Origin of the sequence: Pseudomonas sp. LJDD11, assembly GCF_024584215.1 — a bacterium.
Classification (GTDB): Bacteria; Pseudomonadota; Gammaproteobacteria; order Pseudomonadales; family Pseudomonadaceae; genus Aquipseudomonas.
This window is the reverse complement of the sequence record NZ_JANJFL010000001.1, coordinates 370,081-572,334: the sequence shown is the minus strand read 5'-3', so window position 1 is coordinate 572,334 and position 202,254 is coordinate 370,081. Positions and strand designations below refer to the sequence as shown.

The window sequence follows — 202,254 nt, the reverse complement described above, 5'->3', positions numbered from 1 at the left end:
CTTGCCGGCGCGCTGGGCCGTGCCCAGGGCGCTCTCCAGATCCCGGTAGAACCTGCCGCTTTCAAGGCGATGACCGTCGCTGCAGGTGGCCGTGGTTTTCAGTCCGAGGTCGATACCCACTGCGTCCTGGCCTGGCGATAACTGGCGGTCGACCTCGACCACGACGTTGAAATACCAGCGTCCACGGCTGTCCTCGTTGAAGCTGCCGGATCTGAATTTAAAGCCCGCCAGGCCGTAGCTGTCCCAGACCTTGAAGTGCTGTCTGTTGAAGACGACCTGGCCGTTTTTCCAGACAGCAGCGCCGACCTTGAAGGGCAGCCAACCCAGACTGCGCCGGGCGCCGCCCGAGCAGCGCCAGCGGAGCTGGCGCTTTTTGAACTGCTTGCGCCGTGTGACATATTCGTCGGCAACAGCCTGCACGGATTGGCTGTGCAGTCCCAGGTCTTTGCTGGCCCCGTTGGTGTACTTGTGAATGTCGAACGCCGACAGAAAACGACCACGCTCACGAATCGAGCGACTGCTCAAGTCGCTTTCATTTCAGTCATGAAACACAGAATAGGGGCGGTTTTATGGATCTTAACCCTTATGACCGCTTCGCGGTGGCGCTTTCATGCCCCACCTGAAGGAAGGGGCTTTTCGCACCAGTTTGGTAAGGACACCCCGTAGGAGCAGCTTTAGCTGCGAAGCCTTTCGCAGCTAAAGCTGCTCCTACGGAGGTTGCGTGTTTGCTGCGCGACAGCGCGGTGCCATGGCAGCGGGTGATCTCCCACCGAAGCCGAGCCAAACCTGCTAATCGCTTAACTGATCGGCATTGTTTCTACTGCCCCTTTCGCAGGCCAGCGGGTTGCTAAGCCACCACCGACTCGCCAATGGCGTAATACTGCCCACCCGCAATGTAATGCAGGCTGCGCCATTCGGGGCCAGCCTCGGCGAATTGCCAATGCCCGTTGCGGAACACCCGATCGTCCGCCCACGCCCCCACCACCTCGCCAATGAACAGGTCGTAGGCTTGCTGGTTATGTGGCTCGTCGACCACCTTGCAGATCAGCCACGCCGAACAGCCCACCACCAGAGGCGTTTTGAAGCCGTCCACGTGCATCAATTGCACGCCACATTTTTCCAGTTTGTCCGGGTCGTCGCTCAAGCTGTGGGTGCCCACCGCCTGGGTCAATTGCAACTGGGCAACATTGGGCACTTGCAGGGCAAAGTAGCCACTGCCCTCGACCAGAGCACGGGTGCGGGCGATCTTGTCGATGACCACAGTGACTTTGGAGGGCGAAAAATCCAGGCCACAGGCCCAGGCGGCGGCCATGACGTTGTCGGTGCCGCCGTGGCTGGCCGAGACCAGGATGGTCGGGCCGTGGTTGACCAGGCGGTAGGCTTTGTCCAGTTCAACGGGAAGCATATGCGGATTCATGGGCGCTCTCTTGCTGATAAACGTGGTGCCGGCGAAGATGGTCGCCTTACACAAGGCTGCAAAGATGCCACACTTGCGGCTGGTAATGCTCAAACAAGGACTCAGCGCTTGATGTCTCCATCCCCTTCCCCTCTGGTGGCCGCGCTGATTCTGGCGGCGGGCAGCAGCCGACGTTTTGGCAGTGACAAGCGCCAGGCATTGATTGCCGACGGCCGCCGTGTGCTGCAAAGCAGTTGCACCAATGCCTGCCAGGCGTTTGCCGATGTGCGCGTGGTGCTGCGCGAGCAAGACGATGCCGTCGCGCTGGGCCTGGACCCTCAAGTGCGTGTGGTGCGCAGCCCGCAGGCAGATCTGGGTATGGGCCATAGCCTGGCCAGTGGCGTATCAGCGCTGACCGACGCGCCTGCCGAGGCGGTGGCCATCCTGCTGGCAGACATGCCCTGGCTGAACCCGGCAACCTTAGTGGCGTTGGCGGCGCTGGCAGGTCCGCAGCGCATCATCGTGCCGATGCACGAAGGTCAGCAGGGCCATCCGGTGATCATTGGCCGACACTTCTGGCCGCAGTTGCAGCAGTTGCGTGGCGACCGAGGCGCCAAGGCACTGCTCGCCGCGCACAGCGAGTACTGCGTGAGGGTCGAGACGGCCGACCGGGGCATCCTGCTCGACGCCGATACCCCGGCCGCGCTGGCTCAGGTGCTGCGCGACCAGACCTGTTGAGCGTGCATGCCATTGGCGCTGGCAAGGATATCCGCCATCACCGCCAGGGCAATTTCCGCCGGGGTCTTGCTGCCCAGATTCAAGCCGATCGGCGCATGAATGCGTGCCAACGCCCGGGCGTCCAGCCCGCCGATGCGCTGGAGGCGCTCCATGCGCTTGTGACTGGTCTGCCGCGAACCCATGGCACCGATGTAGAACGCCTCGCTGCGCACCGCCTCCATGAGTGTCAGGTCATCCAGGCGTGGATCGTGGGTCAAGGCGACTACGGCGGTCGCCGCATGACAACCGCCCTGCTCGATGTACAGCGCTGGCAGCACCGGACACACCTCGACGCCCGGCACGCAAAACCCGGCCAGCAGTTCGGTGCGCGGTTCACAGAGAATCACCTCGTAGCCCAGCGCCAGAGCGAAGCTGGCACAGAACTCGGCCACCGGTGACAAGCCGGCCAGCAGCAGCCGGTGTACCGCGCCGATGCGGATTGAAACCTGCTCCGCACTGACCGCCACCCGTGGATGACTCAGGCTGCCGGGCGATACCGCTGGCAGTTGCCCGTTCAGGCTGACCTCGCGAATCAACCACGGGCCGGCGCTCAGGGCCCGCTCCACGCTGGCCAGATGCCGATCGACCTCGGCACGCGGTGACAGGTACTCCACCAGCACGTCCAGTACACCGCCACACGGCAGCACCAGATTGGGCGCAAACCCGCCTTCGCCATAACGCACCCGCTGATTGCGATGCGGTAATGTGCCGTCGGCCAGACGCTGCAAAAAGTCCTCTTCGATGCAGCCGCCGGATAATGAACCGCGATGCTCACCGCCAGCCAGCGCAACCAGCATCGCCCCCGGCCCGCGCGGTGCCGAGCCATAAGTGGACAGCACCGTACACAACCACACCGGCCGGCCTTGGGCCAGCCAGTCGCGGGCCTGCTGTATGACCTGCAAATCAAGCTGTTGCATGACACTCCCCTGGGCTCAGACCCCGGCCATCAGCTTTTCCTTGGTGATCGGCAGGCTGCGGATACGCTGCCCGGTGGCGTGGTACACGGCATTGGCGACTGCTGCGGCCAGACCGGTGATGCCAATCTCGCCGATGCCCCTGGCGCCGAATTCGTTGAGGTTCAGATCCGGATAATCGAGCAGAATCACCTCGATTTCGGGCTGATCGGCGTGCACCGGCACCAAGTATTCAGCGTAGTTGTCATTGACCGGCAAGCCTGTGCGCGGGTCGTGCTCGGTGGCCTCGAACAGGGCCATGCCGACCGCCATCACGATGGCGCCTTCGACCTGGTTGCGCGCTGCCAGCGGGTTGACTACCTTGCCGACATCGATGGCACTGACCACCCTGGCCACTCGCAGCCGCGAGATGCCCGGGTCCCAGCGCACCTCGACAAAATGCGCACCGAACGAGCGAAACGAGTATTTCTGTTCTTTGCCCTGCTCGCTGTGATACGTGCCTTCGGCGCGGGCCAGACGTTGCTGAGCCAGTACGTCGGCAAAGCTGACCTGCCGCTCGCCCTTGACCAACCGACCGTCACGGACCTGCAGGGTGTCGGGCTTTTCACCGGCAAAAAAACCGCTCTCGGCAGTGGCGTAGCTGCGCAGTTTATCAAGCGCCTCGCGGGTTGCACCGGCCAGCGCCGGCATGATGCTGGCGGTGACCCAACTGCCGCCAGACACCGGGCCTGGACTGAACGACGAATTGCCCAATTGCACCTCGATGCGCTCGACCGGCAGCCCGGTGAGTTCGCTGACCGTCTGGGCGACGATGGTGTAGGTGCCAGTGCCGATGTCCTGCACCCCGCATTGCACCAGCGCAGTACCGTTGGCGCGCAGGCTGACCCGGGCTTCGGTCGGGACCTGAAACGCCTCCCAGTTGCAGGCGCCCATGCCGTAGCCAATGATCTCGTCGCCATCACGCATCGAGCCGACCTGAGCATTGCGCTGCTTCCAGCCGAAACGCTCGGCGGCCTTGTCGATGGCTTCGGGCAGGTGATTACTTGACCACGGCAAATCAGTGCTCTCATCCTTGCTGGCCAGGTTGAGCTGGCGAAATGCCAATGGGTCAAGGCCGGCAGCCAGGGCCATTTCATCGATAGCCGACTCCAGGGCGAACAATCCTGGCGCGGCGCCGGGCGCGCGCATGGACGTCGGGGTGCCGCGATTGACCGCACTGGTGTGGTGAGTGACCAGCACGTTGGCGCAGCTGTACAGGCTCTTGGTCACGCTGCCGCAGGTTTCGATGTAGGTGTCCAGGGTCGAGGTGCTATTGAACGACTCGTGACGCAGCGATACCAGCCGGCCCTTGTCGTCAGTCGCCAGGCGCAGGCGCTGGCGGGTCTCGGGACGATGGCCCACGGTGCTGAACATCTGCGCACGGGGCAGCATCAGTTGCACCGGGCGGCCGGTCAGCCTGGCCGCTGCACAGGCAGCAATGGAGTGCGGCCAGGGCCAGAGCTTGCCGCCAAACCCGGAGCCAATGAACGGCGCCCGGACTTCGACCTGTTCCGGTGCCAGATCAAACACATTGGCCAGCAGGTTGCGATGGTTCACGACCCCCTGAGTGCTCTCTTCCACGTACAGCCGACCGTCCTGCCAGTGGGCGGTGGTGGCGTGCATTTCCATTGGGTTGTGGGTTTCCACCGGCGTGGTATAGGTCGCGTCGATGCGCTGCGCGGCCGACTGATAGGCCGGCTCTGGCGTACCCCGCTCGTGACTGCCGCTGGCGGGTTTGAAGCCGTTGATGCGCAGCCCCTCTTCCAGGCTCCGCACCGGGTCCTGGGCCGCGTAGCGAACCGTGACGCGCTGGGCCGCTGCCCGCGCCTGCGCGAACGTCTGCGCGACCACCAGCGCGACGAATTGGCCGGGGTAGTAAACCTGGTCATCTTCGAACGGCAGCCGGTGTTCGTCGGTCTTGCTGGCCTGCAGCAACTTGTCAAAGCTCATGGCCTCATCAGGTGTACGGTGCATGTCCGGGCGATGGCCGTGATGCAGGATATCCACCACACCCGGCATGGCGCGGGCGCTGGCATCATCGATGGCCAGAATCTTGCCACTGGCGATGGTGCTGAATACCCCATAGGCGTAGAGCAGGCCTTGCTGCGGATAATCGGCCGCATAGCGCGCCTCACCGCTGACCTTGAGGCGGCCATCAACACGCTTGTGGGCCTTGCCAATCACGTTCTGGTTCATGCCAGCTCCTGGGCCGTGAGATCACGGAGGTTACGGGTGATGACCTGTTGGCCGAGAGGAATCTTGAACGCGTTGTGGGAATAGCCACGGGCGTCCTTCATCGCCAACTGCGCGACCTGGCCATACAGCGCCAGCGATACCGGCTGGCCAATCAGTGCCCGCTCGGCTTCGCTGGCGCGCCATGGCTTGCTGGCCACGCCGCCCAGGGCAATGCGCGCGTCGGTGATGCGCTCGCCATCGAGCACCAGCACCACAGCGCTGGAGGCCAGAGCGAACTGGTAAGAGGTTCGATCACGCAGCTTCAGGTAGGCCGAACGACTACCCGGCAACGGCGCATCAAGGGTCAGGTGAGTGATCAACTCGTGAGCTTGCAGAGCATGCTCCTTCCATGGCGTGCTGCCTGGCAGCAGATGAAAGTCGGCAAACGCAATGTCGCGGCTGCCTTGCGCGCTTTGCACCGTCACCTGAGCACCCAGTGCGGCGATGGCTACGCACATGTCCGAGGGGTGCGCGGCAATACACTGGTCACTGGTGCCCAGTACCGCGTGAACACTGCGGTTCAGGCCGTCAACGGCTGCGCAACCGGAGCCCGGCTCACGCTTGTTGCACGGTGACAGGCCGTCACGAAAGTAATTGCAGCGCACCCGCTGCATCAGGTTGCCGGCGGTGGTCGCCTTGTTGCGCAGCGCAGTACTGGCGCCCTGCAGAATCGCCTGGGCCAGTACCGGATAGCGCTCACGGACCAAGGGGTGATTGGCCAGCTCGGTATTGCTGACCAGCGCGCCGACCCGCAGACGGCCGTCGGACAGCGGCTCGACCTTGCGCAGGTCAAGCCGATTGATGTCCACCAGATGCTCGGCCTGCATCACATCAAGCTTGACCAGATCCAGCAAGGTGGTGCCGCCAGCCAGGTAGAACCGCTGACCGTCGCCGCTGGCCTGGCCGACCGCCTGGGCCGGCGATGAAGCACGCAGATAATCGAAGGTACGCATCAGGCCGGCCTCCCCATCTTGCCCCGCGCCGACTGCACGGCCGCAAGGATGTTCTTGTAGGCCCCGCAGCGGCAGATATTGCCGCTCATGGCCTCACGCACGCTGGCGTCATCGCTGCCGATATTCGGGTCATTGAGGATAGCGACGGCGCTCATGATCTGCCCCGAGGTGCAGTAACCGCATTGATAGGCGTCGTGCTCCCAGAACGCTTGCTGCACCGGGTGCAGTTTGCCGTCCTGAGCCAGGCCTTCGATGGTGGTGATTTCATCACCGTCATGCTGCACGGCAATGGACAGGCACGAGTTGATCGCCACACCATTGACCAGCAAGGTGCAGGCTCCGCACTGACCGTGATCACAGCCTTTCTTGGTGCCGGTCAGTTGCAGGCGGTCACGCAGCACATCGAGCAGGATCGCGTTGGCCGGCACGTTGAGCCGGTGGCTCTGGCCGTTGACCTTGAGTTCGATGCTTTGCTCCCCGGCGGCCGGCCCGGCGGCAGGTGGCTGGCTGACAGCCGGTGCTGATTGAGCCATACCGTCAGGAACCCAGGTTGCAACGGTGGCGGCGGCGATGCCGGAAGCGCCAGCCTTGAGAAAATTGCGCCGTGAGGCATGTAATGCGGGGCTGTCCTGCCCGGCCGCGGCCGGGCCTGGCGTGTTGGATTTTTTCATCAGGTTCACCATTGAGTGGTGCGCTCACGAAGGCGCTAACAGTCAGGTCGGGCGGTGGTTCATTGCCACACGCCTCGGTCCCGACCGGTCCAATCAGGTGACCCTGCCCGGATGAATAGATTCAGCTTGATTATGCGTTGAGCGGATCAGTTGCACGCCGCGCCCCCGCCTCGCCCCTGATTACCGGGCAGCACAGGCGGTGGGATAAACCTTACACCCCCAACGCTAGGGGTGGTATTAAGCGATTGATCTGTCGTCTTGCTGTGGCTGTGGCTGGCGCCTGAGCTCAGTCGCCGCTGCGCTTGCAGGTCACGATCACGATGCCGCCGAGAATCGCCATTACCCCCCCAATCAGCGGCAGGGTCAGTTGCTCGCCCATGAACAGCACCGACATCAATAGCCCCACCACCGGCACGCCGAGCATCGCGGTCGACATGCTGGTGCTCGACAGCCACATGCTCGCCGCATTGACCGCGCAGAAGCAGAACGCGGTCGCCAATGGCCCCATGAACAACAGGATCTGCCACAGCGCCATGGAGCCATCACCGGTGAACGGCCCTTCCACCACGTGCGCCAGCACAAGCAACGGTACGGTGGCGGTGAGCATCTGCCAGGGCGCCAGCTGATAGGCGCTGGTGCCTGTGGACGCATGACGCAGATGCAATATGCAAAGCGCCCAACAGATCGATGCCGCGATCAGCATCAGGTTGGCTTTGAGCAGGGTGGTATTACCCCAGTCGAGGGTCAGCGGGTTGAACAGCACAGCCACGCCAATGCCGCCGAACAGCGTGCCGATCAATTGCCGACGCGACAGCCGCTCGCCGAGGAAGGTCACCGCAATCGGCGTCACCCACAGCGGGGTGGTGTAGGCCAGCACCGCCGAGCGGCCGGCCGGCACTTCGGTCATGGCCATGGCACCAAGCACGGTAAAGGTCAGCATCTGCAGCAGGCCGACACTGAGAATCAGTGGCAGGTCGCGACGGCCCGGCACGCGCAGGCTACCCGTGGCCAGTTGCAGGGCAAACAGGCAGGCGGCACCGGCGGCGAAGCGCACGGCGGAGAACCACACCGGGGTGATGTGCTGCAAACCGGCCTTCATCACTGGCCAGTTGGCGCCCCAGATCAGGATCGCCAGTACCAGTAACAACACGCCCTTGGCCTGGGGCGAAGCCAACAGACCATGGCTTGCGGGCAAGTGGGTGGCGGGTTTGCTGGTATTGATCATGATGGCTCCGTCGGCAGTGGCTGTGCAGGAGAAATGTTAATAAAGGTGCAAGAGAGATTCTTTGCGCTTTTATCTACCCAGCAAGCCGTTTGCAGAACTAAACTCTGCCAATCAATCCTTTTAAAGATGTTTATTCTCTTGAAGAAGCTCGACCGTACCGATATCAGCATTCTCGACAGCCTGCAGCGCGACGCCAGCATCACCAATGCGGACCTGGGCCGCGCAGTCAATCTGTCGCCGACGCCCTGCTTCAATCGGGTCAGAGCCATGCAGGAGGCCGGGCTGATCAAGGGTCAGGTCACCCTGCTCGACCCCAAGGTGCTGGGCCTGGACCTGAACGTATTCATTCATGTGAGCCTGGAGAAGCAGGACGAAGGCGCGTTGCAGCGCTTCGAGGCGGCGGTGGCCGGGCGACCTGAAGTGATGGAGTGCTACCTGATGACCGGTGACGCCGATTATCTGCTGCGCATTCTGGTGCCCAATATCCATGAGCTGGAGCGCTTCATTCTTGAGCACCTGACCAAAGTGCCGGGGGTGGCCAATATTCGCTCCAGTTTTGCCCTCAAGCAGGTGTTGTACAAGACCGCCCTGCCCTTGCCGCCAGACGGGCTGGCGTTGGCGGCCAATCGCGTCAGATAAAGCCCAGGGTCAGCCACACCACCACCAGATAGCGCAAGCCCTTGGCCAGGCTGACGATCAAGCTAAAACGCCACAGCGGCTCGCCCATGACCCCGGCGACCACGGTCAGGGCGTCGCCGATCACCGGCACCCAACTGAGCAGCAGCGACCAGTAACCGTAGCGCTGGTAATGACCACGAGCCTGTTGCAGGCGTTTTTCGCTGACCGGGAACCAGCGTTTGTGGCGCAACCGTTCGACCGAGCGGCCGATCAGCCAATTGCTGATCGAACCCAGCACATTGCCGGTGGTGGCGGCCAGCAATAGCAACCAGGTCAGGTAGTGGCCAGAGATCAGCATCGCGACCAGCACGGCTTCGGACTGCATGGGCAACAGCGTGGCGGCGCCGAAGGCGGCGAAGAACAGCCCGAGGTAGCTGGAGAGTTCGAACATGAAGGAAGGGTCGAGGCGATAAAGGCACGCATAGTAGCGTGAGATTTATCGCCGGTTGCATAAAGGTGTTGCTGAATAATGCCATTAGTCATTTTGACCAAAAGAGTCATCCTGACTACAAAAATACAAGAGTCGAAATGACACAAGAGCGCGTAAACCCTTGAATTAAAAGGCCTTAAGGCCTGGCACGGAAGTTGACTCTGCTATGGCAACCGTTAACCGCCAGGGAGTCATTCCATGTTCACCGACCCGCAACGCGCAATCATCAAGGCCACTGTTCCTCTTCTGGAGTCCGGTGGCGAAGCGCTGACCACTCACTTCTACAACATGATGCTCAGTGAATATCCCGAGGTGCGTCCGCTGTTCAACCAGGCCAACCAGGCCAGCGGTGCTCAGCCACGGGCACTGGCTAACGCGGTGCTGATGTACGCCCGGCATATCGACCGTCTCGAAGCCCTTGGCCCGTTAGTGGGCCAGATCGTCAACAAGCACGTGGCCTTGCAGATTCTGCCGGAGCACTACCCGATTGTCGGCACTTGCCTGTTGCGCGCCATTCGTGAAGTGCTGGGTGAAGACATTGCGACCGACGAGGTGATCGATGCCTGGGGCGCCGCTTACGGTCAACTGGCCGATATCCTGATCGGCGCCGAAGAAGCCGCTTACCAGCACAACGAACAGGCCCGGGGCGGCTGGCGTGGGGCGCGTCCTTTCAAGCTGGTGGGCAAGGAAAAAGAAAGCGCGCAGATCACCTCGTTCTATTTCGAACCGCTTGACGGTGGTGCGGTGCTGGACTTCACCCCTGGCCAGTACCTTGGCCTGAAGCTGAACATTGATGGCCAGGAACTGCGCCGTAATTACTCGCTGTCGGCACTGGCCAACGGCCGTGGCTACCGGATCAGCGTCAAGCGCGATGAGCAGGGTATCGCTTCGAGGTATTTACACGATCACTTGCAGGTCAGTGACCGGGTCGAGCTTTTCCCGCCAGCCGGGCATTTCACCCTGCAAGACTCGTCGCGTCCGCTGGTATTGATCAGCGCCGGTGTCGGCATCACCCCGACCCTGCCGATGCTGGAAAGCGCGCTGGCCAGCGGCCGGCCGATCACCTTCATTCACAGTGCCCGCAATGCCAGCCTGCAGGCGTTCCGCCCATGGCTGCAAGAGCAGCAGCGCAAGCACCCACAGCTGAGCCTGTACGTCTGCTACAGCCAGCCTGAGGCCGGTGACCGTTTTGATGCCCAAGGGCGTCTTTGCCAGGAAGTGCTGGCCAGCTGGCTGCCTGCCGATCGCAATGTGGATGCCTACTTCCTGGGGCCGGTCGGTTTTATGAGCAGCGTGCGCCGCGATCTCAAAGCACTGGGCGTGCCTGAGGCGCAGAGCCATCACGAGTTCTTCGGCCCTACCGGGCAACTGCCTGACTGACCGATTGAGCTGAGCGGCGACAGCCCGCAAAAACAGCTGAGCCGGCCTGAGTGCCGGGTCAGCCTTTTGTGTTCAGCCACCCAATAGTCTTCTCAACCTGCCTGGCCTGGCGCTCAGTGCCTGGCGCAACTCTTGGGCACTGATGGTTCTGCACGCCGGCACCAGCGCCAGCGCCTGGCGCAGCGCAGGCCAGCAATGGCTGGGCAGGCGGGCCGGTTTGCTTAGCGAGCGATCCAGCCGCGCCGCCTGGGCCTGGTCGCCGGGCAGGCGCTGGTAAGGGTGCCTGCCGCAGGCCAGTTCGAAGATCAGACAAGCGCAGGCATAGAGATCGGTGGCTTCAGACAACCCACCACCGGCGCAGAGTTCAGGAGCGGCGTAGGCCGGGGTCCAGGCGTTGTAGCGCTCGCGACTCAACTGCGGTACGCCGGGCAGAATGCCGGGCTGGCTCTGACCGAGACCGAAATCGAACAGCTTCAGCCCCTGCTCGCTGAACATCACGTTGCCCGGTTTCAGGTCGCCATGCACGACCCCCCTTGCATGACTGTGCTCCAGAGCCTCAAGCAGCGCACTCGCCACCTCCAGCAACTCGCTAAACGGCAAGCCGGTCAGTTCGTCACAGAGCCAATGATCCAGAGTCAGGCCACGCAACAGCTCCAGGGTCATGAATGCACAGCCTTGCGGGATATCAACTTCAAAACTGTGGCAGCGCACTACGTTGGGGTGATGCAGATGCCGGGTCAGCGCAAATTCGGCAAACAACAATGACCCGGCATCCGGCACGTGCTGGAACGACTCACCCAGCAGTTTAACAGCGATATCGGCAGCCGGATCACCGTACTGCTCGTGCAACAGGTCGCGGGCCTGCCACACCACCCCCATGCCGCCAACGCCCAGCAAGCGGTCGAGACGATAGCGCCCGGCCAACACCCGTGGCGGCTTCATCGGTCAACCACCACAGCGGTCAGATTGTCCGGCGCCGGCCCCTGCAGAACCTGCGCGAACAACCCGTGCAACGCAGCCTGCGGGGTCGCCAGACCGAGCGCCTGGCCCAGCAGCGCTTGATCCAGCATGCGGTACAGACCGTCACTGCATAACAGATAGCGGTCACCGGGCTGAGCGTGCCAGCGCAGCACCTCCAGTTGCAGATGCTCGCGCCCGCCGAGTGCGCGGGTCAATGCGGCCCGGCCTCGCTCTGCAGCATGATCGCGGGTCAGTTGGTAAAGCTGCTGACCACGCCACAGGTAGCAGCGGCTGTCGCCAACCCAGACACAAGCGCCCTGCTGCCCCTGCAACAACAGCGTCACCAGGGTGCTGCCCATGACCCGCGGCGCTTGCCCCTGGCTTTGGGTGAGCTGCAACGCCAGATGGCGGTTGAGCCCATGCAGGCGGCAGCGCAGCAGCTCCAGGCGCTGCTCCAGCTCGCCGGGCCAGCACAGGCCTGCCAGCGTATCGACGATCAAACGGCTGGCAAGCTCGCCAGCCTGATGCCCGCCCATCCCGTCGGCCACCGCCCAGACTGCCTGCTCCGGACAGTCGAAAAAGGCATCCTGATTACACACGCGCACCTTGCCCGAGTGGCTGCCCGCCGCGCTGCGATACATCACAGTTGCGCCGGCAGACGGAAACCACGCAGCACACTCAGGTCCAATGGGTTGGGCATGCGTTGGCTGGTCAGCAGATAATTGGCGCGCAGGCCGCCGACATCGGCCTTGAACAGCAAGACATCCCGGCCACTGAGCGGCTCACTGGGCATCAGGTCGAGCAGCCGAAACAGCGACCAGGGGCCGAGGTTTTTCTCGATACCTACAGTGCGCCCGGCCATCCGCTCGACCAGCAGGCTCGCACTGCCCTGCCCGGCCTCGTCGGGCCAGCTAAAGGTCATGGGCACGATGGGCCCGTGACGGTACTCATGACGCCGCTCGCCAAAGCGGAATTCAGCGCGGCTGGCGCCGCTGTCAAGACTGTAGGGTTCCAGCCGAAAACGCACTTGCGGCTGGCTCGGGTCTTCAGCGAAAAAACCCTGTCGGATGCGCTGGCCACGGGCAATCTGTTCCAGCACGGCGCGAGACATCGGCAGGCTATGGCCGTCGATGCTGCGCAGCCGGTAATTATCGGCAGAACCGCTGACAAACGCCTTCAGATGCTGCTCGAAAAAGCGTTCCAGGACCCCCTGAGCCTTGAAGAACTCACGAAAGTCATTGAGCGCCACATCGCTGCTGCTGTGGGCGTGAAACGGATAACGCTGGTCAATGGCACGGCTGTAAAAAGCGTACAGCTCACTCTGATAGCGCTGATCGAGATGCCGGTAGGCATCGGCCAGGATCAGGCGCCAGGCATCATCAGCCAGCAGGTTGAACCAGCCGCCCACCGGCCTTGGCAGGCGCGCTGCGGTGTTGCGCAACTGGCTCAGGGCATCGCGCTGCCCGGCCATCCGCGCCCGAGCCATTTCGTAGGCGAATGGCTCGGGTTGACTGGCACGGGCCAGGCTCGCCAGTTGCTGCTGAACCGCATCCAGTCCTTGCAGGACCGCCACCAGTTCAGCGGTGGGTGCGTCATTGTCATCCAGGAGCCGATGCAGCGGTTCGAAGCGCAACTGCATGGCTTTGCGAGCATTCTCCGGCAGCACCAGGGCCTTGCTCGCGGCCCCCGCAGCGGCCTGCAACGCAGCCCCCGCGACTGGCGCCGGCAGCGCTTGTTCAGGATCCGGCAGAGCCAACGGGAAACGCGTGTTGTCGCGGATCTGGGCCAACAACTGCACCACCGGCGAGTTGGCCGACAACAGACCGCTGACCAGATCGGCGCCCTCCCCGGCCTCGCTGAACGGCAGCAGGCCCAGGCGGCCCACGGCATCACTCCAGTGGCTGGCGTAGTCACGAAAATACAGTTGCTCCAGTTCGACCAGCAGGCGACGCATGTCCGTCCCGCTCAGCTCACTGCCCTCGCCCAGCACCCAGTTATCGCGCAACAGCTCGCTGATCTGCGCGGCACTTTGTACCGAAAAGAACTGCCGATAGCCTTGCCGGGTGAAGAATCCGGGAATCGCCTGCTCGGCACCGACGAACAATTCACGCTGCGGCCCCAGATGCTGGCCGAGGCGGTAATCCGGCAGGCTGCCCGCGCGTTCCCGCAAGACCTTATAGGCCAGGCTGGCTTGCGACTCGTTGCGCAATGCCTGACGGGCCTGGGCCACCAGCGGCTCATCCAGCGGCTGGCTGAAGGACAATTTCAACAGCTTGGCAACGTGCTGCCCCAGCCCTTGCTGCACCGCTGCATGACCTGGATACAACCGCGCCCACTCGCTGCCCAACTGTTCTTCCAGCCAGGCTGGATCACGGCGCGTCGGCAAGTGCAGCATCAGGTAGGCACGCAGATTATCCAGCAACGCCTCACGGTCGTGCAGGCTGGAGCGTACGCGGGCTTCAAGCAGGCGGGTCAGCCGCGGCAGCAAATGGCTGCGCAATTCGTCCTCGTAGCGCGCCTGCAACAACGGATTGCTGGCCCAGCCCTGATACAAACCGTTGCGCTCGTGCCAACTCATGGCCAGACCATCAGGAAACACCTGGGTCGCCTGCCAACTGATATCAAGGGTTTTCAGCGCGGTCATGGCGTCGGCGGCCGGGTCCAGCGCCTGCCGCTGCTGTTGCCAGTCGCCGGCCAGTCGCCGCAGAGTTTCCAGACGCTGATGATTGGCAGAAAACCCGCTGGTCCATAGCGCGCCGCCGACCATCAAGGTGGCCAGCCCGCCCCCCAACAACAGCCGCTGCCCCCAATGGATACGCTGCCGTTCACTTGGTGCAAGGCTTTGCTGATGCGCCTCACGCAGGATCACCCGGGCGAACAGTTCATGGACGAAACGACCTTGCGCACCACCTGCCCCGCCGAGAGGCTGCGCCTGCGACTCAGGCTCCGCCGCGCTGGCGCAAGTCAGGTAAACGCCGCTCAGCCGATGACCACTGACATAGCGGCCGGAGAAAAACAGCTGATCGATGAGCATCTCCAGTTGCTCGCCAAGAGCAGCCATGCCTGGCGGGAAGTCGAGCATACGACTGCGCAGTTGCTTGTCGCGCTGCTGGTGCAGCCGGCCAATGAGCTGGCTGTCGAGATGGCGCAGCAACGCGTCGATCTGCTGATGTACCGCCTGCCGGTCGGTCGCGGGTTGTTCAGCGCTGAAGCTGACCCCCAGCGCCTGACTGTTTTGCTCGCGGCTCAGTGAATCGAAGAACGCGTTGAAACCCGGCAGTTGATCCGCTTTGCTCAGCACCAGATACACCGGCACCTGCACATGCAGGTGCCGACGTACCTCCTGCAAGCGCTGACGAATCTGGCTGATCAGCTCCAGTAGCGCTGGCGTCTTGCCAGGCTCGGGATAGCGCGCCTCCAGTAACATCGGCACCGCAACGGTGATTAGCACGCCGTCGAGCGGTCGCGCCCGGCGACGTTTGCGCAGCAGTTCCAGCAGCGTGCGCCAACCACCGCCATCCACGCTGGCATCGGCCTGGGCCAAGTAGCGCCCAGGCGTGTCGATCAGCACCGCCTGGTCAGTGAAATACCACTGGCACTGCTCACCATCGTGGTCCTGGCTGAGCGTCAGAGGTTCGTCTCGGTCGAGGGCGAACTCCAATCCTGAGCACGCCAGCAGACGGCTCTTGCCACTGCCTTGCGGGCCGATCAGCAGATACCAGGGCAATGGCTGCCGATCCTCGCTGAACAGGCTGGCGTGCCTGAGGCTGCGCAGCGCTTCGGCAAAGCGTTTGTGCAGGCTGCGGCGCTCATTGTCGAAGCGCTGCTGGTCGGCCTGCTGTGCTGCCCGCTGCGGGTCAATGACCGATGGCCGGCCGCGCCACCAACGACTCAACAGCATGACCGCTCCCCAGAGCAGCAAAAGTGCGCAGACGGCCAGCAATCGGGCAAGCGCGCTGGCCAATACCCGCACATCATTGATCGCCAGTGTCGGGCCGCCCCACCACACCAGTGCGCCGCACGCCACTACCAGCGCCAGGCTCCACACCCAGGTCTGGCACATAGCCCCCGGAACTTTCTTCAGGAAATCTCTCATCATGCTCTCACGGCAGGTTCTGGATCAGGCTCGGGACGGCGACTTGCCAAGGCTGCAGCACGCTCTGACGCTGCTCATCGAGCACCCAGGCAAATCCGCCATACAGCATCGCCAGGCCAGCGAGGGTAAACAGCAAAACCATCCACCACGGCACAATCCGCAAGGTGGCCTGGTGACTGTCCGGCACCCCAGGCCAGGCCGGGGTCAACCCGCCGGACGCCTCGCCGCGTAACTGGCGGATCTGCCGGTACAACGCATCGCGAACCTCCTCCAGTTCCACATGGCCGGCGTTACGCACCCGATAGCGGCCCTCGAAGCCCAGCGCCAGGCACAGGTACATCAGTTCCAGCAACGGCAGATGCCGAACCGGGTTGCGGCTCAGTTGCTCAAGCAGGCGAAAGAACTTGTCGCCACCGAAGGTTTCGTTATGAAAGTGGCTGAGCAGGCTGTTCTGTGCCCAGTCGCTCTGGCGCCCCCACTCGGTGGTCACCACCTGTTCATCGAGCACCGTGCACAACACGTAGCGAGCAGTGTTCAACTGCTCGCTGTCGATACCGTCGCGCAACGCCTGCCACTCAAACTGACGCACCTGTTCACGCAAACGGTTGTTGAGCTGGCTGATATCGGGAGGTGGCAGATCAAGCCTGATGCGCACGATGCTCGACAGCAGTGCCGAAGCCGCCGCCACCAGAGCGTTCAGGCCCAGACTGAAGCCGGCCGCTGGCCGCGCCTCAGCGCTGTAGACCATGCGTTCCTGAAGCTGGGCAAAGCGCGGGGCGTCACTGGCGGTGGTCAGCGGTGCCTGGGTCGGCCCCTGGCCCTGATGGTCGAGCAACACCGTCATTTCATCGTCTGGCTGCGGATTATGTTGATTCATGAGGTTCAGTTCCTGATGGCCCAGAAGGTCAGTTCCAATCCGGCAAACTCGCCGGCGACATGAAAGGCAAAGCCTCCGGAGCGCCCCAGCAGTTCCAGTGCCTCGCGGTCAGGCTCCAGGACGAAGTAGGTCTTGTTGGCATGGAAAGGAATCTGCCGGGGTGCTACCGGCAGCGGTTTGAGACGGATGCCCGGCAGATGCAGGTTGACCAGTTGGCGGATGTGCTCCACTGCACCGGCCTTCAGGTGTGCCGGCAAGCGCTGACGCAGCTCTTCGCTGTCGCACAGTGCACTGGCAGCGAGCACGAAGCTCGACGACGCCAGCAGGCTGTGGTCATGAAGGATCGCCACCTGCACGCCGTACTGGCGCTGTTGCAACGGTAGCTCGATGGCGTGCTGCTCAAGCACCATCGACAGCACCTGACGGATCGCCTCCAGTAGCGGCCGCAGGCTGGCCCCTTGATCGTTGTGCCGATAATGGCTGTCAAGCACGGGGCGTTTGCTGTCGCTGGCAAAAGTTGCCAGTTCGCCCAGCAACCCCAATAGCAGGCGGTACAAGGCTTCGGGCGCGACCCGCGGTTGTGCCAGGCAGTGCCGCAGCAGCAGTTCGTTACGATTGATCAGTTGCAGCATCAGCAAGTCACCAACCTGGGCGCTGCCCTGCGTGCCGCTGCCGCGAATCCGCTCGGCAATGGTATCGCCTCGATGGGCCAACAGGCTGATGACTTCCTTGAGGCATGACAGCATCCATGGCGAAGCCTGCAGATGCACAAAACTGGGGATGAAGTCAGCCGCCAGAGTGATCGCGCCAGTGGCCGCTGCTTCGCGGATCTGGCAGATTTTCAAGCGCACCCAGGCCTGTTCGCCGGACGGCTCGCCCAGCAACAGCCGCAGGTCGGGCCGCGCACAGTGAATGGCGGTGCTGCCCTGCTCCCCGGCGTTGGAGTCACTGACCTGGGTCTGGTAGACCGTGTAGCGCGCCAGCACGTCGGACTGCTCGGGGTGCCGGGCTTCGATGTGGTTGCCGGTCACCAGTGGCAAGCCCAGATAAACTGCGGTATCGACAGTATTGGCCGGCACGTCGAGCGCCAGCGGCTCGGGCGTGTTGCCCAGTTCGAACAGGCTGCCGTCGGGCAGCACACCGCTGGCCTCGCTGACCACCAGCTTGCCCATATTGAGAAATTGCAGGTCGATCACCAGACTGAAAAAACCCCAGTTGTAGGCCCCCAGCAGGCAGGTGCGGGTCTTGAGCTGATGGTCGTGGTAACGATCGTTGTGTTGCAGGTGCTGGGGGCGCAGCAGCATCCCTTCCTGCCAGATGACTTTATGCGCGTTCATCACCACTCTCCGTCTGGCGCAGGCGGCCCGCGACGCTGTTCGATACCATTGTGATCAAGCAGCAGTACCGCCTGGTTGCGCTGACCGGGGCCGAGGGTCAGCACCTGGCGCCAGCGAGTCTCGTTAAGCTCACGGTAGGCCGCCAGCACGCCGAGGTGCCGGCCGCTTTCCACCAGCAACTTGAGCCGCCGGGTTTCCCCAGGACGCAGTTCAAGCTCTTCGCTGACCAGCAGATCAGCCGCCAGGGTGTCGCGAGGTCGTTCATACAGACTGAAAAAATCCGCCGTCTCGAAGGCCACCGGGTGGCGCAGTTCGAACAGGCGCAGCACGACCGGTGAGGGACGGTCATGCTGGTCCGGGTTAAGCCGGTCACTGGCCGCCAGGGTCAGGTCCAGACGGGTAGGTTCAGGGTCGGACGACAAAAGGCTGCAACCGCTCAACGACAGCAGTGCAATCAAGGTCAGCCAGCGCTGTGGCGGGCATTTGAAAAATGGCATCGGCATCACTTGCGAAGATCGCTATGAAGGGGCCTGATCAGGCGCAGTTGTTCGCCATAGGCACGGGTCAGGTCCTGGACCAGCAGGCTCTGGCGCAATAAAGCAGCGCCATCGAGTGCCAGTTGTTCGCACGCGGCCTGGTCAATACCGTCCAGGCAAACCCCAAGCGCTGTTGCGTAGGCCTGCCAGAAGGCTGCGGTCGGTGGTTGGCGCGCGATCGAGTCAGCCAGCAGTCGGGGCACTTGCAGTTGCTCCCTGTCGATGCCGGCAGGCGGCAACTGTTGTTGCTCGGTGTGCTGGTCATCCAGGTCGCTCAGTAGCCGGCCCAGTGGCAGCCGATGAGCCAGGGACTCACTGAGCAGAAAGGCGTCGTCCGGAATCAGGCTGCCTGCCGGTATCGGTCGCCCGCCCCGTGTTTCGCTGTCATCTGCTGCTGGCAGAAGGCGCGCATGCAGTGTCAGCGAACCAAGGCGATAGCAGGCGTCCGACGCGACTGGTTGCGCCACGCCTCTGGGCAGTCGGCTGCCAGTTCGTAAATCGAAGGAGCCGTTGCGGCTGATATCGGTCAGCCAGAACCGGCCGTCCTGCCAGCTGATGCGCGCATGCCGGCTGGATACGTGACGCAGCGTGTCCACCAGCACCCAGTCAGCCTCCGGACTTCGGCCAATCAGGCCACCAGCCTGGCCGAAACACATGTGCGCAGTGCTCACCTGCTGGCGCTGTGCGGGGTCGAGTATCTCCAGGATCAATTGCATTTCTACACTCACACTCCAGGCCCACGTTCGGCCGCCCGAGGGTCACCCAACGGGCGGTAATCACTGTCATCATTGGCCTGAAACAGGCCACAAGCGCTAAGACCAAGCATCACCAGAACCAGCAACAAGGCATGCCGAAGGCGCAGGAACATAGGTTTCTCCATTTATGAATCGAGGTTCAGCTCAGCAATCAGCGGGAAGTTCGCAGCGGATGTTGAGTCGTTGCAGGCGGTACAGCAGCGTGCGCCGGGCCATGCCAAGCTCGCGGGCCGTCTGGGTGCGATTGCCACCGTTGTTGTGCAGGCTTTCGATCACCAGGGCACGCTCGACCCGCTCCAGACGCTGGCGAAGATCGCCGCTGCCTGACGCCGGCAAGACGCCGGGCGGGCCGATGAAATGCTCAAGGCGCAACTGGCGGCCCTCACTGAGCAGTACAGCGCGCTCGACCAGGCCTTTGAGCTCCCGGACATTGCCGGGAAAGCCGTAACCATTGAGGTAATCCAGGGCCGCTTCTGACCAGCGCACCGTGCCTTGGCGCTTGGCAACCGCCAGCGCGGCAAAATGGCGAGCCAGGGTCGCCACATCACCCTGGCGATGACGCAGGGCTGGCAACTCGATAGGAAATTGTGCAAGCCGGTAATACAGGTCCTCACGAAAGGCTCCGGCCTTGACCAGCGCCCGCAGGTCGCGATGGGTCGCAGCGATCACCCGCACGTCGATCCGGTGCGGCTGGTTACAACCCAGCGGGCGAATCTCGCCTTCCTGCAAGACCCTGAGCAGCTTGGCCTGCAAGCTCAATGGCATGTCACCAATCTCATCGAGCAACAGCGTACCGCCGCACGCGGTATCGAACAGGCCGGGGCGGTCGCGCAACGCACCGGTAAACGCGCCTTTGCGATAGCCGAACAACTCGCTTTCCAGCAGACCTTCCGGGCAGGCCGCACAGTTCTGCACCACGAACGCACCGGCCCGACGCTCTCCGTAATGATGGATCGCCCGCGCCACGACTTCCTTGCCGGTGCCAGTCTCGCCATTGAGTAATACGGTGCAATCGCTACGCAGAACCTTGCCGATCATCTGCCGGGTCTGGCTGATCGCCAGGCTGTCGCCGATCAGGCCATAGCCGTCAGCCGGCGCCACCGGCGAGTGAGTCGGCCCCGCCACGCCGGACGGCTCAAGCGCTGCGTGGTCGGCCTTGCGGGCAAGCATCAGCGTGCCCAACTGCGCCAGCACCCCGGCCGCGCCATGCAGTGGTCGCTGGCGGCTACTGGCGCATAGCATCAGCCCTTTGACCTGCCCGGCTACATCGGCCAGCGGCACACATAACAAGGTCCGCCAGCTGCACTCCGGCAGGAAGCTGATGTCATGCAATACCGCAATGATCGGGTTCAGGTACAGCGGCTCACCCTGACGCAAAGTGAAATGCAACAGCGGGCAGTCGCGGTAGTCCAGCGCCGGCTGCGCGGTGCCGTGCACCACAGCGTCGTCAGCCACAGACGCGGCAACGTGATGTTCTGCATCCAGATGCAGCCTCACGCCTGTGCTGTCGAGCAGGTAGACCTGAGCCAGTTCGCAGCCGGTGATGTCACTGAGAATGCGCACAAAATCGTGCAGTAGAGTCTCATGCCCGGCGCTGGCCAGGGTCACGCACTGGCGCAACAGCTCAGTGGTTTGCTCATCGAAGCTCAGAAGCGGCATTTCAGGAGAACTCCCAAGCCACGTGACCATCGCTGGCGAGACCGGCATGGACCCGCTCAAGGGTTTCGCCACTGGCCATGGCGGCCAGCAGGCGATCGACCAGAACCGGCATCAGTTGCTGGTCGAACAGAGGGTCGATCAGCCGCGCCCCACTGGGATCCTGCTGGCAGCGCTGCGCCAGTTGCACCACCAATTCAGGGCTGTAGCTGAACTCCAGCTGACGCTGGCGCAGGCGTTGCCCCAGCTGTTGCAGTTTCAGGCCGACCAGTTCGCCCAGCACGGCAGCACCCACCGGGTAGTAAGGCACCACACGCATCCGCGCCAGCAACGCCGGCTTGAAATGGCGACTAAGCGCGGGGCGAATCTGCTCGACCAATAACCCTGGCCCGGGACGCGCACCCTCGGCACACAGCGCTTCGATTTGCTCGCTGGCAAGGTTGGAGGTCAGCAGGATCAAGGTGTTGCGAAAGTCGATCTCGCGGCCCTCGCCATCGTTGGCAATGCCTTTATCGAAGATCTGGTAAAACAGGTTGAGCACATCCGGATCGGCCTTTTCGACTTCGTCGAGCAGCACCACCGAATAGGGCCGCCGGCGTACCGCCTCGGTGAGCATGCCGCCCTCGCCATAGCCGATGTAGCCCGGCGGTGCACCGATCAGCCGGGCCACGCTGTGCTTTTCCTGAAACTCCGACATGTTCAGCGTGGTCAGAAAACCCTCACCGCCATACAGCAATTGGGCCAGCACTCGCGCCGTCTCGGTCTTGCCCACGCCGCTGGGGCCGACCAACAGAAATACCCCTACCGGCGCATCGGGGCGATTGAGCCCGGCAGCAACCGTACGCACTGCTTGATCAAGAATCTGTACCGCCTGGTCCTGGCCTCTGATCCGCGCCTGCAAGTCTTGGGCAAAGCCTGCGACCCGAGCATTGTGTTCGCGAGCCAGTTGTTCTACCGGCACACCGGTCCAGGCACTGATCACTTGCGCGACCAACCGTGGGCAAACTTCACAACTGGCCAGGCGCTGCTGCGCATGGGCGTCGGCCAGGGCTGCGCGGGTTTGCAGCAGCTCACTCAGTGCCACGCCGTCATCCTGGCCGGCCGCTCGGACCTCACTGAGTTGCTGACGCAGCTCAGGCAAGCGCTCGGCCAACTCGCGCTGCCGATGCCAGTCGGCTTCCAGCGCCGGGAGCTGTTGTTCGGTATGCACCAACCGGTCTTGCAGCCGGGCCATGGCCTGCGCCGCCACGGTGAGTCCGGCGTCCTGATCGCGGCGCAGCGCCTGAAGTTGGCGCAGTTGTTGGGCATGCTCATCACGTAGCCGCTCCAGCTCCGCTGGCGCCGCGACCAGACTGATGCGAACTCTGGCACAGGCGGTGTCCAGCACATCCACGGCTTTGTCCGGCAGTTGTCGGCCTGCCAGGTAACGTGCTGAAAGTTCGGCAGCGGCCACCAGCGCATCGTCGCGGATGTAAACACCGTGGCTGTGTTCATAGGCAGGCGCCAGCCCACGCAGGATCGTCAACGCCTCAGCCACGCTGGGTTCGTGCACCTGCACAGGCTGAAAACGTCTGGCCAGGGCCGGGTCTTTCTCGAAGTATTTTTTGTATTCCGACCAGGTGGTGGCCGCAATGGTACGCAGCTCACCGCGGGCCAGGGCCGGTTTGAGCAGGTTGGCGGCATCGCTGCTTCCGGCCTGGTTACCGGCACCGATCAGGGTGTGGGCTTCGTCAATGAATATGATCACCGCTGGAGTGGCTGCGCGGGCCTCCTCGATCACGCCCTGCAAGCGCCGCTCGAACTCGCCCTTGATGCTCGCCCCGGCCTGCAACAGCCCCAGATCCAGCGCCAGCACGCGAACGCCTTGCAGCGCCGGCGGCACTTCACCGGCGCTGATGCGTAGCGCCAGGCCTTCGATCAAGGCGCTTTTACCGACGCCAGCCTCACCGACCACAATCGGATTGTTCTTGCGCCGCCGCAGCAGAATGTCGATCAACTGACTGATTTCGGCATCCCGGCACAGCACCGGGTCAAGTCGGCCCTCCAATGCCTGACCGGTTAGATCATGGGTAAAGCGCGGTAACAGTGCTTCGCTACTGGCCGCCAGCACAGCGTGCTGGCTGTCGGCTTGCGCGGCCGCCTTGAGTCGTTCGAGATTGAGTGACGCCAGCAATGGCTGATAGCCCTGACCGGCGTGCGCCAGCGGGTTGCCCAGCAGCGCCAGTAACAGTGCCGCCTGGTCGATGCAGGCCCGGCCCAGATCCAGATTGGCCACCAACAGCGCTTGCTGCAGCCATTGCACCAGCTCCGGGGCAAACGTCGGATGGCGCGAGGTGCTCTGGCCTGGGCGCGGTTGCAGCACAGCCTGCAACCGGCCAGCGTCGACACCGGCATCGCGCAAACCGCGCTCAAGCAGGCCCTGTGGGCGCTCAAGCAGACACAACAGCAGGTCGTCGACCAACAACTGACTGGCGCCACGGCTGACACAGCGCTCGGCGCAGGTTTGCAGGTCGGCGCGGGTTGGGGCATCGACTGCCTGAATGAGTTTTTGCAGGTCCAGGTTGATCATGCTTCAAGAGGTCCTTTAGTGAGTCCGGTTGCCCAGCGTGACCAGACCATCCGCCTGGTCAGCGCCCAGCCAGCTGGTCCAGCCCAGCCGGCAGGGGTTCTGCTCGCCAATGCGCAATTCACGAATCTGCTCGTGGCGCAGTTGCAGGCGGATGTCGTAGTCGAGCGGGTCACGCAGCGTGAAACGCACCAGCGCGCACAGCGGCGCAAAGCCACTGCCGATCGGTAGAAAGTCGTGGAAGCCTTGCCAGTCGAGCTGGCAGACATGAATGCGGAATTTGCCGCCACCATCGCGCACCCGATGGCCGACAATCAGGTCGTTGCCCAGGCGGCAATTGTCTGCCCCCAAACGGTTGCGTTGCTGCTGGTGCACCGTGACCCGGCGCTCGACACACTGCTCGATGTGCAAAAGCGGATGCTTGAAGTAGTAGCGCAATACCGCCTCGATCAACGCCGCCGAATGGGCGCGCAGGCTGAGCAGCCCCAGATAGGGCAGCAGGCGCTTCCAGTTCAGGTGCCGAGACTGGCGAATCGTCTCGCCGCCCAGGCCGATCAGCGCAAACAGCCGCTGCGAAAAGCGGTCATCGGCCCCACTCCTGAAGCTGGCGTGGTATCGGTATTTGGTCCATACCGGCAGCAGCAGCCGCTGCAAACGATGGTGGAAAAGATCGAGAAACAGCCGGGTTCGCTCACCCTCGCAGCCGTCGCGCAGTGCCTGCTCGGCATAGAAGGCCGGTAACGGTGAGGCAGAACCACACAGGCCGAGCAGGTTCAGGCGCAGGCGGGCACGTAACCGGCCATGCTCGGTAAAAAACTCGACCCGCTCCACGTCACTGACCGGAAACCCCAGGCTCGGGTTGGCCTGGAACTCCAGCAGCTCGTAAAGCTCATCGTCGTCCAGTTCAGGGTGTTGCTCAGCCAGCCGGGTAATGATCTGGCGTACCGCCTGAAACAGCGAGTACTCGCGGATTACGCTGCACAGCCCGCTCAGAGCAGGGGCTGCTGACCCATGCGTGGCGTCCATTGATACACGTCTCCCTGTGTGGTGCTGACTTGCAGCTCGTGAAAGGAATTGAGGCTGGCGTAGAGCGCGAAAAACTCATTGAGTACCGAGCCGAACAGATACAGGTCGCCATCTGCGATGTAGTGACGCGCGTCGATGCTCAGTTCGGTGCGCAGGCCACGCAGCGGCAGAGCGCCGTGCATCCGGTCGACCGCTTCATGGCGCACCGCCTGCAAGCCATCGAGCCGACGACGGCTGACTTTCTCGGCATGCGGGTCGTGGTAACGCGGCCAGTCATAGGTTTGCAGGATGACTTTGAGCGCCTCGACGTTGGCCAGCGACAGGTAGTTGAGCGACATGTTGCTGATCAGCTTCCAGAGAAATCCACGGCTCAACGGCGGCGCATGACTGGCGGTGGCCGGGACGATGTTGCGAAAGCGGATGAAACCCGGGCTGTTCTCGCAAGGCTGGTCAATCTCACCGACCTTGAGCTGGCGTGGCAGGTTCTGGTTGGTGCAGGTCAGTTGCACGGATACGGTTTCATCGCCGCCCCGACCAGCCACTGCAAAACTCAACCAGGTCTCCAGCCCCTCGTGCAGCGCCGATGGCCGCTGGCGCAGGCTGTAATGTGGCCGGCCTTGGGCAACGTCAAAACTCGGATCATGTTCGAAGGACTCGAACGGCACGTAGGTCCGGTAATCCAGCCCGCCACTGTTCCAGCCCGTCACCGAGTCGACCGAATACACACCGCACGTTGCCGAGCCTCGGCTGCCGGGCAACAACAGGTATTCGTCCTGACGCTGGTCGAAACGGATCGGCAACGCGTCCTGGCAAAACAGGTTGACGATGGGGGTGCAATAGAGCTTGATGTTGTCCAGGGTCGGACGCAGGTGCTCGATCGCCTTGCTGCGGATATCCATGCGCAGTTCCAGGCCGCGCAGGTTTTTCAGGGTCTGTTCCGGCAGGCTGCCCAGCACGTCGAGGCCATTGATATCGACAAACAGAAACTTGTCCTCAAAGGCAAAGTACTCCTGCAAGAAGCGGTAGCCGCGAAAGGTGTTCAGAGGATAGGGAATCAACGCCTGGTCCTCTGCAAAGCCTACCGGCTGGACGCAGTCGGCAGACAGCTTGAAACTCAGCGGGCTGCCATTGACGTCACAAGCCGGTTTGCCGTGCAGATCCAGCGGCACCAGGCACAGCTCATCCAGATGACGCAGCAGGCTCAGGTACAGCATCTGGCTGATGTAGCGCTCGCCCGCCAGGTGCAGACGCAGGTTAGCCAGTTGCAATTGGCCAAGGTGACCGTCAGCGGTCATGCTCAGGTGCAAGCTGAGCAACGCGCCCTCCCCCTTTACCGAAAACTCCAGGCCGCTGGTTTGCAGAGCGTGTAACCGGGTGGCGTAGCAGGTGCGAAAACGGCAACGCACGCCCTCCACCTCACGGCTTTCCAGCTCTGTATCGCGGGCCACCAATTGACCGGGGCCGGCCTGCGCCAGCGCTTCGAACTGCACGATGCTGAACGCCGGCAACGGCCGCATGTAGTTGGGCCACAACAGGTGGATCAGCGAATGGGTAAGCTCGGGCAGTTCGTCGTCAAGCTTGTGCCGCAGCCGCCCGGTGAGAAAGGCAAAGCCTTCAAGCAGCCGCTCAACGTCCGGGTCACTGCCCGGTTGCCCCAGCCAGGGCGCCAGCGCCGGACTGCGCTCGGCAAAGCGCCGGCCCAGCTGGCGCAAGGCACTGAGCTCACTCTGGTAGAAATGATCGAAAGACAAGGTCAGTCACCTGGGCAGTTCATGATTCGACGCACACCTGACCACCAGCCTGGAGCCGCACCTGCCACCGCAGCGGGCGCCTTACGCCGGCCGCGACCAGTAGCGCCTCGAGCGCAAAGGCCAGGCGCAGCGGGTCACCCTGAGCTGGCAGCGGGATGACCCTGACCTCTGCCAGCCGTGGCTCATGGGCCGTGATAAACGCTTCGATGGCTGCGCGCGCCTGGCTCAGCGCGTCGTACAGGCTCAAGTGCAGGTTATTGAGGTCCGGCAGCCCGTAGTCAGCGCGAATCTGCACGCTGCCGGCACGGGTGCCGAGCATGCGTTGCAGATGGCTGGCCACCGAGTCTGTTACCGCCGCCTCATGACTCATGCCGCAGCGCCGGGCGGCCTCGCCCCCCAGGCGTTCGAACAGGCTGCCGTAACCGGTCACTGGCTGACGTCCTTGTCCAGTTTGCCGACCAGCGACAAGGTGAAATCAGCGCCCATGTATTTGAAATGCGGGCGCACGTTGAGGCTCACCCGATACCAGCCCGGCTCGCCCTCGACGTCACTGACGCTGATCTGCGCGGCACGCAGCGGGCGCCGGCCACGGACTTCGGCACCGGGGTTTTCCTGGTCGGCGATGTACTGGCGAATCCACTTGTTGAGTTCCAGCTCAAGATCGGAACGCTCTTTCCATGATCCAAGCTGCTCGCGCTGCAGCACCTTGAGGTAATGCGCCAGCCGGTTGACGATCATCATGTACGGCAGTTGCGTGCCCAGCTTGTAGTTCAGCTCAGCGTTCTTGCCCTCGGCGCTGTTGCCGAAGAACTTGGGCTTCTGCACCGAACTGGCAGAAAAGAACGCCGCGTTATCGCTGCCCTTGCGCATGGTCAGAGCGATGAAGCCCTCCTCGGCCAGCTCGAATTCACGACGGTCGGAGACCAGCACTTCCGTGGGGATCTTGGTCTCGATTTCGCCCATGCTCTGGAAATGGTGCAGCGGCAAGTCTTCTACTGCGCCGCCGCTCTGCGGGCCGATGATGTTCGGGCACCAGCGAAACCGCGCAAAGCTGTCGGTCAGCCGGGTGGCGAAGGCATACGCCGTGTTGCCCCACAGATAGTGCTCGTGGCTCGCGGCGACGGTTTCGCGGTAGACGAACGACTTGACCGGGTTTTCTTCCGGATCGTAAGGGTTGCGCAGCAGAAAGCGCGGCAGGGTAAGGCCAAGGTAACGGGCATCTTCGGACTGGCGCAGGCTCTGCCATTTGGCGAACTGCGGCCCTTCAAAGTGATCACGCAGGTCCTTGAGGTCGGGCAGGCCGGTAAAACTTTCCAGGCCGAAAAACCCGGGACCGGTGGCAGCAATGAACGGCGCATGGGCCATGCAGGCCACACTGGCCACGTACTGCATCAGTTTGATATCCGGGGCGCTGGGCGACAGATAGTAGTTGGCAATCATTGCCGCCACCGGCTGGCCACCGAACTGCCCGTATTCGGCGGTGTACACGTGCTTGTACAAGCCCGACTGCATCACCTCGGCAGAGTCTTCGAAGTCTTCCAGCAGGTCCTGGCGCGAGACATTGAGGATTTCGATCTTGATGTTCTCGCGAAAGTCCGTGCGCTCGACCAGCAGCTTGAGGCCGCGCCAGGCTGACTCCAGTGCCTGAAAATCGGGGTGGTGGAGAATCTGGTCGACTTGCTGGCTGAGCCGCGCATCGATCTCGGCGATCATCCGGTCGGCCAGGGCTTTCTTCACCGGCTCGGCGCTGTTGTGCGGTTTAAGCAGTTCGGCGATGAACGCCGACACGCCGCGCCGGGCAATACCCCAGGCTTCGTCTTCGGGATTCAGGCGGGTCTGGGCGATGATGCTGTCCAGCAGGCTGTCGTGCTGGTCACCGGACGGGTTACGGGTTGCAGTCTGGGTATTCATCTAGCGGCTTTCCTTGGCAATTGGCTTACTGGGCGGGCGAGGTTTCAGGGCTGATACCCAGTTCTTGCAGCACGCGGTTGCGCGAAGGTTCGTCGCTCAGCACATCTTCAATGGCCTTGCGGAACGCCGGCGCATTGCCCAGCGGCCCCTTGAGCGCGACCAGCGCATCGCGCAAGTCCATCAGCTTGCGCAACTGCGGCACCTGGTCGACCAGGCTGGCGGGGTTGAAGTCGTTCATCGAGCGCACGCTCAGGCTCAGTGCCAGTTCATCGGTGGCCTGGTCATCCTGCAGGCGGTTAGCCACGCTGAGGTTAAGACACAGCTCCTGCTTGGCCAGCACCTCGTCAAAGTTGTGCTTGTCGATGGAGATGGGTTTGCGCTCTTCAAGCTTGCGTGGGTCAGGGCGACAGGTGTAATCGCCCAGGGCCAGCAGTTTGAGCGGCAGTTCGAGCTCTTCCTGAGCACCTCCGGTGGCAGGTTTGAAGGTGATGTTGATGCGTTCCTTGGGGGCTACCGAGGCGTCTTTGGCCATGCTGTTTCTCCTGGGGTTTGCGGCCCTTGGGCCTGTTCGAGCACCACCTCGGGATCGAGGTGGCACAGCCTGCGAAAAATCTCTTCCTTGCGCTCGCGCACGGCGTTGTTCTGCGGCAAGCGCTCGCAGCAGTTGTGCAGCAAGTGCAGGACCTGAAGTTGCAGTTGTGGCTCCCAACCGGCCTGCTGAGCCTGTAGCAAAAGCTGGTCGAGACCCTCGAGCTGAATGCGCGCCAACTCATACTGCTGCGCGGCGAAACACAGCCGGGCCAGGCTCAACTGCCAGAAAAATCGCTCGCGGCCACAGGTCGCGCCGGTCAGCCCGGCCTTGAGCGGCTGCCCGGCGACCTTCAGGCCGTCCTTGGCCAGTCGTGCCACGGCCGTTTCCAGGGCCGGCTCCCAGGCCGGTCGCAGGTCTGCTTCGGCGGGTTCGACGACTGTCGCAAGGGGCGCCTGTTGCAGATGGACAGCGACGTATTGGGTGATCCAGAGGCTGGTGGCCGGGTCGACAAATGGCCTGCCGTCTTGAAAGCGCAACTGCGCCAACGCGGGTAAGCGCTGCAACAGCAAAGCCAGATGCAATTCGACGGCGCGCATCGCAAGATCGGCGTTCAGTTGCTCAAGGCACTGCCAGACCATGCGCTGCCCGTCGATCCAGAACGGCGCCTGGCTCAGGCTGTGCTCCAGGTCAATCAACAGATCGGCGTAGCCTCCGTCGGCGAAGCGCTTGTGATAATCGGCGAGCTGCTCAGCGGCCAGGCCGCGTACTGCGGTGACCTCGCCGTTACGCTCTGGCAGTGTCTGCACCGGCAGCCACAACAGGCTGCGGCTCAGATGTACGGCGCGAAAATCGCAAGCCTTGCTCTGCAACCACCAGCGGCACAGTGGCCCGGCCTGCTCTTGCAGGTTGCGCAGGGACTGCTGCGCCTGCTTGTGGCTGCTGACCTCGGCGCTTGGTGCCAGCCACTGGCTGGCGGCCTGACGGACCTGGGTGGTCACCGCCTCGACCACACCGACGGCCGGACGGTTGTCTTGCGCACGCTGAATCATTGCCGCCAGACGCCGACACAGCGGTAACAGCAGCGGCGCGGCAGTACCGAGTTGCTCGCTGAACAGCCGATCAAGTGCTTCGAGCAAGGTCAGTAAACGGCGGAACAGCTCAAGCTGTTCGCCCACTGCGATCTTGTCTCCCAGCAACGGGTCGAGGCGGTTCAACAGCCAGTTGATGGCTGCACAGCGGGTCCGCGGTTTGAGGGGATGCACGCTCGCCCAGTGGCGGCTACAGAGCTGCTCAAACATGCCTATCCCGGCCAGCAGGCCGACAAAGGATTCGCGCTGGTACAAGGCCCAGGTCAACCAGACCGCCACCCGCAAGTCTTTGGACTGGTTGCGCAATAATGCTTCGCTGCGCTCCAGGACCAGCAGCCAGTCGACTCGTTGCCCGGCGTGCAGCGACTGCGCCTTGGCAATTTCCTGCTCCAGCGCTTCGAACTCGGCGCAGAAACGCACGTCTTCGCCCACGAAACTACGTTCGCTGATGGCGAGCTCGGCAATTTCCAGATAAACAAGGCACAACTTTGCGCGATAAGGCATTGGCATTCCGGCAGCAAAAGTGCGGTTAAGCACAATGCAGCCGAGAATATACCCGTGAATAAAAAACCAGCCAAAACAAGGGTTAGCGAGTATTTTAGGATGTTGTTAAATATTTAAACCATGGCTCAACCTGCAAACAACTCGCATCAATAAACACTGGAAACACTTATCTAGCCCACTCTAAGACACCGCATATACGGCATTAAAAGACCGAAAACAGCACGGCAAAACAAGTTGAAACAATAAATAAATTGCTTTTCAAATCATCACTAAAGTCGTGATCAGAGCGAGATGGCAAAAGCCCATCTCTTTCTTCGCTGATCGTATAACCGACCAACGGTACAGGGCCGCAGGCTCTGTAGAAGCCCTTGAAGCACAAGCCTCTGCGTGTTCATCACCCACTAAAAAGCACCGCTTCAAGGCACCATGGGAACTTGCCAAGTTGTACGACATCCTATGTTGTGCTTGACTGCATCTCGTCCCACTACAATAACAATCGGAGACTTTCACCATGGCGAACAGTCGATCTGTCACAGCCAAATCCGCCGACGCTGCACAACCGCTACTCAAACGCATGACCAAACTACTGGGGCCAGGCATCATCGCCGTGTTGTCCTGGCTGGGTGCTGGCGATCTGATCACTTCATCGGTCGCGGGCGCCAACTACGGCTACGCCATGATGTGGGTACTCGCGGTGTCGCTGCTGTTGCGTTTTCTGATCGTCAACATCATTGCGCGCTTCCAGCTCTGCAATAACCAGGGCATGACCATCCTTGAGGGCTACGCCCAACTGCATCCCCTGTTTGCCTGGTTCATGCTGGGTTATGCCTTGCTCATGGGCCATCTGATCAATGCCTACATGATCAAAGGGGCCGGTGAGGCATTGGCGATGTTGCTCAATATCAACCAGCCATTGCTGTGCTCGGTGGCCGTAATTATCGCGGTCTGGTTGCTGGTCGGGCGCAACGTCTACAGCCTGATTGAAGGCGTGATGAAAGTCCTGCTGGCAATCATGACCCTGGCCTTCCTGGCGCTGGCCGTGATGTCCGGCCCCGATCTGGGCGGCATTCTCAAGGGCACCATCGGCTTCAGCATTCCACCAGACCAGGGCGTGCATGGCGCCGTGCTGGTGGCGGTTTCGGTAATTGGTGCGGTGGCCGGCTCCATCGCCAACTTCGTGCATCCGTACGTAATGCGCGAAAAAGGCTGGACGGGGCCGGAGCACAAGCGCATGCAGCGCAACGACCTGTTGTTCGCGGTCATCGTCGGTATTGTGATTAACCTGGCGATCTGGGTCGTTGGCGTGGAGATCCTGCGTCCTAATGGCCTGCAGGTCAGCACGCTGGGCGATCTGGGCAAAGCACTGGAAATGTTCTTCGGCCCGGCAGGCTGGTATGTGTTCTTCGTCGGGGTGTTCGCCACCTTGTTTGCCAGCATTGCGGGCAAGACCACGGCCTTTCCGATGCTGATCACCGACGCATTCCAGCACATCCGTCCTGAGCGCCGTGAAAAGTACGGCAAGGAATTTCATCAGGACCCGATGCACAAGTGGTTCATGCTGTTCATCCTGGTGACCCCGATCGTCTGGTCGCTGCCCGGCATGCCGGACTTCGTGACCCTGACCCTGGGCGTCAACGCGCTGAACATCGTCGGCCTGCCGATCATCTCGCTGGGCCTGTTGATCATGTCCAACCAGAAGTCGCTGCTCGACAAGCAATACCGTAACAACTGGTTCGAGAACATCGCGCTGGGCTTTGCCACCGGACTGGCAATCTGGGTTGCCTTCCAGCTGGGTGGCGAGGTGTTTGGCTGACACTGGCTAAAGGCGGCCGGTTACCACCGCGCCGCCACTTGCCACGCGGCGGCTAAAGATTGGCGTCCGCCAGCCGATAGCGCCTTATCAGTCATGACTGACTCCCGGCTACCCAGGCCGGGTTTGTTCACGCGGACAAGGACCTCTGCAGTGCAGTTGCACACTCTCCCGTTTCATCCCGAACACACCCCACCCGTTGATCTGCGCACCGCTGAGGTGGGCGTATGAGCGGGGATTTTCTGCATTTTTTGCTACCGTCTGCTGACAGCGGGTTGGAACTGACCTTCTTTACCCTGATCATCGGCAGCATGCTGGTTTCACTGGTGGCCGCGGAGTTTTTCGGCCGCGAGCAGACCTGGCAACACAACTGGACCGGCGGAGCACAGCAAGGCGCACTGGATCTTGAGCACGGCTCGATCAGCGAACTTAGCCACGCCCTGGCGTCATTGCCCGAACGCATCGTCGCCAACATGCCAGGCCTGCTGCTGATTTTTGGCTTGCTGGGCACCTTTCTCGGCCTGGGCATGGCGCTGGACAAGGCTTCCGGCGTGTTGCAAGGCAGCGGTGATTCGCTCAATGCCATGAGTGATTCGCTGGCGCAACTGACCGGCATGATGAAAGACCTCGGTTCGAAGTTCAAAACCTCCACCTGGGGCATCATTGCGTTCATCGTTTTGAAACTCTGGGAAGCATCGCGCTGGTCGGCCGATAGCCGCCGGGTTGATTGGTGCGTGCGGCAGATGAAGCTGGAAATGGAGCTGAGCCGCCGCGACCAGCGCGCCGACAACGAACGCCGCGACCTGCAAAGCCGCGACACACAAGAGCGGGTTGGCGAGCGCCTGGTGCAGACCATGAACCAGCAATCGGCGTTGCTGACCGACGCCTTCGCCAAGCTGATGAATTTGCAAGCGACCCTGGCCAGCGAAACCCGCGAGCAGTCCGAGTCGCTGAATAAACGACTGATTACCCTCGCCAGTGTCAGCAATCGTCTGCTGACCAGCCTCGATCAACGCATCGAGACCGGTTTCGGACAACTTGACGGGCTCAAGCTCGAACAACTGCGCCACACTGAACAAACCCGGCAGCACTATGCCGAGCAAGCCAGGCAACTGGCGAACCTCGCTGCGCTGAACGAGAAAGGCAACCTGTGGCTGGACAGCCTCGATCAACGTGCCGAGTCCAGTGCCGGGCAACTGAGCGAGCTGAAGATCTTCAATGCCCGATTGATTGACCTGGCTCAGGAGCGCGACGATCACCTGCTCACGCAGGTGACCGAATTCATCAACCAAGTACGCGAGAGTAACCTGTCGTTGGCCAGCCTCGATCAGCGCGGTGAGTCGGTCGCCCGGCAACTCGATGCGCTGCTGCACGGCACCCGGGAAATCACTCAGCGGCTCGATGCCCTCAACACCTCCAGCGTCGCCCAGGAAACCCATCTGGAATCCACACTGGAAGGCATCGCCAGCGTGCACACGACCCTGCATGCGGCGACCGAGTCAGCCGGGCAGATGCTTGCCGAACTGAACAAGCCTGTGGCCCGGCGCACCCCCAAACATCCTGAATCCACTGAGTTTGCATAACAGCATGAAAGACAAACCCAACGAGTGGGTGTCCATCTCCGACCTGATGGCCGGGGTGATGGCGGTGATCATGCTGATGCTGGTGGTCTCGGTGCTGCAGAACAAGGCCGCCGAGGCCGCCAGCCGGGCTGAACGGCAGTTGCAGGAAGCTGCGCGCAGCAAGGGGCTGGATAATCTGCTGACTCAATTGCAAGCCGATCTGGCCCAGCACGGTCAGTCTGCGTTGGTGGATATTGATCTGGCCAGCCGACGTCTGACGCTGCCCGATGATGCGTTTGCCCGTGGCAGTGCCTGTGTGACACCGGCCACTGAGGCGGTGCTGGTCCGGCTGGGCACGCGGATCGCACGCTTTATGCAGGACAATGCCCAGGCGCAGGTGCAGGTTGAGGGACATACCGATAACGTGCCGGTGAGTCGGGCGGTGACGGATATCCGGCGGTTTTGTACGGTGTATGACGATAACTTCACGCTTTCGGCGGCGCGTGCCAGGGAGGCGCGCAAGCGTCTGGTGGCCGCACTTGATGCCGGCCAGGCGTTGCGGGTAGTGGTGGCCGGTTATGGTGATTCGCGGCCCAGGCCGGGGATCGATCCGGCCAGCCCGCTCAATCGGCGGGTGGAGATTCAGTTGCTGATGGTGCCGCAATTGGCTGCGGCGTCGCAGGAGCGGTTTTAACCGCAACACTGGTCACTTAGGTACTGTATACCCCCGATGGGAGTGACCTTGGTCTGGACGGCACTCCGACGAGAAGGCCAGTAACAACACTACATCTGCCGTGAACGCGCCGCCGTCTTCGTTGGCAACCGGAACACCGGCAGGCTTTAGCCCCTGCGCAATAACACCACGAAAAATATGCCGCCCAACGCTGCGGTGGCGATGCCGATCGGCAGGTCTTGGGGGGCGATCAATGTGCGTGCGGCGACGTCGACCCAGACCAAAAACAAGGCGCCCAGCAAGGCACTGACGGGAATCAGCCGGCGGTGTTCGGCACCGACCAGGTAGCGCGCCAGGTGCGGCAGCATCAGACCGACGAAGCCGATCGCGCCGGCTTGCGAGACCAGCACACCGGTCAGTAACGAGCAGCAGACAAATACCTGCCAGCGCACTTTGCGTGTGTCGTAGCCGAGACTGACTGCGGTTTGTTCACCGCTCATCAGGGCATTGAGCGGCCGGGCGAGGGTCAACAGAAGCACAAACCCCGCCAGGACGCATATCGCCGGTACCGCCAGCAGCTCCCAACGTGCCAGGCCCAGGCCGCCGAGCATCCAGAACATCACCGAACCGGCCGCGTGCGGGTCGCCGATGTACAGCAACAGATTGACCAGCGCCATCAAGACAAACGACACCGCCACCCCGGCCAGCAGCAACCGGTCGCTGGCCAGCCGGCCTTGGCGGTTGGCCAGGTTCAGCACCAGCAGCATGCTGCCCAGCGCGCCGATAAAAGCGGCCAGTGGCAGGCTCAGGTCACCGGCAAAGCGTCCCAGATACATCACCACCACCACCGCCCCTAACGCCGCGCCGGAGCTGACGCCCAACAGATGCGGGTCGGCCAGCGGGTTGCGGGTGACCGCTTGCAGGGCACTGCCGACCATCGCCAGCCCGGCGCCGACCAGCGCGCCGAGCAATACCCGTGGAGCGCGAATCAGCCAGACGATCTGCTGTTGTCCCTGGCTCCAGTTGCCGTTTACCGAAAAGCCCAGTTGATCCAGGACGATGCCGCCGACCTGGGTCGGCGACAGGCTGGCCGAACCGAAACCAAGCGCCAGTACGCAAGACAGCGTGAGCAGCGCCAGCAGCCCGAGAATCAGGGCACGATAGGCAATCCGTCCGATTACCGGCTTCACTGCGTGCTCTGGCTGAACTGCTGCGGATACAGCGCGGCGGCGAGTTTCTCTACCGCTTCGGCGTTGTGCAGTGAAGGCGTGGCTTGCAGGTAGCTGAGCACGACAAAACGCTGTTTGCGAATCGCCTCGACACTTTGCAGCGCCGGGTGACGCAGCAGGAAGTCGCGTTTGGCCTGCCAACCGATGGGGCCGTAATCAACGATGACGATCAGTTGTGGATCGCGCTCCACCACGCTTTCCCAGTTGACGCTGGTCCAGCTGGCGGCCAGCTCATCCATGACATTGTGGCCACCGGCGCTGTCGATCAGCGCTTGCGGCATGCCCAGTCGTCCGGAGGTCAGTGGCCGGTCTTCACCGCTGTCGTAGAGAAACACCCGTGGCCGCTGTGCTTGCGCGGCCACACGCTGATGGACCTGTTGCAGGCGCTGTTGCATCTGCCCGATCAATTGTTGCGCGCGGTCTTGGACGGAAAAGATTTTCCCCAGGTTGCTCAGGTCGCGGTACAGGTCTTCGAAGCGAGCCTCGCGCTGCTGCATGACAAACGAGCAGGATTCGCTGAGTTCATAAACCGGGATACCAAACGGCGCCAGGCTTTGCGGGGTGACCGGGCCGTTGATGCGCATGCCGTAATTCCAGCCAGCAAAGAACAGGTCGGCACCCGCTTCGAGCAGGTTCTCCGGCGACGGGTAACGGGCGGCCAGTTCGGGCAGCCCAGCGAGCTGCTCGCGCAGCGACGGGTCGAGGGTTTTCCAGCCGCTGATGCCGGTGTAGCCGACCATCCGCTCTCGCAGGCCCAGTGCCAGCAGCATGTCGGTCATGTTCACGTCATGACTGACGGCACGCTGCGGCGCGCGCTCGAAGGTGACCTCGCGCTCGCAACTGCGCACGGTCAACGGGTATTCACTGGCCTGAGCCGCATGGCTGACGGCCAGGGTAAGTAACAACAGGATACGGATCATGCTTGGGTTATCCAGGTAATACGCGGGTGGTCAGCCAGCGGGTGACTGTCGACCAGGGCTTGGACACCGAACACTTCGCGCAGCAATTGCGGGGTCAGCACTTGCGCAGGCGTGCCGCTGGCCGCCAGTTGGCCGTCATGCAGCACGTAGAGGCGATCACAGAAGGCTGCGGCCAGGTTCAGGTCATGAAAGCTGGCCAGGGTGCTGAGCCGCAGGCGGCGCAGCAACTGCAGCAGCTCCAGTTGATAGCGTGGGTCGAGGTGGTTGGTCGGCTCGTCGAGAATCAGCAGTTGTGGCTGTTGCACCAGCGCGCGGGCCAGCAGCACCCGCTGCTTTTCACCACCGGACAGGCTGGCAAAGGTGCGCGTTGCATGCAGCTGCATGCCGCTGCGTTGCAGGGCCTGGTCGATCAGCGCCAGGTCCTCGACGTTGTCACCCTGTAACAAGCCTTTGTGCGGCGCTCGCCCCATGGCCACCACATCCTGCACGCTGAGGCCGAAATCCTCCGGGAACTCCTGCTGCATCACCGCGATGCGCCGGGCGCTCCAGCGCTGGGTCTGCTGCCAGAGATTCTGGCCGTCAAGCAGCACCTGGCCGGCATCCGGCTGGCTGAAGCGCCAGGCGCAGCGCAACAGGCTGGTCTTGCCGCTGCCGTTGGGACCGATCAGGCCGACGAACTCGTGCTCACCGACCTGCAGGTCAATGTCGTGCAAGGCGAAGCCTGCGGCGCGCGCCCATTCAAGTTGCTGGATGTTCAGATGCGCCATAAAGGATTCCAGTCGGGGCGCCGGCGGTGGGCCACCAGCGCCAATGGCGGTCAGAAACGGTAGTCAGCACTGACAAACAACGAGCGAGGCTGGCCCATCAGCCATTGCTGACCGCTGTTCTGCCCGGTCACCACGTAGCGGCGATCCAGCAGGTTATACAGTTGCAGCCCCAGACGCACGTCCGACAATATCTGCCAGCCAAGGTTGGCATCCACCACCGTGTAGCCCGGCACCTGAGTGGTATTGGCGGTATTGCCATAACGGGCGTCGACGTAGCGCAGACCGATCCCGGCGTCCACATCGTCACTGACAGCCTTGTTCAGCCACAGGTTGGCGCTGCGCCGTGGCACGTCGGTGGGACGGTTGCCAGCCCGCGATACGCTCTGGCCGTTGGAGACTTCGTCAAAATCATCGTATCTGGCGCGTACCACCGAGGCGTTGGCCGAGACCTGCCAGCCCTGCGCCAGGCTCAGGTCGAGGCTGGCTTCCAGGCCATTGGAGGTCTGCTGGCCGACCTGCTGGCTGAGGCGGGTCAGCGGATCGACCGACAACAGCTTCTTCTTGACGATGTGGTAGGCCGCCAGGGTCCATTCACCCTGCCCGTCCCAGAACTGCTGCTTGAGGCCGAACTCAGTCTGTTTCGCCTCGGTCAGGTCCATCTGCTGCTGGGTCGGGTTGAGGCTGATCAGGTTGCTGATGCCGTCCTCACTGGTCGAGTACTGGCCGTACAACGACAGTTGGTCGGTGACTGCGAACACCAGCCCGGCACGCCAGTTGCCGCCATCCAGGCTACGGTCGCTGCGGGTGCCGGCGCGCATGTCGTCGCGATTGATGTGGTTCTGGTCGCGGCGGATGCCGGTGACCAGCGACCAGCGCTCGGACAGTTGCAGGCGGTTTTCGGCAAACAGGGCGAAGGTGTGGGTGACGGTGTTGGCCAGCGGCCGGAACGGCGAGTTGCTCTGGAAATAGCCGTCAGCCGCTTGCCATGGGTCGATGTAGTCGCCGCCAACATCGTTGTACGGCGAGTTGTTATCGAGCTCAAAGCGGATCTTGTTGTACTCGGCGCCCACCACGGTCTGGCTGTCCAGGCCGAACAGCGAGTGCTTGAAAGTAAAGCTCTGGCGGTCGCCGATCTGTTCCTGGTCGTGCTTGATTTCCAGGTAGTCGCCGCGCAGCAGTTGGCCGCGTGTACTGTCCCAGCTGTAGATTTCAGCATTGCGCCAGTGACGGCGGCTCTTGATGTAGTACAGCTGATTGCTGGCGCTGATTGAGTCGCTGAGCGTCCAGTCGGTGGTCAGGCGTGTCCATTGATCGTCGTAACGCTGCACGGCGTTACGCAGGTTGTAGTTCTCGTCGCGCAGGCTGTCGCGGTAGTGGCCGTCGATCAATGGCGTGCCGAAGTACGACGAAGGCTCGCTGTTGCCGCGATCATGGGCCAGGGTAAAGCTCAGGTCATCGCTGGCCTGCCAGCGCACGGCCAGGCTTAGCGCATTGCTGCGCGAATCGCCGTGATCGACCCAGCCATTGCTCTGTTGCTGGTTGAGGGTCAGGCGATAGCTCAGGCTGTCGCTCAACGAGCCGCCACTGTCCAGCGCCGCCTGCTGACGATCGTACGAGCCATAACCCAGGCGCAGGCGGTTGCGAATTTCGCCTTCGAACGGTTTCTTCGGCACGATGTTCACCGTTGCACCGGTGGCGCCTTCGCCATACAGCACCGACGCCGGGCCGCGCAGTACATCGATGTGCTCGACCATCCAGGTGTCCACCGGAAAGGTCTGGGTGCCCATGCCGGTGTACAGCCGCGAACCGTCGAACAGGGTCATCACCGATTCGTGCCCGCTAAAACCGCGCGCCGACAGCGCGGTGTTGCCATTGCCCGGTGCGGCAATGCTGGTGATACCCGGTGCGCGGGTCACTGCGTCCTGGACACTCTGATTGTTACGCTGCTCGATCGCGGCGCTGTCGATCCGGGTAACGCTGGCCGGCGTTTGCAGTGGCGTCAGGTTGAGCCGCGAAGCGGTCGGCAGCGGCGTGCTCAGGGTGCTGGCTGGCTGGTCGGCCAGGTCGTTGACCGTGGTCGCAGGCAACGCCAGGCTGCCGGGTTGCTCGGCCAGGGCCACAGGAGAAACGACGATAGGCGAAAGTGCCAGCAGCGGCAGCAGACTGAGCTGCAAAGGAGAAAAACGGGACATGCTATTCCAACTCGATGAGGAAAGATGAACCCGGAGGGGAATAACGCATAGGCAATCAGGCACGCAGACGCACCCGAATACCGGCCTGCGCCCGCCCACCGCGGGGTTGCCAAACTGAAGTTGCAGGCCGGTCTCCGGGCTTGCGAGGATCATGAAACCTTCACCTTCCCATGCAGCCTGTGAGGCTGTAGCACAGTGGTATATAGAGGTTTCGCTCGCCTACCGTTGCGGGGGCAGCGCCGGACTGGTCATCTGAGTGACGCACCGGCTTCCCGTTTCACCCCATGCACGGCGGCATGGGACACCTGAAACTGGGCGGCATATGACCACCGATGAACGGTCACGTCAATAGAAGATGGCTCACCGCCGTAGGAGCGGCTTTAGCCGCGAATTGGTCTTGCGTTTTGTGCATGGGTCATTGTCGCGGTTGTCTGGGCTGCCGGTTTCGCCCCCGACGGGCGACCTACTTTGGTTATGCCCAAAGTAGGCAAAGGCATTGCTCCTGGCTTGGGTCCGCCCTGCGGGCGAACTACCCTCCGTCCGGCATCGATTCGGGGGCCGGCGCGATGGGCGTCCTGCCCAGCGCACCTGAAACTGGCTTCCCTGCCAGTTTCTCCCCCGAATCGACGCCTACCCTCGGCCAGCGCCCAAGTCGCGATTTGCGTCGTCTGTGCCATCTCTACTCAAAGATCAAAGGCAAAGGCAACGGCAACAGCAACAGCAACAGCAACAGCAACAGCAACAGCAACTGAAGAAACTTCAGTTGCTTGAGTGTTCAGTCGTAACGAAACGCTGTTGCACGCTGACCCGGATAAACGCGCCGATAAACAGCACGGTATAAAACATCACGATGGTCGGCGCCGGGGCGCTGTCGAGGAAGAACGCCAGGTACACTCCGAAGAACGCTGCCAGCACTGAAATCAGCATGGCCACCAGCAGCATGGCCCTGAAGGTGCGGGTCAGTAGCAGGGCAATCGCTCCCGGTGCGATCAACAAGGCAATCGCCAGGATGATCCCCGCCGCCTTGAGCGCACCGACGATGGTCAGGGAAATCAGACTCAGCAGTCCATAATGCAGCCAGCGCACCCGCAGGCCCACCGCCTGGGCATGCGCCGGATCGAAGGCATGCAGCAGCAGGTCTTTCCACTTAAGGCCGATGACCAGCAGGGTCAACGCCGCGATAAACGCTGAGCCGAGGATGTCGTCCAGCCCCACCCCGAGGATGTCGCCGAACAGAATGTGGTCCAGATGCACGGCAGACTCGATCTTCACATAGAGCACCAGCCCCAGACCAAACATCCCGGAGTACACCACGCCCATCACCGTGTCCTGTTTGATGCGGCTGTTGTCCTTGAGAAAGCCCGAACTGATGGCGCAGAACATCCCCGCCACGAAGGCGCCCACGGCGTAGGGAATATTGATGATGTAGGCGATCACAACCCCCGGAAACACTGCGTGGGACACCGCATCGCCCATCAACGCCCAACCGCGCAGGACCATGAAGCACGACAGCAGCGCCATCGGCAGCGAGACCAGCACCGCGACGATCAGTGCGTTGACCATGAAGTCGAACTCAAAGGGGCTGAGCAAGGTTTCCAGCAGGCTCATGGCTGCACGTCCAGAGCCGCCTTGCCGCGTCGCCGCGCCGCCAGCATGCCGTGTTTGGGCGCGAGGAAAAAGGCGTTGAGGAAGATCAGGGTCTGCAGCACCACGATGATCCCGCCGGTGGCGCCGTCGACAAAGTAGCTCAGATAGGCACCGGCAAAGCTGGTCAGCGCACCGATGCTCACCGCAATGATCAGCAGCCGCTCGAAGCGGTCGGTCAGCAGGTAGGCCGTGGCGCCGGGGGTGATGACCATGCAGATCACCAGAAACGCCCCCACGGTCTGCAATGCCGCCACCGTGCAGGCTGACAACAGGGTGAAGAAGATACCCTTGAGCAGGGTCGGGTTCAGGCCAATCGAGCGGGCGTGGTTTTCATCGAAAAAGGTGACCATCAGGTCTTTCCACTTGGCGGTGAGAATCACCAGCGAGATCACGCCAATCAACACCAGTTGCACCGTATCGCCCGGCGTAATCGCCAGAATATTGCCCTGCACGATGGTCTGGATGTTCACGGAGGTGGGCGATAGCGAGACCATGAACAGGCCCAGGCCGAAGAACGAGGTGAAGATCAGGCCGATGATCACATCTTCCTTGAGCTTGCTGCGCTGGTTGAGAAACAGCATCACTGCTGCGGCCAGGCCGCCAGCGAAGAACGCGCCGATCGAGAACGGCAGACCGATCATGTAGGCACCGGCCACACCGGGCACGATCGAGTGCGACAGCGCATCGCCGATCAGCGACCAGCCGCGCAGCATCAGGTAACAGGACAGAAACGCACACACACCGCCGACCAGGGCCGCGACCCACATGGCGTTGCGCATGTACTCATAGGCGAAGGGTTCCAGCAGCCCGGCGATCACGACTGCGGCTCTCGCGGTTCACGGCGGGTAGCGATGCCATCGCGAATCACCAGCGGCCGTTCGTCGTCGGTGAAGATTCCGACCCGATGCCCCGGATCGCCCACCGCCGGATTGATCATGAAGTGGCGTAATACACCACCGAACGCCTGTTCCAGATTGTCCTGAACAAACACCTCTTCGGTCAGGCCGTAGGCCAGTACCGTGTTCTTGACCAGCACGGTGCGGTCGCAGAACTCAGGCACCGAGCCCAGGTTGTGGGTAGAGACCAGCATCACCCGGCCTTCGTCACGCAGCTCACGCAACAGCGTGATGATCTGGTCTTCGGTCTTGACGTCCACCCCGGTGAACGGTTCGTCGAGCAGGATCACCTTGCTGTCCTGAGCCAGCGCACGGGCAAGGAACACGCGTTTTTTCTGGCCACCGGACAACTCGCCGATCTGACGCTTGGCCAGGCGGGTCATGTCGACCCGCGCCAGTGCTGCTTCGACGGCCAGCCGATCGGCCTTGCGCGGGATGCGCAGCATGCCCATGTGACCGTAGCGGCCCATCATCACCACATCTTCGACCAGCACCGGAAAGGTCCAGTCGACCTCCTCGGCCTGCGGCACATAAGCCACCATATTGCGCTTGAGCACCTGGGCCACCGGCAGCCCCATGACCCGGATCTCGCCCTTGGCCAGCCTGACAAAGCCCATCAAGGCCTTGAACAAAGTGGACTTGCCAGCACCATTGACGCCGACCAGTGCGGTGATGGTGCCAGCTGGAATGCGAAAGCTGGCATCGTGTAATGCCGTGTGTCCATTGCGATAGGTGACCGTGACATCGGTCACCTCAATACCCCAGTGCTGCGGGGCCGGGTCCGCTACGGCGGTCGATTCAGTCATGGCTCAGCCCGGCCTGCAGGCCTTTGGTCAGGGTGTCGGTGGTCACGCGCAGCAGATCGAGATACGTCGGCACCGGGCCATCAGGCTCACTGAGCGAATCAACATAAAGCACTCCACCGTAATGCGCCCCGGTCTCGCGGGCAACCTGGCGAGCCGGTTTGTCCGACACAGTGCTCTCACTGAACACCGCCGGAATCTGCTGCGCCTTGACCTGATCGATGACGTTGCGCACTTGTTGCGGCGTGCCCTGTTGATCGGCGTTGATCGGCCACAGGTACAGCTCTTTGAGGCCCAGATCGCGAGCCAGATAGGAGAACGCGCCTTCGCTGGTGACCAGCCAGCGCTGCTGCGGGGCAATCTGCTCAAGCTGGGCGTGCAGCGGCGCGACCGTGGCCTGAATGCTGGCCTTGTAAGTCTCGGCATTGCGACGATAGGTGTCGGCATTGGCCGGGTCGTATTTGACCAGCGCATCGCGGATGTTATCGACGTAGATCTGCGCATTGGCCGAGGACATCCAGGCATGGGGGTTGGGCTTGCCGGTGTAAGGCCCTTCACCGATGCTCATCGGCTGCACGCCGTCGGAAACCGTCACACTGGGCACATCCTTGAGGTTCTGGAAAAACTTCTGGAACCACAACTCAAGATTCAGGCCGTTCCACAGAATCAACTGCGCGCCCTGAGCCCGACGCAGGTCGCCAGGGGTTGGCGAATAGTTGTGGATCTCGGCACCGGGCTTGGTGATCGACTCGACCGTAGCGGCATCACCGGCGACATTGCGCGCCATGTCGGCGATCACCGTGAAGGTGGTGACCACCTTGAATTTTTCTTGCGCCGGATCTTGAGCAAAGGCCGTAACGCTGCAGCTTAAGGCCAGCAACGTGCCCGCTAAATGGGCTGACAGGCGGCTCCATCGAGTGTCGCGTTTTCGCATGTACAGCACCTCCGGACAACAGGGCCAAGACGGCTTGCACGGTGATCGCCTGACAAATCAACGACCTGCAACGACCGGCAAGGTAGATAAGATTGATTTGCATTATGATTTCATCCGTCGCATCCAGCAAGACGAGTTTACTCCCGGCCTCGCAGCCAGACAGCTTGCAGACAGTAAAGGCCAGGTTCGGGAGTCGCGCTGAAGAGGCCGGGTTACATACCGAACGCTCCGACCAACCGGTGCAGCTCACGCGATGACTCGGCCACTTCGTTGCTGGCGGTGACCATATGACCGGCAGATTCGGCGGTCGATGCACTCAAGGTACGAATCTGCCGGGTGTTGCGCTCGACGCTCTCGACCACGCTGGTCTGCTGTGCGGCTGCAGTAGCGATCTGCACGTTGTGCTGGACGGTCTCGCCCATGCCTTGGGTGATTGCTTCGAATGCCCCGACAGCCAGGCGTACCTCGCACATGACGTCTTCGGCGCTGACATGGATGGCTTGCATGCGCTGCGCCGCGTTGTCGACTTCCAGGCGCAACCGCTCGATGGTGTTGTGCATCTTGCCGGTCAGCCCCTGCGAGTGAGTGGCCAGGCCGCGCACCTCGTCGGCAACCACGGCAAAGCCCCTGCCCTGCTCGCCGGCCCGTAACGCCGGTGCACAATGGCGGGTCATCGATCGGTCTCTTTGAGCGCGTTGTTTTTACAGGCAGATGAGCTCGGCGGAACAGCATTGTCGACGAAATTGTATTCAGCCTGTATACAGATCAGGCGCAACGAATTATTCATTTCAACAAGACATAGCCGGCTGCCTTGGGTCGTCTGCCTTAATATCTGTATCGCCAATTGGGCCTGCAATCGGGAGGGGATCTGGGTCATGATGCGCGTCTGTCCAGACCGCCATACGGTTTGATCCTGACCCTGAACATTTTGGTTTTGCGCCCGGCAAAGGGCGCTGCATCGCTCCAGGAGGTTATCCGCATGACCCAGGCTGCATACGTTCCGCCCAAGGTATGGACCCACGAAGCCCCGTCCGGCGGCGAGTTCGCCAATATCAACCGTCCGGTGGCCGGCCCGACCCACGACAAGGCCCTGCCGGTCGGCCAGCATCCGCTCCAGCTTTACTCGCTGGCCACGCCCAATGGTGTCAAGGTCACCATCCTGCTAGAAGAACTGCTGGCGCTGGGCATCCACGAGGTTGAGTACGACGCCTGGCTTATCCGTATCAATCAGGGCGAGCAGTTCTCCAGCGGCTTCGTCGAGGTCAATCCCAACTCCAAGATCCCGGCCTTGCTCGACCGCAGTGTCGAACCGCCAATCCGGGTGTTCGAGTCGGGCTCGATCCTGCTGTACCTGGCAGAAAAATTCGGCCACTTCATTCCGGCCGATCCTGCCGGCCGCGCCGAGACACTGAACTGGCTGTTCTGGCAAATGGGCTCGGCGCCTTATCTGGGCGGTGGCTTCGGGCATTTCTACGCTTATGCACCGGAAAAACTCGAATACCCGATCAATCGCTTCACCATGGAAGCCAAGCGCCAGCTGGATGTGCTGAATCGGCGCCTGGCCGAGAGCCCTTTCCTGGCGGGCGAGCAGTACAGCATTGCCGATATCGCGGTCTGGCCATGGTACGGTCAGCTGGTGCGCGGCAATCTGTACTCGGCAGCAGAGTTCCTCGCGGTACACGAGTACCCGCATGTCCAGCGCTGGGCTGAAGTTATCGCCCAGCGCCCGGCGGTCCAACGCGGCCAGCGGGTCAACCGGACCTGGGGGGAAGAAGCCAGCCAGTTGCCAGAGCGTCATCAGGCCAGCGATCTGGATTGAATCCAGGCTTCAGCAGGGGGCTCACCGCCCCCTGTAGGGTGACTCTAAAAACGCAGGCGATGGCAACGCAGCTCGTTTTTTTCCTGATAACGCATCAATCAAGCGCTGATCCGCGCGTCACGATAACGCCCGTGAATCATAAAGGCTTGTCTACCGATCGACGGCTATAGTTAAGTCACCCGGTATCGATACAAGATACCTACCCCGTCTGTAAGCCTTATGTTTACGTCAGCGTTCAAGAGGTGCTGAACATGGCGACCCACGTGATCAACTTCACCGCCCCGGTCAACTCCACCACCTGCGGCCAGCTCATCGAAAAGGCCTCACTCGCAGCCCAACAGCAAGCTTCCAGCCTGATTCTCAATATCGCCACCATGGGCGGCGAATGCAGCTATGGCTTCACCCTGTACAACTTTTTACTGACCCTGCCGATGCCGGTGCATACCCATAATCTGGGTACGGTCGAGTCAATGGGCAACGTAATTTTTCTTGCCGGCGAACGGCGCACCGCCTGCCCGCACAGCAAATTTCTGTTCCATCCCTTTCACTGGCACCTCAACGGCGCAGTGGACCACTCGCGAATGTCCGAATACGCCATGAGCCTGGACCACGACATGCACCTGTATTGCCGCATTGTCGCCGAACGCACTCAAGGGGCAGCACAGGCCCTGGAAACAGAAAAGTACCTGACCGCCGCGCCGCGCATTCTCGAACCCGACCAGGCGCTGGAGTGCGGAGTGATTCATGCGGTGGAATCGCCAGGGTTGAGTGGTGAGTTCGTGACCCATTGCGTGCACTCCTAGCGCCTGCTGCTCAGCCGACAGCACACACCTGAGACCACGCTGCCCGGAACGTCTAAAGGCCCAACTGAATCGGCACAAAGCGGCTGCAATTGCGGCCGTCATGTTTAGCCTGATACAACGCGCGGTCGGCTTCGGCCAGCAGTGCCTGGGCTAGCACCGGGGCGCCTTTTGCGCCAGTAGCGCCTGACTGCGCGTGTGGCAGCGCACCAGCCTCCAGGCTCGCCACGCCCACCGAAACCGTCACCCGGCCGTAATCGCTGGTTTCATGCGGACGGTTTTGCGCCCGCACATGCTGGACTATCTCTTCGCCGAGTTGGCAGGCGCCTTGTGCTCCGGTGCCTGGAACAAGCACGGCAAACTCTTCGCCACCATAACGGGCAACCAGATCGGTAGAGCGCTGCACGCACGCCTTTACGGCATGGGCCACAGCGATCAGGCATTCATCGCCTTGCAGATGCCCATAACAGTCGTTGTAGCGCTTGAAGAAATCGATATCGAGCATTAACAACGAGAAAGCCTCTTGGTTGCGCCGCGCGCGCGACCACTCACGCTCGATGTTCTGGTCCAGGAAACGGCGATTGGCCAGGCCGGTCAGGCCATCGGTCTGAGCCAGCAGGCTGAGCTGGTCGATGGCCATTTTCAGGCGCAGGTGGGTCTTGACCCGGGCAGTGACAATCGCCGGCTGCACCGGCTTGCCAATGAAGTCTACCGCGCCCAGCGCCAATCCGGCCTCCTCCACGCGGGCCTCGGTGTGGCTGGTGATGAAAATGACCGGCACATCCTTGAGCAGCGGGTCGGCCTTGATCGCCTCACACACTTCAAAGCCGCCCAGATCAGGCATTTCAGCGTCGAGCAAGATCAGGTCCGGGCGCATCTGCTGAATCATCTTCAACGCTTGGGTACCGCCGGTGGCAAAGCGGATTTGCCCCAGGCCATGCAGGATCTTGCTCAGCACGCGGATAGCGGAAATATCATCATCGACAATCAACAAGCTGGGTATCGATTGCATCGCGCATGGTTCTCCGTTCATAAATCGGCGCGTTCGAGCAGTTGTAAGGCGCGCTCGAACTCCAGCCCTTCAATGGCCTGCCAAAGCTGCTCGACCAGTACCTGGCCGGCAGCCGCCTGAAGCGCTGGCGCGGCCAGTGCAAAATGGTTAAGCGCATCAATGTCATGGTTTTCCAGCAGCCGGTGCAGGCTCGCAAGAGCCTGACGAGCCGTCGTCGGATCAGTATCGGCACAAGGCACTGGAGCAGTTGAGGCCTGTACGCTGGCAGCCTGTTGCTGCAGGGCGACGAATGCTTCGCTCAATTTACCCAGCGTCTGCCTTGCATCACCGCCATTGCACAACATGGTCTCGGCCTGCCCGGCCAGTTGCGCCAGCGCCTGGGCGCCCAACAGGCTGGCGACACCGCGCAGCTTGTGCAGCTCGGCGATCAATGGGTCACATGGCAAGTCTGTACGTCGTACCACCGCATCCGCCTCGGCAAAGGTGCCAAATTCTGAAAAAAACCGCCGCAGTGACGACAGGTACAACGCTTTGTCGTGACCAAACCGGCCGGCGGACTCACGTACATCAATACCTTCGATCAGCGGCCAGTCCTCAGCATCCAGTGCCTGGGTCGACGCGATGTTGCTGACCGCCAGGGGCGATCCACGTACCCGCTCGACCGCCCTGCGGATCGCCCGGATCAGTGCCGTGGGTTCAAGCGGCTTGGTAAGGAAATCATCCATGCCGGCCAGTTCTGCCTGGCGGCGTTCCTCGGCCAGTGCCCCGGCGGTCAGGGCCAGCACCGGCAAAAGGGTCAGGCCCAGTTCGGTGCGTAACCGGCGCGTGGCTTCATAGCCGTCCATTTCCGGCATTTGCACATCCATCAGTACCGCATCAAACAGCGCAGGCGCCTGCCGCAGCCGCTCCAGAGCCTGCAAACCCGTGGCACAGGTCTGCACGCTCGCCCCTTGCTGTTGCAGCAACAGGCTGGCTACCTCCAGATTGATTTCGCTGTCATCCACCAACAGCAGGTGCAGACCGCTCAGCCAGCGGGTCATGGCAGTATCCAGGCGCGTAGTGTGCAGGACCCGCTCGGTACTGCCGTGATAGCGGGCAATACAGGCATTGACTGCATTGAACAATGCCGAACTGTCGAGCGGCTTGAACAGCACATTGTCGACCGGCCATGATGGCTGGACTCCTTCTACCGGACCGGTCACCAGAATGACCGGCAACCGGGTGACCTCGCGCAAGCGGTGCAGGTCTTGCAGCGCCGGACGCTGCCAGTCCACCAGCAAGAGGTCGGGCAGCGGACTACCGGTTTGCTGGCGCTCCTGCACGATCAGACACAGTGCCTGCAGATCAGCACAGTTGGCCACCCGCCAGCCCAGACCACGGCACAGACGCTGCAGGTTCGGCACGCCTGACTCATCGCTGAGCACCAGTACTTCAAGGCTGCTACCCAGCGCAGAAGGCTCCAGTTCGCCAGGACACAACTGAAAAGGCAACGCTACCCAAAAATCGCTGCCCATGCCCGGTTCGCTGCGAACCCCCAACTGCCCATCCATCTGATCTACCAGCCCACGCACTACCGACAGCCCCAGCCCGGTGCCGCCAAACCGCCGGGTGGTGGAGGCATCAGCCTGGGTGAACGGCGAAAACAGCCGGTCGAGCACCTCGGCAGCAATACCGCAACCGGAGTCCTGCACAGAGAAGCGCAACCAGCAGCGCTCGGCGCTTTGTTCCTGGTGACTGACACTCACCTCAACACCGCCCTCGGTGGTGAACTTCAATGCGTTGCCCACCAGGTTCATAAGGATCTGATTGACCCGCAGGGCATCACCGATCAGCAGATCGGGCATCTGCATCGCACCATTGACGGCAAAACGCAGGCCTTTTTGCTGGGCCTGTGCGGCAAACAATTCGCCTAGCTCAGCAAGCAGTTGCCGAGGACTGAACGGCTTGTTTTCCAGACGCATCTCGCCGGCTTCGATTTTGGCGATATCGAGGATGTCGTTGATGATCCCCAGCAAGGTCCGACCGGCGATCTGCAACTTGGTCAGCAGTTGTCGCTGCTGCTCGTTCAAGGAGGAGTTCTGCAAGAGATGAGCGATGCCGATCACGGCATTCATGGGCGTACGGATTTCGTGGCTCATGTTCGCCAGGAACAGGCTCTTGGCGGCGTTGGCAGCCTCGGCACTGGCTTTGGCCGCCTGCATGTCAGCGCTGTGACGTAGCCGTTCGGTAATGTCCTGAGCAATCCCAAGGTGGCCGATAAGCTCACCATCGGTGGTGCGGATCGGTGTGATAACCATCGATATCGGCACCCGTGAGGCATCCTTGCGCACGTAGGTCCACTCCCGGGTTTCGGCGCCCTCCAGTGCCGCCTTGTAGCAAAATACGTCGATACCTTCGATGGGGATGCCATACTCGCGGCTCAGTTCGGCAGAGCGCAGATCGACTTCTTCGGGCAGGTGAAAATCCATCGGCGTCTTGCGCCTGACCATTTCGGCGTGACTGTAACCCAGCAGTATTTCGGCACCGCGGTTGAAGACCACGATCTGTCCGTCAGTGTCCGTGGCGATGATCGACACCTCCGATGATGCATCAAGCACCGCCTGCAGCAGCCCGGCAACTCTGGACAGCTCGGCAGTGCGCTCACTGACCTGTTGTTCGAGTTGCGCATTGAACTCCACCAGATAGCGCTCGACCCGCTTGCGGTCGGTGATGTCGTGCATCATCTTTGCCGCCCCCAGAATGGAACCATCAGCCTCGCGGATCAGGCTGCAGGTAATAGTCACATCAATCAGTCGACTGTCTTTATGCAGACGCTGGGTTTCCAGGGTTGAACCACGCTCGCCACGTGCCACTCGCTCCAGCAGTTGCTCATCCTCATGAATCCGCTGCAACGGCACCAGCAAAGGAGCCAGCGGACGGCCCAGTACCTCATGTTCGGCATAGCCGAACATCTGCTCAGCGGCGCGGTTCCAGGTAATGATTCGGCCGTTCAGGGCTTCACCGATGATAGCGTCGCTGGAGTTTTCAACGATGGTTGCCAGCCGGGCCTGACCGGCAATCACCTCCTGCTGACGCTGGCGCGACAACAGCAAGGTGCCGACCATAGCGGTCAGCAACAGGCTGGCCAGCACGCCAATGACAAACACCCGGCTGGGCGACACTGGATCCAAAGCTTCGACGAACTGCGGATGGGCGCCGACTTCCATGCGCCAAATCCGGCCATAAATCTCGCGCTCGAAGGTGTGCACATGAAGAACTTCCGGATCAGGGCCGTTTTCCGGGGTCTGGTAGATCAGTTGCCGGGTATCACTGACGTCATAAAGCCGCAGATGCAAGCGGTGGTTGCCCGGGTCCAGACTGGACATCACCTCAAGCATGGTCAACGGCGCATAAGTCCAGCCGATCAGGTTGGTCTCTCGTTGTGTGGTGTCGGTCGGGGTTTCCGGGGTGTTGTAGACTGGCAGCAAAAACAGGAACGCCCGCAAACGCTCTTCGCTGCTCTGCTGCAGGGTGATCGGCGCAGACAGGGTTGCCGCACCGCTGCGCATGGCCTGGACGGCCGCTTCGCGGCGGCGCGGCTCTGAGGCGATATCCAGACCCACGGCCTGAGCATTACGCGCCGGCGGGTCGATGAACTGGATAATGTAGCGATCGCCCTGATTGACACTGAGCCGACTCAACGTGAACTCAGGCTTGCCGTCAGACCTGACCCGCCGCAGGAAATCAGCCTCATCAGCAATCGCTACCCGGCGGATGAAACCAAAGCCACGCGCACCGGGATACTCTTTCTCGATATTGCGCCCCTGACTGTAACGGCTCATCTGACTAATACTGATATAGCTCAGGTCAAGCATGTGAATGGCGCCGCGCAGACCGCGCAGCCGATACTCATAGACCCTCAACCGTGCTTGCAGACTGTCGCCGATGCCCTCCCCGGCATCCCTAAGCGCATCCTGGACGTGCCGGTCGATTGCCTTGCCCTGCTGGTAACTGGCCAGGTAGCTGACCATTAAACCGGCCAGCAGCACCAGCGCCATCCAGCCACCAAGCCCTGTCAGAGAATTCGTCTTCATCGCCCGCCCCGCTATCCCTGCCGCTCAAACGACCGCCACTGACTCTGTCGAAATCCGTTACACCCCGGCAGACCGCAGGACACACGAACCACACAGTGTCAGGGTGATAGCACCGATCAGGGTTCCGTTTTCCAGCGTAGATCGTCCTGCCTTATATGCCAGCCAATATGAGGCTCAGGACTGGCTCAACACCCACTTCCTGAACTCGCTCACCACCGGTTCCTCGGCAATCTCTTCGCGAATGGCCAGGTAGTGAAAGGTCTGCGGCTGGACCACGTCGAAGCCCACCAGGCGCACCAATTGGCCTTGCCTGATCAGATCGCTGACCAGATGGTGCCAGCCCAGCGCCAGCCCTTGGTCGCGCAGGGCCATCTGGATCAGCATGCTGTAGTCGTTGGCCTTGACAATGCCGGGTGCACTGAGCGAACGCCCGTCCAAGGTCACGCCCTGCAGGGCGAACCAGATTTTCCAGTCAACATATTCGGCCAGCGAGGGTCGGCCGTAGGGGCTGAGATTGAGCAGTGCCAGGTCGCGCAGCCCTTCAAGGCTCATGTTCTGGGGCAACTGGCTGAAATAGCCTGGGCTGCACACCGGGTAGATCAATTCGCCGAACAACCGGGTGCTGACATACCCTTCGCGAATCCGCGCCGACTGGGTGATAAACGCATCCGGTCGCACATCGGCTTCCAGACGATGAAAATCATGGGTCGCGACCACGCTCAATTCGATGTCCGGGTACAAGCTGGAGAAATGCGCCAGGCGCGGCGCCAGCCACAGGTTAGCGGTGCCGGGCGAGCAGCAGATGGTCAGGCTTGGGCGCTGGTAATCCTGCTCGCGCAACCGCTCGGCGGCCTGGGCGATGTTCATGAACGACAACTGCGCCACGTTGAAAAACAGCGTGCCGGCGGTGGTCAGTTCCACCGCGCGGCCAGAACGGTTGAACAGCTCGGTGCCCAGCGCATCTTCGAGTTCCTTGATCTGTCGGCTGATGGCCGCAGGCGTTACGCACAATGAATCGGCAGCACGGGTGAAACTCAGGCACTTGGCCGCTGCTACAAAAGACCGCACCGCACGCAGTGATGGCATCTTGATCAGCAGTTGATCGGGTTCGGTCTTCTTCAATCTTGTGCCTTAGAGGTTGCAAGACCGCCCGGCCCAACCCGGGCGGCGACTGTATATTTATATCAGCAAGCCATGCGCCAGCGGGTCGTTGTCATCAACAAAAATGGTGTTATGAACAATGCCCCTGGCCCAACCGGTGACAGCGGGTTCGATGGCCTGGTCACCATAGAACACCGCGCAACGACCATCGATGTCAGGAGTCGGCAGTTGGTCGCACCAGATCCCATGATGAACACCGCGAATGCGCGAATCCTCCGGGTGCACCGGTTCAGGCAACTGTGCCAGAGCGCTGCGCAGGCTCTGGCTCAGTTCAACGATGCGTTTGGTCGGCATGCCGTCCAGACCGGCCCACGTCGCCTGAGGCTCGACCACTGCGTAATAGTTGCCGCCATAGGCGATGTCGGCACTCAAGCGACCGAGCCCCTCGACGTCCACGACCACGTCTTGGGCATGGAGGTAGCTGGCGACACTCAGCATCTTTACGCTGGTGACCTTCGCGGGTGTAGCGGATATCGACCCGGTCGGCGTCTCAATGCTCAACTGGCCTGGCACCTGCGGCGTGACCAGCCCCGCCTCCAGTGCCGAAGTCACCAGGCCAATGGTGCCGACGCCACACATCGGCAGGCAGTCGCTGACTTCGATAAACAGCACAGCGAAGTCGCAGTCTTGCCGGCAAGCCGGGTAAATGATGGCCCCGGACATCACGTCACAAGAGACTGGCATGCAGCAAGAGGCCCGTCAACGAATTGTATTCTTTATGTAGACACATTAAACCCATAAGAAATACATTTTTCCAGCGGCGTTATCCTTGTAAAACATGAGGTTAGCGGATTGAACGAAGCGGCCAATACGGTCGCAGGTAGATATGCAACTGTCGTATACAAGCAAATACTCACCCAATGTATGCGAACCTCAAAACCTGAGCGGCGCATCAAACCTTGCCTGAGTCGATGATTGACAAAAATACGGCGCAATCGACCCAGATTGCGATTACAAAGACGCGCAAGCAGTAACTTTCTGATACCGTTCGCTGATTCATCCTGTGCCCAAAAATCCGGCCTCGATAGAACGGACCCTACAGGAGAGCCACTTTTGCCTATTGCCGACAATGCCCTGGATCAAGCCATCGAGCGTTGCAGCCAGGAACCGATCCAGATCCCTGGCAGCATTCAGCCCCACGGGTTTTTGCTGGTGCTCGACGAACCCAGCCTGCAGATCCTGCAGGCCAGTGAAAATACCGAGCAGTGGCTGGGCGTGGCTGCTGGCGACCTGATCGGCAAGGATTTCCCCGGCTGGGTGGATGATAGCTTTGATCTGGCCGGCCATCTGCAGGAACTGCCGGCTGACGAAATCTTTCCGTTTCATATCGGCGACGTGCACCTGCGCCGGGGTCCTTGCAGCGACCAGCGCATGACCCTGCTGGTGCACCGTCATGATCAGGTACTGATCGCCGAATTCGAGCCTGTACCAGAGCAATCGGCCCGCCGCAGAAACGACTTCTATCCGTTGATCCGTGGTTTCGTCAGTGGCTTGCAGCAGATTACCGATATCGAAGAGCTGCTGCGCCGCTCCGTGCAGCAGATCAAACAGATCACCGGGTTTGGCCGGGTCAAGGCGTACCGCTTCGATGCCGATGGCAACGGCCTGGTACTGGCCGAGGCCGTCGACGCGGGTTATCCGCAATACCTGGGCCTGTGTTTTCCAGCCTCGGACATCCCGCGCCAGGCACGAGAGCTGTATCGCACCAATCGAATCCGGCTGATCCAGAGCGCCAGTTACCAGCCCTCGGCGCTGATACCTGCCAACAACCCGCGCACCGGTCAGCCGCTGGACCTGAGCTATGCCTCGTTGCGCAGCGTCTCGCCCGTGCACCTGCAGTACATGCGCAATATGGGCACACTGGCCTCGATGTCACTGTCGATCGTGGTCGACGGCAAACTCTGGGGGCTGATTTCCTGCCATCACCAACAGCCTCGCCCGGTGGACTTCCAGACCCGTACGGCCTGCGAACTGCTCAGCAGCCTGCTGTCGTTGCAGATCGAGTCTCTGGAGTCTCATGCCAGCACCCGGCAATTACTGGATTTGCGCAAACGCATCGTGCAGATGCTGTCGTCGATGGCCGATCATGACAGCGTCAGTGACGGCCTGCTGGAACTGCCTGAAGTGCTGCTGGCCTTCGCCGGCGCCCAGGGCGCGGCGATCATTTCTGCCGGGCGCTGCGAACTGATCGGCGCCACGCCGCCCGAGTCGATGGTCAATGCACTGGTGCACTGGCTGGGCCAGCAGGATGCCGAGCAAGTCTTCCACACCGACAACGTGCAGCGCGACATCGACGAACTCCCGGAGCTGGGCCAGTACGCCGCGGGGGTCATGGCGGTGGCCATCTCGCAAATTCACTCACACTATCTGGTGTGGTTCCGTCCTGAACAGGCGCGTACCGTGAACTGGGCCGGGCGCCCGGAAAAAGACATCAGCCCACAGGGCACTCTCAATCCCCGCCACAGCTTTGACCGCTGGCAACAGGACGTACGTGGTTTTTCCGCGCCCTGGAACCCGCTGATCATTGAAGGTGTGGTTGAGCTGCGCAGCGCGGTATTGGGTATCGTGATGCGCAAGGCCGAAGAGCTGGCGCAACTGTCTGGCGAGTTGCAGCGTTCCAACAAAGAGCTTGAAGCGTTCTCTTACAGTGTCTCCCACGACCTGCGCGCGCCGCTGCGACACATTGCCGGCTATACCGAATTGCTCAGTGAAATCGAAGGCTCGGTGCTCAGCGAGCGCGGCAAACGCTTTTTGCAGCACATCGAAGACGCCGCGCGCTTTGCCGGGACACTGGTCGATAATCTGCTGAATTTTTCCCAGATGGGCCGCTCTGCGCTGCGCTTGTCGGATGTCGACCTCAATGCCCTGATCGACAATATCCGCAGCGACCTGCAGCCTGATTATGCTGGCCGCGAGGTTGTCTGGGAAATTGCCCGGTTGCCTAAAGTGATTGGCGATCCGGCCTTCATTAACCTGGCCCTCAACAACCTGATTGCCAACGCGCTCAAATATACTCGTGGGCGCACCCCGGCGCGCATTGAAATCGGCGCCCGGCAGACCGAGAATGAAACCGAAGTGTGGATCCGCGATAACGGCGTGGGTTTCGACATGGCCTATGCCAACAAGCTGTTCGGGGTTTTCCAGCGTCTGCATCGCATGGAAGACTTCGAAGGCACCGGCATTGGCCTGGCCAGCGTGCGGCGCATTATCGAGCGCCACGACGGCGAAGTCCGCGCCGAGGGCGAAATCGACCGTGGCGCGACCTTCTACTTCACCCTTCCTCGTCACCTTTCGCATAGCTGAGAACCACCGATCATGCTCAAACCCATTCTGTTGGTCGAAGACAACCCCAGGGATCTGGAGTTGACCCTTGTCGCGCTGGAGCGCAGCCAGTTGGCCAACGAAGTCATTGTGCTGCGTGACGGTGCCGACGCTCTGGATTACCTGCTGCGCCGTAACGCCTTTGCCGAGCGTGACGACGGCAACCCGGCGGTGCTGCTGCTGGACCTGAAACTGCCCAAGGTCGATGGCCTGGAAGTCCTCAAAGTGGTGCGCGACACCCCGGAACTGCGCAGTATCCCCACGGTGATGCTGACCTCCTCGCGAGAAGAGCCAGACCTGCTGCGCGCCTACGAGCTGGGGGTCAACGCCTACGTAGTCAAACCCGTCGAGTTCAAGGAGTTTGTCGCGGCCATTTCCGACCTCGGGGTTTTCTGGGCCGTACTGAATGAACCTCCACCGGGTTCTCTGCGTCTGAACCGTCGACGCAATTAATGACGGAGCCCGGATGTTGGCCAAGCCAATGAATTTGCTGATGGTCGAAGACAGCTCGATGGACGCCGAGCTGACCCTGTTGAGACTTGAGCGCAGCGGCATGCTGATCCAGGCCCGGCAGGTGTTCGACCACTGGGGCGCGGAGCGCGCCCTGCAAGAGCAAAGTTTCGATCTGATCCTCTGCGATTGCGTACTGCCTGGCTCTTCGGGCAGCGACGTGCTGGCCATCGCGCGGCGCCTGGCCCCGGATACGCCCTTTATTTTCCTGTCCGGCATCTACGGCGAAGAACACGCGGTGGAAATGATCCGCCTGGGTGCGACCGACTACGTCCTGAAAAAGAACCTGTCATTGCTGCCCAAGGCGGTGGGCCGCGCGCTTACCGAAGTCCAGGAACGCCAGCGCCGGCGCCGGGCCGAAGAAGCACTGGCGGATGTAGAAGCGCGTGCGCGGATCGCGATTGACGCGGCAGGCATGGGCAGTTGGGACTTTCGCCCGCAGGACGGCCTGTTGCTCTGGGACGATCGCTGCAAGGCGCTGTTCAGCCTGCCCGCAGATACCGAGATGGATCTGCCATTGTTCTATGCCGGCCTGCATCCCGATGATCAGGGCGCTGTCCGTGAAGCCGTGGAACAGGCCATGGCACCGGACAGCGATGGCAGCTATCGCATGGAGTTTCGCTGTATCAATGGCAAAGAGCCGCGCTGGCTGCTGAGCAGTGGCCAGGCGCGGATCGTCGATGGCCAGTGCGTGCGTTTCTCCGGTGTATTACAAGACATCCACCAACAGCGTCAGGCCACCCAGGCACTTAAACAGCTCAATGAAATCCTTGGCGAACGGGTCGAGCGGCGCACCCGCGAGCGGGATCGTGCCTGGGAGTTGTCGCAAGACCTGCTGGGCGTATTCAATAAGGATCTGACGCCGGTGGCGCTCAACCCGGCCTGGGAACAGGCGCTGGGCTTTAACCGCCAGGCCCTGGCGCAGATTTCACTGATGCAATTGCTGCCCGAAGATGACCGCCAGGCGTTCTGCAGCGAGCTGGCGACCCTGGCGCGCAACGGCGACAGCGTGCGTTTTACCGGCCGGATCCGTCACGCCAATGGTCAGCAGCGCTGGCTGTCATGGGTGGTGGTGCCGGAAGACACTCTGCTCTATGCGGTGGCGCGGGACATTACTGGCGAGCGTGAGGCGACCGAAAGCCTTGCCGAAGCCAATACCCGGCTGCGCGATCAGATTGCCGAGCGCGAGCGGATCGAAGCCGCCCTGCAACAGATGCAGCGCCTCGAAGCGGTCGGCCAATTGACCGCAGGCGTGGCCCACGACTTCAACAACCTGCTGACCGTGATCCTCACCGGCTCCAGCTTTCTCGAACGTGAGCTGGACAAGCCAGATCTGGACAAGGCGCGGCGGCGCCTGAAGCACATCCGTGAAGCGGGCGAGCGCGGTGCCAAACTGACCTCACAGTTGCTGGCCTTCTCCCGGCGCCAGCGCCTGGAGCCGGTGCCGCTGAACCTCAACGACACCTTGAACGGCCTGGAAGAACTGCTGCGCCGCACCCTGGGCGGAAGCATTCTGGTTCGCCTGGATCTGCACGCTCAGTTGTGGCAGGCGCTGACCGATCCGACCCAGACCGAGATGATCATTCTCAACCTGGCGATCAACGCCCGCGACGCGATGCCGGCCGGCGGCCTGCTGATCCTGCGCACCCACAACACTCGCGTGCGGCAAGCCGCGCAACGGCCGGAAGATCCCGAGCCTGGCGACTACGTGATGCTGTCAATCCGCGACACCGGCTGCGGCATGAGCCAGGATGTGCTGGCCAAAGTGTTCGAGCCGTTCTTCACGACCAAGGACATCGGCAAAGGCTCCGGGCTGGGCCTGGCGCAAGTGTTCGGGTTTGCCAAACAGTCCGGAGGCGGCGTGCGCATCGACACCGAGCCGGGCCGTGGCACGGAAGTCAGCGTCTATCTGCCGGCGGTGCAGCAGACCGCAACACAGACCGAGCCGCCAGTGCCCGCTCAAGAGCCACAGAACAGCGGACATAACCGCTGCATCCTGGTGGTCGACGATGAACACCTGATCCGCGACATGCTCAGCGAAATGCTGGTGCTGCAAGGCTATCGGGTCCGTCAGGCCAACAGTGGCGAACAGGCGTTGCAATTGCTCGACGATCAGGTCGATCTGCTGCTCACCGACTTCGCCATGCCCGGCTTCAACGGCGCACAGTTGGCCCGCGCGGCGCGCGACCGTTATTCACAGTTGCCGGTGGTGTTTCTGACCGGCTATGCCGAACTGCAAGGCCTGGAATTGCCTGAAAGCCTGGTGCTGCAAAAGCCGGTCAAGCCTGATGAACTGTTCCGGGCGCTGAGCCAGATGCTCTGATGACGCTGGGGTGGCGGTCGCGGCCAAAGCCAATACTGTTCAGACAAGCATTGCGCACCAGATGGGAGCGAGCTTGCTCGCGAAGAGGCCGGTAAACGACCTCTGCTGCGGGCTATTTCTCAAGATTCAATAGCAACGGCGACCTTGCTCTGAGCGGCACACACTCAGCGTTTGGCCGCCATTGCGGTCACTTCCACGCGCATGCCCGGCACAGCCAGCGACGCAACGCCAACGGCGGCACGGACCGGCCAGGGCTTGCTGAAAAAGCGTTGATAGACCTCGTTAAAAGCGCCGCGCTCATTCATGTCGGTGAGGTAGATGGTCAGGTGCAACACACGATCCAGCGAACTGCCGGCGTTTTCCAGAGCGACCTTGAGCGCCTGCAGGGTGCATTCGCTTTGCGCAGTGATGTCACCCAGTTCCAGGCTGCCATCGGCACGGGTCGGGATCTGGGTGGACACCAGCAAGCCAGCGAAACCGGCGACGTCGCTAGAGATGGACTCCGGGTCTGGATCGGGCAGAAAATCGATATCAGAATTGGCCATGTGAATCTCTGGTCAGGTGAATGAAGGCCGACCAGTGTAATGCCCTATCGCGGCTAAAGGCGAAAGCGATTTGCCGGTGAAGCGCCGCTGCCCGTTACGCCTGAACAATACCGCGAGCGCCTGGTTGGCGCTTGCCCCCTGAACCGGAGCCCTGATGAATACGCAAGACACCCTGCGCCAGCAACTGATTGGCCAACCCCTGCCCTCTTTGACCCTGACCGCCACTGACCACTCCAGTGTCGACCTCAGCACCCTGCCCGGCCTCAGCGTGGTGTTTATCTACCCGCGCAGCGGCAACCCCGAACTGCCCGCCCCGGCAGAAATGGCCAGTGTGCCTGGTGCCAAAGGCTGCACCCCGCAGGCCTGCGGCTTTCGTGATGCGTTCGATGAATTCGCCGCCTTGGGCGTACAGCGAATCTTCGGCCTCTCGTCGCAAGACACCGCCTATCAACAGGAACTCAAGGAGCGCACGCAACTGCCCTACCAGCTGTTGTCCGATCAGGACTGTGCATTAGGCAAAGCGTTGGGCCTGCCGGTGTATCAGGCCGGGCCGCTGCAAGTGTATGGCCGCGCCGCACTGGTGATCGACGACGGCCGGCTGGCGCAGCTGTACACCGAGATCCCGGAGCCGGCGCGCAATGCCGAGGACATTATTGGCTGGTTGCGCCAGGCACAGAGCTGACGCAAACCGCTGCTTCAGAACATGGTATTGGTGTTGGCCGCCTGCTGCGGGACGTTCTGGATCACGTCCCAGTGCTCGACGATCTTGCCATTGGCAACCCGAAAGATGTCCACCACGGCCTGACCCGGATCCTTGGCGCCATTGGTGGAGTGCACGTGCAGGTACACCAGGTCACCATCGGTGGCGCTGCGCACGACACGCGCCCTCGATTGCGGGTTTTCCTTGAAAAAGCCCGCAAAGAATTCCACGAACGGCGCCTTGCCATCCGGCACCTCAGGGTTGTGCTGCTTGTAGCTGTCCGCAACCAGCTGCGCGGCACCGGCTACGTCATGTTTGTTGAAGAAGCGTTCGTAAAAATCCAGCACCAGGGTGCGGTTGGCCTCTTCCGCTGCCAGGTTGCGCGGGGTAGCGGCGTGACTGGTCGCTGCCACAACAACGAGCAGCGCGGCCAGCGCCAGACCAGCCAGGGTTTTCAAGGAAAGGGTCATAAGGCTTCCTGAGAGAATGAATGAGGCGCTGATAGTAGTCTGTTGGGCGGCTACGAAACTATCACCAGCCTGACATGTGAAACGATTGTCGAGGGGGCCGTATGCTCTCGCACCCGGCCCCGCTGCGGGATCAATAGCCCAGCGACAACCCGGTATTGCGCCGTGGATCGTTGGCGCCGTAGTACTTGTTGTTACCCACCGGTTTGCCGTCCAGCGAAGGCGCGCCGACCAGAATCGCCGCTACATGATTGAGCGGTTGCGGCCCGGTGAATTTGTGGCCCCAGCTTTCGAGGATCTTGCGCGTATCAGGGCTGATCGCGAAATCTTCCAGGTGGGTTTCCTCAGGCAGCCATTGCTGGTGGAAACGGGTCGCGTCGGTGGCTTCCTGGATGTTCATGCGGTAGTCGATGACGTTGAGCATGGTCAGCAGGGTCGCGGTAATGATCCGGCTGCCGCCGGGCGTACCCACCACCATGACAGTCTTGCCGTCCTTGGTGACGATGGTCGGGCTCATGGATGACAGCGGGGTTTTACCGGGGGCAATGGCGTTGGCTTCGCCCTGCACCAGGCCGTACATGTTCGGTACGCCGACCTTGGAAGTGAAGTCGTCCATCTCGTCGTTGAGGATCACACCGGTCTTGCTGGCCATCACCCCGGCACCGAACCAGTCGTTGAGGGTGTAGGTCACCGACACCGCATTGCCCCATTTGTCGACGATGGAGTAGTGCGTGGTGTTGTTGCCTTCATGGGGCGCGACGCCAGGTGCCAGGTCTTTGGAGACTGCGGCTTTCTGTGGGTCGATGGCAGCGCGCAGCTTGGCCGCGTAGTCCTTGTCGAGCAGCCGCTCGAGCGGGTTCTTGACGAAATCCGGGTCGCCCAGGTAGCTGTTGCGATCGACATAGGCATGGCGCATCGCTTCGATCTGGTAATGCATGGCCTGGGCGGAACGGAAGCCCAGATCCTTCATCGGATAGCCTTCGAGAATATTCAGGATCTGGCAGATCACTACACCGCCAGAGCTCGGTGGGGGCGCCGAGACGATGTGGTAGCCGCGGTAATCGCATTCCACCGGCGCCAGTTCACGGGTCTTGTAGCGGTCCAGGTCGGCCTGGGTAATGATGCCCTTGCCGGCCTTGCTGGAACTGACCAGGGCATCGGCCACCCAGCCCTTGTAAAAGCCGTCCTCGCCCTTGGCGGAGATTTCCCGCAGGGTGCGCGCCAGGTCTTTCTGCACCAGCTTCTGGCCCACCTGCATTGGCTTGCCGTCATCGAGGAAGATCGAGCCGGAATCCTTGATGTCCTTCTTGAAGTCTTCGGTGGCGGTCCACAGCAGGTCCACGTCGCCCTGCTCCAGCACAAAGCCGTCATCGGCCAGCTTGACCGCCGGGGCGATCATCTCGGCGCGCGGCTTGCTGCCGTACTTGCTCAGTGCATACTCCATCCCCGAGACCGTGCCCGGCACAGCAACCGCCAGGTGGCCGCGCGAACTCAGGCCCGGCACCACGTTACCGTCCTTGTCCAGGTACATGTCGGCAGTGGCAGCCAGCGGCGCCTTTTCGCGGAAGTCGAGGAAGGTTTTCTTGCCGTCAGCCATCTGAATGGTCATGAAGCCGCCACCGCCCAGGTTGCCCGCAGCCGGATAAACCACCGCCAGCGCGTAACCCACCGCCACCGCCGCATCCACGGCATTGCCACCGGCCTTGAGCACGTCGACGCCCACATGGGTGGCCAGATGCTGGGCAGTGACCACCATGCCGTTCTCGCCGGCCACTGGGGCTTGCGAAGCGGCCAGGGCCAGAGGGCTTTGGGTAAAACAGAAGGCGACAGCGACGAAGGCCGTCAGCTTGCGGTACATCATGAGCCAGATTCCTTGTTCAGTTTTCTGATTGTTTGCGGGTGTTTGCCACCCTTGGCATATGGCCTGCAAGAGCATAGCGCTAAATCAGCAAACGACGCGAACCAGGCTCAATCAACGGTGGCGGGTGGTCGAGCGCAGCTTGTAACGCTCGCCGGGGTGAGTCAGGCGCACATAGCTGACCAGATTTTCGCTGGACCAGGTTCGCCGCACCATGCACAGGCAGGCCGCACCGGGGTCGATTTCCAGCCACTGAGCGGTCCGCGCATCGGCGTGGATGGCTTCGACCACATGCTCGATATCGCTGATCGGGCAACTGGCGACCAGTACCTCGTTGGGGGTCTGCTTCGAGAAGTCGCTGGACAGGTAGTGCGGCACCCAGCGCGGGTTGACGTAGCGGTCTTCGAGCTGGATCGGCAAACCGTTCTCGCGATGCACCAGAATGCTGTGAAACACCGGGCTGCCGATGCGCAGGCCCAAACGCAGGGCCACTTCATCGTCGGCGGTAATGGCTTCACTGCGCAGCACATCGTTGGAGTAGTGATGCCCGCGGGCGCGGACCTCTTCAGCGATGTTCATCACCTCCTGCAACGAAGACTCGGCGCGTGGGTCGGTGACGAAGGTGCCCAGCCCGGCCTGACGCACCAGGTAGCCCTGCTGCACCAGGTTGGTGATCGCCTTGTTGGCGGTCATACGGCTGACGGAAAAATCCCGGGCCAGTTGCTCTTCTGGCGGAATCTGGTGATTGACCGGGTAGTCGCCTTCGCGGATATGCGTCAGCAGGAACTCTTCGATCACTTTGTACCGAGGGGGTTTCGGGGTACTCACCAGTTCTCCGGAAGTGTGGGCAAGGAGTCGAATAATACCCCGCAGCCCACACCTTGCCACCCGTTTTCAGTCACTGCTGGCCAGTGCCCGGCCCTGTGCCTGCGGTTTGACCCAGATCCAGTACGCCAGGACCAGCAGGCCGAGCCACACCACCCCGACCCACATGGCCGGACGGCTGTTCGGGAACCAGGCCAGCACGCCGAACACGAACAGCATGAAACCGATGGCCGCCGCCGGGGCAACCGGCCAGAACGGTACCCGGAACTTCAACTGCGCAACCTCGGCGCTGCTCATACGGCGGCGCATGCCCACCTGGGAAACCAGAATCATCAACCACACCCAGACGGTGGCGAAGGTGGCCAGCGAAGCGATGAGCAGGAAGATGTCTTCAGGGATCAGGTAATTGAGCACCACGCCGATCAGCAACGCAGCGGCCATCACCAGCGCCGTGAGCCACGGCACGCCATTGCTCGACACCTTGGCAAAGCCGGCCGGTGCCTGACCTTGCAGCGCCATGCCGTACAACATGCGCCCGGCACCGAAGACATCGCTGTTGATCGCCGAAATGGCCGCCGAGATCACCACGATATTAAGCAGCGCGGCAGCAAAGCCGATGCCCAGGTTATCGAAGATCTGCACGAACGGGCTGCCTTGGGTGCCGATCTGCGGCCACGGGAAAATCGACATCAGCACGAACAGGGTCAGCACGTAGAACAGCAGGATGCGCAGCGGCACGGCGTTGATCGCCTTGGGCAGCACCCGTTGCGGGTCCTTGGCTTCGCCGGCAGTGACGCCAATGATCTCGATGCCGCCAAAGGCGAACACCACCACGGCAAAGCAGGCGATGAAGCCGCCAATGCCATTGGGCATGAAGCCGCCGTGCTGCCACAGGTTGTGGATGCCGGTGCCGCCGTCACTCAGGCCGAAGCCGTAGAACATGATGCCCAGGCCGCCCAGAATCATCGCCACGATAGCGCTGACCTTGAGGATCGACAGCCAGAACTCCATTTCGCCGAAGACCTTGACCGTACACAGGTTCAGGGCGCCGATGAAACAGATGATCGACAGCACCCAGATCCAGCGCGGCACATCGGGAAACCAGAAGCCCATGTAAATGCCAAACGCGGTGACGTCCGCCAGGCAGACGATGATCATCTCGAACGCGTAGGTCCAGCCGGTGATAAATCCGGCCAGCGGCCCGACATAGGAGGTGGCGTATTCACCGAACGAGCCGGACACCGGATTGTGTACGGCCATTTCGCCCAGGGCGCGCATGACCATGTACACCGCAGCGCCTGCGATCAGGTAGGCCAGCAGTACCGACGGGCCAGCCAGCTTGATGGCCGAGGCCGAACCGTAGAACAGCCCGGTGCCGATGGCCGACCCTAGCGCGATAAAACGAATATGACGGGCACTCAGACCCCGTTTGAGCCCAGTATGGGTACTCATGTCAGTGCATCTCCGATTGTTTTTATAGTGCAGAGATGGCCGCCCCGCGTGCCGGGCGGCCTGTGCTCAATCGAGCGTCAGAGGCTAGGCAGCAGGCGCGGCGGCACCAGCGCATTGAGACAACCGCTGGCCAGCAGAGCACTGGCGGTCTCGATGTCAGGGGCGAAGAAGCGGTCTTCCTGATAGTAAGAAACTTCGGCGCGCAACAGGCTGCGGGCTTTTTCCAGCTTCTCGGAGCTCTTGAGGCCGTTACGGAAGTCCAGGCCCTGACAGGCACCCAGCCATTCGATAGCCAGGATGCCACGCACATTGTCGGCCATGGCCCACAGCCGCTTGCCGGCATTGGGCGCCATCGACACGTGGTCTTCCTGGTTGGCCGAGGTCGGCAGGCTGTCGACGCTGGCCGGGTGCGCCAGCGCCTTGTTGTCGCTGGCCAGGGCCGCTGCGGTGACCTGAGCGATCATGAAACCGGAGTTGACCCCGCCGTTTTCCACCAGGAACGGCGGCAACTGCGACATGTGGCGGTCCATCATCAGCGAGATGCGGCGCTCCGACAACGAGCCAATCTCGGCAATGGCCAGCGCCAGGTTGTCAGCGGCCATTGCCACGGGCTCGGCGTGGAAGTTACCGCCAGAGATCACATCGCCCTGCTCGGCGAACACCAGCGGGTTGTCCGACACGGCGTTGGATTCGACTTCCAGCACTTCGGCGGCCTGGCGCAACTGGGTCAGGCAGGCGCCCATCACTTGCGGCTGGCAGCGCAGCGAGTACGGGTCCTGGACCTTGTCGCAGTTGGCATGCGAGCGCGACACTTCGCTGCTGTCGGTAAGCAGGTCGCGGTAAGCGGCAGCCACGTCGATCTGCCCGCGCTGGCCACGCGCGGCATGAATGCGCGCATCGAACGGCGCCCGCGAACCCAGCATGGCTTCGACGCTCAGGCCGCCGCAAACAGTGGCGGCAGCAAACAGGTCTTCGCCTTCGAACAGCCCGCGCAGCGCATAGGCCGTGGACACCTGGGTGCCGTTGAGCAGCGCCAGGCCCTCCTTGGCGGCCAGGGTCAGCGGCTCAAGACCTGCCACCGCCAGCGCTTCGGCGGCTGGCAGCCACTGGCCTTTATAGCGCGCCTTGCTCTCGCCGATCAGTACCAGCGACATGTGCGCCAGCGGTGCCAGGTCGCCGGAGGCACCCACCGAGCCCTTGAGCGGGATGTGCGGGTAGACCTCAGCGTTGATCAGGGCGATCAGCGCGTCGATGACCTTGCGGCGAATCGCCGAGAAACCACGGGCCAGGCTGTTGACCTTGAGCAGCATGATCAGGCGCACCATCGCATCATCCAGCGCCTCGCCGACACCGGCGGCGTGAGACAGCACCAGCGAGCGTTGCAGCTTTTCCAGATCTTCAGGGGCGATGCGGGTCGAGGCCAACAGGCCAAAACCGGTGTTGATGCCATAGGCAGTACGGCCTTCGGCCAGGATACTCTCGACACAGGCGACGCTGGCGTCGATGGCGGCATGGGCGCCGGGGTCCAGCTCGACGCGCACCGGTTGCTGGTAGGCCTGACGCAACTGGGTCAGGTTCAAGGTGCCGGGTTTGAGGGTCAGGGCATTCATCAATCAGGCTCCTTTGTTGTTCTTGCTGCCGATCATCGGCAGGTTCAGGCCCTGTTCATGGGCGCAGTCGATTGCAATCTGGTAACCGGCATCGGCGTGACGCATCACCCCGGTGCCCGGGTCGTTGGTCAATACCCGGGCAATACGTGCCGCGGCATCGTCGGTGCCATCACAGACGATGACCATACCCGAATGTTGCGAAAAGCCCATGCCTACGCCGCCGCCATGGTGCAACGACACCCAGGTTGCGCCGCCGGCGGTGTTGAGCAGCGCGTTGAGCAGCGGCCAGTCCGATACAGCGTCGGAGCCGTCACGCATGGCTTCGGTCTCGCGGTTAGGGCTGGACACCGAACCGGAGTCCAGATGGTCACGCCCGATCACCACCGGCGCCGACAGTTCGCCAGAGCGGACCATTTCGTTGAACGCCAGCCCCAGCTTGGCACGCTGGCCCAGGCCGACCCAGCAGATCCGCGCTGGCAGGCCCTGGAAGGCAATGCGCTCACGGGCCATGTCCAGCCAGTGATGCAGGTGGGCGTCGTCGGGGATCAGCTCCTTGACCTTGGCGTCGGTCTTGTAGATGTCTTCAGGATCACCGGACAGCGCCGCCCAGCGGAACGGGCCGATGCCGCGGCAGAACAGCGGACGAATGTAGGCCGGCACGAACCCCGGAAAGTCGAAGGCATTGGCTACGCCCTCTTCCTTGGCCATCTGGCGAATGTTGTTGCCGTAGTCGAAGGTCGGCACGCCGGCTTTCTGGAAGTCGAGCATCGCCTGTACGTGCACGGCCATCGATTGCTTGGCCGCCTTGATCACCGCTGCCGGGTCAGTCTTGGCACGGTCGCGGTACTGCTCCCAGCTCCAGCCAATCGGCAGGTAGCCATTGAGCGGGTCGTGGGCGCTGGTCTGGTCGGTGACCATGTCCGGGCGTACCCCACGACGGACCAGTTCAGGGAGGATTTCAGCGGCGTTGCCGTGCAGGGCGATCGACACCGCTTTGCCTTCGGCGGTGTATTTGGCGATGCGTGCCAGCGCGTCGTCCAGGTCAGTGGCCTGCTCATCGACATAACGGGTGCGCAGGCGGAAGTCGATGCTGGTCTGCTGGCATTCGATGTTCAGCGAGCAGGCACCGGCCAGCGTCGCCGCCAGTGGCTGCGCGCCGCCCATGCCGCCAAGACCGGCGGTCAGTACCCAGCGCCCGGTGAGGTTGCCGCCAAAGTGCTGGCGACCGGCCTCGACGAAAGTCTCGTAAGTGCCCTGAACGATGCCCTGGCTGCCGATGTAGATCCAGCTGCCAGCGGTCATCTGGCCGTACATGGCCAGGCCCTTGGCATCCAGTTCGTTGAAGTGCTCCCAACTGGCCCAGTGCGGCACCAGGTTGGAGTTGGCAATCAGTACCCGTGGCGCGTTGGAGTGGGTCTTGAACACGCCAACCGGCTTGCCGGACTGGACCAGCAGGGTTTCATCGTCGTTGAGTTCCTTGAGGGTCTCGACGATCTTGTCGTAGCACTCCCAATTGCGTGCCGCACGGCCAATGCCGCCATACACCACCAGCTCTTTCGGATTTTCCGCCACCTCGGGATCGAGGTTGTTCATCAACATGCGCAGCGGCGCCTCGGTCAACCAGCTCTTGGCGTTGAGGGTGGTGCCGCGGGGTGCACGGATTACGGTGTCACGAAACGTCGTCATGGTCAGGTCCTGATACAGGGTGTTGTTCTTGTTGAAAGGGTGTTCTTGAAAAACTTGCCGTCAGCGTTCAGCCGCCTAGCGCCAGGGTATGAATCAGCCGCGCCGCCGCCTTGGCGGTGTGGCTGTCGATATCGAACGTGGGGTTGAGCTCCGCCAGGTCGATCAGCCGCAACCGACCGCTGTCACGCAAGCGCTCGATCAGCGGTTCGAGCAGGTGCATGGGCACGCCCCGCGCCGCCGGCGCGCTGACGCCTGGCGCTTCGCTGGCCGGCAGTACATCGATGTCGATGGTCAGGTACAGCGCGTCACAGCTGCGGGCAAACGCGTGCAGCTCATCACCGATCAACTGCAGCGTGGCTTCGCGGATCTGGTGATCCTCACGGACCAGCACATCGAGCTCGGTTGCGCGGTTGAACAACGCCTGGGTATTGCTGGCGCGGCTTACACCGACACAGGCATACAAAAACGGCCAGCCACGCGCGGCGCATTGCTCGGCGATCTGTGAAAACGGCGTACCAGAGGAACGGGTCTGGCTGAAATCTCGCAAGTCGAAGTGCGCATCGAAGTTGACGATGCCGATGCGCGGGGTGTCCGCCCGCCCGGCAAAGTGCTGCGCCAGTCCCGACCAACTGCCGTACGCCACTTCATGACCGCCACCGAGCACCACCGGCAGGTGGCCGTCGTCGAGCAGCCGGCACACACCGTCGGCCAAACGTTGCTGCGCGGCCTCCAGATCAGCGTCATCACAGACCACGTCACCGGCATCGTAAGCCGGCCCCTGGCGATGCCAGGCCAGATTGGCCAGCGCCTTGCGCATCGCCAGCGGCCCGGCCGCTGCACCGGTACGGCCGTGGTTGCGGCGCACACCTTCGTCACAGGCAAAACCCAGCAGCGCCAGACCAGGGACCGCGCTCGCAGCCCAGGGCTGGATGCGCTGGTGCCAGCGTGCGCTGTCCTGCTCCGGATCGACGCGCCCGCTCCAGGCGTCCAGGCTCTGACGATCAGCGAACATAAGTAACGACTCCTGCAAAAACGCGCTGGCGCAGACGGCCAGCCTGGATGGCATAGGCAAGTTCGGCCGGGTGACGGACATCCCACAGGCACAAGTCGGCCGGTGCGCCCACGGCGATCCGACCCAGCTCCTTGTGGCCCAGCGCATAGGCCGCATGGGCGGTCATGCCGGCCAGGGCTTCGGTGGGGGTCAGGCGGAAAAACGTGCAGGCCAGATTGGCCATCAGGGTCGGCAGGCAGATCGGCGAGGTGCCGGGGTTGGCATCGCTGGCCAGGGCCATAGGGATGCCGTACTGGCGCAACAGGGCAATCGGCGGCTGCTGGGTCTCGCGCAGTACATGGAAGGCACCCGGCAGCAGCACCGCAGCGGTGCCGGACTCGGCCATGGCACGTACGCCGGCCTCGTCGAGGTATTCGATATGGTCCACCGACAGGGCGCCATAGCGTGCGGCCAGCGCGCTGCCACCCAGGTTCGACAACTGCTCGGCATGCGCCTTGATCGCCAGGCCATGGGCGATGGCCGCCTGGAATACTCGCTCACATTGCGCCGGGGAAAAGGCGATACCTTCGCAGAACACATCGACGGCATCGGCCAGCCCCTGTTGCGCAGCGGCCGGGATCATCTGCTGGCAGACCAGATCAATGTAGCCGTCACTGTTGCCGGCATATTCGGGCGGCAAGGCATGGGCGCCGAGCAAGGTGGTGACGACCCGGACCGGTCGCAGCGTACCCAGGCGGCGCGCCACACGCAGCATCTTCAGTTCGTCTTCAAGGGTCAGGCCGTAGCCGGACTTGATCTCGACGGTGGTCACACCATCGGCCAGCAAGGCGTCCAGACGCGGCAGGCTGGCCGCGATCAGCTCATCTTCCGTGGCAGCGCGGGTGGCACGCACGGTGCTGAGAATCCCGCCACCGGCGCGGGCGATCTGCTCGTAACTGACGCCCTGCAAACGCTGCTCGAACTCCACTGCGCGATCACCGGCATACACCAGGTGGGTATGGCAGTCGACCAGCCCCGGCGTCATCACGCCGCCCCGCCCTGCTTCTTCGGTGCCGACAGCCAGCACAGGATCAAAGTCCTTCTCTGCCCAGAGCGCCGCAACGCGGCCTTGCTCGACCAGCACGGCCATGGGCTCAGGCAGTTGCTGCTGCCCGTCAAACAGGGTGACCTCGCGCCAGAGCAGGCGCCCGGATGCAGTGGAGAGCATTTGTCATGCCTTTTCTTGTTTAATGTATATACATTTAGCGCTCATCCCGCGAAAAGGTCAACCTCCAGACAAAAGAAAGCCTTATAACTGCCACATCAGGCACAGTTAACGGGCTTATTGTATATACATATCGCTAGGCATGACGCTCAATCTGCCGCTGGTTGCGCTGTTTCGGCTAGAGCGCCACCGCCGGATAGGCCTCCAGCGGCGCCACGATCTGCTCTTGCGCCACCACCAGCGGCAAGTCACGCGAGCCTTCGGCGGTGGCCTTGACCAGCCCGAACAGCGTCGCCGTGGCCAATTCCAGCGCACGCGGCAGCGGCTCGCCGCTGAGCAGGCGCGCCAGCAAGGTCGCCGAGAACACGTCGCCCATGCCGTTGGGCAGTGGATGCAGGGCCAGACGCGGGGTGTTGACCAACCAGGCGCCCTCGCCGTTGACCGCCAGCGTACCGAGCTGATCGGCAGGAATATCCGGCGTGGCCAGGCTGGTGATCACCACCACATCCGGCCCACGGCCGCGCAGTTGCCGCGCGGTGCGCACTGCATCTTCAACACTGACAAGCCGGCTGCCGGTGAGCAGCTCGAACTCGAACTGATTGGGCGTGACAATCGTCGCGTGAGGTATGGCCAGGTTGCGCAGAAAATCCGGAATCGCCGGGTTGACGAACACCCCACGCCCCACGTCGCCCATCACCGGGTCACACAGATAACGCACCGCCGGGTTGTCGCGACGAATCTCGTCGACCGCCTCAAGGATCACTGCACCGATCCCCGCATCGCCCAGATAACCCGACAGCACCGCCGAGACCCTGGACAACACGCCCCGGTCACGCAACCCGGCGAGCACCTCGCGAATGTGCTCGGCATCGAACACCTGACCGCGAAACTGACCGTAACCGGTGTGATTGGAAAACTGCACGGTGTGCACCGGCAAGACTTCGAACCCCAGGCGCTGTAACGGAAATACGGCGGCGTCGTTGCCGACATGGCCGAGAGCGACATGGGACTGGATGGACAAGACGTACGGCGGATGACTGTGGGGCATGGCAGCAAGTGGTCCTATTGTTCAGACGTGCGGTGAGCGCAATCAAGCCATCATACCGGCATGCCTGCCACTGACCACATTCCAGGCAGCAATGCACTGGATAAAAACTCTGTTTTTTGCGCAATCCGAAGAGGCGCATAAAGAAGAGCCACGCGACGCTGGTATCCCAGCCCCCGACCCACCGTGACCTGAAGCCGCCGAGAAGAGGACCGCACCATGCCGTTGCGCGATGAGTTCGATAACCCGCAATTCAAGAAAGGCCTGCAAGTACGCCGCGAAGTGCTCGGCGCTGAATATGTGGATCGCTCGGTCAATGAAGTTGAAGACTTCATGATCCCGATGCAGAAGATCACCACCGAATGGTGTTGGGGCGAGGTCTGGACCCGGCCGGGCCTTGAGCGCAAGACCCGCAGCATGCTCAACCTGGCCATGCTCACCGCCCTGAACCGCCCCAATGAAGTCCGCCTGCATGTGCTGGGCGCGCTGAACAACGGCGTCACCCCGGAGGAAATCCAGGAAATCCTCCTCCAGGCCTGCATCTATTGCGGCGTGCCTGCGGCGCTGGACAGCTTCAAGATCGCCCACGAAGTGGTGAAGAAGTTCCAGGCTGATCAGGCCAGCGAGCCGAAGTAACGGCTATGGCGCCGTTTACGCGCGGCGTCGCTCGCGCAGTGATTCAAGCCTAAGCGTCACACGTTGAAACGCCCCAACAACTGCCCCTGCTGCTGCACCTGCTCGACCATCATCGAGCACTGGCGCACCTGCTCTTCAGTACCGGCCGCCACTTCGTGGCTGAGGTCACGAATGTTGGTGGTGTTGCGGTTGATCTCTTCGGTGGTCGCGCTTTGCTCTTCGGCCGCCGTTGCGATCTGGGTGTTCATGTCGTTGATGCGCACAATCGCCTGACGGATTCGCACCAGCATCTGGTTGGCCGCACCGGCCTGTTCGGCGGTTCTGCTCGCGCTATCGCGGTTTTTTTGCATGCGTGACTCGGCTTGCTGCACGCCAGACTGCAACTGATCGATCATCTGGCGGATTTCCTCGGTCGATTGCTGGGTGCGCGACGCCAGGGTCCGCACCTCATCGGCCACCACGGCAAAACCACGTCCTGACTCACCGGCACGGGCGGCCTCAATCGCCGCGTTGAGCGCCAGCAGGTTGGTCTGCTCGGCGATGCTGGTAATGACCCCCAGAATCGACTCGATGTTGTCGCTGAACCGCGCCAGCTCCAGGATCGCCTGGCCGGTTTCCTCCATTTCGACCGCCAGATGTCGGATCGCCTCGGTTGAACGCTGCACCACGTGTTCGCCGCTTTCCGCTTCCTGGTTTGCCGCCATTGCCGCCTGCGCGGCGGCCTGAGCGTTGTGGGCCACGTCATCGGCGGTCGAGGACATTTCCTGCATCGCAGTGGCCAACTGATCGAGCTCCTGCAACTGACGCTGCAAGCGGCTATCAGCCTGGGTCGCTTCACGAGAGGTCGCTGCGGTGCTCTCGCGCACTTGGCGCGACGAGCCCAGCACCTGACCGATCAAGCCTTGCAGGGTTTCGAGAAACAGGTTGAATTCCCGAGACACACTCGCCACTTCATCGTTGCCATGGGCAGGCAAGCGGCGGGTCAGGTCGCCCTCGCCGCTATTGACCTCTTTGATCGAACGTTGAAGCAGGTCAAGCGGCTTGAGCAGCTGCTTCATGAAGGTACTCAACAGCAGCAGGCTGATGATGACCCCCAGCACGGTGGCGATGATCGCCCACTTGCTCAGGTTGTCGGCCTCGGCCATGACGATCTTTTCATCAAGCACAACCCCGATGTACCAGTCAGCACTGCGCAGGTTGGCCAACGGGGTGAAGGCCACCAGCAGGTCCTTGCCATCAACCTGAACCTCCTGAAGTTTGCCGGTCAACGTCGGCTGCTGGCCGGCAAACAGTTCACTGTAGTTTTTGGCGTTGAGCTCTGTGTTGGGGTGCGAAATGATATTGCCGTTCTTGCTGAGCAAAAACGCGTAGCCCGCCCCGTTGAAGTCCAGGGTGTTGACCGCATCACTGATCGCCTTCAAACGAATATCGCCGCCCATCACGCCCAGGAACTGGCCTTTATCACGCAGCGGCACCACGGCGGAAATCAGGGTTTCATGGGTCGTTGAGTCCACATAGGGATCGCTCAGCACGGCTTTGTCGGCTGCCTTGCCGGTTGCATACCAGGGCCGTGTGCGACCGTCCCAGTCGGCCTTGGGCTTCCAGGATGAAAGGTTGGAAATGGGTTTGCCATCACTTTGCAGCGCGCCGAAGATCATGATGAATTCATCGCTGAGCATCGGGCTGTGGATGACGCGTAATACATGCGCGGGGCTGTAATCGCTGTCGATGTTCTGCGCCACCAGATCGATGAGTTTGAGCTTGGCTCCCAGCCAATTTTCAATCTGCCGGGCCAGCGCACCACTGGACTCGGCAATGCTGGCAGAGACCTGACGGTCCAGTGAACTGCGCACCTGGGTGACCTGAGAAACCGATAACAGACCGGTGGTGAGAAACAATACAGCTGCAGCGGCCATGCTGACTTTATGGACGATTTTCAACGGCACACTCCCTTGACTAGCCGGACAACAAAATCTGTCGCGCAAGGTAATGGCGATTTGAAATCAGCACAATCCACTTACAAACAAACTTAATGCTCACAAACGGTACTTTACACTTTCGTTACATTATGACGCGCAACGAGTAGAGTGCCGTTGAAACGCAGCCAATAGCTGTTGGAACGCTCTGCGTCGCGGGTTACAGCGGCGCATGAGACGTTTGGAGGATGGACGCTGCGCGGCTGAGCCTGATAGTGCCGCGCATTGGCAGGACGAATGATCAGATTTTTGAAACAGGCGCTTGTTGTGACAATTTGTAAAACCCAGGCTGAAAATCTGCTCACAGCGCTCAGTGGCTCAACCGTGCGAACACCTTTGTCAGCCGGATTTGGCCTGTTGCTGCTGGAAGGTGATGACCAGAAACTCTGCCGGATGCACGACTGCGACCTTCACGGATACGTTCAGATAGCCGTTGAGTAAATCGTCGGCGGTCATCGTGCTTCCCAAACCTACATCGACTTGAAATGCATCCGCTGGTGAGGCACCTTGCAACCCGCCCTCCTGCCAGACATGAGTCAGGAAACTGGTGATCATGGATTTCACTGCAGCCCAGGTGTTGGCATCGTTGGGCTGGAAAACATAGGCCCTGACGGCCTGTTTTATCGATTGCTCCAGGAAAATCACCGTGCGCCGTACTGAAATGTAGCGCCAGTCCTGGCTGTTGCCGTCCAGCGTACGCGCCCCCCAGACCAGAATGCCCTGGCCGTTGAAAAAACGGATGGCATTGATCGACTCACCAGACACCGCGTCGATATTCAGATTGGCCTGCTGATCGTCCGTTAAGCAGATCGGCAGGTCGATGGCGCCCACGATCCCGACGTTGGCCGGCGCTTGCCACACTCCGTTGTTGTTATCGTTAACGGTGTAGACACCGGCCATCGCACCACTGGCCGGCAGCAGGTTGGCGCACGCCAGTACCTGAGTGACGATCTGGCTGTAGACCGCACTGGCACTGAGCAATGCGGCTTGCAACTGGCTATTGCTCATCGGGTTGGCCGGCGGATTTTGAATCATCTCCAACAGCTTGGCCGCCGCCGGATTGGGTGCCGAAGGCGGGTTGAGCAGCGCAGCCAACCGGCTGACATCACCACCGAACAGGTTGGTGAAGTCGATATCCGCCTGCTGCATGATGGTAGTGCCGATAAACGGATAGTAGGCCACGCCGTAGCTCAAGCCATTGCTGCCCGTATTATCGCGGAAGGTCTGGATGTCTTGTGTGTACAGAACCGGGTCCGGATTGGCGCCACCAATCACGTCGAAAACACACACTGCCGTGCCCATCTGCTGAGCCTGCAACAGCATCCCTTGCATCAGCGTGCCGTTGTCGGCAACCGACAGCAGTGTGGCTTCAGGGCAGATGTACAGGGTCGGTTCCGGTTCGTTGCGCAACAAGGCCAGACCGCGTTGCAGATCAGTCAGTTGCACATTGGGATTGACCACCGCAGCGGCCGGGGCTGCCAGCGGCTTGTGGCTGGCAGGGCCATAAGTGCCCACAGCCACGATGTAGGCATCGCCGCCACCATTCTGGTAAAACAACTGCACACTGTTGTACAGGTAATAAAGGGTGTTGGGGTCAGGCAACACCGCATAACACTGGCCGTTGAGGGTCAGGGCGTCTGCGGGCGCGGGTTCCGACGACTGCGGCACCAGATAGTACTGCGGGCTGTATTGCCGTGCCGGGTCCGCCGGTGGCGGCGGATTATCAAGCATGAACAACGCCTGAAACTCGGCGAACGAGGAAATTTTCTGCGCCTTGTTATAGAACGACTGGCCTTGATAGTCCGCCCGTGGCGTGTAGCCGATGAACGCCGGCACCGCCGTGGCTACCGGCACCACTGAATTGGGGAAGGCGTTGACTTCATTGATGTACACGCCGGGTGTTGAGTAGCTGGTAGCCATTGCTCGTCCTTGAAAGGTCATGGATGGAGTGGACGTATGGGCGGAGTCGGTCTGTGTAACTGCACATCAACTACAGACTTGCACACCCTTAAACACGATTTGAATGCCTTCGCTGTTTTTGATACTACGACAATATCACTCAGGACGCTGCGAATGGATAACACGCAACAACGCTTGGCCAGTGCCTACCACGAAATACTCAAAGGGCTGCCACAGCACTGGCTTGATCGTAGCCGATCCCACGAAGCGCAATACGCCAAGCTTTCTGGCCTGTTCTTGCCGGGCACCTCGCCTGACTACCAATGCGCACCGCAAAAAATTCTGGTGGTCGGGCGTGAAACCCGCCGCTGGGACGTGCTTAAAGGCGAAGAAACATTCGAGAGCCTGGAAACGTATATCTGCAAAGCGATGGCTACCCAGCAAGACCACCTTGCCAGGTTCATAACCCGCCCCAGAGACCGGGGCGAAAGTTTTTTCAATCTGCTGCGCGATCTGGCCGACCAACATGGTTCTGCAGCTATCGCCTGGGCAAATCTGTTCTGCTTCGCCTGGAACAAGAAGTCTCCGGTGCGCTGGGAGCACTTCAAAAAACTGTTGGCAATTTCAGAGCAGTTGCTTAAAGCCCAAGTAAAGATCCTGCAGCCCGACATCATTATTTTCGCGAACGGCGCCAGCAGTGCAAAGTTTCGCCAAGGCTACTTTCCGCACAAGGGCGAATCGAGTGTATGCAGCGAGCTGGGCGATTTCTGCGAGCAGGGAATCGCGCTTAATCAACTCTGGCGATTCAAGCTACAGCAGCGTATTCAATGCTATCGAATTCAGCATCCAAGCAGCATCAGCACGGCCTCTCGCGCTGCGCGTCGTTTTTTGCTGGAGCAGTTACGCATCAGTACAGAAGGCAGATGAACGCTATCGGGCACCTTCAAGAACGTCAGCGAGGCAGTCAGCGCCAGTCATCCAGACCAGCCCTGCGTGAATGCAGACATGAAGCGGTCAACGACAGAAACCTGCAAAAACGAAAAAGGGCGACTACCTCTCAGTAGTCGCCCTTCTCTTGGTCTGGCTCCACGACCTGGACTCGAACCAGGGACCCAGTGATTAACAGTCACTTGCTCTACCAACTGAGCTATCGCGGAATGGGTGCAATCATACTGCCCTCATTTTCCCTGTCAATACTCATGACAAAAAAAACCAGAAAAATCAGTAGGTTCGCATGCTCACCTGCATCCCAGCGCGCTCAGTGTCGGGCACCATCAAGCTTGGGGTCCACAGTCGCGGGTCAGACCAGTTGCCAAAAATTCGAAAATCCGCACCACAGCTTTGACGGCCACCTGCCGTCACAGCCTGCAAATTAGTGCCTTTGTGCAATCAAGTCAAACAGGTTTGCCGATGTATATTTTTGTTCAATTCAGGCGATGGTGTTTATCAGTTCACGCATCTGGGTTTGATTGACAGCCACATACTTCATGGTTGTAGCAATGTTCTGATGCCCCATGATGTTCTTCACCGTATGAATATTGCGATCAGGATCACGCATCAACTCGGTGGCAATGGTGTGCCGCAATCGGTGCGGGCTTATTCTTTCAGGTGAGTGGCGTGACAAGCGCTTGAAAAAGCTGGATAGCTGATTCATGTCCATGGTTTTTCGGGAGTGCCTGTCAGAAAAAACGTTGACATTAAACAACTGCTGCTCGGGAGTGATGTGCTTTTTGCGTGCATTGAAGATTAGCTGTCGAAGGTAAGGCACCAGATTGTCATGAATAGGGATTTTCCGCTCATGATAGTTTTTTGAAAACTCGGCAGACACCCGCAGCAACCCTTCCTGCAGGTCAATATCGCAGGTTCTTAAATTCAGCAGCTCGTTGGCGCGAATGCCGGTACAAACCAAAACCTCAAATACAGTTCGCCAGAACCACGCCGGGTGAATCTCACTCAGTTGCTGCCACTTGGTCTCCTGCGTGTGCAAGACATCCAGGTATCCCCTGGCAAACTTTATGGTGGATTTTTTCACCGTCTTGTTGGGTCGTTTGAGGCATCGCACCTGCAGGTTTTCGAACGGGTTGTTGATGCCTTCCATCATCCCTGTCTGCAGGCCAAACTGGTAGAGAATCCGTAGCTGGCGCATGTAGGTATTCCAGCTCACAGCCTTCAGGTTGACGTCCAGAACCTCCATGCGCCACTGAAGAATCGCCTCCCTGTCGATTTCGTCCAGCAGACAATCCCCAAACCGTCGAATAAGTGCCCTTGCAGCGACGCCATACGAATCGCACGTGCTCTTTCTCAAGCGTTTTTCGGCAATATAAGCTTTGAGCAAATCTGATATCGAACACATTACAGGTCTTCCCCTTTTTGTGATGACGTCAACAATTCGAGGTAGGGATTGTCGTAGGGCACCGTTGCAAACAGATCCGAAGGCTCTTTGAGTAGATAGCCTTTAAGCGTACGTGCCTTGCGCGGCCCTTTTATTTCACACGTCCATATGTTCAATCCGTCATGCCTCTTTTCGTGCAGCCCGAGCTTTTCAAAAGCACGCTGCACCATTCGCCAATCGCTGACGCCTTCTTTCTTTGCAATAGCTGCCAGATCCACATGCTCCTGGGCATAGCGCTGAAAGAGCTCAGGCGTTACCAGGAAAACCGTACCTGCAACCGTATGAACTTTGGCCCTTGCATCATTGATGACTATTTTATGGTCGATCACCCCTTTTTTGAGCCAGCCCATGAAGGCATGCCCCAGTGTAGATCCACTTGCACCTAATTTAAGCGACTCAGTGGATTTACAGAGTTCTCTTACAGGATTACAGGAATCATCATCGGGATGACTTTGAACCACGTCACAACTATCTGATACATTCGCCCCGTCTGCGCCTTCTGCAGGCGTAGTAAAACTTAGAAGACTGAGTAAAAGTTCGACCTCATCACCGGCTTTATCGTCTTTTAGTTCCGACACCTGCTTTGCAGTGTCTGCTTGCTTGCGATCATGCGTGACGACATTGGTGCCAGGCGCGGCAGCCTTCTCGCCCTCGCCGCCCGGGTGTTTACCCGCGTCCGTTTGTGCGGCCGAATCACACTCGCCTGGCGTAACAGCACCTGAAAATACGGCGGGCCGCTCAGTGTCTGCCCAAATCAATACCGGCGAGAGCTTGATAAACGTCAAGGTCTGCTGCCAGCTCCCGCCAGTCACCGTGGCTTTCCAGATAGCCTTGCCCGACTCGTTGGGCAAAATCAGGCCTTGATCTTGCAGCAGATTAAACAGCGTCGGGTTTGAAGCCGGTATGCCCTCTGTACCTTGCGCGAGCAGGTGAGCCCGCAGTTTGTCAGCGACGGTTTTGCTGACCAGCCAGAGCGCGTCCTGGGTCAGCCAGCCATCTGCGGCACCTGATTCATTCAACTTGAGCTGCTCAGTCACCAGCAAGCGCAGCGCATCGACGAGTTGACGTTGCAAAGAACTGATCGGCGCTCTGGCAGCCCTATCAGGATTTGCACCAAGCTCCTGAGCAACGGATGCGCGATCAGCCTGGACGACCAGTTCGCCAAGAATTCCTGCATGCTCATACTGCCCTGCCAGCAGAAAGATGAACGGCGTCCAGACTTCACGAACCGCACACAACCAATCCAGAACATGGGCTGGCAGGATCTGCATGTAGACCAGCCCGGCTGCCGCACCATGCAGCCGGTACTCACGCTCTGTCCGATAGCGGATACGGTAGTCCGCCGAAATTGCGCCGTGCCATGGATACCAAGGCTGGCCACCTTCCAGAATGACATCCACGTCCACAACGATCTTGCCGAGATCATGCAACAGAGCCGCATACGCAATCGCTGCAGTCCAGACATCCGCCTGCGCGGCCTGCGCTTCAGGTGCTGCGCCCAATGGCAACAGATACGACTGCCGGAGCTTGAGTGCATAGGCAACGATCTCAAGCCCGTGATCAAGCATGCCGCCCGGATAAGCATGGTGATGATTCTGCGATGCAGGAATCTGTTGGACCATCTGCGCGAAACGCTGAATGGGCTCCATGTACAAACGCTGAAACTGCTCACGCGACAAGCAGGTCTTTTGCCAGATGTGCTCCAGAATGCGCCGCCGACGTGGGGTGTCGAGCAGTTCGGAAGCATTCATTGGACGATGCGAACCATCTTGCAGAGGCGCTTCAGCTATCGGAGCAGAGCCTTTTGCTTGTCTCCATTTCAGCGGCCAGATCATTTCATCCTCGAAATCCAGTTTGATGAGCGCCTTTTTCTGTCCAGATACCAGCCCTTTGCAGGTAGGCCTCTTACCCTTGGCTGCCCTTCCCTTGCCCTTTGCCATTTCCTTTTCAGGAGTAGCATTAGGCGGACTGGGTCATAAGCGCTCAAGGTGAAAACTGGTTCAGGTTGATCCTCAAAAACTGCTTGCCAGAGCGTGTGATGAACTGAGCTGGGTCAGTCGAGACAACCTGGTTCAACGGCTACAAATTCCGGCTGTTCAACTGAATTACCCAAGCACCTCAAACCAGTTTTCCACCCTTAGTTCGCAACAGCCCATGCCATGGTCATCACTCCTGACTACATGGACTGAGACATGCGCCTGTTCCTTTGCGAAAAACCCTCACAGGCCAAGGATATCGCCCGGGTCCTTGGTGCCAACGCACGTGGTGACGGCTGCCTGACCGGCAACGGTATCTGCGTGACCTGGTGCATCGGGCATTTGCTCGAAACCGCCCCGCCTCATGCCTATGACCCACGCTACAAGGCCTGGGCGCTGGAGCATCTGCCGATCATTTCGGATGCCTGGAAGGTCGAGGTGAAGACCAAGACCGCCAGTCAGTTCAAGGCGGTCAAGAAGCTGCTGGCTCAGGCCAGTGAGTTGGTGATTGCAACCGATGCTGATCGGGAGGGAGAACTGATCGCACGTGAAATCATGGACTTCTGCGGCTATCACGGTCTTGTACAGCGCCTGTGCCCAACGGGCGTGGGCAAAACCTGGCTCGCCTGCACCCTGGCCCATAAGGCCTGCCGCGATGGCTACAGCGTGCGTTACCTGCGGCTGCCGCGTTTAATGGAAGAGCTCGGCATGGCCCATGGCGACGGTCGCTTCGCGAAACTGATGATGGGGTACGCCAAGACCGACTTGCTGATCCTGGACGACTGGGGTCTGGCACCGTTTACCGCTGCGCAACGGCGCGACATGCTGGAACTGCTGGACGACCGTTACGGGAACCGCTCGACGCTGGTGACCAGCCAGATGCCGGTGGACAAATGGCATGCACTGATCGGCGATCCGACCCTGGGTGACGCGATCCTCGACCGGCTGGTGCACAACGCCTACCGCATCGAACTGAAGGGCGAGTCGATGCGCAAACGCGCAACGAAATTGACGACGGCAGGGACTTCAGACTAACAATGCAACCCTGCGTCGCTGCGCTCCGACTGCCTGGCCGGATGAGCGTGGAATAGGTAGCCGAATGAGTGGCCGGATCGCGTGGAATGCGCATGCTTACTTGAAGGATGTTCTTACACGCCTGCCGACGCAGCGTGCGAGTGAGATTACCGAGCTGTTACCGCACAGGTGGATGCCCGTTTAATCACGCAAGGTGTGTTGGGCAGACGCTTACCAATGACCCTGATGCCAAACCTGCCGTTTACCCAGTGGGCCAATGCCTTCAGCAACGACGCGACCCTGACCGCAGCCATGTTGGACAGGCTACTGCACCATGCTCATATTCTGCCCCTGACAGGTGAGAGCTACCGACTCAAAGACAAACGTAAAGCGGGCGTGATCCGCCAGAACCGTAAACCCGAGTGATCCGGGTGGGTCAGTTTTAAGTCGGCGTTGACACTGTTACGTGAAATCCAAGCGCAAGGTTATGATCACCGATAGCTACGGAGCAAAAAGCGGCCTGACACCGTAACCGGTGTCCGGAATTACTTGACCAGTTCAGACAGGCTTCCTATTTCTCTCTCTTCTACCCAATCACCGTACGCTTTATCACGCGTCCATTTCTCCAAAACCCACACGTATCGAAGGGGCGCGCCCGTATCGGCTTCGAAGGTTTGCGCGGCTTCAGCAGTGAGCATGGAGTAGCACGCCATGGGGCTTGCCCAACCTATGGGGCGACTCGGCTGCCATTCCCAATACCATGAGTTGAACTCTCCCACATGCATTCCTTGCGACATCAGTGATAAGCGTCCTGCAGCCGGCAGTAGCTCTAGATCAGGCATCGACGGTGTGGAAAACGGAACGTATGGAAAGCATTTGACGTAATCGAACTGCAGATATCCCACGCTGGAGCCAATCAGGGGCAGAATCGCTGGCGAGAAGTCCCAGTCGTCGTTCTTCTGCCAGGAGGGCGAGGTCAATGCTCGAAGGCCGTTCTGTTTGGGGGAAAGACGTCCTGCCATCCACCTATGAAATCTCACCCCCGTCTCAGCGTCTGTGACACTGACCGGACTGGACACTCCAAACACGGTGAGCTCGATGTGGCGTAGCTCTGTATCGGTAACTGTCGCGCAGAGGTGCAAAAGCCTGGATTGCTCTTCTCGCTCGATAAATCGTAAGCAGTCCCGAACAGCTATTTCTGATGGAGTTGATTCATCATCAAAGCTGTGATGCAAACCATGAGCCCATTGAGGAGCAGGGCCGGGCTGAAGCTTCAGATAAATGGGATCTGCCGGTAGTGCCTCGCGTGCATATCTAACTGCGAGTTTCTCTGGCATTCCCCATAGCTCGACCGCACAAGCCAGTGTCCGTAAAAACGCTGATCTAGCCAACTGCCCCTGGCCAGCTACAAATTGGCCACCCGTGCTTCGATCTCTCGATAGAAAATAACTCAAAGAGCCATCTGTGATGTCCTTGAAGCGGTCACTCAAGACATCGAACTCATAAGCCCATTGTCGGCTCACCGGGTATCCGGAAATTTCTTCGAGGTGCTCGACTGCATTCTGAAAAACAGGGGGTACAACGGCACCGCTGCTCAACAACTCCTCAGAAGTGCGTACATCCACATGATGAGGAGCTTTTCCCGAATGACATCCACTCCAATCACAAACAATCGCTGGCACTCCTGAGACGAGCGTCACCAAGTACTCCGACGCCAATGAAGGGCGGCTTACAGCTGCTCTGACACGATTCACAAACTCCAGACGTGCTTGGGCAATCAGCAGTACCGACAGTGCCTCCAGGCATTCAGACTCCAGGCGTCGGGTGACGGTCCAATCAACCAGGGCGTCTTCGAAGTCTTTCGCTGTTTCTGGCGCTGCCAATGCCTCCGCTATGGCATGCATAACCACCAGCTTTCCTGTAGGAGCTGGGAGGCCCAAACGCGCCACGCTAATGTCTGCAATTTGCCTAGGAGTCACTTGTCACCCTCTCCCCACCAAGATGGCTGCACCAATGGCTGACATTCAAATTCAGCCGCAGTGGAGTCGATCAGCGTGCTCAGAATTGACAGAGCACGGGCGGTTTGCCCCACCTCCAATAGCAGATACACCAACCTAGCATCGGGAATGGCTCGCTTCTTTTCTGGGTAGTGCGGTATGGGCAATGTAGAAAGCCTAAGAAACTCTTCCCAGCGTTTAGGATACAGAGAGCCCACCAATGCCAAGCGCCGCTGTGACTCCCCATGCCCGTAATAGTACTCGCTCCATCCATATCGATACTGATGGGCACGTACCAGCCAAACGAACGCGACGTTAGGCCCCTGAAGTCTGCGTGAGAGTTCGAATGCTAGATCGAGCAGCTCGGTCCCTCGAAATAGCGAGATAGAGTTTTCTAAAGCACCTTCGAGAGCGCTCAAAAGCTCCACTCCTTTCCCTCTTGCCTCCCAGAAGCTGAACCATTCAACCGTTCGCTTGGATGTGGCAGTGAATGCCCGTGCCTCATCCAACGTTTTTAAGAAGTCAGCCAGTTTTGAAGGCGGGTAATCCTTGAGCTCAGGCATCATAGGCTGATGGCTATCTGAGTCGTCAAAAGCATCGGTCTCTCGACCGACAACAGGAGGGTTGTCACGCGCAGATTGCTCCGGCACGTCCCACAAGCGGACCATTGCGGAGATTCTCTGACTAGCGTCCAGTTGAGTACGAGCTCGCAAGGCAGTGACCGTTTGCTCTCCCGAGGCATAAGCTAGAGCAGCCGATATACCTGGTGCATTGACGTCAGCGTTTCTGGCAAACGCCGCAAAGGTTTGGTCGGCGTAATACCACTGACTGTGAGCAATCCAATGCTGATAGAAATGCACAAAGATGTCTGGCCGCAATCGCAGCAGCAGGTCCGCTAAATCGCTAGGACTAGTACCGGAATCTTCCGTCATCGCATCTATTTGGTTGTAAATAGGAGCAAGCCTGGCAAGTGCATGACTAACAAATCCCGGCTCAGTCGGCGCGACAGTTGTGAGGGCATCCAACAGATGGCGTAGCCCAGGATCTTTGCGCCAACCAAATCCAGTCACGTACTCGTAGCTCCCTTGCAGCAGTTCACGAGCCGTATCTTCGAGTCCATATGCTGTCGCCCAACTACAAAGCTCACAAAGCTCACTAGCTTTTTCGTTGAAGGGGCCAACGGTCTGTCTGATCTGTTTTGCCTGGGTGCGTATTTGGAGCTCTGCCGTATCCTCGCTCAGCAAATGGCACTGACGCATTAAGTAAGCTTCGCGAAGGCGATCAGGGGCAAACAATTTCGACCGCTGACACTCAGCCCAATCTGCTGCCGAGATGTGCTTCACCTCACTCCGAAGCCTACCCAACAGGAAAAGGTCAGCGGTTATCAAAGCTAAAGCCTCTCGCAGAGCGCGAAACTCTGCCCAGGCGTCATGATCGTTTTGGGCGGGTCGATCACCGGCGATGAACCGATAAACGATCGGTACTGGTGGGATGTCACCTCTGGCCAATATTGTTGCAGTGGAGTTAGCGGAAACAATCAATCTATGAAGCAAGGGCAAAAGCCACTCGCGCTTTGCACTCATTACCAACTTTTCGAGTGCCGGCGCCCCCTTCAACTGAAGGCTGCTGGCAACGACTGCAAAAAAGAGTGAATGCAGATGATTCGCTAAGGTTGTCTCACTATTCCCGTCTAGGATCCCAAGCCTATCCAGTGGTATGTATCGAGTGTGCGCATCGTTCGCAGGCTCTCCATACAGCATGGCCCAGCAGGCAGACAACGGGTGTTTGGTGAAACGTTTAAACCCGTCCCAAGAATGCAACGCGGCCTGTGCCCAGCCAGCCACTCGGATGGCTTGTAGCTCCAGCACTCGACGAAGTCTCGCAGGCATTGGAATAGACGCGAATGCCATGATTGGAGTCAGATCTGAGTAGCCGCTAGCTTTATCCAGAAATACCGCAAACCACGCCTCACCGCTTTTATGATTCAGAAAGACTTTTATAAGCTTATCCGGCGCATAGCGGCCAGTCCCCCCAACCACATCCAAATAACCTTTGATTGCGCGCTCGTACTCATGGCTATTCAGGGTTCCAGCATCCAATCGATCTTTTATCTTTTGTCGAATTCGTTCCTGTACGTCAAACGCACGACCGACTTCACCAAGGGACAGGTAGAGATGAGCTAAATCTCCCAGTGCTTGAAGGCTAGATTGATTTACACGAGAGGCCATCAGCAGCGCTGGATAAGGGTCGGACGCTAGCTGAAGCGCCGATTTGAATAGCAGACTCCCATCCTCTATCTGGAACTCCGGACCATTCTGAACTCGATGTTTGAGGGCCCGCTTCCGAAGCGCGAGTTCGTAGTCGCCTGAGACAAATGCGACCTCTTCGGCGTCCTCAAGGATTCGGATAATCTGTTTACTATCGAAAGCCTGGACCAACGCATGCAGCATCCACACTTTGGTTGTTCCAGACAGCAGGCCGGTATGATCGCCTCGCCGGGATTGGTACAGCCATAGCCAACCCCAACGCAGATAGGACGGAGCTTCAGAATCCAACCAACCTTCGACTCGTGGCAGGAGTAACTCTACCCGGCGCTGATGCGAGGGTTGTTGACGAATGAACACATAAAGGCTGCCGTGAAACGCTTTGACACCGACATCGACGGTTGCCAGCAAGTGACCAATTTCAGCCTCTAAATTGACATTCTTCAACTGGAGGCACTGCTCCAAAGCTCCAGAAGGCCAGATGAAATTATCCTCTGCTACGAGATGGAGAGCGTCCTTGGCATCCCAGGAAAGCCGTTGCCACAGCGACGTGTAGTAGGCAAGTGCATCTCCATGGGGAGCTGAATCACTCTGGCGAACTATCTGCGCAGAAAGCACACGATGATCGCGAATCATCTTCATAAAAGTATATGTGAGCACCAACGGGTGCCCTTCGCTTAGCGATAGAAATGCCTCGGCCAACGCCCCCATCGTTTGATCGGGCGTAACGCTTGGAGGGAGTTCAAATGCGTTCGAATCGTAGTGAGCCGCCAGCCAAGCCGTTATCGAGGGCACCTGCATTCTTGGAAGCTCTACCCAACGCTCAGACTCAACGAATTGATGCAGCCTCAGTGGCAATTGTTCGTCACCAACGCGCTGAGTGCCCAGCACGATCGTAACCCCCTGGGGGATTGGAAATAACAGGGAAAACAGCTCATTAAGTGGCGAAATGCGCTCCTCATTCTCTCGCCAAACATGGTCTAGCCCATCGACGATCAATATCAGGCGTGTTCCCTCGCGAGCACAAGCCGCGCCGCAACGGCTTAGCCAAATTTTCAAATTTTCAGGGCGTCTATCAAGGGAAACGGTAACATCAGGGAGCTCTGACTCCATTTGGTATATGAGCGACCGAGCAACGCTTGCCAAACTGAATCGCTCAGAGGTGTCTTGAAGATCGAGAAAATAGTGATGCCGAATCGTAACGACACCCAAAGAGTGGATCTGCTCGCAAAAATGGCTAAGAAACGTGCTTTTACCCTGCCCTGGCGATCCCCAAAGGACACGGCAGTTCCAATCGCCCCTCATGGCTTGCTCGATGAAGTCGGTCGCAAATGCCGGATCTGGAGGCCGATAACCCGCTGGTACTCGGAACTCTTGATCTAAGGGCCGTGGCTGCATTTCAGAAATGGTGCTGCGCAAAATGCCCAGCGTAATCCGACCATCAGGCGCAGGGGCATTTTTAAACATGCTCCACTCGAAGGTCGCTCGGTAAAGGGCTAACCAGCCTTCATGATTTGTATGCTTCGCTTGAAGCTGTGCCGATACCTCGCTGGACAGCGCTTGATGACCCGCGTAGCTATGGTTGAATTCAAACCTGTCGAAAAACACTCGTGCCTTTTCTTCACCACCAGCATGCTGCGTCAACGTCTGGCGCAGAGAGTCGTCAAGCCGCTCCCATAGCACCCTCCCGCCAGAGAGAGAGGACGCAAAATCGGCATCTGGCCTGCGGTTCGTGATGAGCTCAGTTCGTGCTGCTCTGTCAGGGCCGACCCGAAAAAAGGCTTTCGTCCACTTTTCAAGAAGAGAGGTGCCCCTCTTTCCTTTGCGATCCGTCAACCAGTACCATGACAACGCATAATCGGGCTTAAACTCATTGACCGTAAACTTGACTTGGATAAGTTCCATCTGGCCGTCCGAACGCTGGATGACGATATCGTCAAGGCCACGAGCTTCCTCCTCGTCGTCAGCCTCGAACTTAACCCACTCGTACAGAGTAGGGGTGTCCAGCCATTCGCAAAGCGCCTTGATGCCCACCAGATTTTGGAATGCATAACCGCTAGCAGGTATGGCGCTGCGTTTGATAGAGCTATTCATATCGAGCCGACTCCCTGACAAACTCTATCAGCGCGCTGTGGATAAGGAAGGTATGCGCCCGCGAGCTTCAAAAAGGTTGCACGCCATACTCATTCAGCGTCGCCCTCCAAAGCCTGCGGGTGCAGCTTTCTTCTCTTTTGCTTGGGTCGCGTTTCGGCTGGTTTGGAATGCCAGTAAGTCAACCTCAAATATGCTTACCACCGCTTGGTTGTTCCCATGCACATGAGCTATCTGTCGCTCAGGATGAGCTTTGAAAGGCGCTTGGGCAGTCGACCCACCGTACTGACCAGTATTGGTGAGCATCACTGGCTGATACATATGGAACTGGAGAGCCGTTGCCATAGTGTCAAACGTTCCAATGTCCTTGTTGAGCGCTGCAATCACAAATCCATCGGTAATGTCCCGCATGTCAGCCGCAAGTTTAAGGTCCGTAGCGTCATAGCAAATTGCGCCCGTGAGCCTAGCGGTTGGACCTCGTGCGTCGTTGAACTCGACGATCACTTGGTACGGTCGGTGCCCAGCAACACCAGCTTTTTTCTCCCAAGGAATTCCATACTCCTTGCCTTGATAGGCACAAACGAGCTGACGGCCCGCTGCGCTTTCTTGGCGCAGCAGCCACACGCCGCGGTTGATCGGCTTCTTGAGGTAGGGATGATGGATGAAGGTTTGGCCCGCGAATATCACAGCCCCTGTGCTGTCCGAGAGTCGATGTAACAACCACATATCGTCGGGGTGAATGGAGAGTTCTGGAAATACGATGAGGTCCAATTGAGCTTTGTATTGTGCTGAAGATTTTCGGGTAGCGAACCGCGCAGCCGACAATTGCTGCCCGATCAAGCGACACATTGCCGCCAGATGTGCCCTATGCCTGGCACGATAAGATTCAGTCCAATGCAATGGGTCGGACTCTGAAAAATCCTCATCCCTAGGCATCAGGGACTGCACCAATGCGACTCTAAAAGCCCCAAGATTAGTAGCGTCACTGCACTCGATCGGAAGCAGATAGGCAGGAAGGTTGGACTGTTTTCCAAAAAGACGACCTTGCTCCGCCAGCCTTGCCTTGATCAGTACCAACAAGTCAGCAGGAACGGTGACTTCAGGGAAACCAACGACCAAGCTCCTACTGATATCGAGACCAGGCCATTGCAGCAGCCTCATTACCAACTCATTGAGCCATGGTGAAATCGGTGTAGGCTCCTCACCTAATCCTCGGCTGAGTGGCATCAAACCCATGCGACGCTTAAACCAGCTACTGTGGATACCGCGATAGCGATCAAACTGCTCTTCTCGCACAGGGAAGAAGCGCGTGGTGAAATCATTCTCCCCTACGATGGCGGATCGCATGAGACGCCCCAAACGGTACGCCCATGCAAGTTCATCCGAGCACCATGAGGGCGTCTCATTCCAAGGCTGAATTATCTTGCTTGGCTTCTTGAATGACAGCGAGATGGGAGTAGCGGGATCTTGAATCCTACTCCAGTCTTCACATTCGACTGAAATCGATTCTAGGGTTATCCCATCGTTTTCGAGTACCCCAGTAGATGTGGCCCTCAGCAGTTCTGCGGTGAGCTTTAGAAGGGCGTTTTCTTGAACAAAGGGGTTGTCTGGATGAGCCGCTATCACTTGCAGTGACCGCCTGCCGCCGCGCCATTCCTGAATCCGGACCGCATAATCCTGCGACCGGGGAGGAGGGAGATATCGGCTGATGTGTTTCACCCAGCTAACTCTGCCTCTCCCGATCCATGCGGAGTGAAGCTCACCTAGAATCTTGGGCTCAATCATCGCAATGTCATCTATGAGCTTGCAGGCCTCCTTGATGGTGAGTCTCTGTAACCACACTCCTAGCCAGATAACAAACTTGTCGCGCTGGCCGGTGATCCTCAGAACCAATAATCCGGCTGTGAGTGCAGTAGGGAGATCCGTCGTAGGAGGCGCAAGTCGCAAAGCAGCATGAAGAGCGTTGCACGAAATGAGCTCATCCGCTGAAGGCAAGACTGCGGGATACTGCATCACCGCAAGAAAAAGGGCAGCTTGCTGGTGCAAGTACCACGGCAACTGCTGATCAGCAGTAATCTCGAGCGCAGCTTGAAGCAGCTCTTTCCGGTATCCAGCAATATCCGCCGAGGACGGATAACTTTCTGGGCGATGCATGCCCGTCTCAACAGCTCCGGCTCTGAGGATATCGGATAAGATGAATAACGAAACCTCACGTTCAGCAGGATTAGCTTCTGGCTTGAGTTTTAGCTGCAACGCCTGCAGGACAGGTCGCAAAAGCTCTGGGGATGGAAAAATGTCCATGCCGCAACGTAAAACGCTAGCTAACGCAGGATTGCGTGACCAGCACGCAACAAGCTTCCTCGCAATGGTCTCCATCTCATGATCAAGCGCCTCACGCTCACTCACTTCAGTGTGGGCAAGTGCGTCCTCGGCAGGCAACTCCGGATCTGCCATGCTGCGCCGCATCCTTAGAACCTGACGTAGTCGATTGGCTGCAAATCGCTTGACCGTATCGTCCCGAACGTCTGCTCTTGGCAGCGAAATCTTGGCTAGCGCTAAAGGATTTTCATCAACGTCATTTGCATCATCCAACGCATCGGCTAGCCATAGAAGGTGGTCCAGGCTACCTGTCGCCTGTAGCAACGTCGCCGGATCAGGGGCTGTGCTGATTTGACCATTTACACCTCGCATGAATCGGGAAGTGCTTCCTTGGACCGCGAAGTCTTCCCAGGCGATCACTTCGGACTTTTCTTTTTTTACTTCAAGACCGTTAAGCGTCCTCCCAAAGCATCGAACAAGCTGAAGGTTCGCCCAATCACTCAAGTCGTTCGCTAGTGCTTCAAGCGCCAAGCTATTCGCTGTTTCGGTTGGGACCGCGACGACTAGGCGCATGTCGTCCACGTAGCGACAATAGTCGATCAATCGGGCCGTGCTGCCGTTTTCGCTGATAGGAATGCTTCGGCGCTGGGAGCAACCATCGACAATCATCCGGTCAAAGTCATGCATGTAGGCGTTGGCAAAAAAACCGCTCGCCACCAGGCCTTGAGGCAGACCGAGCTTTAAGTCATCGCGATTAACGATGTCGTTCTCGTGCCATTTCCAGCGCAGAATTTTCTCTGCAGCTTGCCAGAACGATTCGGATGCCGAAACCTCATATGGAATCGCGAATCCGGAGGCGTAGCTTTGAAACAGATTTCTCAACCGCGGGACCACTGTTGACTGACTCACGCAGTCATAAAACTTCGCCAGATCTAGCTTCACCACGAAGAGTCGCTCGTCCAACAGCGTCGGAAGCGACTCACGGCACACCTCTGCTGGGCGCTCAAGGAAGCGTTGATAGTCGACAAAAAACTGTGAATAGGTAGTACCGTTCCCCCACCGGAATCTGGCTTGCTGACGGCCGTCGGAGTCATTGAGCCAGTGACAAAATAGCCTATTGCCGTAACTGCATACTCGCTGCCTAGCATGTGCTTTGCTAGCGTAACTAGCAGGGTCGGTGTTGCCTTGTAAGGTCTCAACAGCGTCAGCCACGCAGAGCATCACGGCCGATGCCATGACTTGCTCCCGAATGCCGACATGCGCCAACGGACGTAGATCCGGCTCAAGCTGAACGGACTTGTCTTTTTGCATGACAGACTTGAATTTCCAGCCGCCACCTTCCGCTTTTGAAGGAAATTGCCACTTTCCGTTCTTGGGAGCAGGAACCAAGCGCAAGGGCTTTGCACTACCGTGGTCGCCAGATGTGATCTGCTGCTGCCAGATGCTTAGGGTTTGCGGGAGAAGGAGAGATACCTGCTCCAGCTCTAGAATGTCGGCATACCAGTTATGTCGGCGGACATATGCGTCTGTTTTCTTCCAAGCTTGTGCTAGTACAGCCTCATCAGAAAGCAGGTGAAGCAAGGGCCCTAAACGCTCATAACGATCTGCAACTACACTCACGCGGCTGTCTCCATGACATGGGAATAAATCAAACCTAGGCTTTGTTGCGATTCCGAATTGTCCAAAGTTGTAAAGGGAGAACGATCAACAAGGTGATATCGCGTTTTCTACCTCCAGCCGCTTCGGAGCCCTAGCTAAACGCTGCCAGACAGCGCCTCGAAGTGACGATTGGTTCTGAAAGCAACATTGCGAAATTGGCAATGCTGACCACCGGACTTATAACTGTCGTCGTCACCCCCCCTTCTCGATTTTTCGCGAACTGATGCCTAATGAATAAGGCATTTCACACTACATTTCCGAACGGGTTGACGCGCCAATGCGTGCACCTCAAGCGAACGTGCGAACGGGCATTCGGCAGAAAAACGCTACCCTCACTTCTCGTTACAATTGAGCAACCGATCTGTACCTGTTCTGTTAGCATGATGTCATATAACAATCATTTTGTAGTGGGATGTAGACGATGGGTGCACCGAAACCCCTTCACTGGATGCATATAGCGATCCGCACAGAGGGCTGAGCGGTACCAGCCAATCCTGGCCACTTTTGCGCCACCGGATTCAAACGGACGTGCGAAACCATACTGCCCTGAATAGCCCCATTGATCTAGTCATCTTCTCAGGTGACCTCGCTTTCCAGGGAAGCCAAGGGGAGTTTGGCTACCCAGGCCAAACGCAATCCTCCAAACGACTACAAATTCCGGTAACCGGCCGAATTACCCAACAGCTTCAAACCAGTTTTCCACCCTCCTCTAACATCGGCCCATGCCATCGTTTTCACTCTTGAATACATGGACTGAGACATGCGCCTGTTCCTCTGCGAAAAACCCTCACAGGCCAAGGACATCGCCCGGGTCCTTGGTGCAAACACACGTGGTGAAGGCTGCCTGACCGGCAACGGTATCTGCGTGACCTGGTGCATCGGGCACTTGCTCGAAACTGCCCCGCCTCATGCGTATGACCCACGCTACAAGGCTTGGGCGCTGGACCATCTGCCGATCATTCCGGATGTCTGGAAGGTCGAGGTGAAGGCCAAGACCGCCAGCCAGTTCAAGACGGTCAAAAAGCTGGTCGCTCAGGCCAGTGAGTTGGTGATTGCAACCGATGCTGATCGGGAGGGAGAACTGATCGCACGTGAAATCATGGACTTCTGCGGCTATCACGGTCTTGTACAGCGCCTGTGGCTGTCTGCACTCAACCCTCAGTCCGTCCGCAAAGCCATGGCCGAGCTGAGGCCTGGCGAATCAACCGTGGGCCTCTATCACGCGGCTCTGGCTCGCTCACGCGCGGACTGGCTGATCGGCATGAACCTCAGCCGGCTGTTCACGCTTATGGCGCGACGTGATGGACATGATCAAGTGCTGACCGTTGGACGTGTACAAACGCCGACCCTGAATCTTGTGGTGATCCGCGAGCGGGCAATCACGAGTTTCGTCAAAAAGCCCTTCTGGGAAGTGGAGGTCAATCTGCTTGCTGACGGGCACAGCTTCGTCGGCAAGTGGTTACCTCCCGCTGAGTGTCTTGATGCTGATGGCCGGTGCATCAACCAGCCGATGGCACAGCACGTATCCACTCAGTTAGCCTCAGGCCAGGCCCGTGTGGTTGAGCTGGTCATTGAACGCAAGACCGAACGCCCCGTTCTGCCGTTCGATCTGGCCGCCCTGCAGGAGCAATGTGATCGGCAGTTCGGCATGGCAGTGGACGAGACACTGAACATTGCTCAATCGCTGTACGAGACCCACAAGGCCACCCACTACCCGCGCACCGAGTGCCCTTACCTGCCGGAAAGCATGCTTGAAGAAGTGCCGACCGTGCTCGAGGCACTGGGCAAAAGTGACGCATCCTTGCAGCCCATACTGGCCAGCCTGAATCGACAGCAGATCTCTGCCGCATGGAGTGACAAACATCTGGACGGGCCTCACCACGGCATTATCCCGACCACCGAGCCGGTGGACATCACCAAGATGTCCGAGAAGGAGCTCAAGGTCTACGACCTGATCCGTCGTCGCTACCTGGCGCAGTTTCTTCCCGATCATGAATATGATCGCACCCGGGTCAAACTGGCGACGGGCAGTCAGCACATCGGCGCAACCGGCAAACAAATCGCCGTCATAGGCTGGAAGGCGCTGTTCAAGCCGGAAGTGGATACCGAACTCAAGGATGCCGAATCTGTTACCCAGCCGTTGCCACAGCTTCGTGAAGACCAGATCTGCACAATTACCGGTGCCGGGCTCAAATCACTAATGACCACACCGCCACGTCCTTACACCGAAGGCAGCCTGCTCAAGGCCATGAGGAACATTGCCGAACAGGTTGATGATCCGCGGCTTAAAGCCACGTTGAAGGCCACCACCGGGATTGGCACCCAGGCCACCCGTGCGTCGATCATCAAGGGGCTGCTTGAACGGGGCTACCTGGAAAAGAAACGTCGTGCACTGAGCCCGACGACAGCGGCATTTGCGTTGATTGATGCCATTCCTGAGCTGGTGAAAAACCCGGGTATGACGGCCATCTGGGAGCAGGCATCGGATGAGATCGAGGCCGGCCGCATGAGCCTGGAGAAATTTCTGGCCGGCCAGCATCAGTGGCTGGAGCGGCTGATCCAGCAATGCTCGACCGCTACGCTGGCCCTGCAACAAACACCACCCACACCCTGCCCGGACTGCGGCGCGCCCATGCGTCGGCGCACCGGCAAGAATGGAGCGTTCTTTTCCTGCTCATCCTATCCCGCTTGCAAAGGCAGCCTGAGTATAGAAACCGGCAAGAAGCGCAAGAACAAGCCTACTGACAAGTCGCACAATACGGATGGCAATCGCTGACAGTGAATCTGTCTTACCGGATTACGGGGCTTATGGAACAATGCCCGGGCTTGGATCAAACCCGCTGACTACTGGCGGTCATCAGTAGATGTGGAGCTGCTCCACTCCCAGGCACGACTCACCTCGACATGCGTGCCGACTCTGCCAACGTCCTGTACCCAGGGCATGTTGCCGTCACAATCACCCTGCTGCGGGTGCACGGACGAATCGAGTCAGAGGTTTACTTTACCCAGGGCCAGCTGACTTTCGGTGGCCCCTACTACTTACCCCATCGGTAACGACGAAGAGTGCCCTGAACGCCCTGGCCAGGGTGCTGAGGACACTCTTTCAGGAGCCAGTATTCAATGCCGGTGCCCACCGGTGATCAAAGGGATCCTTTTGTGCGCGGATGCGTGCCAGCAGATACCGATCCCCGCCACGATACGGATCGGGTGAAAACAGCCATGACAGGTCTACGCCAAGGGGCCGTCAGTGCCTGGTTTCATGGGTGGTTTGAACATCTCTCCAGCCGGGGCCAAGACTTCGGCACCTTTCTCCCTTGCGGCTGATACCCAGCAAAGCCCTCTGAAAGAATTCCTGATCATGTTGAACCGACCCGGTCGGTCCATGCCCAGGTAGCCAGGGTCTTCAAGGCTACGGTGTGCACGCACACTGACCCGCCCCAAAGATCGCACCAGCATTCCGATAACGCGATCGTCCGGCAAATTTGCCAGGAGAATGCTTGCTCACTTCAACCATGCGGGGATCAACGCCCCATCGGGACGTGGCTCCTTGCAAATACTGCAGGAGGCTCCATGCCCACAACCACACTCATGCATGACATTGGATACACCGCAGGCCTGGCCTGTCGCTGGCTTCGAGACAATCAGGTGCTATCCATCACCGCTGCCTGGCAAGCCTGGCGGCTACGCAGGTTCGACAAGCTCTGCGAGACCCCGGCCATGGTGCGTAAAGGCATCAACCTCGACCTCTGGTATGGCAATAACATCAGACCCGCTCGCCCCCCCCAACCAGACCAGCAGGCTTCCAGAAGCTCGCTGGATCAGTTTATCTGACACTACCCACACCTACCTGGCCGCTTATGCGGTGCCACTTGATCAACAAACCCTACCGGGAAGAAACCTTCCCTATGGGCAGGTGCTTTCCGGCTTAAATGCTCACGGAGAATCACCATGACTCAGACAACTACCCCTACTTATTTCGATCTGCACACCAGCGGCATTGGCTACCTGAACAGAATCCGCGAGGTCGAGGTTCGCAAGGGCGCGCCCTTCATGGCCGTAACCGTTGCAGCCTTGCATGGCTCATCCGAGCAAGCCGAATACACCTATATTGACTGCAAAGTCGCAGGCGGTGAAGCAGAAAACCTGGTACGCCGCTGCCAGCAAGCAGAAGCCGCCAACCGCAAGGTGCTGGTCGGTTTCCGGATTGGCGATATTCGTGTGGAAACCTTCACCTATGAGCGCGGAGCCAAAAAAGGCCAGACCGGTGCCAGCCTCAAAGGCCGGTTACTGTTCATCTCCTGGATCAAGATCAATGGGGAATATGCTTACCAGGCTCCGCAAAAAGAGTCAGGCCAATCGGCACATGCCAATCCGCATCAGGACTCAAACGCTGAAGCGGCCACTTACCATGAAACCCAGCAACACTATGCTGCAGAACCCACCTACGCGGCGCCCAGACCTGCCTACAACCAGGTGCAGCCCCCACAGGCCAGCCGTCCGATGGCGACACGTACGGCTGATTATTTCTGAACACCCTTGCTGACCAAACTCAATGCCCTGTCTGACAGGGCATTTTCTTCTCACCTGTCTAAAACCGGGTGCACATTTTCAGAAGCGTCTGATTGACGCTCCCACACCGCTCAGCCAATCATCGCTGCAGGTACCGCTGTCGCGCACAGCACCCTGCCCAGGTAACCCGGATCTTCAAGGTTACGGTGCGGTTCGCCGCATTGATTCGCCCGGTTCGCCTCACATCCGATTCACGCGAACAACGTCGAGCCAGCTCGACGTCCGGATGCCTGTTTGACCTACCCTGACGGGACACACCTGTCAGGGGTGTCTCCGTCCTGCACATGGAGATGCCATGAAAATATCACTGACACTTTACGATGCACTGATTGCCGCGAATGTGCCCGCCGACAAGGCAAAAGCGGTCGTCGATGCCTGGGAGACGGATGTGGAAAAGCTGGCAACCAAGTCTGACCTGCAACAGGCCGAAACCCGGCTTGGAGCCTCACTGTCAGAGCTGCGCTCTGAAATGAAGGTGATGCGCTGGCAACTCGGTGCCATCTTCGTCTGCGTGGTCATGCCTCTTTTGAAAATGGGCTTCGACCTACTGAGCCGCACCACTTCCTGACCAGGACTGGCAAAGCTCGACACTCTGCCTGACCACTTTTCTGTAAACCTACAACCAACCCATACGGGGAAACACGCCCCCGTCCGGGCGCGGTGTCTTCTCGTGTTCACGATATGAGGACATCCCTATGCCCAACAGACTCACCGCGGAAAAAATAGCGTACCTGAAGCTGCCCATTACCATCAGCGAAGCCGCCTGGCTGCAGGCGATTTACATCAATGACTTCCTCTATCTGGAGGTCAACAAACGCTTGAACTTCCTGCTGGAATCAACCTATCGCGAGATCCTGAACCAGACGGCAAGTTTCTCCGCTCGCCATATCGACTATGGCCTGTATCGATTCGAGCCTCACGGCAAACGTGATGAGCATGTCTGGCTGAGCCTGCGCCTGCATATCGTCTATACCGATGAGACTCCGGTGCAGCTGCGCGTCACCTTGCCGGATGAAAGCCTGCCGGCCTGAACAGCCCCTACCCCATCACACTGACTCATTTCCCATCAGGGGCGCTCTTGCCCTCAGGGCATGAGCGCTCCGTTTCAGACTGGAGTTGCATCATGTCCGAACTCTACACATTGCAAGACTGCAACACGGGCCGTCAGGCCTCACAACGCTATGCACTGGCATCAGCGGATCAGATTCTGGCAGCCGCACGCCATGCCATCGATATCAAGATGCAACGCGGGGCATCGTTCGCCTCTCCTCAACCGGTCAAAGACTATCTGGTCATGAAACTGGCGGGCCTTGAACACGAGGTTTTCGCAGTGCTGTTTCTGGACTCGAAAAACCAATTGATCAATTATGCAGAATTGTTCAGAGGCTCGATCAACAGCGCCTATATCCACCCACGCGAGGTGCTTAAAGAGGCGCTGCAGCACAACGCAGCCGGCGTGATCATTGCGCACAATCACCCAAGCGGTAATCCGCAACCGAGTACGCTGGACATCGACATAACCCAAAAGCTCAAGACGACCCTCGATCTGGTGGAAATCGCAGTACTGGATCACATCATCGTGGCAGGGCAGCAAACCGTATCGTTCGTTGAATGCGGTCTGCTGTAATCATCAAGGGGGCTCCAGCCCCCTTTTTCATTTCTATGGCCTGCTGAGCACCGTGTGCCTGACCGCCTCGATGTTCTCAAGCCAAGCGGCCGTTCGCGGACAGCGCCAGGCTACGAGCCTGTGCATCCGTTCGTAGTCGGCCAACAGGTTGCGGGCGAAGATCGGCTCGTGGTGAGCGATCCGGTTACGGATGCTGCGTACGCTTTCCAGTTCGTTGTAGAGCGTTTCTCTGCATTGCGTGACTGACATGCCTTGAGGCAGACCGGGAAACATCCGATGGATTTGACTGGCCCATACCCGGCTCTCAAAACGATGTGCGAACAGACGAATCCAGAAGGCAAACTTCAACTCCGCAACCACGGTACTGGTTCGGCCTGGCGTAGCCTTGCTCCGGGCAGCACATAGCTCATTCTTCAAACTGAAACCCGAGGTACTGCCGGGAAGGCTGCGCTCGAACCCCGCAGCCCATGGCCAAGCGTTGCCATACACGGCAGACAGAGCATCGGAAACGGCATTGCGTACCACAACTTCACAGACTTGCTGCGCCAGCATCAATGCACCTGAAACCTGGGCATTCCAGACATACAACCGGATGGCCTGCTCGGTGCTGCGCGCCTTGGGCATTCCGAGATAAGTGCTGAGCCGGTCTCTGGACAGAGCCAGCTCGACGGCTTTGGCATCATCGACACTCATGAGCAACTGGCGACTCCTTGACCTGGCCGGTGACTGAGCAATAGAATTGCCTCGATTGCTCTGGGAATTTGCTGGCTTCGGCCTCCCCCCGGGGACACATGTAAGGCCCATCATTAGATGGGCCTTTTTCATTTCCGGTCAGGTGAACCCTGTCGAGAGGCGGCCCCGATCATAGCCAGCCTCAACCTGCCGCTGTCTCTATCCGCCAATCTTTAGACGATCCCTACAACAGTCTCAGGCGCGTCCTACACATCATCTTGCAGAGCCTGTAAAAGGCTCACCCCCCAGACCTGTTTTCCAGCGGTTTCATCGTCCCGACTTTGCCAAGGTTTCCCCACATCCCTGTGGAGAATCTGCGCATGCCCTCGATCACCGCACCACTCGCGGCAAACCGCCCGGTAGCCTCATTAGCCGTCTGCCTGCTGCTGGCCGGCTGCAACACGACACCTCAAGAACCGGCAAAGCCCGTTGCCTACCCTTCAGCCTCAATACACAACCAAGGACTGCGGCCTTACTTCATCCGCTCTGACCGATACACCCTGGCGAGCACTGCGCCAAGATCCGACCAACAGGATCTGCTGCGCCAGATCGTGGATATCCGCATACCCGATCACCTGGCGCCCACGGTCCAGGACGCGCTGACCTATACCTTGCGCCGCTCCGGTTATCAGTTGTGCCCGGCGGCGGACGCAACGGCCAGGTTGTTTGCCTTGCCTCTGCCTGCCGCACATTACCGACTGGGGCCGATCCCGTTACGCGAAGCGCTGAAACTGCTTGCCGGCAAGGCCTGGCAACTGGACGTGGATGAGCTGGATCGGCAAGTGTGCTTCAGCGTGCGGCCAGAGCATCAAGCGGCTGCGGCAGGTGCCCAGCAATGAAATTCAAACCGGGAATTTCCACTCTCCACGTTGCCATTCTGTTCATCCTCAGTTGCTCGATGGTCGTGCTGGCTGTGAAGCTCAGGACGCTGAGCACTGGTTCGGAATCGGCCCCGACGCTTGCCAGTTTCGAAACGTTGGCGGACCAGCAAGGTGAACTGCGCACTGAGCTGGAAAAACTGATCAGCTCCAATCTGATCACTCTGTCCCGCTACCAGGCCGATCAAACAGAGCTGCGCCAGAAAATCGAAACCCTGGCCAACCAATCCGCCACCGAACAAGCCCGTCTGCAACTGGAGCAAGAACTGGTTGCTTTGGCGGCTGAGGCAGAACAGATCAAGGGCCAGATCGCCCAGTTGCAGAAAGTCCTTGAAGCGCGCCAGGCCCAGCCGCCCCACCCCGTCGTGCGCAAACCAGTCGCCAGACAGGCGCAGCCCGTCAAACCGCCGTTTGCCGTGATTGGCTTCGAACTGCGCGGTTCCGAAGCCTTCCTTGCTGTGGCAGCCCATCACAACAGCTCACTCAATGAGGTTGTGCTGCTGCGCCAGGGTGATGCCCGCGAAGGCTGGCAACTGACAGCGCTTGAAGCGGGCAAGGCGCATTTCATCCAACCCGACGGCATTCGCCAGTCCATAGACATTCGTTGAGGCCCCCATGCGAATCCTCTTTTTCTGCCAACTGACCCTGATTGCCCTGCTCCCCCACACGGTACATGCCGCACCGGAGACGGCCCTCACGGCAACGGACACGACCGAGGCCCAAACCAGCCAAGTCAAACAGTCCAGCCTTGAAAGCGCCGCTCGTTGGGGGCTGGATGAAACCGAATGGGCACGCTTCAAGGATCTGATGCAAGGCCCGCTGGGCCTGCAGTCGCCGCATCTGGACCCACTTTCGGCGCTGGGCATCGAGGCCAGAGACGACGCGGAACGTACCCGCTATGCCGAGCTGCAGGTGCAAATGGAAACCGCCAGAGTCACCAAGCTGCTGGCCTACCAGAACGCCTATGACCAAGCCTACAAACGGCTGTACCCGGACATTCTGCCGGTCAATCTGATTGGCACCGCCGCACAGGTTTCTCCGGTCACTGCCAACAACCGGGCAGCCGTGTTCGTGACCCTGGACTGCAAGGCCTGCGATGAACTGATCAAACGCATGCAAGGCACCCATCAACCTTTCGACATCTACCTGATCGACAGCCACGGAAACGATGATCGGATCCGTACCTGGGCACGCAAGTCAGCCATCGACCCGGTGAAAGTCCGTAGCCGGCAAATCACCTTGAACCATGATCAAGGCCGCTGGGTAAGGCTGGACGGTCAGGGCGACTTCCCTGCCGTGCTGCGCCAGCACAACGGCAAATGGGTGCGTCAATGACGGCGCAAGCTCTGGCATTGCTCCTGGCCTTGCTGACTACGCCAGGCCGGGCGCAAGAAATCCCGCCCCCGGCCTATCACGTTGCGGCATATGCCGCCTCCGTCCCTTCGGATGTGCTCTACGCCCTGGCCGTGCAGGAGAGCGGCACCGCCCTGCGCGGCAGGCTGATCCCGTGGCCCTGGACATTGAACGTGGCCACTGTCGCCTACCGCTACCCCACCCGCGCAGCGGCCTGCAGTGCCCTGCAGCAGGCCATCGCCGAGGTGGGAGCCAAACGGGTCGATGCCGGGCTGGGACAACTCAACATCGGCTGGCAGCAGCAGCGGCTCGCACACCCCTGCGATGCGCTGGATCCCTACCTGAACCTGTCCATCGCCGCGCAAATTCTCGCTGAGCACAAACCCAAATCCGCCAACTGGATCGAGGCCGCCGGCCGCTATCACCGACCTGCCGGTGGCCGGCCTGCCCAGCGTTACCGGGAAAGCTTTGCCCGCCATCTGAAACGCATCAGGGGCACCCGCTATGCCCAGGGAGATCTGTAAGTGAGAGCCCTCATGACTGTACTGACACTGAGCATCACCCTCAGCGCACACGCCGAACTGATCGTGGTCGAGGACCTGGGCGGCGTCTCTGCCCAGCCTTACTACCATGCATTGAACCTGCTGCCCGGCAAAGCCCAATCACCCTTGGCCAGCTTGCCGCCAATCCCGATAAAGCCTTACGGTGAAGCAGACATGCTGCCGGTGAGGTCGCCCAGGCTCACACCCGGCCCGGTGACCAGCCGCACTCTGCAAGCCCCAGGCCTGCAGCCACTATTCCTGATTGGCGACGACCCGCTGTCGCGAACCTGGCTTGTCCAGCGCACCGATGTACTCCGGCAATTGAATGCTGTCGGGCTGGTGGTCAATGTCGAACAACAGGCGGCCTTGCAAGCACTGCGTCAGTTAGCCGATGGTTTGCACCTGGCACCCGTCTCCGGCGACCAACTGGCCGAGATGATCGGGCTGGAGCATTACCCGGTACTGATCACTGCCACAGGGCTGGAGCAGTAAATGGCTCAGGATCACGTCATCGAAGCCCTGCTTCGTCCGCCCGTGGAGTTGTACACCGTGTGCGTCTGCGCAATCGGCGCCTGGCTGGCGGTCTTCGCGCCGTGGGCACTGGCCCTGTCGCCGCTGTTCGGCCTGGCTGCCGCACTGTTCTTTCTGGGCTTTGGTTGGGTACGGCTGCGCCAGGCCATGCGTGTCATCCGGTATCGGCGCAACATCCGCCGCCTGCCGCGCTATGTGATGACCAGCAAGAACGTGCCCGTCAGCAACCAGAGGCTGTTCATTGGCCAAGGGTTTCGCTGGGAGCAACGCCACACCCAGCGCCTGATGCAGACCTATCGCCCGGAGTTTCGCTGCTATGTCGAACCTACCCCGTGGTTCCAGGCTGCCAGGCGTCTGGAGCAGCGCCTGGAACATGCACCGGCCACGCTCAAGCTGCTCAGCAAAGCAACGGCCTGGGACAGCTCGCTAAATCCGGTACGCCCGCTACCACCCGTGGGTGGCGCACCACGCATCCATGGCGTGGAACCCGACGAAGTGGAAGTCTCACTGCCACTGGGTGAACGGGTTGGCCACAGCCTGATCCTCGGCACCACACGGGTCGGCAAGACCCGCTTGGCCGAGCTGTTCATTACTCAGGACATACGACGGGTGAAGTGCATCAATGGCGTGAATGAGTTCGAACCGGTGATCGTCTTCGACCCCAAAGGTGACGCCGACCTGCTCAAGCGCATGTACGTCGAAGCCAAGCGTGCCGGCCGCGAGGGTGAGTTCTACATCTTCCACCTGGGCTGGCCCGACATCTCGTCGCGCTACAACGCCGTCGGCCGCTTCGGACGCATCTCGGAAGTCGCCAGCCGGATCTCCGGCCAGCTCTCGGGTGAAGGTAACAGCGCAGCGTTTCGCGAGTTCGCCTGGCGCTTCGTCAACATCATTGCCCGGGCGCTGGTCGAGCTGGGCATCCGCCCGGACTACATGAAGATTCAGACCCACGTCATCAACATTGATGCGCTGTTTATCGAGTACAGCGGTCACTACTTCGCCCGGCACGACAGCAAGGCCTGGGAGGTCATCGTGCAGATCGAGGGCGGGCTCAATGACAAGAACATTCCGTTCAACATGAAGGGCCGCCAGAAGCGCGTCATCGCCATCGACCAGTACCTGTCACAAACCCGGGTCGCCGATCCGGTCATGGACGGGCTGCGCTCGGCGGTACGCTACGACAAAACCTACTTCGACAAGATCGTCGCCTCCCTGCTGCCGCTGCTGGAAAAGCTCACCACCGGCCGCATGGCCGAGCTGATCTCGCCCAACTACAGCGACCTCAACGACCCTCGGCCGATCTTTGACTGGATGCAGATCATCCGCAAACGCGCGATCGTCTACGTGGGGCTGGATGCCTTGTCAGATGCCGAAGTCGCAGCGGCTGTCGGCAACTCGATGTTCTCCGACCTGGTCTCGGTGGCCGGCCACATTTACAAGTTCGGCATCGACGATGGGCTGCCCGGTGCCAACAGCGAACAGAAGATTCCGATCAACCTGCATGCCGACGAATTCAACGAACTGATGGGCGATGAATTCATTCCGATGATCAACAAAGGCGGCGGTGCCGGCATTCAGGTCAGCGCCTACACCCAGACCATCAGCGACATCGAAGCGCGAATCGGCAACCGTGCCAAGGCCGGGCAAGTGGTCGGTAACTTCAACAACCTGTTCATGCTGCGGGTGCGCGAGACCGCCACCGCCGAGTTGCTGACCAAGCAACTACCCAAGGTCGACGTCTACGCCACCACCTTGGTAAGCGGCGCCACTGACAGCTCCGATCCCTCCGGCACTACCGACTTCACCAGCAACACCCAAGACCGGGTCAGCTCCACCAGCGTGCCACTGATCGAACCCGCACACATCGTCAGCCTGCCCAAGGGCCAGGCCTTCGCGCTGATCGAGGGTGGCAACCTCTGGAAAGTTCGCATGCCACTGCCGGCACCCGATCCCGATGAAGTCATGCCCGAAAACCTGCAGGCCCTCGCGCAACAGATGCGCAAGAGCTACATCGACGGCGGCGGCCAATGGTGGACCAGCACCGCCAGCCGCACCCTGCCCGACCAACTGCCTGCCGACCTGCTGGACGAAACGCCACCGGAGACTGACTGACCGCCATGAGCAATAACGCCACGCAAAACGCCCGTACCCAGCAACAACAGGTACGCGAGAAAGGCCCGATCCTGCGCATCCTGTCCGCCCCGTTCGCCTTCATAGGGCTGCTGTTGAGCTCACTGGTCGTCAGCATCCTGATCGAGTGGGTTGGCCTGTACTTCTACTGGCGCGAACAAGGCTGGCACCACGCACGCGACATGCTCAACCACGAACTGCGCTGGATCGCCAAAGGCTACGTACAGAGCCTGCTGATGGATAACCCTGGCCGAGCAGCCAAAGCGCTGATTGACAGCGCATATGGCTGGGCCTTCGAGAAGAGCGGTTTGATCGAATGGATCAACTACTCAGCCGCGCAATCCAGAATCAACGGCAGCCAGGCAGAAGGCATCCACCGCTATCTCGGCATCCTGTATGTGCACGTCGAGGACTTTGGTCTCGCGGCGGTGTACACAGTGCTGACCTTCCTGGCCCGCCTGCTGATCCTCATCTTGAGCCTGCCGCTGTTCCTGATGGCCGCGTTTACCGGCGTCGTAGACGGCCTGGTACGGCGCGACCTGCGCCGCTTCGGTGCCGGGCGGGAGTCAGGGTTTATCTACCATCGCGCGAAGATGATGATCGTGCCGCTGGCAGTGGTGCCTTGGGTTTTGTATCTGGCGTTACCGGTGAGCATCAGCCCGGTGCTGGTATTGATGCCCTGTGCTGCGGCGTTGGGGGTGATGGTTAGCGTTACGGTTGGGAGTTTTAAGAAGTATCTTTAGGGAAGGTCTAATCAACGTCGAGAGAAGCGTGTCTACGTAATGGAAAGCACCAGGAAATGCACTCTGTTGCATGAACGCAGAATTACGACCCAAGTATTTTCTCAGAGCTTTCCTGCCCCCGACCGACATTTACAGGTCTAAAACAGTTAATGAAGGTCTAAAGTAGGCGTCGATATCTGACGCCCTCTTGGCTTGAGGCTGAAAAAATGCTCATTCGATTCGATAATCGAAAATTTCTCGCCGTTAATTCATCGTTTTACCTTCAAAGGAAGCCTTTTCGAGGCGTTTTCCCGCATTAAAGACGCGCCTCTCTCATCGTCAGTAACCGCTTTCGAGCCCCCCAGAAGTTCGAAAGGGTAAAGAGTGTGGCTTGTTGTGCATGTTCTTCGGCAGGCCACGGCATCGCGCTTTCGCGCAACCTAACTGGCGTTCGATTACGCGAAACGAGTCTTCAACCTTGGCGCGTACCTGGGCGTTCGCGTATCCGATCTTGCATCGTACCCGACCGATCACACTCTTCTTTCCGAGCTTCTTGTAACTGCTCGGCCGAGCGGCAATAGACCAGATCATCTGGCGATCCTGATGCTTGGGACGCCTCTCCATGCCGGTGTAACCCGCATCCTCACACACGTAAGTTTCATCGCCATACAGCAACTGATCAACCTGAGTCACGTCCGCAATATTCGCGGCGGTTCCCACAAGTTTGTGCACCAGCCCGGATTCAGCGTCAACGCCGATGTGCGCTTTCATGCCGAAGAAGTACATGTTGCCTTTCTTCGTCTGGTGCATTTCGGGATCACGCTTGCCGTTCTTGTTCTTGGTCGAGCTCGGTGCGTGAATGATGGTCGCATCTACCACCGTACCTTGACGCAACAGCAGTCCACGGTACGACCTGATCCATCTCGATCAGGAAGCGATCCTTGCGGGTTTGCCTGCGCTTGCCGGCGTATTCGGCATCGGCGAAGGTCATCTGCTTCATCAGGCGGCTCGACGGTGGTGGTCAGTCATTTCGCCAAATCTGGAAGTGTTTTTCAGAGGATCCTTAAAGCACTAAAACCATATATTAAAAAATTAGAAAAGCACAGATCAACCACTACGCCCCCCAAACTCCTAGACAAACACTTGATTCTCGGCTCATAAAATAATTAAACTGCGCCACAGCGGTATCGCAGACATTGACTAGGAATACATCATGCAGTCTGAGAACGAAGTTCACTATAGCGCAATTAAAAAAGCATTATCCAACGGAAATGCAGCAGTGATGATAGGCTCCGGCTTCAGCAGAAACGCAGAGAACGGAGATCAATTAGCTACTTGGCCAGACGTGGCAAAGGCACTCTGGAGTGAGCTACATCCCCAGAGTGCCAGTTTGACAGACTTTTCATCGAGCACTGTTACACAGCTGGGGGAGCAGTACGCTCGTGTATTTTCGAAGCCTGCCCTTGAAGACTTACTAAAAAGACTCATCCCTGACGAACGTGTTCGACCAGGTCCCTTACACAATAAATTGCTAGAGCTCAACTGGACCGAAATATTCACAACCAACTATGACACGCTACTCGAAAGAGCTGCCGAAAGCGTAGTCCAGCATGCTCACTATAGCGTCATGTGCCAAGAAGACATCCCACAATCAAAAATATTAAGCCGACGACGAATCGTCAAATTACATGGTTCATTCCCCTCTCAGAGACCATTCATCTTCACTGAAGATGATTATCGAAAGTACCCTGAACACTCAGCGGCCTTTATAAACCTCGTCAGACAATCTTTACTTGAGAATGTTTTCTGTTTGATTGGCTTCTCCGGAGATGATCCGAATTTTTTAAATTGGATAGGATGGGTCAGAGACATGCTAGATAGGCATGCCCTACCAATTTATCTATTCCTCACTACACCGCCAGCCCTAGGGCAGCGCAAAATATTAGAATCAAGACAAATAACCCCTGTTCTACTTCCCCTACCAGAAAACATAGACAGTCGAGATTATAGCGCTAGATACTCAGCCTTACTACAGATTCTATCCAAACCAGAAGTTGACAAGGAATCAGAATGGGCTAATGGGTTCAGCGTTAACTCAGGAGAACAAGATGAAGAAACACTGGAAGGCAAGATAGAGAGTATTGTTAGAAAATTTGAAGTCATCTCTCAAAAGCATAGACAATCTCCAGACTGGATGATTACTCCGGCCTCGGTCAGAAACAAAATAAGCTCAGGCTCAAAAAGAACCATAGAAAAACTATACGACAAAGAGCTGCTCGACAGTCTAGAGAAATCCACCCCTCTACTAGGAACCACACTATTATCGGAATATTCTTGGCTTGAAGAAATACGACTGCAAAGCCTTAACGATGACATAGCCAAAATCGGAATAAATCTTTTAGAACGAACAAAGCACATCTCAGACAATCGGTGGGATCAAGAGAAAACACAAGTTGAGCGACTTGGCGTTTACTCCAAACTTGAGTTTAAAGAAAGATGGCGCACGCTTGGTCTTGCACTACTTCGATGGGCTAGACAAGGACTCCACAAAGCCGACTTCAGATCCGTGGAGCAAGCGCTGAAAAGCACACTACCGAAAGATGTGAGAATCCGAGACGAAATCTCATATGAAACAATCCTTTTCTCCATATACGAAGGAGATAGAGACATCGCAGAAAACCTCACCAGATCTTGGGATATTATATCTTCAGAACATTATATGTGGATTAGAAAAGGTGCTCTTCTTGCCGAAATGGGACAAGCAGAGTCAGGCCTGTCACTTTCGCTCAAAGGACTTGAGCAGTTGAGAGCCAACCAGAAAATACAACCCAGCACAATGCGCTATATATCTCAAGAAGCATGGGGTTGTTTAATTATTGAGCGACTTCAAAAGAAAATTACATGGAGCAATAGCTGGGTCAATAAGAAAAATATAAAAGACAACGCTTCCAACGACCTCGAACAAGCCGAAAGTGCTTCCCGAAGGCTGTCTGACCTTGCAATTAAAGGTTACGATGTGAAACGTGAAATACACCAACTCACTGCCAACTTAAATGCTGAAACTCCAGAGTCATTCAAAGATAAGACGCAAACAGCAAAGTTTGAAGTAGGCACCTACGCAACAACCAACCATCTTGGCTACTCTCGCGATTTTGATGACAAAATAGCGTCAGCTTTCGCTTGGTTGAACGCAGCAGACAAAGCTGGTCTCTCACCTAGAATATCCAACATGACATTTGACTTAAGCTCATATGCACAAGCGGCGTGGTGGATCCAATATAACGACTCCATTAAAAGAGTGCTTTCTGTAATCGGCAGAACCTTGAGCACCGAGTTAACCTCCGAGCGAAATCCAAACAAGCTAAAGCACGAAACAGGATGGCTCTCACGATTTCAAGTTGCTCAAATCGACACAGAGCTTGCACAAGAAATGTGCGAGCGTTCAATGAGCTTTATTGAGCGCCTCATGACAAACCCAACAAGTCATAACGAACCAGAGAGATCTATAAGCTATAATCTTGAGTTACTCTCCCGCTTAGCAATACGAATCAACGATCAGTGCACAGTCAACACTCTCATTAATCGACTAATATCACTCTACCACCTTCCATCAATACCAGGCGACTTTAAATCTTGGGAAATCCTCTCCACCGCGATTGTCCGCTGTTTTGAGTCGCTGGAACTGGAATCCAGAACCGAACTAATCCCCACACTATTACATATACCATTCAAACCAAACGAACAACTAAAGCGTAGAAGACACAGCGGAAGCGAGCTACACAAGTTCAACAACATTTCTGAATACAGCCCTGCACCTAAGAGATCTAAGGCTTTATCCATCAAAATAGACATCATAATAAGAGAGCTCACATCGCTCAACCTATCAAATGTAGAGCATCACGATCAAATTGAAGATCTTATGAAAGCTTTATTCTTTCTTAAATCATGGAAAATCTTAACACCAAGCCATGATAAAAAAATTTCAAAATACTTTAGCTCATTTGAATCTTGGCCTGTAATACCTAACCACCACCCGTGGAGCACATTAAAATGGTTAAACAGCGAATCAGACAAACAAAAATTTGTTCAATGGATCCTACAAAAGAAACTCGGTAGATTTCGTGTCTCACCGTCTACCAATGAAAACTCCACAATTCCGAAATCAAGCCTGCAAAGCAGCGCGGGAAATGGCCTGCTCGAGAACTGGCTTTACTCCCTAGAACTCTGTGACTGGGACAATGAAGATAATGAAACAGGCCTAAACTTGATCAGTACTTGGTTCGATGAAGAATGGGAGGTAATCTCAAGAGACATATCAACACACCCACATATATTGACGAACCTTAGATACAGACTTTCATTGATTGACTCAATATTAGCCAGCATCAAAATAAAGACAGAGGGCTCGGACAGTCTCAAGCGCCATGAAAGCTGGATAAATGTCCTAATTACAGAAGGAAAAAAAATAGGGGCCAACTTTTGGAAAACCCGTATAACCACGGCATTAAAATCCAAAACAGCTACTGAACCAACATCCCTACAGCGAGAAATTATTGAGCACTCTTTGTGCAACGACGACATAGACTCCAGAAGATCGTACTCAGCAATTACCTACTGGGCAAACAATAGCGACCCATCTAAAAACCCTCGCCCCCATTTTATAATCCTCTCACTAACTATTTCTTTAATCACCATCAGAACCATAAATCTTTCTTGGTCACTTATAACGTTAGCCCATATTACGAGAAAGCAACCAAATTGGATAACAGTAGAAGATCTTGAAATTATAAATTCAGGTCTTGAAAAACTAAAAGACGAGCTATCCTACAACAAAAAAACAATTGGATTTAGCATTTCGGACGAAGACATTCCCACCCTGAGATACAACTCATTCCATTTGGCAGCCGCAATCAAAAAGACCTTCCCAGATATCGAACTTGAAGGAGTGCGCTACTGGGAATCACAGAACACCAGCGACCCACTACCAGAAATCAGATATGCACATATACTTTAAAAAGTAACACTGCACATTTCTCACAAACTCTACTTAAAACTGACGGCGATTACTTTATACGACATCAAATGATGTCGCCCTTCAGCATGAGGGGCACGGTTATCTAACCCTGCCCCTGACACCGAAAAACGCCTCTCACCCAGAACCAGTTTTTCGGCTGACTGAGCTCTTTCCAAAACCCACCATGTCCTGCCTTTACCGTCAGGACATCTTCATGTACTACGAGACCCTCAAAAATCCGCAGTCCAGCAACCCGCACTGGCTCCCCATCACCCTGGCCATAGCCATACTCCTCTGCGGCGCAACCACCCAGGCCGACTCTCCCGCCTCAGAGCCCACCAACTTGCATCTGATCCTGCGTCAGCTCGACGCCATCGAGCGTCTGGCGCGCAGCAGCGAAGCTCTGCCCGTACCAGACGATGCCCGCTACACCTTCGACTATCCGCGCCTCATCGCTGAGCTCGATCTCATTCGCCAAGGCATCAAGGCCTACCAGACACCTATCCGCGCTCAGCCCCGTACGCCGCCTGAGCTGACGGGCCATTACACCCGCGTGCAGTCCCCTGCCCCATGAACATGACCCCGGCACAGACCAGCGCCTTTCAAGCCGGCGGCGGTTTTCTGCCGCAGGACAGCACGTTGCTGTTCGTGGGGGCAGCTCTGGTTCTGGCGTTGATCTTCGCCGCCTGGGCGCTGGGCAGTGGCTTTCGCGGCTGGAGCAAGGGTGGGCTGGATTTTGAGCAGCTCGCGCTGCTCGGGCTGAAGTTGATGCTGTTTTTCTCGGTGCTCAGCTACTTCCTGTTGCGCTGATTTTCGATTCGTTCTCGGGCTTTGGAGGCCTTTCATGACTGTACTCAAACTGTCTCATCACCTCACTCGCGCCTGGCTGTTCTGCCTGGCGCTGGTGTCGTCCCTGGCCCGGGCGGGCCTGCCGGATATGGATGCGCCCTCGCGTGGCGAAGGCGCCAACATGATCGAGACCTTTAAGAACTATATCTACGACTATGCCTCGCTGGTGGGGCTGGTGATTGCCGTCGCGGCGTTTTGTGGCGTGGCGTATCACGCGTACGGCACTTACTCGGAAGTACAGACCGGCAAGAAAACCTGGGGCCAGTTCGGCTTGACGGTCACCGTCGGCGGTGTGCTGCTGGTGATCATTATCTGGCTGCTGACCAAGGCCGGCGGAATTCTCTGAGGCGGGTGACGAGCATGACTGATATTTCCGAGGTGCTGCCTGACGGCACCTTGCGTTTCCTGCCCAACCGTCTCAACCGCCAGCCGGTGATCGTGCTGGGTCTGACGGCTGACGAAATGTGGCTGTCGGTGGGTTTATCGCTGCTGGCCGGGATTGCGCTGGGCAGCGGCATTGCCGTACTGACCCAGAGCCTGGCGATGATCCCCACGGTGATCTTCGCCTGCATCGCCCTCGGTCTTGCCCTGGGCGGCAAGCTGTTGCGCCGCCTCAAGCGTGGCCGGCCGCAAACCTGGCTGTATCGACAATTGCAGTGGCACATCAGCCGGCACTGGCCGGTGCTGACCGCCTGGACCGGCGGTGCCGAGCTTATTACCCGCAGTGGCCGCTGGACAACCCGCAGGAGTAACTGCCCATGAGCCGCTTCAAGAATGAGGTCTCGCGCCTTGAGGCGCATGTGAAGTCATTGCGTGTGGTGCTCGGCATGTTGTTCGTGCTGGCCGGCGCGCTGGGTCTGGGCTGGTGGTCGGCCCCGCGGGATCTGACGGTGCATGTGCCGCCAGACCTGCGCTCCGGCAGTACCCGCAAGTGGTGGGAGATCCCTCCCGAAACGGTCTACACCTTCGGCTTCTACATCTTTCAACAGCTCAATCGCTGGCCCACTAACGGCGAGGAAGACTACGCGCGCAACCTGCAGCAGCTTCGTGCTTACCTCACCCCCAAATGCCAGACACTGCTGCAGGCAGAATTCGAACAACGCCGCTTGGGCGGAGAGCTGCGCAAGCGCACCCGTGGCGTTTACGAAATCCCTGAACGCGGCTACGGCGATGACCCTGGGTTTCGGGTCAAGACCTTGGGTCGCGATGCCTGGATCGTCAATCTGGACCTGACCGCCGATGAGTACTTCGGCTCCGAGAAGGTCAAGCGTGCCCTGGTGCGTTATCCCCTGCATGTGGTGCGCCTGGACGTCGACCCTGAACGCAACCCGTTTGGTCTGGCGCTGAACTGCTACAGCGGCAAGCCGCAGCGGATTGCGCCGGCAACGCCGACCCGCAGCATCGCCACTGACCTGGAAACCGATGTCGATGCCGAAGGAGAACAACCATGAAGTCGTTATTGGCCGCGCTGCCTCTGCTCTGCCTGTTGTCCCTGAATGCCAAGGCGCTGGAGATCGTTCAGTGGCAGCGCTTGCCCATTGCCGTCCTGCTGCAGGTCGGCCAGGAGCGTATCATTTTCGTTGATCGCAACGTGCGGGTCGGCATGCCTCGCTCGCTGAAAAACCAGCTGCGTGTGCAGAGCAATAGCGGCGCTCTTTACCTGCGGGCCAACGGCCTGATCGAGCCGACACGCCTGCAACTGCAAGATGTAAGCAACGGTGAAATCATCCTGCTGGATATCGCGGCGACAGAAGTTCCCAGCGACACCCCGGCCCTCGAACCGCTGAAGATCGTCAAGGCCGCGCCTGTTGAACCTGACGCCACTCAACCGGGAGACACTCAAGAGCAAAGGCCCGCGCAAACGCCTGTCCCGGTGGTCCTGACCCGCTACGCCGCACAAAACCTCTACGCGCCTTTACGCACGGTTGAACCTCTGTACGGCGTCACCCAGGCTCGTGTCGACCGGCATCTGAGCCTGCATAGCCTGCTGCCGACCCTACCTGTGCAGGCCTCGGTGCTCGGTGCCTGGCAACTGGACGACTTTCAGGTGACCGCCGTGCGCCTGCAGAACCGCTCGAGCAGCGCACTGCAACTGGATCCACGCCTGCTGCAGGGTGACTTTATCGCCGCCACCTTCCAGCACCGCAGCCTGGATGTTCAGGGCACTGCGGCCGACAGCACGGCGCTGTACCTGATCACCCGTGGTCACGACCTGGCCCAAGCGCTGCTGCCGGCCATGAGCCCGATCGACGCAACGTCCAACCTGCCCAACCCGCGAGAGCGTGCCCATGAAAAGTAATGGCCTGATCAAATGGCTGGTGCTGCCGCTGTTTGCCGTGTTGCTGGTAGTCATGCTGCGCTCCTGCTCCAGCGACTCATCCGAGGGTAACGAGCAAGGCAACGACCGTAACCTGTCGCCGGCCGAACTCAAACGCCTCGGCATTGAGGGCGACACGCCACTGGACACCGTCGCCACCTTGGTGGGCCAGACCAAATCCATGCGTGAAGAGCTCAAATCACTGCTGGCCGACAACGAAGTCCAGAAGGAAGAGAATGAACGCCTGAGACTGCGCGAAAGCGATGTCGACAAACGTATCCGCCAGGCACTGGAGGGTGAAAAGGAGCAGCTCAAAACCGATCGGCAGACGTTTCAGGAAGAAAAGCAAAACACCCTGAACCTGCTGGAACAACTCAAGCAACAGTTCGACACCCGAGCGCTTTCGCAGACACCCGACCTGCCCATCGGCCTGGGCCTGCAACCGGGCGATAACGAGGCTTTCGAGCAGGAAACGCTGATCTGGGTTGACCCGCAGGACGGCACCGCGGTCGACGCGCAAGGCAAGCCCGTGCCGGCCGGCTCGGGCAAACCGGCCGCCGGCTTTAACTTTCCCTCGGCCTTCACCGAGCGAATCGACGCAGGGCAACGCGAACTTAAAGCGGTGTCTGGCGCGATGGGCCGCAACATGAAGACCGACGGCGAAAAACCAGCCGCCAGACCGGTTTACACCTTACCGGAGAACTCGACCCTGATGGGTTCGGTGGCCATGACCGCACTGATCGGTCGGGTGCCGGTCGACGGCACGGTCAATGACCCCTTCCCGTTCAAGATCCTGATCGGCCCTGACAATCTGACCGCCAACGGCATCGACCTGCCCGACGTCGCCGGCGCGGTGATCAGCGGAAGCGCTGCCGGCGACTGGACCTTGTCTTGCGTGCGCGGCCAGGTACAGAGCATGACCTTCGTCTTCACTGACGGCCGGATCCGTACCGTGCCGCAACCACAGCCGGTAACCAATCGCCAAAGCAATAGCGGCCAAAGCGCGTCACAGATGGACAGGATTCAGGGCGGGATCGGCTGGATCAGCGACCCCAATGGCATTCCCTGCATCGCCGGGCTACGGCGTTCCAACGCTCAGCAGTACCTGGGCAGCAAGAGCCTGATCACCGCTGCCGGTGCTGGCGTGGCCAAGCTGCTGGAGGCCGAGCAAACCACCACCACGTCCGCCAACGGCACCTCAGTCACTGCCGGCAGCCCGGGCACATCGGCACTGAGCACCATCCTTTCCGGTGGCGTGAAAGACATCGGCGACTGGGTCAACAAACTCTATGGCCAGGCCTTCGCAGCCATCTATGTGCAACCCGGCGCACACGTTGCCGTGCACCTGGACCGGCAACTGGAAGTGGACTACGAGCCCGACGGGCGCAAAGTGAAATACACCTCAGGAGGCCGCCATGCATCTGCCCTCGACTAAATCCGTCTGCCTGTGGCTGCTTATGGCACTGCTGACAGGCTGCAGCACCGACAAGGATGAACTGATGCCGCCCGGTACAGGAACCATGCTCGATCACTGGAATGGCGCCACGGTTTCAGACAGCAGCTCATCCAGCCGGCTGCTGATGGACGCCCGGCAACAACTGCGCCGCCCGTTGCACGACACCGACACCCAACTGGCGAGCTACACCCGCACCGCCCAGAACGAGATCTACAGCCAGTTCAAACGCCTGCCCAATCCCGACCTGGTTCTATACGTATTTCCTCACCTGACCGGCAAAGACCCCGCGCCGATACCGGGTTACAGCACCGTATTCCCCTTCTACCAACGCGTGCAGTACGCCATGCCCGGCGAACGGATCGAGGACTATTGAATGACCCAGCCTGAACAACCCAACGTCTGGCAACGATACCTGAACAAACTCGCCGAACTCGGCATCGGCCAGCCCGGCCCCCACAGCAAACCGGCCACCAGCGCCGACGAGCACGCGCTGTACGATGCAGCACCCAGCTTCGTCGACCTGCTGCCGTGGGTGGAATACCTGCCCGAATCACAGTGCATGCTGCTGCAGGACGGTGAATCAGTGGCCGCGTTCTTTGAACTGAGCCAGATCGGCACCGAAGGCCGCCAGCCCGAGTGGCTGCGCACAGTGCGCGATACCGTGGAAAACGCCCTGCAGGACAGTTTTGAAGAGCTGGAGAACCAGCCGTGGATCGTGCAGTTCTACGCCCAGGACGAAATCAGTTGGGATCACTATCTCCAGCAACTGGCCAGCTACGTACAGCCTCGCGCCCAAGACTCAGACTTCACCCGCACCTACCAGGAGATGTTCGCCCGCCACCTGCAGGCCATCTCCAAACCCGGCGGCCTGTTCGAAGACAAGACCGTGACCCGCCTGCCCTGGCGCGGGCAATCACGCCGGGTGCGCATGGTTCTGTACCGCCACAGCAAAGGCACTCAAGGCCACAAGGGTCAGAGTGCCGAACAGATGCTCAATCTGGTATGTGATCGCCTGACCGGGGCACTGACCCATGCCGGCGTGCGCACGCAACGCATGGACGGCGGCCAGATCCACGACTGGCTGCTGCGCTGGTTCAACCCGCACCCCGACCTGCTCGGCCCGAGCGCAGAAGACCGCACGCGCTTCTACCAGGCGACCCGCTACCCAGAACCGGCCGACGCCGAGGAGTTCGAACTGGCCAGCGGCACTGACTTTTCCCAACGGCTGTTCTTCAACCAGCCCCGCTCAGACATCGAAAACGGCGTGTGGACGTTCGATAACAAGCCGCATCGCGTCATCACCCTGGACCGCCTGCGCAGCGCACCCGGAACCGGCCACCTGACCGGAGAAACCCAGAAAGGCAGTGACGCCATCAACGCGCTGTTCGACCAGATGCCCGAAGACACCGTGATGTGCCTGACCATGGTCATCACCCCGCAAGACATGCTGGAATCGCACCTCAACCTGTTGGCCAAGAAGTCCGTCGGCGACACCGTGGATTCCGAACAAACCCGCGAGGCGGTACAAGGCGCCCGCGCGCTGATCGGCAGCGCCCACAAGCTGTACCGCACCAGCCTGGCGTTCTACCTGCGTGGCGACGACCTCACGCAACTGGACAGCCGAACCCTGCACCTGACCAACGTGATGCTCAACGCCGGCCTGCAGCCGGTGCGTGACGACCATGAAGTTGCGCCGCTGAACAGCTACCTGCGCTGGCTGCCCTGTGTGTACAACCCCGGCGCGCGCAATGCGGACTGGTACACCCAGTTGATGTTCACCCAGCATGTCGCCAACCTGGCCCCGGTCTGGGGCCGCAGCCAAGGCACCGGCCACCCAGGCATCACCTTCTTCAACCGTGGCGGTGGCCCGATCACCATCGACCCGCTCAACCGCCTCGATCGGCAGATGAACGCCCACCTGTTCCTGTTCGGCCCGACCGGCTCCGGCAAGTCCGCCACCCTCAACAATATCCTCAACCAGGTCACCGCCATCTACCGGCCGCGCCTGTTCATCGTCGAGGCCGGCAACAGCTTTGGCCTGTTCGCCGAGTTCGCCAAACGCCACGGCCTGACCGTCAACCGCGTCAAATTGGCCCCCGGGTCCGGCGTCAGCCTGGCGCCCTTCGCGGACGCCTGCCGGCTGATCGAAACGCCCGGCAAGGTCAAGACCCTGGACACTGACGAGTTGGATGACCCCGATACCGAACCGGGCAACGACGAGGACGAACGCGACGTACTGGGCGAACTGGAGATCACCGCCCGCCTGATGATCACCGGCGGCGAAGAAAAAGAAGACGCCCGCATGACCCGCGCCGATCGCAGCCTGATCCGCCAGTGCATCCTCAACGCGGCCCAAACCTGCGTGACGCAACAGCGCCTTGTCCTGACCGAAGACATTCGCAACGCACTGCGCGACATGGGCCAGGACTCGACCTTGCCGGAGCCAAGACGCACCCGCCTGCTGGAAATGGCCGATGCCATGGACATGTTCTGCCAGGGCGCCGACGGCGACCTGTTCAACCGCGCCGGCAGCCCTTGGCCAGAGGTCGACATCACCATCGTCGACCTGGCCACCTACGCCCGTGAGGGCTACAACGCCCAGTTGTCGATCGCCTACATCTCGCTGATCAACACCGTGAACAACATCGCCGAGCGCGACCAGATGCTCGGCCGGCCGATCATCAATGTCACCGACGAAGGCCACATCATCACCAAAAACCCGCTGCTGTCGCCCTACGTGGTCAAGATCACCAAAATGTGGCGAAAACTCGGCGCCTGGTTCTGGCTCGCCACCCAAAACGTCGACGACCTGCCCAAAGCGGCCGAACCGATGCTGAACATGATCGAATGGTGGATCTGCCTGAACATGCCACCGGACGAAGTCGAGAAGATCGCGCGGTTTCGTGAGCTAAATGAATCGCAGAAAAAGCTGATGCTGTCAGCGCGCAAGGAATCGGGGAAGTTTACCGAGGGTGTGATTTTGTCCAAATCGGTTGAAGTGCTGTTTCGGGCCGTGCCGCCGAGCCTGTATCTGGCGATGGCCATGACTGAGCCAGAGGAAAAGGCCGAGCGGTTCAGAGTGATGAATGAGCTGGGGGTTGGGGAGCTGGATGCGGCGATTGAGATTGCGCGGCGGTTGGATATGGGTAGGGGTATGTAGGTTTCTGCTTGGGGAAAAAAGGGAGCGGAAGCGCAAACATTTTAAACGTGCAAATGGATTTGGTAGACCTACTCATCTAGTGCTGAAAGCGATCTGGATCCATAATGAGAAGACACTGCCGCTCCTTTCTCCAGAAGCGAAGTACATGTTGAAGAATCCAATTCCTGCACTTGAGTTTTATCTATGAATGACGAAGCCCTGATTTCGCACCTTCTAGAAATAGGGGAAGGCACCGTAGTTGACTACAAATACGAATATTCTCTTCGAGGCGCAAACCTGCGTGAAAAAGCTAACATCCTTAAAGATTTCCTCGCCTTCGCAAATACTCGCAAAACTACCCCTGTGTATATTCTTGTCGGAGTTAAAGACGGCACCCGAGAAATAGTAGGCATAGGACCACACGGTGACCAAGGTGATGCGGATATGCAGCAATTCTTGGTCAACAACGTCAATCGACCTATTAGTTTCTCGTACCGAACCGTAAATTACGCTCACAAAACCCTAGGTCTCTACACCATTGAGGCGCAGAACAGACCGTTCCATACCAAAAAAAATTTCGCTGGTTTGCTACCACACCAAGTTTATATCCGCCGCGGCTCTTCTAATGATACGGCTAGCCTAGATGAAATAGCGCGCATGGGCCTCGAAGATCTGGAGCTTAGATCAACCGAACCTCCTAAAATAAGCGTTATTCCAATTGACCTGACGGGCCAGCTAATGGAGTCAATTAATATTGACTATACCCAATACCTATTAGAGCGGAAATCCTATTATCCGAAACTGGGAAAAACTACCTGGTGGGACAAGAATGTGATGGGCGTAACGGAACCAATTAATGAGGACTACGTTTGGGAAAGAGCCCAGTTTATTCGAGAAAAAATGGCTTCCTTCGGCTTCAGGCTTGAGCTTAAGAACTTGTCTTCGGAGTCGGTTCAAGCACTTCGGGTCGAAATCAGTGTCCCTGCAGGTCCGGACGATTTTCGATTTTCAACCCGAGAAGGGCTCCGGTCGAGACCATTGCACAGAGCATGGACTGATTTTCCACACCCGGAGAGTGATATTGAGCCTACAGCAGTGAAAGCCAAATTAGGAAAAAATAAAGACACGCTTTCAGCGGTATTTGATGCAGATATAGTCAGGGCGGGCGAGGTACTTCAGACTGAAGAAATTTTTTTAGTTATGCCGCCCGAAAGCATGACCTGCATACAGATAAAATATCTCGCAGCAGAAATGTCTAGATCAGTATACTTGACGCTTCCAACCTCCATAAAGTCAGCGTATAAATCGTTGACCTTGGAAGTAATGAAAGATAAGAACAACCAACTCAAGGTTGATTGGCCTTACTGATAGACTGTTTAGCGTGTCTAGCCAGCCATGCACGCCATTTAAAATTTCGGCTTCGAAGACCGGACCGATCTTGTCTACGGCATAGGCGTTTGACCACTCGCAGCGCCCCCCTGAAGAGCTTACATGCCCGCGTGCCGGGCTGTTCACGGAAAATGGCACAAAAGCAGAAAGCCCTCCCCCGGTATGATCAATCGCGGGAGGCCTTCAGCCAGTGATCAGTCACCCGGATTATGCTTATGAATAGGCAACGTCGGGTGCTTCTTTTTATTTTCTTCAGTTACACGCCGCCTGCGATCATCTTGGCCATCTTCCCGCTTGGGCTTCGGACCTGGCTTGATATCAGTAAACATAAGTACTCCAATAATAGGTAATGTTGAGAAGCCTTAGAAAGGTAGCACATAGCCATAGATCCGCCTCTTTTCGCTCGAACACGTCATAGCCAGCGTCGAGCCAACCGACAGCGCCACTGAAAAAATACCCTCACCCCCAAAACCAGTTTCCCTACAGCAACCACCCCATCTCCCGCGCTCCACTGTATCCGTCACCCAAACACGGACACAGCCCCATGGCCATCTTGCGCTCCCCACTCACCTTCATCGTATCGATGCTCCTCAGCCTCACGCTTCACGCCGATACGCTCGTCATCACGGACAGCAACCATCCCACCCAACCAACCCCAGACTCAAAAATCATCCTTATCGACCAACCCTCAACTCTGGAGTCCAGCCTCTCAACCAACCTCCCTTCTGACCCACACCAAGCCCAAACCATAGCCCAGCAACGCCTAACCCCTGAGCTAACTGCGAAGATCACCCAAGCCCACCAAGAAGTTGTCACTGCCTGGAGCCTGGGCATCACCAAGATCCCTGCCGTTGTGGTCGATCAGAAATACGTCGTCTACGGCGAACCCGACGTGCAACGCGCGCTGGCTCTGATTGCCAGGCATCGCGAGCAGGTGCCTCAGCCATGAGCCTGCAGAGCCTGCATCACCTTGCAAAGCGTGCCCTACCCCTTCTGCTCTTTGCCTCTGCGCCTGCCTGGGCGCTGACGACGGCGACCATCGTGCCCACAGTGATGTCGCCCACGTGTATGGACTACCGGGTCGTCGGTGTTTGCTACTGGCTGTTCTGCACCAACTTCGGCTGCCAGGTGAAAACTTCGGCCAAGGTCGGGCACTACGTGCCGGATGCGGTGGTGTCGAGCTATTCCGCTACTGGCCAGAACCCGTGGCTGGAGGTGCGCAGCCTCAGCGCGCCGACTGCGGGTGCGCACAGCGGTGGGGCTGGTATCAACAGCGAAGCGCATGAAAACAACATGGCGGTGTTCAAGAACGTCGACGTGATCGGCCATCCGGGCGGTGAGGCGTTCAGCTCGTTTGCCAGCGGCTCGGGCTACGTGTGTGCCGGCGCCGGCAAAGCCTATGTGCCGAGCATGCTCAGCACACTGGATACCTTGGCCTGGCGGCACGGCATTCCCGAGAGCGTGTTCCCCCAGTCGCTGACGCCGGGCCTGCGTGAGGTGGGTAATCGGCTGACCGCGACGATGTGGGGCAGCGTGTATCCGCGCAGCGGTTTCCTGCACCAGGTGGATGACTACAAGGCTTCGGCGGTGACTGCACAGCGTGCCGGGGATGTGGTCACGCGTATGGGTCAGGTTCATGTGTATCAACCGCTATTGGCGATGCGCTCGCCCGGGTATTGGCCGGCCGGTGAGTTGCGCGAAGGCGAGATCCGCACCGGCAAGTGGCAGCAATTGTCGCCGGTTACCAGCCCGAGTTGCTCGGTGTTTCCAGAAGTCATGCCTGGCTTGCGGATGCAGTCCCAGGACGGCGGTTACGCCTGGGCGCTGTGGCGTCCCTACAGCTGTTGCAAACGTGAAGGCCAGACCTTCCTGGGCAGCACTGGCGTTTATTGACCCTATTTCCAGAGGTTTCATATGAGCAGAACACTTTCATTCTGGCGCTGCGCCAGCCTGCTGCTATGCCTGCATGCCGTGCAGGCACAGGCAGACCCTATAAATGTCGAAGCGGCCGGTTCGGTGATCGGCGATGACGTGCTGTACCGCATTGGCGGCGGCAACGCAGTATCGATGGGCACCGTCGGGACCATGCAGAGTCTGGGCGTGGGGGTTGGCTGGAACAGCAACCTGATGTGCGGAAAGATGGACCTGTCGACCACTCTGCAGAACCAGTTGAACGGGGTCACCGACGGCTTCAACAACATCATGAGCAGTGTGATTCAGGGCGCCACTGGTGCTGTGGCTTCGCTGCCGGCGTTGATCATCCAGCGCGCCGACCCGGCCTTGTACAACCTGCTGACCAATGGCGTGCTGCAGGCGCGTCTGGACTTCGATCGGGCCAAGACCAGTTGCCAGGCCATGGCGGCGAAGATGATGGACATTGGTGGCAACCAGACCGGCTGGAGCGCTTTGGCCGGTGGCCAGGCATTGAAGGAAGCGGTCAGCCAGAGCCCGGACGCCATCTCGGCCACCAAGACCGCAGAGGCCGACAAGGGTAATACCGGCGTGCCGTGGATTGGCGGCACTAAAGCCGGAGGCCAAGGCCAGCAGCCGATCAAGGTTATCGGCGAAGTGACCAAGGCCGGCTACAACCTGTTGAGCCAGCGCAGCCCTACCGACAACGCACCGATCAGTACCAGTACCTGCAACGGCGGTATGGTCTGCAGCACCTGGAAAAGCCCCGAAGAAGCCGCTCAGTTCGCCAACCGGGTGTTGGGTGAAGTAGAGCAACAGACCTGCGAAACCTGCACCAAGACCACTTCAACGGCCGGCGTGGGCCTGACACCGCTGATTCAGGAGGAGTACGACGCCAAGCTCAAGCAGCTCAAGGAGTTGATCCAGGGCAGCAAGCCACTCACCGCTGAGAACCTGGCCGAAGCCAGCAGTAATTCGCTGCCTATCACCCGTGCGGTGATCAACGCCCTGCGCGACGAGCCCGATCAGGAATTGCTGGTCCAGCGCCTGGCTTCCGAGGTGGCGGTCTCCAGCGTGCTGGAAAAAGCCCTGCTGTTGCAGCGCACCCTGCTCGCCGGCAACAAGGAACCCAATGTCTCGGCCAACGACCTGGCCACATCGGCGATCAACAGCGAGACCCAGAGCCTGAAGCTGGAGATCGACAACCTCAAAACCGAGGTGGAACTGCGCCGCACCCTGGCGAGCAATTCACCGATGGCAATCATCACGCGCCATAAAGAGCGCAAGGAAAACTCCCGCAGCATCTACGAAGGCGAGACCGAGCTTAATCGCCTGGATGACGCACAGAGTGCCTCCGGGCAGCGAGGTGACCTGTGAGGATCTTCAGTCGCATCAAACGCTCCACCCTCTGGCGAGCCATCGGCCTGTCTATTGGCACTCTAGCCATCGCCACCTTCATCAATCTGTTTGGCATCCACCTGCTGGGCGGCCTGGCGCAGTGGGAACAGTGGCTGCATGAAAGCTACTGGTACTTCTTCGCTTGGCGGGTGCTGCTGTATGCCGCGCTGGTTTGGGGCTGGCTCTGGGCACGGCCGCGGATTCTGCGTCGTGAGGCAACCACCTCTGCGCAACTGCGCCGCGCCGAACTGACCCTGGCCGCCGCCGTGCTGCTGATGGAATTCACCCGTGCCCTCCCGCACCTGAGCTAGGAAGCTGCTATGACACTCTACGCCAATGACTATCTGGAATATTACCTGACCCTGGTGGGCTGGCTGATCCACAACGGCCTGTGGAACGTGATGATGGACGCCGGCCTGTTGGCCCTGCCCTTTGCCGCCATCATCCTGCAGGAATGGCTCAAGGCTCGCGGTGAAGGCGCCGACGAAGGCAACAAGGGCATACTCTCGACCACACGTATCGAGAACCGCATGTTCGTGGCCTCGGCGGTGATCCTGTTCGCCGGCATGCCGATCATGAACCTCAGCCTGAGCACCCTGAAGTTCGACGACACACGGGCGCAGCAATGCCAGGTGCAGATTGCCCAGCCACAAGACACGCGCTGGGGCACGACCTTCACCACCCTCAACGACCAGAGCGCCAAAGTGCCGGTGTGGTGGTTCCTGGTACATGGCCTGTCCAAAGCGGTGACCGGCGCAGCCGTGGCCTCGATCCCCTGCGGTACCGACCTGCGCCAGATGCGCATGGAAGTCAGCACCACGAGGATCAAAAATCCGCTGCTCGCCCAGGAAGTCGCCGACTTCACCAACGACTGCTACGCCTACTCCCGGGCCAGACTGTTCATGAAGCGCCCGCCACTGGACGCGAAACTGATGAACGACATCAACTGGATCGGTTCCAGCTACTTCCACAACCAGACGGGCTACTACGACACCGACTACTCACGCAGCCCACGGGCGCAATGGCCATACGACCCGGTACGCGATGCCGGGCTGGCACAGGTCAAGAACGGCGGTGGCTACCCCACCTGCAACCAGTGGTGGTCGGATGCCAACAAAGGATTACGCGCGCGGCTGCTGGAGCAGATCAAACCTGATCTGACCGAGCGCTTCGTTAGCTGGGCCACGTTCATGAGCCCGCAGGAAGTGGGTGATGCGCTGATTCGGGAGATATCCTCGCCCCGGGCGCAGCGGTTGACTCAGGGGCAGGTGTATACCGATTACGGGGGTCAGGTGGGTGGGTCGATGTTTAATGATATGAGCCGGGCAGCGGGCACGGTCGGTCTTGGGGCGGGATCCTTGGCTTATTTTCCGGGAATGGATGTCGTGCGTCAGGCACTCCCCATGGTGATGGCTCTGCTGAAAATGACCCTGATCATCTGCATTCCACTGGTTTTAATGCTCAGTACTTTCGATCTGAAATCAGTAGTGACGGTCTCGATTATCCAGTTTGCGCTGATCTTCGTGGACTTCTGGTTCCAGCTCGCACGCTGGCTGGACACTACGATTCTCAACGCACTTTATGGCGCAAGCTCACCGCACGGCACCTTGAATCCGCTGCTGGGGATGAACAACACCCAGCAGGACATGTTGCTGAATTACGTGATGGGCGCGATGTTCATCGTCTTGCCCGTATTTTGGGTTGGAGCGTTAAGTTGGGCTGGAATCAGTACAGGCCCGGTACTAGCAGGGTTGATGCAAGGCACAGAAGGCGCTCGATCAGAAGGTAGTAAGGGAGCCGGAGTGATGAAATCAATCAGTGAAAAAGCCATGAAAAAGTAATGTCTTAGTAGCGGATGACGACCATCAAAAATACTCGTCATCCGTTATCGTCGTGTGCCCCACCGTCAATTCGATACGCGCCACAATAATAGCCGAAGCCTTCGTGACCGTACCTCCATCCGTCGTCATTGGTCCTGACCTCAACTACGGGAACATATAGTAACGACGCCCTTACAAACCAAAAAACAACAGCGGCAACAGATACCCAGTAGGAAACATAACAGAAAGCTACCAGACAGGTCAGCCTGATGCCCCAGAGTACGGTTTGACACACTATGACGTTGAGGTTTTTGCGCTTGAGCCACCCATGCAGCTTATTTTCAACCCGAGTATAGACACGCAACAGCCAGCCCAGAACAAACCCCAAGCGCCAGAACCAGGTCCTACCTCTTTTGACCTTGGTCATATTTTATCCCCGCCTAATTGATCCGGTGTCAGGAGACCACAGTCTACTTGGGCTCGCTATCGGCCGATTCTCTATATCAAGCGGGAAACTTCCGAAAATTCCTTTACGTTTTCAACAGCCGTAGCTCATGCAGCCCAGCGAATCCTCTTGCTGCTACTGCACGTCGTTGGTCGCAGCCTCAAGCACATCAGGTACCGCAGGTAAAACCTGCCCTCGATCATGCCGCCCAAAACCGAACTTGAGTCATCAGCAGTCCAACTTTCACGGGACACTCCCTTGAGCTATCATCGGGCGACATGGGCTAACGAAACTATTCAAATCCCCTTTGTAAGACTGCCTGATAAAACTGGAGAAAATGTGGAATACCAGCGAGCTAGACTTCAGTACCAATACACCAAGCTTCGTCCAATTCGCGAAGGCATCTTTCCCCAATTCGGAGGAAACACTGAATTCGAACTATTTTCTTTCTTTGAAATCTGCTACCACCTAAAAGACTGGATTAAAGAAAGCTCAGAATATCCCTCTCTCAGCGATGTTGAAGCCTTTATAAATACCAGCCCAGCGCTCAGAGTCTGCGCCGACATATGTAATACGCTGAAACATGGAAAACTAAGAAAAAGTAGAAGTCAGTCAAAGCTAGGCGTATTCAAGCTTAAGTCTACAACCACAATTTATCCTTATCCAGGAGGAGCATCACAGAGCCTCGATGAGGCAAAAATATTGACAGAGCGTGGCGATGAATGCTGCTTTGCTTTGGCTGAAGAGTGTATGAGTGAGTGGGAGCGCTATTTTCAAGAAAATGCGGTCTTAAACATACCCAACTGATCCTTAACTAACAACCACCCTCATCTTGGCAGATGGCAACTGTTCACAGACGTCTGCTTGCCCCCAAGATCCACTTGAAACCCCGCAACCACCTCCTGATTCCACTGGAATCAAAAAAACGGCGCCCTCCCGCAAGGAAAGGCGCCGCTAAGTCAAGCAACCAAAGCCACCCGCCGCGATACCTCCAACCATTTCAGCTTGCTACCAACCATCACCGCCAACGCCTCAAACGCCGCAAAGATCACCGACTGCCCCAAGATCTCATGAGCCGTGGTGTCAGAAACACCCTGAACCAGCTCAACCGGAATGGTCTTGACCCTTGCATGCTCGGCCACGGTCAGTAGCCGGCTCAGGCCAGGATCGGTCGGGTGCTGAATGAATGGCTCGGTCGAGCGTGCCTTGGCATACCCTCGTCCGATGCATCCGCAGCCAAGCGCTTGCGCGGTGAGTAGCTGACGACGAAAGCCTTTGCCGCTGGCCATGTCGCGCTGCTCCTTGAGTTGCAGGTAGTCGTATGGCTTCCAGCTCTCGTGGTCGGGCGCTACGTTGTCCAGCACTTCGGCCAGGGTCGCTTCCTTGGTGCGCAGTGGCAGCAGGTCTTGCTGCTCAAGTGAGTCGAACACACCCTCTGTGTAGGCCACGACTGCCATCCGTGATCGGTTTTCCAGTGCACCAAAAGTGTTGCCGTCGAGTATGCACTCGAACAGCCGATACCCCAGCGCGCCCAGTACCGAGCGGATGACCATCATGGAGGTGCTGGTCAGGTAGTCAGGGACATTTTCCAGAATGGCCATGGCCGGGTTGCAGTAGCGCACGAAGTCCAGAAAGTCGACGAACAATGCGCCGGCCGTGGGGTGGTCTTCTGTTGCGAGCAGTTTGTTTTTCGCCTTGCCAGACCTCGACGCTCCCGTGCAGGGAATGCCGGCGATGACCAGGTCGCACAGGGGTATGTCGTCGCCACGTCTGATGTCGCGAATGTCCGAACAGATAGCGAATGAGTCCTCCCGCCAGAGCATCGGATTGTTGCGCAGGCTGGCGTCCAGGTACGGTTCTTCGAGCTCGATGCCGATACGTGTGTAGCAGTCGATACCTTGCCTGGCCAGGCCGGAGTGAATCGCCCGGTCCAGTACGCCGCCGCCATGAAACAGACTGCACACCGCCAAGGGCTCGCCAGTCTGCAGTTTGTGTCGCAGTCGGGACAGGCGCTCAGTCACCCGCTCGTCCCGATCGATGGCGGTGACAGCAATACGACCGAGTCGGATCACTATCCGGACTTTTTCAGCGGTGGTGAATAACTGCCGCAGCAGCTCACTACGGATTTCCAGTAGCGGGGTGATGATGCCGTGGCGCTCTCGTTTCGAGACGGTAACCATGCGCGCAGAGTCGGCGCTGCTGTCCAGTGGGACCAGTTCGAGACGGGCGCGTTTTTCGGCGACTTGCAGTGAGTATCGGGCACCGATCTTGATGCCGGCCTTGAGCAGCTTGTGGCCTTCCAGCCAGATGCGCGCAACGCCGCGGGACTCACCTATTTTCGAGGTGATCAACGTAGTGAAGGTTTTCATGGTGCTCTCCAGAACGGGAAGCACCCCCGATGGGAGTAGTTCCCATGGGGTAGAAGTGAGTTCAGATGCAACCATCGACAGGTATTGAGCCGATCGTCCGCGCTGCCGGTTACTGGGCGGACTTTGGGGTGTGGATCGACGCAGGTGACTGCGCTTTAGCCTGAGATCCAGCTACAAGGGTGCTGACAAGGTCAGCCGTTTTGCAGCACCAGGTTGCTCAATGAGTCAGGGGCTGTCAACGGTTGGCGGAGGTGGGATCGTCGGTCATTGAACCAGCGCACGAAGCTGGTCAGTTACGCTTTGCCAGAAAGTCCTCAACTTTGAGTTGGGCTTCAAGGTTCAGTCAGGCCTCTGTGGCTATAACCTGCGCCAGTGCTTCAGCAGCCTCAGCCCGACCCGAGTCAAGCTCCACCAGATCCTTGGCCACCGCCCTCTTCACCTCCAGCATCGCCCAGAGCTGCTGATCAATGGTGTCTTCCAGCATCGGAATTTTCACCACCACCAGCCGCAATTGCCCGTTTCGGTAGGCGCGGTCTTCGGCTTGATCTTGCAGCGCGGGCGTCCACGGCAGGCTGGCAAAGATCACGTAGTTGGCGGCGGTCAGGTTGTTGCCGGTACCGGCGGCCGATGTGGTGCCGATGAATACTCGGGTATCTGCTTCGTTCTGAAATCGGTCGATGACTTTCTGCCGCTTGGTAAATGAGTCACTGCCGATCAGGGTCACCGCGTCGATGCCCAGCCGTTGGCATTCATCGCGCAGGGTAAACACGCTATCCTTGAATTCGCAGAAGATGATGACCTTGTCCTCGATGTCCAGCTCCTGGACCATCTGCAGCACGCTGGCCAGCTTGAAGCGCTCCAGCAAGATGCGCAGTTTGCCGATCCGTGCCAGGGCGGATTCGCTGCCGTTGTAGATCGCGTCGTACTGCTCACGCTGTTCGGCACTCATCGCCAGTGACAGGGTTTGCCGTTGCTTGCCTTTGAGCTGGGTCAGGACATCCTTGCGACGGCGCAGCATCCAGTCCGAGAGCTGGGCGCGCAATGCCTGTCTGAATTCGGTACTGCCGGTGAATTGCTTACAGAACGCCTTCAAAGGCATTTGCCCGATCGCATGGCCAGAAAGGCGCAGCAGGGTGTGCAGCTCGATCTCGCGGTTCAACACAGGTGTACCGGTCAGCAGGTAACGGTTCGGGACCTGAGCGGCAATGTCGAAGGCATGGCGGGTCCAGAGCGCGGTGGGCTCCTTGAGCCGATGGGCTTCGTCGATCACCAGCACGGCAAACTGCCCCGCCGTCTGCAGGTACTCGCCCAGCCGCTCGTAGTTGACCAGTACCCATTGTGCCTCGCTGTCGAAGCGCTGCCGGGCGATGCGGGCCTGCGGGTTGACCGCCAGAATCTCCCGCTCCCAGTTGATGATCAGGCTGAGCAAGCAGACCACCATGATCGGGCGACCGGCTGCCTGAACCTCGGCCGCGACCACCGCCTGACGGGTTTTACCCAGACCCATGTCATCAGCGAGCAAAGCGCTGTTGCGCAGCAGCAGATGCCTGACCCCGGCGTGCTGATAGTCATAGAGTGAATACTCCTGCAACGCCTCGGCAATGCGGGCCTCGGTCCACGGGGTACGCTCGATACCCGAGACGCTGGCGAGAAACAGGTCCTTGGCGCCCTCGCCCTCCTCGCGCGCAGGATCGGCCTCCGGAAACTCACCGCCAACCCGAATACCGTCACTGCTGCGAACCGAGCTCAGTGAACCGTCGCTATGCAGTTCCTGAACCGTGTTGAGCACTTCGATCTGCTCATCGGCAAAGCCCAGTTCCTCGATGAGGTTGAGCTTGACCACTTCGGCGCTACTCGCCAGCTTCCAGGCGCGCATCTGCGACAGGTAGATGCCGCCCATGCGTTTGTAAACAGCGACCACGCCCGGATGGTAATCACCGCTGGCCAACACTCCGCCTTCCAGTAACGGCGCCAGACGCAGGTGCATGCCCCATGTGAACGCAGCGGAATCCCGCTGGGCGCGCGCCGCATCGAGTTTGGCGATAAAACTCGCGGCCGTCTCCCGCAGATCGGTCGCTGCCAACGCCTTGAGTTCGGCAAACAGGCTTTCGGGGTCGTGATGGAGGTGATGTTTGGGAATCCGCCAGGCCCGATACAGCGGGTGCTCACTGCGGCGAATGTAAAAGCCCTGGCGGGCCAGCAACACCTTGTTGCCGCCCTCCAGGTAAGTGAGCAGCAGTCCGTAATCGTAACCGTCATACACCGCGGCCTTGAGCAGGCTGGGTGCGGAGCGCTTCAGAAGTGTGCTCATTCACGAGTTACCGCGAACCGGCCGCGCGAGGTGATTCCACTGGAATCACCCCCACGACAGAATGGCCTGATTCCACTGGAATCACCTGCCAACATCCGCTTCATGCTGAAACAGCGGCACGACGCGCATGAAGCCTCGCTTCCCGAAAGCTTCATGCAGGGGGCGATTTTTATGCCAACCTCAGACATCAGGCTCGGCAGCGGCTTGATCAGGCGCACTGAGCATCACGGCGTCGACGCGGTGCGGCAGAATGCCGATGCGCGTGGCCTGAACCTTCATGGCGCAGTTCTCCACACCATCATCGCCCTCCCAGCGATCCATGATCATCTTGCCCTGCACCAATACCCGCAGCCCCTTGGCGTAAAGCCGCGAATAACGCTCGGCGTCTTTGTGCCACAGCTCGACATTGGCCCAGAAGCCGCCCCGGTCTTCGTACTCACCGTTGTCCCGTGGGATCGAGTTGTCGAAGTACACATTGAGCCGCACCAGCCGACGCGGCTCCTTGTTGCCGTTGGCGAACTCCTTGAATTCGGGTTTGCTGCCAATGTTGCCTTCACCCCAGAAATGCGTGGCCATGTCAGGCCTCCTTGTGTGGTTTGCGGTTGATCGAGTGGATTCGTTGGCGGTAGACGCTTTCGGCCTGGCCCATCTTCTCGGCGCAGGCGCTGGCCTGCCGGCCCAGCGTGCTGAGCAGGCTGATCTGCATGTTGAGGGTGATACGCTGCTGCTCCAGGGCGAACAGGTCATCGAGCATGTGAACCGGCGTGCGTGCGTCTTCGAGCAACTGCTCCCAGAGCGCAACGCCCATCTGCCGACGATCGACCCGGGTCCAGCGCAAGAACACGGTGCCGGCACTGGTGGACTGCCGGGTCAGCCGAATCGGCAACAAGGTGAACGGATAACGCTCGGCCTGCCCCAGCACTTCATGGGTCGCCAACTGAATCAGTTGCTCCATGAGTTGCCGGCACGACAGCGCAAAATGGACCAGTTCCCCCTTACCTTTAAAAGGCTTTAAAAGCCCTTTGTGGAAGGCAGCGTGTTGCAGCTCGGCGAAGGCACTCTGTTGCAGCGCGCGGAAGGCAGGCTGTTTTGCTTCAGCACGACCAGGCCGATGTTCTGCACCAGGCGATGACGGATGCACCATGCTCAACCCTCCCCTGCATCCGGGGATTCGTCGAGGTCGGCTGCATCAGCAGGTTCGTCATCCTCTGCCTCAGCTTGCCCAAAAGCATGCCCGCTGCGCGGACGCACGATCGGCGGCGCGAACTCGGCCCGCAGCGTACCGTCGAGAATGTCCTGCGGCAGTTCTCCAAACTTCTCGCGCGCCTCCCGAGCACGGGCATTGTTGGCCGCAAAATCATCACGGCTGGCACCAGAAAACTTATATGGCTGCACCAGCGCAAAAAGACTGCGCAGCACATGTGCACCCTCGTTGAGCCAGCGCTCCATATCGCGCCGGCCAATCATTGCGGTGTGGTGGGCCAGCAATAGACGCCTGGCCAGGTCGTCGTACTGGGTCAGCAGATAAACCGCCATGAAGCCATGCTGCGAACTGATAAACAGTGGCAACGTAACCGGTTGCACATTGAGGTTATCGCCAATGCTCAACGCCACAGGCACATGGGCCATGACCTGATCCAGATGCTCCTGGACTTCACCCAGGATCAACTTCGAGCTGGCCAGCTTTTCCTCGACCCGGATCAGCCAATAATCCGAGTAAGGATCATCCTGCTCGGCACCGCGCTTGATCTTGTTGAGAATGCCGACAAAACCACTCAGACCGATGATGCCGTTCTTGTCTTCAGTAGCAGACCGCCCATGCCAAATCCGGGCGGCATGATGGGTATGGAGCGTGAGCTTCATGGCGCTGCGTAACGCGCCAAGGTTGAGCTGAATGGAATCGGACACGGTAGGCCTCGTGGTTGACTGGGAAAGCGGCCAGTCTTGCGAGGTCTGGGAAGGGGGTCAGTGGGAAAACTGGTTTGGGGGGTGGGGGTTTGTGGTTGGGGTCAGTCTTGTGGTGACTCCAATCAATTAGTATTGTTCATGAACAACTATAATCGGCTCAATTCTACAGGTGCGAGACGCTGTATCCAACCAAGCTTTTATCGAATCTCTGCCAGGGACCAAAAGTAAAATATCCACGTATCCTCCAAGAGGACTATAATCGCGATGACCCGAACAGGGTCGAACTTTATAAAATCACTATAAATACAACTTACTCCAACTCACAAAAAGTACAAAACCACACTAACAACCAGAAAAACTCAATCACACTGACCAAGCCTTTAACACCGAGCGGAAGCCTACAACAAAAGCCGCCCAGACTAAAAAACCACTGAGAGACAAGAAAACAAAATGTCACCAATCCTAGCAGTACGGATCCACGATAGACTAATAGAACTAATATCCCAAGACATAGATAGGCTTGGAAAGTTTTTTGAGGTGGACAGCGTCAGACTATTGCTTGGGACCAACGGATCCGGAAAGACGAAAATATTAACTTCTCTCGCAAATGCTGTCGGCGCGCCACAAGATGAATCAGTTCAATTTTACTTCAAGGGCACCCCTAATGGAATATACGAGCCTCGCGCACCATACAATGAAACCATCTGCGCAATATATTATTCCGCACTTCCATATAGAAGAAAGCTAAATAAAAAATCCAACATTCTAGATGCATCTCCTACAGAAAAAAAATCCACTGATAGAAAACGTCTTGAAAGACTGGGCGAGATCGCAAGAGACCTAGAGATAAACACAAGATTGACGGGGTTTTTCGGATATTCAAGAGCAGTATTCCGCTCAGCCATTATCCCTACTTTAAAGAACCACACTCAAGCTATCATGCCTCAGCACGAGAACCTCCGTTACAATCTCAGAACATTAATCAGCGGTGAAAATTCATTACAATCTGAAAACTACAAGACATCTGACTCAAGTCGAGAGTCAAACCTTAAAAAGACAGAATTATCATTAGACGAGCAAATAGGCTTTCAGATAGGAAACTATGAACGCTGCCTATTCCTAACCGCCATTGAACACATATACTCTAGCTCGACATTACATGAGACACTAGATGCAGCTTTAGCTTTTCTAAACTACGCCGGAATCATAACCTCCAACTACGATATCTCTGCATTTGAACGACTTGAAAGCATTGTAGAGAATACGAGACAAGTACTAAACAACTACTCACATCCATCGGATTTTGACTGGAAACAAAGAACACATCGCTTCCAAATAGATGGAATTGATCAGTCCGAATCAATCAAAAATCACGACGTACCAATAAATATAGAATGGTCAGATCTAAGCTCAGGCTTACAGGCTCTGGTAGAACAATTCTCGTTAATTGATAAAGCAATAGAAACATCTGCTGCACAAGGCAGGTTCTCAGTTTTACTCCTAATTGACGAGGGTGATGCTTACCTACATCTAGACTGGCAGCGCAAATACTTCTCCTTACTAAATAAATTCTTAGGCGCCACAAAAAGAAAACACAACATAGATAATTTGCAGCTAATAATGGCAACTCACTCTCCATTAATAGCAGCGGACATCCCTGGCGAGCTGGTTACAAATCTGGACAGCGACACTCCAACCAAATCCTTTGCAGCGCCATTAGACGATGTTATCTCAGGAACTTTTGGCTCCAGTTCTTTAGGAAGGTTTGCTGCCGACAAAATAAACAGCATATACAGACGCACGTTATCATCAAAAGCAACCGATATAGATCGCAATGTAGTTGAAATTATCGGAGACCCAACAATAAGATCTGCTCTAAAGCGGAGGCTCTGAGCATGATCATCAACATCTCTGACATTTGGTGCGACGCTGCAGCCAGACACTCACGATTTTTAACAGCTGAAATTGATGAGGGCGTAAAAAACCTAGGCAACTGCTACGTCGACCGTTTAGTGAGCAGCTTCATTGAAGATAACCGAGAAGTCATCATCAACGGCTCCCCCATTGAACTGCCAAAATGCATTGACGACTATAGAAAACGTTTCGGATACGGCTTGCTTCATGCTTGCGCTTCAGAAAGAATTAAAATTATTTTCGATTTTTCAGACTTCTCTAAAAAATCAAACAAGTTATGGACCGCCTACCATCTTTGCTCTCAGGCACGCTATAAGGTTTGTAGCTACTGCCACATGATTAGTACTGGAACCAGCCTTCCTGATGAAGACACTAAAGGGTACAGACCCCCGATTGATCATTACTATACAAAATCAGACTATCCTTTCTTAGCGTTATCCTTAGCCAATTTCATACCATGCTGTGAAAAATGCAATGGCAGCCAAATGAAACATGATCTGGATTTTTCTAAATTCCCGCATTTAAACCCGTTAACTGACAGCGAGTCGATCGAATTTGAGCTTCACCCCATACTAGCGCCAGAAGAAAACTTCGCAGAGGCTACAGCGCTACTTCTACCTGCTGAAAAATACCATCTAATAATACACGCACGCATGAATAAGCCAGCCTCTAACGCCTCTATCGAAACATTTCAACTGAAAAGCCGCTATAAAGAATACTCTACTCAAGCCTACTATCTCGCTAGAAAAATGAAAAATCTTGCAAGCCGCCAGCAAATGTTTAGCGCCGCCTTGGAAATACCAATTACATTAGAAGATGAATTAGAATTCAAGCCACAGAACTATAAAAAAGTCCCGTATGGAAAAGCAAGAATCTGCATTGCCAAACAATATGGAGCGCTACCAAATCAGCTTTAACCTTGGGAGGTTCAGCTAGCATTTTAGAACAACCAATATCTTTGAGTGTCTCTCACATTCACTGCATACCTGCGATCAAAGACCAACTCAACCTTATCTGAGGGTGATTCCACTGGAATCACCCTCAAACAACATCACCCAGCGCCCCCTCACCCACCAGCCATAATCCTCATCATCCCATCCATAGCCCTACGAGCCAGCGCCTGGGCCTCCTTCGACGGCGGCCGCTTAACCGAATCGGCGGCAGTCGAGCGCTGAGCCCCAGCCTCCGCCGCAGCAACCCCAATCACCGAAGAAACACGAGCCGCACCCTGCCCCTGACCAAACACATTGAATTCCCCAACCCGCGCCCTATCGATCATCCCGAACAAATACCCCGCCGGGTTGCGCATCACTTGCCGGTCACACCGCTGTGCCCATTGCTCAAGCACCTGACTCTGCAGCTCAGGCGCAATCAGGCTCAGGGCTGTCTGGAGCTTCTGTCGCTGATCGAACGCCAATGCCAGGAACGCGGGCGGATACGCCGTGACCTGATCACCCGGCGGTTCGCTCGCGCGCGGTACCAAGTCTTTAAATACATCTGTATTAGTACTAGTACTGGATGAGTTCGGATTCCGAACCAGGCCGCAAAGCCCCGGTTTTCCAATGGGTTCGGATTCCGAACGCGGTGCTGCACGATTCCGAACTGGCTGTTTTTTACTGAGTTCGGAATGCTGCGCACTGAGTTCGGATTCGCTTGCCGGTCTTGGTCCCGGCCCCGGCTTTGGTCCGTCTTCAGGTCTTGCCCACTTCTGTCGTCCCAAGCGGCGCTGCAGGATGTCCAGCCGGCTCGGTATTTTGAAATCGCGCACGTCGGGGTCGCGCTGAAATTCTTCCAGGGTGAATGCCGCCACTTCGCGAATGGATTTGTTGGCGTGCTCCTGAGCATTGCCCAACAGCTCCAGATAACTGCCGTCCAGTAGCAATGCTTCGCTGATGCTGATCGGCTCGTCGTGCAGCAGGTAGATATTGCCCTTGACCTGGCCGGTGGCTTCATCACGCACCCGGCCAGCCAGGCTCAGCCAGCGGGTCAGGCGCAAGGTGGTGAGTACCTTGGCCACGGTTTCCCGGGACGCCAGTTTGAAGGGTGATGCGGCCAGGTACGGTCGCAGTTGCTCGTAGGTGGGGAATGAGGTCAGGCCGTCGTCGTTGAGTAGCAGGCGAAATACCTGCCAGGCGTTGCGTTCCAGCGGGGTCAGGCGATTGTCCAGCAACAGGCGGCGCGGGACGGTTTCGTGAGGGTTGCCGGTGAACAGCAGGCCGGTCTGTTCACTCTGCTGTGGTGACGGCTGCAAGGAGCCCGCTGAACGCTTCAGGTTGCCGGGAGAGTCGCGGGGCTGTTGCTGCAAGGTCTCGGTGGCGTGGTCGAGCAAAGCCGTAAGTCCGTGAAGCGTTGCCGGCGTGAAGCGTTGAGCGGTTCCATGCATTACAACAGGTCCTGTTCGATCCAGCTTTGAAGGGTGTTCCAGACCATGGTCAGGTTCACCTCGGGCATTGCCTCGGTGAGTTGCATGGCCGTGACGAGCAAGGCGCGTGCATCGCGGGGATCGGTGGAGGTTTGCTGGCCATATTTGACCCAGAGCTCCCACAAGGTTTGTTCTTGCGGCTGGGTCATCACCGGCCAGCGGCCGCGGCGATTGGGGATGCCTAGAATGCCGCGGCGCAAGGCGACTTCCTTGGCCGAGAGCCCGAACAGCTCATGGATCAGCGGCGAGCTGGCCCCGGCGCTGATCGCCTGCATGATCAGGCGGTCCTCTTCATCCTTGCGGGCCTGGGTCAGCAGGCGTTGCACCATCAGGTTGTCGACCACCACCCGCACCCAGGGCACCGGGGCATTCACCAGCAGGCTCATGCAACTGGGTTCAATCAGACTTTTCAGGTCATGTTCGGCGAAGCCCATTTCCAGACAACTGCGCATTTGCCCTCTGCGCAGGTCTTCGAGGATCTGGTAAGCCACGGCCAGGTTCAGCGGGTGAGCCATGAGCATTTCTCCCTGTCATCGTGCGCTGTGGCAGACCACTTCATGATTCTGCTTCCAGATCCGCCAGACGCCTGGCCAGGCGGATCACCCGGAACAGCTTGACCAGCGTTTCATCATCGAGGCGTGCGGGTAAAACCTGGGTGCCCTGCGGCGCCGCACCGATCAAGAGCGCGGCGATTGCTCCCACGGGTATCTCAGCGCCGGGTTGTCCGCCCAGCGCGTGCAACAGCCCCACCAGAACCGAGCGGCCCTTCACATCATCGGGGTCGCCCAGCGCGTAGCCGGTTCCTGTCGTGGCCGGGTAAACCTCGACCTGAAGTTGCGCCGTCTGAGCGATGTCGTGGACTAACCCGCAGATCTGCAGGCGCAGTTCATCCGGCGTATCGATCTGCCGTTCGATGTACCACAGGTCCGACACCGGATGCAGGCCGCCGACCTGCACCGGTATGGCTTGCAGACAAGACTCGGCAAAGTCAGGGAGCGGCTCGCCCGAGGCCTTGGCCAGTTGTTGCTTCATGGCCTGAATTCTCGGCGTCAGGCCGACGATGGGGCTGATCACATGAGCATCAATCAGCGCCCGACTGTCCTGCTCCGGGCGCTGTTCACTGGCGACTTCTGCAGGTTGCGACAGAGGATGGGGCGAATCATCAGGCCCACTATCAAGGGGTGGTATTAATGGTTCGGGCGTGGTTGTGGGGTCTTTGGTCGAGGTCGGTTGCGCCGCTGATCGGCGCGGTTTGTCTGTTACCGGTGTGCCGGCCACCGGCTCGGGCGCCGCGCCCCGGGCTTCGAGCATGTCCAGCTTGAGCCAGTTGTAGTCCTTGCCCAGCGGCTGTTGCATCTGGTGGATCAATTCATCCTGAAACCGCTCGACGGTGAAATCGGGGGCGTCGTCGAAGCTGGCCAGCACGTCCTGGAACAGCCCGTCGAAGTCGATGTGCGCCGCCGCCTCACCAGCATGTTGCCGCCAAGTCTTTTCCGCGCTGCGCCGCAAGGCTGTCAGGCGTTCGATCTGCGGCTTGCCCAGCCCGGCATACAGCAGCTTGGGGATCGCTGGCAGCAGGAACTGCACAGTGTCCTGCATCTTGCTGATGTGCGGCTGGGAGACCGGATAACCGTCCTCGGCCAACCGCCGCGACAAGTCGCGCTGGGACAGTGGTTTGCCGCCCTCCTGCTCGTAAAACTCGCGGGCTCGATCAATGCCCAGCGCACGTTCGACGAAGGTCAGCGCGCCGTGCATGTCGTTCTCGGCCAGGTGGCCGGTCAGGGCGATGATTTCGCCCCGCGCCGCCCAGGGCCGATACAGGCAGTGGATCTTCCAGTACTGCTCGTCGCGGGTTTCTGCCCATAGCTCGTTGAGAATCGCCAACCGGGTATTACCGCCATTGCGGATCAGGTAATTCGTCTCCCCCGGCCGCCGGGTAATCGCCGGCGGTGCATCCAGGCCACGGCTGCGGATCGACTCCTTGAGTTGGTCATAGATCGGGTTGCGGTTGAGCCGCGGGTTATGGTCATAGGGCCGTAACTGATCCAGCGTCACCACCATGGGCGTGTCGGCAATCGGGTCGGACAACTGGCTCACCGCACTGCCCTTATGCTGGAACGCGCCCTGCAGCAGTTTGCCTTTGACGTCTTCGGCACTCATCGCCTTGCTGCTCATGGCTGTGCATCCGTGCGATCGGCCGCAGCCGTCAGGCGATCGATCACCGCATTGGCGCGCCGAAGCTCTTGCTCAAGTTCGAAACTGCGAAACAGCCGGTGCTGAATCTCGGCATTCATTGAGCGGTTGGACTGTTTGGCCAGGGTCGCAATCTGCTGACGCAAACCGGCCTCGGAAAAGCGCACGATGAATTTGTCCTTTTGGGTGTTATGGCTGGTCATCCTCTACCTCCGGCTGTAGATCATGTGGGTGTGGGTACTGCAGGTCACCCACCGAAAGGGTGACCACTTCGATGTCTTGCATGTTCTCGACCCGGCAGGCCAAGGCGTAAATGAACCGGCCAATGTCCCGCTTGCCGTTCTTCAAGCGAAACACCACGGTGCATAACGCCTCTTCGGGCTCACAGTTGTTCATGGCTCGCCTCCTCGACGGCCAGGCTGCCGCACTCGGGGCACACCAGCGTGTCTGCATCGATTCCACGAGCGATGGTGTCCATCGAACGCTGCACCGCGCGATGGCGGGCAAAGACGGCCCGGCAGTCCAGGCAGTGGCTGCGCAGAACGGGCTGCCTGGGGATCAGCATCAATTCGGTGCTCATGCGTCAGCTCCTTGCCGATCTCTGGCCTCAAGATTGACGAAACGGGTGTGCGCCGCGACGAAGCCGGTACGCACGACGCCTGTGGGTCCGTTGCGATGTTTGCCGATGATCAGTTCGGCGAGGCCTTGGTCCGGAGTGTCGGGGTTGTAGACTTCGTCGCGGTAGATGAACAGGGTCAGGTCGGCATCCTGCTCCAGCGCACCGGACTCACGCAGGTCACCGTTTTGTGGCCGCTTGTTGGCGCGGTTTTCCAGGCCACGGTTGAGCTGCGACAGCGCCAGTACCGGGCAGGAAAACTCCTTGGCCAGCGCCTTGAGGCCGGCCGAGATCGCGCCAATTTCCAGGTTGCGGTTTTCATGGCCGGGGCACTGCATCAGTTGCAGGTAATCGACCATGATCAGCCGCGGTTTGCCGAACTGCCGCGCCGCACGCCGGGCACGGGCGCGCAGGGCCGTGGGGGTCAGGCCGGAGCTGTCATCGACCACCAGCCGCTGGCCATAGCCCTTGACCCGCGCCACGGCGGCCGAGAGTTTTAGCCACTCGTCATCCTCGATCTGGCCGCGCATCAGCCGCGATACATCAAGTTGCCCGAGAATCGCCAGCAGGCGATACATCAGCGCCTGCGCCGGCATTTCCAGCGAGTAGATCTGCACGGTGTTGGCCGAGTCCTGCTGCAGTACCGCATCGACCATGTTCAGCGCCAGGCTGGTCTTGCCCATCGAAGGCCGCGCCGCAAGGATCACCAGGTCAGCGTCCTGGAAACCGCCGGTTTTCTGGTCCAGATCGGTCAAGCCACTGGGCACGCCGGTCACCCCATTGCCGTGGTTGAAGTGGTAGTCCACCTGCTCCAGCAATTGCATGAGCGTGTCGTTGATGTCGATGAAGCACTCAGGGCTGCGTCCCTCACCCAAGGCATAGAGTTTTTTCTCGAACTCATCCTGGACATCCTGGCTTTTGACATTGGGCTCCGAGGCATGCCGGCTGCACTCATGCCCCAGCAGAATCAAAGCCCGCAAGTGCGCACGCTGACGGACGATCTCGGCATAGGTAGCGATGTTGGCCACCGAAGGGGTGTTCTTGGCCAGTTCGCTCAGGTAGGCGAGACCACCCACCTCCTCCGGGTTCGGCAACGCCTCGGCGACGGTCACCACGTCGAACGGCGCGTTACTGGCCGCCAGGCCCTGGATCGCCTTGAAGATCAGCCGATGTTCACGCCGATAAAAATCTTCGGTCTGCAACAGATCGGCCAACAGATCCCAGGTCTGGTTATCAAGCATCAAACCACCGAGCACGCCCTGCTCGGCTTCGACAGAGTGCGGCGGCACCACGTCCAGCAGGCTCACAAGATCACCTCCCGATGTAATACCCCACCCGTGGCTTGCATCGAGAAGCGGTCGAACTGGCCGCGCCATTGCGGAAACAGTTCATGGGCCAGGGTATGGATCACCGCGAAGGCTGACGCCGCTTTACGATTCTGCGGCTGTCGCTGCTCCAGCCGGTGCGCCGGCAGTCCTTGCGTGGCGGCACGACGAAACACCACGGCGGCCGGAATGGTGGTGTCCAGCAGGTTGAGCTGGGGATGCTCGGTCAGGGTCTCGGTCAGCGATTGATAGATCAGGCTCGCATCGCTGGTCGCGTCGAGTTTGTTGATCACGATATTCAGCGGCGGCGTGTGCACACCCAGTTGCGACAGCGGCTCAAGGTCTTTGAGCAGTTGCTGGGTGCCGCGATAGAACTCACGGGCGGCGAGCATATCCGGAGAGATCGGCGAGATGGCCATGTCGGAGGCCAGCAGTGCCATTTCCAGCATTACCGAGCGGGCGCCCTGGGTGTCGATCAGTACCAGATCGAAGTCATCGGCGAAGGCAGCCACCAGGTTCTTCAGACGCAGCCGGCCATCGGCGGCGTGCAGCAACAGGTTGCTGAGCTGATTGAACGGGTCGTTGGAAATGATCAGCGACAGGTTGGGGATGCAGGTGTGGCTGATGATCTGTTCGAAGCGCGTTTCGTTATGCGCGATCAGTTCGAAGGTGCCGCCAGGGGCTTCGTGCTCCAGGCGATAGAACGACGACAGCGACGGTTGGGTGTCGAGGTCGATAAGCAAGGTGCGAAGGTTTGAATCGGCGCAGAACGCGCCCAGATTGGCAGTGACCGTGGTTTTGCCCGGCCCGCCCTTGGTTGAAACGATGGATGCGATTTTCATGTTGCACGCCTCTTAATCGATTGATTGAGAGACGGCGTTGAACCATCAAAACAGCGGTTAGCGAATTTGTAACCAAAAATGAAAAAAAGGCCTTACGCTGGTTTTCCTGGGCAAGGTGCAAATGACGTATCAGTCATCATTTGCACGCCTGCTTTTCAGGAGCTGCGTAAGGCCTTGATTTTCATCGCAAAAATTTGGCTCCACGACCTGGACTCGAACCAGGGACCCAGTGATTAACAGTCACTTGCTCTACCAACTGAGCTATCGCGGAATGCGAGCTATCCTACTGATTTCAAAACGCAAGTCAACACGTCCCGAGAAAAATCCGGAAAAACTGCCAGCCTGCCCCAATCCGGGCTTCTTCCACTCAGCCAGCTGGCGTAGTGTGGCCTTGGCCCATCCCTTCCCAAACGATCACAGCGAGGTGAATGTCATGCCGCAGGATAGCCGTCTTCAATCCCTGTTCCCCACTGCCGAACAGATTCCGGAGGTCTGGCGTCCGGGCCCGGCCATTGAGCAGCGCGAGTATCTGGTCGATGGCATTCTGGAAACCTGGCCCGGCGTTCTGGCCCCGGTGCGCAGCCCGATTTCGGTGCACCGGGGCGACGCGCTGGAGCCGGTGATTCTCGGCAGCACCCCGCTGATGGATGCCGATACGGCGATGACCGCACTGAATGCCGCGGTGCGTGCCTATGACCGGGGTCAGGGCGCCTGGCCAACCATGCGGGTGGTCGAGCGGATCCAGCATGTAGAGCAGTTTCTCAAGCGCATGCGCGAGCAGCGTGAGCCGGTGGTACGGCTGCTGATGTGGGAAATCGGCAAGAATCTCAAAGACTCCGAGAAGGAGTTCGACCGTACCTGCGACTACATCACTGACACCATCAATGCCCTCAAGGAGCTCGACCGGCGTTCGAGCCGCTTCGAGCTGGAGCAGGACACGCTGGGCCAGATCCGCCGGGTACCGCTGGGCGTGACCCTGTGCATGGGGCCGTACAACTACCCGCTCAACGAAACCTTCACCACCCTGATTCCGGCGTTGATCATGGGCAATACCGTGGTGTTCAAACCGGCCAAGTTCGGTGTGCTGCTGATCCGCCCGTTGCTGGAGGCGTTCCGCGACAGCTTCCCGGCCGGGGTGATCAACGTGATCTACGGCCGTGGCCGGGAAACGGTCAGCGCCTTGATGGCCAGCGGCAAGGTCGATGTGTTTGCCTTTATCGGCACCAACAAAGCCGCCAGCGATTTGAAAAAACTGCACCCGCGCCCGCACCGCCTGCGCGCGGTGCTGGGGCTGGACGCCAAGAACCCCGGGATCGTGCTGCCGGATGTGGATCTGGATAACGCGGTCAACGAGTCGATTACAGGCTCCCTGTCATTCAATGGCCAGCGCTGCACGGCTCTGAAGATCCTGTTCGTGCATGAGGACGTGGTCGAGGCGTTTCTCGACAAGTTCCAGAGCAAACTGGCCCAGCTCAAGCCCGGCATGCCCTGGGAGCCAGGGGTTTCGCTGACGCCGTTGCCGGAGCCAGGCAAGACCGAGTATTTGCAAGGTCTGGTCGCCGATGCCGTGGCCCAGGGTGCGCGGGTCATTAACGAGGGCGGTGGCGAAGTAGTGGAGAATTTCTTCTACCCCGCCCTGCTCTACCCGGTGACCCCGGCCATGCGCGTCTATCACGAGGAGCAGTTCGGCCCGGTCGTGCCGGTGGTGGTCTACCGCGAGCTACAGACAGTGATCGACTACGTGCTGGACTCCGACTACGGCCAGCAGTTGAGCATTTTTGGCAACGACTCGGCGCAGGTCGGGCGGCTGGTGGATGCCTTTGCCAATCAGGTCGGGCGGATCAATATCAACGCCCAGTGCCAGCGCGGCCCTGACCAGTACCCGTTCAACGGGCGCAAGAACTCGGCCGAAGGCACGCTTTCGGTACACGATGCGTTGCGGGTGTTCTCGATCCGTACCTTGGTGGCGACCAAATTCCTGGAAAGTAACAAGGCACTGGTCAGTGACATCATCCGTAACCGCGAGTCGAGCTTTTTGACCACCGATTACATTTTCTGATGGCAGGGGTCGGCATCGGCATTGCAGTGCCTGTGCCGGCCCGCTCACCTGCAAGCAGGCTCTCACGGGCCCGATGAGGCCGGCTAAGAGCAGCGACGACACCCCCATAATTGATAATGATTATCGAAGACGGGTAGGATACGCCGCTCAAGGCAGGACATACCGCCACTTGCCCAGCGATCCGAGCACTCATCTTCGTGGATTCGTCCGCCAGCAAACTTGACCTCTACCTGACCCATCGCGCCGCGCTGGTCGATTACGCCGCGCCCATTGTCGGCTGCCGGGCGCGTGCCGAGGATGTGGTGCAGGAAGCCTGGCTGCGCTTCAATGCCCGGCAAACCGGCGATCTGGAGATCAACCATCCGTTAGGCTATCTGTATCGCATCGTGCGTAATCTGGCGCTGGATCAGACCCGCAGCCTGGCCACCGAACGGCGCCAGCCCGACGGTGATGCGCTGCTGGCCGACTTGCCAGCCAGCACCGCGTCGCCCGAGCAGCAGGTCGCCAGTCAGGATCAATTGCAGCGGCTGGCCAATGCGCTGTTGCAACTGCCTGAACGCACCCGCATCGCGTTCGAGATGCATCGGCTGGGCGGCTACACCTTGCAGCAGGTCGCCGCGGCGATGGGCATTTCAGTGGGCCTGGTCCATCAACTGGTTCATGACGCCTTGAGCCACTGCGCAACCCGTCTGGAACGTGGTCATGACTGAAGGCGCAGAAAAAAATCTGAAAAAAATCGCCGCGCATCCGTCCTTTGCCTGCCAGGGTCACTCTGTGCCACCCTCGCCCACCCCGCCCACCGCTGGAGCCATGCCGGATATGTCCCACGCCGAACCTCGCCAGGCCCGTCTGGATATCGCTCTGGACTGGCTGCTGCGTGTCCGTCAGGCACCCCAAGATGCCCATTTGCGTGCGCAATTTCGCCAGTGGCAGCAGGCCGATGCGCAAAACGCCGAAGCCGCGCGCAAGGCTGAGCAGGTGTGGCAGTTGACCGGGCAGATGCAGGCGAGCACCGCGCATTTGTGGCCAGCAGTGCCGCCTGCTGCCAGTGCTGCGCCCATAACGCCGCTCTCTATTACGCCTGCCGCCCCATTGCCAGCCCGCCCGCGGCGCCGGCGCACGCTCGCCTGGGCCGCCAGCGCGGCATTGGCCGCGTGCCTGACGGTGATGATTGCGCCTGAGCTCGGCACCCGTCTGCAAGCCGATTATCTGACCGCCCAGGGCGAGCGCCGCGAGGTGCAATTGCCTGATGGCAGCCTGGCGGTGCTGGATTCGGGCAGCGCCCTGGCGGTGGACTATTCGGGTGAGCGGCGGAGTATTCACTTGCTCAGCGGCCAGGCGTTTTTTCAGGTCAGGCCCGACCCCGGCAAGCCCTTCACGGTGCACGCCAAAGACCTGGACGTGACTGTGACCGGCACGGCCTTCAATGTCGATGTGGACGGTAAGCACATCGAAGTCGCGGTCCAGCACGGCTCGGTCAAGGTCCAGGAGCCTGGCTCGTCGCGCCTGCTCAGTGCCGGCCTGACCGTAGGCCAGCGGCTGGTGTTCGACCGTGACAAGCATCTGGCCCAACTCGACACCCTGCCCGCCGGCCGGATCGCCAGTTGGCGCAACGGTCAGTTGATTGCCGAAAACGCCCGGCTGGGCGATGTCGTCGAGCAACTGCGCCGCTACCTGCCGGGCAAGGTCTGGTTACGAGACCAAGGCTTGGCTGAACAACGCATCACCGGGGTTTACGACACCCGCAACCCGCACGCGGCGCTACGCGCCATGGCCCAGCCGCATGGTGCGCAATTGAGCCAATGGAGCCCCTGGCTGTTGGTGATCAGCCGCTAGTGCCACGCAGCGCTGGGCCAGCACCGTGGTCGGATCGACCAGCGCCACACTGACGCCGTCAATCAAGAAGTCATCAGCCTGGGGCAAAATCAGCGGCAGCTCAGTGCAACCCAGAATCAGCACCCGCGCGCCCTGCTGCACCAGATGCACGGCGGCCTGTAGCAACTGTTCGCGACACACACCCAGGGTGTAACCGGCCTTGACCCCGGCCGGTCCGTAGATGGCGTTCATCACCAGCGCCTGATGCGCCGGGTCGGGCAGCATCAGCGCCAGCCCCAGACGCTCGGCGGCGTCATGGTAGACGCGGCTCTGGACCGTCCCGGAGGTCGCCAGCAGTCCGACCTTGGCATCCAGCCCACAGGTGCGGCCGATATGCCCGACGGTCTCCTCCAGCATATTGATGATCGGCACCTGCAAGTGTTCCTGGATGCGCTGCACATAAGCATGGGCGGTGTTGCACGGAATCGCGATGGCCTGGGCGCCCTCTTCCTGCAGGCGTTTGCAGGTAGCATACATTGCCACCGTCGGGTCAGTGTCCTGATGCAGCAGGTTGGCGGTGCGGTCCGGAATCTGCGGATTCTGCTCCACGACCAGCTTGATGTGCTCCTGATCCTTGCCGGCCGGAGTATGCCGCACCACCTTGCCGATGAAGTCCACCGTGGCTGCCGGCCCGACGCCGCCGACAACCCCCAGCTTGAATGGCGCCTGGACTGAGACGGGTTCACTGCAAGCGGCAAAGTCGGCATACAACCGGTTGATGTCCAGCAGTTGCAGGCCGCGCTGCTGAAGTGCTTCGCTGAGCAACGACAGCTCGGTCATGCCCGGCAGCAATACCTGTGCGCCCTGCCCGACCAGCTCCAGGCCTGCCTGATACAGCAGTTCCTGGGCGCTACCGTCCAGCTGTCCGGCCTTGATGCCGTTGCGGCCATACACCGCCTCCATCAGCGCCGCCTGGCTCTGCACCGACGGATAGACAAGCACGTATTGCTCGCCCAGGAACCGCTCAAATAGCCCCGCAGCCCGTACGTAATCGGACGCCAATATCCCCAGGTGGCTGCCTGGGCTGAACTGGAGCGCCAGACACTGGCGCAGCGCATCGAACAGATTGATCACCGGAACCTCCAGTTCGGCAGTCAGCTCATCGAGAAAGGTATGGCTGGCGAAACAGGGCACCAATACTGCGTCAGCCCCCTGTTCGGCGAAGCGCTGGCAGGCCTGGAACACATACAGCTTGCGTGAGGTCATGCTGGCCCCGGCATCCAGCGTGCGCTTGAGGTCCTTGAACGGGCGCTGCTCGAACAACAGGTGATAACGGCCCTGATCGGCCAGCAGCGGCTGGCTCTTGAGCAGTTTGAAGAACAGGTCACCACCGGCCAGGGCACCCAGCCCGCCGATGATGCCCAGGGTGCGGTCCTTGCCGGCCGCCAGGTTCGCAGAAGTCATGATTACCCTCGATCAGGCACGGGCCGCGGCGGGTTGGGAGTCCGCTTGCGGTGGCGCTTGCAGGTCGCGGCGCTCTTCGAGTTTGGCGATCACCGCCGTGGCGATGCTATTGCCCACTACGTTGGTGGCGGTACGGCCCATGTCGAGAAACTGGTCGATGGCCAGAATCAACAGCAGGCCGGCTTCAGGCAGGTTGAACATCGGCAAGGTCGCCGCCACCACAACCACCGAAGCCCGCGCCACGCCGGCCATCCCCTTACTGGTGATCATCAGGGTCAGCAAGATCAACAACTGCTGGGTAAAGCTGAGGTCGATGTTGTAGGCCTGGGCGATGAACATGATGGCAAAGGCCTGATACATCATCGAACCATCAAGGTTGAACGAATAACCCAGCGGCAGCACGAAACTCGATACCTTCTTGGACGCGCCGAATTTCTCCAGGGCATCAATGGTCTTCGGGTAGGCCGACTCGCTGCTCGCCGTCGAGAACGCCAGCAGCACCGGCTCGCGAATCAGCTTGCCGAGAGTCAGCACCGGCTTGCCCAGAAACACATACCCCACCGCGAACAGCGTCGCCCACAGAATCAGGATACCCAGGTAGAACTGGCCGATCAGCTTGCTGTAGTCCAGCAACAGGCCAATACCCTGGGTGGTCACCGCAGCCGCCAGAGCAGCGAACACACCCAGCGGCGCAAACAGCATCACGTAGTCGGTGATGCGGAACATCACCTTGGCCAGTTCATCCACCGCCTGACCAATGAACGAGTGACCCTGATTTTTCAGATAAGCCAGGCCCAGACCGAAGAAAATCGAGAACACCACGATCTGCAGGATTTCGTTGTTGGCCATGGCTTCGGCAATGCTGCGCGGGAACACATGGCTGATAAAGGTCTTGAGGCTGAAGTCACCGGCATTGACCACTGCACCGGCCTGGCTGACCTGCGCGACGGTCATGTTCAGGCCCGCGCCAGGCTGGAAAACGTTGACCAGCAGCATGCCCAGTGCCAGCGAGAACACCGAGGCGCTGACAAACCACAGCATCGAGCGCAGACCGATGCGCCCGACCGAGCCGGAACTGCCCAGGCTGCTGATGCCGCCCACCAGCGTGGCAAAGACCAGCGGTGCAATGATCATCTTGATCATGCGCAGAAAAATGTCAGTGACCAGGCTGAAGTAGCCGGCGATGCGTTTGGCGCTCTGCTCGTCTACCGCATAGCGGTTGCAGATCCAGCCCACGATGATGCCCAGCACAATGGCGACGGCGATGTATTTCGGCAGATTCTTGTTGTTCATAGGCCCCTCGGTCGATGGCGGCGGCCCGTAAGGACCGCCGGATTGGACACAGGCTAAGGGTGTCGGCAAGGCGAGTTGATGAGATCGCACCATAACTTGATGCAAAATCGGAATAGTTGGCCAATGGCCGCGAATCGGAGGCCATAATCGTCCAGCCTGTCGGCATAACGCTGCCTCCCATAAACGCCCCTGTACACAACGAGCCCACCATGCACACCAAATGGATCGACGATCTGCTGGCCGTGGCCGAGACCAAGAACTTCTCGCGGGCCGCCGACCAGCGCTGCATCACTCAATCGGCGTTGTCGCGGCGTATTCGTTCGCTGGAAGAATGGGTCGGCGTGGAACTGGTCGACCGCAGCACCTACCCGGTGCAGCTGACCCGCGCCGGGCGGACGTTCTGCGAGCAGGGCAAAGAAGCCCTGGCGCTGTTCATGGAGCTGCGCTCGGACCTGCGCCGTGGCGACCGCATGCCGGGGCGCTCGCTGCAGGTAGTGGCCGGGCATACCCTGGCGATGACCTTTGTGCCCAAATGGCTGGTCAATCATCGCCAGCAACAACCGGCGCTGAACGCACGGGTGTTGTCGGCCAACGTTCACGATGCGGTGATTGCCCTGGCCGAAGGGCATTGCGACCTGATGCTCGGTTACAGCCACCCGCAGGCACCGATCTTTCTCGACCCGGACAAATTCGTCGGCCTGCGCCTGGGCCATGACGCGCTGGTTCCGATCTGCAGCCCGGACCGCAGCGGCCAGCCGCTGCATGTCCTGCCAGGCTCGGCAGAGGCGCCGCTGCCCTATCTGGCCTACACCGCAACGTCGTTATTGGGCAGGGTCACCGATCTGATCCTGCGCAATGCCGCAACCCCGGTGGCGCTTGAGCGCTGCCATGAAGCCGACATGGCCATGCACCTGGCAAAGATGGTGCACGGCGGCTATGGCGTGGCCTGGTTGCCGGAATCGGCGGTGGCGGACGAGTTGGCCAACGGTACGCTGGTGCGCGCCGGCGACCAACGCTGGAGTACCGAGCTGGAGATTCATGCGTTTCGCCGTATTGGCAACAGCAACCCGGCACTGCTGGAGTTGTGGCGTTCGCTTGAGCTGCCGCATTCGTAGGCCAAGCCGACTCCCAGCGTGTCTGCGTAGTGCTCAGCTATGTGAGCACGACGCAAATCCGCTGGGAGTGGCCGGCCGGCGCTCCGGTTGCTGACCAAGCTTTTAATCTGACTACAAAGCGGCTTGCGGACTACGCCCCAGCACGCGGGTGTATTCAGCCCTGGCAGTGTCCTCGGCAAACTCGCCGGACCATTTGGCAACCACCACGGTGGCAACGCTGTTGCCGATGGTGTTGCAGGTGGCAATGGCCATGGACATGAAGCGGTACACACCAAACAGCAGCGCCAGGCCCTCGGCCGGCAGCACGCCGATGGCGGTGACGGTGGCGGCGAACACCACGAAGCTGCCGCCCGATACCGCCGCCGCGCCCTTGGAGGTCACCAGCATGATGGCGAGAATCCCCAGCTGCTGCTCCCAGCTCAGCGGCACGCCGTAAGCGTTGGCGATGAACAGCACGCACAGCGACATGTAAATCGAGGTGCCGTCGAGGTTGAACGCATAGCCGGTGGGCAGCACCAGGCCGACGCTCTGCTTGGAGCAACCGAATTTTTCCAGCTTCTGCAACAGGCGTGGCAGCGCGCTTTCAGAAGACGCCGTGCCCAGCACAATGAACACCTCATCCTTGATGTACTTGAGAAAGCGCCACAGGCTAAAGCCTGACAACCGGCACACCGTGCCCAGCACCACGATGATGAAAAACGCCACACAGACGTAGAACATCAGCACCAGGTTGGCCAGTGACATCAGCACGGCGGTGCCGTTGCTGCCCACCGCATAGGCCACCGAACCGAACGCACCCAGCGGGGCGAACTTCATGATCAGGTTGATGAATTCAAAGAACGCTTCGGAAACCCGGTTCAGGCCATCCTCAATGACTTCCCGGCGCTCTTGCTTCAGGGCCAACAGGGCAAAGCCGAAGAAGATCGAGATCACCAGCACCTGCAGCAATTGCCCGCCGGCGAATGCGCCGACGAAATTGTCCGGGAAGATGCCGTAAATAAAGTCCATGGTCGAGGTCGGCGCATGGCCCTTGGCAACCGCTGCCGCGGAGGCAGCCGCGGCGGCGCTACTCGGATGCGCATCGTGCATGCCCGACCCGATCTGCAGCAGGTTGCCCCAGATCAGGCCAATAGCCAGAGCGACGGTCGAGACGATCTCGAAGTAGAGCAGCGCACGCCAGCCGACCTTGCCAACGCGCTTGATGTCGCCGGCCGAAGCGATGCCATGCACCACGGTGAAAAACACCAGCGGGGCAACGGCGGTCTTGATCAGCTTGAGGAAAATGTCGCCAAGGATCTTGAACTTGGCTGCCAGTTCCGGTGCGATAAAGCCAAAGGCGATACCCAGGAACATGGCCGCGACGACCTGAAAGGTCAGGTCCTTGTACAGCGGTTTTTTCGCAGTTGCAGACATGATTGCGTTCTCGTTGTTGTTATAGATCGGCAATAAGTCGGGCCCCGCAGGCAGCAGGGCCCGCAAGGACTTAACGTGGCACGGCGCCGGGACGCGCCAGGGCCAGGTCGACCATTTGTGGCGCCAGGCCCAGGTAGTTGGCCGGGTCGGTCAGGCGCTTGAGCGCTTCGACGTCCAGTTCGGCAGTGGCCTCGCCCTGGGCCAGCAAGGCATCGAGCAGGCTGATGCGCTGATCGTTGGCCAGGCGGCAGGCGGCGTACACCACATCGTGGGCAACCTGACGACCCAGTGCCGGGGCCAGGCCCATCATCACGGCTTCAGCGACGATCAGGCCCTGGGTCATGTCGAGGTTCTCGCGCATCCGCTCGGTGCGCACATCGAGCCCTGCCAGCATGAATCTGGCCTGGCCCAGCGAGGCGGCGCTCAGCGCGAAGGCTTCCGGAATGGCGATCCATTCGGCCTGCCAGGGACCTGTGGAGCGCTCGAAGTCCTGGATCATCGCATCGAGCATCAGCCCGGCCTGCTGGCGCACACCTTTGGCGGCGGCGTACATCAGTTCGCAACTGATCGGGTTGCGCTTCTGCGGCATGGTGCTGCTGGCGCCACGGCCCTTGACGAACGGCTCGTAGGCTTCGCCCAGCTCGCTGGTCATCATCATCATGATGTCCAGGGCGATCTTGCCCAGTGAGCCGGTAACCAGACCGAGGAAGTTCAGCGTCTCGGCCAGGCCGTCGCGGGCCACATGCCAGGTCGCCTGCGGCACACCCAGACCCAGTTCAGCCATCAGTGCCTCTTGCACTTCCAGGCCTTTGTCACCCAGCGAAGCCAGGGTGCCGGCGGCACCGGCGAACTGCCCCACTTCAACCCGCGGACGCAGCTCAACCAGGCGCTCGGCATGCCGGTCGAACATGCTCAGCCAGACTGCGCACTTGTAGCCGAAGGTGATCGGCAAGGCGTGCTGCAGGTGGGTACGGCCAGCCATCGGCGTGTCGCGATAGCGCTGCGCCAGACCGGCCAGCAGGCCGCGCACCGCCTGGATGTCGCGCTCGACGATCGCCAGCGCGGCGCGGACCTGCAGGACCACGGCGGTGTCCATGATGTCCTGGGTGGTCGCGCCCCAGTGCACGTAGCGGCCTGCCTCACCGCAGAGTTTCGACAGTTGCTCGACCAGCGGCAGGATCGGGTAGCCGACGATCTCGGTCTCGTGCTGCATCAGTGCCAGGTCAAGCGACTCGTAGCGCGACAGCGCGGCGATCTGCTCGGCGGCTTCGGCTGGCACCACGCCACAGCGCGCCTCGGCGCGGGCCAGGGCCACTTCGACCTCGATGTAACGCTCGATCAACGCCTTGTCGGAGAACACCCCGCGCATCTCGGCAGTACCGAACATGTCGCGAAACAGAGTGGAGTCAAAAACGGTGGTGGACATGGGGCAGTATCCTGAAATGTTGTTATTGGCCGTACATATTTATTATGTACGTACATAATTGTTGCCAGCACACTGATACACTGTCAACCGGTTGATCTGACGAGGCTGACAAAAGGCATGAACGAAACGCGCTATGCGGTGCTGGCAAGGGACTTGATGGAGGGCATCGGGTCAGGGAAATACCCGGTGGGCAGCCTGTTGCCGACCGAATTCGAGCTGTGTGAGCTCTATGAAGTCAGCCGTCATACAGTGCGGGCCGCGATCAACCAGTTGCAGACCCAAGGCCTGGTGTCACGGCGCAAACGGGTCGGCACCCGGGTCGAAGCCAGCTCGCCACGCGGCGGCTACTCGCACTCACTGGCGACGGTGTCGGACCTTGCCCATCTGGCCGAGACCCAGCAGCGCGATATTCAGGATGTCCGCCACTTTGTCGCCGACATTGCCCAGGCCAAGCGGCTTGGCCTGCAACCGGGCGAGCATTACTTTTGTGTGTCCAGTGTGCGGATCGACCGCGAGCACCCCAATGCGCCGTTGTGCTGGACCGATGTCTACGCCCAGGACGATTACGCCGACGTCATCGAGCAGGCCCGCGAGCAGCCCGGCGTGCTGATCGCCACCCTAATCGAGGCGTGTTTTGGCCGGTACATCGACGTCATCGACCAGCAGGTACGCGCGGTACTGCTTGACGCCGCGCTGGCGAAAAAACTCAACGCCGAACCGGGCTCGCCGGGGCTGAAGATTCTGCGCCAGTATCGCGATGATAGCGGCGAGTTGATTGTCGCTTCGGAGACGATCCACCCCGATGACCGCTTCACTCTGGTGTTGCAGATGAAGCGCGACCGCAGCTGAATCGGCCCGTGGCGGCCAATGTATAAAATGTAAAAACGCTTTACTCTCAAATGAGAAAAACTAGCATCCAGCGCCTGACTGATGCGTCAAGCGCTCTGGATTTGCTGTTTCTCCCTATCCTGTTGCAGCCATGGCGCCGACGTTTCTCTTTGCCTTGAAAGGACGCCCGCCATGCTCAAAACCCTCAGCCTGCTGATGCTTGCCTTTCTGGCTGGCCCGTTGCACGCCGCCGAGCGCATTGTCGACACCGCTTATGGGCCGATCAAACTGCAAGGCACCGCGCAGCGGGTCATCACCCTCGATGAGGACAGCTTCGATACCGCCCTGGCGCTGGGTATCCAGCCGGTCGGCACGGTCTCCACCCGTGGCAGTGACCAGGTCTCCAGCTACCTGAAAGACAAGGCCGGCAATCCAGCTATCGTCGGCACCAGCCGGGCGCCGAATATTGAAGCGATTTTCAAGCTCAAGCCGGACCTGATCCTGACCTCCAGCACCATCAACAAAGAGCTGTACGCCGCCTACAGCCGCATCGCGCCCACCGTGGTGGCCAAGGGCGACAGCAGCGCCGGCTGGCAGGACGGTACGCGGTTCTACGCCAAGGCACTGGACCGTGAAGCGCAAGGCAAGGCCGTGCTGCAGGCCATCGACACGCGCATCGAGGCACTCAAAGCCAACGTCCCGGCCGGGCAAAGCGTCTCGGTGGTGCGCTGGAACCCGCAGGGGCCGATGACCATGTCGAGCAAGATCTTTGCCGGTCAGTTGCTGAGCGCCGCCGGTTTCAAGAGCACTGAGCTGGCCAGCAGCCTGAGCAAGCCGCACAGCGACATCCTGAGCCTGGAGAACCTGAGCAAGATCGACGCCGACTGGCTGTTCGTCGCCAGCCTCAACAGCGATGGCGCCAAGACCCTGGCAACAGCACGTCAGCAACCGGCTTTCGAGCGTCTGGGCGCGGTGCGCAACAAGCAGGTGATCGATGTCGACGGCCAGGTCTGGTCCAGCGGGTCCGGCCCGCTGGCCGCCAATAAAGTGCTGGATGATCTGGAGAAGGTGTTCCTCAAGCCTTGATCTACAAGGCATAAGAAGCTTCGCGTAGGAGCAGCTTTAGCTGCGAAGCCTTTCGCGGCTAAAGCGGATCGCCGCCCGACCGCGCCTACGGGATAAAGACTCCCTCTTCAGACGTAACGATGACTGCAATCAACCCGCCCTACCGCACCACCCTCCTGGCCTGCGCCAGCTTGCTGGCGCTGGTCACCCTCGCCAGCCTGTTGTTCGGCGCGGGCGACACCAACCCGGCATCGGCCTTGCGAACCTTGCTTGGCCAGGGCAGCGCAGAGGACCGTTTCGTGGTCTTCGAACTGCGCTGGCCACGCACCCTGCTCGGCCTGTTGGTCGGCGCAGCGCTGGGCGCGGCCGGGATCGTCTTGCAAGCCACCACCCGCAACCCGCTGGCCGAGCCGGGTCTGCTCGGCGTCAGTGCCGGGGCGTCGCTGGCGGTGGTGCTGGCGGTGGCCTGGGGCGCCAGCTCGGCGACGGTCAATCTGGGCGTGGCGGTCACAGGTGCACTGGTCGGCTGCCTGCTGGTGCTGCTGGTCAGCCGGGTCGCCACGCTGGGCAATGACCCGGTGCGGCTGGTGCTGGCCGGGGCGGCGTTCAGCAGCCTGCTGAGTGCCTTGACCGCGTTGATTCTGCTGCACGACCAACGCAGCGCCGATGAAATCCGTTTCTGGATCATCGGCGCCCTGGCCGGTCGCTCGGCCGATACGCTGCTGTGGAGCGTGCCGGGGGTGATCGCCGGGCTGTTGTTGCTGCTGCCGCTGATCCGCCCGCTGGCCAGCCTGGCACTGGGGGAACGCATGGCCAGCGGGCTCGGCCATCATCCGCAGCGGGTACGCTTCTGGGCGTTGATCGCCGTGGCGCTGTTGGTCGGCACTGCCACCTCGGCGGCCGGGCCGATCGGCTTCATTGGCCTGATTGTGCCCTTCGTGGCGCGGCGTCTGGTCGGCCCGGACATCCGTCGCAGCCTGTTGCCTTCGCTATTGCTCGGCCCTTGTGTGCTGATTCTGGCCGACATCCTGTCGCGCCTGAGCGTACGCCCTTACGAACTGCCGATCGGGGTCATTACCGCCTTTATCGGCGCACCGATCCTGATTGCCGTGGTGCGTGGTCAGAGGATTCCCCGCCTATGAACCTGCCACCGCTTGCCGGCTACTGGCTGATCCGCACGGGTCGTTACTCGCTGCTGTTGCCCAAGCGCGCCACCGCCGCCACCTGCGGCCTGACGCTGGCGTTGCTGGTGGTTTGCGCGGTCAGCCTGGCCAGCGGCGCTGCCGGGCTCAGCCCGTGGGGCGCCGGGTTGGCACTGTTCGGCCAGGGCGACACCCTGAATGTGTTCCTGATCCGCGAGCTGCGCCTGGAGCGCCTGCTCGCCGGGTTGCTGAGTGGCGCAGCACTGGGCGCGGCCGGCTGCCTGCTGCAAACCCTGGCGCGTAACCGCTTGGCCACCCCCGGCGTGATCGGCATCGACGACGGCGCAACCGCCTTCGCCGTGGCATCGATTGTCGCTATCCCTACCAGCCTGGCCCCTTCGGGGTTGGCGCTGATCGGTGCACTGACCGCCGCCGCCCTGGCATTCGGGCTAGGCGGCAGCGGCTCGCGTGGCTATCGCTTTATCGTGGTCGGCATTGGCGTTGGCGCGGTGTTCGGCGCGCTGACCAACCTGATGCTGGCGCGCACCGACATCGACAGCGCCAACCTCGCCTACCCCTGGACCGTCGGCACCCTCAGCGCCCGGCCTTGGCTGGCGGTCCAGAGCCTGGGCATCGGCCTGTTGCTGGCGCTGCCCTGCTGCCTGGCCCTGACCCGTGCGCTGGCGACCCTGCGTTTCAACGACCAAGTGGCACAAGGGCTCGGCATCGCGCTGCGACGGGTGCGGATCATGATCCTCGCCCTGACCGTTTTGCTCACCGGGCTGGCAGTCGCGGTGGTCGGCCCGGTTGGCCTGATAGCCCTGGCCGCACCGGAACTGGCCCGTTACCTGTCGGGCCATCGCGGCGTGCCGCTAGTCAATGCCGCACTGGCCGGCGCGCTGTTGATGGTCTGTGCCGACTGGAGCGGACGCACCCTGCTGGCACCGCTGGAAATTCCCGTGGGCATCGTCACCGCCATCGTTGGCGGCCCTTATCTGCTGTGGATCCTGATCCGCCAACCCGCACGGAGTACCCCATGAGCCTCAACCCTGCGCTACTGCACAGCGATGCCCCGGTTGCCGACCTGCAAGCCCGGGAGCTGAGCCTGGACTACGCCCGCACGCGGATCATTGAAGGGCTGTCGTTGCGCGTGCCGCAGCAGCAGGTCACCGCGATTGTCGGCCCCAACGGTTGCGGCAAGTCGACCTTGCTGGCCGGGCTCAGCCGTCTGCACAAGCCCAGTGCCGGTGCGGTGCTGCTCGATGGCAAAGCCATCAGCGAGCTGCCGACCCGCACTGTGGCCCGGCGTCTGGCACTGTTGCCCCAGGACGCCAGCGCCCCGGATGGCCTGACCGTCCATGAACTGGTGCGCTTCGGCCGTCAGCCGCATCAAGGTATGCTCAGTCAGTGGTCGGAGCAGGACCGGCTGATCGTCGATGCGGCGATTGCCGCCGCCGACCTGAGCGCGCTGGAGCACCGACCACTGGAGTCGATGTCCGGCGGCCAGCGCCAGCGCGCCTGGATCGCCATGGCTATCGCCCAGGCCACGCCGCTGTTGCTGCTCGACGAACCCACCTCGGCCCTGGACCTCGGCCATCAGATCGAGGTGTTCGAGCTGATTGGCGCTCTGGCCAAAGCAGGCAAGACCATCGTCATGGTGGTTCACGACCTGTCCAGCGCCTGTCGTTATGCCGATTATCTGGTGGCGATGCAGGACGGCCGCATCGTGGCCGAAGGGGCGCCGGCCGAGGTGGTCACCGGCGATCTGGTCGAGCAATTGTACGGGGTCAAATGCGAGTTGCTGCGCGATCCGCATAGCGGTACGCCGATCATTGCTGGCGTGCAGCGCATTAGAACTGTCGGTTAGGTGCAGAGCAGAAAATGTTGCAAGGATGTTACACAGTCGCGTGTTAGGTTTCCTTCACAGTCACTTTTTTCAGGATGAATATGAAACCGACGCTCCTGGCTCTGACCCTCACGACCCTGCTCGCACCGTCTGTTACCCACGCGGCCAACCATCCCGTCACGATCAGCGACCAGCAATACACCGAGGTGCTGGCGGGCGACTGGCGCTCGAAAGACAACAGTGCCAGGGATGTCTATCGTCACCCCAAGGAGACTCTGCAATTCTTCGGCTTGCAGGCCAACCAGACGGTGATCGAGATCAGCCCAGGTGGCGGCTGGTACAGCGAGATCATCTCGCCGCTGGTCAAGGATCACGGGCATTACATCGCTGCGGTGCAGGATCCGGCCTCCGGCGAGTATTACCAGAAGGCGGCAGAGCGGATCAAAGCCCGGTTCAAGGATGACCCAAAGCGATTTGCCAATGCCCAGGTGGTGGCGTTCGATCCCAAGGCGCCGGTATTCGGCCCGGCGGCTTCGGCAGACCGGGTGCTGACGTTCCGCAATGTGCATAACTGGACCGACGCGAACACCGCCGAGGCGACGTTTGCGGCGTTTTTCAAGGTGCTCAAGCCCGGTGGTGTTTTGGGTGTGGAGGATCATCGAGCCAAGGATGGGACGGATCTGGCGAGCAATAAGCAGACCGGTTATCTGCCGACTGATTACGTGGTGAAGCTGGCGCTGGATGCGGGGTTCAAGCTGGCTGACAAGAGTGAGGTCAATGCCAATCCCAAGGACACCAAGGACTACCCGGCCGGGGTCTGGAGCCTGCCGCCGACCTATAAGCTCGGCGAGCAGGACAAGGCGAAATATGCGGCGATTGGGGAGTCGGATCGGTTCACTTTGAAGTTTGTGAAGCCGTAGGAGCGGTTTTAACCGCGAAGGCCTTTCGCTTTATGCAAGGGTCTTTGCCGCGGTTGTCTGGGCTGCGGGTTTCGCCCCGACGGGCGAGTTACTTTGGTTTCGCCCAAAGTAACCAAAGGCATTGCTCCTGGCTTGGGTCCGCCCTGCGGGCGAACTTCCCTCCGTCCGGCATCGATTCGGGGGCCGGCGCGATGGGCATCCCTGCCCAGCGCACCTGAAACTGGCTTCCCTGCCAGTTTCTCCCCCGAATCGCCGCCTACCTTCGGCCAGCGCCCAAGTCGCGATTTGCGTCGTCTGTGCCATCTCGGTACGAAGAGCAAGAACAGAGCAACAGCAGCCAGCCAGCCAACAGTGTGGGTCAGGCTGACGCCTTACTGATTAGACCGGCAATCACTCATCGCCTGGTAGCGCACGGCTTTGAGTGTGCCTTGGGTGTCTTCGTAGACCATCAGGCGCGAGACGACATCGCAGGTTTTGCCCAGCGGGCTCTGGAATTTGACCTGGGCAACATCCAGTGGCATGCCGTAGCGATACTCTTCGATCTGCGGTGCAGGCTGGCCGGCTTTGTCGGCGTATTGCTGTACGGTCTCGCGCCAGGCCTGGGCGGTTTTTTCCGAAAAGGTGTGGTTGGGGCTGTAGGCCTGGGCGGCCAGTGGCAGGGTCAGAACGAGGCCGGCGAAAAGCATCTTGAACATACGCATGGTGGTTCTCCGTCAAAAGATGGCCTCAGGTTAACGAGGCGCGGATTAACCGGGCATTACCTGCGCATTACCATTTCGTCATCTGCAACTGCCTGACAGATAAACAAAAAACCCGCCATCTCACTAGGGGCTGTTGACGTTTCATCACAACCGCGCCGAGGTCTGTTTTGTCGGCCTGCATAGGCTTCACTCTGTTGAAGTGTGTGTGACAAAACAGCCACGGCCCTGCGGGTTGCGCCCCAAATCGCGCCATGCTTCGTTGAAGGACTTGAAAAGGGAGCGACCATTTCCTGCGTCCTTCGCCTCGCCTGACACGATTTGGCGCTGCAACGCGGCCTGCGCTGAAACGTCAACAGCCCCTAGGGCGGGTTGTGTGATTCAGGGTTGCCGGATCAGTCCTGCTCGCGCCGGTGCGCCCACTGGTACAGCGCTGGCAGCACCAGCAGGGTCAGTGCGGTGGATGACAGGATGCCGCCGATCACCACAGTCGCCAGCGGCCGTTGCACTTCCGCGCCAGTGCCGGTGGCAAGTGCCATGGGGATGAAGCCCAACGACGCTACCAGGGCGGTCATCAATACCGGACGCAAGCGGGTCAAGGCGCCTTCGTTGATCGCATCGGCCAGTGAACGGCCTTCTTCGCGCAGGTTGCGGATGAACGAGATCATCACCAGACCGTTGAGTACCGCCACGCCCGACAAGGCGATAAAGCCCACCCCGGCCGAGATCGACAGCGGGATGTCGCGCAGCCACAGCGCCAGCACGCCGCCGGTCAACGCGAAGGGAATGCCGGTGAACACCAGCAGGCCGTCCTTGAGGTTGTTGAAGATCATGAACAACAGGGTCAGCACCAGCAGCAAGGCGATCGGCACCACGATCTGCAAACGCTGCGCCGCCGATTGCAGTTGCTCGAATTGCCCACCCCAGGTGGTCCAGTAACCGGCCGGAATCCGTACCTGCTCTTGCAAGGTCTGCCCCGCCTCAGCAACAAATGAGCCCAGGTCACGCCCACGCACGTTGGCGCTGACCACCACCACCCGCTTGCCGTTTTCCCGGCTGATCTGGTTCGGCCCCAGTTCCAGATCCAGGCTGGCGACCTGGGCCAGGGTGATGAAGCCGATCTGCTGCCCGGCAGCACCCGCTCCAGCGATGCCTGGCACCGGTATCAGCAGACTGGCCAAGGCGTCGAGGTCTGTGCGCAGGTTTTCCGGCAGACGCACCACCATGTCGAAGCGGCGGTCGCCTTCGTACAAGGTGCCGGCCTCACGACCACCGACGGCAATCGCGATCGCGTCCTGCACATCACCGATATTGAGGCCGTAGCGCGCGGTCTTGTTGCGGTCGATGTTAATGGTCAGGATCGGCAGGCCGGTGGTCTGTTCGACTTTCACCTCGGAGGCGCCTGGCACGTTCTGCAGGCTGGCGGCGATTTGTGCAGCGGTCTGGTTAAGCACCTGCATGTCGTCGCCAAACACCTTGACCGCCACATCGCTGCGTACCCCGGAAATCAGCTCGTTGAAGCGCAACTGGATCGGCTGCGACAGTTCATAGTTGCTGCCCGGCACGCCGGCCGCTGCCGCTTGCAGTTCGGCAATCAGGGTTTCACGGGGCTTGTCCGGGTCCGGCCATTCACTGCGGTCTTTGAGCATCACGTAGCTGTCAGAAATGTTCGGCGGCATCGGGTCGGCGGCGATTTCGGCGGTGCCGGTCCGGGCGAAGACCCGCTCGACTTCCGGCATTTTTTCCATCACGGCCTTTTCCAGACGCTGCTGCATGTCGACCGACTGGCTGAGGCTGGTGCCCGGCACCCGCAACGCCTGCAAGGCAAAGTCGCCTTCACTCAGGCTGGGAATGAACTCGCTGCCCATGCGGCTGGCGGTAAAGCCGGACAACACCACCAACAGCACCGCCACGGCAAAGGCAGCCGCGCGATGACCAAGCACCCAGCGCAATACCGGGGCATAGCCCTGACGCGCCTTGCGCATCACCAACCCCTCTTCTTCCTTGACCTTGCCGGTGACGAACATGGCAATGGCCGCTGGCACGAAGGTCACCGACAGGATCATCGCGCCAAGCAGGGCGATCACCACGGTAAAGGCCATCGGGTGGAACATCTTGCCCTCGACCCCGGTGAGGGCAAAGATCGGCAGGTACACCACCATGATGATCAACTGACCAAAAATCAGCGGGCGGCGCGCCTCTTTCGCGGCGGCAAACACTTCATGGAAGCGCTCGCTGCGGGTCAGCAGGCGACCATGTTTGTGTTGCGCATGGGCCAGACGGCGGATCGAGTTCTCGACGATCACTACGGCGCCGTCGACGATGATGCCGAAGTCCAGCGCGCCCAGGCTCATCAGGTTGGCGCTGACCCGGTTGCTGAACATCCCGGTGAAAGTGAACAGCATCGACAACGGAATCACCATGGCGGTGATCAACGCGGCGCGGATATTACCGAGAAACAGAAACAGAATGACGATGACCAGGATCGCCCCTTCGATCAGGTTCTTCTTCACCGTGGCAATGGCCTTTTCGACCAGGTTGGTGCGGTCGTAGACAGTCACCGCCACCACGCCCTCAGGCAGGTTACGGTTGATCTCTGCCAGCTTTGCCGCCACGGCCTGCGAGACCGTGCGGCTATTCTCGCCGATCAGCATGAACACGGTGCCCAGCACCACTTCGCGGCCATTCTCGGTGGCGGCACCAGAGCGCAGCTCTTTGCCGATCATTACCTCAGCCACATCACTGACCCGCACCGGCGTGCCCTGGGCGCTGGTCACCACGACGTTGGCGATGTCTTGCAGGCTGCCCAACTGGCCGGGCGCACGAATCAGCAATTGCTCGCCGCCACGCTCCACATAACCGGCGCCAACGTTAGCGTTGTTGCGCTCAAGCGCAGTCAGCAGGTCAGCCAGGGTCAATTTGTAGGCCGCCAGCTTGCGCGGGTCCGGAGCGATCTGGAACTGCCGGGCGAAGCCGCCGATGGTATTGATCTCTGCCACCCCTGGCACATTGCGCAGTTGCGGCTTGATGATCCAGTCCTGGATCACCCGCAGGTCGGTGGGGGTATAGGCGGTGCCGTCTTCCTTGAGCGCACCGGGTTTGCTTTCCACCGTCCACAGGAAGATCTCCCCAAGCCCGGTGGACACCGGGCCCATGATCGCATCGGTCCCGGCCGGCAATTGCTGACGGGCATTCTGCAAGCGCTCGCTGACCCACTGGCGGGCGGCGAACAGGTCAGTGCCCTCTTTGAAAATCACCGTGACTTGCGACAGCCCCGAGCGCGACAGCGAACGGGTCTGCTGCAGGCCGGGCAGACCGGCCATTGCGGTTTCGATGGCAAAGGTGATGCGCTGCTCGGTTTCCAGTGGCGAAAAGCCCGGTGCAGCGGTGTTGATCTGCACCTGGACGTTGGTAATGTCCGGGACCGCGTCGATGGGCAGCTTCTGATAGCTGACGATCCCCAGACCGGCCATGAGCAAGACAGCGAGCATCACCACGATGCGCTGCTCGATAGCGAATTGAATCAGGCGTTCAAACATGCGGATTTACTCATGGCCTGTTAGTGAGAGTGCTCGGCCGAGCCTTTGCCCAGCTCCGACTTCAAGACGAAACTGCCGGCAGCGGCGATCTGCGCACCGGCCTGCAAGCCACCGAGGACCTCCACATGGCCGTTGGCACGGCGCCCGGTCATTACCGGCTGGGCCTTGAAGCCCTCGGCATTGCGCAGGAACACCACGGTATTGTTTTCAACGGTCTGCAAGGCGGCCTCCGGCACGCTCAACGCCGCCTGACCGTCAGCCGTCGCCACCTCGATGTTGACCAGCAGTCCGGGGCGCCAGGCGCCTTGCGGGTTGGCCAGGGTCACCCGCACCTGGGCGGTGCGGCTCAGTTCACCGAGCAGGTTGCCGACATAACCGACCTTGCCCTGCACCTGGGCATTGAGGTCTGGCGCGGTGACCACCACCTCACGACCGATCATGACCTTGTCCAGGTCCTTGGCCGTGACACCAAACGTGGCCCAGACCCGCGACAGGTCCGACAACGTGAAGGCATTGCTGGCCTCGTTGACCACCTCACCGATGCTCAGGTGCTTCTCGACGATCATCGCGTCGAACGGGGCAACCAGTTCATAGCGGTTGCCGCCATCAGGGCTCAGCCCGGCGCCGATGACCGAGAGTTTCTGCCGGGCATTGGCGACATTGATCTGCGCCTCCTGATAGGCCTGACGGGCCAGTTGGTAGTCCTGTTCGGCAGAGATCTTGTCCTGCCAGAGGGTCTTTTCCCGCTGTAATGTGCTGCCGGCGGTTTCCAGGCGGCGCTGGGCAGCGCTCAGCTCACTGCGTTGGTCTGCGATCTGCGGGCTGGAGATCACTGCCAGCACTTGGCCTTTTTTGACTTGCTGGCCCAATTCGACCATCACTCGCTCTACCACCCCGCTGACCCGCGGCACGATGTGCGCGGTGCGGTCCTCATCAAACCGGATCTCGCCGGGAAAGCTGGCCGACAGGTTCAGCGGCCGGGTTGTGGCGACCGCCAGCTCGATGCCGGCGGCGCGAATCTGCTCGGCGGATAACTCGACCTGCCCTTGCTCTTCTTCGTGGCCGTGCTCATCAGCGCCTTGCTCTGCATTGCCATGTTCATCGGCCCCATGCGCCTGTTCATCCTTGTGCCCGTCATCGTCCTTGTGTCCCTCTTGCCGGGCATGAGCCTGCCCGTCAGGTTTGGGGGCGTCGGCGTTGGCCGGCTCGGGATGGTCATGGTCGTGCGCTTCGTGGCCCGCTGGTGCCGCCTGAGCACTGGCCAGCACTGCGCCGCGTTCGTCGTTCAGGGTCAGACTGCCGATGCCGCCCAGGGCGACCAGCGCCACCGCAATGGCCAGGCTGCGTTTGTTGTTCATGAAAGCTCCTGCAAGGTCATGGCCTGCACTGCGCGCGCGGCGCAAGCCGGAATCGGATCAGAGGGGGTTGGCGCCGTAGATGCGCTCGATGGCGGCGCGGGCCTCACTGCCGGCGGCCAGGGCTTGGAGGTAACGGCCACGGGCGTCGATCAGGGTGCGTTGGGCATCGAGCACGTCGATGAAGCCGAACTTGCCCATTTCAAAACCGCGGGTGGCCGTGTCCACGGCTTGCTGCGCGGCAGGCAGGATGATGCGGCTGAACGACTCCACTTCACTGCTGGCGGTGCTCCACTGCTCCAGGGCCGAACGGGTGCGGGTGCGCAGGTCCAGCTCAACGGCGTTGCGCAGATCGCGGGCCTGATCGGCGCGCCGGGATGCGGCCAGTACGTTGCCCTGGTTGCGATCGAACAGCGGCAACGGCATCGACATGCCAACCACATTGACCCGCTCGCGGTCTTCACGGCTGTACTGGCTGCCGACACTGACGGTCAGGTTGGGAACCCGCTGGGCACGCGCCGAACCGAGCATGGCTTCACGCTGCTGGATCTGCGCCTCGGCCAGGCGCAAGGCGGGGGCCTGCTCAAGCCGGTCGAACAATGCTGCCGCTGTCGGCGCCTGGCCGGGTGCCAGATCGGCGCTGTGCAGGCTGTCGAACTCACCCTCCTGCGTCCCGATAACCCTGGCTAGCTGGCGCAGGCTGTCGGCCTGGGCGGTGCGGGCCTTGCGCAGTTGCAGTTCGGTTTCGGCCAGTTGCACCTGGGCGCGGGTTGCCTCGACCGGCGACACTTGGCCGGCCCGTACCCGGCCGTCAGCCACCCGCAAACCACGCTCGGCCAGTTGCAGCGACTGACCGGCCAGTTCGACGGCGGTGTGCGCCCGCGCCGCGGCATGGAAAGCCAGCAGCACATCGGCGCGCAGCTCCAGGCTGCGCCGCTCCAGTTCCAGGCGCGCCGCGTCCTGGCCGCGTTCGGCTACATCGATGCGCGCACCACGCTTGCCCCCCAGCTCCAGCGCCTGGCTGAGCATCACCGTGGTGGTGCGGGTGTCGCGGCGGGTGTCTTCTGCCTCCCAGGACAGCTCGGGATTGGGCAACAGGCCAGCCTGACGCCGCTCGCCTTCGGCGATACCGATGTCCTGGCGGACTGCGGCAAGCTCCGGATTGCGCGCAAAGGCGGCATCGATTGCGGCCGCCAGGGTCAACGGCGCCGCATGCAGATGACTGGCCGGCAACAGCAGGGCACACAGCACCCCGGCGCGAATCATCAGTCGATATGGTTTACGATCCCCAGACACTTGACACCCCCGACGCAACACAAAAACAGCCCCGAAAGGGGCCGAAAAAGGAATGCGGGGGACTGTAGAAAAGCGGCGTTATCGACAAGATTGCCGGAAAATTACAATTCTGTTATCCGGCCGAAATGGCCAGCGATCTGTATTACAGTGCGGCAGCTTTTTACCCTGCGCTGAGCTTCCCGGCTCAAGCCGGTCCTACGAGGAACCTATTCGATGCGTATCCTGGTTGTCGACGACGAACCCAAAACCGCTGAATACATGCATCAGGGCCTGACCGAAAGCGGTTACGTGGTGGACGTCGCCGGCACCGGCATCGATGGCCTGCATCTGGCGCGTACCCAGGATTACGAGCTGATCATCCTCGACGTCAACCTGCCGCAGCTCGAAGGCTGGGAAGTGCTGGCAGCGATTCGTGCCAGCAGCCATACCCGGGTGATGATGGTCACCGCCCGCGGGCGCCTCGAAGACCGGGTCAAAGGCCTGGACATGGGCGCCGACGATTATCTGGTCAAGCCCTTCGAGTTTCCCGAGCTGCTCGCCCGGGTGCGGACCCTGCTGCGACGCAGCGATCAACCCGGCCTGCCCAGTGTATTGCGCATCGCCGATCTGGAACTGGACCATGGCCGGCACCGGGCATTTCGCGGCAACCGACGCATTGACCTGACCACCAAGGAATTCGCCCTGCTGCACCTGCTGATGCGCCACAGCGGCGAAGTGTTGTCGCGCACGCGGATCATCTCTCAGGTCTGGGACATGAATTTCGACTGCGACACCAACGTGGTGGAGGTCTCGATCCGCCGCCTGCGGGCCAAGATCGACGACCCCTTTGACTGCAAGCTGATCCACACCCTGCGCGGCGTGGGTTATGTGCTGGAAGCCCGGCAATGACCCTGGCACGCCCCACCATGCGGCTTTCCATGCGCCTGGGTCTGACCGTCAGCGCCCTGTGTGCGTTGCTGGTGCTGGGCATGGCGACGTTTTCCTGCCTGACCATTTCCCGGCAACTGGACATTCGTGCGCAGAACGAACTGACCGACAAGCTGCGCCAGATCCGGCACAGCCTGACCGAGAGTTCCTGGTCGGGCAATGACCGATCGCTGAACTCGCACAACCTGCGCGACCAGATTGTCGGCCATGACAATTTCACCCTGACCCTGCTCGACGCCAGCGTACCGCGTCGGCGCCTGCTGGTGATCGGCAAGGATGAAGGTGCGCCGCTACCGGAGTCGTTGTTCAATGACCAGGCGCAGGATTTTCAAGCGTTGCGCAGCGACACCGGCCATGGGCTGCTGGTCGCCGCCAGCCCGATGCAGTTGCGCAGCGGCCAGCAGGTGCTGGCCGTGCTGACACTGGACCGTAAGGATGACGACGAACTGCTGCGCGCCTACGTGCAATCGACCCTGATCGCCTTGCCAGTGATATTTTTGCTGGTCGGCGGGGGTGCCTGGTGGGTGGTGCGCCGCTCGCTGCGCCCGCTCAAGGCCTTTGGCAAAGTCGCTGCCCAGGTCTCGGCACGCGACCTGTCGCAGCGCCTGACCAGCAGCGGCTTACCTGATGAGCTTCAGGGACTGGCCCGGGCGATCAACGTAATGCTCCAGCGTCTGGATGACGACATCAGCCAGCTGGCGCAGTTTTCCGACGATTTGGCTCACGAACTGCGCTCGCCGATCAATAACCTGATGGGCAAGGCGCAAGTCACGCTGTCTCGCGAACGTCCTGCAGAAGACTACAAACAGGCGCTGGAGTCATGCACCGAAGAACTCGAACGCCTGTCGCGCATGGTCAGCCAGATGCTGTTTCTGGCCAGCATCAACCAACCCGTTGCAGCGCTGGCAACTGACCCGGTCAACCTGCGCGAAGAAGCCGACAAAGTCGTCGAGCTGTTCGAGCTGACCGCCGAAGAACGCGATATCAAGCTGCAGGTCAACGGCACTGCCTGTACTCGGGGCGACCGGCTGATGATCCAGCGGGCAATCTCCAACCTGCTGTCCAACGCTATCCGCCATGCGCCGCCAGGAACCCGGGTAACGTTGCTGTTGTCGGTGCACAGCGAACAGGCCAGCCTCGCCATCAGTAACGCCGGTGAAGGGATTGCCGCCGAACACCTGCCACGCTTGTTCGACCGTTTCTACCGGGTTCACGCCAGCCGCGCCCGCCACCAGGGCGGTACCGGCCTGGGGCTGGCCATCGTGCGCTCGATCATGCAGATCCACGAAGGTGAGGTGACGGTGACCAGTGAACCGGGCGGCCTGACCACCTTCAGCCTGATTTTCCCCCATGGCGCTGCGCGCCTGAATTCAACGACCACCACGGGCAAGACTTATGCAATTGGCGAACCTGACTAAACCGCTGCGCACCCTGCTGCTGACCACCTTCGCCGCCAGCGCGGCCCTGGCTCAGGCTGCACCGACCATCGACGTGCATCGCGACGCCAACTGCGGCTGCTGCAAACAATGGATCAAGCACCTGCAAGACAACGGTTTTAGCGTCAATGATCACGTCGAAACCGATATGGCGGCCGTCAAACAACGCCTCGGGGTCCCCCACGGGCTGGGCTCGTGCCATACCGGTGTGATCGACGGCAAATTCGTCGAAGGCCATGTACCGGCCACACAGATCATCGACCTGAACAAACGCCCGGAACTGCTCGGCATCGCCGTACCGGGCATGCCCATCGGTTCGCCGGGCATGGAACACGGCGACCGCCAGGACGCCTATCAGGTGATCGGGGTTACGGCGTCAGGTGAGCGGCCGGTGGTGGCAGAGTATCCGGGGCGCTGACCCCTTCAACCGAAGTGCAGGCGCAGATCGTTGAGCGCCGCCAGACTCGCCGCTGCCAGCAACAGCCCTGCGAACGCCAGCGTCGCTTTGCCGGCGAGTCTGAACCAGCCATACCTGCCATTTTCCTTCAGGCAGCTACAGTGGCTGACCCTCATGCCACAACCATTTCTGGGCGGGTCAGCCCGACCGGGCACTACCGCTTTACCGTTGCCACTCGGGGCTACAGTCTGTCCAGCGCCCCGCTTCTACCAACGGACCGCGGAGATGCAGGATGGCCAAGCTGTTCCAGCTCACAGCCGATATCAGACCGAAAACCCTTAAAAGGACCAACCAGAACTTCGTGACTCAACAGGTGTTGACCGAGATCGGCAAGAAGCACGGTGTGCTCAATACCCAGGTCCTGCAACAGAAGCAACTGGGCAAGAGCTTTGCGATGTTCGATGTAAAGTCGATCACCCCTGTCGAACTGGGGCTGGTCAGCAAGAATCTCTACGCTCTTGGCCTGATCGACAAGGTCACTGCCAACCTGATGCTGACCGCAGGCACCAGTCTGGACGCGTACGGTAACCAGACCGCGCCGGATGTGAAGATCAACGCGCTGGATTACTTCGCGGCGCGGATCGACAGCCTCAAAAAGGCCGGCAAGCAGGGCAATGACTATGCCTTTCATGTGGTGCCCGATTACATCGCCACGGTCCATGCCCTGCTCAATCTCGAAGACTTTGCCCGACAACAGCCGGGTGCAGCCAGTGAGCCCCCGAAGAGGAAGTCGTCTTCACGCGGCTGGAACGGCTTCAGCGCAAAGGCGTGAGTCAGTCACCAGCCTGCGATAAGGGCCGCGCCACCTGCTCCAGCGACTTGCGCTCTGCCGCCACGCCCCAGATCGCCTGGACCAGCGCGGCCATGATCATCAGACCGGCGCCGATCAGGTAGCCGACCAGCACATGGCTGCGCTCGCCCGTTTCGATCAGGGCGCCGAACAGGGTCGGGCCGCTGATGCCGCCCAGCCCGGTGCCGAAGGCGTAGAACACGGCAATCGCCAGGGCGCGGATTTCCAGCGGGAAGGTTTCTGCTACGGTGAGGTAGGCCGAACTGGCGGCTGCTGAGGCAAAGAAAAAGATCACCATCCAGGCGATGGTCTGTTCGATCACATCCAGGGCGCCCTGCTCGAACAGGTAACCGCTGACAGCCAGCAAGGCACCGGAAATGAAATAGGTGGCGCTGATCATGATTCGCCGCCCCAGCACGTCGAACAGCCGGCCCAGCAGCAGCGGGCCGCAGAAATTGCCCAGTGCAAACGGCAGCACGTACCAGCCGACCTGCGCCGAGGGTACCTGGTAAAAATCGGTGAGCACCAGCGCGTAAGTGAAGAAGATCGCGTTGTAGAAAAACGCCTGGGCGGTAAGCAGACTCATCCCCACCACCGCTCGTACGCGGTGCACCACAAACAGGCTACTGAACACTTCCTTGAGTGGCGTATGGTCACGCGCCCGCAGGCGCAGCGGCTTGCCCTGCGGCGGCGGCAAAGCGATGCCGCGCTCGTGGTAGCGGCGTTCAATGGTCTCGACAATGCGCCGCGCGGCTTCGGGCTGATTATGAATCAACAGCCAGCGCGGGCTTTCCGGAATCCACAGGCGCATGAACACAATCAACAGCCCCAGTATCGCGCCGATCCCGAAACACAGCCGCCAGCCAGTTTCGCTGCCGACAAAATCAGGGTCGAGCAACACGATCGAACCTGCCGCGCCCAGTGCTGCGCCAATCCAGAAGGTGCCGTTGATGGTCAGGTCGACCCAGCCGCGAAAGCGCGCCGGCGTGAATTCCTGGATGGTCGAATTGATGGCCGTGTATTCGCCGCCGATCCCCGCGCCGGTCAGAAAGCGAAACAACAGAAAGCTCCACAAATTCCAGGCAAATGCCGTGGCTGCGGTGGCGCCGATGTACACAAACAGGGTGATGAAGAATAGCTTGCGCCGGCCCAGGCGGTCGGTGAGCCAGCCAAAAAACAACGCCCCAAGCACCGCACCGGCAATGTACACAGCCCCCGCCAGGCCAATGTCGGCGTTGCTCATTTGCAGCACGGGGCTGTCTTTCAGGGCGCCGGCCACCGAGCCGGCCAACGTCACCTCCAGCCCATCGAGCAGCCAGGTGATACCCAGAGCCAGCACCAGCAAGCTGTGAAAACGGCTCCAGGGCAACCGGTCCAGGCGCGCCGGCAGGTCCGTCTCGTGGATTAGCGCCTGATTGTGTTCAGACACTCCAGCGCTGCCCTGCCCGTTGCTTCCCTGGCTCATCGGGTAACTCATTGGTGATCGACCTCCACCTGTGATTCACAACCCTTGGCAGGGTTCAGCAAAGGTTCAACGGCTGCGCTCAAGCATCTGTGCGACGCGGCTCGCCAGCAGGTCGAGGCTGAAGGGTTTGCTCAACAGTTGCATGTGCAGGCCGAGAAAATCGCTGCGATTGATCGCGCTTTCGGCGTAACCGGTGAGAAACAGCACGGGCAATCGGGCATGCAACTGCTGGATGATTTCCGCCAGTTGCCGGCCATTCATGCCCGGCAGGCCAACGTCAGTGATCAGCAGGTCCAGCGCCGTCATGCTGTCGAGCAGGCGCAAGGCCTCCTCAGCATGCTGCGCGACCACCACCTGATAACCCAGCTCCTGCAAAACTTCCTGATTGATCAGGCGCACCGAGTCGTCGTCTTCGACCAGCAGAATGGTCTGGCCATGGCCAGGCACCGCCACGCTGCTCAGTACCTCGCTTTGCGGTTCATGATTGGGGCATTGCGGCAGACTTATCGTTACCCGGGTGCCCTGGCCCTCGTGACTGTCGATGACCAGCCGACCACGGCTCTGGGTGGCGAAGCCGTAGACCATCGACAGCCCCAGCCCGGTGCCCTGACCGATGGGTTTGGTGGTGAAAAACGGCTCCAGTACTTTGTCGAGCAAGCGCTTGGGGATGCCCACGCCGGTGTCGCTTATTTCAATGCGCACCTCACCCTCGGACAGTTGGGTCGCGATGCTTAACAGGCCACCGTGGGGCATCGCATCGCGGGCGTTGATCACCAGGTTGAGCACGGCATTTTCCAGCTGGTTGGCATCGGCCAGCACCCAGGGATCTTCACTGCACAACTGGAAATCGACCCGTGTCTGTTCGGTCAGCATGCCTTGCAGTAATTGCCGCAGGGCGATGATCAGGGCATTGACCTGCAGGGGTTTGGCATCCAGCGATTGCCGCCTGGAGAACGCCAGCAGCCGCTGGGTCAGGGAGGCTGCACGCTGCGCAGAGTCGTAGGCGGCGTCCATGAAGCGCTCGACGCCGTCAATCCGGCCCTTGCCCAGCCGTAGACGAATCAGGTCCAGGGCACTGATGACCCCGGTGAGCATGTTGTTGAAGTCGTGGGCGATACCGCCAGTCAACTGGCCGACCGCTTCCATTTTCAGCGACTGGCGCAGTTGCTCTTCGGCCTTGGCGCGCTCGCCGCTCTCGGCCTTGAGTTGTTCGATGGCGTTGTTGAGCGCCACCGTGCGGGCCTGAACCTGGATTTCCAGTTCATCGTTGAAGCGCCGCAGGGCCAGTTCGGCCTGCTTTTGCGCGTTGATATCGACAATCACCGAGGCCGCACCGATGATCTGCCGCGCCTCGCCATACAGCGGAATGGCGCTGACCCGCATCCACGATTCGCTGCCATCTTCCAGAGTGTGACGAAAATCGATGCCGTTGACCGGCACGCCGCGCAGGGCCTGGGCGCCAGGGAACATCTGCGGTTCGATACGTCGGCCGGCGGCGTCGAAACCCAGCCAACGCACGGCGTTTTTCGCCGAACGTGACGGGATAACGTCATCAGGTACATAGCGGTGATACAGCGGGTTGCGGATCAGGCTCTGGCCTTGCGCGTCCATGAAACAGACCCCGACCGGGATGTTCTCCAGCAGCGTATGCAGGCGCCCACGCTCACCGGCCAGCTCTGCCAGGCGATCACGCATCTGGTATTGCCGCTCGCGGCCGCGCCAGGCGGCGGCCACTACGCTGCGCAGGGTCACCAGGCTCAGCGGACGCTCGATCACCATCGCATTGGCGATCCAGGCCGGCAGATCAAGCAATGTGGCCGATTTGCCAGACGAGAGCAGGATGACCGGAATTTCCGACCAGTCGGGCTGGCCTTGCAGGGCCGCCGCGAGGGCTGCCACATCGCCCTGTAATGCCTGTTCGCTGAGCAACAGCACACCGGTCCCGACACCGATCCGCGCGGCCGCCGCAGCGGCACTGTCGTGCAGCTCCAGCTCATAACGCTCGGCAAACAGCGTGCGCAGGTCGGCTGCCTCGACCGGGTCAGGGGCACAGATCAACAGGCGCGGAGCCTGTCCGGTTTCACAGACCAAGCGAGAGGTCCTCCATGCACTGCACCTCAAAAATCAATGATGCCGCCCTTTTGGCTGGCTATTCGATCAGGAAAAAACCGATTGGTTGAACGCGTACTGAAAATATTTTCAGTTTTTTCTGAAAATTCTTTTCGCTGCACCGTCCTTTGCCTCGCACCAACGACGAGATCAATTCTCATTCAGCAAAACAAGGCTCTCCGGAGCCTGTGGGGACATCGGATGAAACCGACTTATCAGCCAGCCCAGCGTCTGGCCCTGGCGATACGCAAGCACTTTAGCACTGGCGCACTGGGGCTGTGCCTGGCCGTGAGCAGCCAGTACCTGGCAGCCGCACCCGGCCAGGCAGCCCGCGAGCCCATGCTGCAGGCCCGGCACAGCTTCGACATCTCGGTGCAGGAGCTGGCCAGCGCGCTGATCAGCTTCGGTCAACAGAGCGGCTTGCAAGTCACGATGGACCCGGCCCTGTTCGGCCAGCGCTACAGCCAGTCGGTAGTCGGTGAGATGAGCGCCGAACAGGCCCTGCAAAAGCTGCTGCGTGGCAGCGCGATTGGCTGGCGCTTTGAGCACGGTACGCTGGTGTTCAGCCTGGAGCCCAGCGCACGGTTCGATGCGCCCATGGAGCTTAACAGCACCGTGGTACTCGGCACCCCGCAAGACAACGCCTTTCAGGGTGAGACGGTGATCAACCGCAAGGCGATCAAGGCCTTTCCCGGTGCCAACGGCGATATCACCACATTGCTGCGCATGCACCCCAGCGTGCAGTTCAATAATGCCCAGCAAAGCTCCAATGCCCCCGGTGAAATCGACCCGGCCGATATCAGCATCAATGGTGCCAAGTACTACCAGAACAACTTCATGATCGACGGGATCTCGATCAATAACGATCTGGATCCCGGTGAACACAGTTACGGCTCGATCCGCCAATTCGATTCACCGCCCAGCCGCTCCCATGGCATTGCCCTGGACGCTGACCTGCTTGAAGAGGTGCGGGTTTACGACAGCAACGTCCCCGCCGAATATGGCGGTTTCAACGGCGGTGTGATCGATGCCATTACCCGCAAACCGAGCCGTCAACTGCACGGCAAACTCTCGGCCTCGATGACCCGCTCGCAGTGGACCCGTTACCATATCAACGAGGCCGACCGGGAAAATTTCGCCTACTCGACCGACGAGCAGTATCAGCCAGACTTCGAAAAAACCACCGTGCGCGGCACGCTGGAAGGACACCTCACCGATGACTTCGGTGCCATCGTGAACTTCTCGCAAAAGCGCTCGACCATTGGCCTGAACGCCAATGACAACGGCTACAGCAGCAGTACCGCGATGGCCAATCAGGATCAGACCCGGCGCATCGACAACTACCTGATCAAGACTTACTGGAACGTCAGCGACCGGCTGAGCCTCGATACCTCGCTGACCTACGCCCCGCAGGAGAACTATTACTTCTTTGCCAACCGTATCAATGGCGGCTTCGTCAATGAAAGCGGCGGCTGGCAAGGCAGCCTGAAATCGGTCTGGAGCGACGACACCTTCACCTGGACCAACAAGCTGGCGTTGACCAATGTCACCAGCTCGCGCGACTCCGATTCCGATTACTACATCAACTGGTACTACTCGGACGTGAAAAACTGGGGCAACCCCGACAGCAATACCGCCCGCAGTGCCGAAGGCAATTATGGCGATGTCGATCAGACCCAGCGTGGCGCTACCTGGACCTCCAAGGTCGACTGGCAACCGCTGGAGTTCGCCGGGCTGGAGCATCACCTCACGGTGGGCATCGACCTGTCACACCAGACCGCGACCTGGGAGCGTCTCAATGACGCCATGTCCGTCGGCACGCTGATTCGCGATAACGGCACCCGTTGCGACAATAACGATAGCCTGTGCTCGATTGGCCGCCTGATCAACGCAAATACCAGACAGTACGCCACCCGCAGGGTGGATTACAGCGCTGGCAAGATTGAAATCAGCGAAAACAAGTATGCGCTGTTCATGCAAGACACATTCTCGATCGGTGACCTGACCCTGCGCCCCGGTGTGCGCCTGGAAGGTGACGACTACATGGAGAAGAAGACCATTGCACCGCGCTTTTCCGGCGACTACGACATCTTCGGGGACCGCAGCAGCGTGCTGGTATTTGGCGCCAACCGCTATTACGGCCGTAACCTTTACAAGTATCGCCTGGCTGACGGACGCGGCGCCCTGCAAACCAGCTGGGCACGCAACAGCCAGACCGGCACCTGGACAGGTACTCGGTCACAGAACCTGAGCAAATTCTCGACCCTGGATATTCCCTATGACGATGAACTGACGCTGGGTCTTGAACAACGGTGGCTGAACAGCCAGTTCAGCCTCAAATACGTGTATCGCGAGGGTAAAGACAAGATCAACCGGGCCTATGGGCGCGTGCTGGGCGTGCCTGCCGAACCGGGCTATGACACCAACTACTTCAGTTACACCAACGAAGGGTCAAGCAAAAGCGACAACGTGACGCTGACGGTCACGCCCCTTGAAGAGCTCAAATGGCTGGGCAGCAGCACCAGCCTGCAACTGGCCTTGAACTGGCAGCGCACCCGAGATGCCTACGGCAACTACGACGACGCAATTACCGCCGAACTGCTAGATAACGACAAGGTGATGTATGAAGGCCGAGTGATCGACTATATCGATCTGCCGGCCAACAACTTCAACCGGCCGTGGAGTGCGCGCCTGACCGCGATCACCGAAATCCCGCAATTGAACCTGACGTGGAGCAACTTCCTGCGTTACCGGGGGGCCTACGACCAACTGATCGCCACCGGCGACGATGTCACGGTCGACGGGCAAGCGTACCAGCTGTTCGAAACCGCCCGCGTCAAAGCCGCCCCGACCTGGGACATGCGAGTGGACTGGGAGCTGCCTACCGGCAAGGACCAGGCGCTGTTCATGGCGGTGGACATCACCAACGTGACCGACAAGGTCAACCCGATTATCAGCAGCGGGTCGTCCGCCAAGACCACCTATGAAGTCGGCCGCCAATACTGGCTTGAGGTCGGCTACCGCTTCTGATCGCCCGACCCTTTGCCCAAGCAGGGGCGCAAAGCCCCTGCCAAGACTGGAAATAACCTGATGAAAACAACAATCGCGAGCCTGTGCGGCTTGCTGTTGCTGGGCGGCTGCGCCCGGCTTGCGGTGGACGACCAGGCGCAGACCTGGGACCCACGTGTGGTACGCGGCCAGTTGCCCAACGGCCTGGAATACCGCCTGGTGCGCGAGACCTCGCAACCGGGGCGTATTGATGTGCGCCTGACCGTGCGCGCCGGCTCTGTGGATGAAAGCGCCCGGCAGGTCGGTGTTGCGCACCTGGTCGAGCATCTGAATTTCTATAACCACGGCAACGCCACTGACGACATTCGCCAGCGCATGAGCCAATGGGGCTGGGTCTCGGGCCGCCATTACAATGCCGTCACCAGCTACGACCGCACCCAGTACCTGCTCAGCCCAAGCGGCGGCGCGGCGCAAACCGAACAGGCCCTCCAGGCGCTGGCCACCCTGAGCCTGGCAGCCGATTACAACGCGGCCGATCTGGACCGCGAACGGCCCATCGTCATTGAAGAATGGCGCGGCGGCCTGGGCGTGGCGCAACGCATGAACGATCAGCGCACCGCTGCCCAGCGCATCGGCTCGCGCTACCCGCAGCATCGCACCATCGGCAACGAAGCGGCGATCCGCAGCGCCAGCCTGGAGCAGCTCAAGGCCTTCCAGCAGCGCTGGTATGCGCCCAACAACATGATTCTGACCATCGTCGGTGATATCGACCCGGCCGCCCTGCCCGCACGTATCAAGCACTGGTTCGGCAACGCTGCATCGGTGCCATTGCCTGACCGAACCTGGCGCGAACTGACGCTGGACGAGCAACTGAAGATCGTGCGCCTGCAAGACAGCCAGAGCGGCAGCAATCAGCTGGCCCTACTGTTTCGCCTGCATGAACCAGGCAGCCGCGCAATAACCCATAGCGGCGCACGCGAGCGGCTGGTCGACCGCCTGACCCTGGCGGTGCTGGTCGACCAGTTGCGCCGCCAGCCACGTGATGCGGGGGTACGCAGCCTCAGCGTGCAGAAGAACCAGATCGGCGAATACTCCAGCGTGCTGGGCATCGCCGCCGGCGTCGAGGCTCAGGGCCATGACAACGCCCTGCGTCAGCTGTTAAGTGAAATCGAGCGCCTGCGCCGTTTCGGCCTGTTTGAGGCGGACATGCAGCGCGAAAAGAGCCGCATCCGCGAAATTGCCCAGGGCATGCTGCGCAACGACCCGCAGCGCAGTTTCGAGCAGTGGGTCAACCACCTCAACGACGCGGCGATCCAGGACCGCCTGGTGATGGACAAGCACCAGATTGCCCGGCAGTACCTGACGATGCTCGACACCGTCAGCCTCGATGACCTCAATCAGCGCTTCAAGCGCTGGACCGACAGCGCCGACCGGGTACTGCAGTTGACCGCACCCGCCGACCAGAACCTGCCGCTGCCAGGCCAGGCCGAGGTGCAGGCGCTGCTGGCCGACGTGCGCAAGAGCACACTCCAGGCACCGCAACCGCTGCCGGCCCAGACCCATGAAGTGCAGGCCGCACTGCCGGCCCTGCCGGCGGTCGGCGCCAGCGGCAAGGTTGTCGAGCAACGCCGTTATGACGCAGAAAACGTCGAGTACTGGCAGCTGAGCAACGGCGACCGGCTGGTCTGGCTCAAACAGGCTGCCGCCGACGGCGGTATGCTCATGCAGGCCATGTCGGACGCTGGGTTTCACACTGGAGAGATTCCGGGCTGGCGCAGTCAGGTGGCGGCCCAACTGGGCCAGCAACAAGCACCGCAGGGCTGGAGCCAGGTGCAGTTCAAGCGCTGGCAGCGTGAACAGGGCATTCAGTTGACTCATGAACAGGCCGCCGATCATTGGCAGGTCAAGGTCTCGACCCTGGAACAAGCCAAAGACCTGCCGGCCGCCGAGCGTTTGCAGGCCATGCTGCACAGTTACCACCTGAGCCAGGCTGCGCTGGTGGTCGATGAACAAGCGTTGCAACAGCCTCGTGAACAACTGATGGACCAGGCGACGCCCAAACGCGAGAGCGTTCGCGCTCAGCAGCAACAGACCCTCAATGCTCTGCGCCACGCTGCCGGGCACGAACAAGTGCCCACTGTCAGCGAGCTGGAGCAGCTCAGTGCCGAGCAGCTTGCCAGCGACTGGCAGCGCCTGACCCAGGCGCCGGTCACCCATTACCTGTTGGCCGGTGTCGATGCTGCGGTCTTGCAGCTGCTGGTCGAGCAACACCTGGCCAGTATCCCGCGCGGCGCCGCGCTGCACAGCCAGCCGTTCAGGCAGCGCAGCGGCCGACACGTCAAAACCCTGGACATCGGTATCGAGCCACGCACCCAATGGCAGGCCTACAGCTACCGCGAACAACCCTGGACACCGGAGGACGCCGCACGCATCTCGGCCCTGCAAACCCTGGCCCAGGCAGTGCTCAAGCAGCAGCTGCGCAGTGAAGCAACGGGCGTCTATTCGCTGACCTTCGAAACCAGCCTGAACCCGCGCAGCCAACGTATTGAAACCCGGCTTAACTTCTACACCGACCCGGCGCGGGCCGACGAATTATGGCAGCTGGCGCGCCAGACCCTGACCCGCCTGCCCGACAACCTGGACCGCCAGGCAGTGACCAGATTACGCAATGCCCTGCTGCGCGACGAACGTGCCCGGCGCAGTGACGCCCAGACCCAGTTGCGCCGGCTGATTCTCAGCGATCAACAGTGGGGCGACCCGCGCTACCTGAGCCAGCAACAGCAACTGCCCGAAGCCCTGACCCACGCCGACCTCAAGCGTCTGGCCGGGCAGTTGTTCGATGAGCGCAATATGGTGCTGCTGCGCCTGAATCCGGCACCTGCCGGGGTGGCCGGGCGATGAAGACCCTGTGCACCTTTTGGACGCTGGCGCGCCCCTACTGGCTGGACCGCCGTCAGTGGCTGTCATGGGTGCTGTTGCTCAGCGTGATAGGCCTGGGCCTGATGGTGGTGCAGATCAACCTGTGGATCAACGCCTGGAGCAAGACCTTCTACGATGCGCTGGGCGAGTTCAACACCGCAGCGCTGTACGGGCTGATGCTGCAATACAGCCTGTACATCGGCCTGTACGTGATTGCAGTGGGCCAGTTTCAGCAAGCCATCGACGCGACCCGCGGTCAGAGCTGCGATTGCCCACGCGGCGCAGTGCTGCGGCTGGACAACCTGAGCGTGCAACTGCCCGATGGCCGGTCGTTGCTGAACAACCTCAATCTGGTCGCCGGCCCCGGCCAGTGGCTGCGTCTGGAAGGCCGCAGCGGGCTGGGCAAATCCACCTTGCTGCGCACCCTGCAAGGTTTGTGGCCCTGGTACCGCGGCCGCTGGCAACTGCCTGGCGGCAGCAGCCTGTTACTGCCGCAGCAGCCCTACCTGCCGCCGTTGCCGCTGCGTCAGTTGCTGGCCTACCCGGCCAGCGACTGCCCGGCCGACGAGCGCCTGATCGAGGTATTGCGACTGGTCGGTCTGAATCAACTCAGCGAGCGCCTCGGTGAGCAGGCCCAATGGGGCCGGGAACTGTCAGGCGGCGAACAGCAACGCCTGGGCATCGCCCGCGCCCTGCTCTACGCCCCCCAGACCCTGTACCTTGACGAAGCCACCAGCCAGCTTGACGAGCCAGCGGCCTGCCAGTTGCTGACCACCCTGCGCCAGGCACTGCCCGACACGCTGGTGGTCGGCATCAGCCATCAGCCCGGCGTGGCCCGGTTATTCACCCGCACCGTTGCCTTACAGGGCCAATCCAGTTCGCAGCCAGCGCCGGCCTACCACTGATGGCTGTAGCCAACGGTCAGCACCGTACCCGGTGCTGGCAGGTGGCTGGTGTTGTTGCTGCTGCGCATCAACTGGCTGTACAGCGGGTAGTAGTCACGGTTGAACAGGTTCTGGATGCCAACGCTGATCTGATCGTCCGGGCTGAGTTTGTAACGGCTGATCAGGTCGACTGTGGTGTAGCTGTCCACCTCACGACGGCCAAAGCTGGCCTGACCGTTGAGGCGATAGTCTTGGCTGCCGATGTAGGTGGCCTGCAAGCGATTGCTCCATGCCTCGCCTGGCTGGTACTGCACGTAGGCGGTCAGCTTGACCGGCGGCACCCGGTAGCCGGTCATGTCCTGCCAGTCGCCGTTGGCCGGCTGCTCGCGGCCCTTCATCCAGGTAAAGGTGCCGCCCACACCCCAGACCTCATCGCTGGCCAGCCAGTCGGCGCTGGCCTCAACACCATGGATACGCTCTTTGGTGCGGGTCAGGATCAGACCATTGTTGAAGCTCTGCACATCGCCGAGTTTCGAGGTGGTATAGAACAGCGCCAGCGACGCCAGGGTCTGGCTGCCCAGCGCGCCACGCCAGCCCAGTTCATAATTGTTGGTCTTGACCGGCTCCAGATCGGAAGCACTGATATCGAAACCGCGCCGGGCGTTGCGCATCTGCACCCCGATATCCGGCAACTGGAAGCCCTGGCTGAACGCGGCGTAGATTTCCTGGCCGGCGACCGGCGAATAGACCACCCCGAGGTTGCCCAGCAGGTCGTCATAACGAATCTTGCCGCCATCGATGCTGGCCGGGCTGGCATTGCGGATTTCCGAGAGCGGTATGAAATCACTGAACTCGGCGGTGGCGTACTCGTAACGCAAGCCGCCATCGATGGACCATTGGTCATTGAAGCGGTGCTGCAACTGAGCAAACGCGCCGGTACTGATGGTGGTCAGGTCAGGCATGTAGGTCAGCCGGCCGAGCTTGTCGAAATGTCGCGCGCCGCTGGCGTCATAGGCGGCCGCGTCAAAGATATCCAGCGGCATGTCGCTGCGCTCATGGTTGAGGTCAGCGCCCCAGACCAGTTCGGTGCTTTCACCCAGCGGGGTGCGCAGGGTCAGGCGGCTGCCGAAGATCTCACTGTTCTGCATCACTTGGTCGACAAACCGCCCACGGGTCGCCACCGCCCGTGCATCGAAGGGGGTGAAGCGGGTGTAGTAGTCGCGGTAATAGACTTGCGCCGCCAGCCTGGAGCCCCACAGGTCATCATGCTCATAGCTGAGGTTGGCCAGGGTGTTGCGGATCTGGTTCTGCTCATCGAGCCGCAGGCCATCGAGCAACCGGGCCGGCACCGAGCCTGGCGGTAATGCCGCCACCGATGGATCGGAACCGTAGTCACTGTCCTGCTCAGCGTGGTAATGGCTGACCGCAAGTTGCAAACGCTGCTGCTCGTCCAGACGCAGGCCCAGTTTGCCGCCGATGTTCCAGGCATTGGAGTCAAACAGATCGCCCTGGCTCGGCTCCGGTGCGATTCGCCGGCCGTTGGCATCGAAGGCGCCACCGATATGCCGGGTACCAAAGTCCAGAGCGTAATCGACCACGCCCTGGGAACCGGCGACATGGTGCTGCAATTCGCCGCCCAGGCTGTCTTTGTCAAGCTGGCTCAGCGAAGCGTTGCCACTCAGGGTGGTCTGCGCACGGGGCTCGCCACCGGCCGGGCGAGTGGTGATATTGACGATCCCGCCAGTGGCACCGGCGCCGTAGATCGCGCTGCTGCCATGAATGACCTCGACCCGCTCGATCAGTGCCGGGTCAAGGCTGGCAAGGTTGCGCGAAGAATCACGGTTGGTATTGAGCGGCACACCATCGACCAGGACCAGCATGGTCCGGCCTCGCAAGGTCTGGCCGTAATCGGTGATGGTCCGGCTGGAGTCGGCCATGCCGGGAATGCTCTTGGCCAGGACACCGGCCAGGTTGTCGCTGCCGTGGCGCAAGGTCTGTAATTGCTCACCCTCAATGACGTTGACCTGCCGGGCCTGAGGCACCAGCTGGCTGGCGGTGCGCGAGGAAGTGACCTCCAGCGGGGCAAGCTCGACCTGGCGGGTGGCCGAGGGTGCGCCAGGCAGCGCGGCAGATGCTTGAGCCGGCACCACGATGTAGGTGTTGTCATCCTGCTGGCGGGCCTCAAGGCCGCTGTCACCGAGCAACTGCTGCAGGGCCTGGGCAGTGGTGTAGCGCCCGCGCAAGGCGGCGGCCTGCCGACCGCTGACCACGTCGCTGGACAACACGATCTGGGCACTGGACTGGCGGGCCAGAGCGTTGAGCGACTGCTCCAGCGAGGCGGCCGGCAGGTCGAAGCTGAGCGGCTCGCCAGCCTGGGCCAACGACGACAAGCCAAGCATCAGGCTGCTGGCCAACAGGGAAAGACGCAGGGTCGGGGTGGTCACAGGGGCTTCTCCAGAAAAGACAGGGTTCCTGAAGACAGCCGCCACAGCAGGCACGCAACCCTACCTGCAACGGATTTATTTTTTCACAGCGCGGCGGTTCAGCACTGGCGAGCCATCGGCGGCGCGGCTCAGCTCGACCGGCAGAACCTTGGGCAGCAGGCTCAGCAGGTAGTCCAGCCGTTGGCTGTCGAAGCTGCCGGTGACCGGCAGTTGCGCCAGGCCCGGGTCGCCAAGCGCAATTGGCAAGCCAGTGTGGCGTTCAATGGCATCGAGCACTTCGCCCAGCGGCGTGCGATCAAACACCAACCGGCCTTCAGTCCAGGCGCCGACTCCCTGGACATCGACTGCGCCGGGTGCGGTGACCCGGCCATGGCTGACCAGCATCTGCTGGCCCGCCACCAGTGCCACGGCGCTGTCTGCGCCTGCCACCCTGACCTTGCCCTGCTCAACGCTGACACGCGCATCATCGCCATGCCGGCTGACGTTGTAACGGGTGCCCAGCACGCTGATCTGCGCGGCACCGGCCTGTGTCTGGAATGGCCGGTAAGTGGCCGGCGCGACCTCGAACAGCGCCTGACCGGCCAGCAGCTGCACACGGCGGCTGCGCAGATGCCAGCCCACCGTGACCTGGCTGGCGCCATCAAGGGTCACGACGCTACCATCGGCCAGTGCCAGGCGCTGCACCTGGCCACGGGCAGTGGCGTACTGCTCGGTGCGATAGGCCGGGTCCAGCCACCACAGACCGGCGGCCAGACCGAGGATCATCAAGCCGATGCCAAGGGTGGCGGGCGCCGGCCGGCGGTTTTTCTTCACCGGTGAAGGCAGCGGGAAACGCTGCTTGAGTTGCTCGCGGTGGCGGGCGATGGCGTGCTCGGCAGCCGTCGGTTCAACGTGTTGCGACACGGGTCGGGTCATGAAGAGACGCTCGTCTGGTCCAGCCATTGCAGGCACTTGCGCATGCCCACCTTGAGATGCTTTTCCACCGCCTTGACGGAGATCCCCATCCGCTCGGCCACTTCCTGCTGCGACAGCTCATGGAGTTTGTGCATCACGAACACCTGCTGGCAACGCAGCGGCAAGCGTTCGATGGCGGCGCACAGCTGTTCCAGTTCGACACCTGCCGCATGGTGACGCTCCGGCCCTGGCGCCTGGCTGTGAATGTCGGGCAACTGCGCCTGGTCGTCGACCCACGCCTGGCGCCGGCGCTCGCTGCGATAGTGGCTGACAGCGCGGTCATGGGTGATCTTGCGCAACAACGCCAAGGGCACTTTGACGCCGTCCTTTTCTGGCGCTTCGAGCAGTTGCAGGCACACATCGTGGACCACTTCACGCGCCGCATGCCGGTCACCGAAACGGCGGCGCAGCGAATCCACCAGATCGTCATAGTGATGAACCAGCCAGGCAACCAGAGTCGATGGGGTCGGTGTACGGGACACAATCGCAAGCCACGCAGTGAACGGCTCGCAAATATAAGTGAGAACTCTTTTCAATTGAAGCTTTAGTAGCGATTTGTAATCGCCACCGCAAAACCTTGTGTGGCGCGCTGGCTCTGATGAGCCAAGACACCGCCCGACAGCCTCGCAGGCCGCGCCAGAGCCTTTCACCTTTAAAAGTCATCATACAATCACGAGATCTTTATCCCTTTTTCTCCGCCCAAGCGACGAAAAAAGCATATTCACAGCGAGAAAAAATAGATTATTACAAATGTCATCACACAACATGAGTTGACATATCCCCTTTAAGACCCGAATAATCGGCCCACGTTGTATGACAACCTACGTTGCAAGGCCCTCAATAATTACAAGCAGGCCACCATGCCCCTCACCCGCATCTACATCGAGCAATGCATTTTTCGCAGCGTCATGCCTGTACTCGCGATCGCTCCTGCGCGGCCCCGGCTCGTCTCACGTGGACCTGTTTCCTTTTCGAGCAGTCGGGTGCCTCCTCGCACCCGTCACAGCGGATCAGTAGTGGCGACGCTATCCAGGCTGTTTTTGCTCGCTTTACCCACCGCACCTCTAAAAACTACCTGCTGGCTGGACGCCTGCGGCGCTACGCGCGCCATCGCTGCGCTGGCTGCCTCGCCCAGGTTTTTAGAGGCACCCTCGTTTTTAGAGGCACCCTCCAGCACCACCAGCAGCAGCCTGCCCTGTCAGGCGTGGTGTGCAGCCGCTTAAGGCGCGTACTGCGCCTGAGTCCTGCGCAGCCTCATGCGGCTGTTGTTCAAATGCAGGTACATCGCCGCACGGGCGGCATCGGCATCGCTGTTGGCGATGGCATCAAAGATTTGCCGATGCTCATCGTTGATCCCCTGCAGGTACGCACGCCGGTCGCTTTGCCCGGTGTAGGCGGAGTTCATCCGGGTTCGCGGAATCAGCTTGGTGCCCAGGTGCTTCATGATGTCGATCAGGTAAACATTGCCGCTGGCCTTGGCGATTTTCAGATGGAACTGGAAGTCGGCATTGATGGTGCTGCCGGATTTCTCCGGACCTTCGAGCAAGGCGTCGAAGGCGCGTTTGAGCTCCTGCAGGTCCTCGGGGCTGCGCCGCTCGGCAGCCATGCCGGCGGCTTCGACTTCAAGGCTGAGGCGAAACTCCAGAAGGTTGAGTACGTCAGCCAGGGTGGCGATGGTCGCCGGCCCCACGCTGAAGCCTTCCGGGGCCGGCATGTCCAGGACAAAGGTCCCGACCCCGTGCCGGGTTTCGACCAGCCCGGCGGCCTGCAGGCGCGACAGGGCATCACGCACCACCGTGCGACTGACACCTTCGGCCTGCATGATATGGACTTCGGCGGGCAGTTTTTCCCCACGCTGCAGTTCGCCGCTGCGCATCCGCTGGGCGAAGCGGTCTACCAGGCTTTCGGCCAGGCGGCGATGGTTCTTTTGCGAGATCAGGAGGTTGTCGGACATTGCAGCCTCGTTTTTGTCGAATGCGCGAGTATAGGCCGGCATGCTGGCAAACATGTGAAAAGGTCGTCAGACCACCGGTCCTTCATTTAGCTAAAATACCTCATCAGTGCGGTTATAATCCGCTCCCCTACAGGATCCGACCCATAGACATGGACCACTCTTCTTCGCCTCCAGGGCAGCGCAAGAAAAACCTGACCCAGCAACTGGTTGCCGAGTTTTCCCGCAAAATCCGCGAAGGCGAGATCCAGAGCGGCGAAAAGCTGCCTACCGAGCAAGTCCTCACCCGCGAAAACGGGGTCAGCCGCACGGTAGTGCGCGAAGCCATGGCACGCTTGCAGGCCGAAGGGCTGGTAGAAACCCGCCACGGTATTGGCACGTTCGTGGTCGATGCCACTGCCCCGCGCAGCGCGCTGGCCGACGCGCCACCACAGGCCGCCGGCAGCCCTCAGGATGCGACCGCCATTCTTGAACTGCGCCTGAGCCTGGAGCCTGAAGCCGCCGCGCTCGCTGCCCGGCGGCGCAGCACCGAACAGTTGGCGAACATCGAACAGGCGCTCAGCGACCTGCAGAACTGCGCCGCGCGTGGCGCAGACACGGTAAAGGCCGACCATGAGTTTCATCGCAGCATCGCGCTGTGCACCGACAACAGCTTTTTCATTGATGTGATGAACCAGCTGGGCAGCAGTATCCTGCCACGTGTCGGCGTCGGTTTCGGCAATCTGCCGGTCGCGGCTGACAGCGGCGACCCCGGCGCCCAGACCCGCGAGCAAGAGCAGATCTACAGCGCCATTGCCCTGCAAGACCCGGAAGCCGCCAGGGCCGCGATGCGCCTGCATTTGCGCAACGGCCTGCTGCGGGTGTCGGGCAAACATTAGGCTGCCCATTAGCCACTCACTGGCAGATCGTTTACCATGCCAGCCCGCCGGTTCAGCCAAGGCTGACCGGCAGTCGTCTGGCTGCCTGCGCAAAGGCCATGTCCCTGCCCTCCCCCTCTGTGTGTCTGTACGTATGAGCTACCCACACCCTGTCGCCAGCTGCGCTGATTCGTGCCAATGAGGCTGTCGATTCTGGCGCTGCATGTCCTCTGGGTCAGCGCGTTGTTGCTGGCAGCCGTGATTGCCGGTGCCGCGATTGGCGAAACCCGCATCAGCCCCGAGGTGGTCAGTCAGATTCTGGCCAACAAGCTGTGGAATGCCGGTTACCCGGTGGACCCCATCGATGAAGGGATCATCTGGAACTACCGCCTGACCCGTGCGATTGTCGCCGCGGCCTGCGGTGCCGGGCTGGCTATATCCGGGGTGGTATTGCAGTCGCTGCTGCGCAACCCGCTGGCCGAGCCCTACTTGCTGGGTATTTCCGCTGGCGCCTCGACCGGCGCAGTGCTGGTTGCCCTGCTCGGTATCGGTGCCGGGGCCATTTCACTGTCGGCCGGCGCATTTGTCGGCGCCATGGCCGCCTTCGCCATGGTCGCGTTGCTGGCTCGCGCCTCACAAGGCGCTGCGGCTGCCAGTCATATCATTCTTGCCGGGATCGCCGGCTCTCAGCTTTTCAATGCGCTGACCTCGTTCATGATCACCAAGTCGGCCAGTTCCGAGCAGGCCCGCGGCATCATGTTCTGGCTGCTGGGCAATCTCAGCGGCGTACGCTGGCACTCGGTGGCCCTGGCGGTGCCGGTGGTGCTGGTCGGGTTGCTGGTCTGCGTCTGGCATCGGCGAGCGCTGGATGCGTTCATGTTCGGCAGCGACTCGGCGGCCTCGCTGGGCATTGCGGTACGGCGGGTACAGATTATGCTGATTGGCTGCGCGGCGCTGGTGACCGCGGTGATGGTCTCGATCGTCGGCTCGATTGGCTTCGTCGGCCTGGTGATTCCCCACGCCATACGCATGCTGGTTGGCGTGCGCCACGCCCGGCTGATACCGCTCAGCGCCTTGTGCGGGGCGTTGTTTCTGATTGCCGCCGATGTCCTGTCGCGTACCCTGATCAAGGGCCAGACCCTGCCCATCGGGGTCATTACCGCACTGATCGGCGCACCGGTTTTTGCGCTGATTCTGATTCGCGGCAACCGCTCACGATGAACGCCTTTTCCACACCACTGGACACCCCGGCGCTGAGCTGCACGGCGCTGAGCTATGGCATCAAGGGCCAGCTGCTGTTGCAGGAGGTCAGCCTCAGTGTGATACCGGGAGAGACCCTGGGCCTGGTCGGCCCCAACGGCTCGGGAAAATCGACTCTGCTCAAGCTGTTGTCCGGCATCCAGGCGGCGTCAGCTGGCGACGTGCAGCTGGGCGGCGAGCCGCTGCAGAAGCTGGGACGACGCAACGTTGCCCAGCGCTTGGCGGTGGTCGAGCAACAGGCGCAAACCGCCGACCACATTACGGTGCGCGATGTCGTGGAACTGGGACGAACGCCCTGGCTGTCGGCACTGCAACCCTGGGGGGCTGATGACCAACGAATCGTCCAGCAAGCGATGACCGATGTAGACCTGCTGCATCTGGCCGGCCGCCAGTGGCAGACGCTGTCCGGCGGTGAACGCCAGCGCACGCATATCGCCCGTGCCCTGGCCCAGCAACCGCAAGTGCTGCTACTGGATGAGCCGACCAATCATCTGGACATCCAGCATCAGCTCAATATTCTCGGGCGGGTCAAGCGCTTGTCGCTGACCACCGTGATCGCCCTGCACGACCTGAATCAGGCCCTGGAATGCGACCGCCTGGCCCTGCTCCACAACGGACGGCTGGTGGCGCTGGGCAAACCACTTGACGTGTTGACCCCGGAACGCCTGCGCAGCGCCTTTGGCGTGCAGGGCCACTGGCTGACCGACCCGCTGGACGGCAGCCAGATCCTGCGTTTGCGCCCGCTTTAAGGCAGTTGGCAGCCCTTCTTCTTCAGGCTTTCGATCACCCAGGAACGGTCATTGGTGCCCTCGGCAATCTGCTCCAGCTGTTTTTGCTCGGCACCGTGTTTGGCCGCCGCACGCTCGTAGACCTCAGCGACCTGGTCGTAAGGTACACACAGCAGGCCGTCTTCATCACCGATCACCAGGTCACCGGCCTCGATCACCATGCCGTCGATGGCAATCGGCACGTTGATTTCGCCCGGCCCATCCTTGTAAGGACCGCGGTGCGAGATACCGGCAGCGAACATCGGGAAATCACCGGCACCGATGGCGCCTGCGTCACGAATCGCACCGTTGATCACGATACCCGCCACACCGCGCTTGACCGCGTAGGCCACCATCATTTCACCGATCAATGCGTTGCTCAGATCGCCGCCGGCATCGACAACGATCACGTCGCCTGGCTGGGCGATGTCGATTGCGTAATGCAGCATCAGGTTATCGCCCGGCCGCGCCTTGACGGTCAGCGCAGGACCGGCCAGCACGCCTTCGCGGTGCATGGGGCGCAGTCTGGCGCCACCGGCTGTCATGCGGTTCATCGAATCGCTGACATTGGCAACCGGCACCTCGCGATAGCGCTCAACCCATTCGGCACTGACTTTGCGGGCCTGCTCCAGCACTCTGAATCCAATGCTCATTCTGATGTTCCTCTGTTGGTCTTGTAAGGGAATCTCCGCGGGCAAGCGAAGCTATTTTCAGAATGGCATTTCATTTTTTATATTTCAATAGTGATAAAAGCAGAATATCGAGCTTTAAAATAACAAAACAGGTGATATTGAAACGTCATTCTATTGTGTTAGGGTATTCATCGTCCGACCGTTGCCCACCGGCAGCGTCTGAAGACACCGACAACAACAAGGTGTAACCATGACCCGTACCATTGTGCTGACCGGCCCGGCACTCACTGCCGAAGCCATGAACCACGCTGCCGCCCATGGCGTCAGAGTGATCCCGACCACGCCGTATGCCGCCGACGAACTGCTCGCGGTGATCCGCGCCGAACAGCCGGATGCAATCATTGTTCGCCAGGGCAAACTGACCCGCGAAATGATCGAAGCGTCGAGCAAGCTGTCGATCATTGCCAAGCACGGCGTGGGCTACGACACCATCGATATCCAGGCAGCGGCCGACAACAAGGTGCCGGTCACCATCGCGCTGGGCGCCAATGCGCAATCGGTGGCCGAGCATGCCTTTGCCCTGATGTTCAGCGTGGCGCGCCAGACCGCGCTGCTCGATGCGCGGATGCGCGACGGTCATTGGGACAAAACCACAGCCAACGGCGTGGAGCTGTTCGGCAAGACCCTCGGCCTGGTGGGCCTGGGTTCGATCGGCGGGATCCTGATGGATCTGGTTGCACCGCTGCGCATCAAGGTCAAGGTCTATGACCCCTTCCTCAAACAGTTGCCCGAGCGCGAACATGTCGAACGCGAGGAAGACTTCGATCGCCTGCTGCAAGATTGCGACATCATCAGCCTGCACTGCCCGCTGACTGACCACAATCGCAAGTTGTTCGGTGCCGAGCAGTTCCAGCGCATGCGCCCCGCGAGCCTGTTGATCAACACCGCCCGTGGTGAGCTGATCGATACCGAGGCACTGATCCACGCCCTCAGCGAGCGGCAGATTGGCGGCGCCGGCCTGGACACCTTCCACCCCGAGCCATTACCGGCCGACAGCGCGCTGTTCGGCCTGCCGAATGTCGTGGTCACCCCGCACGTCGGTGCCAATACCACCGAGGCACGTGACCGGGTCGGCCTGCTGGCCCTGCAACAGATTATCGGCCTGTGGAACGGCAGCGCGCCCGAGCCACGTGCGGTGGTCAACCGTCACCTGCTTGACAACTGATTACCCGCAGCGTTAATGCGCTCCTGACTGCCGATGCCAGGGAGCGCCCGTGATACTCCATAAAAACAACAGCGGAGAGTCCCATGACCTCAGCCACTGATTCGCCAAGCGAGCTTGAACGCTCAACCATGCGCCGGGTTGCCTGGCGCATCCTGCCCTTCCTGATCGTTTGCTACCTGATCGCGATCATCGACCGCGGCAACATCGGCATGGCCGCGCTGCAGATGAACGAAGACCTGGCGCTGTCCGCCAAGGTGTTCGGTTTCGCCAGCAGCCTGTTCTTCTTCGCCTACTTCCTGGTTGAAGTGCCCAGCAACCTGGCCATGCAAAAGTTCGGCGCCAGGATCTGGATCGCCCGGATCATGATCACCTGGGGCCTGATCTCGGCCGGTACCGCCTTCGTCCAGGGCGCCAACTCACTGTACGTGATGCGTTTTCTGCTCGGCGCCGCCGAAGCGGGCTTCTTTCCCGGCGTGTTGCTGTACCTCACCTACTGGCTGCCATCGGCGTATCGCGGGCGCATGGTTGCGCTGTTCATGGTGGCGATTCCGGCCGCCAACTTCATCGGCTCACCGCTGTCAGGCCTGTTGCTGAGCCTCGATGGCTGGCTGGGCATGCGCGGCTGGCATTGGCTGTTCATCCTCGAAGGTATTCCGGCCGTGCTGCTGGGCATCGCCTGCCTGTTCGTGCTGACCGATAAACCCGAGCAGGCCAAATGGCTGACTGACGAGCAGCGCAACTGGCTGGTCCAGCGGATCGCGCAAGAGAACGCCGGAAAAAAAGCCATCGGCCACATGTCGCTGTGGAAACTGCTGCGCCACAAGGACATCTGGGTCATGGCGCTGATCTATTCCGGTGCGTCGGCAGCCGGCAGCACCCTTAGCGTATGGGGTCCGCAACTGCTCAAGTCGTTCGGCCTGACATCCATGGAAGTCGGCCTGGTCAACGCCATTCCTTATGGCCTGGCGTCGGTTCTGATGATCGTCTGGGGCCGCAGTTCGGACCGCTCCGGCGAGCGTCGCTGGCACACCGCGTGTACCCTGCTGCTGATCTCGGTCGGCTTGTTGATGACCCTGTTCACCACCAACCTGGCCTTGACTGTGTTGATGCTGAGCCTGGTACTGATCGGTGCCTACTCGATGAAAGGCCCGTTCTGGGCGTTGGCGTCGGGCTGGTTGTCGTCATCGACAGCGGCAGCGGGCCTGGCGGCCATCGGCGCAATGGCCAACCTGATCGGTGGCGGCATCATGGTCAACGTCTATGGCGCGATCCATGACGCGAGCGGCAGCCACTCGCTGGCACTGATGCCACTGGCGGCGCTGTGCGCGGTGGGTGCATTCCTGGTGGTGGTCATGGGCCGCAAGCGTCAGGCCGAAGCGGCTGCCCAGGACAAGGCAGCCACCAGCCACTAGCCAAGTGCAACAGCGAGCAGCCGCTATCGGCGCTGCTCGCGATCAGCCCTTGCAGCCCAGACTGCGCATCAGGGTCTGAGCCGCTTCATGCAACTGCCCCTGCACCGTGCGTGCATAGTCTTCGGTCAGCCGGCTGGCCGGGCCGGAGACCACCAGGGCGCCGACGATTTCATGTTGAGCGTCGTAGATCGGCAAGGCCATGGAGGCTGCATGCGGGTCGGTCATGCCACAGGAGTAGAATGCCACCTCCAGCGCAGCGCCTTTCTCGAACGGCGTGCGCAGCGCCTGGGCCCCGGCCGCGTTGTCCATCGGCCGCATGTCGCCCGGTTGCAGTTGCATGCGCAGGCGATGCGGTGAGTTGACCCGGTACTGGCACAAGCGATATGCGCCGTGGCGTACGTAGAAGGATGTGGTTTCGCCGATGGCGTCGGTCAACTGGTGCAGCAGCGGCATGATGTGCCGCTCCAGGTCCAGGGCGTCCTGATACACCGCATTCAGGCGCATGACTTCACTGGCCAGTTGATAGCGGCCGTCGGCCATGCGATTGATCAGACCGTGGGTTTCCAGTGAGACCATCAGGCGCATGATGGTGCTTTTGTTCAGTGCGGTGCGGTCGGCGAGCTCGACCAGGCTCAATGCGCCATCCCCGATGCGAAAGGCCGTCAGCACGGTCAATACCCGGTCGGCCGATGCGACCCCGCTGACCGCCGGACGCGGTTTGACTTTTACCATCTTGCACACCTCGATTCTTGTGACCCGGCAGTCCAGCACGGGGCAATTTTGGCGGGGATTATCCGTCATGCGGCGTATCACCGCCATCGTCGGTGTGGCTTTGGCTATTACTGCGAACGCGCCGCCGTCTTCGCTAGCAACCGGAGCGCCGGCCGGCTGCTCCCACAAAGGTATGCAGCGCCTAACTGAACAGTATTGGCTGGGCTGCGATCAACGGCTACTGCGCTTTGTGGCCCAGCGTCAGCTCAATGCGCCCCAAACCTCTGTTGTTCAACCCGCTGCCGGGTCATGGTCGGGGTTTCGTTGAACAGTTTGCGGTATTCGCTGGAGAACCGGCCCAGGTGGCTGAAGCCCCATTCCATGGCGATGACCGAGATGTTGCGTGAGGCTCGGCTTTCCAGCAATTCCTGGCGTACGGCGCTGAGGCGGTATTTTTTCAGGTAGGCCATGGGCGAGAGTTCGAAGTGTCGGCGGAAGGCCTCGAACAGTTTGAAGCGTGACACCCCGGATGCCGCCTCGATGTGCTCCAGATGCAGTTCGTCGCGGGCATGGGCGTGGATGTAGTCGCGGGCGCGGATCAGGTAGTGCGGCAGGCGCACTTCCAGGCTTTCACGCAGTTGTGCTGAGTAGTTGTTCGGCTGCGAGAGGATCAGGCCTTTGACCAGCGCGCTTTCCAGGTCGCGGCTGAACAGCGGCTGGCTATACAGATCACCGAGCTCCATTTCATCGATGAAGTGCCGGGCCATTCGCCACCAGGAAGCGGTCGCGCCGTTGACCGCGTCCATCCGGGCGCTGAAGCGCAGCGCTTCATGAAGCGGCCGCTGCAGCATGTCTTCCAGCGTCTTGTGCATCGCTGCGCGACTGATCACCACCTGCAACTTGCGACAGTCACCCGTGATGTTCAGCTCCTGGCTCTCGTTGGGGGCGACGATCAGGCCGTACTCACGGTCCGAATGCAGCCGTTCACCGGCCTTGAGCAGCTCCTGCTCACCACTGAGCGGCAGGCTGATGCTGAAGCTGTTAAAGCTGTCCGGGTCGGCGATGCCGACGGTGACATCGGTGCCGTACTCGATGATCCCCAGGGTGGTGGACATCGAACGCAGTACGCTGGCGCTGTGGCGGAACTGGATGCGCCCTGGCCGGCTGGCGACCAGTTGATGCGGCCCGCAGATGTTCGACATCCACGAACGGGCCCCGGCAAGATCGAAATGATCGGCATGGATATCACGTAACTGTGATTCAGGCTTCGGATTCATCACGGCACTCTCAGGCTTGTTTTTCTGATGCGCGCTCTGCGGCACGTCTGGCGTTTCTTTAATGCAAGCAATGCAAGGCCCAGGCCACGGGCAGTGCTGTTCTAACCATAACTGACTATTCGGATAATGTTCGCCAACATTGCGGATAGGCCCGCCTGATCGCAAAACCTCCAGGGCTTTTCCAGGCCCCCGCGTTAGAGCCGTTGCTGCGCCATAGAGCAGCACGCCAGGGCCTTCGCGCTGCAACAGCGTGCAGCGCCAACCCGAGACGCCCGCTCACTGGCAAATGGGTAAGACCGACACAGCACTGTTACCGCCGCCCTGCTGCCGAATGGCAGGTGCTGATTTTACGGATAGCAATCGCCGACAAACCGGCCTGAACAACTCGCAGATTCGGTGCTATTCGCACCCGCCCGATATCCATTTGCCGCACAAATTTTATGGCCTGCGTTCGTGCACAAAGCGGATAGACCCTGTAGCGCGCTGATTCGTTAAATGGCCCCAACCGAGGGGCCTGAACCGCCCCTGCCGAATCGCCCGATGTGACAGGTACACCGCAATGAACCAGACAAGAAGCGTCGACCAGTGGAAAGCCTTCATCAATGGCTGCCTGGATTTTCGCCCCGTAGAGGGCGTGTTCCGCATCGCCCGTGACATGTTCACGGAACCGGAGTTGTTCGACCTGGAGATGGAACTGATCTTCGAGAAGAACTGGATCTACGCCTGCCACGAGAGCGAGATCGCCAACAAGCACGACTTCATGACCATGCGTGCCGGCCGCCAGCCGATGATCATCACCCGTGACGGTGAAGGTCAGTTGCACGCGCTGATCAACGCCTGCCAGCACCGCGGCACCACCCTGACCCGGGTGATGAAGGGCAACCAGAGCACCTTCACCTGCCCGTTCCACGCGTGGTGCTACAAGAGCGACGGCCGGCTGGTTAAGGTCAAGGCGCCCGGCGAATACCCGGAAGGCTTCGACAAGGCCACCCGCGGCCTGAAAAAGGCGCGCATCGAAAGCTACAAGGGCTTTGTGTTCATCAGCCTAGACGCTCAGGGCACCGACAGCCTGGAGGATTTCCTCGGCGATTCGAAGGTGTTCTTCGACATGATGGTCGCTCAGTCGCCAAGCGGTGAGCTGGAAGTGCTGCCGGGCAAATCGACCTACAGCTATGACGGCAACTGGAAGCTGCAGAATGAGAACGGCCTGGACGGCTATCACGTCAGCACCGTGCACTACAACTACGTGGCCACCGTGCAGCACCGCCAGCAGGTCAACGCCGAAAAAGGCAACGCCAGCAGCACCCTGGACTACAGCAAGCTCGGCGCCGGCGATGCGCAGACCGACGACGGCTGGTTCTCGTTTCATAACGGCCACAGCCTGCTGTTCAGCGACATGCCCAACCCCACAGTGCGCCCCGGCTACGCCACGGTGATGCCACGTCTGGTCGAGGCCTACGGCCAGGCCAAAGCCGAGTGGATGATGCACCGCCTGCGCAATCTGAACATCTACCCAAGTCTGTTCTTCATGGACCAGATCAGCTCGCAGTTGCGCATCGTACGTCCAGTGGCCTGGAACAAGACCGAGATCATCAGCCAGTGCATCGGCGTGAAAGGCGAATCCGACGCCGATCGCGAGAGCCGGATTCGTCAATTCGAAGACTTTTTCAACGTATCGGGCATGGGCACGCCGGATGACCTGGTGGAGTTCCGTGAAGCCCAGCGCGGCTTCCAGGCGCGCCTGGAACGCTGGAGCGATATTTCCCGCGGCCACGGCAAATGGGTTGAAGGTCCGACCGCCAACAGCGAAGCGATCGGCATCCAGCCGGTGCTGACCGGCACCGAATTCACCCACGAGGGCCTGTACGTCAACCAGCACAACAACTGGCAGCGCTTTCTGCTTGAAGGTCTGGACAAGCAAGCCTGCGAACAAGACGCTTTGAAACTGCGCGAGGTGTGAACATGAATCCGCAATTGCATTACCAGATCGAGCAGTTTTTCTTCCGTAAATCCGAGCTGTGCGACGCTCAGGACTGGGACGCCTACCTGGCGCTGTTCAGTGAAGACAGCGAATTCCACCTGCCGCAGTGGGAGTCCGAACACAGCTATACCAGCGACCCGAAAAAGGCCATGTCACTGATCTACTACGCCAACCGTTCGGGCCTGGAAGACCGGGTGTTTCGTATCCGTACCGGCAAGGCGGCGTCGACCGTGCCGATGCCACGCACCTTGCACAACATCAGCAATATCCGGATCGCCGAACAGCCCGGCGGGCAACTGCAGGTCAGGCTCAACTGGCACACCCTGTATCACCGCCTGGGCCAGAGCGAGCAGTTTTTCGGCCACGCCACCTATCACCTGAAACCTGTGGCCGACAGCTTCCAGATCACCCGCAAACACGTGGTGCTGCTCAACGACACCATTAACTCGGTGCTCGATTTCTACCATCTCTGATGACGCGGATGCCCGAATCATGAGCCACAAAGTCGCGTTCAGTTTTGCCGATGGCAAAACCCTGTTTTTCCCGGTGCAGGGCAATGAAATCCTGCTCGATGCCGCACTGCGCAACGGTATCAATATCCCGCTCGATTGCCGCGAAGGCGTGTGCGCGACCTGCATGGGCCACTGCGAATCCGGCCAGTACAGCCTTGATTATGTCGATGAAGAAGCGCTGTCAGCCCGCGACCTGGAACAACGCAAGGTACTGACCTGCCAGACCCGGGTGCAGTCCGATGCGTCGTTTTACTTCGACTTCGACTCCAGTTTGTGCAGCGCCGCAAAGCAGGTGCAGGAACGCGCGGTGGTGAGCCACGTCGAGCAGGTCTCGGCCAGCACCGCGATCCTGCATCTGGACGCCGACATGGACGGCCGAACTCTGGACTTCCTGCCCGGTCAGTACGCCCGTCTGCAGATTCCCGGCAGCCAGGCCTGGCGCTCGTACTCATTCGCCAGCCAGCCCAACGCGAACAACCGCTTGCAATTTCTGATTCGTCTGCTGCCTGACGGGGTGATGAGCAATTACATCCGCGAACGCTGCCAGGTCGGCGACGAAATTCACTTTGAAGCGCCGCTGGGTACGTTTTACCTGCGCCAGATCGAACGCCCGCTGGTGATGGTGGCCGGTGGCACCGGGCTGTCGGCGTTTCTCGGCATGCTCGACCAACTCGCTGAGCGTGGCGGCTGCGGCCAGCCGGTAACGCTGTATTACGGCGTGCGTCAGCAGGCTGATCTGTGCGAGCTGCAACGCATCGAGGCGTATGCCGAGCGCATTCCCGGCTTCAGTTTCATTCCTGTGCTCAGCGAGGCCGGCGAGGCCTGGCCGGGCCGGCGCGGTTATCTGGCCGAGCACTTCGACGCTGCTGCACTGCGCGAGTCAGCGTTCGACATGTACCTGTGCGGCCCACCGCCGATGGTTGAGTCAGTCAAGACCTGGCTCGACGAGAACGCCCTGGACAACGGCCATCTGTATTTCGAGAAATTCACCGAGAGCAACACCTGAACCAGACCTGAGCCCAGACCAGCGGCGCCAGACCCGCCGGCTGCACCACCGAATCGGCACCACGTTTGACCACTGCCCACCCCCAACAACAACCAACAGGCCGCAGCAATGCGGCGCTGCCTATCTACAGGCGGCAAACAACACCGCAATAATGATAACCACTCGCATAAAGACGCCATTGGCTGCGATCCGGCAGCTATCCGACCGGCAAAGGGTGCAGTCCGGCCTGCGTGCCACTACAATGCGCGTTTTGCCCTGCGCCGGACTCCACCCGTCATGTCTTTACCCAAGCACCACCTGGAACTGCTCAGCCCCGCCCGCGATGTGAGCATCGCCCGCGAAGCCATCCTGCACGGCGCCGATGCCGTCTACATTGGCGGGCCGAGCTTCGGCGCACGGCACAACGCCTGCAACGAGGTCAGTGAAATCGCCGAACTGGTGAAGTTCGCCCGCCGCTATCACGCACGGATTTTCACCACCCTCAACACCATCCTGCATGACGACGAGCTGGAACCGGCGCGCAAGCTGATCCACCAGTTATACGATGCCGGTGTCGATGCGCTGATCGTCCAGGACCTGGGCGTGATGGAGCTGGACATCCCGCCCATCGAGCTGCACGCCAGTACCCAGACCGACATCCGCACGCTGGAGCGGGCGAAGTTCCTCGATCAGGCCGGGTTCTCGCAACTGGTTCTGGCCCGCGAACTGGATCTGGGGCAGATCCGCGAAATTGCCGACAACACCGACGCATCCATCGAGTTCTTTATCCATGGCGCGCTGTGCGTGGCGTTCTCCGGGCAGTGCAATATTTCCCAGGCGCAGAACGGCCGCAGTGCCAACCGTGGTGATTGCTCGCAGGCCTGCCGCCTACCCTACACCCTTAAAGACGATCAAGGCCGCGTGGTGGCCTTCGACAAACACTTGCTGTCGATGAAAGACAATAACCAGAGCGCCAACCTGCGCGCGCTGGTCGAAGCCGGTGTGCGCTCGTTCAAGATCGAAGGCCGTTACAAGGACGTGAGCTATGTGAAGAACATCACCGCTCATTACCGCCAGATGCTCGACGCGATCCTCACAGAACGCCCCGACCTGGCCCGCGCCTCCAGCGGCCACACCGCGCATTTCTTCGTACCGGACCCGGACAAGACCTTCCACCGCGGCAGCACCGACTACTTCGTCACCGAGCGCAAGATCGACATCGGCGCCTTTGACTCGCCGACCTTCACCGGTCTGTTGGTAGGTAACGTGGAGAAGGTCAACAAGCGCGACCTGATCGCCGTGACTCACGAGCCACTGTCCAACGGTGATGGTCTGAACGTGCTGGTCAAACGTGAAGTGGTGGGGTTCCGTGCCAACATCGCCGAGCTCAAAGGCGAGTTCGAAGAAGACGGCGAGAAGCGCTGGCGCTACCGGGTCGAGCCCAACGAGATGCCAGCCGCGCTGTCGCGCCTGCGCCCTAATCACCCGCTGAGCCGCAACCTCGACCATAACTGGCAGCAAGCACTACTCAAGACCTCGGCCGAGCGGCGCATCGGGATCCGCTGGAATGCCGTGCTGCGCGAACAGCGCCTGAGCCTGGAAGCCACCAGCGAAGAAGGCGTGCAGGTCGCGGTCAGCCTCGACGGCCCGTTCGGTGCAGCCAATAAACCGGAACAGGCACTGGATCAGTTGCGCGACCTGCTGACCCAACTGGGCACCACGATCTATCACGCCCAGGATGTGAAGCTCGACGCGCCGCAAGCGTTCTTCATCCCCAACTCGCAACTCAAGGCGCTGCGCCGCGAAGCCATCGAAGCGCTGGATGCCGCCCGTGTGGCTGCCCATCCGCGTGGCGCACGCAAGGCCGAGACCAGCCCGCCGCCGGTCTACCCCGAGTCGCACCTGTCATTTCTGGCCAACGTTTACAACCAGAAGGCCCGTGACTTCTATCACCGCCACGGCGTGAAATTGATCGACGCCGCCTACGAGGCGCACGAAGAACCCGGTGAAGTGCCGGTGATGATCACCAAGCACTGCCTGCGCTTCTCGTTCAACCTGTGCCCGAAACAGGCCAAAGGCGTCACTGGCGTACGCACCAAGGTCGCGCCGATGCAACTGATTCAGGGTGACGAAGTACTGACCCTGAAGTTCGACTGCAAACCGTGCGAGATGCACATCATCGGCAAGATGAAGAGCCACATCCTCGACCTGCCACAGCCTGGCAGCAAAAAGGCCGGCATCGTTGGCCACATCAGCCCCGAAGAGCTGCTCAAGACCGCCAAGCGCCCACCCCAGGCACCGCATTGATGAAATGTCGGTAACGACCTTAGTGTGGGCGGCACTCCGATGAAGGCTAAGGGTCAGGCGCTGGACATGCTTTGTCTGGCCTGGCCCTTTCACGAGCAAGCTCGTTCCCACCTTATTTCAGGCCATAACCGGGTAAGGGCCAACCGGGCCCGCGTCACCCTGAACTGATCAGCATTGCTCCTGTAAGCCGTCGATCTCGGCCTGGATGTTTTCTCTGGCCCGCGCTTCCCAGCGGGCCTGTCCTGCGGGGCTGGTGAAAATCACTGGCCGCTGCAGAAACTTCTTCAACACCGCCACCCTCCCCGGCACATACAGCGCATCGGGAAAGCAACCGTATTCAAGGCGCACAGCTTTTGCGTAGGCGCTGTACTCGCTGGGTGTCGCAGCAAGAATCGACAAATCGATATCCACCAGCAGGCGCTGGTCGGCGCTGGTTGCAGGCTGACGATGGTCGGTGGCCATGATCAGCTCATGCACAGTCTGCACCTGTGTACCCAGCCCGCTGGCCTTTAGCACCTGGCTCGCCAGCTCGGCACTGCGCGATTCGTTGTCTTGGCGGCTGGGGTCGTAGATAGCATCGTGGTACCAGATGGCGAGTTCCAGCAGGTCCGGGGCCTCGACCTGATCACGCAACGCGTCGAAAGTCTGCAGCATCGTATTGATATGCACGGCACTGTGGTAATGCCGGCCAGGCTCGGCATACAGACGCTGCAGATGCTCAAAAGCATCTGCCGGGGACTGCACGCCCAGCCGCTGCCACAGCGACTGCCAGCGTTGCAAGTCAAGGTCAGTGGCGTTCATCCAGCGCTTTCTCCATATGGGTAGTGTGCCAGAGCGGGTCATCTTCCACATCGGTGATGGTAAAGCCGTGTTTTTCCCAGAACGCGATGGCACCGGGCAGAAACGGATGAGTATGCAGGTACAGAACTTCGACGCCCTGGCGCTGCGCATGCTCGCTCAGCGCCCGAAACAACCGGCCCGCCAAACCAGCGCTGCGAAACGCCGGCTCGACGAACAGGCGGACAATCTCCACGGTCCGACGCCCTTGATAGTCCAGTTGCGCAAAGCGCTGGTCGTAAGGCAAATAGCCGATGGCCGCGACGATCTGGCCGGCTGCGCGGGCAATCAGAAAATGACCGTCCGGGCCGTTGAGGTAGACCTGCTCGAACCCGGCCAGGTCCGAGGGTATGGCAGCGGGGTCAAGCATCGGGAAGATCTGCGCCCGGGCCTGCATGACAAATGCAAGGGTGGCAGCAATGTCGGCCTGTTCGACAGCGGTGATCAGGATGGCCGGTTCTGACATGGTGCTCGCCTGGTTGCCCAAAGCTGCATGGTAGTCGATTACAGCTGGAGACGCGCCGTGCTGCTCCAACCTGGAACAACCTGCACCATTTAAATGCACCCATCACCTCCCTCACGGCTCTGAAAACCGCAAAACCCCTCATTGCACGGGGCTTTCCGTGATCTGGCACAAGCCCTGCATTAACTCTGGCAAGCCCACCCACGCAGGTCGGGCAGCCCCTTGCAGTCGACGCAGATCAACGGGCTTAAAGGTACATCCGGCAACGTCGCCTGGGTAGCACCTCATAACCAGAACAGGCAAAGGCGCCTGGAACCTCACGGTTCCGGGCGCTTTTTTTTGCTTCACGAAACCTGATTGGCCTAGGCCGGGATTTGCTATGAACACCACAGTCTTGCCTCACAACGATGTACAAACCCTGATCGTCGTCGGTAACGGCATGGTCGGTCATCATTGCGTCGAGCAGTTGATTGCGGGCGGTGCCCTTGAGCGCTATCGCATCCATGTCTTCGGTGAGGAGCAGCAGCGCGCCTATGACCGCGTGCATCTGTCCGAATACTTCAGCGGCCGCGATGCCGAATCGCTGGCGATGAGCGACGCTGCCCTCTACGAGCACCCCGGCCTCACCTTGCACCTCGGTGTCCCGGTGCTGGAAATTGACCGCGTGCGCCGTGAGGTGATCACCGCCCAGGGCAGTTTCGCTTACGACAAACTGGTACTGGCCACCGGCTCTTATCCATTTGTACCGCCGATCGAAGGCGCCAGCGGTCACTCGAAACTGGTGTACCGCACCCTGGACGACCTGGACACCATTCGCGTCGCCGCCAATCAGGCGCGGCGCGGCGTGGTGGTCGGCGGCGGCCTGCTCGGTCTGGAAGCTGCCAACGCCCTCAAATCCCTGGGTCTGGAAGCCCACGTGGTGGAATTCGCGCCACGCCTGATGCCGGTGCAGCTTGACGAGCTCGGTGGCGCGGCACTCAAGGCGCGCATCGAAGCGCTGGGCGTTGGTGTGCATCTGTCACGCGCCACCCAATCAATCAGCGCCGGCAACCAATACCGCTACCGGATGAACTTTGCAGGCGACGAGTTTCTGGAAACCGACCTGATTGTGTTCTCCGCCGGTATCCGCCCGCAGGATGCCCTGGCCCGCCAATGCGAACTGGACCTGGGCCCGCGTGGCGGCGTAGCGATCGACGAACATTGCCGCACCAGCGATGCCGATATCTTCGCCATCGGTGAATGTGCTTCTTGGAACGGCAGCGTGTTCGGTCTGGTTGCGCCGGGTTATCAAATGGCCCGCAGCGTCGCCGCGCAGTTGTGCGAGCAGGATGCCGAGTCGTTCTTCGGCGCCGATATGTCGACCAAGCTCAAATTGCTGGGCGTGGACGTCGGCTCGATCGGCGACGCCCATGGCGCACTGGCCGGGGCAGTGAGCTACCGCTATATCGATGAAGCCACCGCCAGCTATCGTCGGCTGGTGGTGTCCGCCGACCGCAAGCACGTGCTCGGTGCGGTACTGGTCGGCGACAACAGCTACTACGACACCCTGCTGCAATATGCACAGAACGGCATCGCCCTGCCTGAAGACCCGGCCAGCCTGATCCTGCCGCACAGTGAAGGCGCGCCGGCGCTCGGTGCCGATGCGCTGCCCGCCACCGCGACCATCTGTTCCTGCCACAACGTCAGTAAGGGCTCGATCTGCGCGGCCATCGACGAAGGTTGCACTGACCTGGCCGGCATCAAGGCCTGCACCAAGGCCGCTACCGGCTGCGGCGGCTGTGCGGCCTTGCTCAAGCAGGTCTTCGAGCATGAGCTGATTGCCCGCGGTGTCAGTGTCGACAAGAGCCTGTGCGAGCATTTCGCCTATACCCGCCAGGAGCTGTACTCGATCGTGCGGGTGGAGAACATCGAGAGTTTCGAAGAACTGCTGCATCGCCATGGCAAGGGTGAACACGGCTGCGACATCTGCAAGCCGGCAGTCGGCTCGATCCTGGCGTCATGCTGGAACCGGCCGATCACCGACCCGCTGCTGATTCCGCTGCAGGACACCAACGACACCTTTATGGCTAACATGCAGAAGAACGGCACCTACTCGGTGGTGCCGCGTATTCCCGGTGGCGAAATCACCCCGGACGGCCTGATCGCCATCGGCGCGGTGGCCAAAAAATATGACCTGTACACCAAGATCACCGGTGGTCAGCGGATCGACCTGTTTGGTGCGCAGTTGCACGAATTGCCAGAGATCTGGGGCGAACTGATTGAGGCCGGTTTCGAGACCGGGCATGCCTACGGCAAGTCGACCCGCACGGTGAAATCCTGCGTGGGTAGCACTTGGTGCCGCTACGGCGTGCAGGACAGCGTGGCCATGGCGTTGCGCATCGAGGATCGTTACAAGGGCCTGCGCTCACCGCACAAGCTCAAGTTTGCGGTGTCGGGCTGCACCCGTGAATGCGCCGAGGCGCAGAGCAAGGACGTCGGGATCATCGCCACCGAGAACGGCTGGAACCTGTATGTCTCCGGCAACGGCGGGATGCGTCCACGGCATGCCGAACTGTTCGCCACCGATCTGGATGACGAGACCCTGATCCGTTATATCGACCGCTTCCTGATGCTCTACATACGCACCGCCGACAAGCTGCAACGCACCTCGGTATGGCGCGAATCGCTCGAAGGCGGCCTGGATTATCTCAAGGCGGTGATCATCGATGACAGCCTGGGCCTGGCGGCCGAGCTGGAATCGCAGATGCAACTGGTCGTCGACCGGTACGAATGCGAGTGGGCCAATGCCCTGAAGGACCCGGAAAAACTCAAGCGTTTCCGTACCTTCGTCAACGACAAGCGCAGCGACCCGGATGTGCATTTCGTGCGTGAACGTGAACAGCGCCGCCCGGCGCGAGCCGATGAACTCAAGCTGATTCCCCTGTTCAAGGAGGTGGTGTAATGAGCCAAACCAACGTGGCATTTGCCGAACGCCCCCAAGCCACGGCGACCTTGCACTGGCATAACCTCTGCCAGCATCAGGACCTGGTCGCCAACTCTGGCGTAGTGGCCTGGATCAATGATTGCCAAGTGGCGCTGTTCTATTTGCCTGGCAATGAACAGCCATTGTACGCCGTGGGCAACCGCGACCCGAAATCCGGGGCCAACGTGATCGGCCGTGGTCTGCTTGGAAAACTGGGCGACGACCTGGTCATTGCCTCGCCGCTGTATAAGCAGCATTTTCGCCTGCAAGACGGCAGTTGCCTGGAGTACCCCGAGCAGCGGCTGGATGTCTGGCCGGTACGAATCAATGGCAGCCAGGTAGAGATCGGCCTGCCAGGCTGATATATAAACCAATAAGTTGTAACAATGGCGGCAGCCGGGTCTTATTGACCGGCTGCCGCTTTGTTTTGCAGATTCGCTACAACATGAATGCTTGCAGAACCATGACAAAAACTTGATAAAGGAATTGGACTACAAACAATTCAGAACAAATAACACCCTCCCTCAGAATACCGAAACAACTTCAAACATCGCATCACTCATCGAAACAACACGCCCCGGGCAACTAACTTCAACCATCAAAACTGCGTGATATAACTGTCTGCGTCGCCAACCACTGCCCCCTGAATAACATTTGGCTATTTGGCGACTCAATAAACCAGACTGATTTACATCAGCGCTCAATGACTGCTCGTCAGCGTTACAACCTCCACGGTTTGACACGACGACAGATTTGATGGATTCAAGGAGTTACACAATGCAAATAAAACACCTGAGCTATATTGCTTTGGCGGTCTCGGCTGCCCTGAGCCAGAGCGCAATGGGCGCACTGGTGGATGACCAGGCACAGGCCAAGGGCTTGCTCGAAGACAGCAGCCTCAATGTGCACTTGCGCAACTATTACTTCAACCGTGATGCCAAACAAGGCGAGCGCGATAACCGCGACTGGAGCCAGGGCGCAATCGCCCATTACAACTCGGGCTTCACCCAGGGCACGGTCGGCGTGGGGGTCGACGCCTGGGGCCAACTGGGCCTGAAGCTCGACGGCCAGAGCCGCTACGCCGGCACCGGCAACCTGCCGGTCGACCGCCACGGCCACCCGGACCGCAGCTCCGCCAGCGCAGGCGCAAGTATCAAGATGCGTGCCGGCCAGACCCAACTGCGTTACGGCAACATGCAAACCGAGGCGCCGGTATTTGCCACCAGCCACTCTCGCCTGCTGCCACAAACCGCTACCGGCTTCAGCCTGCAAAGCAGTGACCTGGATAACCTTGACCTCGACTTCGGACATTACACCGCGACCAATAGCGGCGTGACCACCAACGGCCGACAT

166 protein-coding genes, 2 tRNA genes, 6 pseudogenes and 1 riboswitch (1 of these 175 only partly in view) are annotated in these 202,254 nt (G+C 60.1%); of the genes and pseudogenes, 79 read left to right on the top strand and 95 right to left on the bottom strand.

Features of this window, described 5'->3' with window-relative positions; genetic code table 11:
• Positions 1–525 (bottom strand): annotated as a pseudogene (locus tag NRB16_RS02565) (RNA-guided endonuclease TnpB family protein); the annotation flags it as partial.
• Positions 526–847: 322 nt separating this feature from the next.
• On the bottom strand, positions 848–1,417 hold the full coding sequence (locus NRB16_RS02560; protein ID WP_257105397.1) for a flavin reductase family protein: 570 nt from the start codon (positions 1,415–1,417) through the stop codon (positions 848–850).
• A gap of 111 nt (positions 1,418–1,528) precedes the next feature.
• On the opposite strand from NRB16_RS02560, the gene NRB16_RS02555 reads away from it, so the two are divergent.
• Complete coding sequence (locus NRB16_RS02555; RefSeq protein ID WP_257105396.1) at positions 1,529–2,134, top strand: NTP transferase domain-containing protein; 606 nt, start codon at positions 1,529–1,531, stop codon at positions 2,132–2,134.
• Here the strand turns inward: NRB16_RS02555 and NRB16_RS02550 are convergent.
• From NRB16_RS02550 to NRB16_RS02530, 5 genes are all read right to left on the bottom strand, one after another.
• Entirely contained in the window at positions 2,107–3,090 is a 984-nt protein-coding gene (locus NRB16_RS02550) for an XdhC family protein (protein WP_253142460.1), read from the bottom strand. The genes NRB16_RS02555 and NRB16_RS02550 overlap by 28 nt on opposite strands.
• Before the next feature lie 15 nt (positions 3,091–3,105).
• Positions 3,106–5,322, bottom strand: coding sequence for a xanthine dehydrogenase family protein molybdopterin-binding subunit (locus tag NRB16_RS02545; protein ID WP_045492272.1), 2,217 nt, complete (start codon positions 5,320–5,322; stop codon positions 3,106–3,108).
• Complete coding sequence (locus tag NRB16_RS02540; protein WP_045492273.1) at positions 5,319–6,314, bottom strand: xanthine dehydrogenase family protein subunit M; 996 nt, start codon at positions 6,312–6,314, stop codon at positions 5,319–5,321. The genes NRB16_RS02545 and NRB16_RS02540 overlap by 4 nt, the downstream gene beginning before the upstream one ends.
• Positions 6,314–6,985: a (2Fe-2S)-binding protein gene (locus NRB16_RS02535; protein WP_257105395.1), complete on the bottom strand. Its 672-nt coding sequence runs from the start codon at positions 6,983–6,985 to the stop codon at positions 6,314–6,316. Before NRB16_RS02535 ends, NRB16_RS02540 begins: the two co-directional genes overlap by 1 nt.
• Positions 6,986–7,271: 286 nt before the next feature.
• On the bottom strand, positions 7,272–8,210 hold the full coding sequence (locus tag NRB16_RS02530) for a DMT family transporter (RefSeq protein ID WP_045492274.1): 939 nt from the start codon (positions 8,208–8,210) through the stop codon (positions 7,272–7,274).
• Positions 8,211–8,348: 138 nt separating this feature from the next.
• Between NRB16_RS02530 and NRB16_RS02525 the strand changes: the two genes are divergently transcribed.
• A complete protein-coding gene (locus NRB16_RS02525; RefSeq protein ID WP_045492275.1) occupies positions 8,349–8,849 on the top strand; it encodes an Lrp/AsnC family transcriptional regulator in 501 nt (166 codons plus the stop codon).
• Here the strand turns inward: NRB16_RS02525 and NRB16_RS02520 are convergent.
• Positions 8,842–9,279: a YqaA family protein gene (locus tag NRB16_RS02520; protein ID WP_045492276.1), complete on the bottom strand. Its 438-nt coding sequence runs from the start codon at positions 9,277–9,279 to the stop codon at positions 8,842–8,844. The genes NRB16_RS02525 and NRB16_RS02520 overlap by 8 nt on opposite strands.
• Before the next feature lie 237 nt (positions 9,280–9,516).
• Here NRB16_RS02520 and hmpA point away from each other — a divergent pair, with 237 nt between their 5' ends.
• Positions 9,517–10,698 carry an NO-inducible flavohemoprotein gene (hmpA, locus tag NRB16_RS02515; RefSeq protein WP_045492279.1) on the top strand — a complete coding sequence of 394 codons (1,182 nt, stop codon included), beginning with the start codon at positions 9,517–9,519 and terminating at the stop codon, positions 10,696–10,698.
• 72 nt (positions 10,699–10,770) lie between these two features.
• Here the strand turns inward: hmpA and NRB16_RS02510 are convergent, their stop codons facing one another.
• From NRB16_RS02510 to tssA, 16 genes are read right to left on the bottom strand one after another with little or no spacing between them, the layout of a single operon-like run.
• The gene (locus NRB16_RS02510) at positions 10,771–11,640 is read right to left on the bottom strand and encodes a serine/threonine-protein kinase (RefSeq protein ID WP_257105394.1); all 870 of its coding nucleotides are present in this window, start codon (positions 11,638–11,640) and stop codon (positions 10,771–10,773) included.
• A complete protein-coding gene (locus NRB16_RS02505) occupies positions 11,637–12,299 on the bottom strand; it encodes a PP2C family serine/threonine-protein phosphatase (RefSeq protein ID WP_045492281.1) in 663 nt (220 codons plus the stop codon). Before NRB16_RS02505 ends, NRB16_RS02510 begins: the two co-directional genes overlap by 4 nt.
• A complete protein-coding gene (tssM, locus tag NRB16_RS02500) occupies positions 12,299–15,754 on the bottom strand; it encodes a type VI secretion system membrane subunit TssM (protein ID WP_257105393.1) in 3,456 nt (1,151 codons plus the stop codon). Before tssM ends, NRB16_RS02505 begins: the two co-directional genes overlap by 1 nt.
• A gap of 7 nt (positions 15,755–15,761) precedes the next feature.
• Positions 15,762–16,631 (bottom strand): type IVB secretion system protein IcmH/DotU, encoded by an 870-nt coding sequence (gene icmH, locus NRB16_RS02495; protein ID WP_045492286.1) that lies wholly within the window; start codon positions 16,629–16,631, stop codon positions 15,762–15,764.
• 5 nt (positions 16,632–16,636) lie between these two features.
• Positions 16,637–17,968 carry a type VI secretion system baseplate subunit TssK gene (gene tssK / locus NRB16_RS02490; RefSeq protein ID WP_045492288.1) on the bottom strand — a complete coding sequence of 444 codons (1,332 nt, stop codon included), beginning with the start codon at positions 17,966–17,968 and terminating at the stop codon, positions 16,637–16,639.
• Entirely contained in the window at positions 17,968–18,465 is a 498-nt protein-coding gene (gene tssJ / locus NRB16_RS02485; protein ID WP_257105392.1) for a type VI secretion system lipoprotein TssJ, read from the bottom strand. Before tssJ ends, tssK begins: the two co-directional genes overlap by 1 nt.
• Positions 18,466–18,470: 5 nt before the next feature.
• The gene (locus tag NRB16_RS02480) at positions 18,471–19,220 is read right to left on the bottom strand and encodes an FHA domain-containing protein (RefSeq protein ID WP_257105391.1); all 750 of its coding nucleotides are present in this window, start codon (positions 19,218–19,220) and stop codon (positions 18,471–18,473) included.
• 8 nt (positions 19,221–19,228) lie between these two features.
• Complete coding sequence (locus NRB16_RS02475; protein ID WP_144403335.1) at positions 19,229–19,372, bottom strand: type VI secretion protein; 144 nt, start codon at positions 19,370–19,372, stop codon at positions 19,229–19,231.
• Positions 19,373–19,403: 31 nt separating this feature from the next.
• On the bottom strand, positions 19,404–20,918 hold the full coding sequence (locus NRB16_RS02470; protein ID WP_257105390.1) for a sigma-54-dependent Fis family transcriptional regulator: 1,515 nt from the start codon (positions 20,916–20,918) through the stop codon (positions 19,404–19,406).
• Between the two features lies 1 nt (position 20,919).
• On the bottom strand, positions 20,920–23,484 hold the full coding sequence (tssH, locus tag NRB16_RS02465) for a type VI secretion system ATPase TssH (protein WP_257105389.1): 2,565 nt from the start codon (positions 23,482–23,484) through the stop codon (positions 20,920–20,922).
• A gap of 15 nt (positions 23,485–23,499) precedes the next feature.
• A complete protein-coding gene (tssG, locus tag NRB16_RS02460; protein WP_257105388.1) occupies positions 23,500–24,507 on the bottom strand; it encodes a type VI secretion system baseplate subunit TssG in 1,008 nt (335 codons plus the stop codon).
• Positions 24,471–26,258 (bottom strand): type VI secretion system baseplate subunit TssF, encoded by a 1,788-nt coding sequence (tssF, locus tag NRB16_RS02455; protein ID WP_045492296.1) that lies wholly within the window; start codon positions 26,256–26,258, stop codon positions 24,471–24,473. Before tssF ends, tssG begins: the two co-directional genes overlap by 37 nt.
• 19 nt (positions 26,259–26,277) lie before the next feature.
• Positions 26,278–26,688, bottom strand: a complete 411-nt coding sequence (tssE, locus tag NRB16_RS02450) for a type VI secretion system baseplate subunit TssE (protein ID WP_253142470.1) — start codon at positions 26,686–26,688, stop codon at positions 26,278–26,280.
• Positions 26,685–28,169, bottom strand: a complete 1,485-nt coding sequence (gene tssC / locus NRB16_RS02445) for a type VI secretion system contractile sheath large subunit (RefSeq protein ID WP_253115954.1) — start codon at positions 28,167–28,169, stop codon at positions 26,685–26,687. Before tssC ends, tssE begins: the two co-directional genes overlap by 4 nt.
• 25 nt (positions 28,170–28,194) lie before the next feature.
• Positions 28,195–28,701: a type VI secretion system contractile sheath small subunit gene (tssB, locus tag NRB16_RS02440; protein WP_257105387.1), complete on the bottom strand. Its 507-nt coding sequence runs from the start codon at positions 28,699–28,701 to the stop codon at positions 28,195–28,197.
• Positions 28,680–30,293 carry a type VI secretion system protein TssA gene (tssA, locus tag NRB16_RS02435; RefSeq protein ID WP_257105386.1) on the bottom strand — a complete coding sequence of 538 codons (1,614 nt, stop codon included), beginning with the start codon at positions 30,291–30,293 and terminating at the stop codon, positions 28,680–28,682. The genes tssB and tssA overlap by 22 nt, the downstream gene beginning before the upstream one ends.
• A 511-nt stretch (positions 30,294–30,804) precedes the next feature.
• On the opposite strand from tssA, the gene NRB16_RS02430 reads away from it, so the two are divergent.
• The 3 genes from NRB16_RS02430 (at position 30,805) to NRB16_RS02420 (ending at position 34,359) form a co-directional block, all read left to right on the top strand.
• Positions 30,805–32,106, top strand: coding sequence for an Nramp family divalent metal transporter (locus tag NRB16_RS02430; protein WP_045492306.1), 1,302 nt, complete (start codon positions 30,805–30,807; stop codon positions 32,104–32,106).
• 224 nt (positions 32,107–32,330) lie between these two features.
• On the top strand, positions 32,331–33,686 hold the full coding sequence (locus NRB16_RS02425; RefSeq protein WP_052483528.1) for a hypothetical protein: 1,356 nt from the start codon (positions 32,331–32,333) through the stop codon (positions 33,684–33,686).
• Between the two features lie 4 nt (positions 33,687–33,690).
• A complete protein-coding gene (locus tag NRB16_RS02420) occupies positions 33,691–34,359 on the top strand; it encodes an OmpA family protein (protein ID WP_045492308.1) in 669 nt (222 codons plus the stop codon).
• A 146-nt stretch (positions 34,360–34,505) separates the two neighbouring features.
• On the opposite strand, the gene NRB16_RS02415 is transcribed toward NRB16_RS02420, so the two are convergent.
• From NRB16_RS02415 to NRB16_RS02380, 8 genes are all read right to left on the bottom strand, one after another.
• Positions 34,506–35,528 carry an iron ABC transporter permease gene (locus NRB16_RS02415; protein WP_257105385.1) on the bottom strand — a complete coding sequence of 341 codons (1,023 nt, stop codon included), beginning with the start codon at positions 35,526–35,528 and terminating at the stop codon, positions 34,506–34,508.
• A complete protein-coding gene (locus tag NRB16_RS02410) occupies positions 35,525–36,487 on the bottom strand; it encodes an ABC transporter substrate-binding protein (protein WP_373568420.1) in 963 nt (320 codons plus the stop codon). The genes NRB16_RS02415 and NRB16_RS02410 overlap by 4 nt, the downstream gene beginning before the upstream one ends.
• Positions 36,484–37,254, bottom strand: a complete 771-nt coding sequence (locus NRB16_RS02405; RefSeq protein ID WP_045492312.1) for an ABC transporter ATP-binding protein — start codon at positions 37,252–37,254, stop codon at positions 36,484–36,486. The genes NRB16_RS02410 and NRB16_RS02405 overlap by 4 nt, the downstream gene beginning before the upstream one ends.
• A 50-nt stretch (positions 37,255–37,304) precedes the next feature.
• Positions 37,305–39,446: a TonB-dependent siderophore receptor gene (locus NRB16_RS02400; protein WP_257105384.1), complete on the bottom strand. Its 2,142-nt coding sequence runs from the start codon at positions 39,444–39,446 to the stop codon at positions 37,305–37,307.
• A 107-nt stretch (positions 39,447–39,553) separates the two neighbouring features.
• A riboswitch (cobalamin riboswitch) is annotated at positions 39,554–39,770 on the bottom strand.
• A 435-nt stretch (positions 39,771–40,205) separates the two neighbouring features.
• The gene (locus NRB16_RS02395; RefSeq protein WP_257105383.1) at positions 40,206–41,054 is read right to left on the bottom strand and encodes a metal ABC transporter permease; all 849 of its coding nucleotides are present in this window, start codon (positions 41,052–41,054) and stop codon (positions 40,206–40,208) included.
• Complete coding sequence (locus tag NRB16_RS02390; protein ID WP_373568419.1) at positions 41,051–41,911, bottom strand: metal ABC transporter permease; 861 nt, start codon at positions 41,909–41,911, stop codon at positions 41,051–41,053. The genes NRB16_RS02395 and NRB16_RS02390 overlap by 4 nt, the downstream gene beginning before the upstream one ends.
• The gene (locus NRB16_RS02385; protein WP_253142478.1) at positions 41,908–42,795 is read right to left on the bottom strand and encodes a manganese/iron ABC transporter ATP-binding protein; all 888 of its coding nucleotides are present in this window, start codon (positions 42,793–42,795) and stop codon (positions 41,908–41,910) included. Before NRB16_RS02385 ends, NRB16_RS02390 begins: the two co-directional genes overlap by 4 nt.
• A complete protein-coding gene (locus NRB16_RS02380; RefSeq protein WP_253142479.1) occupies positions 42,788–43,726 on the bottom strand; it encodes a metal ABC transporter substrate-binding protein in 939 nt (312 codons plus the stop codon). The genes NRB16_RS02385 and NRB16_RS02380 overlap by 8 nt, the downstream gene beginning before the upstream one ends.
• On the opposite strand from NRB16_RS02380, the gene NRB16_RS02375 reads away from it, so the two are divergent.
• A complete protein-coding gene (locus tag NRB16_RS02375) occupies positions 43,725–43,928 on the top strand; it encodes a hypothetical protein (protein WP_045492323.1) in 204 nt (67 codons plus the stop codon). The genes NRB16_RS02380 and NRB16_RS02375 overlap by 2 nt on opposite strands.
• Positions 43,929–43,938: 10 nt before the next feature.
• Here the strand turns inward: NRB16_RS02375 and NRB16_RS02370 are convergent.
• Both NRB16_RS02370 and NRB16_RS02365 read right to left on the bottom strand, forming a co-directional pair.
• Positions 43,939–44,379 (bottom strand): annotated as a pseudogene (locus NRB16_RS02370) (methyl-accepting chemotaxis protein); the annotation flags it as partial.
• A 17-nt stretch (positions 44,380–44,396) separates the two neighbouring features.
• Complete coding sequence (locus tag NRB16_RS02365; protein ID WP_257105381.1) at positions 44,397–44,603, bottom strand: hypothetical protein; 207 nt, start codon at positions 44,601–44,603, stop codon at positions 44,397–44,399.
• A 102-nt stretch (positions 44,604–44,705) separates the two neighbouring features.
• Here NRB16_RS02365 and yghU point away from each other — a divergent pair, with 102 nt between their 5' ends.
• Positions 44,706–45,545 carry a glutathione-dependent disulfide-bond oxidoreductase gene (gene yghU, locus NRB16_RS02360; RefSeq protein WP_257105380.1) on the top strand — a complete coding sequence of 280 codons (840 nt, stop codon included), beginning with the start codon at positions 44,706–44,708 and terminating at the stop codon, positions 45,543–45,545.
• Between the two features lie 251 nt (positions 45,546–45,796).
• Entirely contained in the window at positions 45,797–46,348 is a 552-nt protein-coding gene (locus tag NRB16_RS02355; RefSeq protein ID WP_045492330.1) for an ATP-dependent Clp protease proteolytic subunit, read from the top strand.
• Positions 46,349–46,400: 52 nt separating this feature from the next.
• On the opposite strand, the gene NRB16_RS02350 is transcribed toward NRB16_RS02355, so the two are convergent.
• The 4 genes from NRB16_RS02350 to NRB16_RS02335 form a co-directional block, all read right to left on the bottom strand.
• The gene (locus tag NRB16_RS02350) at positions 46,401–47,357 is read right to left on the bottom strand and encodes a diguanylate cyclase (RefSeq protein ID WP_257105379.1); all 957 of its coding nucleotides are present in this window, start codon (positions 47,355–47,357) and stop codon (positions 46,401–46,403) included.
• 17 nt (positions 47,358–47,374) lie between these two features.
• The gene (locus tag NRB16_RS02345; protein ID WP_257105378.1) at positions 47,375–51,430 is read right to left on the bottom strand and encodes a CHASE domain-containing protein; all 4,056 of its coding nucleotides are present in this window, start codon (positions 51,428–51,430) and stop codon (positions 47,375–47,377) included.
• 174 nt (positions 51,431–51,604) lie between these two features.
• Positions 51,605–52,552, bottom strand: a complete 948-nt coding sequence (locus NRB16_RS02340; protein WP_231906511.1) for a LysR substrate-binding domain-containing protein — start codon at positions 52,550–52,552, stop codon at positions 51,605–51,607.
• Between the two features lie 57 nt (positions 52,553–52,609).
• The gene (locus tag NRB16_RS02335; RefSeq protein ID WP_257105377.1) at positions 52,610–53,275 is read right to left on the bottom strand and encodes a proline racemase family protein; all 666 of its coding nucleotides are present in this window, start codon (positions 53,273–53,275) and stop codon (positions 52,610–52,612) included.
• 369 nt (positions 53,276–53,644) lie between these two features.
• On the opposite strand from NRB16_RS02335, the gene NRB16_RS02330 reads away from it, so the two are divergent.
• From NRB16_RS02330 to NRB16_RS02320, 3 genes are read left to right on the top strand one after another with little or no spacing between them, the layout of a single operon-like run.
• On the top strand, positions 53,645–55,894 hold the full coding sequence (locus NRB16_RS02330; protein ID WP_253142485.1) for an ATP-binding protein: 2,250 nt from the start codon (positions 53,645–53,647) through the stop codon (positions 55,892–55,894).
• Positions 55,895–55,906: 12 nt separating this feature from the next.
• Complete coding sequence (locus tag NRB16_RS02325) at positions 55,907–56,365, top strand: response regulator (protein WP_045492339.1); 459 nt, start codon at positions 55,907–55,909, stop codon at positions 56,363–56,365.
• Between the two features lie 13 nt (positions 56,366–56,378).
• Positions 56,379–58,745, top strand: coding sequence for a hybrid sensor histidine kinase/response regulator (locus NRB16_RS02320; protein ID WP_257105376.1), 2,367 nt, complete (start codon positions 56,379–56,381; stop codon positions 58,743–58,745).
• A 164-nt stretch (positions 58,746–58,909) separates the two neighbouring features.
• Here the strand turns inward: NRB16_RS02320 and NRB16_RS02315 are convergent, their stop codons facing one another.
• Positions 58,910–59,290, bottom strand: a complete 381-nt coding sequence (locus tag NRB16_RS02315; RefSeq protein ID WP_045492343.1) for a RidA family protein — start codon at positions 59,288–59,290, stop codon at positions 58,910–58,912.
• Positions 59,291–59,444: 154 nt separating this feature from the next.
• Here NRB16_RS02315 and NRB16_RS02310 point away from each other — a divergent pair, with 154 nt between their 5' ends.
• Complete coding sequence (locus NRB16_RS02310; RefSeq protein WP_257105375.1) at positions 59,445–59,972, top strand: peroxiredoxin; 528 nt, start codon at positions 59,445–59,447, stop codon at positions 59,970–59,972.
• A 14-nt stretch (positions 59,973–59,986) separates the two neighbouring features.
• Here NRB16_RS02310 and NRB16_RS02305 read toward each other — a convergent pair whose 3' ends face one another.
• The 9 genes from NRB16_RS02305 to pdxY all read right to left on the bottom strand — a co-directional run bounded on the left by NRB16_RS02305 (position 59,987) and on the right by pdxY (position 71,152).
• Entirely contained in the window at positions 59,987–60,460 is a 474-nt protein-coding gene (locus NRB16_RS02305; RefSeq protein WP_257105374.1) for an ester cyclase, read from the bottom strand.
• A gap of 130 nt (positions 60,461–60,590) precedes the next feature.
• Entirely contained in the window at positions 60,591–62,315 is a 1,725-nt protein-coding gene (gene ggt, locus NRB16_RS02300) for a gamma-glutamyltransferase (protein WP_373568427.1), read from the bottom strand.
• Positions 62,316–62,429: 114 nt separating this feature from the next.
• Complete coding sequence (gene hutC, locus NRB16_RS02295; protein WP_045492348.1) at positions 62,430–63,143, bottom strand: histidine utilization repressor; 714 nt, start codon at positions 63,141–63,143, stop codon at positions 62,430–62,432.
• Positions 63,144–63,209: 66 nt separating this feature from the next.
• The gene (locus NRB16_RS02290; protein ID WP_045492350.1) at positions 63,210–64,592 is read right to left on the bottom strand and encodes an amino acid permease; all 1,383 of its coding nucleotides are present in this window, start codon (positions 64,590–64,592) and stop codon (positions 63,210–63,212) included.
• 77 nt (positions 64,593–64,669) lie between these two features.
• Positions 64,670–66,202, bottom strand: coding sequence for a histidine ammonia-lyase (gene hutH, locus NRB16_RS02285; RefSeq protein ID WP_045492352.1), 1,533 nt, complete (start codon positions 66,200–66,202; stop codon positions 64,670–64,672).
• A 3-nt stretch (positions 66,203–66,205) separates the two neighbouring features.
• Positions 66,206–67,888: a urocanate hydratase gene (gene hutU, locus NRB16_RS02280; RefSeq protein WP_257105373.1), complete on the bottom strand. Its 1,683-nt coding sequence runs from the start codon at positions 67,886–67,888 to the stop codon at positions 66,206–66,208.
• A gap of 67 nt (positions 67,889–67,955) precedes the next feature.
• The gene (gene hutG / locus NRB16_RS02275; RefSeq protein WP_257105372.1) at positions 67,956–68,900 is read right to left on the bottom strand and encodes a formimidoylglutamase; all 945 of its coding nucleotides are present in this window, start codon (positions 68,898–68,900) and stop codon (positions 67,956–67,958) included.
• Complete coding sequence (hutI, locus tag NRB16_RS02270) at positions 68,890–70,107, bottom strand: imidazolonepropionase (RefSeq protein WP_253141847.1); 1,218 nt, start codon at positions 70,105–70,107, stop codon at positions 68,890–68,892. The genes hutG and hutI overlap by 11 nt, the downstream gene beginning before the upstream one ends.
• A 175-nt stretch (positions 70,108–70,282) precedes the next feature.
• A complete protein-coding gene (pdxY, locus tag NRB16_RS02265; protein ID WP_257105371.1) occupies positions 70,283–71,152 on the bottom strand; it encodes a pyridoxal kinase PdxY in 870 nt (289 codons plus the stop codon).
• A gap of 216 nt (positions 71,153–71,368) precedes the next feature.
• Between pdxY and NRB16_RS02260 the strand changes: the two genes are divergently transcribed.
• The gene (locus NRB16_RS02260) at positions 71,369–71,785 is read left to right on the top strand and encodes a carboxymuconolactone decarboxylase family protein (RefSeq protein ID WP_253141845.1); all 417 of its coding nucleotides are present in this window, start codon (positions 71,369–71,371) and stop codon (positions 71,783–71,785) included.
• A 56-nt stretch (positions 71,786–71,841) separates the two neighbouring features.
• Here NRB16_RS02260 and NRB16_RS29540 read toward each other — a convergent pair whose 3' ends face one another.
• The 3 genes and pseudogenes from NRB16_RS29540 to NRB16_RS02250 form a co-directional block, all read right to left on the bottom strand.
• Positions 71,842–72,651 carry a methyl-accepting chemotaxis protein gene (locus NRB16_RS29540; protein ID WP_373568426.1) on the bottom strand — a complete coding sequence of 270 codons (810 nt, stop codon included), beginning with the start codon at positions 72,649–72,651 and terminating at the stop codon, positions 71,842–71,844.
• Between the two features lie 48 nt (positions 72,652–72,699).
• Positions 72,700–73,701, bottom strand: a pseudogene (locus tag NRB16_RS29535) (cache domain-containing protein); the annotation flags it as partial.
• Positions 73,702–74,100: 399 nt separating this feature from the next.
• The gene (locus NRB16_RS02250; RefSeq protein WP_257105369.1) at positions 74,101–75,681 is read right to left on the bottom strand and encodes a phage tail sheath C-terminal domain-containing protein; all 1,581 of its coding nucleotides are present in this window, start codon (positions 75,679–75,681) and stop codon (positions 74,101–74,103) included.
• 153 nt (positions 75,682–75,834) lie between these two features.
• On the opposite strand from NRB16_RS02250, the gene NRB16_RS02245 reads away from it, so the two are divergent.
• Positions 75,835–76,587, top strand: a complete 753-nt coding sequence (locus NRB16_RS02245) for a hypothetical protein (RefSeq protein ID WP_253116014.1) — start codon at positions 75,835–75,837, stop codon at positions 76,585–76,587.
• Between the two features lie 154 nt (positions 76,588–76,741).
• Here the strand turns inward: NRB16_RS02245 and NRB16_RS02240 are convergent.
• From NRB16_RS02240 to mobH, 3 genes are all read right to left on the bottom strand, one after another.
• Positions 76,742–76,817: transfer RNA gene (locus tag NRB16_RS02240), tRNA-Asn, on the bottom strand.
• Between the two features lie 272 nt (positions 76,818–77,089).
• On the bottom strand, positions 77,090–78,013 hold the full coding sequence (locus NRB16_RS02235) for a site-specific integrase (protein WP_253116016.1): 924 nt from the start codon (positions 78,011–78,013) through the stop codon (positions 77,090–77,092).
• Complete coding sequence (gene mobH / locus NRB16_RS02230) at positions 78,013–79,803, bottom strand: MobH family relaxase (protein WP_373568425.1); 1,791 nt, start codon at positions 79,801–79,803, stop codon at positions 78,013–78,015. The genes NRB16_RS02235 and mobH overlap by 1 nt, the downstream gene beginning before the upstream one ends.
• A gap of 441 nt (positions 79,804–80,244) precedes the next feature.
• On the opposite strand from mobH, the gene NRB16_RS02225 reads away from it, so the two are divergent.
• The 3 genes and pseudogenes from NRB16_RS02225 to NRB16_RS02215 all read left to right on the top strand — a co-directional run.
• Positions 80,245–81,063: an ATP-binding protein gene (locus tag NRB16_RS02225; protein WP_257105367.1), complete on the top strand. Its 819-nt coding sequence runs from the start codon at positions 80,245–80,247 to the stop codon at positions 81,061–81,063.
• A gap of 91 nt (positions 81,064–81,154) precedes the next feature.
• Positions 81,155–81,247: pseudogene (locus NRB16_RS02220) on the top strand (transposase domain-containing protein); the annotation flags it as partial.
• 32 nt (positions 81,248–81,279) lie between these two features.
• Positions 81,280–81,468: pseudogene (locus tag NRB16_RS02215) on the top strand (ATP-binding protein); the annotation flags it as partial.
• Positions 81,469–81,587: 119 nt separating this feature from the next.
• Here NRB16_RS02215 and NRB16_RS02210 read toward each other — a convergent pair.
• The 3 genes from NRB16_RS02210 to NRB16_RS02200 all read right to left on the bottom strand — a co-directional run bounded on the left by NRB16_RS02210 (position 81,588) and on the right by NRB16_RS02200 (position 91,333).
• The gene (locus NRB16_RS02210; protein ID WP_257105366.1) at positions 81,588–82,952 is read right to left on the bottom strand and encodes a hypothetical protein; all 1,365 of its coding nucleotides are present in this window, start codon (positions 82,950–82,952) and stop codon (positions 81,588–81,590) included.
• 65 nt (positions 82,953–83,017) lie between these two features.
• Positions 83,018–87,397, bottom strand: a complete 4,380-nt coding sequence (locus NRB16_RS02205; protein WP_257105365.1) for an ATP-binding protein — start codon at positions 87,395–87,397, stop codon at positions 83,018–83,020.
• A gap of 93 nt (positions 87,398–87,490) precedes the next feature.
• On the bottom strand, positions 87,491–91,333 hold the full coding sequence (locus tag NRB16_RS02200) for an RNA-directed DNA polymerase (protein ID WP_257105364.1): 3,843 nt from the start codon (positions 91,331–91,333) through the stop codon (positions 87,491–87,493).
• 799 nt (positions 91,334–92,132) lie between these two features.
• Here NRB16_RS02200 and NRB16_RS02195 point away from each other — a divergent pair.
• From NRB16_RS02195 to NRB16_RS02170, 6 genes are all read left to right on the top strand, one after another.
• Positions 92,133–94,148, top strand: coding sequence for a DNA topoisomerase III (locus NRB16_RS02195; RefSeq protein ID WP_257105363.1), 2,016 nt, complete (start codon positions 92,133–92,135; stop codon positions 94,146–94,148).
• Between the two features lie 794 nt (positions 94,149–94,942).
• Positions 94,943–95,203, top strand: coding sequence for a hypothetical protein (locus tag NRB16_RS02190; protein WP_257105362.1), 261 nt, complete (start codon positions 94,943–94,945; stop codon positions 95,201–95,203).
• A 117-nt stretch (positions 95,204–95,320) separates the two neighbouring features.
• Positions 95,321–95,902: an STY4534 family ICE replication protein gene (locus tag NRB16_RS02185; RefSeq protein ID WP_257105361.1), complete on the top strand. Its 582-nt coding sequence runs from the start codon at positions 95,321–95,323 to the stop codon at positions 95,900–95,902.
• A gap of 334 nt (positions 95,903–96,236) precedes the next feature.
• Complete coding sequence (locus NRB16_RS02180) at positions 96,237–96,509, top strand: DUF1640 domain-containing protein (protein WP_253116029.1); 273 nt, start codon at positions 96,237–96,239, stop codon at positions 96,507–96,509.
• 127 nt (positions 96,510–96,636) lie between these two features.
• The gene (locus NRB16_RS02175; RefSeq protein WP_257105360.1) at positions 96,637–96,972 is read left to right on the top strand and encodes a hypothetical protein; all 336 of its coding nucleotides are present in this window, start codon (positions 96,637–96,639) and stop codon (positions 96,970–96,972) included.
• Between the two features lie 92 nt (positions 96,973–97,064).
• A complete protein-coding gene (locus NRB16_RS02170) occupies positions 97,065–97,568 on the top strand; it encodes a RadC family protein (RefSeq protein WP_253116033.1) in 504 nt (167 codons plus the stop codon).
• A 33-nt stretch (positions 97,569–97,601) separates the two neighbouring features.
• Here the strand turns inward: NRB16_RS02170 and NRB16_RS02165 are convergent, their stop codons facing one another.
• A complete protein-coding gene (locus NRB16_RS02165; RefSeq protein ID WP_253116035.1) occupies positions 97,602–98,261 on the bottom strand; it encodes an Abi family protein in 660 nt (219 codons plus the stop codon).
• A 359-nt stretch (positions 98,262–98,620) separates the two neighbouring features.
• Here NRB16_RS02165 and NRB16_RS02160 point away from each other — a divergent pair, with 359 nt between their 5' ends.
• From NRB16_RS02160 to NRB16_RS02130, 7 genes are read left to right on the top strand one after another with little or no spacing between them, the layout of a single operon-like run.
• A complete protein-coding gene (locus NRB16_RS02160) occupies positions 98,621–99,139 on the top strand; it encodes a PilL N-terminal domain-containing protein (protein ID WP_257105359.1) in 519 nt (172 codons plus the stop codon).
• Entirely contained in the window at positions 99,136–99,786 is a 651-nt protein-coding gene (locus NRB16_RS02155) for a hypothetical protein (protein ID WP_257105358.1), read from the top strand. The genes NRB16_RS02160 and NRB16_RS02155 overlap by 4 nt, the downstream gene beginning before the upstream one ends.
• 7 nt (positions 99,787–99,793) lie before the next feature.
• A complete protein-coding gene (locus tag NRB16_RS02150; RefSeq protein WP_257105357.1) occupies positions 99,794–100,513 on the top strand; it encodes a TIGR03759 family integrating conjugative element protein in 720 nt (239 codons plus the stop codon).
• On the top strand, positions 100,498–101,055 hold the full coding sequence (locus tag NRB16_RS02145; protein WP_257105356.1) for a lytic transglycosylase domain-containing protein: 558 nt from the start codon (positions 100,498–100,500) through the stop codon (positions 101,053–101,055). Before NRB16_RS02150 ends, NRB16_RS02145 begins: the two co-directional genes overlap by 16 nt.
• Before the next feature lie 12 nt (positions 101,056–101,067).
• Positions 101,068–101,565 (top strand): integrating conjugative element protein, encoded by a 498-nt coding sequence (locus tag NRB16_RS02140; protein ID WP_257105355.1) that lies wholly within the window; start codon positions 101,068–101,070, stop codon positions 101,563–101,565.
• Positions 101,566–103,716 (top strand): type IV conjugative transfer system coupling protein TraD, encoded by a 2,151-nt coding sequence (gene traD / locus NRB16_RS02135; protein ID WP_257105354.1) that lies wholly within the window; start codon positions 101,566–101,568, stop codon positions 103,714–103,716.
• A gap of 5 nt (positions 103,717–103,721) precedes the next feature.
• A complete protein-coding gene (locus NRB16_RS02130) occupies positions 103,722–104,477 on the top strand; it encodes a TIGR03747 family integrating conjugative element membrane protein (RefSeq protein WP_257105353.1) in 756 nt (251 codons plus the stop codon).
• A gap of 295 nt (positions 104,478–104,772) precedes the next feature.
• Here the strand turns inward: NRB16_RS02130 and NRB16_RS02125 are convergent.
• Positions 104,773–105,456: pseudogene (locus tag NRB16_RS02125) on the bottom strand (IS5 family transposase).
• A 213-nt stretch (positions 105,457–105,669) separates the two neighbouring features.
• Here NRB16_RS02125 and NRB16_RS02120 point away from each other — a divergent pair.
• The 11 genes from NRB16_RS02120 to NRB16_RS02070 all read left to right on the top strand — a co-directional run bounded on the left by NRB16_RS02120 (position 105,670) and on the right by NRB16_RS02070 (position 118,599).
• On the top strand, positions 105,670–109,470 hold the full coding sequence (locus tag NRB16_RS02120) for an SIR2 family protein (protein ID WP_257105352.1): 3,801 nt from the start codon (positions 105,670–105,672) through the stop codon (positions 109,468–109,470).
• Between the two features lie 184 nt (positions 109,471–109,654).
• Positions 109,655–110,044 (top strand): RAQPRD family integrative conjugative element protein, encoded by a 390-nt coding sequence (locus NRB16_RS02115; RefSeq protein ID WP_257105351.1) that lies wholly within the window; start codon positions 109,655–109,657, stop codon positions 110,042–110,044.
• Positions 110,041–110,280 (top strand): TIGR03758 family integrating conjugative element protein, encoded by a 240-nt coding sequence (locus NRB16_RS02110; RefSeq protein WP_257105350.1) that lies wholly within the window; start codon positions 110,041–110,043, stop codon positions 110,278–110,280. The genes NRB16_RS02115 and NRB16_RS02110 overlap by 4 nt, the downstream gene beginning before the upstream one ends.
• A gap of 34 nt (positions 110,281–110,314) precedes the next feature.
• Positions 110,315–110,665 carry a TIGR03745 family integrating conjugative element membrane protein gene (locus NRB16_RS02105; RefSeq protein WP_257105349.1) on the top strand — a complete coding sequence of 117 codons (351 nt, stop codon included), beginning with the start codon at positions 110,315–110,317 and terminating at the stop codon, positions 110,663–110,665.
• A gap of 14 nt (positions 110,666–110,679) precedes the next feature.
• Positions 110,680–111,081: a TIGR03750 family conjugal transfer protein gene (locus NRB16_RS02100; RefSeq protein ID WP_257105348.1), complete on the top strand. Its 402-nt coding sequence runs from the start codon at positions 110,680–110,682 to the stop codon at positions 111,079–111,081.
• Entirely contained in the window at positions 111,078–111,770 is a 693-nt protein-coding gene (locus tag NRB16_RS02095; protein WP_257105347.1) for a PFL_4703 family integrating conjugative element protein, read from the top strand. Before NRB16_RS02100 ends, NRB16_RS02095 begins: the two co-directional genes overlap by 4 nt.
• Positions 111,767–112,618 carry a TIGR03749 family integrating conjugative element protein gene (locus tag NRB16_RS02090; RefSeq protein ID WP_257105346.1) on the top strand — a complete coding sequence of 284 codons (852 nt, stop codon included), beginning with the start codon at positions 111,767–111,769 and terminating at the stop codon, positions 112,616–112,618. The genes NRB16_RS02095 and NRB16_RS02090 overlap by 4 nt, the downstream gene beginning before the upstream one ends.
• Positions 112,608–114,071 carry a TIGR03752 family integrating conjugative element protein gene (locus tag NRB16_RS02085; protein WP_257105345.1) on the top strand — a complete coding sequence of 488 codons (1,464 nt, stop codon included), beginning with the start codon at positions 112,608–112,610 and terminating at the stop codon, positions 114,069–114,071. The genes NRB16_RS02090 and NRB16_RS02085 overlap by 11 nt, the downstream gene beginning before the upstream one ends.
• Complete coding sequence (locus tag NRB16_RS02080; protein WP_253116069.1) at positions 114,052–114,465, top strand: TIGR03751 family conjugal transfer lipoprotein; 414 nt, start codon at positions 114,052–114,054, stop codon at positions 114,463–114,465. The genes NRB16_RS02085 and NRB16_RS02080 overlap by 20 nt, the downstream gene beginning before the upstream one ends.
• Positions 114,466–117,252, top strand: coding sequence for a conjugative transfer ATPase (locus tag NRB16_RS02075; protein WP_257105344.1), 2,787 nt, complete (start codon positions 114,466–114,468; stop codon positions 117,250–117,252).
• Positions 117,253–117,435: 183 nt separating this feature from the next.
• The gene (locus tag NRB16_RS02070; RefSeq protein WP_257105343.1) at positions 117,436–118,599 is read left to right on the top strand and encodes a helix-turn-helix domain-containing protein; all 1,164 of its coding nucleotides are present in this window, start codon (positions 117,436–117,438) and stop codon (positions 118,597–118,599) included.
• 215 nt (positions 118,600–118,814) lie between these two features.
• Here NRB16_RS02070 and NRB16_RS02065 read toward each other — a convergent pair whose 3' ends face one another.
• Complete coding sequence (locus tag NRB16_RS02065) at positions 118,815–118,949, bottom strand: hypothetical protein (protein WP_257105342.1); 135 nt, start codon at positions 118,947–118,949, stop codon at positions 118,815–118,817.
• A 215-nt stretch (positions 118,950–119,164) separates the two neighbouring features.
• Between NRB16_RS02065 and NRB16_RS02060 the strand changes: the two genes are divergently transcribed.
• From NRB16_RS02060 to NRB16_RS02040, 5 genes are read left to right on the top strand one after another with little or no spacing between them, the layout of a single operon-like run.
• Positions 119,165–119,569 (top strand): TIGR03757 family integrating conjugative element protein, encoded by a 405-nt coding sequence (locus tag NRB16_RS02060; RefSeq protein ID WP_257105341.1) that lies wholly within the window; start codon positions 119,165–119,167, stop codon positions 119,567–119,569.
• Complete coding sequence (locus NRB16_RS02055; protein ID WP_257105340.1) at positions 119,566–120,513, top strand: TIGR03756 family integrating conjugative element protein; 948 nt, start codon at positions 119,566–119,568, stop codon at positions 120,511–120,513. Before NRB16_RS02060 ends, NRB16_RS02055 begins: the two co-directional genes overlap by 4 nt.
• A 21-nt stretch (positions 120,514–120,534) precedes the next feature.
• On the top strand, positions 120,535–121,908 hold the full coding sequence (locus NRB16_RS02050) for an integrating conjugative element protein (RefSeq protein ID WP_257105339.1): 1,374 nt from the start codon (positions 120,535–120,537) through the stop codon (positions 121,906–121,908).
• Positions 121,905–122,240, top strand: coding sequence for a hypothetical protein (locus NRB16_RS02045; RefSeq protein ID WP_253116105.1), 336 nt, complete (start codon positions 121,905–121,907; stop codon positions 122,238–122,240). Before NRB16_RS02050 ends, NRB16_RS02045 begins: the two co-directional genes overlap by 4 nt.
• Positions 122,241–122,249: 9 nt before the next feature.
• Positions 122,250–123,770, top strand: a complete 1,521-nt coding sequence (locus NRB16_RS02040; RefSeq protein WP_257105338.1) for a conjugal transfer protein TraG N-terminal domain-containing protein — start codon at positions 122,250–122,252, stop codon at positions 123,768–123,770.
• 37 nt (positions 123,771–123,807) lie between these two features.
• On the opposite strand, the gene NRB16_RS29530 is transcribed toward NRB16_RS02040, so the two are convergent.
• A complete protein-coding gene (locus NRB16_RS29530; RefSeq protein WP_373568418.1) occupies positions 123,808–124,176 on the bottom strand; it encodes a DUF3742 family protein in 369 nt (122 codons plus the stop codon).
• Positions 124,177–124,452: 276 nt separating this feature from the next.
• On the opposite strand from NRB16_RS29530, the gene NRB16_RS02035 reads away from it, so the two are divergent.
• Complete coding sequence (locus tag NRB16_RS02035; RefSeq protein ID WP_257105337.1) at positions 124,453–125,001, top strand: hypothetical protein; 549 nt, start codon at positions 124,453–124,455, stop codon at positions 124,999–125,001.
• Between the two features lie 152 nt (positions 125,002–125,153).
• Here the strand turns inward: NRB16_RS02035 and NRB16_RS02030 are convergent, their stop codons facing one another.
• The 5 genes from NRB16_RS02030 to NRB16_RS02010 form a co-directional block, all read right to left on the bottom strand.
• Entirely contained in the window at positions 125,154–126,563 is a 1,410-nt protein-coding gene (locus NRB16_RS02030) for a DNA cytosine methyltransferase (RefSeq protein WP_257105336.1), read from the bottom strand.
• A gap of 343 nt (positions 126,564–126,906) precedes the next feature.
• The gene (locus NRB16_RS02025) at positions 126,907–128,874 is read right to left on the bottom strand and encodes a DEAD/DEAH box helicase (RefSeq protein WP_257105335.1); all 1,968 of its coding nucleotides are present in this window, start codon (positions 128,872–128,874) and stop codon (positions 126,907–126,909) included.
• Positions 128,875–129,054: 180 nt separating this feature from the next.
• Entirely contained in the window at positions 129,055–129,450 is a 396-nt protein-coding gene (locus NRB16_RS02020; protein ID WP_253116125.1) for a single-stranded DNA-binding protein, read from the bottom strand.
• Between the two features lies 1 nt (position 129,451).
• Complete coding sequence (locus NRB16_RS02015) at positions 129,452–130,018, bottom strand: DUF3158 family protein (RefSeq protein ID WP_257105334.1); 567 nt, start codon at positions 130,016–130,018, stop codon at positions 129,452–129,454.
• Positions 130,019–130,020: 2 nt separating this feature from the next.
• A complete protein-coding gene (locus NRB16_RS02010) occupies positions 130,021–130,737 on the bottom strand; it encodes a PFL_4669 family integrating conjugative element protein (protein ID WP_373568424.1) in 717 nt (238 codons plus the stop codon).
• A 495-nt stretch (positions 130,738–131,232) separates the two neighbouring features.
• Between NRB16_RS02010 and NRB16_RS02005 the strand changes: the two genes are divergently transcribed.
• Both NRB16_RS02005 and NRB16_RS02000 read left to right on the top strand, forming a co-directional pair.
• Positions 131,233–132,675 carry an ATP-binding protein gene (locus NRB16_RS02005; RefSeq protein WP_257105332.1) on the top strand — a complete coding sequence of 481 codons (1,443 nt, stop codon included), beginning with the start codon at positions 131,233–131,235 and terminating at the stop codon, positions 132,673–132,675.
• A gap of 2 nt (positions 132,676–132,677) precedes the next feature.
• Positions 132,678–133,613: a hypothetical protein gene (locus tag NRB16_RS02000; protein WP_257105331.1), complete on the top strand. Its 936-nt coding sequence runs from the start codon at positions 132,678–132,680 to the stop codon at positions 133,611–133,613.
• A 149-nt stretch (positions 133,614–133,762) separates the two neighbouring features.
• On the opposite strand, the gene NRB16_RS01995 is transcribed toward NRB16_RS02000, so the two are convergent.
• From NRB16_RS01995 to NRB16_RS01955, 9 genes are all read right to left on the bottom strand, one after another.
• Positions 133,763–135,079: an STY4528 family pathogenicity island replication protein gene (locus tag NRB16_RS01995; protein ID WP_257105330.1), complete on the bottom strand. Its 1,317-nt coding sequence runs from the start codon at positions 135,077–135,079 to the stop codon at positions 133,763–133,765.
• Complete coding sequence (locus tag NRB16_RS01990) at positions 135,079–135,633, bottom strand: DUF2857 domain-containing protein (RefSeq protein ID WP_253117984.1); 555 nt, start codon at positions 135,631–135,633, stop codon at positions 135,079–135,081. Before NRB16_RS01990 ends, NRB16_RS01995 begins: the two co-directional genes overlap by 1 nt.
• Before the next feature lie 40 nt (positions 135,634–135,673).
• Entirely contained in the window at positions 135,674–137,293 is a 1,620-nt protein-coding gene (locus NRB16_RS01985) for a ParB family protein (RefSeq protein ID WP_257105329.1), read from the bottom strand.
• Positions 137,290–137,514, bottom strand: coding sequence for an Arc family DNA-binding protein (locus NRB16_RS01980; protein ID WP_253117982.1), 225 nt, complete (start codon positions 137,512–137,514; stop codon positions 137,290–137,292). Before NRB16_RS01980 ends, NRB16_RS01985 begins: the two co-directional genes overlap by 4 nt.
• Complete coding sequence (locus NRB16_RS01975; protein ID WP_253117981.1) at positions 137,501–137,707, bottom strand: hypothetical protein; 207 nt, start codon at positions 137,705–137,707, stop codon at positions 137,501–137,503. Before NRB16_RS01975 ends, NRB16_RS01980 begins: the two co-directional genes overlap by 14 nt.
• On the bottom strand, positions 137,694–137,891 hold the full coding sequence (locus NRB16_RS01970; RefSeq protein WP_253117980.1) for a hypothetical protein: 198 nt from the start codon (positions 137,889–137,891) through the stop codon (positions 137,694–137,696). Before NRB16_RS01970 ends, NRB16_RS01975 begins: the two co-directional genes overlap by 14 nt.
• On the bottom strand, positions 137,888–139,234 hold the full coding sequence (gene dnaB / locus NRB16_RS01965; RefSeq protein WP_253117979.1) for a replicative DNA helicase: 1,347 nt from the start codon (positions 139,232–139,234) through the stop codon (positions 137,888–137,890). The genes NRB16_RS01970 and dnaB overlap by 4 nt, the downstream gene beginning before the upstream one ends.
• Positions 139,231–140,094 (bottom strand): ParA family protein, encoded by an 864-nt coding sequence (locus NRB16_RS01960; RefSeq protein WP_253117978.1) that lies wholly within the window; start codon positions 140,092–140,094, stop codon positions 139,231–139,233. The genes dnaB and NRB16_RS01960 overlap by 4 nt, the downstream gene beginning before the upstream one ends.
• 195 nt (positions 140,095–140,289) lie before the next feature.
• Positions 140,290–140,365 (bottom strand) — tRNA-Asn (locus NRB16_RS01955).
• A 162-nt stretch (positions 140,366–140,527) separates the two neighbouring features.
• Between NRB16_RS01955 and NRB16_RS01950 the strand changes: the two genes are divergently transcribed.
• The 3 genes from NRB16_RS01950 (at position 140,528) to NRB16_RS01940 (ending at position 143,989) form a co-directional block, all read left to right on the top strand.
• Positions 140,528–142,153 (top strand): NADP-dependent glyceraldehyde-3-phosphate dehydrogenase, encoded by a 1,626-nt coding sequence (locus NRB16_RS01950; protein ID WP_257105328.1) that lies wholly within the window; start codon positions 140,528–140,530, stop codon positions 142,151–142,153.
• 197 nt (positions 142,154–142,350) lie between these two features.
• Positions 142,351–142,863: a sigma-70 family RNA polymerase sigma factor gene (locus tag NRB16_RS01945; RefSeq protein WP_045492371.1), complete on the top strand. Its 513-nt coding sequence runs from the start codon at positions 142,351–142,353 to the stop codon at positions 142,861–142,863.
• Entirely contained in the window at positions 142,856–143,989 is a 1,134-nt protein-coding gene (locus NRB16_RS01940; RefSeq protein ID WP_052483531.1) for a FecR domain-containing protein, read from the top strand. The genes NRB16_RS01945 and NRB16_RS01940 overlap by 8 nt, the downstream gene beginning before the upstream one ends.
• On the opposite strand, the gene NRB16_RS01935 is transcribed toward NRB16_RS01940, so the two are convergent.
• Positions 143,915–145,432, bottom strand: coding sequence for an aspartate/glutamate racemase family protein (locus NRB16_RS01935; protein WP_045492373.1), 1,518 nt, complete (start codon positions 145,430–145,432; stop codon positions 143,915–143,917). The genes NRB16_RS01940 and NRB16_RS01935 overlap by 75 nt on opposite strands.
• 12 nt (positions 145,433–145,444) lie before the next feature.
• Positions 145,445–146,725, bottom strand: coding sequence for a dicarboxylate/amino acid:cation symporter (locus NRB16_RS01930; protein WP_045492375.1), 1,281 nt, complete (start codon positions 146,723–146,725; stop codon positions 145,445–145,447).
• Between the two features lie 209 nt (positions 146,726–146,934).
• On the opposite strand from NRB16_RS01930, the gene NRB16_RS01925 reads away from it, so the two are divergent.
• Entirely contained in the window at positions 146,935–147,840 is a 906-nt protein-coding gene (locus NRB16_RS01925; RefSeq protein WP_257105327.1) for a LysR substrate-binding domain-containing protein, read from the top strand.
• A gap of 111 nt (positions 147,841–147,951) precedes the next feature.
• Here the strand turns inward: NRB16_RS01925 and dctA are convergent, their stop codons facing one another.
• Together dctA and NRB16_RS01915 are read right to left on the bottom strand one after the other, a co-directional pair.
• Positions 147,952–149,253 (bottom strand): C4-dicarboxylate transporter DctA, encoded by a 1,302-nt coding sequence (gene dctA, locus NRB16_RS01920; protein WP_045494962.1) that lies wholly within the window; start codon positions 149,251–149,253, stop codon positions 147,952–147,954.
• 70 nt (positions 149,254–149,323) lie between these two features.
• Entirely contained in the window at positions 149,324–150,679 is a 1,356-nt protein-coding gene (locus NRB16_RS01915; protein WP_257105326.1) for an adenylosuccinate lyase family protein, read from the bottom strand.
• Positions 150,680–150,796: 117 nt separating this feature from the next.
• Between NRB16_RS01915 and NRB16_RS01910 the strand changes: the two genes are divergently transcribed.
• From NRB16_RS01910 to NRB16_RS01885, 6 genes are all read left to right on the top strand, one after another.
• Positions 150,797–151,528 (top strand): GntR family transcriptional regulator, encoded by a 732-nt coding sequence (locus tag NRB16_RS01910; RefSeq protein WP_257105325.1) that lies wholly within the window; start codon positions 150,797–150,799, stop codon positions 151,526–151,528.
• Positions 151,529–151,699: 171 nt separating this feature from the next.
• Complete coding sequence (locus tag NRB16_RS01905) at positions 151,700–152,593, top strand: ABC transporter substrate-binding protein (RefSeq protein WP_045492383.1); 894 nt, start codon at positions 151,700–151,702, stop codon at positions 152,591–152,593.
• A gap of 119 nt (positions 152,594–152,712) precedes the next feature.
• Positions 152,713–153,714 carry an iron ABC transporter permease gene (locus NRB16_RS01900; protein WP_045492385.1) on the top strand — a complete coding sequence of 334 codons (1,002 nt, stop codon included), beginning with the start codon at positions 152,713–152,715 and terminating at the stop codon, positions 153,712–153,714.
• On the top strand, positions 153,711–154,754 hold the full coding sequence (locus NRB16_RS01895; protein ID WP_257105324.1) for an iron chelate uptake ABC transporter family permease subunit: 1,044 nt from the start codon (positions 153,711–153,713) through the stop codon (positions 154,752–154,754). Before NRB16_RS01900 ends, NRB16_RS01895 begins: the two co-directional genes overlap by 4 nt.
• Complete coding sequence (locus tag NRB16_RS01890; protein ID WP_045492389.1) at positions 154,751–155,581, top strand: ABC transporter ATP-binding protein; 831 nt, start codon at positions 154,751–154,753, stop codon at positions 155,579–155,581. The genes NRB16_RS01895 and NRB16_RS01890 overlap by 4 nt, the downstream gene beginning before the upstream one ends.
• Positions 155,582–155,661: 80 nt before the next feature.
• The gene (locus NRB16_RS01885; RefSeq protein WP_045492391.1) at positions 155,662–156,480 is read left to right on the top strand and encodes a class I SAM-dependent methyltransferase; all 819 of its coding nucleotides are present in this window, start codon (positions 155,662–155,664) and stop codon (positions 156,478–156,480) included.
• 371 nt (positions 156,481–156,851) lie between these two features.
• On the opposite strand, the gene NRB16_RS01880 is transcribed toward NRB16_RS01885, so the two are convergent.
• The 4 genes from NRB16_RS01880 to NRB16_RS01865 form a co-directional block, all read right to left on the bottom strand.
• Positions 156,852–157,181, bottom strand: a complete 330-nt coding sequence (locus NRB16_RS01880) for a DUF2790 domain-containing protein (protein ID WP_257105323.1) — start codon at positions 157,179–157,181, stop codon at positions 156,852–156,854.
• A gap of 392 nt (positions 157,182–157,573) precedes the next feature.
• The gene (locus NRB16_RS01875; RefSeq protein ID WP_257105322.1) at positions 157,574–160,717 is read right to left on the bottom strand and encodes a CusA/CzcA family heavy metal efflux RND transporter; all 3,144 of its coding nucleotides are present in this window, start codon (positions 160,715–160,717) and stop codon (positions 157,574–157,576) included.
• 20 nt (positions 160,718–160,737) lie between these two features.
• Positions 160,738–162,075 carry an efflux RND transporter periplasmic adaptor subunit gene (locus tag NRB16_RS01870; RefSeq protein WP_253141809.1) on the bottom strand — a complete coding sequence of 446 codons (1,338 nt, stop codon included), beginning with the start codon at positions 162,073–162,075 and terminating at the stop codon, positions 160,738–160,740.
• Positions 162,076–162,132: 57 nt separating this feature from the next.
• Positions 162,133–163,335 carry a TolC family protein gene (locus NRB16_RS01865; RefSeq protein WP_045494966.1) on the bottom strand — a complete coding sequence of 401 codons (1,203 nt, stop codon included), beginning with the start codon at positions 163,333–163,335 and terminating at the stop codon, positions 162,133–162,135.
• A 246-nt stretch (positions 163,336–163,581) separates the two neighbouring features.
• On the opposite strand from NRB16_RS01865, the gene NRB16_RS01860 reads away from it, so the two are divergent.
• The 3 genes from NRB16_RS01860 to NRB16_RS01850 are packed head-to-tail and all read left to right on the top strand — an operon-like array spanning position 163,582 to position 166,149.
• The gene (locus NRB16_RS01860; RefSeq protein ID WP_045492402.1) at positions 163,582–164,256 is read left to right on the top strand and encodes a heavy metal response regulator transcription factor; all 675 of its coding nucleotides are present in this window, start codon (positions 163,582–163,584) and stop codon (positions 164,254–164,256) included.
• Entirely contained in the window at positions 164,253–165,713 is a 1,461-nt protein-coding gene (locus tag NRB16_RS01855; RefSeq protein WP_253117962.1) for a heavy metal sensor histidine kinase, read from the top strand. The genes NRB16_RS01860 and NRB16_RS01855 overlap by 4 nt, the downstream gene beginning before the upstream one ends.
• A complete protein-coding gene (locus NRB16_RS01850) occupies positions 165,691–166,149 on the top strand; it encodes a DUF411 domain-containing protein (protein ID WP_045492406.1) in 459 nt (152 codons plus the stop codon). Before NRB16_RS01855 ends, NRB16_RS01850 begins: the two co-directional genes overlap by 23 nt.
• A 5-nt stretch (positions 166,150–166,154) precedes the next feature.
• On the opposite strand, the gene NRB16_RS01845 is transcribed toward NRB16_RS01850, so the two are convergent.
• Positions 166,155–166,304 carry a hypothetical protein gene (locus NRB16_RS01845; protein WP_257105321.1) on the bottom strand — a complete coding sequence of 50 codons (150 nt, stop codon included), beginning with the start codon at positions 166,302–166,304 and terminating at the stop codon, positions 166,155–166,157.
• Between the two features lie 116 nt (positions 166,305–166,420).
• Here NRB16_RS01845 and NRB16_RS01840 point away from each other — a divergent pair, with 116 nt between their 5' ends.
• Positions 166,421–166,960, top strand: coding sequence for a hypothetical protein (locus tag NRB16_RS01840; RefSeq protein WP_257105320.1), 540 nt, complete (start codon positions 166,421–166,423; stop codon positions 166,958–166,960).
• Between the two features lies 1 nt (position 166,961).
• Here NRB16_RS01840 and NRB16_RS01835 read toward each other — a convergent pair whose 3' ends face one another.
• Together NRB16_RS01835 and NRB16_RS01830 are read right to left on the bottom strand one after the other, a co-directional pair.
• Entirely contained in the window at positions 166,962–168,443 is a 1,482-nt protein-coding gene (locus tag NRB16_RS01835) for an MFS transporter (protein WP_257105319.1), read from the bottom strand.
• Positions 168,444–168,509: 66 nt separating this feature from the next.
• Positions 168,510–170,534, bottom strand: a complete 2,025-nt coding sequence (locus NRB16_RS01830; RefSeq protein ID WP_257105318.1) for an ATP-binding protein — start codon at positions 170,532–170,534, stop codon at positions 168,510–168,512.
• Between the two features lie 219 nt (positions 170,535–170,753).
• Between NRB16_RS01830 and NRB16_RS01825 the strand changes: the two genes are divergently transcribed.
• The 3 genes from NRB16_RS01825 to NRB16_RS01815 are packed head-to-tail and all read left to right on the top strand — an operon-like array spanning position 170,754 to position 177,385.
• Complete coding sequence (locus NRB16_RS01825; protein WP_257105317.1) at positions 170,754–173,582, top strand: TonB-dependent receptor; 2,829 nt, start codon at positions 170,754–170,756, stop codon at positions 173,580–173,582.
• A gap of 60 nt (positions 173,583–173,642) precedes the next feature.
• Complete coding sequence (locus tag NRB16_RS01820) at positions 173,643–176,462, top strand: M16 family metallopeptidase (RefSeq protein ID WP_257105316.1); 2,820 nt, start codon at positions 173,643–173,645, stop codon at positions 176,460–176,462.
• On the top strand, positions 176,459–177,385 hold the full coding sequence (locus NRB16_RS01815) for an ATP-binding cassette domain-containing protein (RefSeq protein ID WP_257105315.1): 927 nt from the start codon (positions 176,459–176,461) through the stop codon (positions 177,383–177,385). Before NRB16_RS01820 ends, NRB16_RS01815 begins: the two co-directional genes overlap by 4 nt.
• On the opposite strand, the gene NRB16_RS01810 is transcribed toward NRB16_RS01815, so the two are convergent.
• From NRB16_RS01810 to NRB16_RS01795, 4 genes are all read right to left on the bottom strand, one after another.
• Positions 177,376–179,763, bottom strand: a complete 2,388-nt coding sequence (locus tag NRB16_RS01810) for a TonB-dependent receptor (RefSeq protein WP_257105402.1) — start codon at positions 179,761–179,763, stop codon at positions 177,376–177,378. The two genes, NRB16_RS01815 and NRB16_RS01810, sit on opposite strands and share 10 nt — an antisense overlap.
• 120 nt (positions 179,764–179,883) lie before the next feature.
• Complete coding sequence (locus NRB16_RS01805; RefSeq protein WP_257105314.1) at positions 179,884–180,723, bottom strand: FecR family protein; 840 nt, start codon at positions 180,721–180,723, stop codon at positions 179,884–179,886.
• The gene (locus NRB16_RS01800) at positions 180,720–181,244 is read right to left on the bottom strand and encodes an RNA polymerase sigma factor (protein WP_045492420.1); all 525 of its coding nucleotides are present in this window, start codon (positions 181,242–181,244) and stop codon (positions 180,720–180,722) included. Before NRB16_RS01800 ends, NRB16_RS01805 begins: the two co-directional genes overlap by 4 nt.
• Before the next feature lie 737 nt (positions 181,245–181,981).
• Entirely contained in the window at positions 181,982–182,716 is a 735-nt protein-coding gene (locus NRB16_RS01795; protein WP_045494978.1) for a FadR/GntR family transcriptional regulator, read from the bottom strand.
• Between the two features lie 149 nt (positions 182,717–182,865).
• On the opposite strand from NRB16_RS01795, the gene NRB16_RS01790 reads away from it, so the two are divergent.
• From NRB16_RS01790 to NRB16_RS01780, 3 genes are all read left to right on the top strand, one after another.
• Complete coding sequence (locus tag NRB16_RS01790) at positions 182,866–183,591, top strand: FadR/GntR family transcriptional regulator (RefSeq protein WP_045492423.1); 726 nt, start codon at positions 182,866–182,868, stop codon at positions 183,589–183,591.
• 177 nt (positions 183,592–183,768) lie between these two features.
• Positions 183,769–184,791, top strand: a complete 1,023-nt coding sequence (locus NRB16_RS01785) for an iron ABC transporter permease (RefSeq protein ID WP_045492425.1) — start codon at positions 183,769–183,771, stop codon at positions 184,789–184,791.
• Positions 184,788–185,579: an ABC transporter ATP-binding protein gene (locus tag NRB16_RS01780; protein ID WP_253111695.1), complete on the top strand. Its 792-nt coding sequence runs from the start codon at positions 184,788–184,790 to the stop codon at positions 185,577–185,579. The genes NRB16_RS01785 and NRB16_RS01780 overlap by 4 nt, the downstream gene beginning before the upstream one ends.
• Here NRB16_RS01780 and NRB16_RS01775 read toward each other — a convergent pair.
• Positions 185,576–186,250, bottom strand: coding sequence for an RraA family protein (locus tag NRB16_RS01775; protein WP_045492429.1), 675 nt, complete (start codon positions 186,248–186,250; stop codon positions 185,576–185,578). The two genes, NRB16_RS01780 and NRB16_RS01775, sit on opposite strands and share 4 nt — an antisense overlap.
• Before the next feature lie 229 nt (positions 186,251–186,479).
• On the opposite strand from NRB16_RS01775, the gene NRB16_RS01770 reads away from it, so the two are divergent.
• Together NRB16_RS01770 and NRB16_RS01765 are read left to right on the top strand one after the other, a co-directional pair.
• Positions 186,480–187,454, top strand: coding sequence for a hydroxyacid dehydrogenase (locus tag NRB16_RS01770; RefSeq protein ID WP_257105313.1), 975 nt, complete (start codon positions 186,480–186,482; stop codon positions 187,452–187,454).
• Between the two features lie 83 nt (positions 187,455–187,537).
• Complete coding sequence (locus NRB16_RS01765) at positions 187,538–188,866, top strand: MFS transporter (RefSeq protein WP_045492433.1); 1,329 nt, start codon at positions 187,538–187,540, stop codon at positions 188,864–188,866.
• A 42-nt stretch (positions 188,867–188,908) separates the two neighbouring features.
• On the opposite strand, the gene NRB16_RS01760 is transcribed toward NRB16_RS01765, so the two are convergent.
• Both NRB16_RS01760 and NRB16_RS01755 read right to left on the bottom strand, forming a co-directional pair.
• On the bottom strand, positions 188,909–189,598 hold the full coding sequence (locus tag NRB16_RS01760) for an IclR family transcriptional regulator (RefSeq protein WP_045494983.1): 690 nt from the start codon (positions 189,596–189,598) through the stop codon (positions 188,909–188,911).
• A gap of 245 nt (positions 189,599–189,843) precedes the next feature.
• Positions 189,844–190,854, bottom strand: coding sequence for an AraC family transcriptional regulator (locus tag NRB16_RS01755; RefSeq protein ID WP_045494989.1), 1,011 nt, complete (start codon positions 190,852–190,854; stop codon positions 189,844–189,846).
• Positions 190,855–191,413: 559 nt separating this feature from the next.
• Here NRB16_RS01755 and antA point away from each other — a divergent pair.
• The 4 genes from antA (at position 191,414) to NRB16_RS01735 (ending at position 196,639) form a co-directional block, all read left to right on the top strand.
• Positions 191,414–192,814, top strand: coding sequence for an anthranilate 1,2-dioxygenase large subunit (gene antA, locus NRB16_RS01750; RefSeq protein WP_257105312.1), 1,401 nt, complete (start codon positions 191,414–191,416; stop codon positions 192,812–192,814).
• A 2-nt stretch (positions 192,815–192,816) separates the two neighbouring features.
• On the top strand, positions 192,817–193,308 hold the full coding sequence (antB, locus tag NRB16_RS01745) for an anthranilate 1,2-dioxygenase small subunit (protein ID WP_045492437.1): 492 nt from the start codon (positions 192,817–192,819) through the stop codon (positions 193,306–193,308).
• A gap of 19 nt (positions 193,309–193,327) precedes the next feature.
• Positions 193,328–194,353, top strand: a complete 1,026-nt coding sequence (gene antC / locus NRB16_RS01740; RefSeq protein ID WP_257105311.1) for an anthranilate 1,2-dioxygenase electron transfer component AntC — start codon at positions 193,328–193,330, stop codon at positions 194,351–194,353.
• A 276-nt stretch (positions 194,354–194,629) separates the two neighbouring features.
• Positions 194,630–196,639, top strand: coding sequence for a U32 family peptidase (locus NRB16_RS01735; protein ID WP_257105310.1), 2,010 nt, complete (start codon positions 194,630–194,632; stop codon positions 196,637–196,639).
• A gap of 168 nt (positions 196,640–196,807) precedes the next feature.
• On the opposite strand, the gene NRB16_RS01730 is transcribed toward NRB16_RS01735, so the two are convergent.
• Both NRB16_RS01730 and NRB16_RS01725 read right to left on the bottom strand, forming a co-directional pair.
• Positions 196,808–197,440, bottom strand: coding sequence for a hypothetical protein (locus NRB16_RS01730; protein WP_257105309.1), 633 nt, complete (start codon positions 197,438–197,440; stop codon positions 196,808–196,810).
• On the bottom strand, positions 197,427–197,942 hold the full coding sequence (locus NRB16_RS01725) for a GNAT family N-acetyltransferase (RefSeq protein ID WP_257105308.1): 516 nt from the start codon (positions 197,940–197,942) through the stop codon (positions 197,427–197,429). Before NRB16_RS01725 ends, NRB16_RS01730 begins: the two co-directional genes overlap by 14 nt.
• A 376-nt stretch (positions 197,943–198,318) precedes the next feature.
• Here NRB16_RS01725 and nirB point away from each other — a divergent pair, with 376 nt between their 5' ends.
• The 3 genes from nirB to NRB16_RS01710 form a co-directional block, all read left to right on the top strand.
• On the top strand, positions 198,319–200,880 hold the full coding sequence (nirB, locus tag NRB16_RS01720; protein ID WP_257105307.1) for a nitrite reductase large subunit NirB: 2,562 nt from the start codon (positions 198,319–198,321) through the stop codon (positions 200,878–200,880).
• Positions 200,880–201,263 carry a nitrite reductase small subunit NirD gene (nirD, locus tag NRB16_RS01715; RefSeq protein WP_045492451.1) on the top strand — a complete coding sequence of 128 codons (384 nt, stop codon included), beginning with the start codon at positions 200,880–200,882 and terminating at the stop codon, positions 201,261–201,263. Before nirB ends, nirD begins: the two co-directional genes overlap by 1 nt.
• 415 nt (positions 201,264–201,678) lie before the next feature.
• On the top strand, positions 201,679–202,254 hold the beginning of the coding sequence (locus tag NRB16_RS01710; RefSeq protein ID WP_257105306.1) for an OprD family porin. It continues 750 nt past the right edge of the window; only the first 576 of its 1,326 coding nucleotides appear in the window; its start codon is at positions 201,679–201,681; its stop codon lies off the right edge, out of view.

Bases quoted from the DNA above. Each gene is read 5' to 3' on its own strand.
- NRB16_RS02560 (WP_257105397.1), bottom strand. From the start codon at position 1,417: ATGAATCCGCATATGCTTCCCGTTGAACTGGACAAAGCCTACCGCCTG.
- NRB16_RS02555 (WP_257105396.1), top strand. From the start codon at position 1,529: ATGTCTCCATCCCCTTCCCCTCTGGTGGCCGCGCTGATTCTGGCGGCG.
- NRB16_RS02550 (WP_253142460.1), bottom strand. From the start codon at position 3,090: ATGCAACAGCTTGATTTGCAGGTCATACAGCAGGCCCGCGACTGGCTG.
- NRB16_RS02545 (WP_045492272.1), bottom strand. From the start codon at position 5,322: ATGAACCAGAACGTGATTGGCAAGGCCCACAAGCGTGTTGATGGCCGC.
- NRB16_RS02540 (WP_045492273.1), bottom strand. From the start codon at position 6,314: ATGCGTACCTTCGATTATCTGCGTGCTTCATCGCCGGCCCAGGCGGTC.
- NRB16_RS02535 (WP_257105395.1), bottom strand. From the start codon at position 6,985: ATGAAAAAATCCAACACGCCAGGCCCGGCCGCGGCCGGGCAGGACAGC.
- NRB16_RS02530 (WP_045492274.1), bottom strand. From the start codon at position 8,210: ATGATCAATACCAGCAAACCCGCCACCCACTTGCCCGCAAGCCATGGT.
- NRB16_RS02520 (WP_045492276.1), bottom strand. From the start codon at position 9,279: ATGTTCGAACTCTCCAGCTACCTCGGGCTGTTCTTCGCCGCCTTCGGC.
- hmpA (WP_045492279.1), top strand. From the start codon at position 9,517: ATGTTCACCGACCCGCAACGCGCAATCATCAAGGCCACTGTTCCTCTT.
- NRB16_RS02510 (WP_257105394.1), bottom strand. From the start codon at position 11,640: ATGAAGCCGCCACGGGTGTTGGCCGGGCGCTATCGTCTCGACCGCTTG.
- NRB16_RS02505 (WP_045492281.1), bottom strand. From the start codon at position 12,299: ATGTATCGCAGCGCGGCGGGCAGCCACTCGGGCAAGGTGCGCGTGTGT.
- tssM (WP_257105393.1), bottom strand. From the start codon at position 15,754: ATGAGAGATTTCCTGAAGAAAGTTCCGGGGGCTATGTGCCAGACCTGG.
- icmH (WP_045492286.1), bottom strand. From the start codon at position 16,631: ATGAATCAACATAATCCGCAGCCAGACGATGAAATGACGGTGTTGCTC.
- tssK (WP_045492288.1), bottom strand. From the start codon at position 17,968: ATGAACGCGCATAAAGTCATCTGGCAGGAAGGGATGCTGCTGCGCCCC.
- tssJ (WP_257105392.1), bottom strand. From the start codon at position 18,465: ATGCCATTTTTCAAATGCCCGCCACAGCGCTGGCTGACCTTGATTGCA.
- NRB16_RS02480 (WP_257105391.1), bottom strand. From the start codon at position 19,220: ATGCAATTGATCCTGGAGATACTCGACCCCGCACAGCGCCAGCAGGTG.
- NRB16_RS02475 (WP_144403335.1), bottom strand. From the start codon at position 19,372: ATGTTCCTGCGCCTTCGGCATGCCTTGTTGCTGGTTCTGGTGATGCTT.
- NRB16_RS02470 (WP_257105390.1), bottom strand. From the start codon at position 20,918: ATGCCGCTTCTGAGCTTCGATGAGCAAACCACTGAGCTGTTGCGCCAG.
- tssH (WP_257105389.1), bottom strand. From the start codon at position 23,484: ATGATCAACCTGGACCTGCAAAAACTCATTCAGGCAGTCGATGCCCCA.
- tssG (WP_257105388.1), bottom strand. From the start codon at position 24,507: ATGGACGCCACGCATGGGTCAGCAGCCCCTGCTCTGAGCGGGCTGTGC.
- tssC (WP_253115954.1), bottom strand. From the start codon at position 28,169: ATGAATACCCAGACTGCAACCCGTAACCCGTCCGGTGACCAGCACGAC.
- tssB (WP_257105387.1), bottom strand. From the start codon at position 28,701: ATGGCCAAAGACGCCTCGGTAGCCCCCAAGGAACGCATCAACATCACC.
- tssA (WP_257105386.1), bottom strand. From the start codon at position 30,293: ATGCCTTATCGCGCAAAGTTGTGCCTTGTTTATCTGGAAATTGCCGAG.
- NRB16_RS02430 (WP_045492306.1), top strand. From the start codon at position 30,805: ATGGCGAACAGTCGATCTGTCACAGCCAAATCCGCCGACGCTGCACAA.
- NRB16_RS02425 (WP_052483528.1), top strand. From the start codon at position 32,331: ATGAGCGGGGATTTTCTGCATTTTTTGCTACCGTCTGCTGACAGCGGG.
- NRB16_RS02420 (WP_045492308.1), top strand. From the start codon at position 33,691: ATGAAAGACAAACCCAACGAGTGGGTGTCCATCTCCGACCTGATGGCC.
- NRB16_RS02410 (WP_373568420.1), bottom strand. From the start codon at position 36,487: ATGATCCGTATCCTGTTGTTACTTACCCTGGCCGTCAGCCATGCGGCT.
- NRB16_RS02405 (WP_045492312.1), bottom strand. From the start codon at position 37,254: ATGGCGCATCTGAACATCCAGCAACTTGAATGGGCGCGCGCCGCAGGC.
- NRB16_RS02400 (WP_257105384.1), bottom strand. From the start codon at position 39,446: ATGTCCCGTTTTTCTCCTTTGCAGCTCAGTCTGCTGCCGCTGCTGGCA.
- NRB16_RS02395 (WP_257105383.1), bottom strand. From the start codon at position 41,054: ATGAGCCTGCTGGAAACCTTGCTCAGCCCCTTTGAGTTCGACTTCATG.
- NRB16_RS02385 (WP_253142478.1), bottom strand. From the start codon at position 42,795: ATGACTGAATCGACCGCCGTAGCGGACCCGGCCCCGCAGCACTGGGGT.
- NRB16_RS02375 (WP_045492323.1), top strand. From the start codon at position 43,725: ATGTACAGCACCTCCGGACAACAGGGCCAAGACGGCTTGCACGGTGAT.
- NRB16_RS02380 (WP_253142479.1), bottom strand. From the start codon at position 43,726: ATGCGAAAACGCGACACTCGATGGAGCCGCCTGTCAGCCCATTTAGCG.
- NRB16_RS02365 (WP_257105381.1), bottom strand. From the start codon at position 44,603: ATGACCCAGATCCCCTCCCGATTGCAGGCCCAATTGGCGATACAGATA.
- yghU (WP_257105380.1), top strand. From the start codon at position 44,706: ATGACCCAGGCTGCATACGTTCCGCCCAAGGTATGGACCCACGAAGCC.
- NRB16_RS02355 (WP_045492330.1), top strand. From the start codon at position 45,797: ATGGCGACCCACGTGATCAACTTCACCGCCCCGGTCAACTCCACCACC.
- NRB16_RS02350 (WP_257105379.1), bottom strand. From the start codon at position 47,357: ATGCAATCGATACCCAGCTTGTTGATTGTCGATGATGATATTTCCGCT.
- NRB16_RS02345 (WP_257105378.1), bottom strand. From the start codon at position 51,430: ATGAAGACGAATTCTCTGACAGGGCTTGGTGGCTGGATGGCGCTGGTG.
- NRB16_RS02335 (WP_257105377.1), bottom strand. From the start codon at position 53,275: ATGCCAGTCTCTTGTGACGTGATGTCCGGGGCCATCATTTACCCGGCT.
- NRB16_RS02325 (WP_045492339.1), top strand. From the start codon at position 55,907: ATGCTCAAACCCATTCTGTTGGTCGAAGACAACCCCAGGGATCTGGAG.
- NRB16_RS02320 (WP_257105376.1), top strand. From the start codon at position 56,379: ATGTTGGCCAAGCCAATGAATTTGCTGATGGTCGAAGACAGCTCGATG.
- NRB16_RS02315 (WP_045492343.1), bottom strand. From the start codon at position 59,290: ATGGCCAATTCTGATATCGATTTTCTGCCCGATCCAGACCCGGAGTCC.
- NRB16_RS02310 (WP_257105375.1), top strand. From the start codon at position 59,445: ATGAATACGCAAGACACCCTGCGCCAGCAACTGATTGGCCAACCCCTG.
- NRB16_RS02305 (WP_257105374.1), bottom strand. From the start codon at position 60,460: ATGACCCTTTCCTTGAAAACCCTGGCTGGTCTGGCGCTGGCCGCGCTG.
- ggt (WP_373568427.1), bottom strand. From the start codon at position 62,315: ATGTACCGCAAGCTGACGGCCTTCGTCGCTGTCGCCTTCTGTTTTACC.
- NRB16_RS02290 (WP_045492350.1), bottom strand. From the start codon at position 64,592: ATGAGTACCCATACTGGGCTCAAACGGGGTCTGAGTGCCCGTCATATT.
- hutH (WP_045492352.1), bottom strand. From the start codon at position 66,202: ATGAATGCCCTGACCCTCAAACCCGGCACCTTGAACCTGACCCAGTTG.
- hutU (WP_257105373.1), bottom strand. From the start codon at position 67,888: ATGACGACGTTTCGTGACACCGTAATCCGTGCACCCCGCGGCACCACC.
- hutG (WP_257105372.1), bottom strand. From the start codon at position 68,900: ATGTTCGCTGATCGTCAGAGCCTGGACGCCTGGAGCGGGCGCGTCGAT.
- hutI (WP_253141847.1), bottom strand. From the start codon at position 70,107: ATGCTCTCCACTGCATCCGGGCGCCTGCTCTGGCGCGAGGTCACCCTG.
- pdxY (WP_257105371.1), bottom strand. From the start codon at position 71,152: ATGCCCCACAGTCATCCGCCGTACGTCTTGTCCATCCAGTCCCATGTC.
- NRB16_RS02260 (WP_253141845.1), top strand. From the start codon at position 71,369: ATGCCGTTGCGCGATGAGTTCGATAACCCGCAATTCAAGAAAGGCCTG.
- NRB16_RS02250 (WP_257105369.1), bottom strand. From the start codon at position 75,681: ATGGCTACCAGCTACTCAACACCCGGCGTGTACATCAATGAAGTCAAC.
- NRB16_RS02245 (WP_253116014.1), top strand. From the start codon at position 75,835: ATGGATAACACGCAACAACGCTTGGCCAGTGCCTACCACGAAATACTC.
- NRB16_RS02235 (WP_253116016.1), bottom strand. From the start codon at position 78,013: ATGTGTTCGATATCAGATTTGCTCAAAGCTTATATTGCCGAAAAACGC.
- mobH (WP_373568425.1), bottom strand. From the start codon at position 79,803: ATGAATGCTTCCGAACTGCTCGACACCCCACGTCGGCGGCGCATTCTG.
- NRB16_RS02225 (WP_257105367.1), top strand. From the start codon at position 80,245: ATGCGCCTGTTCCTTTGCGAAAAACCCTCACAGGCCAAGGATATCGCC.
- NRB16_RS02205 (WP_257105365.1), bottom strand. From the start codon at position 87,397: ATGAATAGCTCTATCAAACGCAGCGCCATACCTGCTAGCGGTTATGCA.
- NRB16_RS02195 (WP_257105363.1), top strand. From the start codon at position 92,133: ATGCGCCTGTTCCTCTGCGAAAAACCCTCACAGGCCAAGGACATCGCC.
- NRB16_RS02190 (WP_257105362.1), top strand. From the start codon at position 94,943: ATGCCCACAACCACACTCATGCATGACATTGGATACACCGCAGGCCTG.
- NRB16_RS02185 (WP_257105361.1), top strand. From the start codon at position 95,321: ATGACTCAGACAACTACCCCTACTTATTTCGATCTGCACACCAGCGGC.
- NRB16_RS02180 (WP_253116029.1), top strand. From the start codon at position 96,237: ATGAAAATATCACTGACACTTTACGATGCACTGATTGCCGCGAATGTG.
- NRB16_RS02175 (WP_257105360.1), top strand. From the start codon at position 96,637: ATGCCCAACAGACTCACCGCGGAAAAAATAGCGTACCTGAAGCTGCCC.
- NRB16_RS02170 (WP_253116033.1), top strand. From the start codon at position 97,065: ATGTCCGAACTCTACACATTGCAAGACTGCAACACGGGCCGTCAGGCC.
- NRB16_RS02165 (WP_253116035.1), bottom strand. From the start codon at position 98,261: ATGAGTGTCGATGATGCCAAAGCCGTCGAGCTGGCTCTGTCCAGAGAC.
- NRB16_RS02160 (WP_257105359.1), top strand. From the start codon at position 98,621: ATGCCCTCGATCACCGCACCACTCGCGGCAAACCGCCCGGTAGCCTCA.
- NRB16_RS02155 (WP_257105358.1), top strand. From the start codon at position 99,136: ATGAAATTCAAACCGGGAATTTCCACTCTCCACGTTGCCATTCTGTTC.
- NRB16_RS02150 (WP_257105357.1), top strand. From the start codon at position 99,794: ATGCGAATCCTCTTTTTCTGCCAACTGACCCTGATTGCCCTGCTCCCC.
- NRB16_RS02145 (WP_257105356.1), top strand. From the start codon at position 100,498: ATGGGTGCGTCAATGACGGCGCAAGCTCTGGCATTGCTCCTGGCCTTG.
- NRB16_RS02140 (WP_257105355.1), top strand. From the start codon at position 101,068: ATGACTGTACTGACACTGAGCATCACCCTCAGCGCACACGCCGAACTG.
- traD (WP_257105354.1), top strand. From the start codon at position 101,566: ATGGCTCAGGATCACGTCATCGAAGCCCTGCTTCGTCCGCCCGTGGAG.
- NRB16_RS02130 (WP_257105353.1), top strand. From the start codon at position 103,722: ATGAGCAATAACGCCACGCAAAACGCCCGTACCCAGCAACAACAGGTA.
- NRB16_RS02120 (WP_257105352.1), top strand. From the start codon at position 105,670: ATGCAGTCTGAGAACGAAGTTCACTATAGCGCAATTAAAAAAGCATTA.
- NRB16_RS02115 (WP_257105351.1), top strand. From the start codon at position 109,655: ATGTCCTGCCTTTACCGTCAGGACATCTTCATGTACTACGAGACCCTC.
- NRB16_RS02110 (WP_257105350.1), top strand. From the start codon at position 110,041: ATGAACATGACCCCGGCACAGACCAGCGCCTTTCAAGCCGGCGGCGGT.
- NRB16_RS02105 (WP_257105349.1), top strand. From the start codon at position 110,315: ATGACTGTACTCAAACTGTCTCATCACCTCACTCGCGCCTGGCTGTTC.
- NRB16_RS02100 (WP_257105348.1), top strand. From the start codon at position 110,680: ATGACTGATATTTCCGAGGTGCTGCCTGACGGCACCTTGCGTTTCCTG.
- NRB16_RS02095 (WP_257105347.1), top strand. From the start codon at position 111,078: ATGAGCCGCTTCAAGAATGAGGTCTCGCGCCTTGAGGCGCATGTGAAG.
- NRB16_RS02090 (WP_257105346.1), top strand. From the start codon at position 111,767: ATGAAGTCGTTATTGGCCGCGCTGCCTCTGCTCTGCCTGTTGTCCCTG.
- NRB16_RS02085 (WP_257105345.1), top strand. From the start codon at position 112,608: ATGAAAAGTAATGGCCTGATCAAATGGCTGGTGCTGCCGCTGTTTGCC.
- NRB16_RS02080 (WP_253116069.1), top strand. From the start codon at position 114,052: ATGCATCTGCCCTCGACTAAATCCGTCTGCCTGTGGCTGCTTATGGCA.
- NRB16_RS02075 (WP_257105344.1), top strand. From the start codon at position 114,466: ATGACCCAGCCTGAACAACCCAACGTCTGGCAACGATACCTGAACAAA.
- NRB16_RS02070 (WP_257105343.1), top strand. From the start codon at position 117,436: ATGAATGACGAAGCCCTGATTTCGCACCTTCTAGAAATAGGGGAAGGC.
- NRB16_RS02065 (WP_257105342.1), bottom strand. From the start codon at position 118,949: ATGTTTACTGATATCAAGCCAGGTCCGAAGCCCAAGCGGGAAGATGGC.
- NRB16_RS02060 (WP_257105341.1), top strand. From the start codon at position 119,165: ATGGCCATCTTGCGCTCCCCACTCACCTTCATCGTATCGATGCTCCTC.
- NRB16_RS02055 (WP_257105340.1), top strand. From the start codon at position 119,566: ATGAGCCTGCAGAGCCTGCATCACCTTGCAAAGCGTGCCCTACCCCTT.
- NRB16_RS02050 (WP_257105339.1), top strand. From the start codon at position 120,535: ATGAGCAGAACACTTTCATTCTGGCGCTGCGCCAGCCTGCTGCTATGC.
- NRB16_RS02040 (WP_257105338.1), top strand. From the start codon at position 122,250: ATGACACTCTACGCCAATGACTATCTGGAATATTACCTGACCCTGGTG.
- NRB16_RS29530 (WP_373568418.1), bottom strand. From the start codon at position 124,176: ATGACCAAGGTCAAAAGAGGTAGGACCTGGTTCTGGCGCTTGGGGTTT.
- NRB16_RS02030 (WP_257105336.1), bottom strand. From the start codon at position 126,563: ATGAAAACCTTCACTACGTTGATCACCTCGAAAATAGGTGAGTCCCGC.
- NRB16_RS02025 (WP_257105335.1), bottom strand. From the start codon at position 128,874: ATGAGCACACTTCTGAAGCGCTCCGCACCCAGCCTGCTCAAGGCCGCG.
- NRB16_RS02020 (WP_253116125.1), bottom strand. From the start codon at position 129,450: ATGGCCACGCATTTCTGGGGTGAAGGCAACATTGGCAGCAAACCCGAA.
- NRB16_RS02015 (WP_257105334.1), bottom strand. From the start codon at position 130,018: ATGGTGCATCCGTCATCGCCTGGTGCAGAACATCGGCCTGGTCGTGCT.
- NRB16_RS02010 (WP_373568424.1), bottom strand. From the start codon at position 130,737: ATGAAGCTCACGCTCCATACCCATCATGCCGCCCGGATTTGGCATGGG.
- NRB16_RS02005 (WP_257105332.1), top strand. From the start codon at position 131,233: ATGTCACCAATCCTAGCAGTACGGATCCACGATAGACTAATAGAACTA.
- NRB16_RS02000 (WP_257105331.1), top strand. From the start codon at position 132,678: ATGATCATCAACATCTCTGACATTTGGTGCGACGCTGCAGCCAGACAC.
- NRB16_RS01995 (WP_257105330.1), bottom strand. From the start codon at position 135,079: ATGCATGGAACCGCTCAACGCTTCACGCCGGCAACGCTTCACGGACTT.
- NRB16_RS01990 (WP_253117984.1), bottom strand. From the start codon at position 135,633: ATGGCTCACCCGCTGAACCTGGCCGTGGCTTACCAGATCCTCGAAGAC.
- NRB16_RS01985 (WP_257105329.1), bottom strand. From the start codon at position 137,293: ATGAGCAGCAAGGCGATGAGTGCCGAAGACGTCAAAGGCAAACTGCTG.
- NRB16_RS01980 (WP_253117982.1), bottom strand. From the start codon at position 137,514: ATGACCAGCCATAACACCCAAAAGGACAAATTCATCGTGCGCTTTTCC.
- NRB16_RS01975 (WP_253117981.1), bottom strand. From the start codon at position 137,707: ATGAACAACTGTGAGCCCGAAGAGGCGTTATGCACCGTGGTGTTTCGC.
- NRB16_RS01970 (WP_253117980.1), bottom strand. From the start codon at position 137,891: ATGAGCACCGAATTGATGCTGATCCCCAGGCAGCCCGTTCTGCGCAGC.
- NRB16_RS01960 (WP_253117978.1), bottom strand. From the start codon at position 140,094: ATGAAAATCGCATCCATCGTTTCAACCAAGGGCGGGCCGGGCAAAACC.
- NRB16_RS01950 (WP_257105328.1), top strand. From the start codon at position 140,528: ATGCCGCAGGATAGCCGTCTTCAATCCCTGTTCCCCACTGCCGAACAG.
- NRB16_RS01940 (WP_052483531.1), top strand. From the start codon at position 142,856: ATGACTGAAGGCGCAGAAAAAAATCTGAAAAAAATCGCCGCGCATCCG.
- NRB16_RS01935 (WP_045492373.1), bottom strand. From the start codon at position 145,432: ATGACTTCTGCGAACCTGGCGGCCGGCAAGGACCGCACCCTGGGCATC.
- NRB16_RS01930 (WP_045492375.1), bottom strand. From the start codon at position 146,725: ATGAACAACAAGAATCTGCCGAAATACATCGCCGTCGCCATTGTGCTG.
- NRB16_RS01925 (WP_257105327.1), top strand. From the start codon at position 146,935: ATGCACACCAAATGGATCGACGATCTGCTGGCCGTGGCCGAGACCAAG.
- dctA (WP_045494962.1), bottom strand. From the start codon at position 149,253: ATGTCTGCAACTGCGAAAAAACCGCTGTACAAGGACCTGACCTTTCAG.
- NRB16_RS01915 (WP_257105326.1), bottom strand. From the start codon at position 150,679: ATGTCCACCACCGTTTTTGACTCCACTCTGTTTCGCGACATGTTCGGT.
- NRB16_RS01910 (WP_257105325.1), top strand. From the start codon at position 150,797: ATGAACGAAACGCGCTATGCGGTGCTGGCAAGGGACTTGATGGAGGGC.
- NRB16_RS01905 (WP_045492383.1), top strand. From the start codon at position 151,700: ATGCTCAAAACCCTCAGCCTGCTGATGCTTGCCTTTCTGGCTGGCCCG.
- NRB16_RS01900 (WP_045492385.1), top strand. From the start codon at position 152,713: ATGACTGCAATCAACCCGCCCTACCGCACCACCCTCCTGGCCTGCGCC.
- NRB16_RS01895 (WP_257105324.1), top strand. From the start codon at position 153,711: ATGAACCTGCCACCGCTTGCCGGCTACTGGCTGATCCGCACGGGTCGT.
- NRB16_RS01890 (WP_045492389.1), top strand. From the start codon at position 154,751: ATGAGCCTCAACCCTGCGCTACTGCACAGCGATGCCCCGGTTGCCGAC.
- NRB16_RS01885 (WP_045492391.1), top strand. From the start codon at position 155,662: ATGAAACCGACGCTCCTGGCTCTGACCCTCACGACCCTGCTCGCACCG.
- NRB16_RS01880 (WP_257105323.1), bottom strand. From the start codon at position 157,181: ATGCGTATGTTCAAGATGCTTTTCGCCGGCCTCGTTCTGACCCTGCCA.
- NRB16_RS01875 (WP_257105322.1), bottom strand. From the start codon at position 160,717: ATGTTTGAACGCCTGATTCAATTCGCTATCGAGCAGCGCATCGTGGTG.
- NRB16_RS01870 (WP_253141809.1), bottom strand. From the start codon at position 162,075: ATGAACAACAAACGCAGCCTGGCCATTGCGGTGGCGCTGGTCGCCCTG.
- NRB16_RS01860 (WP_045492402.1), top strand. From the start codon at position 163,582: ATGCGTATCCTGGTTGTCGACGACGAACCCAAAACCGCTGAATACATG.
- NRB16_RS01855 (WP_253117962.1), top strand. From the start codon at position 164,253: ATGACCCTGGCACGCCCCACCATGCGGCTTTCCATGCGCCTGGGTCTG.
- NRB16_RS01850 (WP_045492406.1), top strand. From the start codon at position 165,691: ATGCAATTGGCGAACCTGACTAAACCGCTGCGCACCCTGCTGCTGACC.
- NRB16_RS01845 (WP_257105321.1), bottom strand. From the start codon at position 166,304: ATGAGGGTCAGCCACTGTAGCTGCCTGAAGGAAAATGGCAGGTATGGC.
- NRB16_RS01840 (WP_257105320.1), top strand. From the start codon at position 166,421: ATGGCCAAGCTGTTCCAGCTCACAGCCGATATCAGACCGAAAACCCTT.
- NRB16_RS01835 (WP_257105319.1), bottom strand. From the start codon at position 168,443: ATGAGCCAGGGAAGCAACGGGCAGGGCAGCGCTGGAGTGTCTGAACAC.
- NRB16_RS01825 (WP_257105317.1), top strand. From the start codon at position 170,754: ATGAAACCGACTTATCAGCCAGCCCAGCGTCTGGCCCTGGCGATACGC.
- NRB16_RS01820 (WP_257105316.1), top strand. From the start codon at position 173,643: ATGAAAACAACAATCGCGAGCCTGTGCGGCTTGCTGTTGCTGGGCGGC.
- NRB16_RS01815 (WP_257105315.1), top strand. From the start codon at position 176,459: ATGAAGACCCTGTGCACCTTTTGGACGCTGGCGCGCCCCTACTGGCTG.
- NRB16_RS01810 (WP_257105402.1), bottom strand. From the start codon at position 179,763: ATGCTTGGCTTGTCGTCGTTGGCCCAGGCTGGCGAGCCGCTCAGCTTC.
- NRB16_RS01805 (WP_257105314.1), bottom strand. From the start codon at position 180,723: ATGACCCGACCCGTGTCGCAACACGTTGAACCGACGGCTGCCGAGCAC.
- NRB16_RS01795 (WP_045494978.1), bottom strand. From the start codon at position 182,716: ATGTCCGACAACCTCCTGATCTCGCAAAAGAACCATCGCCGCCTGGCC.
- NRB16_RS01790 (WP_045492423.1), top strand. From the start codon at position 182,866: ATGGACCACTCTTCTTCGCCTCCAGGGCAGCGCAAGAAAAACCTGACC.
- NRB16_RS01785 (WP_045492425.1), top strand. From the start codon at position 183,769: ATGAGGCTGTCGATTCTGGCGCTGCATGTCCTCTGGGTCAGCGCGTTG.
- NRB16_RS01780 (WP_253111695.1), top strand. From the start codon at position 184,788: ATGAACGCCTTTTCCACACCACTGGACACCCCGGCGCTGAGCTGCACG.
- NRB16_RS01775 (WP_045492429.1), bottom strand. From the start codon at position 186,250: ATGAGCATTGGATTCAGAGTGCTGGAGCAGGCCCGCAAAGTCAGTGCC.
- NRB16_RS01770 (WP_257105313.1), top strand. From the start codon at position 186,480: ATGACCCGTACCATTGTGCTGACCGGCCCGGCACTCACTGCCGAAGCC.
- NRB16_RS01765 (WP_045492433.1), top strand. From the start codon at position 187,538: ATGACCTCAGCCACTGATTCGCCAAGCGAGCTTGAACGCTCAACCATG.
- NRB16_RS01760 (WP_045494983.1), bottom strand. From the start codon at position 189,598: ATGGTAAAAGTCAAACCGCGTCCGGCGGTCAGCGGGGTCGCATCGGCC.
- NRB16_RS01755 (WP_045494989.1), bottom strand. From the start codon at position 190,854: ATGAATCCGAAGCCTGAATCACAGTTACGTGATATCCATGCCGATCAT.
- antA (WP_257105312.1), top strand. From the start codon at position 191,414: ATGAACCAGACAAGAAGCGTCGACCAGTGGAAAGCCTTCATCAATGGC.
- antB (WP_045492437.1), top strand. From the start codon at position 192,817: ATGAATCCGCAATTGCATTACCAGATCGAGCAGTTTTTCTTCCGTAAA.
- antC (WP_257105311.1), top strand. From the start codon at position 193,328: ATGAGCCACAAAGTCGCGTTCAGTTTTGCCGATGGCAAAACCCTGTTT.
- NRB16_RS01735 (WP_257105310.1), top strand. From the start codon at position 194,630: ATGTCTTTACCCAAGCACCACCTGGAACTGCTCAGCCCCGCCCGCGAT.
- NRB16_RS01730 (WP_257105309.1), bottom strand. From the start codon at position 197,440: ATGAACGCCACTGACCTTGACTTGCAACGCTGGCAGTCGCTGTGGCAG.
- NRB16_RS01725 (WP_257105308.1), bottom strand. From the start codon at position 197,942: ATGTCAGAACCGGCCATCCTGATCACCGCTGTCGAACAGGCCGACATT.
- nirB (WP_257105307.1), top strand. From the start codon at position 198,319: ATGAACACCACAGTCTTGCCTCACAACGATGTACAAACCCTGATCGTC.
- nirD (WP_045492451.1), top strand. From the start codon at position 200,880: ATGAGCCAAACCAACGTGGCATTTGCCGAACGCCCCCAAGCCACGGCG.